The 230,204-nt window shown below is 70.4% G+C and carries 205 protein-coding genes, 2 tRNA genes, 1 other RNA gene and 5 pseudogenes (2 of these 213 cut by a window edge); 96 read left to right on the top strand and 117 right to left on the bottom strand.

Annotated elements, in window-relative coordinates; all coding sequences use genetic code 11:
• On the bottom strand, positions 1–2,046 hold the 5' portion of the coding sequence (fxsT, locus tag ACZ6TI_RS11725; RefSeq protein ID WP_465344942.1) for an FxSxx-COOH system tetratricopeptide repeat protein. It extends 396 nt beyond the left edge of the window; 2,046 of the gene's 2,442 nt are visible here — the first part of the coding sequence; the start codon lies at positions 2,044–2,046; its stop codon lies beyond the left edge, outside the window.
• A 67-nt stretch (positions 2,047–2,113) separates the two neighbouring features.
• On the opposite strand from fxsT, the gene ACZ6TI_RS11720 reads away from it, so the two are divergent.
• A complete protein-coding gene (locus ACZ6TI_RS11720) occupies positions 2,114–2,416 on the top strand; it encodes an STAS domain-containing protein (RefSeq protein WP_465344941.1) in 303 nt (100 codons plus the stop codon).
• Positions 2,417–2,425: 9 nt separating this feature from the next.
• Complete coding sequence (locus tag ACZ6TI_RS11715; RefSeq protein ID WP_465344940.1) at positions 2,426–2,998, top strand: GNAT family N-acetyltransferase; 573 nt, start codon at positions 2,426–2,428, stop codon at positions 2,996–2,998.
• Here ACZ6TI_RS11715 and ACZ6TI_RS11710 read toward each other — a convergent pair.
• Positions 2,995–4,344 (bottom strand): MFS transporter, encoded by a 1,350-nt coding sequence (locus ACZ6TI_RS11710; RefSeq protein ID WP_465345003.1) that lies wholly within the window; start codon positions 4,342–4,344, stop codon positions 2,995–2,997. The two genes, ACZ6TI_RS11715 and ACZ6TI_RS11710, sit on opposite strands and share 4 nt — an antisense overlap.
• Positions 4,345–4,363: 19 nt before the next feature.
• Here ACZ6TI_RS11710 and ACZ6TI_RS11705 point away from each other — a divergent pair, with 19 nt between their 5' ends.
• The 12 genes from ACZ6TI_RS11705 (at position 4,364) to ACZ6TI_RS11650 (ending at position 14,709) form a co-directional block, all read left to right on the top strand.
• Positions 4,364–5,338, top strand: coding sequence for a GlxA family transcriptional regulator (locus ACZ6TI_RS11705; protein ID WP_465344939.1), 975 nt, complete (start codon positions 4,364–4,366; stop codon positions 5,336–5,338).
• A 47-nt stretch (positions 5,339–5,385) separates the two neighbouring features.
• Positions 5,386–7,050, top strand: a complete 1,665-nt coding sequence (locus ACZ6TI_RS11700) for a GspE/PulE family protein (RefSeq protein ID WP_465344938.1) — start codon at positions 5,386–5,388, stop codon at positions 7,048–7,050.
• Positions 7,051–7,204: 154 nt separating this feature from the next.
• The gene (locus ACZ6TI_RS11695) at positions 7,205–8,332 is read left to right on the top strand and encodes a type IV pilus twitching motility protein PilT (RefSeq protein ID WP_465344937.1); all 1,128 of its coding nucleotides are present in this window, start codon (positions 7,205–7,207) and stop codon (positions 8,330–8,332) included.
• A gap of 16 nt (positions 8,333–8,348) precedes the next feature.
• Entirely contained in the window at positions 8,349–9,575 is a 1,227-nt protein-coding gene (locus ACZ6TI_RS11690; protein ID WP_465344936.1) for a type II secretion system F family protein, read from the top strand.
• 106 nt (positions 9,576–9,681) lie between these two features.
• The gene (locus ACZ6TI_RS11685) at positions 9,682–10,152 is read left to right on the top strand and encodes a type II secretion system protein (RefSeq protein ID WP_465344935.1); all 471 of its coding nucleotides are present in this window, start codon (positions 9,682–9,684) and stop codon (positions 10,150–10,152) included.
• Between the two features lie 86 nt (positions 10,153–10,238).
• A complete protein-coding gene (locus tag ACZ6TI_RS11680; protein WP_465344934.1) occupies positions 10,239–11,027 on the top strand; it encodes a prepilin peptidase in 789 nt (262 codons plus the stop codon).
• A 15-nt stretch (positions 11,028–11,042) separates the two neighbouring features.
• A complete protein-coding gene (gene pilM, locus ACZ6TI_RS11675; protein WP_465344933.1) occupies positions 11,043–12,071 on the top strand; it encodes a type IV pilus assembly protein PilM in 1,029 nt (342 codons plus the stop codon).
• Complete coding sequence (locus ACZ6TI_RS11670) at positions 12,071–12,781, top strand: hypothetical protein (protein WP_465344932.1); 711 nt, start codon at positions 12,071–12,073, stop codon at positions 12,779–12,781. The genes pilM and ACZ6TI_RS11670 overlap by 1 nt, the downstream gene beginning before the upstream one ends.
• Entirely contained in the window at positions 12,781–13,389 is a 609-nt protein-coding gene (locus ACZ6TI_RS11665; RefSeq protein WP_465344931.1) for a type IV pilus inner membrane component PilO, read from the top strand. Before ACZ6TI_RS11670 ends, ACZ6TI_RS11665 begins: the two co-directional genes overlap by 1 nt.
• 11 nt (positions 13,390–13,400) lie before the next feature.
• Positions 13,401–13,874: a prepilin-type N-terminal cleavage/methylation domain-containing protein gene (locus tag ACZ6TI_RS11660; protein ID WP_465344930.1), complete on the top strand. Its 474-nt coding sequence runs from the start codon at positions 13,401–13,403 to the stop codon at positions 13,872–13,874.
• Positions 13,871–14,512, top strand: coding sequence for a prepilin-type N-terminal cleavage/methylation domain-containing protein (locus ACZ6TI_RS11655; protein WP_465344929.1), 642 nt, complete (start codon positions 13,871–13,873; stop codon positions 14,510–14,512). Before ACZ6TI_RS11660 ends, ACZ6TI_RS11655 begins: the two co-directional genes overlap by 4 nt.
• Positions 14,509–14,709: a hypothetical protein gene (locus ACZ6TI_RS11650; RefSeq protein WP_465344928.1), complete on the top strand. Its 201-nt coding sequence runs from the start codon at positions 14,509–14,511 to the stop codon at positions 14,707–14,709. Before ACZ6TI_RS11655 ends, ACZ6TI_RS11650 begins: the two co-directional genes overlap by 4 nt.
• Here the strand turns inward: ACZ6TI_RS11650 and ACZ6TI_RS11645 are convergent.
• Positions 14,706–16,028: an outer membrane protein assembly factor BamB family protein gene (locus ACZ6TI_RS11645; protein WP_465344927.1), complete on the bottom strand. Its 1,323-nt coding sequence runs from the start codon at positions 16,026–16,028 to the stop codon at positions 14,706–14,708. The genes ACZ6TI_RS11650 and ACZ6TI_RS11645 overlap by 4 nt on opposite strands.
• 73 nt (positions 16,029–16,101) lie before the next feature.
• Between ACZ6TI_RS11645 and ACZ6TI_RS11640 the strand changes: the two genes are divergently transcribed.
• Complete coding sequence (locus ACZ6TI_RS11640) at positions 16,102–16,749, top strand: GntR family transcriptional regulator (RefSeq protein ID WP_465344926.1); 648 nt, start codon at positions 16,102–16,104, stop codon at positions 16,747–16,749.
• On the opposite strand, the gene ACZ6TI_RS11635 is transcribed toward ACZ6TI_RS11640, so the two are convergent.
• Positions 16,750–17,643, bottom strand: a complete 894-nt coding sequence (locus ACZ6TI_RS11635) for an LLM class flavin-dependent oxidoreductase (RefSeq protein ID WP_465344925.1) — start codon at positions 17,641–17,643, stop codon at positions 16,750–16,752.
• A 159-nt stretch (positions 17,644–17,802) separates the two neighbouring features.
• Between ACZ6TI_RS11635 and ACZ6TI_RS11630 the strand changes: the two genes are divergently transcribed.
• Positions 17,803–18,078, top strand: coding sequence for an alpha/beta hydrolase (locus ACZ6TI_RS11630; protein WP_465344924.1), 276 nt, complete (start codon positions 17,803–17,805; stop codon positions 18,076–18,078).
• Here ACZ6TI_RS11630 and ACZ6TI_RS11625 read toward each other — a convergent pair.
• Both ACZ6TI_RS11625 and ACZ6TI_RS11620 read right to left on the bottom strand, forming a co-directional pair.
• On the bottom strand, positions 18,027–18,767 hold the full coding sequence (locus ACZ6TI_RS11625) for an ABC transporter permease (RefSeq protein ID WP_465344923.1): 741 nt from the start codon (positions 18,765–18,767) through the stop codon (positions 18,027–18,029). The two genes, ACZ6TI_RS11630 and ACZ6TI_RS11625, sit on opposite strands and share 52 nt — an antisense overlap.
• A gap of 11 nt (positions 18,768–18,778) precedes the next feature.
• A complete protein-coding gene (locus ACZ6TI_RS11620) occupies positions 18,779–19,681 on the bottom strand; it encodes an ABC transporter ATP-binding protein (RefSeq protein WP_465344922.1) in 903 nt (300 codons plus the stop codon).
• 101 nt (positions 19,682–19,782) lie between these two features.
• Between ACZ6TI_RS11620 and ACZ6TI_RS11615 the strand changes: the two genes are divergently transcribed.
• Entirely contained in the window at positions 19,783–20,454 is a 672-nt protein-coding gene (locus tag ACZ6TI_RS11615; protein ID WP_465344921.1) for a 4'-phosphopantetheinyl transferase family protein, read from the top strand.
• On the opposite strand, the gene ACZ6TI_RS11610 is transcribed toward ACZ6TI_RS11615, so the two are convergent.
• Positions 20,414–21,208, bottom strand: coding sequence for a SigB/SigF/SigG family RNA polymerase sigma factor (locus ACZ6TI_RS11610; RefSeq protein ID WP_465344920.1), 795 nt, complete (start codon positions 21,206–21,208; stop codon positions 20,414–20,416). The two genes, ACZ6TI_RS11615 and ACZ6TI_RS11610, sit on opposite strands and share 41 nt — an antisense overlap.
• A 184-nt stretch (positions 21,209–21,392) precedes the next feature.
• Here ACZ6TI_RS11610 and ACZ6TI_RS11605 point away from each other — a divergent pair, with 184 nt between their 5' ends.
• Positions 21,393–22,181 (top strand): metallophosphoesterase family protein, encoded by a 789-nt coding sequence (locus tag ACZ6TI_RS11605; RefSeq protein WP_465345002.1) that lies wholly within the window; start codon positions 21,393–21,395, stop codon positions 22,179–22,181.
• A gap of 388 nt (positions 22,182–22,569) precedes the next feature.
• Here the strand turns inward: ACZ6TI_RS11605 and ACZ6TI_RS11600 are convergent, their stop codons facing one another.
• The 4 genes from ACZ6TI_RS11600 to ACZ6TI_RS11585 all read right to left on the bottom strand — a co-directional run bounded on the left by ACZ6TI_RS11600 (position 22,570) and on the right by ACZ6TI_RS11585 (position 28,207).
• Entirely contained in the window at positions 22,570–23,013 is a 444-nt protein-coding gene (locus tag ACZ6TI_RS11600; protein WP_465344919.1) for a hypothetical protein, read from the bottom strand.
• A 208-nt stretch (positions 23,014–23,221) separates the two neighbouring features.
• Positions 23,222–25,318 (bottom strand): hydantoinase/oxoprolinase family protein, encoded by a 2,097-nt coding sequence (locus ACZ6TI_RS11595; RefSeq protein WP_465344918.1) that lies wholly within the window; start codon positions 25,316–25,318, stop codon positions 23,222–23,224.
• Positions 25,315–26,937 (bottom strand): hydantoinase B/oxoprolinase family protein, encoded by a 1,623-nt coding sequence (locus ACZ6TI_RS11590; protein ID WP_465344917.1) that lies wholly within the window; start codon positions 26,935–26,937, stop codon positions 25,315–25,317. The genes ACZ6TI_RS11595 and ACZ6TI_RS11590 overlap by 4 nt, the downstream gene beginning before the upstream one ends.
• A 49-nt stretch (positions 26,938–26,986) precedes the next feature.
• The gene (locus ACZ6TI_RS11585) at positions 26,987–28,207 is read right to left on the bottom strand and encodes an MFS transporter (protein WP_465344916.1); all 1,221 of its coding nucleotides are present in this window, start codon (positions 28,205–28,207) and stop codon (positions 26,987–26,989) included.
• 232 nt (positions 28,208–28,439) lie between these two features.
• Here ACZ6TI_RS11585 and ACZ6TI_RS11580 point away from each other — a divergent pair, with 232 nt between their 5' ends.
• The 4 genes and pseudogenes from ACZ6TI_RS11580 to ACZ6TI_RS11565 all read left to right on the top strand — a co-directional run.
• Positions 28,440–29,813, top strand: a complete 1,374-nt coding sequence (locus ACZ6TI_RS11580; protein ID WP_465344915.1) for an MmgE/PrpD family protein — start codon at positions 28,440–28,442, stop codon at positions 29,811–29,813.
• A 104-nt stretch (positions 29,814–29,917) separates the two neighbouring features.
• The gene (locus tag ACZ6TI_RS11575; protein WP_465344914.1) at positions 29,918–31,345 is read left to right on the top strand and encodes a DUF6351 family protein; all 1,428 of its coding nucleotides are present in this window, start codon (positions 29,918–29,920) and stop codon (positions 31,343–31,345) included.
• 320 nt (positions 31,346–31,665) lie between these two features.
• Complete coding sequence (locus ACZ6TI_RS11570) at positions 31,666–32,394, top strand: DJ-1/PfpI family protein (protein ID WP_465344913.1); 729 nt, start codon at positions 31,666–31,668, stop codon at positions 32,392–32,394.
• A gap of 58 nt (positions 32,395–32,452) precedes the next feature.
• Positions 32,453–32,567 (top strand): annotated as a pseudogene (locus ACZ6TI_RS11565) (DJ-1/PfpI family protein); the annotation flags it as partial.
• A 382-nt stretch (positions 32,568–32,949) separates the two neighbouring features.
• Here ACZ6TI_RS11565 and ACZ6TI_RS11560 read toward each other — a convergent pair.
• On the bottom strand, positions 32,950–33,771 hold the full coding sequence (locus ACZ6TI_RS11560; protein ID WP_465345004.1) for a hypothetical protein: 822 nt from the start codon (positions 33,769–33,771) through the stop codon (positions 32,950–32,952).
• On the opposite strand from ACZ6TI_RS11560, the gene ACZ6TI_RS11555 reads away from it, so the two are divergent.
• The 3 genes from ACZ6TI_RS11555 (at position 33,701) to ACZ6TI_RS11545 (ending at position 35,698) form a co-directional block, all read left to right on the top strand.
• Entirely contained in the window at positions 33,701–34,252 is a 552-nt protein-coding gene (locus ACZ6TI_RS11555) for an ATP-binding protein (protein ID WP_465344912.1), read from the top strand. The genes ACZ6TI_RS11560 and ACZ6TI_RS11555 overlap by 71 nt on opposite strands.
• 348 nt (positions 34,253–34,600) lie before the next feature.
• Positions 34,601–35,047, top strand: a complete 447-nt coding sequence (locus ACZ6TI_RS11550) for an STAS domain-containing protein (protein WP_465344911.1) — start codon at positions 34,601–34,603, stop codon at positions 35,045–35,047.
• A 501-nt stretch (positions 35,048–35,548) separates the two neighbouring features.
• Entirely contained in the window at positions 35,549–35,698 is a 150-nt protein-coding gene (locus ACZ6TI_RS11545; RefSeq protein ID WP_465344910.1) for a hypothetical protein, read from the top strand.
• A 63-nt stretch (positions 35,699–35,761) separates the two neighbouring features.
• Here ACZ6TI_RS11545 and ACZ6TI_RS11540 read toward each other — a convergent pair.
• Together ACZ6TI_RS11540 and ACZ6TI_RS11535 are read right to left on the bottom strand one after the other, a co-directional pair.
• Positions 35,762–35,834, bottom strand: a tRNA-Ala gene (locus ACZ6TI_RS11540).
• Between the two features lie 79 nt (positions 35,835–35,913).
• Positions 35,914–36,471: a YqgE/AlgH family protein gene (locus ACZ6TI_RS11535; protein ID WP_465344909.1), complete on the bottom strand. Its 558-nt coding sequence runs from the start codon at positions 36,469–36,471 to the stop codon at positions 35,914–35,916.
• Positions 36,472–36,641: 170 nt separating this feature from the next.
• On the opposite strand from ACZ6TI_RS11535, the gene ACZ6TI_RS11530 reads away from it, so the two are divergent.
• Positions 36,642–37,448 carry an S-methyl-5'-thioadenosine phosphorylase gene (locus ACZ6TI_RS11530; RefSeq protein ID WP_465344908.1) on the top strand — a complete coding sequence of 269 codons (807 nt, stop codon included), beginning with the start codon at positions 36,642–36,644 and terminating at the stop codon, positions 37,446–37,448.
• Between the two features lie 28 nt (positions 37,449–37,476).
• Here ACZ6TI_RS11530 and ACZ6TI_RS11525 read toward each other — a convergent pair whose 3' ends face one another.
• Positions 37,477–38,301 (bottom strand): alpha/beta fold hydrolase, encoded by an 825-nt coding sequence (locus ACZ6TI_RS11525; protein WP_465344907.1) that lies wholly within the window; start codon positions 38,299–38,301, stop codon positions 37,477–37,479.
• A 127-nt stretch (positions 38,302–38,428) separates the two neighbouring features.
• On the opposite strand from ACZ6TI_RS11525, the gene ACZ6TI_RS11520 reads away from it, so the two are divergent.
• From ACZ6TI_RS11520 to ACZ6TI_RS11510, 3 genes are all read left to right on the top strand, one after another.
• Positions 38,429–38,929: a hypothetical protein gene (locus tag ACZ6TI_RS11520; protein WP_465344906.1), complete on the top strand. Its 501-nt coding sequence runs from the start codon at positions 38,429–38,431 to the stop codon at positions 38,927–38,929.
• A 114-nt stretch (positions 38,930–39,043) separates the two neighbouring features.
• Complete coding sequence (locus ACZ6TI_RS11515; RefSeq protein WP_465344905.1) at positions 39,044–39,418, top strand: hypothetical protein; 375 nt, start codon at positions 39,044–39,046, stop codon at positions 39,416–39,418.
• Positions 39,419–39,577: 159 nt separating this feature from the next.
• Complete coding sequence (locus ACZ6TI_RS11510) at positions 39,578–39,991, top strand: hypothetical protein (RefSeq protein ID WP_465344904.1); 414 nt, start codon at positions 39,578–39,580, stop codon at positions 39,989–39,991.
• Here ACZ6TI_RS11510 and ACZ6TI_RS11505 read toward each other — a convergent pair.
• The 10 genes from ACZ6TI_RS11505 to pruA all read right to left on the bottom strand — a co-directional run bounded on the left by ACZ6TI_RS11505 (position 39,939) and on the right by pruA (position 48,509).
• Positions 39,939–40,193: a type II toxin-antitoxin system YoeB family toxin gene (locus ACZ6TI_RS11505; RefSeq protein WP_465344903.1), complete on the bottom strand. Its 255-nt coding sequence runs from the start codon at positions 40,191–40,193 to the stop codon at positions 39,939–39,941. The genes ACZ6TI_RS11510 and ACZ6TI_RS11505 overlap by 53 nt on opposite strands.
• Positions 40,194–40,298: 105 nt before the next feature.
• Positions 40,299–40,677: a transfer-messenger RNA gene (gene ssrA / locus ACZ6TI_RS11500) on the bottom strand.
• Between the two features lie 73 nt (positions 40,678–40,750).
• Positions 40,751–41,347, bottom strand: coding sequence for a hypothetical protein (locus ACZ6TI_RS11495; protein WP_465344902.1), 597 nt, complete (start codon positions 41,345–41,347; stop codon positions 40,751–40,753).
• An 18-nt stretch (positions 41,348–41,365) separates the two neighbouring features.
• A complete protein-coding gene (gene smpB / locus ACZ6TI_RS11490) occupies positions 41,366–41,842 on the bottom strand; it encodes an SsrA-binding protein SmpB (RefSeq protein WP_465344901.1) in 477 nt (158 codons plus the stop codon).
• A gap of 43 nt (positions 41,843–41,885) precedes the next feature.
• A complete protein-coding gene (locus ACZ6TI_RS11485) occupies positions 41,886–43,091 on the bottom strand; it encodes a peptidoglycan DD-metalloendopeptidase family protein (protein WP_465344900.1) in 1,206 nt (401 codons plus the stop codon).
• Between the two features lie 140 nt (positions 43,092–43,231).
• Positions 43,232–44,107 carry a permease-like cell division protein FtsX gene (gene ftsX, locus ACZ6TI_RS11480; RefSeq protein ID WP_465344899.1) on the bottom strand — a complete coding sequence of 292 codons (876 nt, stop codon included), beginning with the start codon at positions 44,105–44,107 and terminating at the stop codon, positions 43,232–43,234.
• 55 nt (positions 44,108–44,162) lie between these two features.
• Positions 44,163–44,843: a cell division ATP-binding protein FtsE gene (gene ftsE, locus ACZ6TI_RS11475; protein ID WP_465344898.1), complete on the bottom strand. Its 681-nt coding sequence runs from the start codon at positions 44,841–44,843 to the stop codon at positions 44,163–44,165.
• A gap of 86 nt (positions 44,844–44,929) precedes the next feature.
• Entirely contained in the window at positions 44,930–46,042 is a 1,113-nt protein-coding gene (gene prfB, locus ACZ6TI_RS11470) for a peptide chain release factor 2 (RefSeq protein WP_465344897.1), read from the bottom strand.
• A gap of 56 nt (positions 46,043–46,098) precedes the next feature.
• Positions 46,099–46,614, bottom strand: coding sequence for a PadR family transcriptional regulator (locus tag ACZ6TI_RS11465; RefSeq protein WP_465344896.1), 516 nt, complete (start codon positions 46,612–46,614; stop codon positions 46,099–46,101).
• 266 nt (positions 46,615–46,880) lie between these two features.
• The gene (gene pruA / locus ACZ6TI_RS11460; protein ID WP_465344895.1) at positions 46,881–48,509 is read right to left on the bottom strand and encodes an L-glutamate gamma-semialdehyde dehydrogenase; all 1,629 of its coding nucleotides are present in this window, start codon (positions 48,507–48,509) and stop codon (positions 46,881–46,883) included.
• A 79-nt stretch (positions 48,510–48,588) separates the two neighbouring features.
• Here pruA and ACZ6TI_RS11455 point away from each other — a divergent pair, with 79 nt between their 5' ends.
• On the top strand, positions 48,589–49,512 hold the full coding sequence (locus ACZ6TI_RS11455; protein WP_465344894.1) for a hypothetical protein: 924 nt from the start codon (positions 48,589–48,591) through the stop codon (positions 49,510–49,512).
• Here ACZ6TI_RS11455 and ACZ6TI_RS11450 read toward each other — a convergent pair.
• The 3 genes from ACZ6TI_RS11450 to ACZ6TI_RS11440 form a co-directional block, all read right to left on the bottom strand.
• Positions 49,494–49,769 carry an Rdx family protein gene (locus ACZ6TI_RS11450; RefSeq protein ID WP_465344893.1) on the bottom strand — a complete coding sequence of 92 codons (276 nt, stop codon included), beginning with the start codon at positions 49,767–49,769 and terminating at the stop codon, positions 49,494–49,496. The genes ACZ6TI_RS11455 and ACZ6TI_RS11450 overlap by 19 nt on opposite strands.
• Positions 49,770–49,930: 161 nt before the next feature.
• Positions 49,931–50,440 (bottom strand): DUF6912 family protein, encoded by a 510-nt coding sequence (locus ACZ6TI_RS11445; protein ID WP_465344892.1) that lies wholly within the window; start codon positions 50,438–50,440, stop codon positions 49,931–49,933.
• 10 nt (positions 50,441–50,450) lie between these two features.
• Positions 50,451–50,834: a rhodanese-like domain-containing protein gene (locus tag ACZ6TI_RS11440; RefSeq protein ID WP_465344891.1), complete on the bottom strand. Its 384-nt coding sequence runs from the start codon at positions 50,832–50,834 to the stop codon at positions 50,451–50,453.
• Between the two features lie 93 nt (positions 50,835–50,927).
• Between ACZ6TI_RS11440 and ACZ6TI_RS11435 the strand changes: the two genes are divergently transcribed.
• The 3 genes from ACZ6TI_RS11435 to ACZ6TI_RS11425 all read left to right on the top strand — a co-directional run bounded on the left by ACZ6TI_RS11435 (position 50,928) and on the right by ACZ6TI_RS11425 (position 52,632).
• Complete coding sequence (locus ACZ6TI_RS11435) at positions 50,928–51,368, top strand: Lrp/AsnC family transcriptional regulator (RefSeq protein WP_465344890.1); 441 nt, start codon at positions 50,928–50,930, stop codon at positions 51,366–51,368.
• A 91-nt stretch (positions 51,369–51,459) separates the two neighbouring features.
• On the top strand, positions 51,460–51,690 hold the full coding sequence (locus ACZ6TI_RS11430) for a helix-turn-helix transcriptional regulator (RefSeq protein WP_465344889.1): 231 nt from the start codon (positions 51,460–51,462) through the stop codon (positions 51,688–51,690).
• A 408-nt stretch (positions 51,691–52,098) separates the two neighbouring features.
• Positions 52,099–52,632, top strand: a complete 534-nt coding sequence (locus tag ACZ6TI_RS11425; RefSeq protein WP_465344888.1) for an Rv3235 family protein — start codon at positions 52,099–52,101, stop codon at positions 52,630–52,632.
• Between the two features lie 143 nt (positions 52,633–52,775).
• Here the strand turns inward: ACZ6TI_RS11425 and ACZ6TI_RS11420 are convergent.
• Positions 52,776–53,105: pseudogene (locus ACZ6TI_RS11420) on the bottom strand (SEC-C metal-binding domain-containing protein); the annotation flags it as partial.
• Positions 53,106–53,182: 77 nt separating this feature from the next.
• A pseudogene (secA, locus tag ACZ6TI_RS11415) lies at positions 53,183–55,703 on the bottom strand (preprotein translocase subunit SecA); the annotation flags it as partial.
• Positions 55,704–55,879: 176 nt separating this feature from the next.
• On the opposite strand from secA, the gene ACZ6TI_RS11410 reads away from it, so the two are divergent.
• Positions 55,880–56,992: a GNAT family N-acetyltransferase gene (locus ACZ6TI_RS11410; protein WP_465344887.1), complete on the top strand. Its 1,113-nt coding sequence runs from the start codon at positions 55,880–55,882 to the stop codon at positions 56,990–56,992.
• Entirely contained in the window at positions 56,989–58,110 is a 1,122-nt protein-coding gene (locus ACZ6TI_RS11405) for a GNAT family N-acetyltransferase (RefSeq protein ID WP_465344886.1), read from the top strand. The genes ACZ6TI_RS11410 and ACZ6TI_RS11405 overlap by 4 nt, the downstream gene beginning before the upstream one ends.
• Here the strand turns inward: ACZ6TI_RS11405 and hpf are convergent.
• From hpf to ACZ6TI_RS11315, 18 genes are all read right to left on the bottom strand, one after another.
• Positions 58,088–58,714 (bottom strand): ribosome hibernation-promoting factor, HPF/YfiA family, encoded by a 627-nt coding sequence (hpf, locus tag ACZ6TI_RS11400; protein ID WP_465344885.1) that lies wholly within the window; start codon positions 58,712–58,714, stop codon positions 58,088–58,090. The two genes, ACZ6TI_RS11405 and hpf, sit on opposite strands and share 23 nt — an antisense overlap.
• Before the next feature lie 209 nt (positions 58,715–58,923).
• Positions 58,924–59,694 (bottom strand): ComF family protein, encoded by a 771-nt coding sequence (locus ACZ6TI_RS11395; RefSeq protein WP_465344884.1) that lies wholly within the window; start codon positions 59,692–59,694, stop codon positions 58,924–58,926.
• A 67-nt stretch (positions 59,695–59,761) separates the two neighbouring features.
• Positions 59,762–61,579: an LpqB family beta-propeller domain-containing protein gene (locus tag ACZ6TI_RS11390; RefSeq protein ID WP_465344883.1), complete on the bottom strand. Its 1,818-nt coding sequence runs from the start codon at positions 61,577–61,579 to the stop codon at positions 59,762–59,764.
• A gap of 146 nt (positions 61,580–61,725) precedes the next feature.
• Entirely contained in the window at positions 61,726–63,363 is a 1,638-nt protein-coding gene (gene mtrB / locus ACZ6TI_RS11385; RefSeq protein WP_465344882.1) for an MtrAB system histidine kinase MtrB, read from the bottom strand.
• A 140-nt stretch (positions 63,364–63,503) separates the two neighbouring features.
• Positions 63,504–64,193 (bottom strand): MtrAB system response regulator MtrA, encoded by a 690-nt coding sequence (gene mtrA / locus ACZ6TI_RS11380; RefSeq protein WP_465344881.1) that lies wholly within the window; start codon positions 64,191–64,193, stop codon positions 63,504–63,506.
• Between the two features lie 50 nt (positions 64,194–64,243).
• A complete protein-coding gene (efeB, locus tag ACZ6TI_RS11375; protein WP_465344880.1) occupies positions 64,244–65,512 on the bottom strand; it encodes an iron uptake transporter deferrochelatase/peroxidase subunit in 1,269 nt (422 codons plus the stop codon).
• Between the two features lie 6 nt (positions 65,513–65,518).
• A complete protein-coding gene (gene efeO, locus ACZ6TI_RS11370; RefSeq protein WP_465344879.1) occupies positions 65,519–66,661 on the bottom strand; it encodes an iron uptake system protein EfeO in 1,143 nt (380 codons plus the stop codon).
• Positions 66,662–66,668: 7 nt separating this feature from the next.
• Complete coding sequence (efeU, locus tag ACZ6TI_RS11365) at positions 66,669–67,526, bottom strand: iron uptake transporter permease EfeU (RefSeq protein WP_465344878.1); 858 nt, start codon at positions 67,524–67,526, stop codon at positions 66,669–66,671.
• Positions 67,527–67,679: 153 nt separating this feature from the next.
• Positions 67,680–67,877: a DUF397 domain-containing protein gene (locus ACZ6TI_RS11360; protein WP_465344877.1), complete on the bottom strand. Its 198-nt coding sequence runs from the start codon at positions 67,875–67,877 to the stop codon at positions 67,680–67,682.
• 48 nt (positions 67,878–67,925) lie between these two features.
• Positions 67,926–68,813: a helix-turn-helix domain-containing protein gene (locus ACZ6TI_RS11355; protein ID WP_465344876.1), complete on the bottom strand. Its 888-nt coding sequence runs from the start codon at positions 68,811–68,813 to the stop codon at positions 67,926–67,928.
• A gap of 135 nt (positions 68,814–68,948) precedes the next feature.
• Entirely contained in the window at positions 68,949–70,424 is a 1,476-nt protein-coding gene (gene ahcY, locus ACZ6TI_RS11350; protein WP_465344875.1) for an adenosylhomocysteinase, read from the bottom strand.
• 989 nt (positions 70,425–71,413) lie between these two features.
• A complete protein-coding gene (locus tag ACZ6TI_RS11345) occupies positions 71,414–71,665 on the bottom strand; it encodes a hypothetical protein (protein ID WP_465344874.1) in 252 nt (83 codons plus the stop codon).
• A 201-nt stretch (positions 71,666–71,866) separates the two neighbouring features.
• Positions 71,867–73,060 (bottom strand): mannose-6-phosphate isomerase, class I, encoded by a 1,194-nt coding sequence (gene manA / locus ACZ6TI_RS11340; RefSeq protein WP_465344873.1) that lies wholly within the window; start codon positions 73,058–73,060, stop codon positions 71,867–71,869.
• On the bottom strand, positions 73,057–74,016 hold the full coding sequence (locus ACZ6TI_RS11335) for a cation diffusion facilitator family transporter (RefSeq protein WP_465344872.1): 960 nt from the start codon (positions 74,014–74,016) through the stop codon (positions 73,057–73,059). Before ACZ6TI_RS11335 ends, manA begins: the two co-directional genes overlap by 4 nt.
• Positions 74,013–75,227 carry an SIS domain-containing protein gene (locus tag ACZ6TI_RS11330; RefSeq protein ID WP_465345001.1) on the bottom strand — a complete coding sequence of 405 codons (1,215 nt, stop codon included), beginning with the start codon at positions 75,225–75,227 and terminating at the stop codon, positions 74,013–74,015. Before ACZ6TI_RS11330 ends, ACZ6TI_RS11335 begins: the two co-directional genes overlap by 4 nt.
• A gap of 8 nt (positions 75,228–75,235) precedes the next feature.
• Positions 75,236–75,418, bottom strand: a complete 183-nt coding sequence (locus tag ACZ6TI_RS11325; RefSeq protein ID WP_465344871.1) for a Trm112 family protein — start codon at positions 75,416–75,418, stop codon at positions 75,236–75,238.
• 51 nt (positions 75,419–75,469) lie between these two features.
• Complete coding sequence (locus tag ACZ6TI_RS11320; RefSeq protein WP_465344870.1) at positions 75,470–76,849, bottom strand: phosphomannomutase/phosphoglucomutase; 1,380 nt, start codon at positions 76,847–76,849, stop codon at positions 75,470–75,472.
• A gap of 95 nt (positions 76,850–76,944) precedes the next feature.
• Positions 76,945–77,586 (bottom strand): endonuclease V, encoded by a 642-nt coding sequence (locus ACZ6TI_RS11315; protein WP_465344869.1) that lies wholly within the window; start codon positions 77,584–77,586, stop codon positions 76,945–76,947.
• 64 nt (positions 77,587–77,650) lie between these two features.
• Here ACZ6TI_RS11315 and ACZ6TI_RS11310 point away from each other — a divergent pair, with 64 nt between their 5' ends.
• From ACZ6TI_RS11310 to ACZ6TI_RS11300, 3 genes are all read left to right on the top strand, one after another.
• Positions 77,651–78,925 (top strand): GAF domain-containing protein, encoded by a 1,275-nt coding sequence (locus tag ACZ6TI_RS11310; RefSeq protein ID WP_465344868.1) that lies wholly within the window; start codon positions 77,651–77,653, stop codon positions 78,923–78,925.
• Between the two features lie 131 nt (positions 78,926–79,056).
• The gene (gene exaC / locus ACZ6TI_RS11305; RefSeq protein ID WP_465344867.1) at positions 79,057–80,580 is read left to right on the top strand and encodes an acetaldehyde dehydrogenase ExaC; all 1,524 of its coding nucleotides are present in this window, start codon (positions 79,057–79,059) and stop codon (positions 80,578–80,580) included.
• A gap of 48 nt (positions 80,581–80,628) precedes the next feature.
• Entirely contained in the window at positions 80,629–80,964 is a 336-nt protein-coding gene (locus ACZ6TI_RS11300; RefSeq protein ID WP_465345000.1) for a DUF779 domain-containing protein, read from the top strand.
• A 40-nt stretch (positions 80,965–81,004) separates the two neighbouring features.
• On the opposite strand, the gene ACZ6TI_RS11295 is transcribed toward ACZ6TI_RS11300, so the two are convergent.
• Entirely contained in the window at positions 81,005–82,390 is a 1,386-nt protein-coding gene (locus ACZ6TI_RS11295; RefSeq protein ID WP_465344866.1) for a serine hydrolase, read from the bottom strand.
• A 469-nt stretch (positions 82,391–82,859) separates the two neighbouring features.
• Here ACZ6TI_RS11295 and ACZ6TI_RS11290 point away from each other — a divergent pair, with 469 nt between their 5' ends.
• Positions 82,860–82,994 (top strand): hypothetical protein, encoded by a 135-nt coding sequence (locus ACZ6TI_RS11290; RefSeq protein ID WP_465344865.1) that lies wholly within the window; start codon positions 82,860–82,862, stop codon positions 82,992–82,994.
• Positions 82,995–83,518: 524 nt separating this feature from the next.
• On the opposite strand, the gene ACZ6TI_RS11285 is transcribed toward ACZ6TI_RS11290, so the two are convergent.
• Positions 83,519–83,872: a DUF3499 domain-containing protein gene (locus tag ACZ6TI_RS11285; protein WP_465344864.1), complete on the bottom strand. Its 354-nt coding sequence runs from the start codon at positions 83,870–83,872 to the stop codon at positions 83,519–83,521.
• A gap of 277 nt (positions 83,873–84,149) precedes the next feature.
• Between ACZ6TI_RS11285 and ACZ6TI_RS11280 the strand changes: the two genes are divergently transcribed.
• Complete coding sequence (locus tag ACZ6TI_RS11280) at positions 84,150–84,530, top strand: metallopeptidase family protein (RefSeq protein ID WP_465344999.1); 381 nt, start codon at positions 84,150–84,152, stop codon at positions 84,528–84,530.
• On the opposite strand, the gene ACZ6TI_RS11275 is transcribed toward ACZ6TI_RS11280, so the two are convergent.
• The 3 genes from ACZ6TI_RS11275 to ACZ6TI_RS11265 all read right to left on the bottom strand — a co-directional run bounded on the left by ACZ6TI_RS11275 (position 84,527) and on the right by ACZ6TI_RS11265 (position 88,530).
• Positions 84,527–84,784 (bottom strand): WhiB family transcriptional regulator, encoded by a 258-nt coding sequence (locus ACZ6TI_RS11275; RefSeq protein WP_285690347.1) that lies wholly within the window; start codon positions 84,782–84,784, stop codon positions 84,527–84,529. The two genes, ACZ6TI_RS11280 and ACZ6TI_RS11275, sit on opposite strands and share 4 nt — an antisense overlap.
• A gap of 281 nt (positions 84,785–85,065) precedes the next feature.
• Positions 85,066–87,546, bottom strand: a complete 2,481-nt coding sequence (locus tag ACZ6TI_RS11270) for a bifunctional FO biosynthesis protein CofGH (protein WP_465344863.1) — start codon at positions 87,544–87,546, stop codon at positions 85,066–85,068.
• Between the two features lie 66 nt (positions 87,547–87,612).
• Positions 87,613–88,530: a hypothetical protein gene (locus ACZ6TI_RS11265; protein ID WP_465344862.1), complete on the bottom strand. Its 918-nt coding sequence runs from the start codon at positions 88,528–88,530 to the stop codon at positions 87,613–87,615.
• A 107-nt stretch (positions 88,531–88,637) separates the two neighbouring features.
• Here ACZ6TI_RS11265 and cofD point away from each other — a divergent pair, with 107 nt between their 5' ends.
• Genes cofD through ACZ6TI_RS11250 form a run of 3 tightly spaced genes read left to right on the top strand, consistent with a single transcriptional unit; the run spans position 88,638 to position 91,924 of the window.
• Positions 88,638–89,624: a 2-phospho-L-lactate transferase gene (cofD, locus tag ACZ6TI_RS11260; protein ID WP_465344861.1), complete on the top strand. Its 987-nt coding sequence runs from the start codon at positions 88,638–88,640 to the stop codon at positions 89,622–89,624.
• Between the two features lie 11 nt (positions 89,625–89,635).
• Positions 89,636–90,631, top strand: coding sequence for a coenzyme F420-0:L-glutamate ligase (locus ACZ6TI_RS11255; RefSeq protein WP_465344860.1), 996 nt, complete (start codon positions 89,636–89,638; stop codon positions 90,629–90,631).
• A 48-nt stretch (positions 90,632–90,679) separates the two neighbouring features.
• The gene (locus tag ACZ6TI_RS11250) at positions 90,680–91,924 is read left to right on the top strand and encodes a saccharopine dehydrogenase family protein (RefSeq protein WP_465344859.1); all 1,245 of its coding nucleotides are present in this window, start codon (positions 90,680–90,682) and stop codon (positions 91,922–91,924) included.
• 16 nt (positions 91,925–91,940) lie between these two features.
• Here ACZ6TI_RS11250 and ACZ6TI_RS11245 read toward each other — a convergent pair whose 3' ends face one another.
• Positions 91,941–92,324, bottom strand: coding sequence for a DUF1304 domain-containing protein (locus tag ACZ6TI_RS11245; RefSeq protein ID WP_465344858.1), 384 nt, complete (start codon positions 92,322–92,324; stop codon positions 91,941–91,943).
• 22 nt (positions 92,325–92,346) lie between these two features.
• Here ACZ6TI_RS11245 and ACZ6TI_RS11240 point away from each other — a divergent pair, with 22 nt between their 5' ends.
• On the top strand, positions 92,347–92,898 hold the full coding sequence (locus tag ACZ6TI_RS11240; RefSeq protein WP_465344857.1) for an NUDIX hydrolase: 552 nt from the start codon (positions 92,347–92,349) through the stop codon (positions 92,896–92,898).
• On the opposite strand, the gene ACZ6TI_RS11235 is transcribed toward ACZ6TI_RS11240, so the two are convergent.
• Both ACZ6TI_RS11235 and ACZ6TI_RS11230 read right to left on the bottom strand, forming a co-directional pair.
• Positions 92,895–94,010 (bottom strand): mannose-1-phosphate guanylyltransferase, encoded by a 1,116-nt coding sequence (locus tag ACZ6TI_RS11235; RefSeq protein WP_465344856.1) that lies wholly within the window; start codon positions 94,008–94,010, stop codon positions 92,895–92,897. The genes ACZ6TI_RS11240 and ACZ6TI_RS11235 overlap by 4 nt on opposite strands.
• 25 nt (positions 94,011–94,035) lie before the next feature.
• The gene (locus tag ACZ6TI_RS11230) at positions 94,036–95,190 is read right to left on the bottom strand and encodes a glycosyltransferase family 4 protein (RefSeq protein ID WP_465344855.1); all 1,155 of its coding nucleotides are present in this window, start codon (positions 95,188–95,190) and stop codon (positions 94,036–94,038) included.
• 171 nt (positions 95,191–95,361) lie between these two features.
• Between ACZ6TI_RS11230 and ACZ6TI_RS11225 the strand changes: the two genes are divergently transcribed.
• Complete coding sequence (locus tag ACZ6TI_RS11225; RefSeq protein WP_465344854.1) at positions 95,362–96,090, top strand: TIGR03089 family protein; 729 nt, start codon at positions 95,362–95,364, stop codon at positions 96,088–96,090.
• On the opposite strand, the gene ACZ6TI_RS11220 is transcribed toward ACZ6TI_RS11225, so the two are convergent.
• Positions 96,058–97,998, bottom strand: a complete 1,941-nt coding sequence (locus ACZ6TI_RS11220; protein ID WP_465344853.1) for an acetoacetate--CoA ligase — start codon at positions 97,996–97,998, stop codon at positions 96,058–96,060. The genes ACZ6TI_RS11225 and ACZ6TI_RS11220 overlap by 33 nt on opposite strands.
• Before the next feature lie 99 nt (positions 97,999–98,097).
• Here ACZ6TI_RS11220 and ACZ6TI_RS11215 point away from each other — a divergent pair, with 99 nt between their 5' ends.
• Positions 98,098–101,400 (top strand): hypothetical protein, encoded by a 3,303-nt coding sequence (locus ACZ6TI_RS11215; protein WP_465344852.1) that lies wholly within the window; start codon positions 98,098–98,100, stop codon positions 101,398–101,400.
• Here the strand turns inward: ACZ6TI_RS11215 and ACZ6TI_RS11210 are convergent.
• The 5 genes from ACZ6TI_RS11210 to ACZ6TI_RS11190 form a co-directional block, all read right to left on the bottom strand.
• Entirely contained in the window at positions 101,388–103,115 is a 1,728-nt protein-coding gene (locus tag ACZ6TI_RS11210) for an IucA/IucC family protein (protein WP_465344851.1), read from the bottom strand. The two genes, ACZ6TI_RS11215 and ACZ6TI_RS11210, sit on opposite strands and share 13 nt — an antisense overlap.
• Positions 103,112–103,675, bottom strand: a complete 564-nt coding sequence (locus ACZ6TI_RS11205; RefSeq protein WP_465344850.1) for a GNAT family N-acetyltransferase — start codon at positions 103,673–103,675, stop codon at positions 103,112–103,114. Before ACZ6TI_RS11205 ends, ACZ6TI_RS11210 begins: the two co-directional genes overlap by 4 nt.
• Positions 103,672–104,928 carry a lysine N(6)-hydroxylase/L-ornithine N(5)-oxygenase family protein gene (locus ACZ6TI_RS11200; protein WP_465344849.1) on the bottom strand — a complete coding sequence of 419 codons (1,257 nt, stop codon included), beginning with the start codon at positions 104,926–104,928 and terminating at the stop codon, positions 103,672–103,674. Before ACZ6TI_RS11200 ends, ACZ6TI_RS11205 begins: the two co-directional genes overlap by 4 nt.
• Before the next feature lie 14 nt (positions 104,929–104,942).
• A complete protein-coding gene (locus ACZ6TI_RS11195) occupies positions 104,943–106,397 on the bottom strand; it encodes a pyridoxal phosphate-dependent decarboxylase family protein (RefSeq protein WP_465344848.1) in 1,455 nt (484 codons plus the stop codon).
• Between the two features lie 66 nt (positions 106,398–106,463).
• A complete protein-coding gene (locus ACZ6TI_RS11190) occupies positions 106,464–107,177 on the bottom strand; it encodes a siderophore-interacting protein (RefSeq protein WP_465344847.1) in 714 nt (237 codons plus the stop codon).
• A 112-nt stretch (positions 107,178–107,289) separates the two neighbouring features.
• Between ACZ6TI_RS11190 and ACZ6TI_RS11185 the strand changes: the two genes are divergently transcribed.
• Positions 107,290–109,221, top strand: a complete 1,932-nt coding sequence (locus ACZ6TI_RS11185; RefSeq protein WP_465344846.1) for a penicillin acylase family protein — start codon at positions 107,290–107,292, stop codon at positions 109,219–109,221.
• A 139-nt stretch (positions 109,222–109,360) separates the two neighbouring features.
• Here the strand turns inward: ACZ6TI_RS11185 and ACZ6TI_RS11180 are convergent, their stop codons facing one another.
• A complete protein-coding gene (locus ACZ6TI_RS11180) occupies positions 109,361–111,709 on the bottom strand; it encodes a putative bifunctional diguanylate cyclase/phosphodiesterase (RefSeq protein WP_465344845.1) in 2,349 nt (782 codons plus the stop codon).
• Between the two features lie 172 nt (positions 111,710–111,881).
• On the opposite strand from ACZ6TI_RS11180, the gene dnaA reads away from it, so the two are divergent.
• Complete coding sequence (dnaA, locus tag ACZ6TI_RS11175) at positions 111,882–113,249, top strand: chromosomal replication initiator protein DnaA (RefSeq protein ID WP_465344844.1); 1,368 nt, start codon at positions 111,882–111,884, stop codon at positions 113,247–113,249.
• Here the strand turns inward: dnaA and ACZ6TI_RS11170 are convergent.
• Positions 113,227–114,951 (bottom strand): sensor histidine kinase, encoded by a 1,725-nt coding sequence (locus tag ACZ6TI_RS11170; RefSeq protein WP_465344843.1) that lies wholly within the window; start codon positions 114,949–114,951, stop codon positions 113,227–113,229. The genes dnaA and ACZ6TI_RS11170 overlap by 23 nt on opposite strands.
• A gap of 180 nt (positions 114,952–115,131) precedes the next feature.
• Here ACZ6TI_RS11170 and ACZ6TI_RS11165 point away from each other — a divergent pair, with 180 nt between their 5' ends.
• From ACZ6TI_RS11165 to ACZ6TI_RS11155, 3 genes are all read left to right on the top strand, one after another.
• The gene (locus tag ACZ6TI_RS11165; RefSeq protein WP_465344842.1) at positions 115,132–115,854 is read left to right on the top strand and encodes a hypothetical protein; all 723 of its coding nucleotides are present in this window, start codon (positions 115,132–115,134) and stop codon (positions 115,852–115,854) included.
• Positions 115,851–116,426: a hypothetical protein gene (locus ACZ6TI_RS11160; protein ID WP_465344841.1), complete on the top strand. Its 576-nt coding sequence runs from the start codon at positions 115,851–115,853 to the stop codon at positions 116,424–116,426. The genes ACZ6TI_RS11165 and ACZ6TI_RS11160 overlap by 4 nt, the downstream gene beginning before the upstream one ends.
• Positions 116,427–116,692: 266 nt before the next feature.
• The gene (locus ACZ6TI_RS11155) at positions 116,693–117,901 is read left to right on the top strand and encodes a Fic family protein (RefSeq protein ID WP_465344840.1); all 1,209 of its coding nucleotides are present in this window, start codon (positions 116,693–116,695) and stop codon (positions 117,899–117,901) included.
• A 2-nt stretch (positions 117,902–117,903) separates the two neighbouring features.
• Here the strand turns inward: ACZ6TI_RS11155 and ACZ6TI_RS11150 are convergent, their stop codons facing one another.
• Entirely contained in the window at positions 117,904–119,058 is a 1,155-nt protein-coding gene (locus ACZ6TI_RS11150) for an acyl-CoA dehydrogenase family protein (RefSeq protein WP_465344839.1), read from the bottom strand.
• A gap of 99 nt (positions 119,059–119,157) precedes the next feature.
• Here ACZ6TI_RS11150 and ACZ6TI_RS11145 point away from each other — a divergent pair, with 99 nt between their 5' ends.
• From ACZ6TI_RS11145 to ACZ6TI_RS11135, 3 genes are all read left to right on the top strand, one after another.
• Entirely contained in the window at positions 119,158–120,597 is a 1,440-nt protein-coding gene (locus ACZ6TI_RS11145; protein ID WP_465344838.1) for a UDP-glucose dehydrogenase family protein, read from the top strand.
• Positions 120,598–120,709: 112 nt separating this feature from the next.
• Entirely contained in the window at positions 120,710–125,794 is a 5,085-nt protein-coding gene (locus ACZ6TI_RS11140) for an SCO7613 C-terminal domain-containing membrane protein (RefSeq protein WP_465344837.1), read from the top strand.
• A gap of 68 nt (positions 125,795–125,862) precedes the next feature.
• Positions 125,863–126,309 (top strand): transposase, encoded by a 447-nt coding sequence (locus ACZ6TI_RS11135; protein WP_465344998.1) that lies wholly within the window; start codon positions 125,863–125,865, stop codon positions 126,307–126,309.
• 264 nt (positions 126,310–126,573) lie between these two features.
• Here ACZ6TI_RS11135 and ACZ6TI_RS11130 read toward each other — a convergent pair whose 3' ends face one another.
• From ACZ6TI_RS11130 to ACZ6TI_RS11120, 3 genes are read right to left on the bottom strand one after another with little or no spacing between them, the layout of a single operon-like run.
• Complete coding sequence (locus ACZ6TI_RS11130; RefSeq protein WP_465344836.1) at positions 126,574–126,861, bottom strand: cold shock domain-containing protein; 288 nt, start codon at positions 126,859–126,861, stop codon at positions 126,574–126,576.
• On the bottom strand, positions 126,861–127,358 hold the full coding sequence (gene purE / locus ACZ6TI_RS11125; RefSeq protein WP_465344835.1) for a 5-(carboxyamino)imidazole ribonucleotide mutase: 498 nt from the start codon (positions 127,356–127,358) through the stop codon (positions 126,861–126,863). Before purE ends, ACZ6TI_RS11130 begins: the two co-directional genes overlap by 1 nt.
• 2 nt (positions 127,359–127,360) lie before the next feature.
• Positions 127,361–128,506, bottom strand: coding sequence for a 5-(carboxyamino)imidazole ribonucleotide synthase (locus tag ACZ6TI_RS11120; protein ID WP_465344834.1), 1,146 nt, complete (start codon positions 128,504–128,506; stop codon positions 127,361–127,363).
• 187 nt (positions 128,507–128,693) lie between these two features.
• Here ACZ6TI_RS11120 and ACZ6TI_RS11115 point away from each other — a divergent pair, with 187 nt between their 5' ends.
• A complete protein-coding gene (locus tag ACZ6TI_RS11115; protein WP_465344833.1) occupies positions 128,694–130,718 on the top strand; it encodes a M1 family metallopeptidase in 2,025 nt (674 codons plus the stop codon).
• 479 nt (positions 130,719–131,197) lie between these two features.
• Here the strand turns inward: ACZ6TI_RS11115 and ACZ6TI_RS11110 are convergent, their stop codons facing one another.
• The 4 genes from ACZ6TI_RS11110 to mca all read right to left on the bottom strand — a co-directional run bounded on the left by ACZ6TI_RS11110 (position 131,198) and on the right by mca (position 137,238).
• The gene (locus tag ACZ6TI_RS11110; RefSeq protein ID WP_465344832.1) at positions 131,198–133,186 is read right to left on the bottom strand and encodes a thioredoxin domain-containing protein; all 1,989 of its coding nucleotides are present in this window, start codon (positions 133,184–133,186) and stop codon (positions 131,198–131,200) included.
• 23 nt (positions 133,187–133,209) lie between these two features.
• Positions 133,210–135,747: a putative bifunctional diguanylate cyclase/phosphodiesterase gene (locus ACZ6TI_RS11105; protein ID WP_465344831.1), complete on the bottom strand. Its 2,538-nt coding sequence runs from the start codon at positions 135,745–135,747 to the stop codon at positions 133,210–133,212.
• A gap of 259 nt (positions 135,748–136,006) precedes the next feature.
• Positions 136,007–136,339, bottom strand: coding sequence for a hypothetical protein (locus tag ACZ6TI_RS11100; protein WP_465344830.1), 333 nt, complete (start codon positions 136,337–136,339; stop codon positions 136,007–136,009).
• 17 nt (positions 136,340–136,356) lie between these two features.
• A complete protein-coding gene (gene mca, locus ACZ6TI_RS11095; protein ID WP_465344829.1) occupies positions 136,357–137,238 on the bottom strand; it encodes a mycothiol conjugate amidase Mca in 882 nt (293 codons plus the stop codon).
• A gap of 100 nt (positions 137,239–137,338) precedes the next feature.
• Between mca and ACZ6TI_RS11090 the strand changes: the two genes are divergently transcribed.
• Complete coding sequence (locus ACZ6TI_RS11090) at positions 137,339–137,761, top strand: DUF4307 domain-containing protein (protein ID WP_465344828.1); 423 nt, start codon at positions 137,339–137,341, stop codon at positions 137,759–137,761.
• A 72-nt stretch (positions 137,762–137,833) separates the two neighbouring features.
• Entirely contained in the window at positions 137,834–138,328 is a 495-nt protein-coding gene (gene greA / locus ACZ6TI_RS11085; RefSeq protein ID WP_465344827.1) for a transcription elongation factor GreA, read from the top strand.
• Here the strand turns inward: greA and ACZ6TI_RS11080 are convergent.
• The 4 genes from ACZ6TI_RS11080 to ACZ6TI_RS11065 form a co-directional block, all read right to left on the bottom strand.
• Positions 138,325–139,533, bottom strand: coding sequence for a M48 family metallopeptidase (locus ACZ6TI_RS11080; protein WP_465344826.1), 1,209 nt, complete (start codon positions 139,531–139,533; stop codon positions 138,325–138,327). The two genes, greA and ACZ6TI_RS11080, sit on opposite strands and share 4 nt — an antisense overlap.
• Positions 139,534–139,543: 10 nt before the next feature.
• Positions 139,544–140,782: a threonine ammonia-lyase gene (gene ilvA, locus ACZ6TI_RS11075; protein ID WP_465344825.1), complete on the bottom strand. Its 1,239-nt coding sequence runs from the start codon at positions 140,780–140,782 to the stop codon at positions 139,544–139,546.
• A 129-nt stretch (positions 140,783–140,911) separates the two neighbouring features.
• Entirely contained in the window at positions 140,912–142,279 is a 1,368-nt protein-coding gene (locus ACZ6TI_RS11070) for an amidase (protein ID WP_465344824.1), read from the bottom strand.
• Positions 142,280–142,327: 48 nt separating this feature from the next.
• Positions 142,328–143,482 carry a cystathionine gamma-synthase gene (locus tag ACZ6TI_RS11065; protein ID WP_465344823.1) on the bottom strand — a complete coding sequence of 385 codons (1,155 nt, stop codon included), beginning with the start codon at positions 143,480–143,482 and terminating at the stop codon, positions 142,328–142,330.
• Between the two features lie 24 nt (positions 143,483–143,506).
• Between ACZ6TI_RS11065 and ACZ6TI_RS11060 the strand changes: the two genes are divergently transcribed.
• The 12 genes and pseudogenes from ACZ6TI_RS11060 (at position 143,507) to ACZ6TI_RS11005 (ending at position 154,310) form a co-directional block, all read left to right on the top strand.
• Positions 143,507–143,944 (top strand): HIT family protein, encoded by a 438-nt coding sequence (locus ACZ6TI_RS11060; RefSeq protein ID WP_465344822.1) that lies wholly within the window; start codon positions 143,507–143,509, stop codon positions 143,942–143,944.
• Between the two features lie 13 nt (positions 143,945–143,957).
• Positions 143,958–144,617, top strand: coding sequence for a peptide-methionine (S)-S-oxide reductase MsrA (gene msrA, locus ACZ6TI_RS11055; protein ID WP_465344997.1), 660 nt, complete (start codon positions 143,958–143,960; stop codon positions 144,615–144,617).
• A 63-nt stretch (positions 144,618–144,680) separates the two neighbouring features.
• The gene (locus tag ACZ6TI_RS11050) at positions 144,681–145,013 is read left to right on the top strand and encodes a hypothetical protein (protein ID WP_465344821.1); all 333 of its coding nucleotides are present in this window, start codon (positions 144,681–144,683) and stop codon (positions 145,011–145,013) included.
• Positions 145,014–145,024: 11 nt separating this feature from the next.
• Entirely contained in the window at positions 145,025–145,678 is a 654-nt protein-coding gene (locus tag ACZ6TI_RS11045; RefSeq protein ID WP_465344820.1) for a nucleotidyl transferase AbiEii/AbiGii toxin family protein, read from the top strand.
• A 30-nt stretch (positions 145,679–145,708) separates the two neighbouring features.
• Positions 145,709–145,810: pseudogene (locus ACZ6TI_RS11040) on the top strand (peptide-methionine (S)-S-oxide reductase MsrA); the annotation flags it as partial.
• A gap of 153 nt (positions 145,811–145,963) precedes the next feature.
• Positions 145,964–147,283, top strand: a complete 1,320-nt coding sequence (locus ACZ6TI_RS11035; protein ID WP_465344819.1) for a serine/threonine-protein kinase — start codon at positions 145,964–145,966, stop codon at positions 147,281–147,283.
• A gap of 2 nt (positions 147,284–147,285) precedes the next feature.
• Positions 147,286–149,493: an NACHT domain-containing protein gene (locus ACZ6TI_RS11030; RefSeq protein ID WP_465344818.1), complete on the top strand. Its 2,208-nt coding sequence runs from the start codon at positions 147,286–147,288 to the stop codon at positions 149,491–149,493.
• A 79-nt stretch (positions 149,494–149,572) separates the two neighbouring features.
• The gene (locus tag ACZ6TI_RS11025; RefSeq protein ID WP_465344817.1) at positions 149,573–149,905 is read left to right on the top strand and encodes a hypothetical protein; all 333 of its coding nucleotides are present in this window, start codon (positions 149,573–149,575) and stop codon (positions 149,903–149,905) included.
• Positions 149,906–150,146: 241 nt separating this feature from the next.
• Positions 150,147–151,574, top strand: a complete 1,428-nt coding sequence (locus ACZ6TI_RS11020; RefSeq protein WP_465344816.1) for a CYTH and CHAD domain-containing protein — start codon at positions 150,147–150,149, stop codon at positions 151,572–151,574.
• Between the two features lie 67 nt (positions 151,575–151,641).
• The gene (gene ppk2, locus ACZ6TI_RS11015; RefSeq protein WP_465344815.1) at positions 151,642–152,595 is read left to right on the top strand and encodes a polyphosphate kinase 2; all 954 of its coding nucleotides are present in this window, start codon (positions 151,642–151,644) and stop codon (positions 152,593–152,595) included.
• Between the two features lie 303 nt (positions 152,596–152,898).
• Positions 152,899–153,810 carry a ribonuclease Z gene (locus ACZ6TI_RS11010; protein WP_465344814.1) on the top strand — a complete coding sequence of 304 codons (912 nt, stop codon included), beginning with the start codon at positions 152,899–152,901 and terminating at the stop codon, positions 153,808–153,810.
• Positions 153,807–154,310 carry a GNAT family N-acetyltransferase gene (locus ACZ6TI_RS11005; protein ID WP_465344813.1) on the top strand — a complete coding sequence of 168 codons (504 nt, stop codon included), beginning with the start codon at positions 153,807–153,809 and terminating at the stop codon, positions 154,308–154,310. Before ACZ6TI_RS11010 ends, ACZ6TI_RS11005 begins: the two co-directional genes overlap by 4 nt.
• A 274-nt stretch (positions 154,311–154,584) precedes the next feature.
• On the opposite strand, the gene ACZ6TI_RS11000 is transcribed toward ACZ6TI_RS11005, so the two are convergent.
• A complete protein-coding gene (locus ACZ6TI_RS11000; RefSeq protein ID WP_465344812.1) occupies positions 154,585–154,911 on the bottom strand; it encodes a hypothetical protein in 327 nt (108 codons plus the stop codon).
• Positions 154,912–155,088: 177 nt separating this feature from the next.
• Here ACZ6TI_RS11000 and ACZ6TI_RS10995 point away from each other — a divergent pair, with 177 nt between their 5' ends.
• Positions 155,089–156,015, top strand: coding sequence for a S1C family serine protease (locus ACZ6TI_RS10995; protein WP_465344811.1), 927 nt, complete (start codon positions 155,089–155,091; stop codon positions 156,013–156,015).
• Here ACZ6TI_RS10995 and ACZ6TI_RS10990 read toward each other — a convergent pair.
• Positions 156,008–157,369 carry a cystathionine beta-synthase gene (locus ACZ6TI_RS10990; protein ID WP_465344810.1) on the bottom strand — a complete coding sequence of 454 codons (1,362 nt, stop codon included), beginning with the start codon at positions 157,367–157,369 and terminating at the stop codon, positions 156,008–156,010. The genes ACZ6TI_RS10995 and ACZ6TI_RS10990 overlap by 8 nt on opposite strands.
• A gap of 3 nt (positions 157,370–157,372) precedes the next feature.
• On the bottom strand, positions 157,373–157,717 hold the full coding sequence (locus tag ACZ6TI_RS10985) for a YkvA family protein (protein ID WP_465344809.1): 345 nt from the start codon (positions 157,715–157,717) through the stop codon (positions 157,373–157,375).
• Between the two features lie 155 nt (positions 157,718–157,872).
• On the opposite strand from ACZ6TI_RS10985, the gene ACZ6TI_RS10980 reads away from it, so the two are divergent.
• From ACZ6TI_RS10980 to ACZ6TI_RS10970, 3 genes are read left to right on the top strand one after another with little or no spacing between them, the layout of a single operon-like run.
• The gene (locus ACZ6TI_RS10980; protein WP_465344996.1) at positions 157,873–158,883 is read left to right on the top strand and encodes an SGNH/GDSL hydrolase family protein; all 1,011 of its coding nucleotides are present in this window, start codon (positions 157,873–157,875) and stop codon (positions 158,881–158,883) included.
• Positions 158,880–159,671 (top strand): SGNH/GDSL hydrolase family protein, encoded by a 792-nt coding sequence (locus ACZ6TI_RS10975; protein WP_465344808.1) that lies wholly within the window; start codon positions 158,880–158,882, stop codon positions 159,669–159,671. Before ACZ6TI_RS10980 ends, ACZ6TI_RS10975 begins: the two co-directional genes overlap by 4 nt.
• 48 nt (positions 159,672–159,719) lie before the next feature.
• Positions 159,720–160,964 carry an acetyl-CoA C-acetyltransferase gene (locus ACZ6TI_RS10970; RefSeq protein ID WP_465344807.1) on the top strand — a complete coding sequence of 415 codons (1,245 nt, stop codon included), beginning with the start codon at positions 159,720–159,722 and terminating at the stop codon, positions 160,962–160,964.
• A gap of 378 nt (positions 160,965–161,342) precedes the next feature.
• Here ACZ6TI_RS10970 and ACZ6TI_RS10965 read toward each other — a convergent pair whose 3' ends face one another.
• On the bottom strand, positions 161,343–161,711 hold the full coding sequence (locus ACZ6TI_RS10965) for a hypothetical protein (protein ID WP_465344806.1): 369 nt from the start codon (positions 161,709–161,711) through the stop codon (positions 161,343–161,345).
• Positions 161,712–162,109: 398 nt separating this feature from the next.
• Here ACZ6TI_RS10965 and ACZ6TI_RS10960 point away from each other — a divergent pair, with 398 nt between their 5' ends.
• The gene (locus ACZ6TI_RS10960; RefSeq protein ID WP_465344805.1) at positions 162,110–162,841 is read left to right on the top strand and encodes a dienelactone hydrolase family protein; all 732 of its coding nucleotides are present in this window, start codon (positions 162,110–162,112) and stop codon (positions 162,839–162,841) included.
• Between the two features lie 392 nt (positions 162,842–163,233).
• Positions 163,234–163,431, top strand: a complete 198-nt coding sequence (locus ACZ6TI_RS10955) for a hypothetical protein (RefSeq protein WP_465344804.1) — start codon at positions 163,234–163,236, stop codon at positions 163,429–163,431.
• Between the two features lie 89 nt (positions 163,432–163,520).
• Here the strand turns inward: ACZ6TI_RS10955 and ACZ6TI_RS10950 are convergent, their stop codons facing one another.
• The 3 genes from ACZ6TI_RS10950 to ACZ6TI_RS10940 form a co-directional block, all read right to left on the bottom strand.
• Positions 163,521–164,333: a Bax inhibitor-1/YccA family protein gene (locus ACZ6TI_RS10950; RefSeq protein WP_465344803.1), complete on the bottom strand. Its 813-nt coding sequence runs from the start codon at positions 164,331–164,333 to the stop codon at positions 163,521–163,523.
• Positions 164,334–164,539: 206 nt separating this feature from the next.
• Positions 164,540–164,704, bottom strand: coding sequence for a hypothetical protein (locus ACZ6TI_RS10945; protein ID WP_465344802.1), 165 nt, complete (start codon positions 164,702–164,704; stop codon positions 164,540–164,542).
• Positions 164,705–164,750: 46 nt separating this feature from the next.
• Positions 164,751–166,034 carry a hypothetical protein gene (locus tag ACZ6TI_RS10940; RefSeq protein ID WP_465344801.1) on the bottom strand — a complete coding sequence of 428 codons (1,284 nt, stop codon included), beginning with the start codon at positions 166,032–166,034 and terminating at the stop codon, positions 164,751–164,753.
• Between the two features lie 600 nt (positions 166,035–166,634).
• Here ACZ6TI_RS10940 and egtA point away from each other — a divergent pair.
• From egtA to ACZ6TI_RS10890, 10 genes are all read left to right on the top strand, one after another.
• Positions 166,635–167,861 (top strand): ergothioneine biosynthesis glutamate--cysteine ligase EgtA, encoded by a 1,227-nt coding sequence (egtA, locus tag ACZ6TI_RS10935; RefSeq protein ID WP_465344800.1) that lies wholly within the window; start codon positions 166,635–166,637, stop codon positions 167,859–167,861.
• Positions 167,858–169,156 carry an ergothioneine biosynthesis protein EgtB gene (gene egtB, locus ACZ6TI_RS10930; RefSeq protein WP_465344799.1) on the top strand — a complete coding sequence of 433 codons (1,299 nt, stop codon included), beginning with the start codon at positions 167,858–167,860 and terminating at the stop codon, positions 169,154–169,156. The genes egtA and egtB overlap by 4 nt, the downstream gene beginning before the upstream one ends.
• Positions 169,156–169,896 (top strand): ergothioneine biosynthesis protein EgtC, encoded by a 741-nt coding sequence (egtC, locus tag ACZ6TI_RS10925; protein ID WP_465344798.1) that lies wholly within the window; start codon positions 169,156–169,158, stop codon positions 169,894–169,896. The genes egtB and egtC overlap by 1 nt, the downstream gene beginning before the upstream one ends.
• Positions 169,893–170,852 carry an L-histidine N(alpha)-methyltransferase gene (gene egtD / locus ACZ6TI_RS10920; RefSeq protein ID WP_465344797.1) on the top strand — a complete coding sequence of 320 codons (960 nt, stop codon included), beginning with the start codon at positions 169,893–169,895 and terminating at the stop codon, positions 170,850–170,852. The genes egtC and egtD overlap by 4 nt, the downstream gene beginning before the upstream one ends.
• A 309-nt stretch (positions 170,853–171,161) precedes the next feature.
• The gene (locus ACZ6TI_RS10915; protein WP_465344796.1) at positions 171,162–171,818 is read left to right on the top strand and encodes a hypothetical protein; all 657 of its coding nucleotides are present in this window, start codon (positions 171,162–171,164) and stop codon (positions 171,816–171,818) included.
• A 2-nt stretch (positions 171,819–171,820) separates the two neighbouring features.
• Positions 171,821–173,299, top strand: coding sequence for a DUF4407 domain-containing protein (locus ACZ6TI_RS10910; protein ID WP_465344795.1), 1,479 nt, complete (start codon positions 171,821–171,823; stop codon positions 173,297–173,299).
• Positions 173,296–174,075 carry a vWA domain-containing protein gene (locus ACZ6TI_RS10905; protein WP_465344794.1) on the top strand — a complete coding sequence of 260 codons (780 nt, stop codon included), beginning with the start codon at positions 173,296–173,298 and terminating at the stop codon, positions 174,073–174,075. The genes ACZ6TI_RS10910 and ACZ6TI_RS10905 overlap by 4 nt, the downstream gene beginning before the upstream one ends.
• A 28-nt stretch (positions 174,076–174,103) precedes the next feature.
• Positions 174,104–175,126, top strand: coding sequence for a protein phosphatase 2C domain-containing protein (locus tag ACZ6TI_RS10900; protein ID WP_465344793.1), 1,023 nt, complete (start codon positions 174,104–174,106; stop codon positions 175,124–175,126).
• Complete coding sequence (locus ACZ6TI_RS10895; RefSeq protein ID WP_465344792.1) at positions 175,114–176,292, top strand: hypothetical protein; 1,179 nt, start codon at positions 175,114–175,116, stop codon at positions 176,290–176,292. Before ACZ6TI_RS10900 ends, ACZ6TI_RS10895 begins: the two co-directional genes overlap by 13 nt.
• Positions 176,289–178,313, top strand: coding sequence for a hypothetical protein (locus ACZ6TI_RS10890; RefSeq protein ID WP_465344791.1), 2,025 nt, complete (start codon positions 176,289–176,291; stop codon positions 178,311–178,313). The genes ACZ6TI_RS10895 and ACZ6TI_RS10890 overlap by 4 nt, the downstream gene beginning before the upstream one ends.
• A 7-nt stretch (positions 178,314–178,320) precedes the next feature.
• Here the strand turns inward: ACZ6TI_RS10890 and ACZ6TI_RS10885 are convergent, their stop codons facing one another.
• From ACZ6TI_RS10885 to ACZ6TI_RS10860, 6 genes are all read right to left on the bottom strand, one after another.
• Entirely contained in the window at positions 178,321–180,054 is a 1,734-nt protein-coding gene (locus ACZ6TI_RS10885; protein ID WP_465344790.1) for a vWA domain-containing protein, read from the bottom strand.
• 1 nt (position 180,055) lies between these two features.
• Positions 180,056–182,356, bottom strand: a complete 2,301-nt coding sequence (locus tag ACZ6TI_RS10880) for a hypothetical protein (RefSeq protein ID WP_465344789.1) — start codon at positions 182,354–182,356, stop codon at positions 180,056–180,058.
• On the bottom strand, positions 182,353–182,946 hold the full coding sequence (locus ACZ6TI_RS10875) for a toll/interleukin-1 receptor domain-containing protein (RefSeq protein ID WP_465344788.1): 594 nt from the start codon (positions 182,944–182,946) through the stop codon (positions 182,353–182,355). Before ACZ6TI_RS10875 ends, ACZ6TI_RS10880 begins: the two co-directional genes overlap by 4 nt.
• A gap of 140 nt (positions 182,947–183,086) precedes the next feature.
• Positions 183,087–184,364, bottom strand: a complete 1,278-nt coding sequence (locus ACZ6TI_RS10870) for a helix-turn-helix domain-containing protein (RefSeq protein WP_465344787.1) — start codon at positions 184,362–184,364, stop codon at positions 183,087–183,089.
• Between the two features lie 9 nt (positions 184,365–184,373).
• Positions 184,374–185,099, bottom strand: coding sequence for a hypothetical protein (locus ACZ6TI_RS10865; protein ID WP_465344786.1), 726 nt, complete (start codon positions 185,097–185,099; stop codon positions 184,374–184,376).
• Positions 185,100–185,627: 528 nt separating this feature from the next.
• On the bottom strand, positions 185,628–185,957 hold the full coding sequence (locus ACZ6TI_RS10860; RefSeq protein ID WP_465344785.1) for a hypothetical protein: 330 nt from the start codon (positions 185,955–185,957) through the stop codon (positions 185,628–185,630).
• A gap of 963 nt (positions 185,958–186,920) precedes the next feature.
• On the opposite strand from ACZ6TI_RS10860, the gene ACZ6TI_RS10855 reads away from it, so the two are divergent.
• Together ACZ6TI_RS10855 and ACZ6TI_RS10850 are read left to right on the top strand one after the other, a co-directional pair.
• Positions 186,921–187,859 (top strand): hypothetical protein, encoded by a 939-nt coding sequence (locus tag ACZ6TI_RS10855; RefSeq protein ID WP_465344784.1) that lies wholly within the window; start codon positions 186,921–186,923, stop codon positions 187,857–187,859.
• 1,095 nt (positions 187,860–188,954) lie between these two features.
• Positions 188,955–189,578: a hypothetical protein gene (locus ACZ6TI_RS10850; protein WP_465344783.1), complete on the top strand. Its 624-nt coding sequence runs from the start codon at positions 188,955–188,957 to the stop codon at positions 189,576–189,578.
• Here ACZ6TI_RS10850 and ACZ6TI_RS10845 read toward each other — a convergent pair.
• Both ACZ6TI_RS10845 and ACZ6TI_RS10840 read right to left on the bottom strand, forming a co-directional pair.
• Positions 189,547–190,644: a hypothetical protein gene (locus ACZ6TI_RS10845; protein ID WP_465344782.1), complete on the bottom strand. Its 1,098-nt coding sequence runs from the start codon at positions 190,642–190,644 to the stop codon at positions 189,547–189,549. The two genes, ACZ6TI_RS10850 and ACZ6TI_RS10845, sit on opposite strands and share 32 nt — an antisense overlap.
• A gap of 115 nt (positions 190,645–190,759) precedes the next feature.
• Entirely contained in the window at positions 190,760–191,815 is a 1,056-nt protein-coding gene (locus tag ACZ6TI_RS10840; RefSeq protein WP_465344781.1) for an ImmA/IrrE family metallo-endopeptidase, read from the bottom strand.
• 408 nt (positions 191,816–192,223) lie between these two features.
• Here ACZ6TI_RS10840 and ACZ6TI_RS10835 point away from each other — a divergent pair.
• A pseudogene (locus ACZ6TI_RS10835) lies at positions 192,224–192,460 on the top strand (dihydropteroate synthase); the annotation flags it as partial.
• Between the two features lie 295 nt (positions 192,461–192,755).
• Here ACZ6TI_RS10835 and ACZ6TI_RS10830 read toward each other — a convergent pair.
• The 16 genes from ACZ6TI_RS10830 to eno all read right to left on the bottom strand — a co-directional run bounded on the left by ACZ6TI_RS10830 (position 192,756) and on the right by eno (position 205,042).
• Positions 192,756–192,840, bottom strand: a tRNA-Leu gene (locus ACZ6TI_RS10830).
• 74 nt (positions 192,841–192,914) lie between these two features.
• Positions 192,915–194,270: an NAD(P)/FAD-dependent oxidoreductase gene (locus ACZ6TI_RS10825; RefSeq protein ID WP_465344780.1), complete on the bottom strand. Its 1,356-nt coding sequence runs from the start codon at positions 194,268–194,270 to the stop codon at positions 192,915–192,917.
• Between the two features lie 92 nt (positions 194,271–194,362).
• The gene (locus tag ACZ6TI_RS10820; RefSeq protein WP_465344779.1) at positions 194,363–194,932 is read right to left on the bottom strand and encodes a hypothetical protein; all 570 of its coding nucleotides are present in this window, start codon (positions 194,930–194,932) and stop codon (positions 194,363–194,365) included.
• Position 194,933: 1 nt separating this feature from the next.
• A complete protein-coding gene (locus tag ACZ6TI_RS10815; RefSeq protein ID WP_465344778.1) occupies positions 194,934–196,295 on the bottom strand; it encodes a DUF58 domain-containing protein in 1,362 nt (453 codons plus the stop codon).
• On the bottom strand, positions 196,288–197,277 hold the full coding sequence (locus ACZ6TI_RS10810; protein ID WP_465344777.1) for an AAA family ATPase: 990 nt from the start codon (positions 197,275–197,277) through the stop codon (positions 196,288–196,290). Before ACZ6TI_RS10810 ends, ACZ6TI_RS10815 begins: the two co-directional genes overlap by 8 nt.
• Before the next feature lie 14 nt (positions 197,278–197,291).
• Positions 197,292–197,900: a hypothetical protein gene (locus ACZ6TI_RS10805; RefSeq protein WP_465344776.1), complete on the bottom strand. Its 609-nt coding sequence runs from the start codon at positions 197,898–197,900 to the stop codon at positions 197,292–197,294.
• Positions 197,897–198,604: a DUF4129 domain-containing protein gene (locus tag ACZ6TI_RS10800; protein WP_465344775.1), complete on the bottom strand. Its 708-nt coding sequence runs from the start codon at positions 198,602–198,604 to the stop codon at positions 197,897–197,899. The genes ACZ6TI_RS10805 and ACZ6TI_RS10800 overlap by 4 nt, the downstream gene beginning before the upstream one ends.
• 10 nt (positions 198,605–198,614) lie before the next feature.
• Complete coding sequence (locus tag ACZ6TI_RS10795) at positions 198,615–199,352, bottom strand: uracil-DNA glycosylase (RefSeq protein WP_465344774.1); 738 nt, start codon at positions 199,350–199,352, stop codon at positions 198,615–198,617.
• Positions 199,353–199,359: 7 nt separating this feature from the next.
• Complete coding sequence (locus ACZ6TI_RS10790; RefSeq protein ID WP_465344773.1) at positions 199,360–199,761, bottom strand: LppU/SCO3897 family protein; 402 nt, start codon at positions 199,759–199,761, stop codon at positions 199,360–199,362.
• 48 nt (positions 199,762–199,809) lie between these two features.
• On the bottom strand, positions 199,810–200,763 hold the full coding sequence (locus tag ACZ6TI_RS10785; RefSeq protein ID WP_465344772.1) for an HAAS signaling domain-containing protein: 954 nt from the start codon (positions 200,761–200,763) through the stop codon (positions 199,810–199,812).
• Positions 200,760–201,089, bottom strand: coding sequence for a PadR family transcriptional regulator (locus ACZ6TI_RS10780; protein WP_465344771.1), 330 nt, complete (start codon positions 201,087–201,089; stop codon positions 200,760–200,762). The genes ACZ6TI_RS10785 and ACZ6TI_RS10780 overlap by 4 nt, the downstream gene beginning before the upstream one ends.
• 43 nt (positions 201,090–201,132) lie before the next feature.
• Positions 201,133–202,044, bottom strand: coding sequence for a Ppx/GppA phosphatase family protein (locus ACZ6TI_RS10775; protein WP_465344770.1), 912 nt, complete (start codon positions 202,042–202,044; stop codon positions 201,133–201,135).
• A gap of 10 nt (positions 202,045–202,054) precedes the next feature.
• Positions 202,055–202,555 (bottom strand): amino-acid N-acetyltransferase, encoded by a 501-nt coding sequence (locus tag ACZ6TI_RS10770; RefSeq protein ID WP_465344769.1) that lies wholly within the window; start codon positions 202,553–202,555, stop codon positions 202,055–202,057.
• The gene (locus ACZ6TI_RS10765) at positions 202,555–203,052 is read right to left on the bottom strand and encodes a DUF501 domain-containing protein (protein WP_465344768.1); all 498 of its coding nucleotides are present in this window, start codon (positions 203,050–203,052) and stop codon (positions 202,555–202,557) included. The genes ACZ6TI_RS10770 and ACZ6TI_RS10765 overlap by 1 nt, the downstream gene beginning before the upstream one ends.
• Positions 203,053–203,069: 17 nt before the next feature.
• Positions 203,070–203,651 (bottom strand): FtsB family cell division protein, encoded by a 582-nt coding sequence (locus ACZ6TI_RS10760; protein WP_465344767.1) that lies wholly within the window; start codon positions 203,649–203,651, stop codon positions 203,070–203,072.
• Positions 203,652–203,758: 107 nt separating this feature from the next.
• Positions 203,759–205,042: a phosphopyruvate hydratase gene (eno, locus tag ACZ6TI_RS10755; protein WP_465344766.1), complete on the bottom strand. Its 1,284-nt coding sequence runs from the start codon at positions 205,040–205,042 to the stop codon at positions 203,759–203,761.
• Between the two features lie 162 nt (positions 205,043–205,204).
• Here eno and ACZ6TI_RS10750 point away from each other — a divergent pair, with 162 nt between their 5' ends.
• Positions 205,205–205,816: a hypothetical protein gene (locus tag ACZ6TI_RS10750; RefSeq protein WP_465344765.1), complete on the top strand. Its 612-nt coding sequence runs from the start codon at positions 205,205–205,207 to the stop codon at positions 205,814–205,816.
• A 74-nt stretch (positions 205,817–205,890) separates the two neighbouring features.
• The gene (locus ACZ6TI_RS10745; RefSeq protein ID WP_465344764.1) at positions 205,891–206,568 is read left to right on the top strand and encodes a hypothetical protein; all 678 of its coding nucleotides are present in this window, start codon (positions 205,891–205,893) and stop codon (positions 206,566–206,568) included.
• Here the strand turns inward: ACZ6TI_RS10745 and ACZ6TI_RS10740 are convergent.
• Genes ACZ6TI_RS10740 through mfd form a run of 5 tightly spaced genes read right to left on the bottom strand, consistent with a single transcriptional unit; the run spans position 206,565 to position 214,075 of the window.
• Entirely contained in the window at positions 206,565–206,948 is a 384-nt protein-coding gene (locus ACZ6TI_RS10740) for a hypothetical protein (protein WP_465344763.1), read from the bottom strand. The genes ACZ6TI_RS10745 and ACZ6TI_RS10740 overlap by 4 nt on opposite strands.
• A 21-nt stretch (positions 206,949–206,969) precedes the next feature.
• Positions 206,970–208,580 (bottom strand): DUF885 domain-containing protein, encoded by a 1,611-nt coding sequence (locus ACZ6TI_RS10735; protein WP_465344762.1) that lies wholly within the window; start codon positions 208,578–208,580, stop codon positions 206,970–206,972.
• A gap of 50 nt (positions 208,581–208,630) precedes the next feature.
• Positions 208,631–209,572 carry a nucleoside triphosphate pyrophosphohydrolase gene (locus tag ACZ6TI_RS10730; RefSeq protein ID WP_465344761.1) on the bottom strand — a complete coding sequence of 314 codons (942 nt, stop codon included), beginning with the start codon at positions 209,570–209,572 and terminating at the stop codon, positions 208,631–208,633.
• 4 nt (positions 209,573–209,576) lie between these two features.
• A complete protein-coding gene (locus ACZ6TI_RS10725; protein WP_465344760.1) occupies positions 209,577–210,407 on the bottom strand; it encodes a hypothetical protein in 831 nt (276 codons plus the stop codon).
• A gap of 56 nt (positions 210,408–210,463) precedes the next feature.
• Entirely contained in the window at positions 210,464–214,075 is a 3,612-nt protein-coding gene (gene mfd / locus ACZ6TI_RS10720) for a transcription-repair coupling factor (RefSeq protein WP_465344759.1), read from the bottom strand.
• A gap of 209 nt (positions 214,076–214,284) precedes the next feature.
• On the opposite strand from mfd, the gene ACZ6TI_RS10715 reads away from it, so the two are divergent.
• Genes ACZ6TI_RS10715 through ACZ6TI_RS10700 form a run of 4 tightly spaced genes read left to right on the top strand, consistent with a single transcriptional unit; the run spans position 214,285 to position 220,810 of the window.
• Positions 214,285–216,066: an enoyl-CoA hydratase-related protein gene (locus tag ACZ6TI_RS10715; protein WP_465344758.1), complete on the top strand. Its 1,782-nt coding sequence runs from the start codon at positions 214,285–214,287 to the stop codon at positions 216,064–216,066.
• A 3-nt stretch (positions 216,067–216,069) separates the two neighbouring features.
• Positions 216,070–217,791 (top strand): glycosyltransferase family 2 protein, encoded by a 1,722-nt coding sequence (locus tag ACZ6TI_RS10710; RefSeq protein ID WP_465344757.1) that lies wholly within the window; start codon positions 216,070–216,072, stop codon positions 217,789–217,791.
• Complete coding sequence (gene glxA, locus ACZ6TI_RS10705; RefSeq protein ID WP_465344756.1) at positions 217,788–219,737, top strand: radical copper oxidase GlxA; 1,950 nt, start codon at positions 217,788–217,790, stop codon at positions 219,735–219,737. The genes ACZ6TI_RS10710 and glxA overlap by 4 nt, the downstream gene beginning before the upstream one ends.
• Entirely contained in the window at positions 219,737–220,810 is a 1,074-nt protein-coding gene (locus ACZ6TI_RS10700) for a glycoside hydrolase family 6 protein (RefSeq protein ID WP_465344755.1), read from the top strand. Before glxA ends, ACZ6TI_RS10700 begins: the two co-directional genes overlap by 1 nt.
• Positions 220,811–220,935: 125 nt before the next feature.
• On the opposite strand, the gene ACZ6TI_RS10695 is transcribed toward ACZ6TI_RS10700, so the two are convergent.
• The 4 genes from ACZ6TI_RS10695 to ACZ6TI_RS10680 all read right to left on the bottom strand — a co-directional run bounded on the left by ACZ6TI_RS10695 (position 220,936) and on the right by ACZ6TI_RS10680 (position 226,344).
• On the bottom strand, positions 220,936–221,694 hold the full coding sequence (locus tag ACZ6TI_RS10695; RefSeq protein ID WP_465344754.1) for a phosphotransferase: 759 nt from the start codon (positions 221,692–221,694) through the stop codon (positions 220,936–220,938).
• A complete protein-coding gene (locus ACZ6TI_RS10690; protein ID WP_465344753.1) occupies positions 221,673–223,097 on the bottom strand; it encodes a lysyl oxidase family protein in 1,425 nt (474 codons plus the stop codon). The genes ACZ6TI_RS10695 and ACZ6TI_RS10690 overlap by 22 nt, the downstream gene beginning before the upstream one ends.
• Positions 223,094–224,623, bottom strand: coding sequence for a lysyl oxidase family protein (locus ACZ6TI_RS10685; protein WP_465344752.1), 1,530 nt, complete (start codon positions 224,621–224,623; stop codon positions 223,094–223,096). Before ACZ6TI_RS10685 ends, ACZ6TI_RS10690 begins: the two co-directional genes overlap by 4 nt.
• Before the next feature lie 98 nt (positions 224,624–224,721).
• Positions 224,722–226,344 (bottom strand): lysyl oxidase family protein, encoded by a 1,623-nt coding sequence (locus ACZ6TI_RS10680; RefSeq protein WP_465344751.1) that lies wholly within the window; start codon positions 226,342–226,344, stop codon positions 224,722–224,724.
• A 170-nt stretch (positions 226,345–226,514) separates the two neighbouring features.
• On the opposite strand from ACZ6TI_RS10680, the gene ppc reads away from it, so the two are divergent.
• Positions 226,515–229,310: a phosphoenolpyruvate carboxylase gene (gene ppc, locus ACZ6TI_RS10675; protein ID WP_465344750.1), complete on the top strand. Its 2,796-nt coding sequence runs from the start codon at positions 226,515–226,517 to the stop codon at positions 229,308–229,310.
• A 4-nt stretch (positions 229,311–229,314) separates the two neighbouring features.
• Positions 229,315–230,073 carry a class I SAM-dependent methyltransferase gene (locus tag ACZ6TI_RS10670; protein ID WP_465344749.1) on the top strand — a complete coding sequence of 253 codons (759 nt, stop codon included), beginning with the start codon at positions 229,315–229,317 and terminating at the stop codon, positions 230,071–230,073.
• Here ACZ6TI_RS10670 and ACZ6TI_RS10665 read toward each other — a convergent pair.
• Positions 230,052–230,204, bottom strand: partial view of a putative bifunctional diguanylate cyclase/phosphodiesterase gene (locus ACZ6TI_RS10665; RefSeq protein WP_465344748.1) — the 3' end only. Its footprint extends 2,454 nt past the window's final position; only the last 153 of its 2,607 coding nucleotides appear in the window; the start codon falls outside the window, past its right edge; the stop codon is at positions 230,052–230,054. The two genes, ACZ6TI_RS10670 and ACZ6TI_RS10665, sit on opposite strands and share 22 nt — an antisense overlap.

Here is a 230,204-nt window from a genome sequence, read left to right as displayed (position 1 = left end):
GTTTGCCGCCGCGGCCAGGGTGAACGGGTGCTCGTCGCCGAGCACCGCGTGGAACCGGGCCACCGCGCGTTCCAGCAGCCGGTGTGCCGCGTCGTGATCGCCGTCGCTGCGGGCCGCGTTGGCCAGCGACACCGTGGCGCCGAGCGTCTCCGGGTTGAGGTCGCCGAACTTCTGCCGGAACCGGGCCACGTTCGCCTCGGCCAGCTTGCGCGCGTGCGCCTGCCCCCGGCGCCGCGCGGCCACCGCGACGAACCGGCGCAGCAGCAGCACCATCGGGTGGTCCGCGTCCAGCGTGTACGGCCCGGCCAGCACCTCGGACGCCGCGGTGTAGTCGCCCAGCCCGATCAGGTCGAAGCCGAGCGCCCCGCGCGACGAGACCGTCTCGGGGTGGCCCTCCACCAGCACCGTCTGCCGGTGCCGCAGGATCTGCTCGTCGAGTGCCCGGGCGCCCCGGAAGTCGCCGAGCAGCCGCAGGTCGGCGGCCAGGTTGTTGGCGCAGCGCAGCGCCGTCGGATAGCTCTCGCCATATCGCCGGCGGTAGCGCACCAGGTTGTCCGCGTCGAGCTGCCGGGCCTGCTCGAAGTGGCCCTGCATGCGCAGGTCGGCGCCGACGCTGTTGGCGGTGGCCAGGGTGGTCTCGTCGTCGCCACCGAGCACCTCGCGCTGCAGCCGCAGTGTTTTCGCATTGAGGGTGCGGGCGTCGCCGATCCGGCCCACCGCGCGCAGGGCGTTGGCCAGGTGGAACGAGATCAGCAACGTCTGCTCGTCGGCCGTCCCGACCGATTCGCTCCAGCGGGCCACCGCCTGGGCGGCCAGGTCGCGGCTGGAGTCGTAGTCGCCGCTCGCATAGAGAAAGCGGACACAGTGCACGACGAGCTGGCGGGTCTCCTCGGACGCGCCGCCGAGCACGTCGGAGTGGACCAGGTGCGGGACGATCTCGGCGTATCGCGTCCAGGTGGTCGGCGCGTCCGGGTCGCCGGGGTCGGCGGCGGCCAGCATGCCGCGGACGGCGCGCAGCTGGGCGGCGTGCGTCTCGGAGCTGAGCTCCTGGCCGAGCATGCCGCGGATCAGAGGGTGCACGAGCAGGCGCTCGCCGGGCGGGTCGAGGTCGGCCAGGCCGTAGCTGCCGATCAGGCGCATCGCGGCGCGCAGCCGGCGCTCCAGCCGCAGTGTGCCGGCCAGTTCGGCGGGCAGGTCGAGGCCGCGGCCGGCCCACAGCAGCTGCCAGGAGACCGGGGCGCTGGCCAGGAACGAGCACAATTCGAGCAGTTGAGCGGCGGCCGGCGAGGCGGCCCGCAGGGCGTCGGCGGCCAGGCCCCAGGCCACCCGGATCGGGGTGGGGAAGGCCAGCTCGGCCGCCCGCTCGTCGTATTTGCGCAGGTAGTCCTCGGTGGACCAGCCGGCCGCGCTGCGCACCGCGACCGCCTGGGCGAGCGCCATCGGCACGTCCTCGAGCCGCTCGGCGAGGCGCTCGGCGTCGGTGGTGGACAGCTCGGGCAGGCGGCGGCGCAGCAGGTCGACGCTGTCCGGCCGGTCGAACACCGGCACCGGCACGGCCTGCGCGATCTCCGAGGTCCAGCGTGGGTTGCGGGAGGTGACCAGCACGTGCCCGGCGCCGCTGGGCAGGTAGGGCTTGATGTCCTCCGGCCGGTTCGCGTTCTCGAAGACGACCAGCCAGTTGCGATATGGCTCGCCGCGGCTCAGCGCGTCGCGGACCGCACCCAGCGTACGGTTGACGTCGCGGGCCTCGGGCAGGCCGAGACGCTGGGCGAGACCGACCAGCGCGGCCCGCATCCCGGCGGTCTGTTCCGCGGGGATCCACCAGACCAGATCGTAGGTGTCGGCGTAACGGTGGGCATACTCCACCGCGAGTTGGGTACGTCCCGTTCCACCCAATTGATGGTCGTCCGGTGGCAACAGCACCACCGGGCCGTTTCCGAGCAGGCCGCGCACGTCGGAGAGCAGGTCCTCCCGCCCGACGAAACGCGGATTGCGCGGCGGCAGCCCGCCCCGGATCGGCACACCGGACCCCTCTCGAGAGTGCATCTGCCGATTACGGTACGTGGAACGGCAGCCCCCACGAAAGTAAGGCTTTCAGTTGTCCGATGAAGTAGTGACCAGTCTGGACCGCGACGACGACGTCCTGACCGTGAAGCTGCACGGTGAGGTCGACGTGATGACGGTCGACCAGGTGCGGGTGGCGCTGACCGACGCACTGGCCGCAAGCCCCCGATCCCTGGTCGTGGACCTGTCCGACCTGTCCTTCATCGACTCGACCGGCCTGGGCGCGCTGGTCTTCGGGTTCCAGCGGTCCCGCGACGCCGGGGTGGCGTTCAAGCTGGCCCGGCCGTCCCGGGGCGTCCGCCAGATCCTGGTGCTCAGCGGCCTGCTCGAAGTGGTCGACCTCGAGGACTAATCTTTCCCGGTGCCGTCGCTTGCCGAGCCCGTCGTGCCCGCGGGCACGATGAAGTCTCACGTCCAGCCGGACGTTCACGATCATGGCCTCACGCTGCGCCCGTGGTTGCCGTCGGACCGCTCGGTGGTGGTGGCGGCCTATGCGGATCCCGGCATCCGGCAATGGCACTGCCGCACGATGACCAATGAGGAGGCCACCGACTGGATCGCGCACTGGCCGGGCCGGTGGCGCGCCGAGTCGGGGGCGGGCTGGGCGGTGCTGGACGAGGGCCGGGTGGCCGGGCAGATCAGCCTGCGGCAGCTGGACCTCTTCATCGGGTCGGCCGAGGTGTCGTACTGGGTGTTGCCGGCCGCGCGCGGGCGCCGGATCGCTCCGCGCGCCCTGGCCGCCCTGACCGACTGGTCGTTCCGGACGCTCGGGCTGCACCGCATCGAGGTGAACCACTCGACCGCCAACCAGGCGTCCTGCCGGGTGGCGTGGCATGCGGGTTACCTGCCGGAGGGCACCAAGCGGGCGGAGTTGCGGCACGCCGACGGCTGGCACGACATGCACCTGCACGCCCGCCTGGCCACCGATCCCTAGGTCGTCGCCTTCGCCGGGAACGCCAGGCCGATGCCGGGCGCGACCTGCTTGAGGCGCTTGCCGGCCAGCAGGGCGAGGCTCAGCACCGCGGCCAGGATCGCCAGCCCGCCGGCCACATACCACGCGAGGTCATAGTTGCCGAACTGGTCGCGGACCAGGCCGGCCGCGGTCGCCGCGATGGCCGCGCCGATCTGGTGCGAGGCGAAGACCCAGCCGAAGACGACCGCGCCGGACGCGCCGAAATACTCGCGGCAGAGGGTCACCGTCGGCGGCACGGTGGCCACCCAGTCCAGGCCGTAGAACAGGATGAACACCACCATGCTCGGGTGCGCGGTGGCCGCGAACAGCGACGGCAGCACCAGCAGCGAGAGCCCGCGCAGCGCGTAGTAGCCGCCGAGCAGCAGCCGGCTGTCCACCCGGTCGGTGAGCCAGCCGGAGGCGATGGTGCCGACGATGTCGAAGAGGCCGACCAGCGCCAGCAGGCCCGCCGCGGTGGTCTCGGTCATGCCGTGGTCGTGCGCGGCCGGGATGAAGTGCGTGCCGACCAGGCCGTTGGTGGTGGCGCCGCAGATCGCGAAGCCGCCGGCCAGCAGCCAGAACGGTCTGGTCTTCGAGGCCTCCTTCAGCGCCCTCAGCGCGTTCCGCGCGGCGCTGCCCTTCGGCTTCTCCGGAACCGGCTCGTCTCCGGTCGCGCCATAGGCGCCGACCCCCAGGTCGGAGGGCTTGTCGCGCAGGCGCCAGAAGACGAGGGGTACGACCGCCAGCGCCGCGAACGCCACCGTGAGGGACGCCGCCCGCCACCCTGACGATTCGGTCAGGTTGGCCAGCAGCGGCAGGAAGACCAGTTGCCCGGCCGCGCCGCCCGCGGTCAGCACGCCGGTGACCAGCCCGCGCCGGTGCACGAACCACCGGTTGGTCACGGTCGCGACGAAGGCCAGCGCCATCGAGCCGGTGCCCAGCCCGACCAGCACACCCCAGCAGAGGATCAGCTGCCAGCTCGCGGTCATGAAGACGGTCAGCCCGGATCCGGCGGCGACCAGCAGCAGTGCGGCCATCACCACGCGCCGGATGCCGAACTTGTCCATCAGCGCCGCGGCGAACGGCGCGGTCAGCCCGAAGAGCAGCAGGTTCACCGACACCGCCGCGGAAATCGTGCCCAGCGACCAGCCGAACTCCTCGTGCAACGGGCGCAGCATCACGGACGGCGTGGCCCGGAAGCCGGCCGCGCCGACCAGCGCGACGAACGCCACCACGGCGACGAACCAGGCGGGATGCACACGACGGGTCTTGGTCACGGATGAAGTCTCCTGAAGAAAGATGCTCCCGACGAGTGGCCGGAAAGCCAACATGCGCAAGAATCGAGCCATGGCCCACACCATCGCGGTGCTCGCGCTCGATCACGTCGTCGCCTTCGATCTCGGCGTCCCGTCCCAGGTCTTCGGCGCCGCCCGGGACGATCAGGAGCAACGGCTCTATCGGGTGCGGGTGTGCGGCACCGGCCCGATCCGCAGCATGGCCGGCTTCGACGTGACGCCGTCGTTCGATCTGTCCGAGCTGAGCACCGCGGACACCGTCATCATCCCCGGCGTCGGCGACGGAAGCACCGTGATCGACGGCACCCTGGACCCGGTCGTCGTCGACGCCCTGCACGCGGCCCACCGTCGCGGCGCCCGCATCGTCTCGATCTGCACCGGCGCATCGGTGCTCGCCGCCGCGGGCCTGCTCGACGGCCGGCCGGCCGCGAGCCACTGGGCCTGGGCGCGCCGCCTGGCCAGGCTGTATCCGCAGATCACCTGGGACTTCGACACCCTGTTCTGCGACGACGGCGACATCCTCACCTCGGCCGGTGTCGGCGCCGGCGTCGACCTCTGCCTGCACATCATCCGCAGCGACCACGGCAGCGCGGTCGCCAACCGGGCCGCCCGGCGCTGCGTGGTGCCGCCGTGGCGGGACGGCGGCCAGGCGCAGTTCATCGAGCGGCCGGTGCCGATCGCGGCCGGCGCGGGCACCGAGAACACCCGGGCCTGGGCGCTGGAACGCCTGGCCGAGCCGGTCAGCCTGGAGGACATGGCCGGGCACGCCCGGATGAGCGTGCGCACCTTCACCCGGCGGTTCCGCGACGAGACCGGCCTCAGCCCGGCCCGCTGGCTGCTGCGGCAGCGCGTGGATCACGCCCGCACGCTGCTCGAATCCACCGACCTGGCGGTCGACGCGGTGGCCCGGCGCTCGGGCCTGGGCAGCGCCACCGCGCTGCGCCAGCATCTGCAGGCGACGATCGGCGTCGCGCCGTCGGCTTACCGCCGCACCTTCCGGCTATCCACCACACAACCGTCTCAATAGCGGCAAACTGGGCTAAGACTATTGTCATTCGGCCCGAACAGGATGTCGTGGATCAGACCTTTCGCCCGCTGTTGGACGCGCTGAAGCAAATCGGCGTGGACGCGGCTGCGGTCGACCGTGCCGCCGAAGAGGCGCAGCGCAGCGGCCGGTCGGTGCGTGCGGTGCTGATCAACGACCAGGTCGTCACCGAGGAGCAGCTGACCTCGGCGGCCGCGGCGGCGTTCGGCATCAACACGCTCGACCTGGTCGGCTTCAGCCCGGATCCGGCCGCGCTCAAGCGCATCCCGCTGCCCGTCGTGCTGCGGCACCGGGTGCTCGGCCTGTCGATGAGCGACGGCGAGATCGTGGTCGGCGTGACCGACCCGGGCGACGTGGTCGCGCTGGACGACGTGCGGGCCTCGACCGGCATGACGGTGCGCCCGGTGGTGGTCGCCCGCAGCGAGGTCCGCCGGATCATCGAGAAGCTGCAGCGCGAGGACAGCGACCTCGGCGACATGGCCGACACCAGCCTCGACGACTCGGCGATGACCGCCCAGGCGTCCGGTGCCGACGACGCCCCGATCGTGCGCTACGTGAACAGCCTGATCGAGCAGGCAGTCCAGAACCGCGCGTCCGACCTGCACCTCGAGCCCACCGAGGACGAGATGCGGGTGCGCTATCGGATCGACGGCGTGCTGCACGAGCTGGACACCGTCCCGCGCGGCGTGATGGCCGCCCTGACCAGCCGCCTGAAGATCATGTCCGGCGTCGACATCACCGAGAAGCGGATCCCGCAGAACGGCCGCATCACGGCGCTCATCCGGGACCGCCAGGTCGACCTGCGCACCGCCACGCTGCCCACGGTCTGGGGCGAGAAGATCGTGCTCCGGGTGCTCGACACCGGCGGCATCGACCTCGACCTGGCCAAGCTCGGCTTCACCCAGTACAACCTGGACCGCTTCGCCGAGTCGTTCACCAAGCCGCACGGGATGGTGCTGGTCACCGGCCCGACCGGGTCCGGAAAATCCACCACGCTCTATGCCACCCTGGGCCGGATCAGCAAGCCCGAAATCAACGTGATCACGGTGGAAGACCCGGTTGAGTACCGCCTGCGTGGTGTGAACCAGGTGCAGGTGAACGCGAAGGCCGGACTGACCTTCGCGGCCGTGCTGCCGGCGATCCTGCGATCCGACCCGGACGTCGTGCTGATCGGTGAGATCCGGGACAGCAACACCGCCCAGATCGCCACCGAGGCCTCGCTCACCGGTCACCTCGTGCTCTCCACGCTGCACACCAACGACGCGCCCGGTGCGGTCACCCGGCTCACCGAGATGGGCATCGAGCCGTTCCTGGTGGGCTCGTCGCTGGACTGCGTGCTGGCCCAGCGGCTCGCGCGCCGGCTGTGCGACTGGTGCAAGGAGGCGTACCCGCCCACCGAGGAGGAGTTGATCGGGGCGAAGTGGCCCTACCAGGATCTGAAGATCCCGGAGCTGCTCTACCAGCCGATCGGCTGCCGGAACTGCGCCAACACCGGCTATCGCGGCCGGATCGCGCTGCACGAGGTGATGCCGGTCTCGGCCGAGATCGAGTCGCTGACCATCCGCCGCGCGTCCTCCAACGAGATCCGCGAGGTCGCGGTCGCCCAAGGCATGTACGACCTGCGAGCCGACGGCCTGGCGAAAGCGGCCGGCGGGCTGACCAGCGTGCGAGAAGTCTCCCGCGTCGCGATCTAGGTCCTGATCGAGCACTGGCGAATCAGCGGAGCGCGAACATCCTAGCGGTGGTTTTGAAAGGCAGCTCGAAAACGGCGGAATAGCTCCTAAAGCCGCGTCTCACGATGCCGAATGAAGGGAGCGTCAGAGCCCGCGAGAGAAAAGTCGGTGCCAGATGTACCAGGTAGACCACGAAGTGCCGCAGCAGACGGCGCCGGTGGACGCATCGCCGGACGGTCTCGCCGTGCTCGACCAGATGCTGGTCACGCTCGTCGAGTCGCGTGGTTCCGACCTGCACCTCACGGTCGGCTCGCCCCCGATGATCCGGGTGGACGGCGGCCTGCGCGCGCTGCCCGGCTACGGCAAGCTCAACTCCGCGGACACCGCCCTGCTGGCCCGCGCGGCGGTCAACGCCGACCAGTGGGAGGTCTTCGAGCGCGACAACGAGATGGACTTCGCGCACAGCATCGTCGGCGTCTCCCGCTACCGCGGCAACCTCTATGTGCAGCGCAACTCCTGCGGCGCGGTCTTCCGGGCCATCCCGCACAAGATCAAGCCGCTGGACGAGCTGGGCATGCCCGACTCGGTGGCCCGCTTCGCGCACCTGCCGCGTGGCCTGGTGCTGGTGACCGGCCCGACCGGTTCCGGCAAGACCACCACGCTGGCCTCGGTGCTCGACCTGGCCAACCGCAGCCGGGCCGCGCACATCATCACCATCGAGGACCCGATCGAGTTCCTCCACCCGCACAAGCGCAGCGTGGTCAACCAGCGCGAGGTGGGCACCGACACCGGGACCTTCGCCACCGCGCTCAAGCACGCGCTGCGGCAGGACCCGGACATCATCCTGGTCGGCGAGCTCCGCGACCTGGAGACCACCGCGACGGCGCTGACCGCGGCCGAGACCGGTCACCTGGTGCTGGCCACCCTGCACACGCAGAGCGCCACCCAGACCATCGACCGGGTCATCGACATCTTCCCGCCGCACCAGCAGCTGCAGATCCGCGCCCAGCTGGCGGCGAGCCTCCAGGGCGTGGTCACCCAGGCGCTGGCGCCCAAGGCGGACGGCAAGGGCCGCGTGGTGATCAGCGAGATCCTCACCGCCACGCCGGCCATCCGCAGCCTGATCCGCGAGGGCAAGTCGCACCAGATCCCCTCGTTCATGCAGGCCGGCGGCAGCGACGGCATGTTGGCCTTCGACCAGCACCTCGCCGAGAAGGTCCGGGAGGGACAGGTCACCATGCAGACCGCCCTCGAGATCTGCCACTCGGCCGAGGAGCTCAAACGTCTCATCGGACGGGTGTGATCACGCCGTGGCAGCCATGACGAAAACATTCCACTACAACAGCATCGACGCGACCGGGCGCAAGTCGAAGGGCACCGTCGAGGCGGCCAACGAGTCCGCCGCGATGCACATGCTCAAGCAGCGCGGCGAGGTCCCGCTCGAGCTGACCGCGGTCGGCCAGGGCCTGAACCGCGATCTCAAGATCCCGGGCCTGGGCGGTCGCACCAAGCTCAGGGACCTGGCGGTGTTCGCGCGCCAGTTCGCGACGATGACTTCCTCGGGCATGTCGCTGCTGCGTTCGCTCGCCATCCTCGAGGAGCAGACCTCGGCGCCGGCCTTGAAAAAGGCGGTCGGAGAGGTACGCACGGACGTGGCCGGCGGCGTCTCCCTGTCGTCGTCCATGGCCAAGCACGATCGGCAGTTCCCTCGCCTGATGGTCGCCATGATCCGGGCCGGCGAGGCGGGCGGCATGATCGACCGGGCGCTCGAGCAGATCGCGGACAGCCTGGAGAAGGACACCGCCCTGCGCGGCAAGATCAAGGGCGCGCTGACCTATCCGGCGATCGTGCTGAGCTTCACCTTCGTGCTGATCGCAGCCATGTTGATCTTCATCGTCCCGATCTTCGAGGGGATGTTCAAGAACCTCGGCGGCGAGCTCCCGGCGATCACCCAGTTCCTGGTCGACGCCAGCCACAACATGTGGTGGATCGCGCCGCTGTTCCTGACCATCACCATCGGCGGCACCACGATCTTCCGGCGCCGGCTGCGGCAGAGCGAAGACTTCCGGCTGACCGTCGACAAGGTCAAGCTCAAGCTGCCGGTCTTCGGCACGCTGTTCCGCAAGCTCGCGATGAGCCGCTTCTCGCGCAACCTGGGTCTGCTGTTGAACGTGGGCGTGCCGGTCATGCAGGCGCTCTCCGTGGTCGGTGAGACCACCGGCAACGCGGTGATCTACGCGGCGATGAAGGACGTCCAGGCGGCCGTGCGCGAGGGCCAGCCGATGTCGTCGGCCCTGCGCCGCCACAAGATCTTTCCCGAGATGGTCACGCAGATGATCGAAGTGGGCGAAGAAAGCGGTCAAATCAGTCAGATGCTCGACAAGGTTGCCGATTTCTATGACAGGGAAGTCGACAGCGCCGCCGAGTCCCTGGCCGCATCGATCGAACCGATCATGGTCCTCGTCATGGGAGCCGTGGTCGGCGGAATGGTGATCTGTCTCTACCTACCGATGTTCACCATCTACCAGAACATCCAGAGCAATTAGCGCTCTGGAAGCGACCGGACCTTCGGTCGACGTCGGGCACCCGAGCCCGGAAGGAAGTTGCACGAAGTTCCCCGCCCCACCTGACGCCACACTGGAGGCACCCCCAATGCAGGACACCATCAAGCGACTCCGCGCCAAGAAGGACGAAGAGGGCTTCACCCTCATCGAGCTCCTGGTCGTCGTGGTCATCATCGGCGTGCTCGTCGCGATCGCGGTCCCGGTCTACCTGAACTACCGGGCCGGCGCCGCCGACAAGTCCGCTCAGTCGGACGTGCGCGGCGCGATCAGCGCGGTCGAGCAGTACTACACCGACACCAACAACACCTACCCGGCGGCGACAAGCGGAGACAACGCGACCGGCACCGTGCCGACCATCACGCTCGGATCCTCGACGCAGAAGATCACGCTGTCGGACAAGACCAAGCTGTACTACGCGTACACCGCACTGGCCACCTCGTACAAGATCTGCGCCACGAACGGCGGCGGCAGCGGCAAGTGGTACATCTACGACAGCGCGCTCGGTGGCTCGGTCAAGGCGATGGCTGCCGCGCCGACCTCTGCGGCCACCTGCGTCTGATCCACAACGTTCCTCGGGTGGCGGCGCCAGCCGCGCCGGCACCCGGGGACCGTCCCGACATCCAGCGCTGACGAGAGGAGCCGGCCATGCCGCAGCCAATACTGCTCAGCATCGCCGGCCTTCTCGGTCTCGCCATCGGCTCATTCCTCAACGTGGTCATCCACCGGGTCCCCGACAACCTGTCGCTGGTCACCCCCGGCTCGCACTGCCCGCGGTGCGGCGCGGCGATCCGCAACCGGCACAACGTCCCGGTGCTCGGCTGGCTGCTGCTGCGCGGCAAGTGCGCCGACTGCAAGGCCCCGATCAGCGTCCGGTACCCACTGGTGGAAGCGGCCACCGCGGCGCTGTTCGTCGCGGTGGCGGCCCGGTTCGGCTTCTCCTGGGAACTGCCGGCCTACCTCTACCTCGCCGCCGTCTCGATCGCCCTGGCGGCCATCGACTTCGACAAGATGCGGCTGCCCGACAAGATCGTGAAGCCTTCGTACGCCGTAGCGGTCGCCCTGCTCGTCCCGGCCGCCGCCCTCGGCGGTGACTGGCGCGCGATCGTCCGCGGACTGATCGCCGCGGCGGCGATGTGGATCTTCTTCGAGATCGTCGCGTTCTTCGGCGCGATGGGCGGCGGCGACGTCAAGCTCGCGCCGCTGCTCGGCTTCTATCTCGGCTGGCTCGGCTGGAGCGCGGTCGCGGTCGGCGCGTTCGCGGCGTTCCTGCTCGGCGGGTTGGTCGGCGTCGTGCTGATGGCCACCCGGGTGGCCAAGCTCAAGTCCCGCATCCCGTTCGGCCCCTACATGCTGGCCGGCGCGTTCCTCGCGGTCTTCACCGCGGCGCCCATCGCCGACTGGTACCTGAACCTGCTCTCCACCCCACTCGCATGACCTGAAAGGGAACCGATGGCTGGCGTCACTCCGATCGGGCTGGACATCGGCTCGTCGTCCATCCGCGCGGTCGAGGTGCGCCGCGCGAAGGACGAGCACACCCTGACCAACTTCGGCCAGGTCCCGCTGCCTCCGGGCACCGTGCAGGGCGGCATCATCCAGGACCCGGTGATCGTCACCTCGGCGCTCAAGCAGCTCTGGGCGGCCTGCAAGTTCGACACCAAGAAGGTCATGCTCGGCGTGACCAACCCGCAGCTCGTGGTCCGCGAGATGTCGGTGTCCAACCTGCCCGCCAAGGAGATGCAGAAGTCGCTGCCGTTCCAGGTGCGCGACATGCTCCCGCTCGCGGTCGAGCGTTCGATCCTGGACTTCCACCCGCTCGAGGATCCGGGTGACAGCCCGACGGTCCGCGGGTTGCTCATCGCCATGCCCAAGGACGCGGTGCTGACCGCGGTGCAGGCGGTGGAACGGGCCGGCCTGCACGTGGTCGGCGTCGACCTGGCCTCGTTCGCCCTGCTGCGCGCCGCTTCCCGGCTGGACGCCCAGGTCGAGGCCATTGTGGACATCGGTGCGGAAGTGACCAGTGTGGTCGTGCACGCGGACGGCGAGCCGCTGATCGTGCGCACCGTGCCGCGCGGCGGCGCCGAGGTCACCGAGAGCATGGCCACCCGGCTGGGCGTGCCGCTGCCGGAGGCCGAGTCCATCAAGTGCCGCTTCGGGCTGCACGGCGACGCCCAGAACCCGGACATCGCGACCGCGGCGAGCGACGCGATCCGCCCGCTCGTCAACGAGCTCCGCAGCTCCTTCACCTATCTGGCCTCCGGCGAGCGGCAGAAGCAGGTCACCCGCATCTCGCTGTGTGGCGGCAGCGCCCTCATGCCGGGCCTGGCCGAGCACCTGCAGCAACAACTGAAGGTCGCGGTGATGTACGCGGACGGCGCCGGCCGCCTGCGCGACACCCGCAAGGCCCGCCAGCGCGGGTTCGACAGTTTCGTGCCATCGGCCGCCGTGTCGATCGGCCTGACCCTGGGAGCGGCAGCCTGATGGCCACCACCACCCTGATGCCCCTGGACCCGGCGGTGTCCCCACAGCAGGTAACCCGGGTGCTCACGATCACCGCCGACCTGCTGCCCAACGAGATCGTGGCGGCGCGCCGCGCCCGGCGTACCCGTGGTTGGGTCCTCGCCGTTGTCGGCCTCGTCGTCCTCGGCCTCGGCGGCTGGTATCTGGTCGCCGCGGACGGGACCAGCGACGCCAACGCGGAACTCGACAGGGTCACCACGCAGCAGGCTCAGCTGCAGCGGCAGCAAGCCGGCTTCGCCGAGGTGGTGGACGTGCAGGCCGAGACCAAGACGATCTCGAGCCAACTGACCACCCTGCTGGCGACGGACCTGCAGTGGGCCGAACTGATCGACACGCTGCGGAACACCGGCACCGCGGCCGACGCCGACGTCGAGGGCATCTCGGCCACGCTGACCTTGGACCAGGGGAGCGCCGTGGTTTCCGCGCTGCCCAGCACCACCGGCGCCAAGACCATCGGCACGGTCACCGTGACCGGGTCGGCGCCGGACAAGCCCGCGGTCGCGAAGTACGTGGATTCGCTCTCCGCGCTGTCCACGGTCGCCAACCCCTATGTGACCAGTGTTTCGCAGAACGAGGACGACACCGTCAAGTTCAGCCTCAGCGTCGACATCACCGACAAGGCGCTGTGCGGACGGTTCACCACGAAGTGCAAGACCACCGGAGGCAATTGATGGGCGCCCGTCACGCTGACCGGCTCTGGATGATCGGCGGCGCCGCCCTGGTCATCGTGCTGGTCGTGATCAGCTGGTTCTTCGTGATCAATCCGAAGTACGCCGAGGCCGACGACCTGCGCAACGAGACGGCGAACACCGAGGTGCAGATCTCCACTCTGCGCGCCCGGATCGCCGACCTGCAGAAGCAGAAGTCGAAGCTGCCGCAGTTCAAGGCGGCGTTGAAGGTGCGGCAGGACGCGCTCCCGTCGGACACCGGCCTGCCGGACTTCCTCCGTCAGCTGCAGACGGTCGGCGACGACCTGGACGTGACGGTCGGCGGGATCAGCGTCAGTGGCGCGTCCCTGGCGACCGGCTTCACCACGGTGTGGCAGCTGCCGATCACCATGACCGCCGAGGGCTCGGCCGAGAATCTCGGCAAGTTCCTGGTCTCGCTGCAGCAGATCCAGCCACGCGCGGTGCTGATCAATTCGGCGACCGTTACCACTCAGACCACGGACGACGCTGCCGATGATTCCGGCGCCGTGACGATCAGCCTCGCGATGCAGGTCTACGTCTCGACGCCGGCCGGCGCGGGCGCGCCGTCGATCACCACCACGACCAAGTAGCGGAGCTGGCCATGCGCAGACGGACGGGACCGGCGGACGCCGGGTTCACGCTGATCGAGGTGCTCTCCGCGCTCGCCGTCGTCGTCGTGGTGGCCACCGCGACGACCACATACTTCGTCCGCTCGATGATCACCGTGAACCTGCAGGGTGCGCGGCAGGCGGCGATCCAGGTCGCCACCGATGCGATGGAGCAGCTGCGCGCCGTGCCCGGCTCGAACGCGCTCGCGTGGATCGCCGCCAACGGCAGCGCCGCGACGCAGAAGCGCAACGGCCTGGAGTACACGCTCACCTGGACCTGCGTCGACGCGGACACTCCGGCCAAGGTCGCCGCCCTGGTGTCCTGCACCGCCACCACTCTGGTGCTGCAGCCCAGCGTCACGGTCACCTTCCAGGGCAACGGCTGCCCGGGCGGCGGCTGCACCTACAGCACGAAGACCCGGGTCAGCACGTTCAGCGTGGACCCGATCTTCTCGGGCACGCTGTGATCGCCCGGCTCGCGCGGCTGGTGCGCCGCGGTCGGGGCGACGCCGGCTTCTCGCTGATGGAGGTGATGGTCGGCGCCGGCGTGATGTCGGTGGTGATGGCCATCGCGACCAGCGGCTTCCTGGTGATGTACCAGACCACCGGCAAGGCGGAGTCGGCCGCGCTGGCACAGACCCAGCTCAGCGCCGCGTTCGGCAAGCTGGACCGGGAGACCCGGTACGCGTACCGGGTCAACGACCCCACGGTGACGGCGGCCGACTTCCTGATCACCTATGTCATCCCGGACGCCACCAACCAGATGATCTGCGTCGAGCTCAGCCTGCCCAGGGCCGGCGGCACGCTGTTCCGCACGCAGTGGAACCGCTCGCCGGGCCAGGGCCAGGGCTACGACCTGTCCACCTCGGCCGTGGCCACCAGCCTGATCTCCGGGGTGACCGCGCAGGACGACCCGACGGTGCTGCTCAACCCCTTCACCCGGCTGGTCTCGGGCGACTCGACGAGCAACTTCGACCGCCTCAAGCTGCAGGTCGACAGCACCGTGGGCCTGGCCGAGAAGGGCTCGATCCGCAACTACAACCTGACCTTCACCGCGCTCAACACCCAGGGCGCCGGGATCGATCTGAGCTGCGCCAAGCCGTGACCGGCGGGGAGGTCGAGGGCGCCATGCAGACGCCCGACGGCAGGTGGCGGGTCGAGATCGTCCGCCGCGGGCGCACCCGCTGGTATCGCATCGTGCACGGCGACGAGGTGCACGACTGGCTGTCGATCAGCTCGGTGGAACGGATCCTGGACGAGGCCGGCGTCGATCGCGAGTCGCTGGTCGACGTCTCCGGCTAACGCTCCGGGATCTGCCAGACCTTGGTCGGCCCGGGTGGCGTCGGGCAGGCCAGATAGGACCCCTCGGCCACGCACCCGAACGGCGCGCCGACGTCCACCCGGCCCTGCACCGTGATCCGGCCCTGCGCGTCCACCGTCTGCACCCAGGTCTGCCCCGGCACGCCGGCGTCCTGATGCAGCAGCAGGTGGTCGCCGATCGGCACCGACTGGCCGAACTTGCGCAGCACCTTGCCGGTCGCCTGGTCCAGCAGGCTCAGCCCGGGCGTCTCCCGCATGTCGCCGGCGAGCAGCAGGCCGTCGCGGTAGGGCTCGGCGAAGGCCTGATCCGTCGCGTGCCAGCGCTGCTCGCCGGTGGCCGGGTCGACCGCGGCGACGCCGAGCTCGGCCGGACCGCCGGGACCGGACGCGCTGGTCACGCACCACGTCACGCCGCAGTCGGAGGCCAGGCCCATCGGCGTCTCGGCGCGCTCCCAGAGCTTCGCGAACGGGGTCAGCGAATACGCCTCCATCGTCGTCTTGCCGGCCGCGCGGCGGCGCAGCACCAGACGGTTGTCCTTGACCGTGCTCATCAGCACGCCGTCGGCGATCGGATCGAAGGCCGGGCGCAACGGCCCGCCGAGCGAGCCGCGGGTCAGCTCGCGGCCGGAGGCGAAGTCGAAGACCACCACCGTGCCGTCGCTGCCCACCGCGACCACCCGCGCCGGGACCCCGCCGTGCGGCGCGTCGGTGCCGAAATAAACCCGGGCGTCGACCGGCTCGAGCCACCGGGTGTCGCCGGTGCGCGGCTCGACCACCCGCACCAGGGTGCGGCCGGGGAAGTCGGCGGTGAACAGTACACCCCGCGGACCCAGGGTGACCGCCGACGTGTTCACCGCGGTGCTCGTCCACAGCACCTTGCCGGTCGCGGTGTCGAGGAAGCTGATGCCCCAGTCGTTGCGTGCCATCAGCACGCCGGCCTCGTCGTTGACGACCAGATTCTGCACGCCCTGCGGCAGCGCGACGGCCCACTTCTCGCGGCCGGTGCTCAGATCCCAGCGGCGCACGGCGGACTCGGAGTTCGGGTTGTTCTGCCCGTAGTGAGCGGTGTAGATCGCGTCGGCGCCCAGCTCGAACGCGGCCGCCGCGGTGCCGCCCGCGATCAGCACCTCGCGCAGCCCCGGAGGCGGTGGCGCGGCGCCGGCCAGCCCGGCCAGGATCACCGCCACCAGGGCGATGAGCAGCACGGATCGGGGCACCACGGGACCCGGCCCGCGCGCGCCGCCCTCGGCCTCGGCGCGGATCGGCCGCGCGTCCAGATCGATCACAGGTACGCCCACCACGACATCATCATGCGCCGGTACAACTCGTACGGGTAGGTGACCGTTCGTCCATCACGGTGAGTAGGCTGCCGGTATGTCATATGCGGTTCCGCCGACCCGAACGGCGGCCGTCGTCCGGCAGCTGCGTAACGAGATCGTCACCGGCGAGCTGCCGCCCGGCACCCTGATCAAGGATGCCGAGCTGGCCGCCCGCCTCGGCGTCAGCATCACGCCGGTGCGCGAGGCGATCGCCCAGCTCTCCGTCGAGGGCCTGATCGACATCGCGCCCAACCGGACCCGGCACGTCACCAAGGTGACGCAGAAGAACGCCCTCGAGCTCATCGACGTGATGGGCGTGCTGGCCTGCGCCGGCTTCGAGTGGGGCGTGGACAACCTGACCGAGACGCACCTGGATCTGTTGCGCCAGCGGCAGAAGGAGTTCGTCGAGGCACTCGGGGCGGGCAACGTGCTGGCCGCCGGGGCGGCCGGCGCCGACTTCAGCACCACGGTGATCCTGGCCAGCGGCAACCGCGAACTGCAGTCGATGGTCGACCTGGTGGTCGCCCGCACGATGCGGATCCTCGCGATGTCGGCCGATAGCAACCTGTGGAGCACGTGGATCACCGGGCATCAGGACATCATCGATCTGCTGGAGAAGGGCGACCGCGACGGCGCCCTGGCCCGCTACAAACAGATCTATGTGGAATACCGCGCCCGGGTCGAGCAGGAGCTCTTCGAGTAGCTACGTCGCCAGCTCGGCGATCAGCGCCGGCGCGGTGTCCATCGCGGACCGGCGCAGGGCGTAACGCGTGATGCCCCACCGGCGCTCGTGCTCGCGGATCGCATCGGCGATCTCCGCGATGGTGCCGACCAGCACATAGGGCGTCTGCCGCAGCTCGTCCACGGTGAGCCCGGTGTCATCGGCCATCTCCTTGAGGGCGGTGGCCGGATCGTCGGTCACCTCGAAGACCTGCGCCAGCGCCTCCAGCGTGCGCCCGTGCAGCCGCCCGACCTGCTCGTCGATGTCGTCCAGGCGCCACCGCACGTCGTGCCGGTGCCCGTCCGGCAGCGTCCTGCCGAGCCCGGAGAGCCCGATGATGTCCGCGCTCTCGGCGGCCCAGCTCAGCAGCCGCGAGTTGCCGCCGCCGAAGAGCATCGGCACCCGTTCCTGCACCGGACGGGGTTTCTCCAGCTTGGCCCCGGTCATCCGCAGCTCGGGAGTGTCCACAGTGACCTCCTCGCCGTCCAGCAGCCGGCGGGTCGCCTCGGCCACCGCGATGCACCGGTCGACCCGGCCGCGGACGTCCGGCCGGGTCAGGCCGACCGCCGCCCACTCGGCCGGCGTGTGCCCGGCGCCGATGCCGAACACCGCGCGGCCGCCGGAGACCACGTCCAGGGTGGCGATGTCGGCGGCGAGCAGCATCGGCTCGCGCACGCCGGCGTTCGACACATATGACCCCAGCTTGATCGTGCTGGTCACCGCGGCCGCGGCGGCGAGCGCCACGAACGGCGTCGCGCAGGCGCCGGGATGATCCGGGGTGGTCATCGTGTCGAAGCCGATCTCCTCGGCGCGACGGGCGGTGGCGAGCCATTCGGTGGCGTCCTGCGGGACGACTTGCAGCGCGAAGGAGGTCATGTCGGCCCACCCTGCCCCCTGATCGCCGGGGCCGGAAGTCGGTTTCGCGGCGGGCGTAGCACCCGCCATCCGGCGGGGACTTTCCGCCACCTGGCGCTCGCGTCGCCCCGGCCGCCGACGACGAGCTGCGGCGCCGCGTTCCAGATCGAGGAGCGCAGCGTGCCCGTCCGGGACGGCGATCCGGACATCTCGCTGCTCGTCCGCACGCCCACCCGGATCACCGGGACGCTCGGGGCGGTCTGTCACACGCACGGCGGCGGCATGATCATCGGTGACAACCGCACCGGCATCCTGGACATGCTCGACTGGGCCGAGGAGTTCGGGCTGGTGGTGGTCTCGGTGGAATACCGGCTGGCGCCCGAGACCCCGCACCCCGGGCCGGTCTACTGCCACTTGAAGAAGCGCGCCGCTCCCCAGCCGAAGACCGCCAAGTAGCCGACCGCCACCAGCACCGAGAGCAGGCTGGGCCAGTGTCCCGTCGTGGCGGCCTGCAGCGCCGACTGCCCGGCGCCGAGCGGGGTGAGGTCACCGATGCGCCGCAGGATCTCCGGCATCACCTCGCGCGGCGCCCACAGCCCGGCGAGAAACATCAGCGGGAAGAACAGCGCCGCACCGATGCCCGACGCCGCCTTCGAACTCGGCGCCACGGCGGCCACGAAGATGCCGATCGCGAGCACCGCGGCCGCACTGAGCAGGAACGAGATCACGAACAGAAAGAAATGCCTGGGGTACGCGACGCCGAACGCGTACCGGGCCACACTCAGCACCAGTCCCGCCGACAGGATCGCGGTCGTCAGCATCACCGCGACCTGCGCACCGAGCAGCGCGACCGGCCGTGCGGGTGTGGTCGCCAGCCGCCGCAGCACGCCCTTCTCGCGATGGGTGGCGAGGGTCTGCGGCATGCTCTGGAACGCCAGCATGGCCAGCACCATCAACAGCACGATCGGCACGTAGAGGTCGACCACCCGCAGTCCGCCCAGGGCCGGGTCGGGCTCCCGGAACGCCGGGACGCTGCCCAGAATGACGATCAGCAGGGTCGGGAAGGCGAGACCGAAGAACGCGGTCACCGGCTCGCGCAGGGACAGCCGCCACTCGGACAGCGCCAGCTTCAGGAAGATTCGCACGACGGGTCTCCTCAGTTCTCGGGCTGGTTGCCGGTCAGGCGGACGAATGCGTCGTCCAGGCTGGCCTGCTCGACGCGCAGGTCGGCGGCGATGATCTGGTGGGAGGCGAGGACGCTGGTCACCGCGTGCAGCACGTTGCCGGTGCCGATCACCTCGACCGCGGGCCCGTGCCGGCGCACCTCGCTGACCTCCGGCAGATCGGTGAGCAGGTGGTCGGCCAGCTCCTTGGACGGCCGGAAGCGGATCCGCTGATCGGTGGACACCTTCGAGACCAGCCCGGCGGGCGTGTCGAGCGCGACCACCCGGCCGTGGTCGATCACCGCGATGCGGTCGCAGAGCCGCTCGGCCTCCTCCATGAAGTGGGTGACCAGCACGACCGTGACCCCCCGGTCCCGGATCGACTCGATCAGGTCCCAGGTGTCGCGGCGCGCCTGCGGGTCGAGGCCGGTGGTCAGCTCGTCGAGGATCGCCACCTCCGGGCGGCCGACCAGGGCCAGCGCGATCGACAGCCGCTGCTTCTGACCGCCGGAGAGCTTGGCGAACGGGGTGCGCAGCTTCTCCTCGAGGCCGAGATCCCGGGCCAGCTCGCGCCAGTCGGCAGGGTCGGGGTAGAACGCGCTGAACAGTTCGAGCGCCTCCCCGGCTCGCATCCGCTCGGGCAGCTCGCTCTCCTGCAACTGCACGCCGACCAGCTTGCGCAGCTCCGGGTCCGCGGGCTTGCGGCCGAGCACCTCGATGCGTCCGCCGTCGGCCTCGCGCAGCCCGGCGATCGCCTCCACGGTGGTGCTCTTGCCGGCGCCGTTCGGGCCGAGGATGCCGAAGATCTCGCCGCGGTCGACGGAGAACGACACGTCGGCGGCGGCGACTGTGGTCCCGTACTCCTTGCGGAAGTTTTCCACCTCGATGATTGCCATGCATCGAGAATCGCGGCGGCGCGGGACCGATCCATCAACCAGCGGCAGACACTCGCGATCCACCGATCGGTGGATGGGGATGAGCCGTCTACTGTCGAGCGGTGCTCAACGACCTACTCCCGGCCGGCGTCGTCGCTGCCGAGGCGTTCCACGACGTGCCCGGTGAGGCGCCGTTCCCGGGGGAGGAGCAGGTGATCGCGCGGGCGGTCGAGCAGCGCCGGCGCGAGTTCGTCACCGCCCGCCGGCTGGCCCGCGAGGCGCTGTCGAAGTTGGGCTTCCCGCCGGCGCCGATCCTGCCCGGCGTACGCCGCGCGCCGCAGTGGCCGGCCGGCGTGGTCGGCAGTATCACCCACTGCACGGGCTACCGCGGGGCCGCGGTGGCGCCGGTCAAGGTGCTCGCCGCGGTCGGCATCGACGCCGAGCCGCACGAGCCGCTGCCGGCCGGCGTCTTCACCCAGATCACGCTCGCGCCGGAGCGCGCCCGGCTGGCCGAGATGGCCCGCATGTTCCCGCACACCCACTGGGACCGGCTGCTGTTCACCGCGAAAGAGTCGGTGTTCAAGGCCTGGTATCCGCTGACCGCGCGCGAGCTGGGCTTCGAGGAGGCCACGCTGACCTTCAAGCCGGACGGCTGGTTCACCGCCGAGCTGCTGGCGCCGCATCCGCCGCTGCCGCGGATGGCGGGCCGCTGGCGGGTCACCCGCAACCTGGTGCTGACCGCGGTCGCGATCCCTAGCTCAGACTTCCGCGCAACTTCGTCAAGGCCCGGGTGATCAGGCGGGAGACGTGCATCTGGGAGATGCCCACCTGCTCGGCGATCTCGGTCTGGGTCAGGTTGCCATAGAAGCGCAGGGTCAGGATCTTCTGCTCGCGCTCGTCCAGCAGGGCCAGGGCCGGGCCGAGGGCGACGCGGGCCTCGGCCAGCGCGTACCCCTCGTCCTCGCCGCCGAGGGTCTCGCCCAGCTCGCTGCTGCCGTCGCTGCCGACCGGGGTGGAGAGCGAGGTGGCGTGGTAGGCGCGGGCGCCCTCCAGCCCCTCGAGCACCTCCTCCTCGGTGAGGTCGAGGTGGGTGGCGATGTCCGCGACCGTCGGCGAGCGGCCCAGCGTGTGGGTCAGCGCGCTGTTCGCCGAGGTGATCGCGAGGCGGAGCTCCTGCAGGCGGCGGGGCACGCGGATGGCCCAGGTGCGGTCCCGGAAGTGGCGCTTGATCTCGCCGATGATGGTCGGGATCGCGTAACCCGCGAAGTCGATGCCGTACGCCGGGTCGAACTTGTCGACCGCCTTGATCAGCCCGACCACCGCGGTCTGCAGCAGGTCGTCGTTGGGCTCGCCGCGACCGGCGTAGCGCGCGGCCAGATGACGGGCGAGCGGCACCCAGGCTTCGATCGCCCGGTCGCGCAGCGCGGCACGAGACGGGTGGCCGGGCGGCATCGCGGCCATCGCCTTCAACAGCTCGCCCGCGTTGTCCGCGGTCCGATTGCTGGTCAGCGGGCTGTTCTGCGGCGCGCGTAGCGTCTTGACGGTCATCCAAAAGCCTCCGGCGTCGTTGCGGCTGGACATTATTTGCCCCACCGCAACGAAACCTAATCCCGATCCACTCCTAAACCTCCGACTCGCCGCAGACATCCACGACGGGGTGGCCCGCACCAGACGCACTGAGATCAGGGCAATATCGATCACACGAGCTCCGGCGAGAGGTGGACTGACGGTGATGCGCCTTCTCGGCGGCCCAGCCGAACGGCTGGTCACGATCCCCTATCGGGCCGCCAGGCAGGGTGGCGGCACCGAGGGCGTGCAGTTGGCCGTCGAACACCTGCGGGTGGACGCGCTGCCCGCCGGTTGCGGCGCGATCATCGCGACCGGTGACCTGCAGGGCATCGCGCCGTCGCCGGTCAGCGGACGCCCCGGCTTGCTGGGCGTCGCCGTGGCCGACTACCTGGGCGTCTGGGCCGACAGCGGACTGCTTCCACCGCCGGACCAGGTCGGCATCCTGCTGGCCGGGGACCTCTACTCGGCTCCCGGAGCCGACGTCCGCGGCGCTTCCGGTCCGGTGTCCGAGGTCTGGCTGGCCTTCGCGGCCGCCGGCTGCCCGATGGTCTTCGGCGTGGCCGGCAACCACGACGAGGTGACCGCCGAGCAGGTCACCTCGCTGTGCACCCTGCTGGATGGCGACCGGCAGCACTTCGGCGGCCTGACCGTGGCCGGCGTCAGCGGCGTCATCGGCGACCCGGCCCGCCCGATGAGAAAGACGGAGAAAGACTTCGTCGCCGCCCTGAAGACGGTGACCACCCCGCCGCCGGACGTCCTGCTGCTGCATGAGGGCCCGACCGGCACCACTGCGGCCCAGCGCGGAAACCCGGTGCTCCGATCCGCGCTGGAACGCGATCCGCCGGCCCTGACAGTCTGCGGCCACGTCCATTGGGAAGCACCCGTTTCCCGGCTGGGCGCCGGCCACCTGATCAATGTCGACGCCCGGGCGATCGTCTTCACGGCGGCCTGACGTCGCTGCTTCCGGGTGGTCGTGGAGCGGCCGGTGATCGGCTCCGGTGGCGCTACGCGGTCTGAGGGACGAGTTTGTGCAGGCGGGGCAGATATGCGAGGGCGCCGCCGGCCGCCCGGGCGACGAGTGTGGCTGCTCGGTCGAGGTCGCCGAGCGCGATGGAGACCAGCGCGGAGCGCGCGGCCGCCCAGCAACGTGGTCGTCCAGTGGCGGTACGACTGGGCAGACGGCCAGGTCCGGGGAGTCGACCTGTACCGGCTACGCGACGGCCTTGTCGCCGAGACGCTCTCCTACGTCAAAGGCTGACCACCGGAGGCCCGGTTAGCGGCCGCACTGGCTTAACCCACCACCAACCACGTCGTGAACGCTGACGCTTGGGTCGCTGTCCTCACGGACCTCCCAGCAGTCCCCGAAGCCTCTCCCGCGCGGGCCCCTCAGCCACATCGTCGACGGCCGCCCGAGCCTCCGCCATCATTGCCGCGGCCTGTGGCCCATCCGGATCAGCCGATCGCTCGGCAACCGCCCAATACTTCAACGTCCGCACCCGCTCGGCCACGACCTTCTCGCCACCGCTGCCGATGAGGTCGACAACCGCGCGCATCTCGACCCGCGCCGCGTCGAGATCACCCTGTTCAAAGAGAAAGTAGGCACGCCCCCGCCGCGCATACATCAGCTGCGTCCGCCCCTCCGCAGAAGCCGTCCGCACCGCATCCTGCCAAACGTCCCCGGCCTCTCCCGGATAGCCGGCTCGCCCGAGCGCATGCCCCAGCGTCCGATATTCCGGACTGGTGACGTGCCGGCGCAGCCCGCCGATCAGAGAAAGCGCCTGCACAGCCAACAACTCCCGCCGCCCGTTGATCGCCCGCCGAAATCGACTTCAACGGCCACGTGCGTAGTGCGCGGTACTTGGAATACGCCTGGCTCGGGCTGCGATCGCGAAAGATCGAAACCCCGCCTTCCGAGCTGGTTGCGGCCACCGACACCATCCGGTCAGACGACTTTGTGGTGCTCTGAACGCCGGCCGAGGGGCGCCGACGCGTTCACCGTGCCCGTTGACGCGCCCGGCCGGCTCCGGCATCGATCGCGACGATCAGGTTCAGGGCGCCGTCAACGGTGATCGTGCAGTCCGGTCCGAAGGCAGCGGATGATTCGCGTTCCTCGAAAACGGCTGGCCCGATGATCGTCGTATCGGGCCGGAGCGCGTAACGGTCGTATATCGCGGTCTCCAGGAGTCCGTGGCCCGGGAACCGCACGGCGCGGCCGCGCTTGCGGGCCTTCGCCTCGGTCGGCTCGGTGGCGAGGGGTACGTCGCGGCTTGGTGTGCTCTGCGCCAGCCGCCAGTTCACGATCTCGATCGCCCCGCCCAGCGGGCGGCCGAACGTCGCTCGGTAGGCTCGGGTGAACGCCTCCTCGATGGCCGGCGCACAACCCTTGTCCAGCGGCCCGTCGGGCAACGGCACCTCGATCTCGAAGCCTTGGCCCAGGTACCGCATGTCTGCGGTCCGGCGGGCACGGACGCCTTCTGGTTCGGCTGACGCAAGGACCGCGGCGGCACGGGCACGCATGTCCTCGTACAGCCGGGTGACCTGGTGCCAGTCGACGTCCGGCAGTGGCGACGGCAGGCTGCGAACTTCGTTGACCATGGGCGCGGCGACGAGAACCCCGTACGCGGACATCACGCCGGCTCGCATCGGCACGATGATGCGCCGGATCTTCAAAGCCTTGGCCAACCCGTACGCGTGCACCGGCCCGGCACCGCCGAATGCGAGAAGCGCGAAATCGGCGGGGTCTCGGCCCTGCTCGGACAAATGCATCCGGGCCGCGGCGGCCATGCTCCCGGTGACGACCTCGACGATGCCGCCCGCCGCGTCCAGTGTGCTCAACCGCAGCGGCTCCGCCAGCCGGGTCCGGACCGCGTGCTCGACCTCGGTCGTCCGGAGGGCCATCTCGCCGCCCAGGAAGGCGCCGGCGTCGAGGTAGCCCAGGAGCAGATCGGCGTCGGTGACAGTGGGATCGGTGCCGCCGCGGCCGTAGGCGACGGGTCCGGGCACGGATCCGGCGCTGCGCGGGCCGACCTTCAGCAGGCCGAGGGCGTCGGGTGCGGCGATGGACCCGCCTCCGGCGCCGATCTCGATCATGTCAACGACCGTCAGCCGTACGGGCAGACCCGAGCCGGGCTTGAACTTGTCCACCCGCCCGGCCTCGAAGTCGTGCCGGACCCGGGGCCGGCCATCCTGGACCACGGCGATCTTCGCGGTGGTGCCGCCCATGTCGAAGGAGAGGACGTAGTGCTCGCCCAGCGAGCGTGCGATCGCAGCGGCGGCGATCGCGCCGGCGGCCGGGCCGGATTCCAGCAGGCGCACCGGGAACGCCTTCGCGTCCTCCACGGTCGTCACGCCACCGCTGGAGAGCATGATGCGGAGCGTCGCCTCGATGCCCATCCTGACCAGGTCGGCACGGAGGTCGTCGAGGTAGCGGGCCATGAGCGGCTGCACGTACGCGTTGAGACATGCGGTGCTCGTGCGCTCGTACTCGCCGATGACCGGTGACACCTCGGACGAGAGGGTCACCGGCAGGTCCGGGTGCGCGCTCGTGACCAGGTGCCGTACGCGCTGTTCGTGGGCCGGGTTGCGGTAGGCGTGCAGCAGGCAGACCGCCAGGGCGTCCACCCCCTGCGCCCGGAACGCGTCCACGGCGCCGGCGACCTCGGAATCGTCCAACTCCTCGATCTCACCGCCGCCCGCATCGATCCGGCCGTGGACGCCCCGGCGGAGGTGGCGGGGCACCAGGGGCGCGGCCGGCCGGGCGTGCAGGTCTGCCGTGTCGAAGCGGGTCTCGCGGGCCATCTCGAGGACGTCGGCAAAGCCCGCCGTCGTCAGCAGGCCCACCGTGGCACCGGTGCGTTCGAGCAGTGTGTTCGTCACCAGTGTGGTGCCGTGGATGATCGTCCCCACTTGGGCCGGGGCGGTCGCGGACTCGGCGAGGAGCCGGGTGATGCCCTCGATGATCGCCTGGTGCGGTGCGTGCGGTGTGGTGGGCAGCTTTCCGGCCTGGGTCAGACCGCGGGCCTCGTCGTACAGGAGCAGGTCGGTGAAGGTGCCGCCGACATCGATGCCGATCCGGGCCGTCTTCCTCATCGCCGGCCCTCCGCGACGTAACCCGCCAGTGCGTCGGCGGCGACCAACTCCGGTTCGCGTTCGCCCGGCGGGCCGTAGCCGCCGCCGCCGGCGAACGAGATCACCACCTGCCCGCCGGGCGGAAGCTGCGTGATGGACTTCAACGGGACTCGTTCGCCCGATTCGAGGACGGCCTGGGCGGTCGCGCCCGGCTCGCCGCCGGCGAGACCGAGAGCCGGGTGACTCTCCCGGTCGCCGAGGAGCACCATCTGAACGGGCCGGCCGGTCGGGTTGTAGACCTCGATGTCCTGACCGAGGCCGCCTCGGCGGCGGCCCGGCCCGCCGGAGCCGGCACGCAGTTCCTTGCGGACGAAGCGCAGCGGTGACGTCACCTCGAGCGCCTCGATGCTGCCCGCCCCGGAGTTCGTCGGGAAGGCCGTGGCGGAAAGCCCGTCCGAGTCCGACGACGCGCCCATGCCGGCATTGGCGAAGAGCATCAAGCTGTACGGCCGGCCCTCGTCGTCCACGCCGGAGAAGCGCACCCGCAGCGCGGGCGCACCGCCGCTGTCGGCGATCACCCTGTCCGGGAGGAGTGGCGCCAGCGCACGGTAGATCAGGCAGGACAGCAGGTGACCGGTGAGGTGCCGGGCGACCACCGGCGCGGGGAACCGTGGGTTGACGATCGTCCCTTCCGGAGCGCTCACCCGGATCGCCTGATAAGAACCCCAGTTGGTGCGGGTCGCCGGATCGAGCAAGATCTTCAACGGGTACATCGAGTACGCGCGCGTGTAATTTAGCGTCGAGTTCGTGGCGAACGGCACCTGCGGCGAACTGCCCGCGTAGTCGATCTGCGCCTCCTCGCCGGAGATGACCACCGCGCATTCGAGGTGGGTGGGGCGTCCCGGGACGCCGTCGGCGTCCAGCGCGGCACGGTAGACACCGTCAGGCAGGGCGGCTATGGCGGCGCGAGTCGCTGTCTCGGACGCGGCGTGGACCTCCGCGGCGAACTGCTCGAAGTCGTCCTCGTCGAAGTCGTCCAGGAACTCCTGCGCGCGGCGGCGGCACACCGCGTGTGCCGCGGCTTGCGCCTCCAGGTCCCCCCACACCTGATCGGCCAGACGGACGTTGGCGAGCAGCATGTCTTTGACACCCTCCTCGACCCGGCCGGCGCGGTAGAGGTGGATCGGTGGAATCAGCAGCCCCTCGGAGAACAGCTCCGTCATGCCGAGCGTCGGCGTGCCGCCGATGTCGGGCACGTGCGCGGCAGTGCCGGCAAAGCCCACCAAGCGGTCCCGATGGAAGATCGGTGTGATCATCGCGATGTCGGGGAGGTGGCCGGTCGCGATCCACGGATCGTTCGTGATGACGGCATCACCGTCGCGCCACTGCTCCGCGGGGAACCGGCTGAGGACGAGACCCGTCAGCGAGCTCATCAACGCGGCGAAGGCGGGGATGCCGGCCCGCGACTCGGCCATCGTCCGACCCGCGCGGTTCATGAGAACGACCGTGTAGTCGTTGGACTCGCGGATGATCGTCGAGAACGCCGTACGGAGCATCGTCACGGCGGCTTCGTCCGTCGCCGCCGCGAGGCGGTCCCATCGCACCTCGAGGCCGATGGGATCGGACGTCGGTCTGGTCACGCTGCTTCCCTTCTCCGGACGTCGGCCGTCACGGGGCATACGAGCCGGGTCACATCGTCTGAGCGGTGGACGATCGTCGTTGCAGAGCATCGAGCCGTACGGCCGCCAGCACGGCGACGACCACGACGATCCCGGCGTCGATCAGCATCGAGCGCCAACCGGCCACGTCGACCATGCCACCGACCAGCGCCGGCCCGAGGAACCCACCGCCCACGAACGCGACGGTGAAGAGACCGGTGTACGCCCCGTGCACATGAACGGAGGGCGCAAGGTTCCAGAGGACGACCATCGAGTTGACCATGAACGCGGAGCCTCCCGCGGCCACCAGGCAGAAGGCCGTGATCGTGCCGGCGAGGGACGGAGCGAGGGTGCCGATCACCGTTCCCGTGGCGAAGAGCACCAGGCCTGCGATGATCACACGCACCCGGCCGAAACGCTCGGCAAGTATCGCCGACGGATAGGCCGCGAGCAGGAAAGCTATCCCGCTCGGCAGGACCAGACCGCCCGCATCGCCGCGCGACAGACCCAGCACCTCCATCCCGTAAGGCGTGGCGAGCGCGCGCACGCCGGCCCACGCGCCGCTGAAGGCGAGAACGGACACCATGATGAGCAACCGGCTGCGGTCGGTGTCGCGCACGATGTCGAGCACGATGTCCCGGACCCGCACCTGCACACGGGGCCCTGGGGAGCCGAACCGCACGCGGTCCTCCTCGACGGCCGCGAGATAGGCCGACGATCGGCTGTCCCGGACCTTCGCGGCCAGCACGGCCACGGCCACCAGCACCAGAATCGACGGAATCGCGAAGGCCAGTCTCGGATGATCGTCGATCAGGAAGATGCTGATCACGGCCGCAACGATCGCAGTCAGGCTCGCGGCGACCCGCAACGCCGCGTTGGCCCTGCTCCGGCGGTCGGGCGGGATGAAGTCGGGGAGCAGTGCCTCGGCGACCGGTTTGAAGGAGTTCGCCACCAGGGAGAAGGCGAAGATGACCGCGATCAGCAGCACCAGCGACGACGCGGCGAAGGGAACGGCCAGGAAGAGCAGCGCCGACACCGGCATGCCGACGACGAGGTAGGGGATGCGCCGTCCCCACGACGTGCGCGTGTTGTCCGACCGGTTGCCCATCCACGGCTGGATGAAGATGCCGAGCAGGTTGTCCATCCCCATGAGCAGACCGACGACCGCGGCGCTACCGATGTGCTCCCGAAGAAGCGGCGGAACCTGCGAGTCGTAGAAGTTCCACGTCGACTCGGCTGCGAAGACCGCCACTGCCACAAAGAACGTGATCTGTCCCGTGCGGGGACTTTGCGTGCCCGGTGGCTTGACCATGCGAACACCCCTCGTCTCCCGCTGGTGAGACGTCACGCTACTTTTGCTACAGCAGGATGGTCAAGAGCCTGTTAACTTGATTCCTGCAGCAAACGCACTCTGCGGTCTGGGGCCATCGCGGCGGCGCGACGGCCCGCTCACTTTCATCACGCCACCGCGAGCAGGAGGAGCAATGAATCGGGATCTCGTCGCCACACGACTCGCGCGCTATGCCACTGGTCTTCCGACGGACGACCTGCCGGAGGAGGTGGTGGCGTGTGTACGGCAACGGATCGTCGACACATTGGCCTGCGCGTTGGGTGCGTACGACGCAGCGCCTGTCAACGCCGCGATCGCGGTTGCCGCTTCGGTTCCCGTCCCCGCATCGACGATCCTCGGCACCCGCCTGCGGACGACCCCCGATCTTGCGGCGTTCGCGAATGGTGTGATGGTGCGTTTCCTTGACTTCAACGACGGCTACATGGCACGTGAGCCGGGGCATCCCAGCGACAACATCCCCGCCTGTCTGGCGTTGGCCGAAGCACACTCACGGCCGGGAGCAGAGCTCATCGCGGCCGTTGTCGTCGCCTACGAGGTGCAGATGCGCCTCCAAGAGGCCGCCAATCTCAACGAGCGCGGCTGGGACCATGTGAACTATGTCAACGTCGCTGTGGCCTCGGCTGCAGCACGCCTGCTGAGGCTCAGTCCGACACAGGCGGAGCATGCGATCAACCTCTCCCTCAGCGGCCACGTCGCGATGCGTCAGGTGCGGTCCGGTGCGCTCTCCGACTGGAAAGGATGTTCGGCCGCCAACGCCGCACGAAACGCTGTATTCGCCGCGCAACTCGCAGCCTGCGGCATGACCGGCCCCGCTCCGATCTTCGAGGGTGACGCGGGCTTCTTCGCGCAGGTCTCCGGTCCCTTCGACCTCGACGTCGAGGCGTTCGGCAACCCTCAGAACCGCGACTTCGCGATCACCAGGTCCTTGACCAAGACGTTTCCCACGAACGGAGAGCTGCACACCGCCGTGTGGGCGTCGATCAGCTTGCGGTCCGGCATCCCGCACATCGACGACATCGAGAGCATCGTGATCGCGACGTCGGAGTTCAACCGCCGCGTCCTCGCGGACGCGGAGAAATGGCGTCCGTCCACACGCGAGACTGCCGACCACAGCCTTCCGTACAACGTCGCACGCGCACTGATCGATGGTGACATCGACCTCAGTACCTACTCCCCCGAGAAGATCGGTGACCCGCGGGCGCTGGCCTTGATGGGCAGGACGAGGGTCGAGGAGGACGCGGACCTGACGGCACTCTTTCCCCGTCATCTCGCCAATCGCGTCACCGTGGTGCTCCGGTCCGGGCAACGCATCACCGAACAGGTCATCACCGGCCCGGGATCGGTGGAATCCCCGATGAGGGACGCCGATTTCGAGCGGAAGTTCCGGCGCATGGCCGAACCGCACATTCCCGGCCGGGCGCAGGACATCGCCTTGAACTTCGTCGCCACCCTCGAGAAGCAGCCTCACTACGGTGAGCTCTTCCGCGCACTGGAGCGACCCCTCTGACCCGCTTCCGGCGACCTCAAACGATCCGATGTTCGATCCCACGATGGAGCGCTTGCATGACCGCCACAGATGGACCGAGACCTGACTTCCGACTACGTCGCCGGATGATCGCCGCTGCGATGGCCACCATCGCGCTCGTCGGCACGCTTGCGACCGCCACCGCGGCGTATTCAAGTACGCCGCAACCGACGGCTGCCACCGTCGTCGCGGGCGCAGCGGGTCCCACGACCGCCACCTGCCCGCCGGAACTGGCCGCGGCCACGTGTTACACCGGCCAGGACGCCAACGGCGCCTATTACACGATGGCCGTCCCGAAGCGCTGGAACCGCGCCCTCGTCGTTTTCGCCCACGGCGGGCCGGAGCTCGCCATCGATCCGGCCTCCACCACCGCGGATCTGAAGGAGTGGGCGGTGATGGTCAACGAGGGCTACGCCTGGGCCGGCTCGTCGTACCGACGCGGCGGCTACGGGGTCAGAGCGGCCGCTGCCGACGTCGAGAACGTTCGCCGTCTGTTCGTCGGCCGCTTCGGCCGGCCCGCCCACACCTACCTCCATGGCCAGTCGTTCGGTGGCAACGTCGCCGCCAAGGTCACCGAGACTTACGGCAAGCAACCCGGTGCGTACGACGGAGTGCTGCTCACCAACGGTCTGCTGGCCGGCGGCTCGCGCGGCTACGACCACCGCGTGGACCTGCGCGTGGTCTACCAGTACTACTGCCAGAACCTGCCCCGCCCGTCGGAGCCGCAGTACCCCTTGTGGCAGGGCCTGCCCGCGGACTCCGATCTGACACCGGAGGACGTCCTCACGCGCGTACAGGAGTGCACCGGCATCGCCTCCAACCCCGCCGAGCGGACCGAGACGCAACAGCGCAACCTCGACGACATTCTCGCCGTCACGCGCATCCCCCAGCGCACGCTGGAGACGAACATGCTGTACGCCTCCTTCTTGTTCCAGGACATCGCGTCGAAGCGGTTGGCCGGCCGCAATCCCTTCAGCAACCGGGGTGTGCGGTACACCGGTTCACACGACGACAAGGCACTCAACGCCGGGGTGGAACGGTTCTCCGCCGACGCCACCGCGCGCCGCGATCTCTCCTACGACAGCGACCTCACCGGCGAGATCTCCCTGCCGGTACTGACGATGCACGCCATCGGCGACCCGTCGGTCTTCGTCGAACACGAGGCGGCCTACCGGGCGACCGTCCGACATGCGGGCCAGAGCAGACTTCTCGTGCAGACGTTCACGACCGAGGCGGAGCACGGTGAGCTGAGCAACGCCGAGTACGCCAACTCCATCTCCGCGCTCGACACGTGGGTGCGCTCCGGCCGCAAGCCGACCCCGCACTCGATCGCAAAGTCGTGCACCGCCTTCGACCGCACCTACGAAAGCGGATGCTTCTACGACCCCTCGTTCAATCCCTCGCCGTTCGCCTCGAAGATCCGGCCCCGGGACGGCAACATCCGCTGGCCCGCGATGACCGCAGCGCAGGAGCGCCGGTGGAGCCGGATCGACGGCGTGGGAATCGCTCCCTGATCGGCCGGAGCAGGGATCCCTTCACAGAGTGGCGGCCGCGCGACACGCGACCGACGATCTGTCTCGGCCCGGGCTTGAGGGAGACATTGATCGCCGTCGATGAGGCGCGCGTTCACGGACCTACCGGTGCCGATCGCCGTTGGACGGAGCGGAAGCGGATTCCTGGGAACTTCACGTGCCGCAACGGCGACTGATGACACGGCGGAAACTTCCCGGCGGTGTGGCGGGAAACGGACGCCGATTGGCTCGCCGGCTGCTTTCCTGTGACCGGCGCGCACGGGGAACTCTGATCCATCGCCGTCGACGTCAGGAGAAAAGCCGTGCAACGCCGAACCCTATTCCGTACAGCCGCGGCAGCCGGCACCGGAACGATCGCCGCGACCACCATGGCTGCGCCGGCCGCGGCCCGGTCCGGAGGCTGGTCGCCGACCCGCCCGTTCCGCGTCCAGATGGTGCTCTTCGACGGCGTGGCCGAACAGGACTTCATCGGCCCGAACGAGGCCTTCACGATCGCCGGCTTCGCCACCGGAGGAGCCGTCGCCGTCCGGTACGTCACCAGCACCGTCCCCCGGACCGTCAGCGCGCTCGGCGGCACCAAGATCGTCGTGCAGAACGGATGGTCACCGCGCGACGCCGATCTGCTCCTCGTACCCGGCGGGGGACCGACCGGACCGGACCAGCCCGGCGTGGCGCACGAGATCAAGCAGGGGCACCTGCCCCGCGCGATCTCGGCGGCCGCCCGCCGTCACCTGGTGATCGGCTCGGTCTGCACAGGCGCCCTGCTCCTGGCGGCCGCAGGCCTCACCAGGGGACGGCCTTGCAACACCCATCACACGGTACGGGACCAGCTCGCGGAGAGCGGCGCGGTGGTGAAGAACGCACGAGTGGTCGACGACGGTGATCTGATCTCGTCCGCCGGCAGCACCTCCGGCATCGACCTCGCCCTGCACGTGCTCGATCGCGAGTTCGGCCCCGACCTCGCTGTCATGATCGCCGAGGTTCTCGAGTTCGAGCCTCGAGGCACCGTGTGGAGCACCCATGGCCGATGAGCCGCACATCGTCGCCGTCCTCGCCTTGGACGGCGTCGTGGGTGGTACCCGGTGTGGCCGCGCGGCGAGCGCCCGGGGCGCCCGTACCGTGTCGATCTGCACCGGCGCCTTTGTCCTCGCCCAGGCCGGGCTGCTCGACGGACGCCGCGCCACCACGCACTGGTGGGCCGCGGCCGACCTCGGCCGGCAACATCCGGCGGTCGAGGTGGACGCGGCATGCCTGTTCACCAAGGACGGCCCCCATTTTCAACGTGTCCTCCGCACCAGCCCGTCCCGCAGCGTCGGCGTGGCGGCGAGAACCGACGCGAGATCTGGAGCCCCGCGCCGTTGCGTCACTGGACAATCACCGGGGTGTCCCGGACTGCGGGCTCGTCGGAGTCGTGTGCACCCGCGCCGCGGCTCACCAGTTCCGGCTCGTACCGCCGACCCTGACCTGCAGTTTCACGGGGTGGATCGTCGACTCACTCACTAGCCGGCGAAAGCGCACTCGATCTGGCATAGGAACCATTGGCAGTGGCACGCCGCCTGAGGACCTTTGGTTGATCCCTATCACGACTAGAAGGTGTCCGTCCCGGTTTCCCAGTGGGCCTCGCGCTGCCGCTGAGCCGCCTCCTCCAGCTCCACCGGCGTTCGGTAGACCCGGCTGGCGTTCAGCCGTTTCCGACGCTCGCCGCTGAGCGCCTTGTAGGCCGGATGCGGAGGCTGCGCCGCGCAGTACTCCTTGAACAGATCCCGGCGCTCCGGCCAGACCTTGATGACGAACCACCCGAGTGGAACGATGATCAACAGCCAGAGGACCACGAACGGCACGATCAGCAGAAGGAACTCGCCCACGTTGCCCGGGCGCAGTGCACCGAGGTACGTCATCTGGATGGCGTAGAACAACGAGAGCGCCAGCACGGTCAGGGCTGCAATCCATGCCAGGGCGTCGACCTGACGGCGAGCCCAGCGGGGCATTCTTCTGTACTCCGACTTCAGGAAGGCGTCGCGCCGCTGGTGCACTTCGTCAGCCACCTGGATCTTCGAGAGGGCAACCGGCGCCCGGGAGCTGCGGAAGCATTCCAACAGGGCCGCCTCGATGGGATGCTGCGGTTCGTAGGCGGGGTCATTGCCGCGTTCCGTCACCGCCACCAGGCCTTCGGAGCTGACGGTGATCAGTCCGGCGACCAGGAGCGCGGCCGCCGCAGTCGCGTAGATGTCGCCGTCCGAGGGCGACTTCGCCGCGGCGATCGCATGGTAGGGGTCCACGGTCACTTCGGGAAAGTGGCGGGCCGCGCGGCGATCCACGAAGCGGACCAGGAACCAGATGGGCACAAGCACCACGAACACCGCACCAGCCCACGCTGTCACCACGCCGGCCAAAGCGAGCCTTGTCACACCCTCATCGTCGCATCCCGATGTTATGAAGCCCGCCGTACGCGTCGGACCAGAAACGCACCGACGAGGACGCGGCCCAGGATCAACGGCCGGGCGAGCCGCGAGGCATCTCACCGAAGCGGTTCGGGTACGGGTTGTCTGCGCCAGCCGAGACCTGGCCGGTGACGACCTGTACCTATTCATGCTGGCCGTGTACGAAGCGATGACGAACGTCGCCCGCCACGGCGGCGGCCACGGTCAACTGTTGCTCTGGCGGCACGCCGACCATCTGTGGTGCGAAATCACCGACCACGGTCCCGGTATTCCCGATACCTACCTACCGCCCCGTTCACCCGGCACCAGCCGGCTCGACCAGCATGGGTTGTGGCTCATCAGGCGGGCCTGCACCAGTTGCAAGGTGACCACCGACGCCACCGGCACCCGTCTGCTGCTCGGCTACCGCCTCACCATCGACTCGTCATCAGCACAATGCCGGATCTGAGCCATTCTGAGCCTTGTCGCCCCGGCTGTCAGACAACCGGGGCAACACCACTCTCGAGGGTGAATCACACGATCCCCTGATCATGACCCGCACAACACCACAGCACCACAGCACACCGCACCGGGAGAGGAAATGATCTCGGTATCGCCTGGCCACGGCTCTCGGTCCCGGTCGCGCTCGATCGCCGGTGACCGGACAGCAAAACCGGAACATCCTGTCATCCGGTCGCCGTACGCCGACACATCAATGCCGGGTAAGGCCTCGACCACCCTAGAATGCAAGGCGCGGTTTCGTTTCACGAACCGCTGCCCCGGACCCTGGCATGCGACGAGCAGCCAAGGCGGAACCATGCCCCCAGACTCCGACGGCGCGTACCAAATTCGCGAAGCGGGCCGCACCATTGCCGCGTCCGCCTCCCCCGTGGACACGGCCACACTGATCACCATTTCCGACACCTGGCACCCCTCCGGCATTCTTACCGTCACGGTGACCGGGGATCTCGACTTCGGCACCGCGTCCACCTTCTACCGGCAGATCTGTGGCCTCATCGATGGCCAATACGGCGGCGGCGTGGAACTGGATTTCTCCTGTCTCGACTTCTGTGACCTCGCCGGATGGCGCGCCGTCCACGCGGTGGCCGAGACCGCCGCCGAAATGGGGTACCAAACTCGTATCACAGCAGCGGCATCATGCCTCGACGTAGTGCTACGGCTATGCCACATTCCTGTGTTCCTGGGTTACACGCCGCCACAGAAGGCGTTGTGCCCGCGGCCTGCTCCGGCTGGGGGGTGCTGAGGCCGGAACAGTCAGTCCTAGCACACTCTCAACGCCGTAGGGCGAGACCGAAACTCGGTTCAGGCCGCAGCAGCGATTCCTTTGATGACGCCTACCGGTAGTCGCTTCCGGGCTTTCCGGCCCGCCGGATGTTCGAGGAAGTCGAGGAGGCGGCGTGGTTTTTCGGAGCTCCGAGAGGTAGGGGCTTTACTCGTCTCCAGCCGCGCGCTGAAGCGGACCACGACCGGATGGTCTCGGAGTGGCAACGAGAATGCATCGACGTCCGCATGCCGAGCGGCAGGCGGATCACGACGATGCCGTGTTGTTCGAGGACGTCGACGACATTGCTGATCGGCCTGAGCCCGCTTATCGGGAGATGTGGGATGTTCCCGACCGGCACGTGACGCGTGCTCGGCCAAGTCGTGCGCCACGTGGGCGATCGCTCGAGCTCGTCGCCGGTCGGCGATCGCGGCGCGGCGTAACGATCGGAAGAAGCCCTCGTGAGTCTCAGCGATCGGCTGTGTGAAGAACGCCGGCGGCACGTCGAGCACGGGCGGCCACAAAGCCAAGGAGGCCCTGTTCGAAGCCCTCATCGAAGACATCGAGATACAAGCCGACGACAGCGTCATCCCACGCTTCCGCATTCCCCCGCCGGCAACGGCCAAGGGCTGACCCTAGAGCCAGCCCTTGATCAACTACCCGCCAGCAGTACGGTTCGCGTACTGCCACATAGGGTGGAGCTGAGGGGACTCGAACCCCTGACCCCCACACTGCCAGTGTGGTGCGCTACCAGCTGCGCCACAGCCCCTTGCAAGCGCCTTGGGTCGCCCCAGGCACCTACGGAATAGTACACACCCGCCCACCGCGACCGTGGGAGGGGGCTCCGGTCAGTTCAGCGACACGTCCGGGGGGAAGTGGGCCACCGCGGCCAGGATGTCGCCCTGGCGGCGCAGGACCATGGCCCACAGGTCGTCCGGACGGGTGACGAACGGGTCGCCGGGCAGGGCGTCGAAGACGAACCACGAACCGGACGAGATCTCGTCTTCCAGCTGGCCCGGGGACCAGCCCGAGTACCCCGCGAAGACCCTTATTCCGGACACGCTGTCGCGAAGGCGGTCGGGGTCCGCGGACAGGTCGACCGTGCCGAGGGCGCCGGCCACCTGGTGGAAGCCGGAGACTCTCTTCTTGATCTCGGGGCGGGTGCGGGCCAGGCAGATCGCGGACTCCGGCTGGACCGGGCCGCCCTCGAAGAGCACCGCCGGGTCGCCGGCCAGCTCACCCCAGTTGCCCAGCACGTCGGACACCGGGACCTCGGTCGCCCGGTTGAGCACGACGCCGAGGGCGCCGCCGGTCTCGTGCGCGACGAGCAGGACCACCGTACGGTCGAAGTTGGGGTCCTTGAGGGTCGGAGTCGCGACCAACAGCTGGCCGGTCATCGACTCCATCGACCGCCCTCCGATCCGTGCGCCCTCGCTATACACGATGCCTCCGGGAAGCACCCGTGGCCGACAGCCACGCCCGAGCCGCCATGTGCACGACACCGTGCGATGGGAGAGCGAGCAACGCCATGCATCGCACCATAGCTTGCGGTTCCGGCCACCGATAAGGTCTGCGCATGAACCATCCACCCGCAGCGGCAGAGATCGGTGTGATCGGCGGATCCGGCCTTTACGCACTGCTCGAGGATGCTCACGAAGTCGACGTGTCCACGCCCTACGGTGCGCCGTCGGACCGCATCACGATCGCCGAGGTGGGTGGGCGCCGGGTGGCGTTCCTGCCGCGACATGGCCGGGACCACCGTTTCCCGCCGCACCGGATCCCCTATCGGGCGAATCTGTGGGCGCTGCGGTCGCTCGGCGTGCGCCAGATCGTCGCGCCGTGCGCGGTCGGTGGCCTGCGGCCCGACCTCGGTCCGGGGACCTTTGTGGTGCCAGATCAACTGATCGACCGTACGAGTGGGCGCGCGCAGACGTACTACGAGCAGGGCGCCGTGCACGTGTCGTTCGCGGACCCGTACTGCCCGAGCGGGCGGGAGGCAGTGCTCGCCGCGGCGGCGCCGGTGCACGCGGTGGACGGCGGCACGATGGTGGTGATCGAGGGCCCGCGGTTCTCGACCAGGGCCGAGTCGCGCTGGTTCACCGCGATCGGCGGTTCGATCGTGAACATGACCGGCCACCCGGAGGCCGTGCTGGCCCGCGAGCTGGCCCTCTGCTACACGGCGATCGCCCTGGTCACCGACCTGGACGCGGGCGTCGAGGGCGACCACGGCGTGACCCAGGACGAGGTCTTCAAGGTGTTCGCGGACAACACCGCCCGGCTGCGGGAGGTCTTGCTGGACGCGGTGACTCGGCTGCCCACCGAGCGCACGTGCCCGTGCCAACACGCCCTGGACGGCATCAAGCTGCCGATCGACCTGCCCTAGAGCGGTCACGCCGCGGTCGTCAGCGCGGTCAGGACCGGATGAAGGCCAGCAGGTCGGCGTTGATGGTGTCGGCCTGGGTGGTGGGCATGCCGTGCGGGAAACCGGCATAGGTCTTCAGCGTGCCGTTCCGAACCAGTTTCGCGGAGAGCGGAGCGGAGTCCGCAAAGGGCACGATCTGGTCGTCGTCGCCGTGCATGACCAGCACCGGGACGGTGATCGACTTGAGGTCCTCGGTGAAGTCGGTCTGTGAGAAGGCGACGATGCCGTCGTAGTGCGCCTTCGCGCCGCCCATCATGCCCTGGCGCCACCAGTTCTCGATGATCGCCTCGGAGGACTCCACGCCGTCGCGGTTGAAGCCGTAGAACGGCCCGGACGGCAGCGCGCGATAGAACTCGGAGCGGTTGGCCGCGAGCTGGGCCTGAAGCCCGTCGAAGACGCTCTTGGGCAGGCCGCCGGGGTTGGCCTCGGTCTGCACCATGATCGGCGGCACGGCGCTGATCAGCACCGCCTTGGCGACTCGGCTCTCGCCGTGCCGGCCGATGTAGTGCGCCACCTCGCCGCCGCCGGTGGAGTGCCCGACGTGCACCGCGTCGCGCAGGTCGAGGTGGGCGGTCAGCTCGGCCAGGTCGTCGGCGTAGTGATCCATGTCGTGGCCGTCAGAGGTCTGCGTGGACCGCCCATGCCCGCGCCGATCGTGCGCGATCACCCGATAACCGTGCTGCAGGAAGAACAGCATCTGGGTGTCCCAGTCGTCGGCCGACAGCGGCCACCCATGGCTGAACACGATCGGCTGCCCCGAACCCCAGTCCTTGAAGAAGATCTCCGTGCCGTCCTTGGTGGTGATCGTTCCCATGCCGCGCCTCCAGAAATCTTGGACTCGTCTCCGACCGTAGGCCTGTGCCGACATCGCGCGCGAGGGATTCGACGTGAGAGCCCGGCCATAGAATGCGTAACAGCATGCATCTGTCAGGAGGCAGACCGTGGGGAATCTGCTCATCTCGGTCCTGGGGACCGCCGTGCTGGCCATCGTGTTCCACGCCTGGGTCCGCCGAGCAGCGGACCGCCGGAACAGCGCCCTCGATGCCTGGGCAGCCACCGCCGGCTTCACATTGAGCGACGTGCCGGGCCCGGGCAGCGAGTGCAGCCTGCACGGCGAGCATGAGGGCTACGAGATCGTCCTCGACTGGCGCGAAGTGGACGAGGAAGCGGTCACCATCTGCCGCGTCACGCTCGCCACCGACCAGCCGAGGTCCGAGCTCAGACGTCGGGTCTTCGCGAAACGCCACAACGGCATCGACCGGCTTCCCCCGGCCGCCTTCCAGGCGTTGAGCAGCTCGACGATCGACGCCTTGACCGTGACCGGCCGGCACCTGACCGCCACGACGGCCTGGCTGGATTCGACCCGGCTGCCCCGGTTCCTCGACCAGCTGACCACGATCTGCAAGGCGATCGACGGCGCCCGCGACACGGCCGCTCATTGACCTCGAGGTCCACGATGGACCGATGAGCGTCCCCGACCCGGTGCGTGACGCGGCAGCCGGCCTCGGCGATTGCCGAGGCGCCGAGCAGACGGTCAACGAGCACGACCCAGGCCCGTGGGTGACGCTGCGAATCTCCGCCCCACTCTTCTTCCTCGGCCTGGCCGCCCTGCCCTGGCACCTGCCCGCCGGCACAACGCTCATGCTGCTGGCGATCACCACCGCAACAATCGCCTGGCGCCGCCCAACACCGCCGCCTACACCCTCTACTGCTACGACCGCGGCCTGGTGCGCCACCGCCCCGGCACCATCGACACTTTCCTCTGGTCGGCGCTGGTCCCCCAAGCGAAGATCCAACAAAGCAAGGAAAGCCCGACAGCAGACGAGCGCACGATCCCCTGGCTGCGCCTGCGAACCCCCCAAGGCCGCTCCGTCGCCTACCTAACCGGCGACGCCGCAACCAGAATCAACACCCACCTGAAAAGGACCTAAGCCCCGACACCGGCAGCTCACCCCGGCCGACGGGCCCTGCACTTGACAACCAAAATCTATCTATAGATAGTTTGTGAGACCGAAGATTTGCATGTCCGAACCGACGCGCCCGGCGCCGGGCGGATCGGAGTCAGGGCACCAATCCCTGGAGGAAGCTTGATGACAGTAGAGATCAGCGATGACGCGTTCGAGAAGATCACGTTCGCTGCAAAGATCGCGGGCGTCAGCGTGGCGGTTGCCGTCGATCGGCTGGTGGCGGCATCAACTGTTCAACCGAAACAGGCCACCCCACTCACGTCCACTCCGACGACCGGCACGGACGAGATCGCGGTCCATGTGGTCTATCGCCGAAATAGGGTGTCCGGCTTCCTGAATCTGGAAACTGAACGCCTCCGCATCACCGATGCGCCTAAGGCCGACCTGATCAAGACTTTTCCGAGCCCGAGCAACGCCGCAGTCGAGGTCGTACGAAGCCTGAATCCCGCCCGGCAACATCCAGAGACGAACGGGTGGCGCTTCTTCAACGGCACCGATGGGCAGCCGATCGACCGCCACCGGCGAGGCCGGCCTTAGTCGGCCCCACGCAGAACTGTGGCGCCTGCCCTCGATGGTCGGCGCCACAGTTCGTCGCGCGGATGGTGAAGACGAGATGATGCTCGTCGGTCATCCGCCGGGACCAATAACCGGCGAGGTTCTCGATCAGACGCTCGGGCCTGCCGATCCCCTGCCCCGGTCGCGCAGATCCCCAGGTCTCCAGGCACGGCCCACCCCCCAAGCTGGGCCACGCATGACAACCTCAACCACCAAAAAACGGTGACCGCCCCCAAAGGGAGCGGCCACCGTAACGTGGGGCCTCCGGGGGTCGCCCCCGGAACTAGCAGCGTGGAGGTGCCGGGAATCGAACCCGGGTCCTTCGTTGTTTTGTCAGGGCTTCTCCGAGCGCAGCTCACTATGCCTCTACTCGGCCCCACCAATCACATGAGCAAGTTGGTGTGACGGGCCCAGTCGCTGATTAATCTCGCCTAACGGACCCCGCGACCGGGTCCGATCGGCCAACCTCCTAGCTGATGGCGGTTACTGGGCCGGAGGTACTCCCAGACCACCAGACTCCGCTACTTGCCTCAGGCGGCGAGAGCGTAAGAGTCAGCGCTATCCTGCTTGGCGCTTATTGTTTTCCGACGACCGATTCTCGAGACGACGTCGGCTTCCTCGGCTCGCTTCCCCTGTCTCCACGGACGAAGTCGAAACCAGTCACCCCCTCGTTGTGCCCGCTCGCGCGGACGATGCCCGCACTGCGCGGACCCCTTAGCTTAACGCGTCACCGGGGAAGGATCATCCCGGTATCCCTCGCGTGCTGACCTCGCACGTCCGCGAGCCGACGCGGCAGGTGATCGGGCCCATCTGGCCGCGCACCGCGCCGGAGAAGCGGAAGGTGACTGTTTCGTCCGGCGACAGCGACGGTCCGCTGAAGGTCACCGTGTCACCGGAGACCGCGAACTCGGCGCCGCCCACCGAGGTGACGCGCACGCCGGGCGCCACGAGCACGACGGTCCACGGCGCTGTGCTCGTACCCTGATTTGCCACCACGACCACACCGCGCACCGAGCCGCGCCGCCCGGCCGAGGCGAACATCCGGGCCGCGAGGTCCGGCGCAGCCGCCGGCGATTTCGACGAGGCCGCCGAGGGCTTGCGGGACGGCGTCCGGCGGGTCACCGGCGTGCGGGACAGGGACGGGGACGCGGAGGGTGAGGCGGAGAGAGACGGCGACGGCGACGGGGACGACGCCGGGGTGGCGAGCGCCGGCATCACCATCAAAGCCGGACCCGGGTCGGGCGCGGCGGTGAGCCGCGCGACCACGCCGGAGACACCGATGCAGACCACCACCAACGCGACGACCAGCACATTTCGATGCCGCGACAGGAACGCCATGGCGTCAGACCTTAGTGATCACTCCATGCCTTTGCTACGGCGGCCCACGGCTTTCGCGATCTCCCGCTGCGCGTCACGGGCGGCCAGGTCCTGCCGCTTGTCGTAGCTCTTCTTGCCCTTGGCCAGGCCGAGCTCGACCTTCGCGTACCCATTGTTGAAATAGACCGAGAGTGGCACCAGGGTGACGCCGTCGTCGCGCAGCTTGCCCTGCAGTTTGTGGATCTCCTCGCGGTTGAGCAGCAGCTTGCGCACCCGGCGCGGTTCGTGATTGGTCCAGGTGCCCTGCGTGTACTCCGGGATGTGCATCCCGTGCAGGAAGATCTCGCCGTTGTTCTCGTGGCCGAACGCGTCGACCAGCGACGCCCGCCCGGCCCGCAGCGACTTCACCTCGGTGCCGGTGAGCATCATGCCGGCCTCGTAGGTGTCGATGATGGTGTAGTCGTGCCGCGCCTTGCGGTTGGAGGCCACGACCTTGCGCCCCTGTTCGCGCGGCATGCCTGACTCATCTCCTGAAGAGGACGGGGTTGAAGACCCAAACCTAACAGAGGCAGGAAGGGAGATATTTCAAGGGATTCTTCGGTACGCCGTTGATGCGCGTCTCGAAATGCAGATGGGCGCCGGTGGACGCGCCGGTGGACCCGACCCGCCCGATCACCTCGCCGCGGCGCACGAACTCGCCCACGTACACGCCGATCTTGGATTGGTGTCCGTAGCAGGTGGAGAACCTGTCGCCGTGGCTGATGCACGTGTAGTTGCCGTAGCCACCGCTCCAGCCGGCCCGGATCACCCGCCCGTCGGCCGCCGCGTGGATCGGTGAGCCGCCGCCGGCCGCGATGTCGACGCCGGCGTGCAGCTGCCAGACGCGGTAGTACGGGTCGAAACGCGCGCCGAAGTCGCTGGACTTCCATCCGTGCACCGGCATCAGCAGCATTCCGCCCCGATAGGTGCCGCGGTAGGAGCCGCTGCCGCCCTGCTTGGTCTCCCAGGCCTGCAGAGCCGCCACCACGCGCTGCTCCTCGTCCTGCGCGGCGCGATATCTGGCCAGCACCGTGGCCCGCTGGGTGCTGGCGACCCGCAGCGCCGCGGCCCGGCTGTTGGCCAGCGTGATCACCGCGAGCTGGGCGTCCTTGGCCGCCTCCTCGGCGTCGCGGGCGATGGCCAGCTTGTCGGTGGCCTCCCGCTCGGCGGCCTCGGCGGCACGCTTGGCGAGCCCGGCCCGGTCCTGTTGGGTACGCGCGGCCCGCCGGGCCGCCACGACCTCGTCGACACTCTCCTGCTGCTTCTGCATGACCTGGTCGACCAGGCCCATCCGGTCCATGATGTCCTGCGGCCCGGTGGCGCCGACCAGCACGTTGATCGCGGCGATGTTGCCGCCCATGTAGCTGGCCGAGGCGATCTCGTCGACCCGGTCACGGGCCTGGGCGACCTGGTCCTGGACCTTCTCGAACTGGCCGGCGGTCTTCTCCCAGGAGGCGCGGGCGGCGTCGGCCTTGCGGCGGGCGGTGTTCGCCTCGACCCGGGCGGCGGCGACGAGGCCGCGCGCGGTGGCCACCTTCTGGCGGGCGGCGGGCAGCGCGGCGGTGGCGGCTTCGAGCCTGCGGGCGGCGCCACGGGCGACCTCGGTGGCGTCCTCGAGGACCGCTTCGGCCTTGTCCACGGCGCGCGCGGCACGCTTCGCGTCGTCCTGGGGATCGGCGGCTGCCGGGGCCGGCCCGAAGAGCGAGAGCACGGCGGCACAGGTCACGATCAACAGGCAGGAAACCCGGCTATGTCGTCTGGACCCCACATCCGCACCGTACTCCGGCTATCCGCCCCAATGACGTAAAACGCCCAATAGCCGCGTCCCGGCCCGGGATGCGGCTATTGGGAAGGCTGTTACCGCAGCTAGACGCGCAGGTAGAAGCGCAGGGTGATCCACGCGGTGATCGCGCTGACCAGTGAGCCCACGCCGGCAAGGAGGGGCAGCATCAGCCACACGTTGCTGTTCGGGATCGGGGTCAGCACGTTCGTCAGCGCCTGCAATCGGCCGTCGAGCAGCACCACCTTGCTGACGAACAGGAAGATGAAGCCCAGTGTCGAGCCGATCAGGCCGGCCACCACCGCCTCGAGCACGAACGGCGCCTGGATGAACCAGTTCGAGGCTCCGACGAGCTTCATCACCGCCACTTCTCGGCGTTTGCTATAGGCCGCGACCTGGATGGTGTTGCCAACCAGCAGCAACGCGGCCAAGGCCATCACCCCAGCCACCACGAGGGCCATCACCTGGACCGAGTTGAAGATGTCGAAGACTTTCTTGAGCAACTCGCGCTGGTCGACGATGTCCTGGATGCCCTGCAGCCCCTGCATCTGCTCGTTGAAGGTGGCGTACTTCTCCGGGTCCTTCAGCTTGACCCGGAACGACTCGGGCAGGCTGTCCGGGCCGACCGACTTGATGAAGTCGGGCGAGTCACGCCAGAGCACCTTGAACTTCTCGAACGCCTGGGCCCGCGACTCGTACGTCTGCGACTCGGTCAGCGGGTTCGCGTCGATCGCCTGGTTGATGGCGGTGCGCTGCGCCTCGGTGACGTCCTCCCGGAGGAAGATCGAGACCTCGATCTCGCCGTAGTAGAAGTCCTTCATCCGGTCGACCTGCATGTAGAGCAGGATGCTCGCGCCCAGCATCGTCAACGAGACCGACATGGTGATGATCATGGCGATGGTCATGGTGACGTTGCGCCACAGACCGACCAGGACCTCGTTGAGGACGTATTTCAAACGCATCGGGGGGTTCCTTCCGGGACCTCGCGTCTAGCTGAAGATCAGGGGACGGGGACTGTCAGCCGTAGACGCCGCGCGCCTGGTCGCGGACGATTCGCCCGCTCTCGATCTCGATGACCCGGCGACGCATCTGGTTCACGATGTTGGAGTCGTGGGTGACCATCACGACCGTCGTGCCGGTGCGGTTGATCCGGTCCAGCAGCCGCATGATCTCGATGGAGGTGTCCGGGTCGAGGTTTCCGGTGGGCTCGTCGGCCAGCAGGATCAGCGGCCGGTTGACGAACGCCCGGGCCACCGCGACACGCTGCTGCTCACCGCCGGAGAGCTCGTGCGGGTAGCGGTGCTCCTTGCCACCCAGGCCGACCAGCTCGAGCACCTCGGGGACGACCCGGCGCGCCACGGCCTTGGTCTTGCCGATCACTTCGAGGGCGAAAGCCACGTTCTCGTACGCCGTCCGGTTCGGCAGCAGCCGGAAGTCCTGGAAGACGCAGCCGATCGAGCGGCGGAAGTGCGGGATCTTCCAGGACCGCAGGGAGGTGACGTCCTTCGCGTTGACCGTCACGGTGCCGCGACTCGGGGCGACCTCATGCAGCAGGAGCTTGATGATGGTCGACTTGCCGGAACCGGAGGGGCCGATGAAGAAGACGAACTCACCCTTCTCGATACCGACGTTGACATCGTCCAACGACGGCCGAGACGCCTTCGGATACGTCTTCGTCACGTTCTCGAGCTGAATCACGGGAGTGGAGTCTACGCGGTGTAACGGAAACGCCAAGTCGGCTGGTCCGCATCATGTGCACCAGCACACCCCGAGGTGAGGCTCGCTCACTCCGCGAGCTGCGTCTGCTTCCGCCACCGGATGCCCGCCTGGATGAACAGATCGAGGTCGCCGTCGAAGACCGACGACGGGTTTCCGACCTCGTACTCGGTGCGGAGATCCTTGACCATTTGGTACGGATGCAGCACGTAGGAGCGCATTTGATCACCCCAGGAACCGGTGGTGTCGTGCTTGAGGCCGGCCATCTTGGCCTCCTCCTCCTGGCGCTTGCGCTCGAGCAGCCGCGCCTGCAGCACCCGCATCGCGGAGGCCTTGTTCTGCAGCTGTGACTTCTCGTTCTGACACGTCACGACGATGCCGGTGGGGATGTGCGTCAGGCGCACCGCGGAGTCGGTGGTGTTAACGCTCTGTCCACCAGGCCCCGACGACCGGTACACGTCGATGCGGATTTCGTTCTCCGGGATGTCGATGTGGTCGGTCTGCGCGACCACCGGCATCACCTCGACGCCGGCGAAGCTGGTCTGCCGGCGACCCTGGTTGTCGAACGGGCTGATCCGGACCAGCCGGTGGGTGCCCGACTCGACGCTGAGCGTCCCGTAGGCATAGGGCACCTTGACCGCGAAGGTCGCCGACTTGAGGCCGGCCTCCTCGGCGTACGACGTCTCGTAGACCTCGGTCGGGTAGCCGTGGCGCTCGGCCCAGCGCAGGTACATCCGCATCAGCATCTCGGCGAAGTCGGCGGCGTCCACGCCACCGGCGCCGGCCCGGATGGCCACCACGGCCTCACGGGAGTCGTATTCACCGGAGAGGAGAGTGCGGACCTCCATCTCCTCGATGGCCTTGTGCAACGCGGTGATCTCGGTGCCGACCTCGGCGATCGAGCCCTCGTCGCCCTCCGCCACGGCCATCTCGAGCAGCAGCCCGGCGTCGTCGAGGCGGGTGCGCAGCTTTTCCATCCGGGCGATCTCACCGGACACGTATGACAGGCGGGAGTTGACCTCCTGCGCCCGGGCCTGGTCGTCCCAGAGGTCGGGGGCCGAGGCCTGCTCCTCGAGCTCCGCCTTGTTCCGCCGCAGCTTGTCGACGTCCAGGACGTTCTCGATGTTGCGCAGGGTGGCGTCGAGGGCTTTGAGCTGTTCGGGGAATTCGGCTGCACTCACAACGGTCAAGACTACGCCGCCCGGCCGTTCGACCGGCCGGGCGGCTCCTGGACGACTTACTCGGCGGGTGCGACCTTGAGCCAGTTCAGCGCGGCCTTGTGGTACGCCACGGCGAACTCGAGGGCGGCGGCGCCATAGGCGTCCCCCGCCTTCTTGGCTTCCTTGGCCTGCTCGCGGGCCATGGCCAGAGCCTCCGAATGGTATTCGTTGGCGCCGGTGTAGAGCGTCTTCAGCTGGTTGCTCGAATGCTGCTGGCCGAAGGCGACCCGCAACGCGACCGGGTTTCGGATCGCGTCACGACCTGGGGACTCGGCGAGCCACCGGCTGAAGGCACGCTTGCCGGCGGCGGTGATGGCATAGGGCTGGCTGGACCGTGGCCCCGGCTTGCCGAGTCGGACGTATCCCATCTCGGCGAGCACGGGTAGTTCGCGGTAGACCTGGCTCCGCGTCATCGACCAGTAGGGCCCGAGGCGGCGTTCCGCGGCCGCCATGAGCTGTCCACCGGTCATCGGGCCTTCGTGGAGCAGGCCCAGAAGGGCGGCAGCTGTTGGGTTGATTTGAGAGTCGGGCATGGCTTCTAAGCTGCCACTTTGTTCGCTCGACGTCCAGGATTTCGCCCGATCCGTCCATTTTGCGTCTCCACATGCGACTGTCCCGCACAGACAGTCCGACCACGAGGGTCGTGACCGGGCGTTTTACCCATGTGGATCAGTGTCACGCGATAAGATGGCACACTGAATCGCCCAGACGGCGTTCGCGGTGAGCAACCCTAACAAAATGGGCGGAGCCGCCACGTTGCTGATTCGCGAATTAACGCAGCGGCTCCTATAGCGGACAATCACCCCATGTGGGGGTAGCGCCATTCGACCGGCGGTTCGAAGGTCTCCTTCATCGTTCGGGGCGAGACCCACCGATACAGGTTCAAGACGGACCCTGCCTTGTCGTTGGTCCCGCTCCCCCGGGCGCCGCCGAAGGGCTGCTGACCGACCACCGCGCCGGTCGGCTTGTCGTTGAGATAAAAGTTGCCGGCCGCGAAGCGCAGGGCTCCGGCCGCCCCGTCCAGCACCCGCCGGTCGGTCGCGAAGATCGATCCGGTCAGTGCGTAGGGCGACACCGACTCCGCCTGCGCCATCGCCGCCTCGAAGTCACCGTCCTCGTAGACGTGGACGCCCAGGATCGGTCCGAAGAACTCGGTCGTGAAGATCTCATGTGTCGGGTCGGTCGACTCGACCAGCGTCGGCGCGACGAACCAGCCCTCGCTGTCGTCCGCGGTGCCGCCGGCCAGCACCGTGCACGATGCGCTGTTCTTGATCCGGTCCAGCGCCGCCGCGTGCTTGGCGAACGCGCGGCCGTCGATCACCGCACCGCCGAAGGTGGAGAGCTCGGTGACATCCCCGTACCGGATGGAGGCGACCGTGGCCGCGAGCCGATCGCGCAGGCCGCCCTCCCAGATGGACCGCGGAATGTAGGCCCGCGAGGCGGCACTGCACTTCTGTCCCTGGTATTCATAGGCGCCCCGGACCAGAGCGGTGTGCAGGGCGTCCACGTCGGCGCTCGGGTGCGCGAAGACGAAGTCCTTGCCGCCGGTCTCGCCGACCAGCCGCGGATAGGACCGGTAGCGCTCGATGTTGCTGCCGACCTCCTTCCACAGGTGCCGGAAGGTGGCGGTGGAGCCGGTGAAGTGGATGCCGGCCAGGTGCGGGTCGGCGAGCACCACGTCGGACACCGCGAGCCCGTCGCCGGTGAGCAGGTTGATCACGCCGGGCGGCAGGCCGGCCGCCTCGAACAGCCGCATCGTGTAGTGCGCGGAGAGCTGCTGGGTGGGCGACGGCTTCCAGATCACCGTGTTGCCCATCAGGGCCGGCGCGGAGGGCAGGTTGCCGGCGATGGCGGTGAAGTTGAACGGCGTGATCGCATAGACGAAACCCTCGAGCGGGCGGTGGTCGAAGCGGTTCCACACGCCCGGCGACGACTGCGGCTGCTCGGCGAGGATCTGCTCACCGAAGGCGGCGTTGAAGCGCAGGAAGTCGATCAGCTCGCAGGCCGCGTCGATCTCCGCCTGGTAGCAGGACTTCGACTGGCCCAGGATGGTGGCCGCGTTGAGCGTGTCGCGCCAGCCGCCGGCCAGCATCTCGGCGGCGCGCAGGAAGACCGCGGCGCGCTCGGCATAGGGCAGTGCCCGCCACTCCGGCGCGGCGCTCTTGGCGGCGGCGACCGCGGCAGCCGCGTCGGCCTTGGACGCGTTGCCCATCTGCCCGAGCACCTCGTGCCGGCGGTGCGGCTGCACGACCTCGATCGGCTCGCCGCCGGCCATCGCCTGGCGGCCGCCGATGGTCATGGTCAGGTCGAGGCGTTCGCCCTTCATCGCGTCGACCCGCGCCTGCAGAGTGGCCCGCTCGGGGCTGCCGGGGGCATAACCGCGAACCGGTTCGTTCCGTGGCGTGGGCACGGTGGTCTGGGCGTCCATCTCGGGTTCTCCTCATCTCCTTGTGGGATCGCTTCATCCTCGCACCGGCCGATCTCCGGTGCCGCGTACCCTGACCCCCATGAGCACGCAGGAGGAGACAACCGTCACGGCCGAGCGTGCCTGGTTCTCCGCCCTCCCGCTCGCCTTCGCCGGTTTGCTGTGGATGGCGGGCCTGCTGTGGTCCGCGCGGGCCACCATCACCGGCCGCTCGGACGCCGCGATGGAGGTCACCTCGACGGCCTATGCGCTGCCCGGCGCGGTCTCGGCCAGCCTGGTCGCGGGGGCCTCGGTGGCGCTCGCGGTGGTCACCTCGCTCGCTCGCCGGCGCGCCGCCGGCGCGACCCTCCGCTTCGCGATCGCCACCGGCACGGGGCTGGTCCTCGGACTTCTGGGCGCGCTCAGCATCATCACGATCAACACCGAGGGCTGGGTGTACGCGGTGGTAGCCGGTTCCGTCGCCGCGGCGGCCACGATCGGCGGCGCCCTGGCCGGGTTGCGGGCGCCTCGGGTGCTGGCCGCGATCTGCTGGGCCGCGATCACCGTGTTCCTCGTCGGTGTCCTGCTGACCTTCGCGCAGGACGTGCTGTTCGGCATGTTCGGCGCGGGCGACTCGGCAGCCTCCCAGGTGGGCGCGGCGAACTGGTACTCGCTGACCCAATCCCTGCTCAGCGGCCTGGCCGCGGGCCTGGTGGTGTTCTTCGCGCTGCGCCGTGATGGCCTCGCGTGGCCCTGGTTCGCGCTGGCCGGCGCCGGGCCGGGCCTGCTGCTGATGATCGGCGAACTGCTCACCCGCACCGCCGGCGCCCGGGTCCTCGAGCTGGCCGGCAAGGTGAGCGAGCTCGAGCTGACCGTGCAGCAGATGCTCAGCGGATCCCGGCTGAACAGCGCGCTGATCGTCCTGTTCGTCGGCGCGATCACCGCGATCATCGCGGTCGGCCGCACCCTCGAGCCGCGCGCCGAGTCCGCGGACGACGACGACGCGGATCAGCGCTTGTCGGAGTGACCCAGGTCGCGGTCGGGCGCCACGCGATCGCGCACCAGGCGCTTCAGCTCGGCCAGCTCCGGAAAGCCACTCTCCTTGCGGGACCAGATGGTCTCGCCGTCCAGCCGGATCTCGAAGATCCCGCCGATCCCCGGCACCAGCGCGACCTCGCCCAGGTCACGGGTGAACGTGGTGAGCAGCTCCTGCGCGGTCCAGGCGGCGCGCATCAGCCAGCGGCACTGGGTGCAATATTCGATCTCCAACCGCGGCGCTCGCATCGCTGCATTCTGCCAGCGTCGTGCGGTCCGGCTACCCGCTGCCTGCCGCAATCGGTCCTTGATCACGCTCCGGGCCGGGCGTCGAATGGCCTCATGACCATTCCGCTCTTCCACCAGATCCGCGGCATGACCCACGCACGTGGGGCTTGGATGAGCGTGGGTTAGGGCAGCTCGTCGAGTTCGGAGACGGCGTACCAGGCCAGCTCGTGATCCTCGGCGCTGTCGACGGTGAACTGGGCGTCCGGGTCGCCGGCCAGCGCCTCCTCGACCACGTCGGCGGCGGCCGCGACGTCGTCGGCCGCGTCCTCGTCGTCGATGTGGACGGACGCGATCTCCTTGAGCGACACCGGCTCGGGCAGGCGCACGGTGCTGGAGCCGAGCTCGACGTCATCGCGCTGCAGCGCGGCGGAGGGCACGTCGGCCGCGATCACCACGCGGCGGCGGGGCGCGGCGGGATCGTGTCGCAGCAGCTGCAGGGCGGCCTGGGCGGCACGGGTGAAGGCGACGTATTCCAGCTCCTCCTCGTCGCCCTCCGCGTACCACTCACGCAGCGCCGGGGTCACCGCGTGGGCGACCACCGGGCCGGCGCCGAGGCGGCCGTCGGCGCGCAGCGTCGTCAGCATCGGCACGGTGGCCGGGAGGTAGACGCGAACCAGCTCGGTGATCGGCACGCTGTCATTATCAGCACCCGCAGCTGGGCGCGGTGAGCGGGTCGGCTTCCTGCCGCACCTCACCCGCAGCGGTACGCACCGGAAAGCCCTCGCGAATCCAGTATTCGATGCCGCCCAGCATCTCCCGCACGTCCCGCCCCCGCTCGGCGAGCATCAGCGCCGCCTTCGTCGCCCCGTTGCACCCCGGACCCCAGCAGTACGTCACCACCGGCTCGGGGCCGTCCGGCAGGTCCTTCAGCCGGGTCGCGCCGGGAATGTGGCCCTGCTCCCAGGCGTGGTCGCCGCGGGTGTCCACCAGCACGAAACCGGGTTCGCCGGCTTCCAGAGCGGAGTGCACATCGGAGACGTCGGTCTGGAAGGCGAGGCGGGTGGCGAAGAATTCAGCGGCTTTCATGCGTACCAGATTATGGGCGTGATCTCTTGATTTGCACCGCAGTCGAACGGCGCTTGGCTGTTCTGGGCGAGCATTCCACGTTATTTTGGCGGCATGACCGTGGATCGGACGGACTGGGCACTGCTCGCCGAACTGCAGCGTGACGGGCGGGCAAGTTTCGCCGAGCTGGCACGGGCGGTGTCGATGTCGCCGAGCGCGGTGACCGAGCGGGTGCGGCGGCTCGAGGAGGCCGGGGTGATCGCCGGCTACCGCGCGACGGTGGACCCCGAGCGGGTGGGTTATGGCGTGATGGCGTTCGTGCGGCTGCGCTATCCGACCGGCAACTACCGGCCCTTCCACGCGCTGCTCGACACGACGCCCGAGATCATCGAGGCGCATCACGTGACCGGCGAGGACTGCTTCGTGCTCAAGGTGGTGGCGCGGTCGATGCGGCACCTCGAAGAGGTGAGCGGTCGGATCGCGGGGCTGGGATCGGTGACGACGAGCGTGGTCTATTCGAGCCCGCTGACCGGTCGCGCGATCACGATGGACTAGTCTTGCGTCAAGGTTGGCAGAGCCATCGCAGGCAAACGATGGCAAACTGAAGCGTCGCTCATTCCAGCGCCGTCGTTCTCGGGAGACCTTCGTGGCGGAGTCCAGGTTCATGCTGCTGTCCGACGTGGCGGCCGAGCTGAGCGTGTCGGACTCGCAGGTCTATCACATGGTGCGCAGCGGCGAGCTGCCGGCGATCAAGATCGGTGGGCGCGGCCAGTGGCGCGTCGAGCGGGCCGCGCTGGAGCAATACATCCAGCAGAAGTATGCGGAGACCGCCGACTGGGTCGCCAACAACCCCCTGAACGGACCCGAGCCCGAGTAGGGGCGCGCCCGGTCGATCACCCTCGTGACCCGGCAGCGCCCGCACCGCGCGTGACAGCGCCAGCGCGCGCACCGTCCGATTTCGCGGTGGTGCCGACCAGCGCGCTGAGCACTGACGCCGGCGTGGTGCGGGTGACCGGGCCGGGGCAGAAGGAGTGCGCATGCAACGCAGCGTCGCGGACGCTGCCCGCCGCAGCTACGTGATCCGAACGGCGTTTCATCCCCTTCGTTCCTTCTGGCGCTGGTTATCCACAGGCATTGACCCGACTTTACGCTTCCGGGCAGACTCTCTGTCGTAGGCAAACGAAGGCAAACGCAAGGATTGGGGTGCGAGATGTCGACTGTCGAGGTGGCTCCTCATGGTCCCCGGCCGCCGATCCGGTTGCGGCCCGCGCCGAGGTGCGAGCCGGTGTTCGACGACGAGGCCGGGCCACGGCCGTGGGTGATCGCCGACCAGCTCGCGCTCGAGTGGCCGCAGCCGCCGCCGCAGTGGGGATCGGAAGCGGTGCCCGCGACGCCCGCTCCGGCGGCCGCCCGGCAGGCGGCGATCACCGGCGGCACCGGCGACGCCAAGCTCGCCGTGCGGCGGTTCGTGCACGTGTGCGTCGAGGTGCTCAACGGCTATCGGCCCGCGGCGCACCTGCGGCGACTGGCGGTGCCCAAGGAGGCGGCCGGGGTGGTGCAGCAGGCGGTGCTGGGCGCGGGCAGGGCGGCGGAGCTGCGGCACAGCGGCGGCGTGCCGGGCCGCCGGGTCCGCACGACGAGCCGGCACGATCGCGGTCCGGCCCCGGTCGCGGTCACCCGCCTGCAGTTCTGCGAGCCCCGCCCGGGCGCGGTCGAGGCCGCGGTCCTCCTGGTCACCGGCGACCGCACCTGGGCCATGGCCCTGCGCATGGAGCGCCACCAACAATCCTGGGCCGCCACGGCCCTCCGCCTGATCTGACCAACGGCGGCAAGCGCCCGCCGCCCAAGCAAGGCCGGGAGGGTGGGCCAGGAGGGCCGACGGGTTCGGATAGGGCGACGGCCCGCGTGCCGGCGTTAGCCGGTGCGCGGGCCGTCGGGCCGTCGTGAGCGACGTGCGGGCTGTCAGGCGGAGCCTGGGCCGCCCGGGGCGCCGTGGCAGCGCTTGTACTTCTTGCCCGAGCCGCAGTAACACGGCGCGTTGCGGGACGGGCCGCTCGACTCGGCCTGGGCCGGGTTCGTGGTCGGGCGGCGACGGCTGCCCGAGGACGCCGACGTGTGGGCCGGGCCGGCCGGCACCGGGGAACCGCCGGCGCCGATGCCCAGGGCCGGAGCCGCGGGCTGCTGCTGGATGACGGGCGAGCCGCCGCCCGCTTCGCCGTCGATGGCCGGGGCCGTGTATTGCAGGTTCTGCGGGCGGCGACCGCCGCCCAGGCCCTTGGCGCGGACCTCGACCTGCGAGCCCTCGCCCTCCGGCGCCGCGACGGCCTTGCCCGGCAGCGGCACCGCCTTGCTCGGGTCGACGGTGATGGTGGGCTGCTCCTCGACCTGCACCTCGAGGTTGAAGAGGAAGCCGACCGCCTCCTCCTTGATGCCCTCCATCATCTGGTTGAACATGTCGAAGCCCTCGCGCTGGTACTCCACCACGGGGTCGCGCTGGGCATAGGCCCGCAGGCTGATGCCCTCCTGCAGGTAGTCCATCTCATAGAGGTGCTCGCGCCACTTGCGGTCGATCACGGCGAGCAGGACCTGGCGCTCGAGCTCACGCACCGCCTCCGGGCCGAGCTCCTCCTCGCGCACCTTGTAGGCCGTCTGCGCGTCTTCCTTCATCTGCTGAATCAGGAAGTCCTGATCGATCGTGCTGCGCTCGCCGCCGCTCTCCTCCACGACGTCGTCGATCGTGAGGGTGACCGGGTAGAGCCGCTTGAGGTTGGTCCACAGCTGGTCGAGATCCCAGTCCTCGGCATAGCCGTCCGAGGTGGCGGCCCGCACGTAGTCCTCGACCACATCGTCGATCATGTGGCTGGCCTGGTCGTGCATGTCCTCACCGTCGAGGACCCGCTTGCGCTCGGCATAGATCACCTGGCGCTGCTTGTTCATGACCTCGTCGTACTTGAGGACGTTCTTGCGGATCTCCGCGTTTTGACCCTCGATCTGGGTCTGCGCGCTGCGGATCTGACGGGTCACCATCTTGGACTCGATGGGCACGTCCTCCGGGATGTTGAAGCGCTCCATGACCGCCTCGACGGCGCCCGCGCGGAACCGCTTCATCAGGTCGTCCTGCAGCGACAGGTAGAACCGGGACTCGCCCGGGTCGCCCTGCCGGCCGGACCGGCCGCGCAGCTGGTTGTCGATGCGCCGCGAGTCGTGCCGCTCGGTGCCCAGCACATAGAGACCGCCGGCCGCGATCACCTCGGACGCCTCCTGCTCGCAGGCCTCCTTGACGCTGGGCATGACCTCTTCGAGCGCCTTCGCATATTCCTCGGGCGACTCCACCGGGTCGAGGCCGCGCTGGCTCAGCTCGTTCGCCGCCAGGAAGTCGGGGTTGCCGCCGAGCAGGATGTCGGTGCCACGACCGGCCATGTTGGTGGCCACCGTGATGCCGCCCTTGCGACCCGCCTGGGCGATGATCGTCGCCTCCTGCGCGTGGAACTTCGCGTTGAGCACGCTGTGCGGCAGGCCCCTGCGCTTCAGCAGGGTGGCGAGGATCTCCGAGTTCTCCACCGAGACCGTGCCGACCAGCACCGGCTGACCGGTGGCGTGGCGCTCGGCGATGTCCTCGATGACGGCGTTGAACTTCGCCTTCTCGGTCTTGTAGATGACGTCCGGGTGATCGATGCGGATCATCGGCCGGTGCGTCGGGATGCTCACCACGCCGACGTTGTAGACCTTGTTGAACTCGCCGGCCTCGGTCTGCGCCGTGCCGGTCATGCCGCCGAGCTTGTCGTACAGCCGGAAGTAGTTCTGCAGGGTGATGGTCGCCAGGGTCTGGTTCTCCTGCTTGACCTCCACCCCCTCCTTGGCCTCGATGGCCTGGTGCATGCCCTCGTTGTAGCGGCGGCCGTGCAGGATGCGCCCGGTGAACTCGTCGACGATCAGGACCTCGCCACCCTCGTTGACGATGTAGTCCTTGTCCTTCTTGTAGAGCTCCTTGGCCTTGATGGCGTTGTTCAGATAACCCACCAGCGGCGTGTTCACCGACTCGTAGAGGTTGTCGATGCCGAGCCGGTCCTCCACCCGGGAGACGCCGCGCTCGGTGATCGCGACGGTGCGCTTGGCCTCGTCGACCTCGTAGTCGCCCTCGCCGTCCTTGCCCTTCTGCAGGCGGCCGACCAGGGCGGCGAACTCGCCGTACCACCGGGCCGAGTGCTCGGCCGGGCCAGAGATGATCAGCGGGGTGCGTGCCTCGTCGATCAGGATCGAGTCGACCTCGTCCACGATCGCGTAGTTGTGCCCGCGCTGCACCAGCTCGGTCGCCGCCCACGCCATGTTGTCGCGCAGGTAGTCGAAGCCGAACTCGTTGTTCGTGCCATAGGTGATGTCGCACTCGTATGCGGCGCGGTGCTCGGCGGCCGGCCGGTTGGGCAGGATCACGCCGACGGTGAGGCCGAGGAACACGTGCACCCGGCCGACCCACTCGGCGTCGCGCTGTGCGAGGTAGTCGTTGACCGTGATGATGTGCACGCCCTTGCCGCTCAACGCGTTGAGGTAGGCCGGGAACACACCGGTCAGGGTCTTGCCCTCACCGGTCTTCATCTCGGGGATGTTGCCGAAGTGCAGCGCGGCGCCACCCATCAGCTGGACGTCGTAAGCCCGCTGACCCAGCACTCGCCGGGCCGCCTCGCGGGCGGTGGCGAAGGCCTCGGGCAGCAGTGAGTCGAGCGACTCGCCGTCGGCGACACGCTCCTTGTACTGCTGCGTGAGGTCCCGCAGCTCGTCGTCGGTCAGATCGACGTAGTCATCCTCGATCGAGTTGACCGCGTCAGCGATCGCCTTGAGCTTTCGCACCAAGCGGCCTTCGCCGGCGCGTAGGACCTTTTCCAATATCGACACGGGTCAGCGCTCCCCTAAACAGTCTGCCGAACCATGGTAGGCGTCCCGCCCGGGCGGGCGTGAGCCGAGCCTCCGGTTAACCGCATAAATAGCGCGAAACGACCCGGCCAGTTCGCTGATAGCTGAGTCGGGAACCGAATGGGCGTCGCGCGCGTCGCGGGTGCAGGATGGGGCCGGTGGAGCCCCTCGAGCTGCGTACCGAAGACCTGGTGTTGCGCACCTGGCGCCCCACCGACGCCGCGGCGGTGCACCGGGCCTGCCAGGATCCGGTCCTGGCCCGATGGTCGCATCTTCCCGAGCCGTTCCTGCCCGGCGACGCCGAGCGGATCGTGCACGAGATGATCGTCTCGCACCGGACGGAGACGGCTGTGCCGCTCGGCGTGTTCGATCCGGCCGGCGAATTTCTCGGCAGCGTCGACCTGCGCGGCCGGGACGCCCGCCGCGGCACCGCCGAGCTGGGCTACTGGACGGCACCCTGGGCGCGCGGCCGGCGTGTCGCGGAACGAGCCTCCCGAGCACTGCTGAGCTGGGGTTTCGAGCATCTGGGGCTGACCCGGGTGGATTGGCGCGCCACGGTCGGCAACCACGCGTCCCGGCTGATCGGCCTGCGGCTGGGCTTCCGGATGATCGGCCGGCGGCCCGGGCGGGACGAGGAATGGCTGGCTGCGCTCGTACCCGGAAAACTCACCAAGGCCGGGCACGAGGTCGACCCGGCGGTGCGCCGCCAGGCCGCGGTCTTCGGCGCGGAGCAGCCGGTGCTGGCCGCGGGACCGCTGCGCCTGCGCCCACTCGCCGACCGGGACCGGCCGGGCATCGTCGCGGCCTATCAGGACCCGCAGATCATCCGGTGGTACGGCGTGCCGGAACCGTTCACCGACGGCCACGCCGAGCGGCTGGTGCACGGCGATGCGGTCCGCGAGTGGGCCCGCGGCGTCGAGGCGATCTTCGCGGTGGCCGGCCCGGACGACGCCTGGGCGGGCCTGATCGACGTCCGGGTGGACGAGAAGGACCCGCGGATCGGCGAGGCCGGTTTCCTGATCGCGCCGCAGGTCCGCGGCCAGGGGTACGCGTCCGAGGCGTTGCGCGCGATCACTCGTTGGGGTTTCGAGGAACTCGGCCTGGTCCGCGTCCAGTGGCGCGCCGAGGTCGGCAACGACGCGTCCCGGCGGGTGGCGGAGAAGGCCGGTTTCCGCATGGAAGGCCTGCTGAGGCAGTCTCTGCAGGAGGACGGCCGGCGTTATGACTGCTGGGTGGGTTCGATGTTGCGGACGGAGATGGTGGCCGGGTGAGTGTTCCGGAGATCAACGGCAGTGGGGTGCGGCTGCGCGCGTTCGGTCCCGCCGACCTGGACGAGCTGGTGGGTCAGGACGATCCGGCCGCCCAGCGCTTCCTGCCACAGTTGCCGTTGCCGTTCAGCCGGGCCGACGCGACGGACTTCCTGCGCCAGGTCTCGGCCAGCGAGGGCCACTGGGCGATCGCCGACCCGGCCACCGATGGGCTGCTGGGCAGCGTGTCGCTGGACCGTGCCGACACGGCCCGCGGGCAGGCCGAGGTGGGTTACTGGGTGCTGCCGCACGCCCGCCGGCGCGGAGTCGCCACGGCCGCGGTGAACGCGGTGGCCGAGCACGCGTTCCGCACCGGCTTCGCGCGCCTCGAGCTGCTCACCCGGTGGCCCAACTCCGCCGCCCAGCGGGTGGCGCTGGCGGCCGGCTTCCGGCGTGAGGGCGTGCGGCGCGCGCTGCTGCGGGACCGGGACGGCGGCCGCGAGGACGCGGTGACGTTCGTGCGACTGGCCGACGACCCGCCGGGCCCGGTCGCGCGCCTGCTGCCCGACCTTCCCGGCGGCGAGCTGACCGACGGCGTGGTGACGCTGCGTCCCCTGGGCGAAGGCGACATCGACTTCTGTATGGCCCTGCACAGCATCCCGGACGTGATCAACACCAGCGTGCCGCCGGAGCCGCCGAACCCGGCCAAAATCCATCAGCGGTGCACCTGGGCGGCCGCGCACTGGCTGGCCGGCAACCGCGCCGACCTGGTCGTGGTCGACGCGGCCACCGGCACGCCGACGGGCGACCTGGGCCTGTTCTATTTCGAGCCGTCGCTGCAGCAGGCGATGATCGGCTACAGCCAGCTGCCGGCCTGGCGGGGCCGCGGCTACGTCACCAGAGCCGTGCAGCTGCTGTCGCTGTGGGTGTTCGCCGAGACGGACATCGCCCGCCTGATCGCCGGCACCTTCCCGGCGAACAAGGGTTCGCAACGGGTCCTGGAAAAGGCCGGCTTCCAGCGGGAGGCGCTGATGCGGTCGCGTCTCCCGGGGGTGGAGGGCCGGATGGACGACCTGCAGTACGTCCTCCTCCCGGAGGACGTACTGAGGTCGGCGGCGCCTAGCCCGTCTGCTCCAGGCTGAGGATGCCGTAGTCATAGCCCCGGCGTCGGTAGACGACGCTCGGGCGGCCGCTCTCCTTGTCGTGGAAGAGGTAGAAGTCGTGGCCGACGAGCTCCATCTGGAAGAGGGCGTCGTCGACGGTCATCGGATCCGCGGGGTGTTCCTTCTCGCGGACGATGCGCCAGGGCTGCGTCTCGTCGTGTTCCACGAGCGCGGCGGCCGGCACCGGTTCCTCCTCCTTCGCCGGAGGTGAGAAGTCCGGCAGATCGGTGGGCAGTCCCGCGGTGGCGACGGCCACCGAGACGGGGGCATGCCGCCCACGGTGGACGCGGCGGCGGTCGGCGGCGCGACGCAACCGGGCATCCAGCTTGCTGATGGCGCTGTCCAGGGCGGAGTAGAAGTCCTTCGCACAGGCCTCGGCGCGCACCACGGGCCCTCTGGTCATCACCGTGATCTCGACGCGCTGGCACTTCTCGGACTGTCGCGGGTTGCGTTCGTGGAAGAGCTCCACGTCGGCTCTGATCAGCTTCTGGTCGTAGCGTTCGACCTTGCTCAGCTTGTCGGCGACATGTTCCCGATAATGATCAGGAACCTCTACGTTGCGGCCCTTGACGACAATGTCCACTCGTGACCTCCCCCAACGTTGGTGCAGAGACGCGATGCTGGTTTCGGTGACGCCGGAGGATCGCGGAGCGATCTTGGAAAGCGACACCGATCGGCTTGCGACGGCTCCTTTCCGGTGCGGCGGGTCTGCGGAAGACCTCGCTCCGGGTGGCGGGAAAGTGTGGTGTCTTACCCTCGTCATCAAGACGCTAACGTGCGGATGCCCGCTAGTCACCCCTCGTACGGGGAACCACCAGGATGACGAAAGACACCGGGCGACAATCCGGCCGGAACGGTCGCGGCGGTCTTGCGCAAGCGTGTCGCGGCGAGCACCGCGGACCCTGTCACCTGCATGTTCGCCCCCTCCAACCGGCCCGTCACCGCGGCCAATGTGGCCCCCGTGGTGACGATGTCGTCCACCACTATCAGGGTGCTCCTCATCGTCTCCGCGCGTTGTGAAAAACGAATCCGGGACCGTCGGATTCGCAGCGAATTCTCAGCCACCGCACGCCGTCCGGCAGCGTCCAGTGACGCTGAGTCGGGTCGTGGGAGCACCCGGAGCGGCTGACCGATTCGAGCCTGCCAGCCGGCCCCGCGCAGCCGCCGCACGGCGTGTGTGGCGAGTCGCTTCATGTGGTCCCCATAACGCTCCCGTTGCGCACGAGTGGTCGACGGCACCGGCACCACCAGCACCGGCACGCCCGGATCCGGTGACACCTCGGCGATCGCGGTCGCGAGCAGCGCACCCAGCGGCCGGGCCAGACCATGACGACCTTTCTCCTTGTACGCCAGCAGCACGCCCCGCAACGCCCCGCCATAAGCACCAGCGGCCACGCAGAGCGGCATCCCGGGCGGCGGTGGGGTCGGTGCGGTCGGATAGGGCCGCAGCCCCTCCAGCTCCGTCACACAGGTCGCGCAGACCCCGTGGCGCAACGGCACCCGCTCGGCGTCGCATCCGGCGCAGGCGCTCGGCAGGATCAGGTCCGTGAGGTCGGCGAGCATGGCGGGTCAGCAGTCGTCAGCAGTCGTCGGAGTCGTTGGAGTCGTCATTTGTCGTCAGTAGTTGTCGTCAGTAGAGGAAGAAGGGCGCGCCGGGCAGTGCGGCCGGCGGCGGATCGGCGACCGCCTCGGTGAGGTCCTGCACCCCGATCCGGGCGGTGTCGCGGTCGTCGTAGGCCGCGCCGTTCTGCACATAGGCCACCGCGCCCGCCGACTCGGGCACCTTGGTCGGGCTGGCCGGCATCGCGGTCAGATAGGTGACCGGGTTTTCGCCCAGGTCGTCGAGCCGCGGGGTCTGGGTGGAGCCGTCGATCGACACCTCCCGGATCGCGACCCGGGGCACGTCCATGCGGGTGCCGGCCAGCACCACCACCGTCTCGCTGGTCCAGTCGACCGCGGTCAGGTCGGTCAGCTCGGTGCGCACCACGTGCGGCGAGGAGATCTGCACGCCGTCGTCGCTGCGGCTCAGCGCGGCCACATAGAGCTGACCGCCGGCCAGGATCGCGATCCGGTGCGCGTCCGGCGCCACCGACACTCCGGTGATCGGGCCGGGCCGGCCGCCCGGCCACTGCACCTCGCTGATCGGCCTGCCGTTCGCCCCGAAGCCGAACAGCTTGCCGGCGGAGGTGACCAGCCCGGAGGTGCCGTCGTCGGCGCCCACCGCGGACTTCGCCCAGACCGGCCGCCCGATCGGCTCGGCCAGCCGGATCTCGCGCAGCGCGGCGAACTCGCCCGCGCCGGCCGCGCCCACCTTGAGCACCCGTCCGCCGGACCCGGTGGCGACCAGCGCCGCATAGGACCGGCCGCCGGACACCGCGAGCGCCGCCATCTCGATGTTCTTGTTGTCCTCCGGCCGCACGATCGGCACCGGCTGACTCGAGTTGTAGGACCCGCTGAGCCGCTTGATCTGACCCTGGTAGACGACGAACCGCTCGGGCTCGGCGATCTGCCGGTAGGACGGGTTGGCGGTCAAATAGTCCGTGCCGGTGTATTTCTGATCCACCGAGTGCTCGATGATCAGCTCCAGCGTGCCCGGCAGGTTGGGGCGCAGCGACCAGCGCAGCTGTTTCTGCAGCCGGTCCAGCGCGCCGACCTGCTCCTCGTCCGCCGGCAGCGCCTGCCCGCTGAGGCTGATCTGCAGCGTCTGGTTGGAGATCGCGGGCACGTTGCCGATCGACTTGGTGCCCTCCGGCAACGCCTCGGCGACGCCCGCCAGCCACGGCGCCGGGCCACTGGTCAGCCAGTCGATGATCTGTGTGGGCTGCTGCTCGTCGGGCACGCTCTCCGGCAGGTAGCGCAGGTCCGGGATGAGCCCGGTGTGGTCCTGGTTCCAGAAATAGATCGTGCGCTCGGTGTAGAACCGGTCCAGCGCGGTGTCGCTGAGCAGCAGCACCGGCGGCGCCTTGGTGATGAACAGCCCGCTCTTGCCGGCCGCGGTGCCGACCTCGAACTCGTATTTGACGATCCGGTCGTCGGCGGACGGCTCGAACAGGCCCTTCTGCCGCAGCGTGCCGACCTCACGGGCGCGCACCTCGACCTTGGCGCTGCCGGGGTTGTGGAGCGGATCCTCCTCGACCGGCCGGACCACTTTGATCAAATCGGCCGGTGGCCGGAACGTGGCCGCCGCGGTCTGCGACAGGAACGCCTTGGCCCGCTCGGCGGCGCCGTCGAAGTCGCCGGCCGCCGCGGTCAGGTAGTTTGTCACGAACTGCCCCGGCTCGGCGGTGTCCTCGCGCTGGACCCGGGCCGGCGTGCCGTCCACCCCGGTGATGGCGCCGGTGGACGGGCCCGGACGCAACGGGCGGACCTCGGTGTTGTCCGGGATGCCGCAGCCGCTCGCCAGCACGGCGATCAGCGCCGCCACGGCGAGCCCGGCCCGGCGCCGCATGGGGCCACCTCCGCGGACGCTGCACCCAAGGAGGCCACCTCCGCGTGCGCTGCGCCCAATGAGGCCACCACCGCGGGCGCGGCCCCTCACGAGGTCACCACCGCGGGCGCGGCGCCTCATCAGGTCACCTCCGCGGGTGCGGTGCTTCATGAGGTCACCTCCGCGGGTGCGGTCGGGACGACGTCGCGGTCGCGCGGGATCAGTGGCAGTGGCGCGGCCACCAGCCGGTCACCGGCCCGGACCGGCAGGGTCAGCCGGAACTGCGCGCCCTCGCCGGGCGCGCCCCAGGCCTCCAGCCAGCCGCCGTGCAGCCGGGCGTCCTCGACGCTGATCGACAGGCCCAGCCCGGTGCCGCCGGTCTGCCGCGCGCGCGACGGGTCGGCCCGCCAGAAGCGGTTGAACACCAGCCGCTCCTCGCCCGGCTTGAGCCCCACGCCGTGGTCCCGCACGGTGATCGCCACCGCCGCGTCGTCGCTGGCCATGGTGATCTCGACCGGCCGGCCCTCACCGTGCTCGACCGCATTGCCGACCAGGTTGCGCAGCACCCGCTCGACCCGGCGCGGATCCACCTCGGCGATCACCGGGGTCTCCGGCAGCCGGAGCACGATCTGCACACCGACCCGCTCGGCCAGGCCGGCCAGCCGCTCGGCGACGCGCTCCAGGATCGGGGCCAGGTCGGCGTGCTCCGCGTCGAGCGCGGCGAACCCGGCGTCGAACCGGCTGATCTCGAGCAGGTCGGTCAGCAGGCTCTCGAACCGGTCGAGCTCGGCCTGCAGCAGCTCGGCGCTGCGCGCCACCGCCGGATCGAACTCGTCGCGCTCGGAGAAGATCAGGTCGGCGGCCATGCGCACCGTGGTCAGCGGGGTGCGCAGCTCGTGCGACACGTCGGAGGTGAACCGGCGCTGCAGGCGGGACATCTCCTCGAGCCGCACGATCTGCCGCTGCAGGTTGGCCGCCATCTGGTTGAACGAGGCGGCCAACAGGGCCAGGTCGTCCTCGCCGTCGACCCGCATGCGCTGATCGAGCAGGCCGGCGGAGAGCCGCTGGGCGGTGCGCGCGGCCACCCGCACCGGGTTGACCACGAGCCGGGTGACCAGGGCCGCGACCACGCCGAGCAGCAGCACCAGCGCGAGGCCGGTGGCGAGCACCATAGTGCGGATCTCGTTGGCCGCCCGGTCCTCGGTGGTCAGCGGCACCAGATAATAAAGCTCGAGGTGGCCGAACTTGGTCGGCACCGGGGTGCCGTAGACCAGGTATTTCGTCGGCACGCCGTCGACCGTCACGGTGCGGATCTGCTGCGCCTCGGAGCCCTGCCGGCCGACCGTGTCGACCATCTTGGCGGTGATCAGCTGCGAGACGTCGGCGCGGGTGGAGGACACCGGCCGGATGTTCGCGAACCGGAACGAGCGGATCGCCACGACCGTGCCCCGGCTGGTCGACGGGTCGGCCGCCAGGGTGATCGTGTCGTCGAGCGTGGTCGGCAGTTTGGGGTCGATCGCCGAGATGTGGATGCTCAGCTGCTGCTGGGCCAGAGCGCCCTTGTTGCGGCCCTGGGCGAACACCTCGTCCTGCGCGCGGCTGAGCAGGATGTCGGCGCTGCGGAAGGCCATGAACCAGCCGCCCGCGGCCACCAGCACGCTGGACGCCACCAGCGTGATGGTGACGACCCGCAACTGCAGCGACCGGCGCCAGGCCCGGCGGGCGGGCGAAGTGAACACCCGCGCCCGGCGCAGGAACAGACGCCAATAACGCCGCACCACCCGAAGGGTGCGGCGGACAGGCATGGGCAACCAGGCAGGAGCGCGCATCTCGCCGAGAAGATTAGCGCTCGCCCCTGACAACTCACGGAACCTGTGGACAACGGCCCCGGCGGGGCCGGGGGTTCCGCCCGGGCCGGAGGCACCCGGGCCGGTCGCAGCCCTGCCTAGCCGGTGCCTGCCTTGTAGCCCACGCCGCGCACCGTCAGGATGATCTCCGGCCGCTCCGGGTCCGGCTCGATCTTGGCGCGCAGCCGCTGGACGTGCACGTTGACCAGCCGGGTGTCGGCCGCGTGCCGGTAACCCCAGACCTGCTCGAGGAGCACCTCGCGGGTGAACACCTGGCGCGGCTTGCGGGCCAGCGCGACCAGCAGGTCGAACTCGAGCGGGGTGAGCTTGACCTCCTCACCGTCGCGCGCCACGGTGTGCGCCGGCACGTCGATGGTGATCTGGTTGCCGGGCGGCCCGATGGTGAGCATCTCGGGCGCCGCGTCCTCGCCGCGCCGCAGCCGGGCCCGCATCCGGGCGACCAGCTCCTTGGGCTTGAACGGCTTCACCACGTAGTCATCGGCGCCGGACTCCAAGCCCAGCACCACGTCGACGGTGTCGCTCTTGGCGGTCAGCATCACGATCGGGATGCCCGACTCGGTGCGGATGGCTCGGGCCACATCGATGCCGCTCATCCCCGGCAGCATCAGGTCGAGCAGGACGATGTCCGGCCTGCTCTCGCGGAACGCGGCGAGCGCGCGCTCGCCGTCAGCCACGAACGACGGCAGGAATCCCTCGCTGCGCAGGACGATGCCGAGCATCTCCGCGAGCGCTGGATCGTCATCGACAACGAGTACCCGGGCTCTCATGCGGTCCAATATTGCACTGTCTCCCTCGGTGGCGCGGTACCCGGGGGTGATCATGCCGCGAAAAGCCCTCTCCCCCAGTGATCTCCAGCCCCGGACAAACCGGGCGGGCAGGCGAACAGCGCACTGGAGACGTGCCGAAGATATTCGTTCATCTCGTCCTTGCGCGCCAGGCTCAGTTGCACCGGGATGAAGGACTTCTTCGGATCCCTCTGGTACGCGATGAAGAACAACCCGGCGTTCAACCGGCCCAGTCCGTCCGAGCCGTCCACGAAGTTGTAGCCACGGCGCAGCATCCGGGCCCCGCCGTTGGTCGAGTGGTGCGCCAGCCGGACATGAGCCGTCTCGGCCACCAGCGGATCACCCTGGTCGTCCACTGCGGTCAGGTTGATCTCGTCGAACTCGTCGGCCTGCCCGATCGGCGCGCCGCTGCCCTTGTGCCGGCCGACGATCATCTCCTGCTCGGCCAGCGGCGAGCGGTCCCACGTCTCGATCAGCATCCGGATCTTGCGGGTCACCAGATATGACCCGCCGGTCATCCACTCCGGCCCGTCGCCCGCCTGCACCCAGACGTGCTCGCGGAGCATCGCGGCCTCCTCGGCCTTCACGTTCTCCGTGCCGTCCTTGAAGCCGAACAGGTTGCGCGGCGTGACCTGCGCCTGGGACGTCGACGAGGTGCGCCCGAATCCGAGCTGCGACCAGCGCACGCTGACCACGCCCATGCCGATCCGGGCCAGGTTGCGGATCGCGTGCACCGCCACCTGCGGATCGTTGGCGCAGGCCTGCACCCCGATGTCACCGTCCGAGATGGCCGGCTCGAGCGCGTCGCCCGGGAACCGCGGCAGCCGCTCGAGCGCGGCGGGCAGGCGCGCGGCCAGCCCGAAGCGGTCCCGGCCGGTGGCGTCCCGGAACAGCGACGGTCCGAACCCGACGGTGATGGTCAGCCCGGAGGCGGGCAGGCCGGTGGCCTCGCCGGTGTCGTCCGGCGGCGCCTCCGCGATGCCGTTCATCGCGCCGATGTCGCCCGCGTCCTGCCCGTTGGTCATCCGCCGCGCCGCGTGGGTCCAGTCCTTGAGCAGCTGGATCAGCCGGTCGCGGTCCTTGGTGATCACGTCGAACGCGACGAAGTGCAGCCGGTCCTGGGCGTCGGTGACGATGCCGGCCTGGTGCGCGCCGTCGAACGGCACGGTGCCGTCGGCGCCGGGCGCCTGGCGCCCGTCGGTGAAGAAGGCGCTCGCCACGCCGGCCGCGCCGGCCACCCCGGCCACGCCGACGCCGGCGAGCGCGATCGCCCGCCGGCGGGACACCTTGCCGTCAGTCATGCCGGATCACTTCTGGGAGACAACTGCGGCCACCTTGCTGATCGGCTCGGCCAGCGCGTTGATCGCGTCGGACAGCCCCTTCAGGTCGGCCTCGGTCAGTTCGTTGTGCAGCTTCCAGCCGTCGCCCGCCCGGTATTTGCCGAGCGTGCTGTCGACGTTGGCGAACTCGGTGTCGAGCGTCTTGACCAGTGCCGGGTCGCGCTCCTCGAGCACCGGGCGAAGAGACGCGATGGCCGCCTTCGAGCCCTCCACATTGGCGTTGAAGTCCCACAGGTCGGTGTGCGAGTAGCGGTCCTCCTCGCCGGTGATCTTGCCGGTGGCGACCTCGTCGAGCAGGCCCTTGGCGCCGTTCGCGAGCTGCAGCGGGGAAAGCTTCTCGGCCTGCGCCTTGGCGACGATCTCCTTGACGTCGGCCAGCAGCTTGTCGGCCAGCGGGCCGTCCTTGCTGACGTCCGGCTTCGCGGCCCACAGGTCCTTTTCGATGCGGTGGAAGCCGGTGAACTCCATGCCCTCCTCGACGACCTCCTCGCGACCGTCGATCTCCGGGTCCAGGTCACCGAAGATCTCGGCCACCGGCTCGATCCGCTCCCAGTAGGTGCGGGTGATCGGGAACAGCGCCTTGGCCTCGTCCACCTTGCCGGCCTTGACCGCGGCGACGAACTCCTCGGTCTTGACCAGCAGCGCGTCGGTCTGGCTCTTCACGTACCGCGAGTAGCTGGCGGTGGCCGCGGCCAGGGCGGCGTCGTCGGTCAGCGGCGCGGACGAGCCGGACACGGTGAACGCGGCCCGGATGCCCTTGCCGATCATGCCCGGCTTGCAGGCCGTCTCGTACGAGCCGGCGGGCAGCTCCACGTGCAGCTCACGGGACAGGCCCGGAGCGATGTTCTCGACCTCGCCCATCACCCGGTCGCCCGGCGCGTACACGTAGAACTCGGTGACCTTGTTGCCCTTGTTGGTGATGCTGAAGACCGCGGTGCCGGCGTCGGACGTGGCCTTGCCGACCTCGCAGGCGGTGTCCGACGCGGCGACCGCGATCGGGCCGCCGGCGGCGGTCGTGGCGCCACCCGGTTCGTCACTGCCGTCACCACACCCGGTGAGAGCGGCGCCGGCCAGTGCGGCCGCCGCGGCGAGAGGGATGAGACGTCGCATGATTCTCCTATTGCTGCGGCGCGGGCGCCGGGACGGGTTCCGGGGTGGACGGCTGCTGCTTGCGGGCAGGCCGGACGAGGAAGATCAGCAGGACCGGCAGGCCGTACGCGATCCAGGCGACGACTTCGAGCACCGAGGCGGTCGGGGTGATGTTGAACATCCCGGTGAGCAGGGCCGTGTACCAGGCCGAGGGGTCGAGCACGCCGCTGACGTCGTACGCCAGGGTGTTGAGGCCGGGCAGCACGCCGGACTCCTGCAGGTCGTGCACGCCGTATTTGAGGATGCCGGCGGCGACCAGGATGAGCAGGGCGCCGGTCCAGGTGAAGAACACCGAGAGGTTGATCCGGACCGCTGTCGCGTACATCAGGTAGCCGATCACGATCGCGCTCGCGATGCCGCCCAGCAGCGCGAGCAGCGGGCTGGTGTTGTCCGACGCGCCCTGCACCGCGGAGTAGAAGATCAGCGAGGTCTCCAGCCCCTCGCGGACCACCGCCAGGAACGCCATCACGGCCACCGCGATCGAGCCGACCTCGAGCGCGTCGGTCAGCTTGCTGCGCAGCTCACCGGCGATCGACCGGGCGGCCCGGCGCATCCAGAAGATCATCCAGGTGACGAAGACGACGGCCAGGATCGAGGCGATCGCCTCGAACAGCTCGCGGTGCTCGTATTTCTGCAGCAGCGTGGTCGACGTGTAGCTGAGCAGCCAGCCGAAGAAGACGGAGAGTGCCACCGCCAGGCCGACGCCGGCCCAGACCTGGACCAGCCGGTCCTTGCGCTCGGACTTCACGAGGAAGGCGACGAGGATGCTGACCACCAGCGTGGCTTCCAACCCCTCGCGCAGGCCGATGAGGTAGGTGGCGAGCATGCTTCTCCGTCGTTAGGCCGTCCTAAGTAAGGTTCGCCATACCTTAGGCACCGATAGGCCCTGCACGTCAAGCCACGGTTGTATCGCTCACGCCACAACGTGAGGGGGCGGCTCCGGTTGCCCGGAACCGCCCCCTCGTCATGATGAGCACTATCAGTGGCGGTCGAACTCGCCGCCGCGGACGCCGTCGACGAACGCCGCCCACTCGTTCGCCCCGAAGCTCAGCATCGGTCCGGCGGCGTCCTTGGAATCCCGCACGAAGATCGTCGCGGGCGTCTCGGCCACCTCGACACAGTGGCCCGCGGCGCCGGAGCGACTGCTCTTGCGCCAGATCAACTTGTTATTGGACAAGGCGTCCCTCCCCAGAGATTTGTTACTCACCCAGTTAACGACCGGGGACTAGTGAACGACGTCACCTGTTCGAGTGATTAGCTCGCGACTCCGCTCGGCGGAGAGCGCACGGGCCCGCACGTCCTCGAACGCCTCCCGGAAGACACTCACCTCTTCGGCCTTGAGGTGGAAGAAGCCGCCGGTCAGGCCCTCACTGTGGACCACCGTGCCGCGGGCGTTCTCGGCGAAGTCCAGGATCATGAACGACTCCGACTGGGCGGCGTGCGCGCCCGCCGAGAACGGGAGGACCAGCACCTCGACTCCCGGGCGCAGGCTGGCCTCGTACAGTCGCTGAAGTTGTCTTTGGAGGACGTCTCGTCCGCCCACCTCGCGGTGCAGGACGGCCTCGTCCAGAACGACCGTGAGATACGGCGGCGGCTCGCGGATGAGGACGGTCTGCCGGGCCATCCGCAGGGCGAGCCGGCGCTGAGCGGTGTCCGGATCGCCGATGTCGGCGCCGACCTCGATCACCGCGCGGGCGTATTCGTCGGTCTGCAGCAGACCCGGCATGATCTGGGTCTCCCACTCCGACATCGCGACGGCCTCGGCCTCGAGCGCGACATATTCGTCATAGGGCGCCGGCACCGACGACCGATAGGGCGTCCACCACACCCGGCCGCGGCCGCGACGGGCCAGGTCGTGCAGGCGGCTGCGCTCGTCGGCGCGGGCGGCATATGCGGTCAGCAGCTTGTCGAGATCGCCCTCGTTGATGCCGGTGCGGGCCGTCTCGATGCGGGACAACTTGGACTCGGACCAGCCCAGGGCGCGCGCCACCGTCGCGCCCCGGCGGTCCCCCCGTAGGCGGCGTAATTCGTCACCCAGTTCCCGCCGTGCGGTGGATGTCGGCCTTGCCACGCCGAACACCGTACCGGCATGGATACGTTGTGCAACTTGCATAGCACTATCTGCACTTGCAAACGGGATGTGACCGTGTGCTTAATGAAAGCGAAACCTGGACCGGTGGCGGCAACCGCCGGCACGTGAGAGAAGCCCCGTCCGGCGGCGTGGACGGGGCTTCTTCAGGTCCCGATCTCAGTAGCGATAGTGGTCCGGCTTGAACGGCCCCTCGACCGAAACCCCCAGGTAGGCGGCCTGCTCCTTGCTCAGCTCGGTCAGCTTCACGCCGAGCGCGGCCAGGTGCAGCCGGGCCACCTTCTCGTCCAGGTGCTTCGGCAGGACATAGACGCCGACCGGGTACTCCTCGGTCTTGGTGAAGAGTTCGATCTGCGCGATCGTCTGGTTCGAGAAGCTGTTGCTCATCACGAACGAGGGATGCCCGGTCGCGTTACCGAGGTTCAGCAGGCGCCCCTCGGACAGCACGATGATCGAGTGCCCGTCGGCGAACGTCCACTCGTCGACCTGCGGCTTGATCGTGGTCCTGGTGACATCGCCGCGCTTCTGCAGACCGGCCATGTCGATCTCGTTGTCGAAGTGCCCGATGTTGCCGACGATCGCCTGGTGCTTCATCCGGGCCATGTGCTCGTGGGTGATCACGTCGAAGCAGCCGGTCGCGGTGATGAAGATGTCCGCGATCTCGACCACGTCGTCGATCGTGCCCACCTGGTAGCCGTCCATCGCCGCCTGCAGCGCACAGATCGGATCCACCTCGGTCACGATCACCCGGGCGCCCTGCCCGCGCAGCGACTCGGCGCAGCCCTTGCCCACGTCGCCGTAGCCGAAGACCACCGCAACCTTGCCGCCGATCAGCACGTCGGTGGCCCGATTGATGCCGTCGATCAACGAGTGCCGGCAGCCGTATCGGTTGTCGAACTTGGACTTGGTCACCGAGTCGTTCACATTGATCGCCGGGAACAGAAGCGTGCCGGCCTGCTGCATCTCATAGAGCCTGTGCACACCGGTGGTGGTCTCCTCGGTGACCCCCTTGATCGCGGCGGCCACCCGCGTCCAGCGCCGGTCGTCCTGCTCGAGGCTGCGCGCGAGCAGCCCGAGGATGACGGCGTGCTCGTCGGACTCGGCGGTCTCCGCGGGCGGGACGACACCCAACTTCTCGAACTCGGCGCCCTGATGCACCAGCAACGTGGCGTCGCCACCGTCGTCGAGGATCATGTTGGGACCCTCGCCGTCCGGCCACAGCAGGACCCGCTCGGTGCACCACCAGTACTCCTCGAGCGACTCGCCCTTCCACGCGTAGACCGGCACACCAGCCGGCCGCTCCGGCGACCCGTCCGGCCCGACGACGACGGCCGCGGCGGCATGGTCCTGCGTCGAGAAGATGTTGCAGGAAGCCCACCGGACCTGTGCTCCGAGCGCGGTCAGCGTCTCGATCAGCACGGCGGTCTGGATGGTCATGTGCAGCGAACCGGTGATCCGGGCGCCACGCAGGGGGCGGCTCGGGCCGAATTCGGCTCGGAGTGACATCAGGCCCGGCATCTCGTGCTCGGCGAGCTGGATCTCCTTGCGGCCGAACGCGGCGAGTGAGAGGTCGGCGACCTTGAAGTCGCCGTCGGCCACCGAGGTGGGCCGGTCAGCCGGCAGAGTGCTGGTCAATTCGGACTCCTCAAGTCGGACGGCAGCGTTCAATCCTACGGATGTTGGGCTGTGGAACGTCTGTGGGTTGTGCCTGGTGAAGGTCGGAAACACGACCATGGATACGGCTGGAGGGGTGGGTGCGCTGGCCGCTTTCTGTGCGGGCGGAGCATGCCTGAAGGTCGCGTAGTGGGCCGGCCCGTCAGTGCGGGCCCCGCGGCCGAGCCGCCCCCGGAGGGCCAACGGCCCGGGGAGGCTAACGGGCCCAGGAGGCCAATGGGCGTGGGAGGCCAACGGGCGTGGGGCCAGCCGGTCAGCGGCCTGTGGATAAGCCGGCGAAATCGTCATACCGCACTCCTACGTTTCAACCCACCCAGTGCCTGGGTGGGGGAGGTGGCGGCGGCCGCGCGGACCCGACGGCCTGCGCAGGCGGCTGCCACCGCATCGCTCGCCTCGCGGACACCGCTCACCGCCCCTTCGCCCGCGCCGCAACACCGCCGCCTTGCCCACAAAGGCCGCGATCTTGTCCCATGTCGCAGGCATCGCCACCTCTCGGGCCGCAGGCATCGCCACCTCTCGGGCCGCAGGCATCGCCACCTCCCGGGCCGCAGGCATCGCCACCTCCCGGGCCGCAGGCATCGCCACCTCTCGGGCCGCAGGCGCCGCCACCTCTCGGGCCGCGGGCACCGCCACCTCCCCCACCCAGGCACTGGGTGGGCATGAAGTTAGGCGGGCGGTACGACATTTTCGGCGTGGCGACCGATCATCCTGTGGATGAGCGGCCCGCGAATGAGGTGGGTCGGCGCGGATGCGGCGGGAACAGCGAACGGGACGACAGGTCATAGACCCGCCGCCCCGTTCATCCCCCCGGTTTGGTACCGCGCGCGTCCGTGGGACCCCCCGATCACCAATGACGCTGCGTGGTTATAGATTCACACTCCGCATCCACCCATGTCAAGCAAATCATGAAATTTACCGTTTTGGGCATGCCGGATTCGTTGACGCTTGGTTCAGCCCAGGGCTTTGAGCTTTGCCTCTACTCGCTCTCGGCGCTGCTCCAAGACGTCGATGACCGCCTCGGTCTCGTTGAGGCCGGTCAGCTCGGTGGCGATGTCTTCGGGCTCCTGGAAGCCTTCGGAATTGTCGCCGTCCTCGCCTCGGCGGGACTGCACATCGCCGGCTACGCGGCGGAGCTCGGCCAGCTCCTCGTCGATGTCCTTGAGTTGCTGACGCAGCTGGTCGGGCGTGGTCTCATCGGTCATCCGGCAATGATAAAGACCATCAGCCCACCCGATCTGCAGCCCGGCGATCGCCTGGCTCGGCAATCAGCCGCCGGCCCGGCAGCTCGCTCACGGGGACAGCCGCCGGCTGAGGGACGCCCGCTAGCTCAATTGACGCCGCCGGATCAGCGGGACGCCCGTTGGGCTGGCGGCCGGCCGCTGGATTGAAAGGTCGCCGGTGCGTCAGGGGACGGCGGCTACGAAGGCGGTGCCGGTGCCTGCGATCGTGATGGTGCCGGTGTCGGCCGGGGCGTAGACGGCCTTGCCTGGCGTCAGTTCCGTCGGGGTGCCGTGCGGGCCCGCCACGAACGTGTCGCCCTCGATGCCCAGGATGATGCGGGGGCCGGCGGCCTCCAGCTGGACCGGTGGGCGGGTCGGGGCCGGCTCGACCCGGTAGAGGGCGAACTCCCCCACCGGGACCTTCCAGGTCGACACGCCGGGCGCCACCTCGGTCGCCGGGAAGATCGGGTCGTCCAGGACCTCGAAGCGGAGGACCCTGAGCAGTTCGTCGACGTCCACCCGCTTGGGGGTCAGGCCGCCGCGCAGGACGTTGTCGCTGGCCGCCATGATTTCCACGCCGGCGCCCTTCAAGTACGCGTGCAGGTTGCCGGCCGGCATCCAGATCGCCTCGCCGGGCTGCAGGCGCACGTGGTTGAGCAGCAGGGCCACCAGCGCGCCGGGGTCGCCCGGGTAGTGCCCGGCCAGCTCACGGACGAGCCGGAAGCTGTCCGCAAACCCCGAACCGGCGGCGCCCGGCCGATTGCCTGCCGCGACCACGGACTCGATCAGCGTCGCCCGGTCGTCGGCCGGCCAGCTCAGCAGCAGCTGCACCGCGTCTCGCAGGCCCGTCGCGCCGGCCCGGAGGGCCGCCACCACGGGAGCCAGGGCCGGCAGGTGGAAGGCCTCCAGCACGGCCGCGGAGACGTCCGGGGCCCGGAAACCGCACAGCGCCTCGAACGGCGTGATCGCGACCAGCATCTCGGGCTTGTGGAACGCGTCCGTGTAGTTGCGCGGCAGCGACGGGTCGGCCTCCTGGGCCGCGAACGCGGCCTTCGCATAGTCCGCGTCGGGGTGGGCCTGCAGGGAGAGCGGGGCGGCGGCGGCCAGGACCTTCATCAGGTACGGCAGCCGCGCCCCGAAAGCGTCCGCCACCTCGGAGCCCAGCTGGCCCTTCGGGTCGTCCGCGATGAGCGTGGCCAGGCTGATCGGGCCGTCCGCGACCGTGACCGTGGACGGGTCGCCGGGGTGGGCGCCCAGCCACAGCTCGGCCTCGGGGGCGTCCGTGGGCGACGGCCGGCCCTGCAGGTCGGCGAGCATCGTGCGGGAGCCCCACGCATATGGCCGGATGACGCCGGCCAGGGGGAGGATCCCGGTCATGCGCCGGCGGCCGTCGCCGACGCGGAATCGGATGCCGCCTCCGCCGGGTGGTAGATGTCCGGCTCGATGTAGATCACCCGGGCCACCGGCATGGCCTCGCGGATGCGGGCCTCGGCCTCGTTGATGTGCTGGGCGATCTCGTCGGCGCGCTCCGAGCGCGGCACCGCGATCTTGGCCGCCACCAGCAGTTCCTCGGGTCCCAGGTAGAGCGTCTTCATGTGGATGATCCGCTCGACGCCCTCGCCGGCCAGGACGGCCTGCTCGATCGCGCGCACGTCCTCGGGGTTGGCGCCCTCGCCGAGCAGCAGGCTCTTGGTCTCCATCGCCAGCACGATGGCGATCGAGACCAGCAGGATGCCGATCGCCGCGGTGCCGATGCCGTCCCAGACGCCGTTGTGGGTGATCAGCGTGAGCACCACGCCGAACAGCGCGAAGATCAGGCCGAGCAGCGCGCCCGCGTCCTCGAGCAGCACCACCGGCAGCTCCGGCGCCTTGGACCGGCGGATGAACTGCACCCAGGTGGACTTGCCGCGGACCAGATTGGACTCGTGGATGGCGGTGCGGAACGAGTAACTCTCCAGGCCGATCGCCACCACCAGGACCACCACCGGGACCCAGTGCCAGCTGTCGATCGGCTCCCGGTGCTGGAGCTTGTGCCAGGCCTCGTAGAGCGCGAACAGTCCGCCGACGCTGAACAGCACGATCGACACGATGAACGCGTAGATGTAGCGGTCCCGCCCGTACCCGAAGGGGTGTTCGGGGGTGGCCTTGCGCTGGGCCCGCTTGCCGCCGAGCAGCAGCAGGGCCTGGTTGCCCGAGTCGGCGACCGAGTGGATCGACTCGGCCAGCATCGACGACGAGTTGGTCAGCATCCACGCGATGAACTTGGTGACCGCGATGCCGAGATTTGCCGCGAGCGCCGCGACGATCGCCCTGGTGCCGCCGCCCGCACTCACTGGATTCCCTCCGGCATCGGGTTGCTCAGTTCCTTCATCTCGTTGATGGCCGGCACCGCCATCGGGTCGAGCCCGTGCGCGAGTGCCAGATATAGCGAAGCGAAATCGGGAACGGCGACCAGCGAGGCCAGCCGTTCCAGCGCGGAGCCGCCCTCGGCGACCAGCACGTCGCAGCGCACGCCGCGCCGCTCGGCCAGCACCTGCACGGCGTCTGCCCGGCGCTCCTCGACGGCGATCGGCTCGTCCGCGTCCTCCTCGGGGTTGAGCCCGCCGTCCCGGAAGAGCACCAGCCGCAGCCGCGTGGCCGCCTCGTCGTCGGCCTCGTCCGGGTCGGCGAAGATGTCCCGGGACGACTCGGCGAGCCCGCCGAAGACGCCGTCCAGCAGGCCCACCCGGCCGCGACCGGCCTCGCCGAGCGCGCCGGCCATCACCGGGTAACGCGCGTTGGCCGCGAGCGTGTCGGCGAACCGGCGCGCGGCGACCGTGGCCAGCGGGGACGAGCCCCAGATCACCGGTACCGAGCCGGCCAGCCCGAGGGCCAGCGACTTGGCCGGGTTGACGAACGACTCGGCGCCGGCCCGGCAGCGCTCGGCGTCGGCGTCCAACCGGGACGCGGTCTCCGCCAGATCGGCCTCGTTGACCTTGACCAGGCCCAGGCTGCGCGCGGCCAGCAGCACCGGCACGGTCAGCCCCCACAGGCTGGCCCGGGCGGGCGCGCGGCGCGGCACCGGAATGAACGGCGCGCGGGCCCGCTCGGCCATCGCCTGCAGTTCGGAGTCGGGATTGCCGATCGCGACCAGCCGGGCGCCGCGCCGGGCGGCGGCGTCGGCCGCGGCCAGCGCCTCGGGGCTGCGGCCGCTGGCGGACACGGCGATCACCACGTCGGCCGCGCCGACCCAGCCGGGCAGGGCCGAGCTGCGGTGGCCGATGATCGGCACCGGGCAGCGGTGCCCGGCGACGGTGGCCAGGATGTTGCCGGTCAGGCCGGCGGTGCCGATGCCGGCCACCACGACCGCGCGGGGACGGCCCTCGTCGGCGAGCCCGCTCAGGTCGGCCTCGGCGGCCAGCGCCGCTGATTCGCGGACCTGGGCGCCGGCCGAGGCGGTGGCCCGCAGCATGCCGCCGGGGTCGTTGCCGAGCATCGCCTTTTCGTCGTCCAGCAGGGACTCGTCCGCGTGCCGGTGGCCGTGCACCCCGGCCGTGCCGTCCATCGGCGCGCTCATGAAGCCGCCTTGCCGGGACGGGCTTCGTCGAGAAGCAGCACCGGGATGTCATCACGGATCTCGAACACCCGGCCGCACTCGGTGCAGGTCAGCGTCTGCGCCTCGGCGTCGTGGTCGAGCGGTGCGTGATGCGTGTCCGGGCAGGCCAGGATGTCCAGCAACTGCGGATCGAGGGCCACCGGGTCAGGCTCCTTGCTGCGTGGGGCGGGTGAGGCTGAGCGTTGACGATCCTAACCTCGGACGATCGCGAGCACCTCGTCGCGCAGGGCGGCCATCCGATCCGGCTTGGCCGCCTCCACATTCAGCCGGAGCAGCGGCTCGGTGTTGGACGCCCGCAGGTTGAACCAGGCGCCGTCGCTGAGCCGCGCGGTCAGCCCGTCCAGCTCGTCGAAGGTCGCGTCCGGGTACGCGGCGCGTACCTCAGCGGTCTTGGCCTTTGCGTCCTGGACCGTGGAGTTGATCTCGCCGGAGGCGGTGTATCGCTCGAACTCCGCGGCGAACTCCGACAGCGGCTGCTCCTGCCCGCCCAGCGCGGCCAGCACGTGCATCGCGGCCAGCATGCCGGTGTCGGCGAACCAGAAGTCACGGAAGTAGTAGTGCGCGGAGTGCTCGCCGCCGAAGACCGCGTTGGTGCGGGCCATCTCGGCCTTGATGAAGGAGTGGCCGACCCGGCTGCGCACCGGCTTGCCGCCACGCTCGATGATGATCTCCGGCACCGCGGCCGACGTGATCAGGTTGTGGATCACCGTGCTGCCCGGGAACTTGGCCAGCTCACGGGTCGCCACCAGGGCGGTGATGGCGGACGGCGAGACCGGGTCGCCGTTTTCGTCCACCACGAAGCAGCGGTCCGCGTCGCCGTCGAAGGCGAGCCCGAGGTCGGCGCCCTGGGTGCGGACGGCTTCTTGCAGGTCGACCAGGTTGGCCGGGTCGAGCGGGTTGGCCTCGTGGTTGGGGAAGGTGCCGTCGAGTTCGAAATAGAGCGGCACGATCTCGAGCGGCAGGGCCGGCAGCACCTGGTCGCCGAGCACGGCCGGCACGGTGAACCCGCCCATGCCGTTGCCCGCGTCCACGATCACCCGCAGCGGGCGGATGCCGGACAGGTCGACCAGCTTGCGCAGGTGCGCCGCATAGTCCGCGAGCAGGTCGCGGTGCTCGACGCGCTCCGGGCCGTCGGCCACCTCGTCCAGGTCGCCGAGCAGCTCCTGGGCCCGCTGCCGGACGACGGCCAGGCCGCTGTCCTGGCCGACCGGGCGCGCGCCGGAGCGGCACAGCTTGATGCCGTTGTATTGCGCCGGGTTGTGGCTGGCGGTGAACATCGCGCCGGGCAGCCCGAGGGCGCCGGATGCGTAGTAGAGCTGGTCGGTCGAGCCGAGGCCGATGTGCACGACGGCCGAGCCGGCGGCGTTGGCCCCGCGGCCGAACGCGGCCGCGAGGCTGGGGCCCGAGGCGCGCATGTCGTGGGCCAGCACGATCCGATCGGCGTCGTCACCGGACTCTCGCAGCATCTCGACGAACGCGATGCCGAGCGCCCGGGCCACCGACTCGTTGAACTGGTCGGGGACGACACCGCGCACGTCGTACGCCTTGACGATCTGCGACAGATCAGACAATGCTCGCTCCTCAGGCCTGGAAGTCCTGTCGCGAGACTATCGGAGCACCGGTATCGGAAAGGCCCCAACGTCGCAGCGGGCCGGTCTCGGCTGCGTTACAGCAGCGCATCGCGGCCCAGCCGATCCGATGCCCGGGTGGTCTCCGGCAGCCGGAAGGACGGGGTCAGCCGCAGCGTGAGCGCGCAGGCGGTGTCCAGGTCCATCCGGTGGCCGACCGACACATAGACCGGCTTGACCCGGTCCCGGGTCCGCAGCAGCGCACCGACCACCTCGCCGTCGTCCACCAGCGGGGACCGGTCGCCGCGCCGCTCCCCCGGCTGGTCCGCGTGCCCGATCAGCCGGGTCTTGCCGACGCCGAAGCTGGGCAGGTCGAGCAGCACGCCGAGGTGGCAGGCGAGCCCGAACCGGCGCGGGTGGGCCAGGCCCTGCCCGTCGCAGACGACCACGTCGGGGCGCACGGTGAGCCGCTCGAACGCGTCGAGCACGGCGGGCAGCTCGCGGAAGGCGAACAGGCCGGGGACGTACCCGAAGGCGGGTTTGCCTTTGACCACGACCCGGTCGCGGACCGTCAGGTCGGCGCCGAGCACGACCACCGCGGCGGCGAGGCGATCGTCCTGGTAGGCGACGTCGACCCCGGCGAAGGTGGCCGGGTCCGCCGGTCCGGGACCGCCCAGCAGCCGCGGCCGGAGCGCGTCCTGCACCGCCCGGGCTTCTTCTTCGGTTCGCGGCCAATCCACCGGGCCACCTTAGGGTTGTCGGCGGGCGTGATGGGGGTCACGATGGTGGGGAGTGGAGGTGCGCATGGCCAACCCGTGGCTCGCCCTTGACCTGGGCGCCGACCCGGCGGAGCGGATTCGTCAGGTGGGGCTTGCGCATGAGCGGTTCGTGACCGGAGACCGGACGAACCAGCCGATCCGCAACGTGGTCGCCGATTCCTGGCGGCGCTCGGCCGGTGCGATCACGCCGGACAGCATGCCGCCGATCGATCTCAGCGACGGCGACCTGGAGGCCTACCGCGCGGCACATCCGCTGGCCCGGGTGCTGCCGATCTTCCGCAACCTGCTCGGCGGGCTGGCCGACGACGGCGATCATCTGATGGCGGTCTGCGACGCGCACGGCCGGCTGCTCTGGGTGGAGGGCACCGCGTCGGTGCTGCGCGGGGCCGAGTCGATGAACTTCGTGCCCGGCGCGCTCTGGGACGAGGCGCATGCCGGCACCAACGCCCCCGGCACCGCGCTGGCCGTGGACCACTCGCTGCAGATCTTCGCCACCGAGCACTTCAGCCGGCCGGTGCAGCGCTGGACCTGCGCGGCCGCCCCGATCCACGATCCCGCCACCGGGCGTCTGCTGGGCGCCATCGACGTGACCGGTGGAGATCATCTCGCCAACCCCCACAGCCTTGCTCTGGTACGCGCCACCGCACTGGCCGCCGAGGCCTACCTGTCTAGCCACCAGCCCCCCGCGAGCGACACGCCCGCGGTGGCGGCACTCGGGCGCGACGAGGCCCTGGTGACCATCGGCGGCAAGCGGATCCGGCTCGGTCGCCGGCACTCGGAGCTGCTCGTCCTGCTCCTGTTGCACCCGGAGGGGCGCACCGGAGATCAGCTGGGTCTGGATCTTTATCGGGACGACCTGAACCCGGTCACGGTGCGGGCCGAGCTCTCCCGCCTGCGCCGCATCCTCGGGCCGGAGCTGCTGGACTCCCGGCCCTACCGGCTGCGCGCCGAACTGGGCGCCGACTTCCTGGCGGTCAACCACCTGCTGGAGCGCGGCCGGGTCGCCGAGGCGCTGGCCGGGTACGCCGGGCCGCTGCTGCCCGCCTCGGACGCGCCCGGTGTCGCCCGGCTGCGCCGCAAGATCGAGGGCGAGCTGCGGGCGGCGGTGCTGGCCGGCGGCGACCGCGCCCTGCTCGAAGCCTGGATCCGCTCCTCGTGGGGCGCCGAGGACCTGGAGATGTGGGAGAGGTGCGCCGAGCTGCTCCCGGCTCGGTCCCCGGCCCGGACGACGGCGCTGCAGCGGATCGGTCAGCTGGCCGCCGAGTTCGGCATCCGGGCCGGTGGTGGCGTGCGGCCCTGACCACGACGGTGGCCGGCGTGGGTCACGGGACGTTCGATGGCCCGTACCGTTCTCTTGGGTTGGTCTTTGCAACGTCCTTGCAACGTCTTCGTAACTAACGTTGCGTGCATCACACGCGATGGAGGCGAAGCATGACCGTTTACTCCCCGCCCGGCTCGGACGGCGCGATCGTCAACTACGAGTCCCGCTACAACCACTACATCGGCGGTGAGTACGTCCCGCCGGTGAAGGGCCAATACTTCGAGAACCCCTCGCCGGTGACCGGTGAGAACTTCTGTGAGATCGCCCGGGGCACCGCCGAGGACGTCGAGCGCGCCCTCGACGCGGCGCACGGCGCGGCGGACGCCTGGGGCCGCACGTCGGTCGCCGAGCGGGCCAACATCCTCAACAAGATCGCCGACCGGATGGAGGCGAATCTCGAGAAGATCGCGGTCGCCGAGGCCTGGGAGAACGGCAAGCCGGTACGCGAGACCCTGGCCGCCGACATCCCGCTGGCGATCGACCACTTCCGCTACTTCGCCGGCGCCCTGCGCGCCCAAGAGGGCTCGCTCGGCGAGATCGACGACGACACCGTCGCCTACCACTTCCACGAGCCGCTGGGCGTGGTCGCGCAGATCATCCCGTGGAACTTCCCGATCCTGATGGCGGTCTGGAAGCTCGCCCCGGCGCTGGCCGCGGGCAACGCGGTGGTGCTCAAGCCGGCCGAGCAGACCCCGGCGTCGATCCACTACCTGATCTCGCTGGTCGGCGACCTGCTGCCACCCGGCGTGCTGAACATCGTGAACGGGTTCGGCGTCGAGGCCGGCAAGCCGCTGGCGTCGTCGAGCCGGGTCGCCAAGGTCGCCTTCACCGGTGAGACCACGACCGGCCGGCTGATCATGCAGTACGCCTCGGAGAACCTGATCCCGGTCACGCTGGAGCTGGGCGGCAAGAGCCCGAACATCTTCTTCGACTCGGTCTCCACCGCCGACGACGCGTTCATGAACAAGGCGCTCGAGGGCTTCGCGATGTTCGCGCTGAACCAGGGCGAGGTCTGCACCTGCCCGTCGCGTGCGCTGATCCAGCAGGGCCACTACTCGGACTTCCTGGCCGCGGGTGTCAAGCGGGTGGAGAACCTGGTGCAGGGCAACCCGCTGGACACCGACACGCAGGTCGGCGCGCAGGCGTCCAACGACCAGCTCGAGAAGATCCTGTCCTACTTCGACATCGGCCGGCAGGAGGGCGCGAAGGTGCTCGTCGGCGGGGCCAAGTCGGAGCTCGGCGGCAACCTCTCCGGCGGCTACTACGTGCAGCCGACGATCTTCGAGGGGTCGAACTCGATGCGGATCTTCCAGGAGGAGATCTTCGGACCGGTGGTGTCGGTGACGTCGTTCGCCGACTACGCGGACGGCATCAAGATCGCCAACGACACGCTCTACGGCCTCGGCGCCGGCGTGTGGACGCGGGACGGCAACGAGGCGTACCGGGCCGGGCGGGCGATCAAGGCCGGCCGGGTGTGGACGAACTGCTACCACCAGTACCCGGCACACGCCGCGTTCGGTGGCTACAAGCAGTCCGGCATCGGCCGCGAGAACCACAAGATGATGCTGGACCACTACCAGCAGACCAAGAACCTGCTGGTCTCCTACTCCCCCGACGCGCTCGGCTTCTTCTAAGTCATGTCCGTGACCCGAGTTGACGTGACCCCCGCGGCGGCCGATCTGATGCGGTCGCTGCGGGCGGCGCACGGTCCACTGATGTTCCACCAGTCCGGTGGCTGCTGCGACGGAAGCTCGCCCATGTGTTACCTCGAGGGCGAGTTCCGCACCGGTGCGTCCGATGTGCTTCTCGAAGCGCTGAAGATCGACGGCATCGACGAGCCGGTGACGTTCTGGATGTCGAAGTCGCAGTTCGCGCTCTGGAAGCACACCCACCTCACGGTGGACGTGGTGAAGGGGCGCGGTTCCGGCTTCTCGCTGGAGGCGCCGGAAGGCGTTCGCTTCCTGATCCGGAGCCGGCTGCTCACCGAGGCCGAGATCGCCGAGCTTTCCACCGTTTGATTTTGGTCGCCCGGGCCGTCTGGCCCGGGCGACCTCATTCCTATTTCTTGCCGGCCTCGTAATCGTCGAGGGCCGCGCCGAGCTGCGCGAACTTCTCCGTGTACTCGACCGGGACGGTCCCGGCCGGCGTCTCCGGGCGGCCCGGGTCGGTGTACTGGTCACCGAGGTTCGAGAACACCGCGACGATGTAGTTCCGCTTCTTCTTGCCCGGAAGCGACTTGACGATGCCGGCGTCCGCGCCGCTGTTGTTCACCCAGCCCGGCTTGTGCGCGAAGGTCACCTCGGCGGCCTTGTTGCACGGCCGCACGTCCTCGCCGAACGCGTTGCCGTCCACCGTGACCGTGCCGTCGGGCGCGATCCAGCGGTTCGCCACCTTCTGCGGGATGCCCGCCGCCGGATAGTCCCGCCCGCAGTAGTTGGTCGTCGACAGCATCCAGTTCCAGCCCTGGTCCCGGAGCTTGGCCAGGAACAGCGCCCGCGACGAGCGCGAGAGCACGTCCCTGGTGACCGGCTCGCCGCTCGGAGCGGTCCACAGCGTGCCGGCGCCGCCGTTGACGATGGCCAGCAGCTTGGCCGTGTCCAGCGAGCTCATCGTGACCGCGTTGCCCCAGCGACCGCCGTTCACCGGGTTGGTGTTCTTCAGCTGCAGCGTCTCCAGGCCGAGATCCTGGAACTGCTGGTTCAGGCCGTCGATCGCGCCGTGGTCGTGCATCATCTTGACCAGCGCGCAGGTGGCCGCATTGGACGACTCGGTCAGCGACCGGTCCACATAGTTGCGGATCGTGTCACTGCTCGCGTTGCCGCACAGCGAGCTGAGCGTGGTGGGCGCGTAGTCGTACGTGTCGTCCAGCGCGATCTCGCCCCGGTCGATCATGCGCAGCACGCCGAAGTTCACCATCAGCTTCAGCACCGACGCCGGGTACGGCAGCATGAAGTCGAGCTCGGCGTCCTCCCGGCCGGGCACCACATCGATCGTTCCCTGCGCGTGGTTGGCATACCAACCGGCGTCGTCCCACTGCCGCCACCGCACGGCAGTGGAGTGCAGGTTGTCGTCCACCGGCAGCACGACGCCGTGCTCGTACTGCGGGCTCATCAGCACGGTCGCCGAGCCGGTGATCGCCCCGGCCGCGTTCAGCTCGAGGACGGTGGCGTTGATCTGCGGCTGCTGCGAGATCGGCTCCGCGGCGGCGGTGCTCGTCGCCGGGCCGCGGGCCTCCTTGTCGACGGTCGTCGTCTTCTTCGCCGCAGTCGGCGGGTCGAGGTCGAGCACCTCCTGGAAGGCGAGTTCGTCCATTGTGTTCTGCAGGAACTCGGCGAGCGACGGTTCAGGTCGGACGGTCTCCGCGTTCGCGCTGATCGTGACGGTCAGGAGCCCGGCCGTGAGCACCGCGGCCGCCGCTCCAGCAATCAACCGTTTCTTCCGCAACGTTGCACTCCCACCATTCGATTGACAATGCGGCGCAAAGCTACATCCATCAGTCAAACCCTTTGGCATTTCCGGCGACCGTGCCGACCAGCGGCTGTGACCGGACCGTCGCGGTGATCGACCTGGCCGGCGGCGCGCGTGCGGGAGTGGTGCCCGGGGAGACCTGGCCGAATGGCGTCGCGGTCCGCGACGGGCGGGCGGCGATCACCCGCATGCCGGGTCCGCTTCAGATCTGGGACCCGGCTGCCGGACGGGAGATTCCGACACCGGCGACGGACGCGACCGAGATCGGCGAACGGGTGGTCGGCTGGGTCGGGGCCGGTCGCATCGTGACCGTGCTCGGGGAGATTGCCCGGGTGCGCGACCCGGAAACGGGCTTCGCGGTCGTCCTGGGCCCAGCGGCGACTCACCGGTCACGGCGATCGCGGCGGCCGATTCGGTGGTGGCGGTCGCTCGCGAGGACGGCTCGTTGTCTCTCGCAGACCGGGACACCGGCCACGTCCGCGACACGACCACGCTGCCCTGCGCGGCGACCGCTGTGGCGTGGGCGGCGGACGGCCGCCTGATCGCGGCGTGCTGCCGCGATCTGCACCTGATGGCCTGATCCGCGGCGGCCGTGCGGGCGGCGGCCGGCACCGACTGTCCACAGGAAGATCAGCTGTGACCGGAAAACGTCGTACCGCCGGCCTAAGTTGAGGCCCACCCAGTGCCTGGGTGGGGGAGGTGGCGGTGCCTGGCCTGGGAGAGGTGGCGGTGCCTGGCCTGGGGAGGCGGCGGCACCGGGGGTTGGGAGAGGCAGTAGCGCCTGGCCACGGACGAGGCGGCGGCACCGGGGGTTGGAAGAGGCGGGGGCGGCACCGAGGCCGCGAGAGGCGATGGCACCGAGGCCGGGGAGAAACAATGGCGCCAAGGTCCGCGAGGTGGCGAGACTGCCACGTCTGAGGCGTCCATGCGCGGGCAGGACAGGCAGCCGTCCTCGGCAACAGCGAAAGCGACGCCTGGGTGGGTGTGGGGCATGGCGCAACGGCCGGGCCGGGGGCGGCGTGCGGCCTTGAGGGGCGCCTCGGTCCGCTGAGACCACGGGACTTCAGATGGCTCGTATCCCTACAAGCCTTTGATCTTGAAGTTTCAGCCGGGCGGAATCACGCGCAGGTGCCCTCGGCGGCCCGTTTGGATCTGGTCGTGTTCGTCGGGGCGCGGGGGCGGCGCCGGGCGTCCGGCCTCTCGCACGGCGTCGGCGAGGGCGACCAGGTCGTCGGTGGTGGGCGGCGGTGGGGCGAAGTCGCCGTCGTGGCGGACCAGATCCCAGCCTCGGGGGGCGGTGAGGCTGCGCGCGTGGGGTTCGCAGAGGTCATATGTGTGGGGTTCGGCGAAGGCCGCCAGCGGTCCGACCACCGCGGTGGAATCGTTGTAGACGTAGGTCAGAGTGGCGACCGCCTGTCTCGGACAGCCGTTTCGGGAGCAGCGCCGTGGGGACCTCACGGCGGCACGTTATCTCTCCAGCGTCCGCGGAGGCAGCGACACGCCGTACCACCATGCATCACGATTCGGCCATGGCGGCTCGACACGCCGTCCCAAATAGGCGAATTCGTCAGGACGAAACTCCGACGCAACAGGCTGACCGCTCCAGGCGTCATGACGGGACTACAGTTCACCCGTGACCACCAGCCCGGACCGCCACCGCACCGCCGACCCGGGCAGGGCCGCGCGGTCCGCCGGTCCGGGGCGTCCCGCCCGCCGTGATCGCCACGGTCGGGGCCTGCGCGGCCGCCTGGTGCCCGCCACCGTGCCGCTGGCGCGGACCAAGGCGGAGATCTTCGACGACCTGGTGCTCGACACGGTCGAGAGCCTCGAGCGGCGTTATGCCAAGGAGCTGGCCGGCGTCGAGTTCGCCGTCGAGGACGTGCCGCCCGAGCTCAATGTCTATGACTCCGACGTGCTGGAGGACGGCGAGGTCCCGCTGGCCCGGCTGTTGCCCGGGCGCCCGGGCCGCCAGGAGTTGCCCCCGCGGATCGTGCTCTATCGCCGACCGCTGGAGTTCCGGGCGATGGACCGTGAGGACCTCGCCGACCTCGTGCACGATGTGATCATCGAGCAGGTAGCCAACCTGCTCGGCGTCGACCCGGACGAGCTTGCTTAAGCCACCCGCCGCTTGAGCTTGCGACGCTCACGCTCGGACAGCCCACCCCAGATGCCGAAGCGCTCGTCGTGCCCCAACGCGTACTCCAAGCACTCCCCCTTGACGTCGCAGCGGCCGCAGATGCGCTTCGCCTCGCGCGTCGAGCCGCCCTTCTCCGGGAAGAATGCCTCTGGATCGGTCTGCGAGCAGAGCGCTCGCTCCTGCCACTCGGGTGCGTCCCCGAGCAGGTCGACCCCTTCCACCTGCGCTTCCATCGGCGTGCCTCCAATTCCTGCGCCGGCCGCGAAGCCGGCGCTGACCCCCCACGCACGCGGCGTGTTTCTTGCGGTGCTGAGGTGCTCGCGCCCCTCGGTCCCGCAACCCCACCGAAATTACACGCGTGTAATGCGTGCGTCGTCAAGCCGAACCTGATAAATAGGCCCGTTTCCCCGAAGCGTCCGGACGCCTCGTGGTCCCGTTCCTGCCCTATCTGTCAGAGCGAGCGATTGGTAACGCCAACGCGGCGCGTCACGTCCGATTTTACCCAATTTGTGATCTAGCGGCGCCCATATACCGTCGTTCGTTCCACTGCCGGGCGCCCCGCGGCCGCCGCGAGCTCCTTCAATTGGGCAACCGTGCGGGCCGAGCCGTGCTCCGAACCCGCCATCCGCGAGATGGTCTCCTCCATCAGCGTGCCGCCGAGATCGTTGCAGCCGCCGTCGAGCATCACCCGGGTGCCCTCGTCGCCGAGCTTCACCCAGGAGCACTGGATGTTGTCGATCCGGCCGTGCAGCAGCAGGCGGGCCATCGCGTGCACCACCCGGTTTTCCCGCCAGGTCGGGCCGGGGCGGGCGATGCCGGCCAGATAGATCGGCGCGTTGGTGTGGATGAACGGCAGGCCGACGAACTCGGTGAAGCCGCCGGTGCGGTCCTGGATCTCGGCGAGCACCCGGAAGTGGCCGAGCCACTGGCGTGGGTGGTCGACGTGGCCGTACATCATCGTGGAGCTGGACCGGATGCCGAGCTGGTGCGCGGTGGAGACCACGTCGATCCAGGCGGAGGCGGGCAGCTTGCCCTTGGTCAGCACCCAGCGGACGTCGTCGTCGAGGATCTCGGCGGCGGTGCCCGGGATGGTGTCCAGGCCGGCCTCCTTGAGGCCGGTCAGCCACTCCCGCACGGACACGCCGGCCTTGGCCGCACCCGTCACGATCTCCATCGGCGAGTACGCGTGGACGTGCATCCCCGGCACCCGTTCCTTCACCGCGCGGACCAGGTCGGCATATGCGGTCACGGGCATCTTGGGGTCGATGCCGCCCTGCATGCAGACCTCGGAGGCGCCGTCCCGCCACGCCTCCTCGGCCCGGTCGGCGACCTGGGACACCGACAACCGGTAGGCGTCGGCGTCCTTCTCGCGCTGCGCGAACGCACAGAACCGGCAGCCCACATAGCAGACGTTGGAGAAGTTGATGTTCCGGTTCACCACGTAGGTGATGTCGTCGCCGTTGACGTCGCGGCGCACGTCGTCGGCCAGCCGGGCCAGCTCGTCCAGCGCCGAGCCGTCGGCGTTGAAGAGCGCTAGCGCTTTGTCCTCATTGCCGGGTTCGAGCAGCGCGGCCGGGTTTGCGGCGGCCAGCTTCAGCCCGGCGAGGACGTCGGTCGGCAATGCCGCGCCGGCGGTGACGTGCGCCGCCACCTCAGCCCAGTCGCCGTAGACGCTGTCGAAGTCGCCACGCCGGTCGCTGGTCCGGCCGTCGGTGTCGATCGTGGCGAACAGATCGGTCCGTCCGCCTCCGAACGCGTCGTCAGGCTCCTGCCACGGCCGCCCGACCGGCATGGCGTCCTCGTTGGCCAGCCCGTCCGGTCCGGCCAGTGCGGCCACGTGGGCGGCCAGCCGGGGATCGAGCCAGTTCTCGCCACGCAGCACGTACTCGGGATAGATCGTCAGTCGTTCCCGCAGCTCGAACCCTGCCTTGCGAGACATCTGGCGAAGGTGCTCGATCTGCGGCCACGGGCGCTCGGGATTGACGTGGTCGGGCGTCACCGGCGACACGCCACCCCAGTCGTCGATGCCGGCCCGCAACAGCAGGTCGAACTCGGCGTCGATCAGGTTCGGCGGCGCCTGGATGCGGGCCCTCGGGCCGAGGAGAATCCGGGCGGTCGCCACCGTCGCGGCCAGCTCGCGCAGCTCCGCGTCGGGCATGCCGCGCATCGCCGTGTCCGGCTTCGCGCGGAAGTTCTGGATGATCACCTCTTGGATGTGCCCGAACTCGCGGGCCGTGCGCCGCATCGCGAAGATCGCGTCGGCGCGCTCCTCGACGGTCTCGCCGATGCCGATCAGGATGCCGGTGGTGAACGGCACCCCGACCCGGCCGGCGTCGTCCAGCACCCGCAGCCGGACGGCCGGCTCCTTGTCCGGCGAGCCGTAGTGCGGGCCGCCCTGCTCCGACCACAGCCGGGTGGCGGTGGTCTCCAGCATCATCCCCATGCTCGGCGCGACCGGCTTGAGCCGCTGCAGATCGGCCCAGCTCATCACACCCGGGTTGAGGTGCGGCAGCAGGCCGGTCTCCTCGAGCACCGCGATCGCGCAGGCCCGCACGTAGTCCAGCGTGGAGTCGTAACCCCGCTCGTCCAGCCAGGCGCGGGCCGCCGGCCAGCGGTCCTCGGGCGCGTCGCCGAGCGTGAACAGCGCTTCCTTGCAGCCCTGCGCGGCGCCCTCGCGGGCGATCGCCAGCACCTCGTCGCGCTCCAGGAACGCGTCCGGCAGGCGGTGCGGCACGGTCGCGAAGGTGCAGTAGTGACACCGATCGCGACACAGCCTGGTCAGCGGGATGAAGACCTTTTTCGAGTACGTGACCACGCCCGGCCGCCCGGCCTCCCGCAGTCCCGCGTCCCGCACCCCGCCGGCGATCGTCAGCAGTTGCTCGAACGACTCCCCCGCGGCGGAGAGCAGCGCGGTCGCCTCACCCGCGTCGATCGCCTTGCCGTCGGATGCACGCCGCAGGGCACGGCGGATGCTCGCCTCGGTTACGTCAGCCACGCCCTGCAGCCTAGGTCGAGATCCAGAGCACTGCCCCCGCCCGGCCGCAGTGGCATCCGACACCTATCAGCCGCGCGGCGGGTCCTGCTCCGCCGGACCGAAGCCGGGGCGCTCGTCGCGCACGACCTGGGTGCGGTCCTCGACCGGGGCGGCGGGCGCCTCGGGCCGGGGCACCACCTGGGTCGGGTCGGCGAACGCGGGCGGCGCCGACGTGGGCGGCGGGGAGCCGTATTGCGGCTGGTTGCCATACATGCCCGGGACGGTGGGAGCGCCCGGGGCGCCGGAGACCGGTGCGGGCTGACCCCAGCCCGGGGGCGGCGGCTGCTGGCCATAGGCGGGCGCGCCGGGCGGCACCGGGGGCTGGCCGTACATCGGGGCCTGCTGGTTCCAGCCCGGCTGCTGCGGCTGGCCCGGGGGCGGACCGTAGCCCGGCTGACCCGGGTAGGCGCCCGGCTGACCGTATTGCGGCTGGCCGTAGACCCCGGGTGGCGGCTTCGGCTTCGCCACGTAGAACAGGCCCCGCCAGGTCGCCCAGACGGCCCAGGCCGCGACGCCGAAGACGGCCAGCCAGGCGGCCCGGACCAGCAGCTCCTCGAACGCCGAGCGGATGCTGAAGCCGGCGATCGTGATCAGCCCGACCAGCACCCCGAAGATCACCGCGAAGAAGGCGGCCGCCGCGTATTCGATCAAGGCGATCATGGTGATCAGCTGCGCCCTGGGGTGGCGCGGCTGCACCAGCAGCGCCAGCAGCACCGCGGCGAGCGGGAAGAACACCGTCGCCAGGTTGACGAAGTCGTAGAAGCTGCCCTGCGTGCGGCTCGTGAACGACTCGCCGTCCCCGGCCGGGATCAGGCGGATCAGCGCCACGAAGAGCATCACGGCCGGCGCGGCCACCAGGACCCAGGCGGCGATGTCACGCAGCGGCCGGAGCAGCTGGCCGGCCGAGCGGCCGTCACCGGGCGCCGGCGGCGGTTGGCTGGTCACGGGAAACTCCTCGAATCGTCGGTTGGGGAACTTCGGGTCGGCTCATGCTAGACCTGCCCGGCCAGCCGGGTGCGGAACCGGTCCGGGGCATGAGCGAGGATGGACCGATGCGGATCACGGTCCTCACCGGCGGCATCGGCGGCGCCCGCTTCCTGGTCGGTGTGCGCGCGTATGCCAGGACGATCGGCGCCGAGGTCACCGCGGTGGTCAATGTCGGCGACGACGTCCGGATGCACGGCCTGCAGATCTGCCCCGACCTGGACAGCGTGATGTACACGCTGAGCGGCGCGGCGGATCCGGAGCGCGGCTGGGGGCGGGTCGGCGAGAGCTGGGCGGTCAAGGACGAGCTGGCTGCCTACGGCGCCGAGCCGACCTGGTTCGGCCTGGGCGACAAGGACATCGCCACCCATCTGGTACGCACCCAGATGCTGACCGCCGGCTACCCGCTGTCCGCGGTGACCGCCGCGCTGTGCGCCCGCTGGCGGCCCGGCATCACGATGCTCCCGGCCACCGACGACCGGCTCGAGACGCACGTGGTGGTGGACGTCGAGGGCGAGCGCAAGGCGGTGCACTTCCAGGAGTGGTGGGTGCGCTACCGCGGGGACGTGCCGACGCACCGGTTCGTGTTCGTGGGAGCGGAGGCCGCCAAGCCGGCCGAGGGGGTGCGCGAGGCGATCGGGTCGGCCGACGTGGTGCTGCTGGCCCCGAGCAACCCGGTGGTCAGCATCGCGCCGATCCTGGCCGTACCGGAGATCAGGGCGGCCGTGGCGGACGGCCCGGCGCCGGTCGTCGGGGTGTCGCCGATCATCGGCGGATCGCCGGTGCGCGGCATGGCCGACCGCTGCCTGACCACCCTCGGCGTCGAGGTCAGCGCCACCGGGGTGGGCGCGCTCTACGGCGCGCGGGCGGACGGCGGCCTGCTGGACGGCTGGCTGGTGGACACCTCCGACGAGGGTGCCGGTGTGCCCGGAGTCACCACCCGGGCGGTCCCGTTGTGGATGACGGACGAGGCCGCCACGGCCAAGATGGTCGAGGAAGCGATCGCCCTGGCCGGCCCTCGGACGGGGGCCGGCGAACGACGCGGAGCCCGATGATGGACGGCCCGATGGATGGCTTGGAAGTGCTGCCGGTGCGCGGCATCGGCGACGTCACGGCCGGCGACGACCTGGCGCAGCTGATCACGAGCGCCGCGCCCTGGCTGCGCGACGGCGACGTGCTGGTGGTCACCAGCAAGATCGTGTCCAAGGCCGAGGGGCGCCTGGTCGAGGTGCCGGCCGACGGCCCCGAGCGCGAGCGGGCCCGCGAGGAGATCCTGGCCGGCGAGACCGCCCGGGTGGTGGCCCGGCGCGGCCAGACCGCGATCGTGCAGACCCACCAGGGGTTTGTGATGGCGGCGGCCGGCATCGACGCGTCAAATGTGGACAAGACCCACCTGGTGCTGCTGCCGGCCGATCCGGACGCCTCGGCCCGCGCGCTGCGAGCCGATCTGCTGGCGCGCGGCCTGCGGGTCGGCGTGATCGTGTCGGACACCATGGGCCGGGCCTGGCGCAACGGCCTGACCGACGTCGCCCTCGGCGCGGCCGGCATCACCCCGATCCGCGACCACCGTGGCGAGATCGACCCCTATGGCAACGAGCTGCAGCTCACCGAGATGGCCGTGATCGACGAGCTGGCCGCGGCCGGCGAGCTGGTCAAGGGCAAGTGCGACCAGGTGCCGGTGGCCGTGGTCCGGGGTTATCCGGGCGCCGGCGAGACCGAGACGCCGGGCGCGGCCACCCTGCTGCGCGACGCGGCCAGCGACCTGTTCTCGCTGGGCACGGCCGAGGCGCGGGCGGCCGGCCTGCGCGCCGCCGCCACCCTCGCACCCGAGCCCGTCGGGCCGCCGGGCAGCGCGTCGCGGGCGGTCGAGACGGTGGCTCTCGCTCCCGGCACCGAGCTGCGTGAGGTCGCGGGTGGCTTCCTGCTGACCCATCCCGAGTCCGGCCCGGCGGTCTGGATGCGCCTCGGCGCGGACGCTCACCGGCTGCGTGCCGCGCTGGCCGCGGAGGGCGTCGCGACCTCGGTGACCACCACCGACGACGGCGTCCTGATCAGCACATGATCGGGTCGAGGGAGCGGTGGGCCCGCGGATAGCGGAGAATCGGATCTCATGAGCGATCATGAGGCGCCCAGGGACTTCGACATCGTGGTTTATGGGGCCAGCGGGTTCGCCGGCGCGCTGGTCGCCGGGCATCTTGCCGATCACGCGCCGGAGGGCACGCGGATCGCGCTGGCCGGGCGTTCGGCGGACAAGCTCGAGAAGGTGCGCGGGCGGCTCGGGGTCGACTGGCCGGTGATCGTGGCGGACGCCTCCGACGAGATCGCGCTGGCCAAGATGGTCGCCAAGACGCGCGTCGTGCTCACCACCGTCGGGCCCTATGCGAAATATGGCCGTCCCCTGGCCCGGGCCTGCGCGGCGGCCGGCACGGACTACGCCGATCTGACCGGCGAGGTGCTCTTCGCGCGGGACAGCATCGACGAGAACGACGAGCCGGCCCGGCAGACCGGCGCCCGCATCGTGCACTCCTGCGGCTTCGACTCGGTGCCGTCGGACCTCGGCGTGCACGTGCTGCACAAGCTGATCGCCGCGGACGGCGCGGGCGACCTGACCGACACCACGCTGGTGGTGACCAGCGTGAAGTTCGGCATCAGCGGCGGCACCATCGACTCGATGCGCAACCAGCTCGACGAGGTCCGCGGCGACCGCGACCGCGCGCGGATCGCGGCCCGGCCCTATTCGCTGAGCCCGGACCGCAGCAAGGAGCCCGAGCTGGGCCGGCAGGAAGACGTGATCTCGCTGCCCGGCCGCGCGGTCGACAACTCGTTGCGCGGGCACCTGGCGCCGTTCGTGATGGCGCCCTACAACACCCGGGTGGTGCGGCGCAGCAACGCCCTGCGGGGCTATGCCTACGGCCGCACGTTCCGCTACCGCGAGGTGATGAGCGTCGGCACGTCCCCGCTGGCGCCCGCGCTCGCCGCGATGACCAAGCTCGGCATCGGCGCGCTCGCCGTCGGCCTCTCGCTGCCGCCGACCCGGTTCGTGCTCGACCGGATGCTGCCCAAGCCCGGCGACGGCCCGGACGAGAAGGCGCGGCGCACCGGGCACTTCACGATGGACATCTTCACCACCACCACGACCGGCGCGCGCTACCAGGCGAGATTCAAAGCCAAGGGCGATCCGGGGTACGCGGCCACGGCCGTCATGCTCGGCGAAGCGGGACTCGCGCTGGCCCTGAACCGCGACGCCCTGCCTCCGGTCGAGGGCGGCGTGCTCACCCCGGCCACCGCTCTCGGCGACGCCCTGGTCGAGCGCCTGCGCGCGACCGGCTTCGAGATCACCGCGAAGAAGCTCTGAAACCCCTCCACAGTGCTTAGAACGTGGTCGTCACCAGGAGGACGATCAGCGGCGGGAGGCCTTGCAGCAGCACGCCGCGCAGCCGGGCGACCCGCGGGTCGGAGACGAACAGCACGATGCTCGCCAGGAACGCGGACGCGCAGGCGAAGATGGCCAGCGTGCGCCCGGCGGTGGTGTCGCCGGTGTGCACCAGCACCACCCCGCCGATCGCCGCGGCGGCCAGGAACAGGTTGTAGAAACCGATGTTGAAGGCCCAGTTGCGCACCTTCGGCACGTCCTCGGTGCGCACCAGGAAGATCCGGTGCACCGCGGGCCGCCGAAACAGGATGCTTTCCAGCAGGAAGAACAAGACGTGGATCACGCCGGTGAGCACCGCGAAGATCTGAGCCACTACATTCACGCGGGCCAGTATGGAGGATGAAGTGGAGTTGCACAGCAACGCCGTGCGGGTGCTGACCGGCTGGGCGGCGACCTCGGCCGAGGCCGAGAAGGCGCGCCTGCGCACCCTCGACCTGCTGAGCGCGGGACCGGTGGCGATGACCCGGGCGCACCAGCCCGGCCACGTCACCGCCAGCACGATGATCCTCGGCGCGGACGGCCGCCTGCTGCTCTGCCTGCACGGCCGGCTGAACATGTGGATGCAGGTCGGCGGGCACTGCGAGCCGGGCGACCCGACGCTGGTCGCGGCCGCGCTGCGCGAGGCGACCGAGGAGTCCGGCATCGCCGGGCTGAGGCTCGACCCGGTGCCGATCGACCTGCACATCCATCCGGTGCCGTGCAAGCCGACCGGCGCGACGCATCACTTCGACGTGCGCTTCCTCGCGCACGCGCCGGCCGGCGCCGTCGAGCAGGTCAGCGACGAGTCCGCGGCGCTGGGCTGGTTCCGCCCGGACGACCTGCCCAGCCCGCTGGCCGACGGCGTGCTCGGCCAGATCGCCCCGGCCCTGGCGCGGCCGGCCGGCGACAAGACCTAGATGTAGCCGAGCTCGCCGAGTTCCTTCAGCTCGTCGACCAGGCTCTTGACCTCCTGGGCCCGGTCCCGCGGGCAGACCAGCACCGCGTCCGGGGTGTCCACGATGATCAGGTCGCGGATGCCCAGGGCGGCCACCAGGCGGCCCGAGTTCGGCACCACGACCAGGCCCTCGGTCTCGCGCAGCAGCACGCCCGGCTTGGCCATCGCGTCCTTGCCGACGATCACGTTGCCGGCGGCGTCCGAGGCGAGCACCTCACCGAGGGTGTGGAAGTCGCCGACGTCGTTCCAGCCGAAGTCGCCGGGCACCGTGCCGACCCGGCCGGCCGCGGCCGCGCCCTCCATCACCGCGTAGTCCACCGAGATGCGCGGCAGCGTCGGCCAGACCTCACCGATGACCTCCTCGCGCGACGGCGAGTCCCAGGCCTGGGCGATGCGGCTGATCCCGGCGTGCAACTGCGGCTGCTGGCGGGCGAGCTCGGCCAGGAACACGTCGACCCGCCACACGAACATGCCGGCGTTCCACAGGTAGTTGCCGGACTTCACGTAGCTCTCGGCCACGTCGTACGACGGCTTCTCCTTGAACTCCTCGACCTTGAGCACCGGGCCGTCACCGACCGGGCCGCCGCAGTGCACATAGCCATAGCCCGTCTCCGGGCGGGTCGGCGTGATGCCCAGCGTCATCAGCAGGCCCTGCCGCGCGCCGCCCATCGCCTGCTTGATCACGTCGATGAAGGCGGGGTTGTCGGCGATCAGGTGGTCGGCGGCGAACGAGCCCATGATCGCCTCGGGCTCACGACGGCCGATCACCCCGGCGGCCAGGGCGATCGCCGCGCACGAGTCCCGTGGCGACGGCTCGACCAGGATGTTCTCCTCAGGCACCCCGGCCAGCTGCCGGGACACCGCGGCGGCGTGCGCGACGCCGGTGACGATGTAAACCTGCTCCTCGGGCACCAGCGGCGCGAGACGGTCGACCGTGGCCTGCAGCAACGACGCCTCGGTGCCGGTCAGCGGGTGCAGGAACTTGGGGTGACCGGCGCGTGACAGCGGCCAGAGACGCGTCCCGCTGCCACCTGCGGGGATAACGGCGTAGAGGCCGCCCGTTTCGTCAGTCATGCGCTCCGATGATAACGAGCCCTGATCACGGCTGAGTGGCCGACACCCGGGTCCACGTGTTGACGTGCACCTCGGCGCTGGACGCCCAGGTGAACTCCTTGGCCCGGTCGAAGCCGGCCTTGGCCAGCGTCAGCCGGCGCGGCTCGTCGTGCAGCAGGTCGGCCAGGTCGGTCGCGATCCGGTCGGGATCCTCCGTCGTGTATGCCACCGCGTCGCCACCGACCTCCGGCAGCGACAGCCGCGGCGTGGTCAGCACCGGCGTCGCGCAGGCCATCGCCTCGAGGATCGGCAGCCCGAAGCCCTCGCCGAAGGACGGGTAGCAGGCCACCAGCGCGCCACCCAGGAAGCCGGGCAGGTCCGCATAACGCAGGTAACCCGGGCGCAGCAGCCGCAGGTGCGAGGGCACCTCGGCGACCGCCCGGTCGATGTCGTCGTCGTGCCCCTGACCGCCGGCCAGCACCAGCGCGGGCGGCTGCGGCCAGTCGGACACCGCCCGGGACCAGCCGCGGATCAGGTTGGGCACGTTCTTGCGCGGCTCCTTGGCCCCGAGGAACGCGACGTAACCGCTGTCGCCAAGGCCGAGGCGGGCCCGCACGCGCGCCTTCTCCTCGTCGCTGGGCGCGTGGAACGCGGCCGGGTCGACGCCGTGGTAGGCCACGTCGATGCGGGTCGGGTCGGCGTCGAGCAGCCGGATCAGCTCGTCGCGAGTGGCCTTGCTGGGCACGATCACCCGGGCCGCCCGGCGCAGCGAGGTCTTGATCGCACTGCGGAAGAACGTGCGCTTGGTGTTGTCGTAGTGCTCCGGCTCGGTGAAGAACGTCGCGTCGTGCACGGTCACCGTCACCGGGCAGCCGGCCCGCAGCGGGCAGGTGTAGAACGGCGAGTGCAGCACCCTGGCGCCGACCTGCTGGGCGAGCAGCGGCAGGCCGGTCTGCTCCCAGGCCAGCCGGGCCGGCCGATGCGCGACCGCGGCGGGGCCGGCGATCACCTCTGCGGTGGTGAGCATGCGGGCGTAACGCTCCGCATCCGTCCGCTGCGCCACGACCACCAGATCGACCCGCTCGGGGGCCAGCAGGCCGAGAGCGCCGAGGAGTCCGTCGACGTATCGGCCGACACCTCCGCGATCCGCGGGGACGCTGGTCGCGTCAACGAGCACTCGTGGGGGGCGACCGGCGGTCACGAGGCAACTCCCAAACTTTGTCGGCCAGATCACTCGCAAGAGTACGCCCGAAATCCAGCACGGCGACGACCGCGACACCGCGTCATCGCGCAGGCGTGCCCCGCCGCTCTACTCAATCGATCGCGTGTCCGTGAGTAACTACATAGAGTCACGGCACTATCGTCGGTCTCGATGACCGAGACGATCCCGGCGGCGTTCACGGACGCCGTCCGACGGGACCCCACAGCGCCCTTTCTGACCTTCTATGACGACGCGTCCGGCGACCGGACCGAGCTCTCCGGCGCGACCCTGGACAACTGGGTGTCGAAGACGGCGAATCTGCTGGTCGACGGCGCCGGGCTGGGGCACGGCGACACCGTCGCGGTGCTGCTCCCGCCGCACTGGCAGACGGCCGCGATCGTGCTCGGCGCCACGGTCGCCGGGGTGGCCGTCGACCTCGGTCCCGAGCCGCAGCCGGTCGAGGTGCTGTTCACCACCCCGGACCGGGCCGAGGCGTCGTCCCGGTGGTCGGCCGGGGAGCGTTACGCCACCGGGCTGCTGCCGCTCGCGATGCCACTCCGTGAACTCCCGCCGGGAACTGTCGACTATCCGACTGAGGTCCGGACCTTCGGCGACCACTTCCGGCCGGCCCACCCGGTCGGGCAGGACGACCTCGCGATCGCCGGGCCGTTCGAGCTGAGCCACGAGGCCGCGGTGCAGGAGGCGCGGCAGCGGGCCGGCGAGCTGGGGATCGCCGCCGGTGACCGGGTGCTGGTCGACGCGCTGACCCACCCGGACGTGCTGGACTGGCTGCTCGCGCCGCTGGTGGCCGGCGCCAGCATCGTGCTGTGCGTCAACCTGGACCCGGCCGCGGTGGAGAAGCGCGTCTCAGCCGAGAAGGTCACCGTCGCGCTGACGTGACCTGGCGAAGTCCTCGAAGGCGGTCAGGGACTCCGGGTTCGCCAGGGCGCCCTTGGCCGCCGCCGACTCCACCGGCGTCCCGGTCAGGATCCGCTTGACCGGGACCTCCAGCTTCTTGGCGGACAGCGTGCGCGGGACGGCGCGTACCCGATGGATCTCGTCGGGGACGTGCCGCGGCGAAAGCGCGGCACGCAGCTCTCGCCGGATCCGGTCGCGCATGGGGTCGTCGAGCTCGCGGTCCTCGGCCAGCACGACGAAGAGCAGCAGCTCGTCACCGCCCTCGTCGAGGTGCACGACCACCGAGTCGAGCACCCCGTCGATGTTCTCCACCACGGAGTAGAACTCGGCGGTGCCCAGCCGCACCCCGCCGCGGTTGAGCGTGGCGTCCGAGCGGCCGGTGATCACGCAGCTGCCGTCCACGCCGATGGTGATCCAGTCGCCGTGCCGCCAGACGCCCGGGTAGACGTCGAAGTAGGCCTCGCGGTAGCGGACGCCGTCCGGGTCGTTCCAGAAGCCGACCGGCATGCTCGGCAGCGGCGCGGTGATCACCAGCTCGCCCAGTTCGCCGATCACCGGCTTGCCGTCCGGACCGTAGGCCTCGACCTTCGCACCTAGACAGCGGCAGGCGATCACGCCCTCGACCACCGGCAGCAACGACACGCCGCCGACGAAGCCGGTGCAGACGTCGGTGCCGCCGGACAGCGACTGGAGTTGCAGGTCCTTGCCGACGTGCTCATATACCCAGTCGTAGCCCTCCGGCGGGAGTGGCGCGCCGGTCGAGCCGAGTCCTCGGATGCTGGTCTTCGGCACTTCCACGCCGGCCTTCCGACAGGCCATCAGGAAGGGCGCGGAGGTGCCGAAGTAGGTGATTCCGGCCTCGGCGACGAGATCCCACAGGGCGGTCAGGCTGGGGAAGCCCGGATTGCCGTCGAACATGACGATGGCCGCGCCGACCGCCGGAGCGCTGACCAGGAAGTTCCACATCATCCAGCCGGTGGTGGTGAACCACATGAAGCGGTCGCCCGGGCCCAGGTCGTGGTGCAGGGCCAGCATCTTGAGGTGTTCGAGCAGGATGCCGCCGTGGCCGTGCACGATCGGTTTGGGCAGGCCGGTGGTGCCGGAGCTGTAGAGCACGTAGAGCGGGTGGTCGAAGGGCAGCGGCTCGAACTCCATCGGATCGTCCCCGCCGAGACTGTGGAAGTCGCCGCCGCCGTGGAGATAGCCGATGGTCACGACGTGTTCGACGCTCGGCAGGGCGGCCCGGATCGCGGCCACCTCAGCGCGGCGGTCGATCTCCTTGTCGCCGTAGCGGTAGCCGTCCACCGCGACCAGAACTTTCGGCTCGATCTGCTGCCATCGGTCGGTGACACTGCGGGTGCCGAACTCCGGCGCGCACGACGAGAAGATCGCGCCCAGGCTCGCCGCCGCCAGCATCAGCACGTAGGTCTCGGGGATGTTCGGCGCATAGGCCGCGATCCGGTCTCCGGACCGCACACCCAGACCTTTCAGCCCGGCACGGACGCGCCGGACCTCTTCGCGCAGCTGTCGGCTGGTGAGCGTGATCGGGCTGCGGGTCTGCGAGTACGCGATGACGACCGGATCCTCGTCCCCCAGACCGGGCATCCGCAGCACGTGCTCGGCATAGTTGAGCGTGGCGCCGGGGAACCAGGTCGCGCCCGGCATGGTCGCCACGGGCAGCGTCGCGACGGGCTCGGTGTGCGCGATGACCTCGAAGTAGTCCCAGATCGACCGCCAGAACGACTCGAGGTCGTCGACCGACCACGCGTAAAGGTCGGCATAACCGGCGAAATCAAGTCCCTTATGGTCGCGCAGCCACGCCAGGTAATGCCCGATGCGGGTGGATTCGCGTACGTCGGCCGGCGGATTCCACAGCACTGTGCCCGTCATGGGATCCACCTTAATGACGGGTCAGCCGGTTCCGGGTGGTTGTCCTGGCCAGGTAGGTTTCCAAGGCCGTCAGCCGACCGGGGAGTAACCGTGCGTCACGTGAGATCGATCCTCTACGCCCTCGTCCTCGCCCCGGCGATCTGGGTGTTGTGCGGAGTCGGTTTCACCCAGGATCTGACCGGCCGGGCACAGGACGCGACCGGCGGCTTCGAGACCGTGTCGGCGATCCTGCTGCTGGTGCTCGCGGGCCTGGCGTACGCCATCTTGCTGTTCGCACCGATCTCGCCGGCCGGGCCGGCATCGGCCGGCCTGGTCTTCCTCGCGGTCAGTGGATGGGCACTCATCAGCCCCGACGGGTACGCCGGGGTGTGGCCGGCCGGGGTGACGAAGGAGGGGTTCGACCTCTCGAAGCCGGGATACGCCCTGGCCGTGCTGCTCGGGATCCCGTTGCTGTGCACGGCCTTGAGCGCGCGGCGATGGGAGCGCTACGAGCCACCGCAGCTGCCGATCATCGGAACGCTGGGCCGCGCACGGGGAAAGGCAGCGGCGCCGGGCACGCCGGTGGCAGCCGAACGAACGGCCATCATCACCACCTCAGACCCAACCGAAATCATCACGGTCCCCACCCCCGTCTCCCCCGCCCCGACCCCTCCCACCACACCCCCTCTCACCCACACCTCTCCCACCCACACCTCTCCCACTCAGGCCTCACCCACGGCGGCCTCTCCCACCGCGGCCTCGGCCGATGGCGACGAGCCGACGGCCATCTTCACCGCGGCCAAGACCGGTGCCCCGACTGAGACTTCCGGCAACGAGCCAACGGCCCTTGTCGCGCCGGCGAATGCGGACGCTCCGGGAGGCACCACCCCGGCGAGCAGCGACGAAACCACCGCCATGACCTCCGCCGCGAAAGCGCAGACGAGCGGGGACGAACCCACGGCCGTCTTCGTCCCGGCGAAGACGGGTGCTGAGGACGCTGCGGCGGAGCGAGCCGGCACAGATGGCGATGAGCCCACCGCGCTTGTCATCCCGGTTGGCGGCGACAAGCGGACGGCGGCGGTCGCGGGGGGATCCTCGGCGGAGACATCCGGCAAGAGCGGCGACGAACCAACGACGATCTTCGTCCCGGCGAAGGCAGACAGTCCGCGGCCGACCGGCCCGGACGGCGACGCGGGTGGCCGGGTCGGTTCGGGTGAGAGCGGTGACGAGCCCACCGCGATCTTCACTGCCGAGCGGGCCGGTTCGGCGGAGAACGGCGATGAGCCTGCCGCGATGTTCTCGCTGACGGAGGTTGAGACTTCGTCGACAGATGAGACCACTGCGGCTGTCGGGCCGGGCGCGGCCGACGGGCCGCTGGATGAGCAGGCCGAAGGCCGTCCGACCAGAGCCGGAGATGGTGACGAGGCGGCCGCTAAGACCGTGGCCGGGGTCGGGGAGCCGACCGCGTTCATCGTGGTCGACGGCGGTGGCGAAGCCACGGCGATCACCGTCGCGGACGTCACCGACGCCGAGCCGGAGACACTGGCCGCGGCTGACGGCAATGACGGCGAACCGACCGTCGCGGTGCCGGAAGATCGGGCCGCACGTGCGCCTGGCAATACCGAGGACGACGCACCGACCTCCGCGCTCGCCGAAACAGAAACATCAGCGCTTGCGGCGACCCGCACCGACGACGAACCCACTCTCGTCGTCACCGCCGAGAACATCGCGGACGCAGAGAACGCAGCCTCCGGCACCGCCGACGCCGAGGCAGGCGAGTCTGCAGCGACCGAACCCGACCGGACGGAAGACGAACCCACCGTCGCCGTGACTGCCGAAAGCGGCGGCGAAACAGGCTCCACCGCAGACGACGATGTGACGGCCGAAGCCGACAACGAGCCGACCGTAGCCGTGGTGGCGGGGCGGTTGGATGGGTTGGCGGCGGACGAAGAAGACACGCGGCCGCGGGATGAATCATCGGCCGCGGCCGCCGACGAGGCAGCGCCTTCCTCGGCTGTGGCCGGCGCGGCGTCTGCGGACGCCGAGGGCCAGCCGGTGGCGGCCTCTGACGAGGACGACGACGAATCCACAGTGGTTGTCGTTCGCGCTTCGGGTGCGAAGCGCGCAGACGACGATGATGCTGCGGCGATCGACGAGGCGGCCGACAGCCATTCCGCTGATGCGGAGGGCGCCGCGACGCCGGTTGGCGCGCTGGCCGAGGAAGACGCGGCAGCCGAAGAAGCGGTCGGCGCGGATGCCGCCGCCGACGACGAGGGCGAAGATCAGCCCACCACTGCGCCGGTCGCGGCCGGCTCGACCATCACCGATCCGGACCAGAACGACCAGGACGAACCCACCACCACGCTCGTGGCCGCCGGACCGACCACCACCCACCCGGACCAAAACGACCAAGACGAACCCACCACGGTCCTGGCGGTCGGGCCGCGGTCCGATGAGCTTGATGACGACGACGAGCCGGCGACGACCGCGCTCGCCGTTGCCGAAGCCGACACCGACCCGGAAACCGTCGCGAGCGATGAGGACGGTCAGGCCGCGGGCCCGGACGAAGGCACCGAGGACGAGCCGACTTCGGACGTCACCGGCGAGGAGCCGACATCCGTCCTGGTGTTCGCGGAACCCACCGGCGACGAGGCCACGACGCGGCTCGGGGTCGTCGGTGAGCGGGACACCGAGGACGTCCTGCCGGCGGCTCGCCGGGCCGGCGGCGGTGAAACGACCGTGGCGACGCCCTGGCTGGGAACTCCGGAGGCCGAGGACGGGGAGAAAACCCAGGTCATCCGGCTTCCGCGGGCCGATGAGGTGGGCTCCGGGCCGACCCGCGACTTCCGGGGTGGCGGCAAGACCTATCTGGACGGGCCGGGCGAGCAGACCCAGGTGATCTTCCGCCGGGAGCCGGTCGCCGGCGAGGCCGACCGCCAGGCCGCCCTCGACCGGGCCGCTCAGGAGCGTGCCCGGCAGGCCTTCCGGGATCGCGCCGCGCAGGAGCGCGCCCGCCAGGCCTTCGCCGACCGCGCCGCCGCCGAAGCCCGCCAGCACGGCGACGAGACCCAGGTCATCAACATCCTCAAGCCCGCGCCCCCGGCCGAGCAGACGCAGATGCTCGGCAAGATTCCGGAGCAGCGTTCGTCGGGCACGGTCACCCCGCCGGAGGAGCACACGCAGGTGTTGCGGTTCCCGAAGCAGGAGCCGGAGCCCGCACCGCCCTCCATTTTGGACGAAGAGCAGCCCGACCTGGGTGCCGACCCGACCACGCTGCTCGGGGTGCCGCCCGAGAAGAAGCGTGAGCCGGGACCCAAGATCAGGAGTGTGCTCGACCTCGAACGCCCGGCGGACGAGGCCGCGGACGACACGACGCTGCTGCATCGGCCGCCCACGGAAAGGCCTACTGATCAGGAGCGGTAGGCCGCCAGCGGATTGGTCAGCGTGCCGACCAGCTGCAACGCGCCGGCCGGGTCGGACAGGCTGACCATCTCGCGGTTGTTGCGCAGCTGCAGCCGGTTGAGGCAGGACAGCGCGAACTCGTCCGCGAACAGGTCGTATCGCCCGGCCAGTTGGGGCACCGACGCCAGGTAGGACTGCGCGCACTCGGCGACCGTGCGCCAGAAGTCGGCGGGCGGCAGCACCGGCGCCAGCCGCACGGCGAGGAAGCGGAAGAAGCAGTCGAACACGTCGGTGAAGATGGACAGCAGCCGGATCTCCGGCGGCACGTCCGCCCGGATCCGGGATACCTCGGCGGGCAGCGGAAGATCCGGTGACATCACCACGATCTCCTCGGCGATGTCCTTGAAGATCATCCGTTCCACCGCGCCCTCGTCGAGCACCATGATCACGTTCTCGCCGTGCGGCATGAAGGCCAGGTCGTAGGCGTAGAGGCTGTGCAGCAGCGGGGTCAGGTAGGCGTCCAGGTATCGCCGCAGCCACTTCTTCGGGGCGAGCCCGGACCGCTTGACCAGTTCGACCGCGAAGGAACCGCCCGACGGGTCCAGGTGCAGCAGGGACGCCATGGTGGCGAGATTGCGGCCCGGCTCCAGCGAAGGCACCGGGCTTTCTCGCCACAGGGCGGCAAGCATTTTCCGGTACGGGGAGGAGCGATCCGTCGCGGCCTCGAAAACACGTGGGTGGTATCCGATGGCGGCCCGTTCCCGCAGGATGGTCAGTCCGGCGCCCTTGAGGATCGGGTCGTTGTCGATGAGCCCGGCGAGCCAGTCGTTGATCGCCGGCGTGGCCTCCATGTACGCCGCCGACAGCCCCCGCATGAAGCCCATGTTGAGCACGCTGATCGCGGTCTTCACATAGTGCCGCTGCGGCTGCGACACGTTGAAGAACGTGCGGATCGACTGCTGCGGCAGATAGACGTCCGGCCCGGTCCCGAGATGGACGAGCCGGCGACTGGCGATCTCCCCGGCGAAGGTGACCGCGAGCTTGTTCTCCCACTGCCACGGGTGCACCGGAAGCAGGTGGTAGTCGGCGAGGTCGAGGCCGCGGGTCGCCATCTGCAGCCGGAACTCGGCGAGGTTGCCCAGCTCGTACTCGATGTGCTTGTCGTAGGTGGTGTCGGCGGTGCAGGTGAACGTGGAGTGGTCGCGGTGCGCGGCCAGCCAGACGAGCCGCAGCGGGTGCGCCGCCTCGGGGGCATAGGCGTGGTAATCGCGCAGGCCGAAGCCGAGCCGGCCGCTGTTGGCGACGAAGCACGGGTGTCCCTCGGTCATCGCCGTCTCGATGCCCTGGAAGTCCGCGTCCACCAGCGACTTCGCGGCCACGAAGGGCTTGCTGTCCCGGTACGCGATCGCGGACAGGCTCGAGCTGAGCTCCTCGAGATAGACCGGCAGAGTCTCGTCGCTGAGGCCGAGCGCCGTGCGGAACTCGAGGATGAAGCCGAGCGCGTCGACCTCGCCCGCGGATCGGACCAGGGTGGCCGGCTCGATCTGCCAGTGGTCGAGGTCGAAGCGTTCGGCCGTGAAGAAGTAGGTCACGTTGGCGTCGTCGGATCTGAGCACATAGGACTCGCCGACCAACTCGGGGGTGAGCAGTCGCTCGTGGGCGAACTCGGCGATCGCCTTCGCCACCAGGTGCCGGTTGGCGTCGGCCCAGGCGGCGGGATTCAGGTGTTCGATCACGACGGGACCACCATCCGGGTCAGGAACTGCGCGCGGGTGCACGTACTCAGGAGGGCTTGTTTCTCCGGTTTCTGCACCTGGCAAACGACTGTGAAGCCGACCGCGGCGTTGAGCGCGTGGACCGCCGTGTTGCGGATGTCCGGCTCGACCACCACGCGTTCGCAGGCCGGATCGTCGAAGAGCCAGGCCATCACGGTGGTGATCACGGCGAGCGTGAAACCGTGCACCGGCGCGGATGTCGGCGCGCAGAGGAAATGCATGCCGACGTCGCCGGCGCGCGCGTCGTAAAGGCCGGCCAGTTCGACCTCGGCGGGGTTGTAGCGTTCGGTCAGAAAGGCCGGGCGGCCGTCCCAGAACCCGAGGAACGCGTCGTGATGCGGGTGCGCCTCGATCCTCCGGTATTCCTCGGCGACCTGTTCGGGGCCGAGGTCGAGCATCATCCAGTAGGCGGCCTTGGGATGGGTGACCCAGGAATGCAGGACTTCCAGATCGGCGTCCACGTCGAGCGGGCGCAGCGAGAACGTGCCGAGGTCGGCGTCGGCGCGGGCGAACGCGTTCACGACGCCACTCCGAACTGCTGGAACGCGATGCTCTTCTCGATCGGATAGATCTCGCGGCCGACCATTTCGCGGATGATCCAGGAGTTCCGGTACGCGCCCATGCCCAGGTCGGGCGACGTGATGCTGTGCGTGTGCGTGCCGGCGTTCTGCAGGAAGATCTCGCGCCCGGCGTGGTCGATGCTGTAGTTGCGGGCCACGTCGAATCGCCCGCGCCCGTCCCAGCGGATCCGATCGCGAATCGGCTCGAGAAAGTCCGGCGTCGCGTATTTGTAGCCGGTGGCGAGCACCAGTCCCTCGGTGTCCAGCGAAAAGTCCCGCTCCTGCTCGACGTGCCGGAGCCCGAGGGTGTAGACGCCGTCGTGATGAGACGCCGTCCGCAGCGCGGTGTTGGTGAGCAGCCGGGCGGCGACCGGGCCGTTGATGCTCTTCGCATAGAGCGTGTCGTAGATGTCGTTGATGAGGTCCGCGTTGATTCCCTTGAACAGGCCCTTCTGTTGCGTCTCCAGGTCGTACCGGCGCTGTTCCGGCAGGGCGTGGAAATAGTCGATGTATTCCGGCGAGGTCATCTCGAGGGTGAGCTTGGTGTATTCCAGCGGGAAGAACCGCGGCGATCTGGTCACCCAGTTCAGCCGGTAGCCGCCCGGTTCGATGCCGGCGAGCAGGTCGGCATAGATCTCCGCGGCGCTCTGGCCGCTGCCGACCACGGTGATGCTGCGCTTCGCTCGCAGGGCGTCGCGGTGGTCCAGGTAGGACGAGTTGTGCACCAGATCGCCGCCCAGGTCGCGGACGGCCTCCGGCAGGTAGGGAGGGGTGCCGGTGCCCAGGACCAGCCGGGGCGCCCGGAACTCCCGATCGCCGGCGCGCACCACGTACTCGTCGTCCTGGAAGGAGACGGCCGTGACGCGATGTCCGAAGCGCACGTTGGGCAGCTTGGCCGCGGCCCACCGGCAGTAGTCGCTGTATTCGCTGCGCAGCGGATAGAAGCTCTCCCGGATGTAGAACGAGTACATCCGGCCGGATTCCTTGAGATAGCTGAGGAAGGAGTACGGCGAAGTGGGGTCGGCGAGGGTGACCAGGTCGGCCAGGAACGGCGTCTGCAGGCGGGTGCCGTCCAGCATCATGCCGGGGTGCCAGCTGACGTCGGTGCGGGCTTCCAGGAAGAGCCCGTCCAGGTCGGCGAGGGGGGCGGTCAGGCAGGCCAGGCCCAGGTTGTAGGGGCCGAGCCCGATCCCGATGAAGTCATGGGAGGACATGCGGAACTCCAGGGTCAGCTCAGACAGGCCAGTGCGGGGGCGGCGCGGCGGGCGATGTGTGCTTCCGCGTGGCCGGCGATCAACTCGAGCACCTGCTCGATGTCGGCGCGCGTGGTCGCGGGGTTGAGCAGGGTGAACTTCAGGAAGTGGTGGCCGCCCACCTTGGTGCCGGCCACCACCGCGGCGCCGGACGCGGCCAGCGCCTCGCGGGCGTGGAGGTTGGCCGGGTCGGCGAGCGCGCGGGCCGGCCCGGTGGGCAGGTAGCGGAACACCACGGTGCTCAGCTGCGAGCGGGTGACCACCTCGAAGCGCGGGTCCTCGGCCAGCAGGTCATAGGCCTCCCCGGCCCGATCCAGCACCTCGTCGAACAGGGCGCCGAGCGCGTCCGGACCCATGATGCGCAGCGTCATCCAGAGCTTGAGCGCGTCGAACCGCCGGGTGGTCTGCAGGCTCTTGTCGACCTGGTTGGGGATGCGCTGCGCGGCCATCCGTTCCGGGTTCAGATAGTCCGCGTAGTAGGTGGCGTGCCGCAGCGTCGTCCCGTCCCGCACCAGCAGCGCGCTGGAGCTGACCGGCTGGAAGAACGACTTGTGGTAGTCGACGGTCACCGAGTCGGCGCGCTCGATGCCGGCCAGCAGGTGCCGCCGGGTGGTCGACACGAGCAGACCACAGCCGTACGCGGCATCGACATGCAGCCACGCTGCTTCCTTTGAACACAGGTCGGCGATTTCGGTCAGCGGGTCGATGGTGCCGAAGTCCGTGGTGCCGGCCGTGGCGACGACCGCCATCACGTTGCCCCGGTTGGTCCGCAGCGCCTCGGCCAGGGCCGGCACCGACATCCGGCGCTGGTGGTCGGTGGGAATGACGATCACCGCGTCCGGGCCGAGTCCCAGCAGTTTCGCCGATTTCTGCACGCTGAAGTGCCCGGCCTCGGAGGCGATGATCTTTTTGGTCGAAGCAGGGCCGGCCTCCTCGCGGGCCAGCAACAGGGCCTGCAGGTTCGACTGGGTGCCGCCGCTGGTGAAGACGCCGTCGGCGAGCGCGCCCAGCCCGACCCGCTCGGCTGTCCACTCGATCAGCCGGCGTTCGATCAGGGTGCCGCCGGCGCTCTGGTCCCAGGTGTCCATCGACGAGTTCACCGCGCTCAGCACGGCCTCGCCGAGCAGCGCCGGGATCACCACCGGGCAGTTCAGGTGGGCCAGATAGCGCGGGTGGTGGAAATAGACGGCATCCCGCAGGTACACGTCCTCCAACTCGTCCAGCACCGCCTCGGGTTCGCCGAGCGGCCGGTCCAGGTCGACGCCCGACACCACGACCGCGAGCTTCTCCGGCGTGATGCCGGTGAAGGGTCGTTCGGTGCCGGCCACCCGCGCCGCCACCCGATCGACGCCCTGCACCAGCATCCGCCGGTAGCTGCCGGCCGTGCCGTTGGCGAGCAGATGGTCACGGGGATCACCCGGAGAACTCATGTTTGATCCTCAACAGTCGATTGTGGACAGTGGGGATTTGCCGAACCCGCGAGCGTGCCCGGGTTCTTACCTGGCGGCACTCCAGTAGGCCAGGGACTTCAGCCGCCGCTTGTCCACGCCGAGCTCGCGCCGGACGTGCCTGGCGATCGCCCGGGTGCTGCCCGCCTCGCAGGCCACCCAATAGAAGGCGTCGTCCCGCTGCGGCAGCTCGGCCAGCGTGGTCTCGACCAGTTGCGCGCCGCTTCGCTCGCGCGGCACCCAGTTCACCGTGTGGTGCTCGCGGTTGCGCAGCGGCAGGGCCTTCTCGTCGTCGTGCGCGTACTCCACCCAGACCGTCGCGGGCACCTCGCCGGCGGCGTCGAAGATGCTGTTCAGCGCCGGGACCGCGGTCGAGTCGCCGACCAGGTAGAGGTGCGACGGCAGCGGGTCGGGCAGCTCGAAGGCGCTGCCCTGCACGGTCGCCTCGATGGTGTCGCCGGGCTTCGCCGCCTGCGCCCACCGCGCCGCGCAGCTGTCGTGCAGCACGAACTCGAGGTTGAACCGCCCGGTCGCCGGATCGGGGTCGACCAGCGTGAACGCCCGCTGATGCGGCTTGCCGGCGTGGTCGAACCACAGCCGGATCCACATCGTCGGGTGCACGCCGCAGGCCTCCAGCAGGCCGCCGCCGTCCAGGTGCAGGCGGTGATAGTGGTCGTTGACCGGCTCCGCGCCGAGTACGGTCAACCGAAAGTCCCGCCCTCCGAAGGCCTTGATCGCAAGACCTTCCCAGCCCTTCTTCACGTGCCCTCCCGGTCGCCCGACTTAGGTGAGGGTAACCTAACGTGCGCCGAGAAAACATCAGCATCGGGGAAGTTGTGATCCATTCGTCCGCAGTTCGTCTGCCCGCAGCGTCATGACCAGCGCGATCTACCGCGACGAATGGGGTGTCCCCCACCTGCGGGCCGAATCGGTGACCGAATTGTCCTATCTGCAGGGTCGGACCGCCGCTCGCGACCGCGCCTGGCAGATCGAGGTCGAACGATGGCGTTCGGAGGGCCGGCTCGCTGAGCACCTCGGGCCGGCCGAGGTGCCGTGGGACCGATTCGCCCGCAAGGCGCGCCTCGACGACACCGCACGGCGCTGCTTCGAGCGGCTGGACGACGAGACCCGGGCCTGGCTGGTGTCCTATGTGGACGGTGTGAACAGCGAGCTGCCGGCGACCGACGCGCCGGAGTTCGCGGCCCTCGGGGTGCGCCCGGCGCGGTGGCACCCGTGGTCACCGCTCGGCGTCTTCCTGGTGCAGCACATCCTGTTCGGCACCTTCCCCAGCAAGATGTGGCGACAGCACGTGGAATCGACCATCGGAGCGTTCCCCGAGATCGAGGACCCGGGCTCGGGCAGCAACTCGTGGGCGATCGCGGGCGAATACATCGCCGGCGACCCGCACCGCATCCTCGAACTGCCCGGCGTCTATCAGCAGGTGCGCCTCTCCTGCCCGGAGTTCGACGTGGCCGGCTTCGCCTTCCCGGGCGTGCCCGGCGTCCCGCACTTCGGGCACGCCGGCGACGTGGCCTGGGCGATCACCAACGCGATGGCGGACTACCAGGACCTCTACATCGAGGACCTGCGTCGCTCCGGCGACGAGGTCGAGGCCCGGTCCGGGTCCGGCTGGGAGCGGGTGTCCCGGCACGTCGAGATTCTTTCGGTACGCCACGCACCCGCCGTCGAGGTCGAGGTGATCGAGACCCCCCGTGGCCCGGTCATCGACGGTGACCTGAGCCTGCGCGTACCCGCCCGGGTCGACTTCGAGCTGGGCTTCGGGGCGCTGCTCCCGCTGCTGCGGTCGAAGACGGTGGCCGACGTCGCGGCGGCGCTCGAGTGCTGGGTCGAGCCGGTCAACTCCGCGGTTCTCGCGGACTCCACCGGCGCGCTGGTCAGCCTGGTGGCCGGGCGGGTGCCGCTGCGCGACCCGCGCAACCGCGAGGTGCCGGTGCCGGCCTGGGATCCGGCGCACGCCTGGCAGGGGTACGCGCCGATGCCACGCTCGGCGCGGAAGACCGTGGTCAACGCGAACGACCGCCGCGAGAACGACACCGCCGAGCTCGGCAACGACTTCGCGGCGCCGGATCGGGCCCGGCGGATCGCCGAGCTGCTGGCGGACGGGACGCTGCCGGAGGGCGTACACGGGGATGTGGTTGTCGATCTCGGGATGCTGCCGCGGATCGTGCCGGTGAGCCCGGCCGCGCGGGAATTGCACGCGCGGCTGCTGGCCTGGGACCGGCGGATGGATGCGGACAGCCCGGAGGCGGCGCTGTTCGCGGCGTGGCGGCATGCGGCGGTGCGGCGGCTGACGCGTCTGCCGGGCCTGGCGGCGCTGTTCGCGGACAGCGGGTTCGATCCGCTGTTCGCGCCGTGGCTGGACCCGGTGGAGCGGATCGGCAGGTCGGTGCGACTGCTGCTGACGCCCGAGATCGGCGCGGCGGCGCTCGACGACGTGGCGGCGGATCCGCCGGCCGGGCCGTGGGGCGCGACGCACGTGCTGAACCCGATCCACCTGATCGAGACGACCGCGCTCGGCGAGACCGTGCCGCTGTCCGGTGACTCGAACTGTGTCCGCATGACGTCGAGCCAGCCGGGCGTGACCGACGCGGCCTGGAAGGGTTCGGTCGCACGATATGTGTGGGACGTGGCGGATCCGGGGCGCAGCCGGTGGATCGTGCCGTTCGGCGCGTCGGGGCGGCCGGACAGTCCGCACTTCAAGGACCAGCTGCCGCTGTGGCTGCGGGCCGAACTCGTGCCCATCGTGCGCGACTGGGATCGGCTGGCACTCGAAGAGGTCCTGTGACCGCTTTGCTCTGCTTCCCCTGAGGGAGCACTCCCTCTGAGGAAGCACTCCCTCTGAGGAAGCAGAGCGCTCTGCTTCCTCTGAAGAAGCGCTCCCTCGGAGGAAGCAGAGCGCTCTGCGCCCTCTGGGGAAGCGCCCGTCAAGCGGCCAGGCGGGCGCGCCGCCAGCCGGCCGCGAAGTCGGTCGGCGGCAGCGGCCTTGAATAGAGATAGCCCTGCGCCCGGCGATACCCCAGCGAACGCAGCATCTCGGCCTGCTCCGGCGTCTCCACGCCCTCGGCCACCGTGCCCAGGTCGAGCGCGCGGGCGATCTGGCTGACCGCGTTCGCCACCGCCGTCGGCCGCGAGTCGATGCCCAGCCGGTCCACGAAGGACCGATCCAGCTTGAGCCCCGACATCGGGCAGGTGAGCAGCAGCCCGAGCGACGACGCGGCCGTGCCGAAGTCGTCCAGCGCCAGGTCCAAGCCGAGGTCGCGCAGGCCGTGCAGGGCGTCCAGCACGGCCGGGTTGTCGAGCACCGCGGTCTCGGTGATCTCGATGACCAGCCGGTCCGCCGGGATCCGGAACTCCTCCAGCATGGCGGCCACCCCGGCGACGAAGCCGGGTACCTGGAGCTGGCGACCGGTCACGTTCACCGACAGGGTCAGGTCCAGGGCCTCGACGTGCTCGCGACGCCACTCGGCCAGCTGCCGGCACGCCTCGCGCAGGATCCAGTGACCCAGCGGCACGATCTCGCCGGTGCTCTCCGCGACCGGGATGAACTCTGCCGGCGACAACGGCTCGCGGTCCGGCGGGTGCCAGCGGACCAGTGCCTCGGCGCCGGTCACCACGCCGGTGTCCATCTCCACCACGGGCTGGTAGACGAGCCGGAACTCGTCGCTGCCGACCGCCTCGCGCAGCCGGGTGGCCAGCTCGGCGTTCTGCAGGATGCGGGCGCCCATGTCGTCGTCGTACTGCAGCACACCGCCCTTGCCGGCGTCCTTGGCCGCGTACATCGCGATGTCCGCGTTGCGCATCAGGCCCTCGAGGTCGTCGCCCGGGCCGGCCGGCGCGACGCCGATGCTGGCCTTGACCACCAGCGTGTGCCCGTCCACGCGGGCCGGCTGGACCACGTCGGCGAGGATCCGCCCGGCCATCGCGGACGCCTCCTCGGCGGTGACCCCGCGCAGCAGCACCGCGAACTCGTCGCCGCCCAATCGAGAGACAAGATCTTTGACGCGTACGGCGCTGCGCAACCGTTCGGCGATCGTGATCAGCAGGTGGTCGCCGACGCCGTGGCCGAGCGTGTCGTTGACGGTCTTGAAGTCGTCCAGGTCGATCAGCAGCACCGCCAGCCCGCGCCCGACGACCCCGCGGTCGGCCAGGTCGGCGGCCACCGCCTCGTTGAAGGCGGTCCGGTTCACCAGCCGGGTCAGGCCGTCGTGGGTGGCCTGCTCGTGCAGCATCGTCTGGTGTCCGCGCAGGTCCAGCAGGGTGGCGTCGAGGCGGTTGATCAGGTCGAAGTTGTCCAGGAAGGCGAGCAGCTGGCGCACCACCACGACCGCGGTGATGGCCACCACGCCGATCACGCCACCCCAGGCCCGCGGCCCGATCCCGGACGGCATCACCACCACGAACACCACGAACGTGACGACCACCGCGGCGTACGGCAGGACGTGGTACGGCCGATGCGGGCGCTGCCGGCGCCAGCGCGGCTGGATCCGGGTCTCGATCTCCTGCAGCCGCGGCCCGATGCAGACCAGCGCCGGCGCCACGATGCGCAGCACCAGCAGGCCGGGATGCAACTGGTCGGAGGCGATCAGCGGGGACAGGAACATGCTGAGGCCGAGCAGCCCGGCCGCGGCCACCATCGGAATGGCGGCGCTCCTGGTCAGCGGCGCGGTGCCGCTGAGCACCAGCTTGACCGCGGCGAACGCGGCGAGCAGCAGCACGCTGACCGCGACCACGTCACCGACCGCGGCGACCCGGCCGCCGCTCTGCTCCGGGTCGGAGCTGAACGACCAGGCCACCACTGCGCCGCAGACCAGCACGGCGACCGCGTCCAGGTGGAAGCGCAGCCGCTCGCCCCGGCTGCCGCCCGGCGTCGGGTGACCGAGCATGCGCAACACCAGGATCACCACGCCGGCCAGATAGAACACCGTCTGCGCGGTGCCGCCGTCGACCTCTGCCAGCGCCGGGCTGTTCACCACGCGTACGGTCTGCCAGGCGTCGCCGACGGCGAACAGGGCCGCGCTGGCCGCCGCGATCAGCATGTAGTTGCGGACCAGTGCCTCGATGCCCGGCACCCGGGAGGCGCGCCAGGCGAACCAGCCGAACAGCAGGTCGAACGGCACCTGCACGAACCAGACGAAGCGCAGCTGGAAGGTGTCGTCGCCGATGTCGAGGACGGGCACCAGACAGCACAGCAGCGCCAGCAGCAGCGCGCCGCCCACGAAGGGATCGCGCAGCAGGGAACCGGCGCGCCGCCACCACCCACTGTCCGTGCCCACGATGCACCTCCCGTCCCGTGGAAGATCGGCATCCGCGCTGGGCACTCAACCAATTCGGCGAACCGGTAGCCGGGACGTGACCGATTCCGCCCTGGTATGGCCGCGCCGAGCGGGTTACCGTGGCGGGCCCGGCGCGCGCCGGGTGGCACGAGGGGGCTCGGGGGGCGGAATCATGGACCTGGGGCCACTGTGGCGTTCGACGCTTGACGACCTCACCGACGACATCCCGTCCCGCCAGCAACGCGCCTATCTCCAGCTCGCCGAACTGGTCGCGATCGTGGGCGACACCGCGCTGATCTCGGTGCCGGACGCGAACGCCCGCGACCTGATCGAGACCCGGATCCGGCCGTTCATCGTGTCCGCGCTGAGCCGCCGGCTGGACCGCGAGATCCAGGTCGCGGTCACCGTGAAGGCGCCCGCCTCGCCACCCGTCGCGCCGCCCGACCCGGAACCGACGCCGGAGAAGACCGAGATCCACCTGCGAGCCAACCCGCGCGGGACGAACAACGGCAACCGGCTCAATCCGAAGTACATGTTCGAGACCTTCGTCATCGGATCCTCGAACCGCTTCGCGCACGCCGCCTCGGTGGCCGTGGCCGAGTCGCCGGCCAAGGCCTACAACCCGCTGTTCATCTATGGCAGCTCCGGACTGGGCAAGACGCATCTGCTGCACGCGATCGGGCACTACGCGACGACCCTCGGCCACGCGAACACGGTCCGGTACGTGTCCACCGAAGAGTTCACCAACGACTTCATCAACAGCCTGCGCGACGACAAGACGCAGGCCTTCCAAAGGCGCTACCGCGACGTCGACATCCTGCTGATCGACGACATCCAGTTCCTGGAAAACCGCGAGCGCACCCAGGAGGAGTTCTTCCACACGTTCAACACGCTGCACAACGCGAACAAGCAGATCGTGATCAGCTCGGACCGGTCCCCGCGCCAGCTCGCCACGCTCGAGGACCGCATGCGTACCCGTTTTGAATGGGGTCTGCTCGCCGACATCCAGCCACCTGACCTGGAGACGCGCATCGCGATCCTGCGGAAGAACGCCGCCCGCGAGCAGATCCACGCGCCGGACGACGTGCTGGAGTTCATCGCCTCGCGGGTGCCGGACTCGATCCGTGAGCTCGAGGGTGCGCTGACCCGGGTCACCGCGTTCGCCGGTCTGACCCGGGTGCCGCTGCGGCTGGACGTGGCGGAAAAGGTGCTGCGCGACTACATCCCGGACGACACCCGGCCGGTGATCACCATCGAGCAGATCATGGCGGCGTCCGCGGAGTACTTCGGCGTGAGCCTGGCCGACCTGCGCGGGCCGGCCCGCGGCCGGGTGCTGGCGAACGCCCGCCAGATCGCGATGTACCTGTGCCGGGAGCTGACCCAGAAGCCGTTGATCAGGATCGGCGAGGCGTTCGGCCGGGACCACACGACGGTGATGCACGCCAACCGCAAGGTGAAGGAGCGGATGGGTGAGCAGCGTTCCCTCTTCGACCAGATCACCGACCTGACCAACCGCATCACAGGGGCAGGTGGGCGGTGACCACGGTGCCGCCCGACGGGCCGCCGGTCACCCGCAGACCGCCGCCGAGCGCCTCCACCCGGTCGCGGAGTCCGCGCAGGCCACTGCCCAGCGCCGGGTCGGCGCCGCCGCGGCCGTCGTCGGCGACCTCGACGACCACCTCGCCGTCCGGCCGGGAGACCCGCACCGTGGCGGCGGTCGCCCCGGCATATTTGGCGACGTTGGTCAGCGCCTCGGCCGTCACGAAATAGGCCGCCAGCGCGACCGGCTCGGGCATCAGCGGCCCGGGCTCGACCTCGACCGTGGTGGGCACCGCCGAGGTCATCGCCAGCGTCTCCAGGGCGACGTCGAGGCCGTGGTCGAGGGCGGCCGGGTGCAGGCCGCGAGCCAGCTCCCGCATCTCGGCCAGGGACCGGGCGACCTCGTCCCGGGCCGACGTGACGAGTTGCTCGGCGCCGGCCGGGTCGTCCCGGATCCGCGCCCCGAGCAGGGACAGCTGCATGGCGAGCAGCACCAGCCGCTGCTGTGCGCCGTCGTGCAGGTTGCGTTCGATGCGGCGGCGCTCGGCGTCCCCGGCGGCGATGATCCGGCCCCGCGACTCGCGCAGCTCCGCGTGGATCTCGCGGTGTTCCAGGGCCAGCGCGGCCGCCGCCCGGGCCGCCTCGATCAGCTCGGGATCGTCGTCCAGTGACCGGTCGTAGAGCAGTGCCGCGATCGGCCGGCCGTCGCGTTCGATCCAGGTGATCGAGCGATCGCCGGCCGGTTCGGGTTTCGGGCCGCCATACCAGATCTTCAGTCCGGGATCGCCCATCGCCCGGCCCAGCGCACTCTCGAACTGGTCGGCGCGCAGGCCGGGCAGCATCCGGAACAGGTCGGCCAGGCCGCCGCGGGCGAGCCGGGACCGCAGCAGGTCGGCGAGGAAGATGATCGGCACCAGCATGAAGGCGACGGCGACCACCCAGTCGACCGCCTCGGCCGGGAAATCGAACCGGTAGGCGCGCAAATAGTCCCGGACCAGCAGCGGCAACACCAGCAGCAGGCAGGCGGCGCCGGCCACGCTCGGCACCATCGCGCGGCGGCCGGCCGTCGAGGCCGCACGCAGCCGCACGGCGACGACCGCCACAGTGGCGAGGATGGCGGCCGCCATGATCACTCGCTGCACGGTGCCCATCGCGGTGGCGAGCCCGGGATCCGCCGCCACGAGCAGCAGGTTGCCCTCGACGTCGTCGAAGAGCAGGCGCAGCGGCACGAGCAACGCGACGGCGACCGCCACCACGATCAGCCGGTCCAGCCGGGTCCGCAGGTTCCCCCCGGTGCGCACGGTGAGCAGGACCATCACGAAGAACACCAGCCAGAGGTCCGGCAGCCAGAAGGCCGCGGTCCGCGCCACCGGCGAGTCGATCTGTTCGAGCAGCGGCGTCGCGAAGAATCCGAGCCCGGTGGCGATCAGCAGCGGGCCGCTGCGGCTGTCCGGGCGCCGCCGCCAGGCGATCAGTCCGCAGACGGCGAACGAGCCGCCGACCAGGCGCATGACCACGTAGACCACCGGGGTGTCGCCGAAGTCCCCGGCGAGCAGCGGCAGCAGCGCACCCGTCTCGGCGGCGGCGAAGACCGCCCACAACGCGAACCAGAGCACGATCGGCAGTCGACGGGCGGTGAACCGGCCGGCCACCGCGGCCGCGCCGCCACGACCGATCGGCGCGGCCTGGGCCACGCTGCTCATCGTCGGCCTGCTCGGGGCATCGACGTTCACGGTAGTCACCCGAGGGCTCGAGCGGGAGGACCGGTCGGCCCATACCCCAGAAACCCGCCCCCCGGTTCACGGGTGGACCGTCTGTGCTGGTCGTCGGCCCGATGCGAGCGTGATGAGGACGCCAGATCACACCTTCGCAGGGAGAACAAGATGACCACCGTCCAATCACCTCAGAACCCGATCACCACGCGCGCCCCGCAGACTCCGCGACGAACCGGTCTCGGCTGGATCGTGCCCGGCATCGCCCTGCTGCTCATCGCCATGGTGGTGCTGATCAGCGGCGTGGCGGTGCGCGTGGTCGACGACTCGTGGCGCCGCGACGGCTATCTCACCGCGAGCCCGGTGCCGATCAGCACGGCCGGCTATGCCATCGCGACCGAGCGGCTGGACCTGGAGGACCTCGCGCCGCTCTGGCCGGATGTCGACGCGCTGCTCGGCGACCTGCGCATCCGGGCCACCGGATCGAACGGGCCGATCTTCATCGGCGTGGCACCGGCCGATCAGGCCGAGGCGTATCTGCGAGGCGTTCAACACGCGACCTTGCAGGAACTGAAGGATCCGGTCACCACGTATTCCGACCATCCCGGTGGCGCGCCCCAGGGCAACCCGGCCGACCAGGACTTCTGGGTGGCCAAGGCGACCGGCTCCGGCACCCAGACCCTCGACTGGCCGGAAGCGGCCGCCGGCACCTGGACCGTCGTGATCATGAACGCGGACGGTTCGGCCAAGATCGACGCCGCCGTCGACGTCGGCATCACCGCACCCATCCAGCAGTGGGCCGCACGGGTCCTGCTGACCGGCAGCGTGGTGCTCACGGTGCTCGGCGTGGTCCTGATCGTGGTCGGCATCGGCCGCCGCCGGGTGCAGTCATGAAGGCCCTCGTCGTCGCCACCGGCAGTGTCTTCGCGGCCGGCCATCTGGCCAGCTTCGTCGCCAAGTCCCAGGGCGAACTGCCCGAGGTGGCGACCACCGGGTTCTATCGCTGGAGCGGCATCCTGGTCCTGATCGGATTCATCGGCCTGGTGTTCACCGCCTTCGCGATGCACGCCGAGCAGCGCGGCCGGGCCGGGGCCATCGGCACGATCGGCCTGGTCGGCGCCGTCACCGGCACCGTGCTGATGGCCGGCGACTGGTGGTTCGAGACCTTCGCCGTGCCGTTCTACGCGGACACTCTGCCGCAGATCTTCGACGTTCCCGGCGCCGGCTGGCTGGCCGTCGGCGGGTTCACCAGCTATCTGACGTTCGCTCTCGGCTGGGCCGTTTTCGGCTACGCCTGCCTGCGGGCCGGCTCGGTGTCCACGATGGCCGGAGTCGCGCTGATCATCGGTGGCCTGATCGGTTTCGGCGCGGTGATGCCGCCCTACGGCATCGCCATCGGAGTGGCCCTCATCTGGGCCGGCCTGGCCTCCCGCCCGGCGCGAGAACTGAAGCCGGCGATGGCCTGAACCACAGTCAACGGCCCGGCAGCCTCCGCGAAGGAGCTGCCGGGCCGTCGTCCGTCCTCAGCCGTCGAGCTGGTGATCCACCGGCTTCGTCTGCGGGAGCCAGGCGAGCGGCATCTGCGCGGCCTGGTCATATCCGCCGCCGGCGCCGCCTAAGCCTGAATCCAGCGGACCTGGTGAGCATTGCCGGCCTCCTTACTTACACTTTCTCGCGAAAGTGTAAGTAAGATGATGTCGTGGTAACGCGAGAGTCTGCCGGACGGGACGATGTGACCGCTCCCGCCGCGACCTATGAAACTCAGACCTGGACGCCGTCGGATCAGGGCTACTACTCCCGGGCCGAGTTGCGCCGCCAGCGCGGGGCCTATCGGTCGATTGTCACGGCCCCGCTGGTCGACTGGCAACCGAGCCTGTCGGCCGCCGTCACCGCCGACGTCGAAGACGGGACACGCGCGCTGGTCGACTTCGATCTGCACGCGTTGCGGACGCTCGGTGCCCAAAGCCCCGCCCTCGGGCCGATGTCAGCGATTCTGTTGCGGACGGAGAGCTCGTCCAGCTCGCAAATCGAAAACCTCACGACCAGCGCACGTCAATTGGCACTCGCCGAGATCGGTCAGAGCGACAAGGCAAACGCCCTCACCGTCATCGGCAACGTCCGCGCCATGGAAGCCGCTCTGCGGCTCGCCGACAACATCGAAACGGCCGCGATCCTGACGATGCACCGCGAACTATTGCGGCATCAGCCCGGCTTCGAGCGGCATGCCGGACGGTTCCGGCAGGAAGCCGTGTGGATCGGGCGAGACAACGCCGGCCCGATCGGCGCCGATTTCGTCGCTCCGCAACACGATCGAGTGCCCGCAGCCATCCAGGATCTCGTCGAGTTCGCGGCCCGTGACGATCTTCCGGTGCTGGTCCAGGTCGCGGCCGCACACGCTCAGTTCGAGACGATCCACCCCTTCGTCGACGGCAACGGCCGCACCGGACGCGCCCTGGCCCAGGCCATGTTGCGGAGCAAGGCGCTCGTCACGCACGTCACCCTGCCCATTTCGGCGGGGCTCCTGACCAACACGGGCACCTATTTCGAAGCACTCGACGCCTTCCGGGGCGGTGACGCCGGCCCGATCGTGCACCGCTTCGCCGACGCGTCGCGCTTCGCCGCAGCCTCCGGGCGGGTCCTCGTCGACGACCTCGCCGGCCAGCTTGCCGACGCTCGCGAAAAGCTGGCCGGACTCAGGGCTCATGCGGCCGCCTGGCGCGTGCTGCCCAGACTGGTCGGACAGCCCGTCGTCAATGCCAGGTACCTGATCACCGAGCTGGCGATGAACGAGGTCACCGCGCAGCGCACCCTGGAACTTCTGACCGATCGACAGGTCCTGGCCGAACGCACCGGGCTGCGGCGGAACCGGATCTGGCAACACACCGGAATCCTGAACGTGCTCGACGACTATGCGGCCACGATCCGCCGCACCGCCCCCTGAAGTCAGTCCTTGAGGAGTTGGCGGGCCATGACGATGCGCTGGACCTGGTTCGTGCCCTCGTAGATCTGGGTGATCTTGGCGTCTCGCATCATGCGCTCGACCGGGTAGTCGCGGGTGTAGCCGTACCCTCCGAGGAGCTGGACCGCGTCCGTCGTGATCTCCATCGCGGCGTCGGACGCGAAGCATTTCGCGGCCGCGCCGAAATAGGTCAGGTCCTTGTCGCCGCGCTCGCTCTTGCCCGCCGCCGCATAGGTCAGCTGCCGCGCCGCCTCGAGCTTCATGCCCATGTCGGCGAGCATGAACTGCACGCCCTGGAACTCGGCGATCGGCTTGCCGAACTGCTTGCGCTCCTGCACGTAACCCAGAGCGAAATCGAGCGCGCCCTGGGCGATGCCGATCGCCTGGGCGGCGATGGTGACCCGGGTGTGGTCGAGGGTCTGCATCGCGGTGGCGAAGCCGGTGCCCTCGTCGCCGATCATCCGGTCCGCCGGGATCCGCACGTTGTCGAAATAGACCTCGCGGGTCGGGCTGCCCTTGATGCCGAGCTTCTTCTCCGGCGCGCCGAAGCTGACGCCCTCGTCGCCCTTCTCCACCACGAACGCCGAGATGCCCCGGCTGCGCGCGGCGGGGTCGGTGACCGCGAAGACCGTGTAGTACTCCGACACGCCCGCGTTCGTGATCCAGCGCTTCACGCCGTTGAGCACCCAGTGGTCGCCGTCGCGGACCGCCTTGGTGGTCATCGACACGGCGTCGCTGCCGGCCTCCGGCTCGGACAGGCAGTAGGAGAACATCGCCTCGCCCGCCGCCACCGGGGTCAGGTAGCGCTCCTTCAGGGAAAGGGAGCCGGCCAGGATCAGCGGCATCGTGCCCAGCTTGTTCACCGCCGGGATCAGCGACGACGAGGCACAGGCCCGCGCCACCTCCTCGATCACGATGGCCGTGGCCAGGGCGTCCGCGCCGGCCCCGCCGAACTCGACCGGAATGTGCGGCGCGTGGAAGTCGGCCGCGCGCAGGGCGTCATAGCTGGCCTTGGGGAACTCACTGCTCTCATCCGCCTCGGCCGCGTGCGGGGCCACTCGGGCGTCGCACACCTCACGCACCGCCGCGCGGATCGTCTGGTGGTCCTCCGGCAGCTGGTAGACGTCGAACTCGCTCATGACCGTGCCCCTTCCGGTGCGGCTCCGCCCCACATGTTACTGGCGCGTAGGGTACGCCTGTCACCCCCGGCAGCCCGACCCGTGAGAGAGTCTTCGTCCGTGACGATCCCGTACCCGACCCAGCCCTCCGCGATGGCCTTCCCCCAGGTGCAGCCGCCGTCCGGAGCGCCACGTCCGCGGCTGGCCTTCCTCGGCACCGGTTACCTGGGCGCCACCTATGCCATCTGTTTCGCCGAGCTCGGTTACGAGGTGCTCGGTTTCGACGTCGACGAGGCCAAGATAGCCAAGCTGGCGGGCGGCCAGGTGCCATTCCACGAGCCCGGGCTCGACGAACTGCTGCGCACCAACCTGACCTCCGGGCGGCTGCGCTTCACCACCTCTTACGACGAGGTGGCCGATTTCGCGGACGTGCACTTCATCTGCGTGGGGACGCCGCAGCGTGGGGACGGCATGGGCGCCGATCTCACGTACGTCGAGACCTCGGTTTCGAATCTGGCCCGCCGCCTCACCCGCCGTGCGCTGATCGTGGGCAAGAGCACCGTGCCCGTCGGCACGGCCGAGTGGATCGAGCAGCTGGTCGCCAAGCACACCGACCCGGCTCTGCGGATCGAGGTGGCGTGGTCGCCGGAGTTCCTGCAGGAGGGCTTCGCGGTCGAGGACGTGCTGCGGCCCAACCGGATCGTGGTCGGCGTGAAGACCGACTGGGCCAACGGCATGCTCTATGCCGCGCACAAGGGCGTCTTCGACCTGGCCGCCACCGAGGACCGCGAGGTGCCGCTGGTGGTCACCGACTTCGCCACCGCCGAGCTGGTCAAGGTGGCGGCGAACGCGTTCCTGGCCACCAAGATCAGTTTCATCAACGCGATGTCCGAGGTCTGCGAGGTGGCCGGCGGCGACGTCACCCAGCTGTCCAAGGCGATCGGCTACGACCCCCGGATCGGCAACCGCTTCCTGCAGGCCGGCGTCGGGTTCGGCGGCGGCTGCCTGCCCAAGGACATCCGGGCGTTCCAGGCGCGAGCGCAGGAACTGGGGGCCGGCGAGGCGCTCCGCTTCCTGCACGAGGTCGACCTGGTCAACCAGCGGCGCCGCACCAAGGTCATCCAGCTGGCCGCCGAGCTGCTCGGGCGTTCGTCCGGCCCGGCCGGCCCGGATCTGGCCGGCACCCGGATCGCGGTGCTCGGCGCCGCGTTCAAGCCCAACTCCGACGACGTGCGCGACTCGCCCAGCCTGGCGATCGCCGCGACGCTGGCGAAGGCGGGCGCGGACGTGCGCGTCTACGACCCGCAGGGGATGGCGAACGCGCGGCTGGCCCAGCCAGGCCTGGCCTACCAGCCGTCGATGAACGAGGCGGTCACCGGCGCCGAGCTGGTCTGCGTGCTGACCGAGTGGTCCGAGTTCCGCAACGCCGACCCGCAGGCGCTGGGCGCGCTGGCGGCCGGCCGGCTGGTGATCGACGGGCGGAACTGCCTGGATGCCACGCTGTGGGTGCGGGCCGGGTGGACGTACCGCGGGATGGGCCGGCCGCACCCGACGGTTTGACGAGGTTCAGACCTGTTTCCATAGATGTCGCCCCCCGTGAGCCTGTTCTAATTAGGTGTCGTACCGGCATGCTCTGATTAGGGACAGTTCCCGAGGCGGTCGAGGAGGTTCTGTGGCGCAGGCTGACGAGCCCGACGGTTACGACGATGAGCTGGCCCGCATTGACGCCTCGATAGCCGAGCTCAAGATCAAGGACATGGCGGCCGCCAAGGAGCGGACGCAGATCGCGAGCAAGATCCAGGCCGCGCAGTTCCAGCGCGACATTCTCGCGCACGCGAACACCCAGAAAAAGGCCAAAAAGAGCACAAAACCCCGTCGGGTACGCCGTCCGTCAAGCGCCGATTCGCCACTGCCCCCTCCCCCGCCGCCCCCGGCCGCTTCCGTGCCCGACTGGGCCGCGCCGAACACGCCGCACGCCGGCGGAGTGGCGACCGACGGCAACACGCTGCTGGTCGACGACCCGCCGCCGTCCGAGATGCCGGCCGCCCCGCCGCCGCCGCGCCGCCCGACGGCCGAGCACCCGCCGCCGCATCCGCCGCATCCACCCGAGGCGTCCTCGCAGTCGGTGCAGAACATCCTGCTCGTGCTCGGCGCGCTGCTGCTGGGGGTCGCGGCGGTCGTCTTCGCCACGGTCGCGGTGACCAACCCGGTCGGCCGGGCCGCGGTGCTCGCCCTGTTCACCGCGATCGCGCTGGGCTTCGCGCCGTCGATCGCCAAGCGCGACCTGTCCTCCACGGCCGAGACGGTCGCCGCGGTCGGCCTCGTGCTGCTGCCGATGACGCTGTACGCGCTCTATGACAGCCCGGTCTCCGGCGGGTCGTCGACGGCCGTGTTCCTCGGCGTGGTGTTCGCCATCACGGCGGTGGCCGGGTTCCTCTATGCGGGGTTCACCCGGCTCAACACGCCGCGTTACGCCACGGTGATCGCGGTGCAGCCGGTGCCGCCGCTGCTGGCATACCCGATCATCGAGAGCCCGGCCGGTTGGGGCCTCGCGCTGGCCGCCGTGGCCCTGCTCGACCTGCTGCTGCTCACCACCGTGATCCGCACCGGCCGGCTGGTGCCGCGCTGGCCCCTCAACCGGCCGGGGCCGGGCGACCGCGAGGGCATGGCCGAGGCCGACGCCGCAATCGAGGCCGGTCAGCGTGACTTCGCCCAACGTGACTTGGCCCAGCGCGACCTGCTGCTCGACGATCCGGAGTTCATGCCGGACCGCCCCGAGTCCCGCCCGGAAGAGCCCGACCTGATCATCGGTTCGCTCTCCGGCCGGCGCCGGCGCTGGCTGCCGACCCGCATCTTCCCGGGCCGCCGGCCCGCCGGAGCGCCCGCGGCCGGCACCGTGCCGCTGCACCCACCGGCCACGCCGCCCTCCGCCGACCTGCTGCGTGAGCTGACCTTCGCGCTGCTCTGCGCCGCGGTGGCCGGCGCACTGCTCTATGCGGGCGGCGCGCTGATCGGCGCCCAGGCGGTGCCCGACGCGATCCGGTCCGGCCTGATCCTGATCCTGGCCGCGGTGACCGCCTCGGCGGCCGCCTGGATGCTCGACAACCTGACCGCGCGCAACGTCGCCGGCGCGGTGCTCACGCTGGCCGTGATCGGCGCCTGCGCCCGGGTCGCCGCGGTGGCCTCGCCACGCTGGACGCTGATGGTCGCCGCCGGCGCGGTGGCCTGCACCGGCGCCCTGGTCGGGCTGGTGCCGCCCGAGGTCCGGCGCGGCCCGCAGCTGGCCTCGGCGGCCGCGCTCACGCTGATCGGGCTGCTCATCGCGGTGGACGCGCTGCGGGCCGCGCTCGCGCCGGTGCAGGCGGCCCGTCCGGTCTGGGCGGCCGACACGGCGGCCTATGCGGGTCGGATCGCCGAGGCCGCGGGCCCGTCCGGCTGGCTGCTGGCGGTCAGCGCGCTGCTGCTCACCTTCGCCGCCGCCCTGGCACTCCCGGCCGAGTGGCGCTGGGAGGGCGCGGTCACCGGCGTCGCCCTGACCGCGCTGGCCATCCCGTCGTCGCTGGGCCTGCCCTGGTCCGAGGCGCCGTGGCCGCTGGTGGTCGCCGCGATCGGCATCGGCGGTGCGGGCCTGATGGCGCCCACCCGGCGGGCCGCGATCGCGCACATCGCCGCGGCCGGGGTGGTCGGGCTGTTCGGGGCCGGCGCCGCGCTCAGCGCCACCTGGCTGACCGCCGCCGTGCTCACCGCGATCTCCGGCGCCGGGGTGATGGTCGCGATCGCGGCCCGGCAGATCCCGGCCCGGCTCTATGCGTGGCTGATCGGCGACTGGGCGGCCGGCGCCGCCGCGCTGGCCCTGCCCGGCGCCGCGGTCACCGCCGTGCTGGCCGTCTCCGACCCGGGCGGCGGTCCCCCGGCGACCGAGGCGGTCACCGTCCCGGCGCTGGCCGTCGGCTTCCTGGCGGTGGCCGGCACGCTGACCTATGCCGCCGTGTTCCAGGTGGCCCGCCGCGAGGTCAGCCTTCCGCTGACCATCGGCACCGGCGCCGGCGCGGTCGCCATGGCGCTGGCCGCACTGCTCGCGCCCGGCGCCACCGCCCCCGACATCTGGGTGGGCGCGCTGCTGCTGGCCTCGGCCGGGCTGCTGTTCTTCGCCAAGTCGATCGACAACGGCCGGCGCGCCGACCGGATCCTGGACGGTCCGGACATCGCCGCGGCCGGTGCCACGGTGGCGATCTGCGGCGCCCTCTCCCGGGTCGCCGCGCTCGCCTTCCCGGACGCGCCGCTGGTGGTGGCCGGCCTGGTCGTGCTGTTCGTCGGGCTCGGCGTGCGCGCGCTGCCCGAGGAGTGGCGGCGCGGCCCGGTCCGCGGGCTCGGCGTCGCCGGCCTGGTGGTCGGCCTGATCGCCGCCTGGCTGGCGCTGAACGCCGGCCTGCGCATCCTCGCCTCCCCCGGCCCGATCTGGGGCTCCGATCTGAGCGGATACCCGGGCAACGTGCCCGACGCCGCCTGGCAGGCGCCGATCGCGCTGCTGTTCGTGGCGGTCGCGGCCGCGGCGGCGCTTCCGCCGCCCTATTCCTATGACGTCGGCGCGGCCTGCGCGGCACTGGCCACGATCGGCGCGCCCGCGGCGTTCGGGCTGCCGTGGTGGTCGCCGCTGCTGGTCGGCGGTGCGGTGGCGCTGGGCTACAGCGTTTCGGCGGTGGCGGCGTGGGACCCACGGGCGGCGATCGCCCGGACGGCGGTCGCGGCCGTGGTCGCCGTGCATTTCGTCGCGGTCGGGCTGATGCGGCCGTGGTCGACCGCTCTGGCCCTGCTGCTCGTCGTGCTCAACGGGCTGCTGGTCGCCGTGCTCAGCCGAGCCGGGCAGCCGTTCACCGCGCCGGCCCACGAGACCAACGCGGACGCCACCCTGATGGCGCGCGACGACACCGGCATGCCCCGGCACCGCGCGCTGATCGGCGGCGCCGCCACCGCGGGTGTGCTGCTCGCGGTGCCCGGAGTGTTCGCCGCGGTGGCCGCCGACCAGGGCCGCGGCGCCCAGGTGGTGCTGACCGCGGCGCTGGCCGCGTCCGCGCTGAGCCTGGCCGTGCTGTGCGCGTCCGGCCGGTGGATTCCGCAATACCTGCCCTGGGCCACGTTCGGCCTGGTCGCCGGCGCCACGATCACGGCACTCGCGTCGATCCCGTCGGACTACCCGACCGCGCTCTATGCGGCCGCCGCCGCCCTGCTCGGGGTGGTCGCCGAACTGCTGCGCGGCGCGACCCAGGCGCCCGGCCTCACTGTCGCACCGGACCGCTACTGGGTGGAGCGGCGCCGCTGGACCACCATCCGGCCGAGCGGCCTGCGGGGGCGCTGGCTGGTCGACCCGGCCACCGGCGCCGTGATCGTCGCGATCGTGCCGACCCTGCTCGCCCTGGTCTCGCTGGGCCCGGCGCTGGTGGGTGCGCTGTTCGACCCGTTCCAGCAGCTCGGCCAGACCTGGCAGGGGCCGGTCGAGGCGTTGACGAACCCGACCACCGGCTCGGTGGACGGCACCAGTGTGCTGGCCGCGGTGCTGCTCACGGTGGCGGCCGCGCTCGCCGCGCTGGGCTTCGGCGGCAAGGCGGCCGAGTCGGTGCCGGTCATCCTGCCCGGGCTGGCGATCACGCTGCTGATCGCGCCGATCGGCTTGCACCTGGCGTGGCCGGCCTCGACCAGCGCGGCGCTGGTCGTCTTCACCGTCGCGATGCTGGGCCTGGCGCTGACCCCGCCGCCGATCGCCACCCGGGCGCCGCTGCTGCGGACCACCCGGGTGGTGGTGTTCGTGATCGGTTTGATGGCCGGTGGCGCCGGGCTGGCCGGGGCGTTGGCCACCCAGCCGCTCACGCTGTTCACGCTGGGCAGCGCGGTCGGTGTCGGGCTGGTGGCGGCGGTCGCCGGGCGCACCGGTTATGCCCGGGTGCTGGGCTGGCTGTTCGCGACGGCGATGGGTCACGGTTTCGTGCTGACCACCGCGCAGGCGGCCGGGTTCGACCGGCGGTGGGCGGCGTTCGGCGTGCTGGCGGTGGGTGCGGCGCTGCTGATGATGGAGGCGAGCCTGCCGCGGCTGGGGCTTCCGCAATACCGCATCGAGGCGGTCACGGTCGAGTGGAGCGGTTACGCCTCTGCCTTGCTGGCCGGGATCCTGGCGTACGACTCGCCGGAGCACCTGGCCGCGCTGCTCGCCGCCTTCGGTGCGGTGCTGGGCCTGACGGCGACGCGGCCGGACCGCTCGCCCCGTCAGCGGCGCAACCTGTTCTGGCTGGCGGTGGGCTTCGAGGTCGTCGGCTGGTGGCTGTTCATGACGCTCTCCGATGTGGTGCTGCCGGAGGCATACACGTTGCCGTTCGCCGCGCTGGCCCTCGCGGTCGGCGTCCTGGAGGCGCGCAACCGGCCCGACCTGAGCAGCTGGGCGGCCTACGGCCCGGCGCTGCTGGCGGCGTTCGTGCCGACGGTCGGCATCGTGCTGACCACGAACGGCGGCACGCTGCGCGAGGTGCTGCTGCTCTGCGGCGGGGTCGGCACGCTGATCGTCGGTTCCCAGCTGCGGCAGCAGGCGCCGGTGGTGGTGGGCGCGGCGGTCACGGTGATCGCGGCGATCCACTTCGCCATGACGCTGGTCGGGCCATGGCTGGTGCTCGTGCCGCTGGGCGCGGTCCTGCTCTTCCTGGGCGCGACAAACGAAAACCGCCGCCGCACCCAGGAACGCCTCCGCGGCGCCCTGGTCCGCATGCGCTGACGAACACCCCGATCCAACAGGCGCTTGCGCTCTGACGGGCGACTCAATCGGGGCAGCGTGGCCGGCGGCTGGGATGCCTGCGCGGGATCAGCACACTGACCGGGCTCGCGCTCGCGGTGCAGATCGGTGACTGGCACCGTTTCACCGGCGCCACCATCGCCTCGTTCATCGGGCTCACCCCGGCCGAGAACTCCTGCGGCAGCAGCCGCACCCAAGGACCGATCACCAAGACCGGCAACAGCCACGTCCGTCGCCTGCCGGTCGAAGCCGCCTGGCACCACCGCCCTCAATACCGTGGCGGCGTCACCGTGCAGCAGCGGTGGAACCTGGCTCCCACCGCCGCCCGCGTCCGCGGTGACCAGGGAAACCGGCGGCTGCACCACCGCTGGGTCACCTTCATCGACCGCCGCAAACGACACACCGTCGCCACCGTCGCGGTCGCCCGCGAGCCGGCTGGCTGGTGCTGGTCGTCAGCCCACCCTCGAGGCCGGCTGACCAGCCCTCAAACGGCTTGACCGGCCACACCCCTGGTGGCAGCGCGTACAGCGACCCGGGATTCGACTATGAGCAGCCCCCAAAGCCACGCTCGTTCCTAGACACGCGCAAGCGCTCCAGCCGAACCACCGCCCTGCGGTAACCAACCCGCGGAAATCAGCCTGACCCGCGCGTCGCCCAACGACACGCACACCAGGACCACCACCGGCCAAGCACGAGATACCCGCCCAGCAACCAGCCGGACGGGCGTCTCACCATGCCCCTTGACAGAACCCCACTACATGTCAGTCGAAGTGCAGGGTCAGGCTGCTCGTGTAGGCCGAGCTGTTGGATGGCCCGCGAGTCTGTGGAGTCGCGCCGGCCGGCCAGAAGCGGGTGGCTCGGTAGGCGTACCCGTCTTGGTTTGCGGTTTCGAATTCGACCTGGACCTCGTCGCCGGCGGCGAAAGCCGCGAAGCCCTCGACGGCCGCGGCCGAGAAGTGGGCCCAGCAGCCGCCCGGCGTCCCGGCCGTGTCGAGCACGCCCCACCCTTCGTCGACGTGCCACTCGCGCACCGAGCCGATGATCGCCATCAGCCCAGCAACTTCGCGCGGAGGGCCTCGTCCTTCTCGGCGACCAGGCGCTCGAGACCGGCCTGGAAGTCCACCATTCGCTTGCGCACCACCGGATCCGACGCGCCGAGGATGCGCACCGCGAGCAGCCCGGCGTTGCGTGCGCCGCCGATCGACACGGTGGCCACCGGCACGCCGGCCGGCATCTGCACGATGGAGAGCAGCGAGTCCATGCCGTCCAGGTATTTCAGCGGCACCGGCACCCCGATCACCGGCAGTGGTGTCATCGCGGCGACCATGCCGGGCAGGTGTGCCGCCCCGCCCGCGCCGGTGATGATCACCCGGAGGCCGCGGGCGGCGGCGGTGGTCGCGTAGTCCACCATCTTGCCGACCGTGCGGTGCGCCGAGACCACGCCCACTTCGAACGGGATCTCGAACTCGGCCAGCGTCTCGGCGGCGGCCTCCATCGTGGACCAGTCCGAGTCGCTGCCCATGATGATGCCGACCACCGGCGCCATGGCTAGATCCCCTCGTGAAGCCGGCGGGCGGCGCGCTGGGCTCGCGCGCGTACCGTCGGAAGATCGTCTCCCAGGACCGTGACGTGGCCGATCTTGCGGCCTGGCCGCACCTGCTTGCCATAGAGGTGCACGCGCGCGCCGGGGTCCTCGGCGAACAGATGATGCACCCGCTCGTCGATCGAGATGCCGCCCGGCTCGCCGCCGAGCACGTTGGCCATCACGACCACCGGCGCGATCAGGGTGGTGGCCCCCATCGGGTAGTCGAGCACGGCCCGCAGGTGCTGCTCGAACTGCGACGTGCGGGCGCCCTCAATGGTCCAGTGGCCGGAGTTGTGCGGGCGCATCGCGAGTTCGTTGACGACCAGCCCACCGGCCGTCTCGAACAGTTCCACCGCCAGCAGCCCGACGACGCCGAGGGCGGTGGCCAGGTCGATCGCGAGTTGCTGCGCCTCGAGGGCGCGCGCTTCGGACAGGTCCGGCGCGGGCGCGATGACCTCGACGCAGATGCCGTCCTGCTGCACGGTTTCGACCACCGGGTAGGCCGCGACCTGCCCGAACGGCGACCGCGCGACGAGCGCGGCCAGTTCGCGCTGCAGCGGCACCCGCTCTTCGACGATCAGATCGGTGCCGGTGGCGATCAGGTCAGCGGCCTGCTTCTCGTTGCCGAGCATCCAGACGCCGCGCCCGTCATAGCCCCCGCGCGTGGCCTTCGCCACGACAGGCCACCCGGTCCGCGCGGCCATTTCGGAAACATCCGAAAGCGACCGGACGGAACGCCAACGCGGCACCGGCGCGCCCAACTCCGCCAGCCGCTCCCGCATCCGCCCCTTGTCCTGCGCGAACACCAGCGCATCGGCGGACGGATAGATCTTGATCCCGTCCTTCTCCAACGCCCGGATGTGGTCCCCCGGCACATGCTCATGATCGAACGTGACGGCATCACACCCCGCGGCGAACGCCCGCAGAGCAGCCAGATCCGTGTGCGTCCCGATGCGCACATCGGAAGCAACCAGGGCAGCGCTGTCCTCCGGCGACTCCGCCAGCACTCGCAGCGACTGCCCGAGCGAAATGGCGGCCTGATGGGTCATGCGAGCCAGCTGCCCGCCACCCACCATGCCCACCACAGGCAACCCGGTTCGACCATCCATGACCGGCCCAGCCTAGCCATACGCTGCCGTGATCCCCTCCGGCCCCCCAAGAGCAAAACCACTTCCGGGGTACGCCGGGCACAGGACCACAACCGCAGCACCCGAGAACCCCGCCTCCGGCGGCTGCCGGCTGTCCGGAAGCGGTAACCAGCTGTCAGGTCACGCCGTCCCGGCGTTACCGTGCAACATGCTCCGGAACGCCGCGCTCACCTCCTGCATCGTGCTCGCCGTCGTCCTCACGTCCGGGCCGGCCCTCGCCGCTCCCAGTGGCGGAACCCCGGGCGCGCCCGGCGCCGGCGACCCGTATTTTCCGCTCGACGGCAACGGCGGATACGACGTCCGGCACTACGCGCTGGACGTGCACTACACCCCGGACACCGACGTGCTGGCCGGCGTGGCGACGATCCAGGCCCGGGCCACCCAGCACCTGTCCGCGTTCAATCTGGATCTCGACGGGCTGACGGTCCGGTCGATCACCGTGGACGGCCGCGCGGCCGCCTGGTCCCGCAGCGGCGGCGAGCTGACCGTGCGGCCGCCTCGCAGCGTGCGCGACGGTCGCACGTTCACCACCCGGATCGCGTACGACGGGGTGCCGGAGACGATGCGGGATCCGCTGCTCGGCTCGTCCGGCGTGTTCCACACCGACGACGGCATGGTGATCATCGGTGCGCCGGATGTGGCGGCCACCTGGTTCCCGGTCAACGATCACCCGAGCGACAAGGCGTCGTACACCTTCCGGGTCACCGTCCCGGCCGGCACCGAGGCGGTGGCCAACGGCGTGCTCGTCGGCCGGTCCACCCGGGGCGGCCGGACCACGTGGACCTGGGACGCCCGGGAGCCGATGGCTTCGTACCTGGCCACGGCCACGGTCGGTGACTTCGACCTGCGGGCGTACCGGTCCGATGGAGTTCGTTACTGGGACGCGCTCGACCCGGACCTGTTCGAACCCGCCGCCGTGCCGCGCACCGGCTCCCGGATGGCCCTGAGCGGCAGCGCGAACTCCGCCTATCGGCGGCTGACCCGCACCATCGACGTGCCGGCCGGCGGTGCGAGCCTCGGCTTCTGGGTCGACCGCGACACCGAGCCCGACGGGGACTTCTTCCTGGTCGAGGCGCGCACCGCCGGCGGCGACGACTGGACCACGCTGCCCGACGCCAACGGGCACACGTCGGCGGCCACCGGCAACGTCTGCCTGTCCCCGATCTCGATACACCCGTTCCTGACCCACTACGTCACCCCGGAGTACAGCCCGGAGGGCGTCTCCTGCACGCCGTCCGGCTCGACCGGCACGTGGTCGGCCGCCTCCGGGGCAAGCGACGGCTACGAGCAGTGGTCGGTCGACCTGTCCGGCTACGCCGGTCGGTCGGTGGAGGTCTCGCTGACCTACGTCACCGACGACTTCGGCACGCGGCCCGGCGTCGCGGTGGACGACGTGTCCGCGAGCGCCGGGAGCACCTCGTTCGAGGAGGACGGCGACACGTTCGACGGCTGGTCGGGTTCCTGGACTTCCGGCACTGTCGACGACCTGCCGCCGACCGACGGACAGATCGCGGCCGGATCGCTCGCCCGCCAGCCCGAGATCCTCCGGTTCCTCTCCGGCCTCTTCGGGCCGTACCCGTTCACCAGCGCCGGCGGCATCGTCGACGACACCGACCGATTCGGCTACGCCCTCGAGAACCAGACCCGCCCGATCTACGCGCGCTCGTTGTTCTCCAGCCCGGCGGACGGCGACAGCGTGCTGGCACACGAGCTCGCCCACCAGTGGTACGGCAACAGCGTGTCGCTGCGGCGGTGGCGCGACATCTGGCTGAACGAGGGCTTCGCCACGTACGCGTCCTGGCTCTGGAGCGAGCACGACGGCCTCGCGACCGCCCAGCAGATCTTCGACTCCACCTACGAGTGGCTGCCGGACGACGCGGAGTTCTGGAACCTGCACATCGGCGATCCCGGCCCGCGGAGCCTGTTCGCCGGCGAGGTCTACCAACGCGGTGCGATGACCCTGCACGCGCTCCGGCGCACAGTGGGTGACCGGGCGTTCTTCCAGATCCTGCGCACCTGGGCCACCGCCCGCGCCGGGCAGAACGTGGACACCGCGCAGTTCGTCACGCTGGCCGAACGCGTCTCCGGCCGGCCGCTCGACGACTTCTTCACCGCGTGGCTGCACACCTCCGCCAAGCCGCCGTTCACGCCAGGCAGTGGTCCAGCTCGGTGAGGATGTCGCCGATCTCGACGCCCAGCGCATCGGCGATCTCGAGCTCCGGCGGCCGCACCAAGATCGGCGCAGCGCTCACCGATACGGCGACCGAGGTCAGGCGCGCGGGCCGCCTGCGCTCCTGGGCCGAGCCGGCGACTTCCCCGCCGCCCTCTCCCCGGAACGCCGCTGACCCCTTTGCTCTGCTTCCCCAGAGGAAGCGCCACCCGCTTGCTCTGTTCCCTCGGGGAGAGCGCCACCCGCTTTGCTCTGCTTCCCCTGGGGGAGCGCAACCCACGTTGCTCTGCGCCCTCGAAGGAAGCGCCACCCGCCTTGCTCTGCGCCCTCAGAGGAAGCGCAACCCGCCTTGCTCTGCGCCCTCAGAGGAAGCGCAACCCGCCTTGCTCTGCGCCCTCAGAGGAAGCGCAACCCGCTTGCTCTGCTTCCCCAGGGGATGCAGCCACCCGCTTCCTCAGAGGAAGCAGAGCAAGCGGGTGGGCTCAGGCTCGGAGTCGGGCGTGGAGGTCGTCGACCGTGGTGGCCGGGCGGTCGCAGACGAAACCCCGGCAGACATAGGCCGTGGGCTCTCCGCCGGCCAGCGGACGATCCGCCAGCAGCGGCACCCCCGGCCGGTCCGGCTCGCCGGATACCACCACCGTGCCCGGTGGGGCCGCGCGCAGCGCCGCTTCGAGCAGCGGTGTCGGGCCCTGCGTGGCGATCGCGATCTCGTACGGTCCGGCCAGTGCCGCCTCGGCCACCGCCGCGGAGTAACCGGCGAACCGGGCATGGGTGCCGATCAGCGGCGCGACCGTCTCCAGGGCGGCGTCCGCGGCCGCGCGGTAGCCCTCCTCGCCACTCAGCGCCGCGAACGACACCAGCGCCGCGCAGATCGCCGACAGCCCGGACGGGGTCGCGTTGTCGGTCGGATCGGCCGGGCGGGTCACCAGCTTCTCGGCGTCGTCGGCGGTGTCGAAGAAGCCGCCCGATCCGGTGCCGAAATGCGCCAGCGCCACGTCGAGCAGGGTGCGCGCCAGATCCAGCCACTTCCCCTCGCCGGTGGCCTGGTGCACCGCGGTGAAGGCTTCGGCCACGCAGCCGTAGTCCTCCAGGACGCCGGGCGGCGAGCCGACCACGCCGTCGCGGGAGACGCGGCGCAGGCGGCCGTCGACCAGGTGCCGGTCGGCCAGCACCGCGGCCAGCGCGACGGCCTGGTCCAGCAGCGGCGCCGAGCCGGTGAGCTGCGCGTGCTCGACCAGGGCGGTGATCGCCAGGCCGTTCCAGGAGGCGACCACCTTGTCGTCGCGGGCCGGCTGTGGGCGGCGCGCGCGGGCCTCGAGCAGCCGCGTCCGCACGTCCTGCCAGCGGGCGACCAGCGCCGGGTCGGCCGCGTCGATGTCCCGGGCCAGCACCAGCACGCTGCTGCCGTGCTCGAAGGTGCCGGCCGTGGTGACGCCGAACAGGTCCGCCGCCCAGACGCCGTCGTCCTCGCCGAGCGCCTCGATCAGCTGGGCCGGCGTCCACGCATAGGTCAAACCCTCGACCCCGTCGGTGTCCGCGTCCAGGGCCGAGGCCAGCCCGCCGGCCGGGGTGCCGAGGTCGCGCAGCAGGAAGGCGGCCGTCTCGTCCGCGATGCGCCGCGCGAACGGATCGCCGGTCAGCCGCCACAGCTGCGTGTAGGTCCGCAGCAGCAGCGCGTTGTCGTACAGCATCTTTTCGAAGTGCGGCACGGTCCACGTCGCGTCGACCGCATAGCGGGCGAATCCCCCGGCCAGCTGGTCGTAGATGCCGCCGCGGCCCATCCGCTCCGCGGTGTGCCGCACGATCTCCAGATCACTCTCCGCAGATGTGCGCTGGTGTCGCCGCAGCAGGAAGAGCAGGTTCATGTGCGGCGGGAACTTCGGCTTGCCACCGAACCCGCCGTTCACCTCGTCGTGGTCCTTGGCCAGCTGATCCGCCGCGCGGTCGAGCAGCTCGGCGGAGATCGGCGCGGTCGGCCCGCCGACCAGCTGAGCGCCGCCGATCGCCTCGACCACGGCCGCGCCCTGCTTGACCACCTCGTCACGCTGCGTGCCCCAGGCCTGGGTGACCGAGGCCAGCAATCGGGTGAAGTTGGGCTTCGGGAAATAGGTGCCGCAGAAGAACGGGTCGCCGTCGGGCGTCGCGAAGACCGTCATCGGCCAGCCGCCCTGCCCGGTCATCGCCTGCGTCGCGGTCATGTAGACCGCGTCCACGTCCGGACGCTCCTCGCGATCCACCTTGATCGCCACGAAGTCGTCGTTGATCAGCTTGGCGACGGCCTCGTCCTCGAACGACTCGTGCGCCATCACGTGACACCAGTGGCAGGCCGCGTAACCGACCGAGATCAGCACCGGCACATCACGCCGCCGGGCGTCCGCGAACGCCTCGGCGGACCAGGGCCACCAGTCGACCGGGTTGCCGGCGTGCTGCAGCAGATAGGGACTGGTCGCGTCCGCGAGACGAGTGGCCATGCCCCCAAACTAGCCCGAGATGCTCAGGAGGCGTCGTCGGCGCGCAACGGCACGATCTTGGCCGGGGCGGCGTCCGCGAGCTGGCGCAGCGCGAACACGATCTTGTCGTCCGGCAGCGGCTGGCAGAAGTGGTAGCCCTGCGCGATCGTGCAGCCCAGCGCCAGCAACGCGGTGCGCTGCTCGGCCGTCTCCACGCCCTCGGCGACCACCCGGGCGCCGATCCGCTCGCCCATCTCGACCGCGCCGCGCACCGCCGCCTCGGCGGCCGGCGAGTCGATCATGCCGTCCACGAACGACCGGTCCACCTTCAGCTCGTCGGCGGCGACCCGGGTCACGATCGACAGCGAGGAGAAACCGGTGCCGAAGTCGTCGATGGACAGCTGCACGCCCACCTCGCGGAGCCCGGCCAGCACCTCGTCGACGATCTCGTGGTCGCTCACCGCGACCGACTCGGTGATCTCCAGCACCAGCTGGCCGGCCGCCACCCGGTGCCGCCGCAGCAGGTCGGTGATCTGGCTGGGCAGCGTCGGGTCGAGCAGGCTGCGGGCCGAGATGTTCACCGAGACCGGCAGGTCGAAGCCGTTGCGCGCCCAGTTCGCCGCGGCCGCCAGCGAGCGGTCCAGCACATAGCGGGTGAACGCGCCGAGCAGCTCACTGTGCTCGACGGTCGGGATGAACTCGCCCGGCGACAGCTGCCCGCGCCGCGGGTGCTTCCACCGGGTCAGCGCCTCGACCCCGGTCGGCGCGCTGGTCTCCAGGTCGACGGCGGGCTGCAGGGCGAGCACGATCTGGTCGTCCACAGCCAGCGCGTCGCGCAGCTCGGCGAGCATGGCGAGCCGGTCGGTGGAGCCGATGTCGCGGGCGCTGTCATAGGTGCCCACCGCGACGCACAGCTCCTTGGCCTGCTGCAAGGCGAGCCCGGCCCGGCGGATCAGCTCGGCCACGTCGCCCAGCCCGGCGCGGGTGACGACAACGCCGATGGTGGCCTCGACGGAGAGCCGCACGCCGGCGATCTCCATCGGCTGGGCCAGCTGCTCGCCCAGGTCACGGGCCCGGCGGATGACCTGCGGCAGCGGGTTCGACACCTCGTGCAGCCGGCCGGACGAGTCGGTCAGGGTCAGCACGGCCGGCATCAGCAGCGCGAACTCGTCGTCGCCGATCCGCGCCACCAGCTCGCCCTCGCGGGCCAGATCGGTGAGCCGCTCGGCGATCACGGTCAGCACCTCGTCGCCGGAACGGTGCCCGAGGGTGTCATTCACCTCGCGGAACCGGCGCAGGTCGAGCAGCAGCAGGCCGATGTGGCGTTCGCGGTCGAGAGCGCGCAGCGCGCGGTCGCCGTCGGCGAGCAGTGCGGCCCGGTTGGTGAGGCCGGTCAGCGGGTCACGGACGCCGTCGCGGGCCACCCGGGTCTCCAGATCGGTGAGGCGCTCGTGGGTCGCGGCGTCGTGCAACGCGCCGGCCAGCGCGTCCCCATAGGCGGACACCGCCAGCTCGTCGCGGGTCACCGGCAGGGTCGGCTCGGACAGCCACACGGTGAGCTCGCCCACCGTGGCGCCGGCCACCGCCATGGTCCGGGTGATCACCGGGCCGGGCAGGCCGGAGGCGGCCACGTCCTGTCCCGGCGCGTCCTCGTAGTAGCGCCGCATGCCGCCGCCCGGCACCAGCAGCTCGATCTCCACCCGGCGGGCGCCGAAGACGTCCAGCGCGCCGCGCAGGCCGGCCGCGATCACGTTGGCCTCGACCACGCCGGGCAGGGTGGCGGTGGCCTTGGCGAACGCCGCCCAGACGCGCCGCTCCTCCTCGGCCACCAGGTGGTAGCGATAGGTGCGCTGGAGCAGCCACAACGCCGGCGGGAAGGTGAGCAGCCACAGTGGCTCGCGCAGCATCACCCAGAGGCCGAAGAGCGCGATCAGGCCGTTGCCGACCAGCATCGGCACCTTGGCGTTGAGCGCCCGCACCACGATCTGCCCGGCCGACGCGTCGCGGTGCAGCGCCAGCGTCAGCGTGGCCAGCCCCAGCGTGATGACCAGATAGGCACACGCGCCCGCGACCAGGGCGACCATCATGCGGGTCTCGCCGATCGCGGCGCCCGCGGACACCATGGACGCCACCACTGTGGCGCCGGCCGCGCCGATGGTCAGCGACGAGGCCAGGTGCACGATGTCGGCCACCGAGCGGTGGTCGCTGAGCCACGAGATGAGCAGCCAGGCGCCGGCCGCGCCGGCGAAGGTGGCGACCGGCAGCCAGCCCGGCGGCGCCAGCGCGAAGCCGAGGATGAACGCGGCCTCGCCCCAGGAGACGCTGACCGTGCCGCGGCCGAGCCGGAACCGCAGCCGGGCGAGCTGGCCGGCGGCGACCAGCGCCGCGGCGATCCCGAGCCCGCCCAGTGGGGACAGTGGACCGCCACTCGGCGCCGAGCCCGGCACCAGGAGGCCGATCGCCACGGTGAGCAATGCGACGCAGAGGACTGTCGCATTCAGCCAAAGAACCTGACGCGGACGTCCGGCAAGACCGAACCGATCCGGTGTCCGGGCCGTATGAGTAATCGGGGACGGGGTCATCGCATCCCCCAGATCAACTGCGGCACTCGCGAATGCACGTGCATCTGCAGTGGAGGAAGCGCCTGTCGGAAAGTGGTCGACATCAGCGCCCCCTTCCGCACAGGGTCCAGGGGCATTCAAGCCCCCGGCGGAAGGCTAAGCCAATACAGAGGAAGACAACAGGGGTCGGCGGAATGTGATCGACAATCTCCGCTAAGTAACTGTCGGTGACCACTGTCGATGCACTGCCACTACCCAAAGTGGAGCCGGTCCGGATCGGTCAGGTACGCGCGGCGGGATCCTCCGGCGGCGTCGGCCGATCGGACCCTTCCGGGTCGCTGACCTGCGCTTCCGCATCGTCATCGGAAGACGACGATCGATCTTTGTCCTGTCCGGCAGGCGACTCGCCGACTGTCGGATCGGCGACCGAACCGTCCGCACGGCGCTTATCGGCGTTGTCGAAACTGTCGGGAAGCCGACGCAGACGCTTGTTCATGTTGCGGATCAGCAGAACAGTCGCTATGGACATCAGCACAATGATGAAGAGACCCATCGGGCCGGCCAGGCCGCCCGATCGGGTGTCTCCGAAGTTGTTGACCGCAAAGAAGTCCACGCACAGAGAGTAACGCGTCAGCGGGCGTGTGCCGTCTCCCGGATGCCGGCGAACAGATCCGACTCCGGCACCGGGCTGTCGACGAGCGACCGCGCCAATTCGAAGTCCTCGGTCGGCCACACCTTTTGCTGCAGATCCATCGGCACCTTGAACCAGAAGCCGTCGGGGTCGACCTGGGTGGCGTGCGCCCGCAGGGCGTCGTCGCGGATCCGGAAGTATTCCCCGCACTCGACCCGCGTGGTGATCTTGTCGCCGCGGTCCTCCCGGTCGGACCACTTGTCCAGCCACTCACCGTATGGCGACTCGAGGCCGGCGGCGAGCATGCCCTCGTGCAGCGCCATCATGCGGGCCCGGGTCCAGCCGGAGTTGTAATAGAGCTTCAGCGGCTGCCACGGCTCGCCGAGCTCGGGGTGCACCTCCGGGTCGCCGGCCAGATCGAAGGCGACCGCCGAGATCTTGTGACACATGATGTGGTCGGGGTGCGGATATCCGCCGTTCTCGTCATAAGTCGTCATCACCTGCGGACGGAACTCACGGATCAGCTTGACCAGCGGCAGCGCCGCCTCCTTGGGCTCCTGGAGCCCGAAGCAGCCCTCCGGCAGCGGCGGCGGCGGGTCACCCTCGGGCAGCCCGGAGTCGACGAAGCCGAGCCAGGCCTGGCGCACGCCGAGGATCTCGCGGGCCCGATCCATCTCCGCCCGACGGATGTCGGTGATGTCGGCGAGCACCTCGGGGCGGTCCATCTTTGGATTGAGCACACTGCCGCGCTCACCGCCGGTGCACGTCGCGACCAGCACGTCGACACCCTCGCGGACATAACGAGCCATGGTGGCCGCACCCTTGCTCGACTCGTCGTCGGGATGCGCGTGCACCGCCATCAAACGCAACTGCTCAACCACTGGAGACTCCCCTGGATCCGGGCCGATTCGCCCGGCTGGAAGAATGGACACAGCCATTCTGGCTGATCACACCGACAAGAACGTACGAGAGGCCGTCCCGGTGAGCGAGACGCGCGCCACAACTCCGGTGTTCCCGCCCGGCCGTTACGGCCACCGGCGCGAGCCGGCCGGCCGCCGTCGCCTGCTCCCGATCGTCCTCGCGGTCCTGGTGCTCGCCGCATCCGCCCTGCTCACGGTTCGTCTCTACGACCGATACGGCGACCCGGACTACCAATCGAGGATCGTCGGCTGGAGTGCCGTCTCGGACACCAGGCTGAGCATCGAGTTCACCGTGCGGATCCCGCGGGACGGCACCGCCGAGTGCATGCTGCGGGCCCGCACGTTCGACGGCACGGACGTCGGCCGGGTCACCACGACGGTGCGCAATCCGGGCGCCACCGGGGCGGTCAGCGCCCGCGCCGAAGTTGCCACGCGGACCCGCGCCTCGGTCGGCGACGTGCTCCGCTGCCACGCTGCCGGATAGCGCCGGGCGCGCGGCCCGCTGGTAGAGTTTGGGATTCGTTACGTTCCGTTGCCCCTCACGAGGAGATCGACCGTGTCCAGTTCAGAGACGTCGAAGACCTGGCTCTCACAGGAGGCTTACGACCGGCTCCAAGCCGAGCTGGACCAGATGATCGCGGACCGGCCGGCCATCGCCGCGGAAATCAACGCCCGCCGCGAGGAGGGCGACCTCCGGGAGAACGGCGGCTACCACGCCGCCCGCGAGGAGCAGGGCAAGGCGGAGGGCCGCATCCTCTATCTGAAGGAGCTGCTCCGCACCGCCGAGGTGGGCGAGGCGCCCGATGCCGGCAAGGTCGCGCCGGGCACCGTCGTCACCATCTATTTCGACGACGACCAGGGCGACACCGAGACGTTCCTGCTGGGTTCGCGGGAGATCTCGTCGACCACCGACCTGACGGTCTACAGCCCGGAGTCGGCGCTCGGCAAGGCGATCCTCGGTGCGGCCGAGGGCCAGACCGTGACCTACACCGCCCCCAGTGGCGCGGACATCAAGGTCACGGTGGTGAAGTTCGCGCCATACGGCGCCTAAGAGGTCAGAGCCAGATCTCGCCGGGCACGCTCGATGTGCCCGGCGAGTTCCGTTTCGATACGTTCCGCCCAGGCGTCGGTGAGCCGCACCCGCGGCGGCGTCTCCGGCAGCCCCTCCAGCCGGGCCGCGCGCAGCCCGCTCGGCGGATGCGCGGCGAAGAGCGACACCTCCTCGCGGCGGGAGAGTTGCCGCAGCACCGGCATCGAGGACGCCATGTTCGCCCGCGCCTTGGCCGCCGCGGCCCGCCACTCCGGCCCGCCGCCCTGCGCGCGTGAGGCGCGCCGGATCACCGTGTCGATCGCGGTCTCGAGCAGCACCGCGTCGCTCAGCCGCACGGCGGCCGCGGTGCCGGCCACCCGGGCGGACATCTCGTCGGCCAGATATTCGGCCCGCTGCGCGTCGCGGAACCCGATCCAGGCCAGCACCAGGTGCCCGGCGAACAGCAACCGCGACAGGAAGCCTTGCACCACCGTCGCGAGCAGCCCGGCGACGAGCGAGAACGGGCCGTAGCGCTCGTCGAGCGGGGTCGGCCGGAGCAGTTCGGCGAGATGCCCCAGAGTGTTCGTCGAGACCTGGGTGAGCAGGCTGCGGCGCAGGTCGCCATTGACGAAATGACCCAGCTCGTGTGCCAGCAGCGCCACCCGCTCCTGGGGGTCGAGCGCCGCCCACAGCGGCAGCCCGATGGCCAGCACCCGGGTCCGCCGCCATCCGACGGAAGTCGTGTACGCCTCGAACCCGGCGGTCACGCCGACCAGGTCGGGCATCGGCGCGCCGGTCTCGGTGGCCACCGCCGCGAGCAACCTGTGCAGCTCCGGAGCCTGGTCCGGGGTGAGTTCCTCGACGTCGTCGTCGAGCCGGCCCAGCCGCGGCCGCAGCGCGATCGCGAGGCTCAGCAGCAGCACCCCCGGCACCATCCACCAGCTCGGGAAATCGCGCAGCAGCAGCCACAGCCCGAGCACCGCCAGCCCGGCCACCAGCAGCAGCAACAGCACCGACGCGACGACCAGCGCCACCCGGGTCGCGGTCACCGGGCGGGTCGTCAGGGGCTGATGCGCGAGCCGCCAGGCGAGCCGGTGACCGAGCCGGTCCACCCAGCCGGCCCCGGGCGCCGGCTGGTCCAGGTTCCACTCGCAGGCCGGGCACCACGGATCGGCCTGCCGGGCGCTGACGAGCGGGACGAGACAGTCCGGACAGTCGTCGTTCACGGCCGAGAATCTACGGCTTGGTGTCCGACAGAAGCGAGACCTGATATCCGGCCGAGCCCAACGCCTCGATCAACCCGGCGGAGTGGTCCGGGCCGCGCGTCTCGACGGAGAGCGCCACCTCGACCTCGCCGAAGCCGAGCCGGGGGTTCTGCCGGGTGTGGAAGACGTCCACCACGTTGGCCCGGTGCTGGGCGATCGCGACCAGCAGCTGGGCCAGCTCACCGGGCCGATCGCCGCAGCGCACCGACAGCCGCAGGAAGCGACCGGCCGACGCCAGCCCGTGCTCGATCACCCGCAGCAGCAGCATCGGGTCGATGTTGCCGCCGGACAGGATGGCCACCACCGGGCCCGGCAGCAGCAGTTCCGAGCCGTGCGCGAGCAGCGCCGCGACGGCCGCGCCACCGGCCGGCTCGACCACCATCTTGTGGCGTTCCAGCAGCACCAGCAGGGCCGCGGACAGCTCGTCGTCGGTCACCGTGACGAAGTCGTCGACCAGCTTGGCCACGTGCGCGAAGTTGAGGTCGCCGGGCCGCTGCACCGCGATGCCGTCCGCGATGGTGGCGCAGAACGGCAGCTTGGTGGGTGCGCCGGCGGCCAGCGAGGGCGGATAGGACGCCGCGCCCGAGGCTTGCACGCCGATCACCCGTACCGAAGGGCGCAGTGCCTTGGCAGCGACCGCGACCCCCGAGATCAGCCCTCCCCCGCCCACCGCGGTGATGATCGTGCCCACGTCGGGGCACTGGTCGAGGATCTCCAGCCCGACGGTGCCCTGCCCGGCGATCACGTCGGGGTGGTCGAACGGGTGGATCAGCACCGCGCCGGTTCGCTCGGCGAAGGCGCGCGCCGCGATCAGCGCGTCGTCCACGGTGTTGCCGGCGTATTCGATCGCCGCGCCGTAGCCCTTCGTCGCGCTCACCTTGGGCAGCGGCGCGCCTTCGGGCATGAACACGGTCGAGGAGATGCCGAGCAACTGGGCGGCGAGCGCGACACCCTGCGCGTGGTTGCCGGCGCTGGCCGCGACCACCCCGCGGGCGCGCTCCTCGCTCGACAGCCGCGAGATCCGGGTGTAGGCGCCGCGCACCTTGTAGGACCCGGCCCGCTGCTGGTTCTCGCACTTCAGGAAGGTGGGCACCCCGAGCGACGCGGTCAGCGGCCGCGACTCCTCCATCGGCGTGGTGATCACGACGCCCGCCAGCAGCCGACGCGCCGCCTCGATGTCCTCCAGCGACAACAGATCCAGCAGAGCCATGCCCCGATAGTTCCAGAAAACCCGCAAAACCTTTTCCGGGTACGCCCAACATCACAGTCCAGTGGCCACCCGCGGGACCTGGGTGCGGCGCAAGGCCGCACCCATCCGCCGGGCCGGATGGCCCAAGAACTAGACGATCGCGAGCCGCTGCCAGGGGTTCTGCACCTCGAACTGCCCGGCGATCGCCAGCAGTGTCACCTCGGAGTCGGGCGGCCCCACCAGCTGCACCGCGACCGGCAGCCCGTCCGGCCGCACCCCCATCGGCACCACGATGGCCGGCAGCCCGGCGAAGTTCCACGGCGCCGCATAGGGCGCATAGCGGGTGTTCACCATCATGCTCTGCCGCCATCCCCCGCCCGCCCAGCCGTCCGCCGACGGGGGCGAGCCGGCCAGCGCCGGGGTCAGCAGCACATCCACCTTGCGGTCCGCGAAGAACTCGATCGACCGCTCCCGCCAGGCGTCGCGCTGACTCTGCCGCACCCAGCCGCGCTTCTGCACGTAACGACCCAGGCGCGCGTGCTGCCGGGAGCGCGGCTGCAGCGCGGCGAGGTCGACGCCGAGCCGTTCCGCCTCCACCGCGGCCGAGGCCAGCCAGGTCGCGAGCACCTCCACACCGAGCTTGGTGGTGTATCGCGGCTCGGCGGTGATCGTGCTGTGCCCGGCGTCGACCAGCAGCCGCGCCGCCGTCGCCACCGCCTGCCGGTTGGGCTCGTCGGCCCGCAACCCGGCCATCGGCGGCTTGAGCGAGATCCCGACCCGCAGCCGCTGCGGCTCGACCAGCTTCACCGGGCGGCGGCCGGCCAGCACGCTGAAGCCCAGCGCGGCGTCCCCGACCGTGGTGGTCAGCACGCCGTTCTCAGCCATTCCGAACCATCCGTCCACGCCCAGGTCGCAGGGCACCACGCCGCGGCCGGGCTTGAGCCCGACCAGGCCGCAGCAGGCCGCCGGGATGCGGATCGAGCCCAGCCCGTCGTTGCCCTGGGCCATCGGCACCAGGCCGGAGGCCACCGCCGCGGCGGACCCGCCGGACGAGCCGCCCGGCGTGCGGTCCAGCGACCACGGGTTGCGGGTGGCCACCTCGGGGTCGTCGGTGACGCCCCACAGCCCGAGCTCGGGCATCCGGGTCACGCCGACCACCACGGCGCCGGCGCCGCGCAGCCGCCGGACCACCTCGTGGTCCTCCTCGGCCACCTCGGTGCGCGCGATCGCCGAGCCGTTCCAGGTGGGCAGGCCGGCGACCGCGGTGTTCTCCTTGACCGCCACCGGCACCCCGGCCAGCGGCAGGTTGGACAGATCTTCCTGGTCGTCGACCTTCTCCGCCTCGGTGATCGCCTCGCCGCCCCGGATCACCCGGAAGGCGCGCAGCTCGGGGTCGCTGATCCCGATCTGCTCGAGGTGGTCGGCGACCACCTGGGTGGCCGAGGTGTCGCCACGGCGGACCGCCCGCGCGATCTGCTTCGCGGTGGCGCCCACCAATGTGGTCGGTACGTATTCCATCGCGTTCCCGTCCTGGGCTGCGGTCGTCTACGGCTGCTTCGGCTGCGGTCAGGCGCTGAGTGCCTGCTCCAGGTCGGCGAGCAGATCGTCAAGCGTCTCGATGCCGACAGACAGTCGCACGAGATCGTCGGGGACTTCAAGCGCCGAGCCCGCAGCGCTCGCGTGTGTCATCTGTCCCGGGTGCTCGATCAGCGACTCGACTCCGCCGAGCGACTCGGCGAGCACGAAGAGCTTCGCCCGGTTGCAGACGTCGATCGCCGCCTGCGTGCCGCCGGCCGCCCGGAACGAGACCATGCCACCGAACCGGCTCATCTGCTTGGCCGCGGTCTCGTGGCCCGGGTGCGAGTCCAGCCCCGGATAGAGCACGTCGGACACTCCGCGGTGGGCCAGCAGGAACTGGGCGATCCGCTCGGCGTTGTCGCAGTGCTTCTCCATGCGTACCCCGAGTGTTTTGATCCCGCGCAGGGTGAGCCAGGCGTCGAACGGGCCGCACACCGCGCCCATCGCATTTTGATAGAAGGCCAGCTCTTCACCCAGGCCCTCGGTCGCGGCGACCAGCGCGCCACCGATCACGTCGGAGTGGCCGCCCAGATACTTCGTGGTGGAGTGCACCACCACGTCGGCGCCGAGCGTGATCGGCTGCTGCAGATAGGGCGACGCGAAGGTGTTGTCGACCACCAGCATGGCGTCGTACTCGTGGGCGAGCCCGGCCAGCGCCGGGATGTCGGCGATGTTCAGCAGCGGGTTGGTCGGCGTCTCGACCCAGATGATCCGGGTGTGGCCGGGGCGGAAGGCGGCCCGGACCGCGTCCAGGTCGTCGAGCGGCACGGCGGTCCAGTCCAGACCCCAGTTCTCGGCCACCTTGGCGAAGAGGCGATAGGTGCCGCCGTACGCGTCCCCGGGGATCAGCACGTGGTCGCCGGGCCGGCAGACCGCCCGCAGCAGGGTGTCCTCGGCAGCCAGGCCGCTGGCGAAGGAGAGACCGCGGCGACCGCCCTCGAGCGCGGCGAGGCACTCCTGCAGGGCGTCGCGGGTCGGGTTGCCGGACCGGCTGTACTCGTAGCCCAGCCGCGGCGCGCCGACCGCGTCCTGCGCGAACGTGCTGGTCTGGTAGATCGGCGGCACCACCGCCCCGGTCCGCGGGTCGGGCTCCTGCCCGGCGTGGATGGCAAGGGTGTCGAATCCGTAGTCGTCGGCGCTCATGTGCAGCAAGGCTAGTCTTCAGCGGTGGCCGACTGCCTGTTCTGTGGAATCCTGGCGGGGTCGGTGCCCGCCTTCAAGGTCGTGGACGACCCCTCCGGTGTCGGTTTTCTCGACATCAGGCCGGTGTTCAAGGGGCACGTGCTGGTGGTCCCGCGGCCGCACATCGGCACCCTCCCCGATCTCCCCGCCGACCTGCTCCCCGGCTTCTTCACGCTGGTCCAGGCGGTGTCGGCCGCCGTTCCGGCCGCTCTGGGAGCTTCTGGGACATTCGTCGCGATGAACAACGTCGTGTCCCAATCGGTGCCACATCTGCACGCGCATGTCGTACCCCGGACAAAGGGCGACGGACTGCGCGGTTTCTTCTGGCCGCGCACCAAGTACGCCTCCGACGAGGAGGCCGCGTCGTACGCCGAGCGCATCGGTAAGGAACTGGGGCCGTCCGGCGTTACCTCTGCTGGATGAAGGGAGTGTGACCGTGTTCCTACGGCACAAGAAGCTCGACCTGCCGACCCCCGACCAGGCCCTGCCGGGCCGGCCGCTGGGCATGCCGGTGGCGAGCACGCACACCGAGCTGGGCACCCCGCTGGAGGGGCCGTGGCCGGCGGGTTTCGAGGTCGCGGTCTTCGGGATGGGCTGCTTCTGGGGCGCGGAGCGGATCTTCTGGCGGTTGCCCGGCGTGTATTCGACGTCGGTCGGCTACGCCGGCGGGATCACGCCGAACCCGACCTATGAGGAGACGTGTTCCGGCGCGACCGGGCACGCCGAGGTGGTGCAGGTGGTCTACGACCCGGCCAAGATCGGCTACGAGAGCCTGCTGAAGGCGTTCTGGGAGAACCACGACCCGACGCAGGGCATGCGCCAGGGCAACGACACCGGCACGCAGTACCGCTCGGCGATCTACACCACGACGGACCAGCAGGCCGCGACGGCGAAGGCTTCGCTGGAGGCTTTCCAGCCGGTGGTCACCAAGGCCCGCCGCGGAACGATCACCACCGAGATCAAGCCGCTGACGACCTACTACTACGCCGAGGACTACCACCAGCAGTACCTTTCAAGTGATAAAAACCCCGGCGGGTACTGCAACCACGGGCCGAACGGGATGACCTGCCCGATCGGTGTGGCTGAGGTCGGCTGAGCTCAGCATGAAGCGGGCACCCACGTCGGGTGCCCGCTTCATGCGACGATGGTCGAGTAGGAGGTGACCTTCGTGCGCCGATATGCCAAACCCGTCGTCGTCGCGGACGACCTTGCGCTGTTGCGCGGACCGACGACCGGCATTGTCACCTTGCCTCGTCATCTCGACTGGTCCGGCTCCGCCGACTATGACCTCGACAGCCCAGGCCGCATCGTCGACCTCTACCGCACGGTCTTGATCGAGGCCACCAAACCGGCCGACCTTCACGCCTTCCTGGACCAAGCGACCCTCACCGGGCTCTGGTCTGCACTCTGGCTGCCGCCCGAGTTGCGCCGGGCGTGGGAGGAGCGTTTCCCGGACCTCCCACGGACCGGGTCCGGCGCCGCCGCCGCGTAGGGTGCTCTGGCATGGATCCACGCCACCGGCGGCTGGCCGAGATCGCCCTTCACGCTGCGGGCAGCGACTACGGACTGGCGTTGGCCGGCGGCTATGCGGTCCGCGCCCACGGTATGGGTGACCGCCCGAGTGGCGACGTGGACCTGTTCACCGACTGGCAGCGGCGGGCCGACTTCCCGGCCGTCGCTGACCTCGTCATCGAGGCATTGGCCAGGAACGGCTTCCACGTCGATGTCGATGCCCGAGCCGACACCTTCGCCCGCCTTCTCGTCACGCCGAACGACGAGCCAGACACCGAGCCGCAGAAGATGGAACTGGCCGCCGACTGGCGCGCCCACTCACCCGTGACGTTGAGCATCGGCCCAGTCCTGCATCCGGACGATGCGGTCGGCAACAAGGTCGGCGCCCTCTACGGACGGGCGCTCGCGCGAGACTTCCTCGACATCGACGCGGTACTTGCCAGCGGGCGTTATTCCAGCGAACAACTTCTTGAGCTGGCCGAGACCGCCGATCCCGGCTTCGACCGCGCGATGTTCGCCGCCTCCCTGGGTGCGTTGAGCCAGATCAGCGACGCCGCATTCGCTCCCTACGGCGCGGACGCCTCAACCATCCAACACCTGCGCCAGCGCTTCGCCGAATGGCGCAACGAACTCACCCAGCAGTGACCCCGGCACGGGTCATCCACTTATGGCTGCCACCAGCAGTACTTGTCCGACGCGAAGAACCCGTATGGCTACTGCAACCACGGCCCGAACGGCATGACCTGCCCCATCGGGGTCGCCAAGACCGACGCCTAGCGACGTCAATTCGGCGCGGGGAATTCGCCCTTTACGGTTCGACCGATCGGCTTACCGCCGCGGCTGGACGGTTGAATTCCCCGCGCGCACCCCGATCCGGCATCGGGATGACCCTTCGGCCCGGTATCGCTGACATAACATGTCGGATGCCTCATGGGCCTCGAGCAATACGAAGGGCATCCGATGGACACGTTTCCGTCCCGCTACATTCCGCTGGAAAAGCTCTCCGAGGGCGGCTTCGGCGCCGTCTGGAAGGCGTTGGAGCCGGGCGGCGAGGAAATTGCGATCAAGATCCCGAAAGCGTCCACCGGGACCGACGACATCGCTCGTTTCCGGCGTGAGATCCAGCTGATGAGCCAGCTCGACCACGCCAACATCCTGCCGATCCTGGACTACGACACGGACTGCCCGCTGCCCTGGTACGCCGCGCCGCTGGCGGACGGCAACCTCGGTGACAAGCTGGCCGGCCTCTCCGCCGAGGTGGCCCTGAAGTTGTTCGCCGACGCGGTCGCCGGAATGGCGTATGCCCACCGTAATCGCGTTCTGCATCGCGACATCAAGCCCGGGAATGTGCTGGTATTCAGCGACGGCCCGGACCATTCGCCGGTCGCCCGGGTCGCCGATTTCGGGCTGGGCCGGAAATATTCGCGCGAGTCGTCGTTCCAGACCCGGACCGGCATGATTGCGGGCACTCCGTGGTTCGCCGCGCCGGAGCAATTCGTTGATCTTCGCCGAGTCGATCATCGAGCGGACATCTTCGGCCTGGGGCGCCTGCTCCAATACGTGCTGGACGGCGCCGTCCCGGCGGAGTCGTCGGTGCGGCGGCGCCTCGAATACTGTGCCCGCACCGCGACCGCCGCCGTGCTCGAAGACCGCTATCAGAGCACCGAGGACCTGCAGGCGGACCTCCGTCTGGTGTTGCAGCAGCCGCGGGCGTTGCAGCGCCCGGTCGACGCGGCGCTCAACATGGTGCACGAGCTGCTCGCCCAGCGGAGCTTCGATGCGCCGGCCGCCCGGCCGCTCGCGCTGCTGCTGGTGGAGAACCGGTTCGACCCGCGCCTGATGCTGGGCATGCTGCCCCGGATCCCCACCGTGGTCTGGACCGCGCTGCTCGAGCACCACGTCGCCGCGGTCCGCGAGGTCCTGCAGGGCTATCTCACCGTGCTGGCGGAGCCGCTGGCGGTGGACTCCGTGATGGCCGCCGCCCGGCTGGTGGACGACATCTTCGACATGAGCCGGGACGACGAGGTGCACAAGACCTGCCTGCAGACGCTCATGCACCTGGCCGCGCGATATGACATCACCGAACTGACCGCAATCGCCGCTCGGTGCGTCACCGAGGAGGAGAGCAGCGCCGTGCTGCAGGCGCTGGCCCGGTTCCTCCGCGACGAACCTCTGCTCGCCGTGTGGTGCGCCGAGCACGTGCGCAAGACCGGGCTCGCCCCGGTGCTGCGTGACGCCATCCAGGTGTAGCCGTGGCGCGCGCATCGATCCTCGCCGAACGGCTGTACGAGCTGCTGACCGCCCGGTCCTGGGAGACCAGCGCCGAGCGGTTCACCGTCCGGACGCTGGAGCCCGCGCTGGAGCCGATCCAACACGTCTGGATGGCCGGCGAGGCGAATCGGATCACCGGCCCGGAGATCGACCAGGTGCGGCCCTCCCGCGTGATCGTCCAGGACGACGCCCGACCGGCCGAGATCGCCCGCCTCCAGGACTGCATGCGGGAGGCGGGGCTGGAGCCACACGTCACCACGATCACCCGGTTCATCGACTTCCTCTGGGACGCCAAGGCCGCGGCGACGCGCGCCCGGCTCGACTCCGAGCTCTACGACGAACTGTTCGTGCGGGTGCCCGACAGCAGCACGCCCGACGATCGGCATGCGGAGCAGGAGGTGCGGCTCGGCCGGATCAAGGTGAGCGACAACCGCCTGCTGGAAACGGCGCTGCCGCTGCCCGGCTCCTGGCTCGCGGTCCTCGCGGACGCCGGGCTCGGCAAGAGCGAGTTGCTGCAGTGGCACGAGTGGCGCTACGCGGTCCACTACGACATCTCGCACAGCGAGGGCAAGAAGGACCTGCCCGCGATCGCGCTCCGGGTGCCCCTGCGCGAGCTGCGGTCCCTCTCGCTCGACGGCATCGCCCACTATCTGTCCCACCCGCCCGCGGCGGACGGCCTGCCCGCCCTGCGGCACGTGGACACCGGGGCCGGACTGCGTCAGCTGCTCATCATGCAGCGGATCGTGCTGCTGCTGGACGGCGTCGACGAGTTGTTCGCCACCCGGGAGAACTTCGCGGCCGGCATGCGCGAGCTGCGCAAGGCGGTCCGGGACGGCGCCCGCATCGTGCTCTCCGCCCGGCGCGGCGACCTGATGACCGGGCACAGCATCGGCCGCGACTTCGACGAGAAGGAAATCGCGCACATCGAGCCGATGAGCGAGGTGGTCGCGCTCGGTCTGCTGAAGAAGTACGGCGCCGACGACGAGACCGCCCGCCGGATCTATTCGCACCTCGCGGGCACGCAGGCCCAAGGCATTCCGCTGTTCCTCCTGCTGGCCTACCAGGTCGACGTCCACTCACCGCTCGAGTCGAAGGCGGGCTCACGCTCGGACATCCTGCTGGAGTTGCTGCGCCTGTTCTGCCTGCGCGACGAGCCCCGCCTGAGCGTGCCCAAGGCCGAGCAGATGCGCATCCTCACCGATTTCGCGCACTGGGTGCACCTGCTCGGCGATCTGGACAAGGAACAGGCCCTGGAATATTGCGGGATCGACCCGGAGGATCCCGCGGCCGCGATGTTCAACAATCCGCATGCCCTGCTGACCATCGTCGACGGTGGTCTGATCCGCTTCAAGTACCCGCAGTTCCGGGCGACCTTCCTGACGAAGGCGCTGGTCGACGACTGGGACGCGATGGGCTTCCGGTCGATCATCGACGACCTGCGGCACCGGGCCCTGGAGTCGGCGACCGCCGAGGCGATGGCGAGCCGGGTGACCGAGGCGCGGCTCCGCGAGGCGTGGAAGCTGTCCCGCGACGAGACCGATCTGCGGCGCTACCCGCTGATCCGGCGCAATCTGCTGGCGTTGATCCTGGCGCGCCTGGAGGCGGAGGAGGCGGGCAGCGACGAGGCACGCCGGTCCGCGCGGCTCGCGGGCTTCCTCGGCGAACGCGTGCTGGAGGACGTGTCGCTCTCCAACCTCGAGCTGACCCGCCTGGACTTCGCGCACTGGCGGCTGCAGCGGCTGAACGGGCGGGACGGCAGCCTGCAGTACTGCAAGAACATGGCGCTCTGCGACTTCGACGAATCGCTCGAGACGATCGACAACACCGACGGCACGGATCTCCAGGCGCCCTCCGAGGACCCGGAGATCACGTCACGCGGGCTGGACCGCCTCAGCCGCCTGATCAGGCCGCTCCGGCGCAAGGCCTCGGCCAGCGTCGTTCGCATCCTGAACCTGGACGAGTGCCGCGATCGGGAGGGCTGGGAAGTGGTCCGCAAGGCCAAGCTCGCCAAGAAGACGCGCACCGGCACGGCCGGCAGCCAGATGGCCTGGGTGCTGACCAGCGCCGCGGTCAGCCTCTTCGGCCGCTACCTGCTGGCGGAGGAGGACTCGGCGGACGCGGTGCGCCGGCTGCTGCGAAACGAGCTGGACCTGCAACAGCTCGCAAACTCCCTGGGCCGGCTGCGCTGACCACTCGTGTGGGCGACTGACATCGACACGTGCCTTCGCGCCTCTTCAGACTTGGGGCAGAGAGATCTGCGGGAGGTGCATGATGCCCGGGTTTTACTCCGACGAGGAACGGGCCGCCTGGGCGATCGCCGAGTCGCTGCTGGACAAGGCCCGCGCGATGATGCGGCAGGCCGAGCGGGCGCTGGAGACCTGGAAGGTCGGCAAGGAGCTCAATCAGCAGCGCTGCCTGCGGCGCGGGATGAGCGCCACCGACGCCGAGATCCGCTGGGCCGGCAGTGCCAACGCCAAGAACGCCCTCAACGACAACAGCTTTCACACCGGTCTCGCGACGATGTATTTCGGGGCCGCCGGCGCCTATTACTCGCGCGCGCTCTATCTGCGAAATCGGAGCGACCTGCACGTTTCTAGATGAACCCAGGACGAGATGAGCGCCGCCCTCGACCGGGGCGGCGGTCGGAGAGCGGCGCTCATGCACTGGGCCTCAGGGCTGTGCGGCACGCACGGGGGACGGCCGCCCAGCCCCGAGGGGTCCATCACCCAGGATGCGAGGGATTCCTGGAACTACGCTGAACGCCCGCCCCGATTCCGCTGAGAATCGAGTTCGCGTTTGGGACGGCCTGTGTCGGGCCCCGCCCAGCGGGCAAGATGAACAGGTGCAGATCGCCACGGAGACCGAGCGCAAATACGACGTGCCCGCCGATTTCACTCTGCCCGACCTGCCGGGAGCAAACGGTGGCCACGTCCACGAACTGGACGCCACCTATTACGACACCGCCGACCTGCGGCTCGCCCGCAGCAAGCGCACGCTGCGGCGACGCACCGGCGGCGACGACGCGGGCTGGCATCTCAAGACGCCGGGCGAGGGCTCATCGCGCACCGAGCACCAGCTGCCGTTGAGCGGCGACGACGTGCCGGCCGAGCTGCTCGACGAGGTGCGCGCGATCGTCCGGGAGTCTCCGCTGCGCCCGGTGGCACGGCTGCTGACCCACCGGGTGGAGACACCGGTGCATGGCGACGGCGGCCGCACGCTCGCGCTGATCGCCCAGGACACGGTGACCGCGGAGACCGACGACGGCGCGCAGACCTGGCAGGAGGTCGAGGTCGAGCTGGTCGGGGACGGCGACGCCAAGTTGCTCGACCGGCTGGAGCGCCGTCTGCTGAGCGCCGGCGCGAGCCCGGCGGCCGGACCGTCCAAGCTGGCCCGCGCGCTGGCCGGCCGCCTGCGGAACGGCACGACGCCCGCGACCGGGAAAGAGTCGACGGACCCGCTCCTCCGATACGTGCGGGAGCAACGCGAAGCCATCCTCGGCCATGACCCGGGCGTGCGCCGCGGCGACCCGGAGGCGGTGCACAAGATGCGCGTCGGCACTCGCCGCCTGCGCAGCACGCTCAAGACGTTCAAGCGGTCGTTCCGGCCCGAGGCGGTGGCCTATCTGGGCCCCGAGCTCAAGTGGCTGGCCGGGCAACTGGGCGAGGTGCGCGACGGCCAGGTGCTGGAAAAGCGGCTGCTGTCCGCGGTGCAGGGCCAGGGCGACGAGTTCGCGCCGGTGGCCGAGCGGATCCGCGAGCACCTGGACGCCAAGATCGAGGCCGGTCGCGCGGCGCTCGCCGCGGATCTGAACGACGCCCGCTACTTCCGGCTGCTGGACGCCGTCGACGACCTGATCGGCACCTGGGACGGCGGCGAGTCCCGGCCGGTGCGGCGGGTGCGCAAGGCCCTGGACAAGGCCGACCGGCTGCTCGACGACGCCACGCTCGGGGGCGCCGACGAGCCGCTGCACGAGGCGCGCAAGGCGTACAAGAGGGCTCGTTATGCCGTTGAGGTCTTTGCCGGTGCGGCCGGGAAGCCGGGCGCCAAGCTGGTGAAGCGGCTCACCGACCTGCAGGACGTGCTCGGCGCCCATCAGGACTCGGTGGTGGCCCGCGAGATCCTCCGCGAGCTGTCCCACGAGGCGCCCGACGGCTTCCCCTACGGAGTGCTCCATGAGCGGCAGGAGCAGCTCGGCAACGACACCTGGGGTGAGCTCACCGGCGTGGTGGACCCGTCGCGGCGCCCGAACGTGCGGTCGTGGCTGACCTGAGGCTGTTCACCTCGAGGACACCCGCCGGTCGGCGTGCCGACGGTTGTAGTGGGTAGTAACTGCGGCTATGCAGCAGTCCGAGGCTCCGCACGAAGATGACACCACCACTGCGCCCTATGAGGGACCGGTCAAGGCGCTGGGTGGGTACCGCGTCGCGGACGACGACGATGACGACCCGGTGCTGCTCAACGCCGACGGCACCCCGGTGGACACCTGGCGGCAGGATTACCCGTACGGCGAGCGCATGTCGCGGCAGGAGTACGACCACGACAAGCGGCTGCTGCAGATCGAACTGCTGAAGCTGCAGAACTGGTGCAAGTCCACCGGCGAGCGGATCGTGATCCTCTTCGAGGGGCGCGACGCGGCCGGCAAGGGCGGCACGATCAAGCGCTTCATGGAGCACCTCAACCCGCGCGGCGCCTCGGTGGTCGCCCTGGAGAAGCCGAGCGAGCGCGAGAGCACGCAGTGGTACTTCCAGCGCTACATCAACCACCTGCCCGCGGCCGGCGAGATCTACCTGTTCGACCGGTCCTGGTACAACCGGGCCGGCGTCGAGCGGGTGATGGGCTTCTGCACCCGGCAGGAATATCTGGAGTTCATGCGTCAGGCGCCGGAGCTCGAGCGGATGCTGGTGCGGTCCGGCATCAACCTGGTCAAGTTCTGGTTCTCGGTGTCCCAGGGCGAGCAGCGCACCCGCTTCGCGATCCGGCAGGTCGACCCGGTGCGCCAGTGGAAGCTCTCCCCGATGGATCTCGCCTCGCTGGACAAGTGGGACGACTACACCGAGGCCAAGGAGGCGATGTTCTTCTACACGGACACCGCCGACGCGCCCTGGACCGTGGTGAAGAGCAACGACAAGAAGCGGGCCCGGCTGGAGGCGATCCGGCACGTGCTCAGCCGCTTCGACTACGACGACAAGGACACCGAGATCGTGCGTACGCCGGATCCGCAGCTGGTGGGACCGGCGTCGATGGCGGTCGAGGGCGGCGACATGTCCCCCCGCGCATTCCCGCGTCTGTGACCCCGAATTTGTGAGTTAAAAGCCGTTGTCGACCACCCCGGGTCCTGGCTAACGTGGCCATACACGTGAGAGGAGGTGGTCCGAAGTTGTATAGCAACGGGACTCGTGAGGTGGCTGTCCGCTAGCCGCTGTCCTTGACAGCTTCGTCGGCTGCCTTCCTGGGCAGCCTCTGCAGTGCCGTCGAGACCGTGTGGCAGCGGTGCGGCGAATTTCAGACAGCCACCCGACCCCTGGGGATCCGGCCTAGTCCGACCGGACCACGCTGAGGCGTGGAAGTCCCCAGGGGTCGCTTCATTTCGGGATTTGATCATGAGAGAGCTCGTCGTCCTGGGCACCGCCAGCCAGGTGCCGACCCGGCAGCGTAATCAGAACGGTTATGTCCTGCGCTGGGACGACGAGACGATCCTCTTCGACCCGGGCGAGGGCAGCCAGCGCCAGATGCTGCTGGCCGGCCTCGCGGTCACCCCGCTGACCCGGGTCTGCGTCACGCACTTCCACGGCGATCACAGCCTCGGCCTGGCCGGCATCATCCAGCGCATCTCCCTCGACCGGGTGCCGCACCCGGTGGTGATGAACTTCCCCGCCGAGGGCCGCGAGTTCTTCGACCACCTGCGGCACGCCACCAGTTTCTGGGACCACGCCGACCTGAAGATCGAGCCGGTCGGCGCGGGCTTCGCGGCGGAGACCTTCGCGGGGCGGCTCACCGCCCTGCCACTGCGGCATTCCATTCCCGCGTACGGGTACCGCCTGGTCGAGCCGGAGAGCCGGCGGATGATCCCGGAGCGGCTGGCCGAGCACGGTCTGGCCGGGCCGGCGGTCGGCGAGTTGCAGCGCACCGGACGGCTCGGCGCGGTGCGACTCGAGGACGTCAGCGCGCCCCGGCCCGGCCAGAGCTTCGCGTTCGTGATGGACACCGGGCTCTGCGACGCGGTCTACGACCTGGCCGAGGGCGTCGACCTGCTGGTGATCGAGTCGACCTTCCGAAACGCCGAAGCCGCGCTGGCCGAGCGCTACGGGCACCTGACCGCCGGGCAGGCCGCCTCGGTGGCCCGCGAGTGCGGCGTCCGCCGGCTGGTGCTGACCCACTTCTCCCAGCGGTACACCGATGCGGACGCGTTCCGGGACGAGGCGGCCGAGCAGTTCGACGGCGACATCGTGGTGGCCGAGGACCTGATGCGGGTGGCGGTGCCGGCCCGGCTAAATTCGGACGAATGACCGTCGTCCTGCGTACCGCCCAAGAATTTGATCTTTTGCAGGTCGGTGACCTGCACTTTCGCTCTCGGGCCTCGGCCTACGCGGGGTTTCTGCCGGCCGAGGCGCTGGAGTTCGGCGGGGGCGGCGCGCTCGGCGAGTGGTGGGCCGAGCGCTGGAAGTGGGAGCGGGACACGCATCGCCTGACCGTGGCCGACGACGACGGTGAGCTGGTCGGCTTCACCTATCTGGGGCCCGGCGAGGAGGAGGGCGTGTCCGAGCTGAGCGCGATCCACGTCGCTCCCGAGCACGTCGGCAGCGGGATCGGGCGGCTGCTGATGATCGACGCGCTGCCGCATCTCGGCCCGCGCGCGGTGCTCTGGGTGCTCGAGCAGAACGAACGGGCCCGGCGCTTCTACGAGCGGGGCGGCTGGCACGCGGACGGTGTCACGCGGGAGGCGCCGATGGGCGGAGTGGACACATCCCAGTTGAGATATTCGCTTCTGGTGGGCGGGAACGCGTGACCTAGTGAATGCGGGGGAACCTGTGGTCACGCGTCCCCGCCAACCGTGCCCGCCCAAACGGGGGTCGCGCCTGGCCGGAGGCGCGGACCGGCGGAGGCGTGCCGGTCCTGATCCTTCTTGGGCGGGTCTGGGTGCGGGATGCCGTTGTGCTGGCGGGGCACAACGGCGTCACCGCCGGAGGACATCGACTGGGTGTCGTTCTTGCCGGGGGACGGTCAAGGTCCCGGCCGATGTCCGCAGACTCTGATGGAGTTGTCAGGCCTCACTTGACGCCTTACTTGACGACGCCGTACTTGACGACGCCGTACTTGACGAACGAGCGCTGGTTGGTCCGGCGGCGACGGTCGTCCAGGCCGGGCATCGCGCGGATGCTGTTCAGGTCGTGCCGCAACGTCCAGGCCACCCGCCACGGCCGCCGGGAGGCGACCGCCGCCCGCTCGGCCAGCCGGCGCGGCGCACAGGGCCAGCGCCAGCCGCACCAGACGCAGTTGCCGTCCGGTTCCGGCTCGGTGTGCCGGCCGAGCATCTGCTGGGCGTCCTGCCAGAGCAGGCGATCCACAACATCGGCCGGTTCCGGATCGGCCCGGTCCGCTCTGGGCATTCCTCCCCCTTGGTCTAGCGGTGCGGCGACGTCCGTCACGACACATACAACCGCCCCCGCAACCGTCCTGGTCGGACTTTCTGTGCGATTAGTCCACACGGTCCGTGACGAGCCGTGTTCGCCCAGGGCGGACGCCCGCGCGGTATGGCCTTCACGCAGGGCGGCGTTGCGGTCGACATGGATACCTCCGAGGCTCTCGACGCCTACAGCCGCGTGGTGACCGGGGTCGCCGGCGCGTTGCTGCCGTCGGTCGCGGCCCTGTCGGTGCGCACCGCCCGGGGTGGCGGCGCCGGATCGGCGGTCACCTTCACCGACGACGGCTTCCTTCTCACCAACGCCCACGTGGTCAACGGCAGCAGCGGCGGCACCGCCGCGTTCGCCGACGGCACCGAAACCAAGTTCGACGTGGTCGGCAGCGACCCGCTCTCCGACCTCGCGGTGGTCCGGGTGCTGCACCCGGGCGCACCGGCCGCACCGCTCGGCGACGCCGACGGCCTGCGCATCGGTCAGCTCGTGGTCGCGGTCGGCAACCCGATGGGCCTGGCCGGCTCGGTCACCGCCGGGGTGGTCTCCGGCCTGGGCCGGTCCCTGCCCGCGCGGGACGGCCGCCGGGTCCGCATCATCGACAACGTCATCCAGACCGACGCGGCGCTCAACCCGGGCAACTCCGGCGGCGCGCTCGCCGACTCCACCGGCAAGGTGGTCGGGGTCAACACCGCGGTCGCCGGCTACGGCCTGGGCCTGGCCGTGCCGATCAACAACACCACCCGGCACATCATCGGCGAACTGCTCGCCCACGGCCGGGTGCGCCGCGCCTGGCTCGGCGTGGCCGGGCTGCCGGCCCCGCTTCCCCCGCCGCTGGCCGAGCGGCTGGGCCAGAAGCAGGGTCTGCGCGTGGTCGAGGTGGTGCCGGGCAGCCCCGCGGGCACGGCCGGCATCTATCTGGGCGACATCCTGGTCAGCGCCGGCGGCAAGCCGGTGGACACCGTGCAGGCGCTGCAGCGGCTCATGCTCGGCCCGGCGATCGGCGCCGACCTGCCGATCACCCTGCTCCGCCGTAACGCCCTGGTGGACGTCGTGACCGTCCCCGCCGAACTCAGCTGACGTGCGCCAGCAGGTCCTGCCGGGTGAGCACCCCGGCAGGCTTGCCGTCGATCAGCACCATCGCGGCGTCCGCGTTCTCCAGCAGCGCGACCGCCTCGGAGACCGGCTGGCCACCGCCGATCATCGGCAGCGGGTCGCCCATGTGCCGCTCGATCGTGTCGTGCAGGTGCGCCTGGCCGGTGAAGATCGCGTCGAGCAGCGCCTTCTCCGCGATCGAGCCGGCCACCTCGCCGGTCACCACGGGCGGCTCGGCCTTCAGCACCGGGAGCTGGCTGATGCCGTACTCCCGCATGTAGTCGATCGCGTCGCGGACCGTCTCGGTGGGGTGGACGTGCACCAGCGGTGGCATGCTGCCGTCCTTCTTGGCCAGCATGTTCGCCACGGTCGGCGATCCGTCGGTGGTGTGCAGGAAGCCGTATCGGGCCATCCACCTGTCGTTGAAGATCTTGGAGAGGTAGCCACGACCGCCGTCCGGCAGCAGCACCACGACCACGTCGTCGGGGCCGGCGCGGCGGGCCACCTCGAGCGCGGCCACCACCGCCATGCCACATGAGCCGCCGACCAGCAGGCCCTCCTCGCGGGCCAGGCGGCGGGTCATCTCGAAGGAGTCCGAGTCGGACACCTCGACGACCTCGTCGCAGATGCCGCGGTCGTACGTCTCCGGCCAGAAGTCCTCGCCCACACCCTCCACCAGATAGGGACGGCCCGTGCCACCGGAGTAGACCGACCCCTCGGGGTCGGCGCCGACCACCCGGATCGAGGGCTGCTGCTCCTTCAGGAAACGCCCGACGCCGCTGATCGTGCCGCCGGTGCCGACGCCGGCCACGAAGTGCGTGATCCGGCCGGCCGTCTGGTCCCACAGCTCCGGGCCGGTCTCCTCGTAGTGCGAGCGCGGGTTGGCCGGGTTGCTGTACTGATCCGGCTTCCACGCGCCGGGAATCTCGCGGGACAGCCGGTCGGAGACGTTGTAATAGGACCTCGGGTCCTCCGGGGCCACCGCGGTCGGGCAGACCACCACCTCGGCGCCGTAGGCCCGCAGCACGTTCTGCTTGTCCTCGCTGACCTTGTCCGGGCAGACGAAGACGCAGCGGTAACCGCGCAGCTGGGCCACCAGGGCCAGACCGACGCCGGTGTTTCCGCTGGTCGGCTCCACGATGGTGCCGCCGGCGGCGAGCAGGCCCGCCTTTTCGGCGTCCTCCACCATGCGCAGCGCGATGCGGTCCTTCACGGAACCGCCGGGGTTCATGTATTCGACCTTGGCCAGCACCGTGGCCGAGATGCCCTCGGTCACGCTGCGGAGACGAACCAGAGGCGTGTTGCCGATGATCTCGACGACGTTGTCGTAATAGCGCACACCTCAGACTACGACTACCCGATCACGCTCCCGCTCCCACTCCAGGAAGCGCTCGGTTTCGGACAGCACCGTGCCGGCCAGCCAGGTGATCATCACGGCGTCGTCGGCAAGGCCCACGACCAGCAGAAACGCCTCGGGGATCACGTCGATCGGGGACACCACGTATGCCGTCGCGGCGGCCATCAGGGCGACCCGCAGGCCGCCGTCGTATTCGCCCTTTGCCGTCGCTTTCAGCATCCGGGGCAGCGCTGCCAGGCGTTTGCCCAGCGTGGGCCCCCCGCGTGCACCGGACATCAACGCCCGGCCGAGCGCGGTGAACGCCGCGGTGCGCTTGAGCGTCTTGGCCATGTCGGACCCCTTTCCAATGGGACAAGTGTGACGCGCCGACGCCAGCTCCGCCTCTCGAAGCGGGCCAACTGTCGTACTGGCGAGTTAGCTTGGAAGCCGTGGAGGGGATCAACTGGGGGCGCGCCGGGCGCATCGCGGGCGGCGTTGCCGGTGGCATGGCCGGAGCGACCGCGCTCTCGGCCGTGCTCCTGCTGCGTCAGGCCGCCGAGGCCCGGCGGATCATCCCGATGGCCGAGGCGCCGCCCCCGCGCGGTGACGGCCTCTACGGCCCGAAGTTCCCCGGCAAGCCGCTCAGCATGGTGGTCCTCGGCGACTCGTCGGCCGCGGGTTTCGGCGTGCACCGCCCGCGCGAGACCCCCGGCGCCTTGCTCGCCACCGGCGTGTCGCGCCGCCTGCGCCGCCCGGTCCGGTTGCACCGGGTGGCCGTGGTCGGCTCGATGTCCTCCGGTCTGCCCTACCAGGTGGACGCCGCGCTGGAATACGACCCGGACATCGCGGTCATCCTGATCGGCGGCAACGACGTCACGCACGTGACCGCGTTCGCGTCGGCCGCCCGGCATCTGGGCGACTCGGTGCGCCGGCTGCGGGAGGCCGGCTGCAAGGTGGTCGTCGGCACCTGCCCCGACATCGGCGCGATCCAGCCGATCAAGCCGCCGCTGCGCTGGCTGGCCCGCAGCTGGAGCCGCCAGCTCGCGGCCCAGCAGACAGTGGCCGTGGTGGCGGCCGGCGGCAGCACGGTGTCGATCGGCGACCTGCTGGGCCGCCAGTTCGAGGCCGACCCCGGGCGCATGTTCGGCTCCGACCGGTTCCATCCGTCGGTGGAGGGTTACGCCCGCGCCGCCGCGGTGATGATGCCGACCCTGATGGCGATGCTCGGCGAGGACGAGCGGGCCGCGCCGGTCGCCGCCGACGGGGTGCGCAGCCTCGAGCAGGCCGCGCAGGAGGCCGTCCGGTCGGCCGGCACCGAGGTCAGCCCCACCCAGGTCGACGGACGCACCCGCGGGCCGGCCGGGCTGTGGGCCGAGCTGCGCCGGCACCCGTGGTTCGGCGAGCAACGTTTCTGGTTCGGGCACAAACCGGTGCAGTCCGTCCCGGAAGAGACCGTTCCGAGCGGCCGGTCGTCGGCCTCGGCCGTAGGGTGGAGACCGGAGGGAGGCGAGACATGACGGGCTGGACTCATCGACTCGGCAAGGCCGCGGCCACCACGCTGATCGCCGGCGCGGTGAGCGGCGTCGCTCTGATCGCGGGCGAGGCGATCGCGGCGCGCGGCCGACGTTATGCCAAACCCACAATGGGCCTCGCCCTGCGCACCTCGATGGGTCCGGCGCACGCGCCGAAGCTCCGGCTGGTGCTGCTCGGCGACGCGGCCGCGATCGGCGTCGGCGTGGAGTGGCTCTCCGAGACCGTGGGCGGACAGCTCGCCCGCATGCTCGCCGAAGGCACACCGGACACCGGTGAGCGGCACGTGCTGCTCTCCAGCGTCGGGGTGGCCGGCTCACGGTCCACCGATCTCGCCACCCAGGTCGCCCGGGCCCTGCTCGGCGACAAACCCGACGTCGCGGTCGTGCTGATCGGGGCAAATGACGCCACCGGCCTGCGGGTGCCCGAGGAGGCCGCCGAACACCTCGGCGCGGCCGTCCGGCGGCTGCGCGAGGCGGGCGTCGAGGTCGTCGTCGGCACCTGTCCCGACCTGGGCGCGGTCCGCTCGATCGCGCCGCCGCTGCGGCAGATCACCGGGCTGCTCGGCAAGCGCATGGCAAAGGCGCAGGCCAAGGCCGTGGTCGAGGCCGGCGGCGTGGTGGTCGAGCTGGGCCGCGAGACCGGCGCGGTGTTCCGGGCCGACGCCGGCACGCTCTGTTATGACGGCTTCCATCCGTCCGCGGACGGTTACCGGGTCTGGGCGCACGCGCTGTTCCCGGCCGTCGAGGAAGCAGCCCTCGCCGCTGCGGTGTGACAAAGTTGCAGTTCCCGCGCAAGTTACCGCCGCGTTAACGTGTTGGGCATGCCGGAAGCTGTCATCGTCGCCACTGCCCGCTCCCCGATCGGCCGTGCCGTCAAGGGTTCGCTCAAGGATCTGCGAGCCGACGACCTCGCCGCCACCATCGTCGACGCCGCGCTCAACAAGGTGCCCGCACTCGACCGGACGCTCATCGAGGACCTCTACCTCGGTTGCGGCCTGCCCGGCGGTGAGCAGGGCTTCAACATGGGCCGCGTGGTCGCCACCCTGCTCGGGCTGGACGGCCTGCCCGGCGCCACGGTCACCCGCTACTGCTCGAGCTCGCTGCAGACCACCCGGATGGCCTTCCACGCGATCAAGGCCGGCGAGGGCGACGTCTTCGTCTCGGCCGGCGTCGAGTGCGTGTCGCGCTTCGCCCGCGGCAGTTCCGACGGCCTGCCCAAGGAGGCCCAGGCCCTGGTCGGCGGCGGCTGGCACAACCCGAAGTTCGTCGAGGCGGCGGCCCGCACCGGCGCCAGCGCCCAGGACGGCGGCATCTGGCACGACCCGCGCGCCGACGGCAAGATCCCGGACGTCTACATCGCGATGGGCTACACCGCGGAGAACCTGGCCCAGGTCAAGAACGTCTCCCGCGAGGAGATGGACGAGTTCGGCGTGCGCAGCCAAAACCTGGCGGAGAAGGCGATCGCGGACGGCTTCTGGGAGCGTGAGATCACCCCGGTGACCCTGCCCGACGGCCGCGTGGTGTCCACTGATGACGGCCCGCGCCCCGGCGTGACCATGGAGGGTGTGGCCGGCCTCAAGCCGGTGTTCCGCCCCGACGGCCGGGTCACCGCCGGCAACTGCTGCCCGCTCAACGACGGCGCCGCCGCGGTCGTCATCATGAGCGACACCAAGGCCCGCGAGCTCGGCATCACGCCGCTGGCCCGCATCGTCTCGACCGGCGTGACCGCCCTCTCCCCCGAGATCATGGGCCTCGGCCCGGTCGAGGCGTCGAAGCAGGCCCTGGCCCGCGCCGGCATGACCATCGACGACGTCGACCTGGTCGAGATCAACGAGGCCTTCGCCGCCCAGGTGATCCCGTCATATCAAGACCTGGGCATCCCGATCGACAAACTGAACGTCAACGGCGGCGCGATCGCGGTCGGCCACCCGTTCGGCATGACCGGCGCGCGCATCACCGGCACGCTGCTCAACAGCCTGGACTGGCACGACAAGAGCATCGGCCTGGAGACGATGTGCGTCGGCGGCGGCCAAGGCATGGCCATGGTCCTCGAGCGGCTGTCCTGAGGAGCATCTTCAAGATCAAGGGCCGAAGACCGATGTCCCAGGTCCGTCGGGGTGGCGGACCGTCGCTCCCGCGGAGGTCGGTTCGCTGACGCTCGGCCTCCCATGTCCGTGGGTGGTCACCCTCCGCGCTGCGCGCAACCCCGACGGCTGGCGCCTCCGCGCTGCGCGACAAACCCGGACGGTTGACGCCTCCGCGCGCGGCAAACCCGACGGCTGACGCCTCCGCGCTGCGCGACAAACCCGGACGGTTGACGCCTCCGCGCGCGGCAAACCCGACGGCTGACGCCTCTGCGCTACGCGGCCGCTGACGCATCCGCGCTGCGCAGCGACCCGACGGCCGACCCATCCGCGCCACGCGGCAAACCCGGCCGCTGACGTCTACGGCAGCCTCCGGCGGGCCGCGGCGACGGCTTCCGCGGCTCTGGTGAAGACGTCTTCGGAAGGGTCGGCTGCCAGCAGGTCGGCGGCCATCACCCGGAGTTGGTCGGGCAGGACCAGGTCGTGTTCGCGCGGGACTTCGTGCCATGGTCCCTGCTCAGCCTCGGCGGCGAGATCGGCCAGGCGCTGGACGAGCAGGTGCACGACGTCGGCCCGGCTCTGGACCGGTCGGACCTGATCATCTCCGGGCCGGCCATCTCCGGGCTGGGGCGCCTTGGGCGCTGCGGCGGTCGACCACCGGGGCTGTTGCCAGTGGGAGATCTGGGCCAGGAGCCGGTTGATTCCGGCGGTGAAGTCGGTGGCGGGCACGGGGCAAAGCTAGCCTCCGGCCCACGGCCGGGCTGTGTTAGGTCCAGCGCCGCTGCCGACCTAGTCAGTGCCGCCCGTCAGCCCTGGTCAGGACCACCAGCCAGCCTTCACCAGCACCGCCGCCAGCCTTGGCCAGCACCAAGTCCGACCTTGGCCAGCACCACCCGCCGACCTTCGCCAGCACCACCCGCCGACCTTCGCCAGCACCACGACCGGCCTTGGCCAGCACCACCCGCTAGCCTTGGTCGGCGTCGCTGCCGACCTTGTTGGCGCGGGAACGATTGAGGAGGTGAGACCGATCAACGCTGTTACCGGTCGGGGCTCCCTCCCTCGCGTGGCCTAGTTCGCCTGGCTCTGGGGAGTGCCCGCAAGAGGCATCCTGAAAGGCCTGCACGCTCATGCGCTTTACCTCCCGGACGTCGTTGGACGGTGTCCTTGAAGAGATTTTCGTCCTCGCCGACGTTCCCGGCGTGTTGTGGACGCCGGACGGCGCCGCCGCGACCCGGCCGCTGATTCTGATGGGGCACGGTGGCGGCCAGCACAAGACCGCCCCGGGCATCGTGGCCCGCGCTCGACGCATGGTGGGCGAGTGCGGCTTCGCGGTCGTGGCGGTCGACGCTCCCGGCCACGGCGGGCGGCCTCGCAGCGCGGAGCTCGAGCGGATCGTCGCCGAGCTCCGGTCCCGCGCGCAGACCGGCGGCGAGGTGACCCCGGTGGTCGCCGAACTGCACGCGCACCTCGCCGGCCAGTCGGTGCCCGAATGGCGGGCGGTCCTGGACGCGGTCCAGCGGCTCGACCACGTCGGCGCCGGGCCGGTCGGCTACTGGGGCATGTCGCTGGGCTGCGGCCTCGGTGTCCCGTTCGTCGCCGCCGAGCCCAGGGTGCGCGCGGCGGTGCTCGGGCTCAACGGCGCGGAAACCTCGGCGGAAGCCGCCGCACGGATCACGGTCCCGGTGGAGTTCCTCGTGCAGTGGGACGACGAACTGGTGTCGAGGGCGGCGAGCCTGGCGCTGTTCGAAGCTTTCGGCTCGGCCGAGAAGGCCCTGCACGCCAATCCCGGCGGACATGGCCGGATCCCGGCCTTCGAGCTGGACAGCACGATGCGGTTCTTCACCCGCCACCTGACCTGACCGAGGCGGCCAATCATTTGTCTGCCACTCCACCTCGGCTGTCAGGAAAGCTTCGATGATGAATGGCGCGGCGTAAATCCGGCTCGACGCGACGGGCGTTCATTTGATTGGAGCCGGGTCGGCGCAAGGCGCGGCGGGTGGGCATTCATTCGGCTTCGGTCGACGAATTGTCGTCAAGCTGGAGCCCGGCATCGGGTCGGTCGACGCCGGTGCGGATCGCCCTGGGAATCGGGCATCGGCCGGCCCGGTCGACGAGAACGAGCACATGCAGGAGTCGCAGAGCTTGCATCAGCCGGCTGGGCTCAGATCGAGCAGCGGCTCAACGTGATCGTCGGATCGGCCGACGACTCCACCATTCCGATGGAGCAGAGATCCTGAAATTCGAGTCAGCTGTGCTGGCCTCGGCCGACGAGACGTCCGACCAGGTGCAAGAGGCCCTGCGCCGGCAAGAACAGCAATCCGCCGCCCAGGCCGAGTCGCGGAAACAGAAGCAGGCGCAGATGCGGCAGGCCGTGTCGAAGGGGCCGCAGGCCATGCGCGGGGCGCGGATGAACGCCGTCCGGCGCGTTCGCGGCTTATCTCGCGCCTGAAATGGGGCAGCGCCCGGACCGTGGGGAGACGGCCGGGCGCTGCTGGCGATCGGCGAAACCGCCGGTCGTCGCTTCTTCAGTCGGGTCTGTCAGTCATCGCCTTGGAAGTAGCTGATCAGGCGGAGGACCTCCAGGTAGAGCCAGATCAGGCTGACCAGGATGCCGAACGCGGCGGTCCAGGAGTAACGCTGCGGCAAGCCCATCCGCACGCCCTCCTCGACCTCGTTGAAGCTGAGGATGAAGCTGAGCGAGGCGACCACGATGCAGACCAGGCTGAAGCCGATGCCGAGAATGCCGTTGTCACGCAGGCCGGTGTTGACGCCGAACAGCGACAACACGAAGTTGATCAGCATGACCGCGAACAGGCCGCCCATGACGGCGATCAGGCCGCGGGCGAATTTCGGGGTCGCGCGGATCACCCGGGCGCGGTAGAGCACCGCCATCAGGAAGAACACGCCGAACGTGGCGAGCACCGCCTGCAGCACGATGCCGTTGTAGAACGATTCGAAGGTCTTGCTCACCAGGCCGACGAACGCGCCCTCGACCACCGCGTAGGTGACCACGAGCGCCGGGTTGGCCACCCGGGAGAACGAAATGATCAGACCGAGGACCAGGCCGACGATCGCGGCGCCGATCCAGACCGGGCCGAGCAGAGAGTCGGGGATCAGGTTCCAGGCCGCGACGGCGGAGACGCCGACGATGCCGAGCAGGACGACGGTCTTGACCACGACGTCGTCGATGGTCATCGGCTGCACGGCCGGCGGAGCTGCGGGATATCCGCCCGCCTCCGACGGGTACGGCTGACCGTAACCCGGCTGACCAGCGGCCGGGGGATACCCGGCGGATCGCTCCCGCTCGGCCGCCTGGCCGAGGCGCGAGAGCACCGGGTTGGTTGTCTTCACTGTGTCCAGCCTCCCTTGAGGTTGAGGCACGCTTCGTGTGCCGTTCAAGAGTAGGCGCAACTTACCCGAACTGGTGACCTGCAAAGCTGTAAACAGCCTGTGAGCCCGCCGCCAGCCGCCCCTGGTGCGGGCGTAAGTGTGACTGGAGGCACTGCAGGGGGCTCATGGGGCCTCTGGGTGAGGCCCCGGCTGCGGCGATGAGAACGTCAAATGGTCTCGGGGACGATGACGATGATCGGCGGGGTCTTGCCCGGCGCCCGCTTCGGCCGGCCCGGGGTGAGCGGCGGGAACGGATACGGGTGCAGGTGATACCGGGACTCGGTGCCGTCACCGCGGTCGGTGTCGTAGGGCGGAATCTTGATCTCGATCATGAGAGGTCTCCTTGGCGAATCGGTAAGCCGGTGAAATCGGACAGTGTCAGAGCGGGAAGGGCAGGATGTGCGGGATCTCCGGCTCCCGCGGCGCCGGCCAGCGCGGGTTGTCGGACGGCGAGATCGGCGGCGCCGGCTCCAGCGAGAAGGGCCGAGGCCACGGCGCCGGCAGCGTGCGGCTCTCGCTCTCGTCGAAGGCCTGCAGCAGGAAGAGGCGCGCGTAGATCCCCTCCGCCGCGAGCAGCACGTCGTGCGAGGTCTGTCCGGCCACCCGGCCCTGCTCGATGACGATGATGTGGTCGGCCATCCGTACCGTCGAGAAACGGTGCGCGATGAGCAGCGAGGTCGCGCCCTTCGCCATGTCGCGCAACCGGCCGAAGATCTCCTCCTCGGCCTCCGCGTCGATCGACGCGGTCGGCTCGTTCAGCACCATCACCGGGGCCTGCTTGATGAAGGCGCGGGCCAGCGCCACTTTCTGCATTGCCCGAGGGACAGTTGGTTGCCGTTTTCGAAGAGCTTGCCGAGCATCGAGTCGTAACCGGACGGCAGCCCTTCCAGAAAGGCCTGTGCGCGACTGGAGGCGGCCGCCTTGCGGACCATTTCCCGGTCGTGCATGTCCTTGACCCGGCCGTAGCCGATGTTCTCCTGGACCGTCGCCTCGTAATGGATGAAGTCCTGGAAAATGACCCCGATGTTGCGGCGCAGGTCGTCGACGTCGTATCGCACGCAGCAGATCGTGGAACTGGAACCGCCCCGGCGTGCGCTCGGCCAGCAGATGCGTGCGGGTCTGCTCGCTGAGCAGGTGCCGCGCCTGGATCAGCGGCGCGGCGGTCAGGCTGGCCGCCGCATTCGGTTCGATGTCCGGCCCCGGATGCCGCCCGAGCAGCCGGAACATCCGCGCGGCCGGGTTGCTGAGCAGCTGGTAGCTCCAGGACAGCACCGCCCGCACGTCGACCGCCGGCGCACCGCCGTCGAACGGGGTGAGCAGATCCTCGGCCCGTCCGAGCTCCGCTGCCAGTGAGGCCAGCGGGAAGTCCGGGTGCACCGCGGCCCGCGCGGCCACCACGGCCAGGGCCAGCGGCAGCCCGGCGCACTTCGCCACGATCGCCTCCGCCGCCTCCGGTTCGTCGTCCACTCTGGACGATCCGAGCCGGCGGCGCAGCAGGGCCAGCCCCTCCGACGCGTGCACCAGATCGAGGATCACCAGCCGGGCGCCGTAGGCCGCGGCCAGCCCGGAGAGCTGGTCGCGGCTGGTCACCACGGCCATGCAGCCGGGCGAGCCGGGCAGCAGCGGCGCCACCCCGCTCAGGTCGCGGGCGTTGTCGAGCACCAGCAGCAGCCGCTTGCCGCTGAGCAGGCTGCGATAGAGCCCGCCGCGCTCTGCAGATCCGCCGGAATGCCATCCGGCGCGACGCCGAGCCCCTGCAGCGTGGCGAGCACCGTCCGCTGCCGCAGCCCACCGAGGTCGACGTTCCGGCCGTTGATGGATGGCTGCGCAAGCCGCGATTTCATGAGAACGTGAGCGCCAGCCCGCCTGGCCTCATGATCGTTATCGTTCGTTTATCTTCGATCCACAATTCGCGACTTCCACATAGCAGCCTGACAACATACCCCCGAGTTGCCTTTTTCGCGCTATTCCCATAACCGTGGAAATGGGGCCGATAAATCAAAAGAATGCTAACTGTCGAGCCGGTTCAGTGGCGCCGGCCAAGCGCGACCGACTCCTCCGGGCGCCGCCGCCCGACGGGCCGGCCGATCACACAGTGACAGGCGTCACTCCACTGATCATTTGCGCAGCCAGAGGGGCATTTCTGGAGCGCCTTGTCGGTGGCCGAGACCGGCCGAAGCCGCACTTTCGTCGGACCCCCGTCGTAGGGTCCAAAATCGTGACCAATGCCTTACCGATAGCGACTGACGGGGGCCTCGTCCGATGACGGCGCTCGACCGCAACACCGCGACGGCCACCAGCCGCACGCTGCGTGACCAGGACGAGGTGGAGGCGCGCATCCGCGCCATCTGCTTCAAGACCGGGCCGCCGACCCGCATCGGCGCCGAGCTCGAATGGACCGTTCACCCCACCGCGGCGCCCGGGGCGCCGCTCGACACCGAGGCCCTCCGCGCGGCACTCGGCCCGCACACCCCGGCCACCCTCGACCCACCCGATCCCCCGATTCCCCTCGCCGGCGGCGGCGCACTCACCGTCGAGCCCGGCGGCCAGCTGGAGATCTCCTCCGCACCGGCGCCCACGATCGGCGCCCTGCACGCCGCCGTCGACACCGATCTCGCACACCTCACCCGGCTGCTCGCCGACGCCGGCCTGGCCCTCGGCCGGCACGGCATCGACCAGCGCCGCGCGCCGCACCGGGTGATCCGCACCCCGCGCTACGACGCGATGGAACGAGCCTTCGAAGCCCACGGCCCGCACGGCCGTATCATGATGTGCAGCACCGCCGGCCTGCAGGTCTGCCTGGACGCCGGGCCGGCCGATCAGCTCGCCACCCGGTGGGCGGCGGTCACCGCGCTCGGGCCCCCGCTGATCGCCGCCTTCGCCAACTCGCGACGGCACGCCGGCCGCGACACCGGCTGGGCCTCGGCCCGGATGGCCGCCTGGTGGGGGATGGATCCCCGGATCACCCGGCCGGTCGGCGCACCGGCCGCCGATCCCGCGGCGGCCTGGGTCCGTTACGCACTGGCCGCCCCGCTGCTCTGCCTGCGCCGCGCGGACGGCTGCTGGGACGCCCCGCCGGGCCTGACGCTGGGCGACTGGGTTCGTGGCGCGCTGCCCGACCGGCCCACCGAGGCCGACGTCGACTACCACCTCAGCACCCTGTTCCCGCCGGTCCGCCCGCGGGGCTACCTCGAGATCCGTTACCTCGACACCCAGCCCGGCACGGACTGGATCGCGCCGGTGGCGGTGGTGGCCGCGCTGCTCGCCGATGCGGAGACCACCGACGCGGCCCTCGATCTCGCCCGTCCCGCCGAGCGGCACTGGGTGACCGCCAGCCGCGATGGTCTGGCCGACCCGGGCGTGCGCCGCACCGCCACCGCCGTGCTCGACCTGGCCTGCCGCCGGCTCGACCGGCTCGGCCTGGCCGAGCCGGTCCGCACCCAAGTGATCGACATCGTCCAGCGACGCCTGCGCGAGGAGCAGAGATGACCCAGGAGACCGAGAGACTGCGCGGCTTCGTCGCCGAGGAACTCGCCCGCACCCGCACCCGCACCGAGACGCTGACCGGCAGCGTCGACGACGGCGACCTGACCCGCCAGCACTCGCCGCTGATGTCGCCGCTGGTCTGGGATCTGGCCCACGTCGGCAACCAGGAGGAGCTCTGGCTGGTGCGCGACGTCGGCGGCCGCGAGCCGGTGCGCCGTGACATCGACGAGCTGTACGACGCGTTCAAGCATGCCCGCAGCGACCGGCCGGCGCTGCCTCTGCTCGGGCCGGCCGAGGCCCGGCGCTATGTGGCCGAGGTGCGCGACAAGGTGTTCGACGTGCTCGACCACACCCGGCTGGACGCTCCTGGACTGGCCGGCGACGGATTCGCGTTCGGCATGATCATCCAGCACGAGCAGCAGCACGACGAGACGATGCTGGCCACCCATCAGCTCCGCACCGGCGGCCCGGTGCTCAGCGCGCCGCCCCCACCGCCGGCCACCACGCCGGCGAGCGGCGAGGTGCTGATCCCCGGCGGACCGTTCACGATGGGCACCGACACCGAGCCGTGGGCGCTGGACAACGAGCGGCCCGCGCATCGCGTCGACGTGCCCGCCTTCCACCTCGACCGTGCGCCGGTGACCAACGGCGCCTACGCGGCGTTCATCGCGGCCGGCGGCTACGACGACGAGCGCTGGTGGAGCCCGGCCGGTTGGGACCATCGCCAGGCCGCCGGGCTGACCGCGCCGATGCACTGGCAACGCGACGGGGACGGCTGGGCGAGCACGAGCTTCGGCCGGACCGCACGCATCGTCGAGGACGAACCGGTGGTGCACGTCTGCTTCTTCGAGGCGGAGGCATATGCGGCCTGGGCCGGCAAGCGGCTGCCCACCGAGGCGGAGTGGGAGAAGGCGGCCCGGCACGACCCGGCCACCGGGCGGTCCCGCCGCTACCCGTGGGGCGACGAGCCGCCCGAGCCGCGGCAGGCCAACCTCGGGCAGCGGCACCTGCGCCCGGCGCCGGTCGGCGCCTATCCGGACGGCGTCTCGGCGCACGGGGTGCATCAGCTGATCGGCGACGTGTGGGAGTGGACCTCGTCCGACTTCCACGGATACCCGGGGTTCGCCGCGTTCCCCTACCGGGAATATTCGGAGGTCTTCTTCGGCCCGTCCTACAAGGTGCTCCGGGGCGGCTCGTTCGGCACCGACCGGTCCGCCTGCCGCGGCACGTTCCGCAACTGGGACTACCCGATCCGGCGGCAGATCTTCAGCGGCTTCCGCTGCGCCCGGAACGCCTGATGTGCCGGCACGTCGCCTATCTGGGACCGCCGATCCCGATGTCGCGGCTGCTCTTCGACCCGCCGCACGGGCTGGCACACCAGGCCTGGGCGCCGCGGGACATGCGCGGCGGCGGCACCATCAACGCCGACGGGTTCGGCATCGGCTGGCACTCCGCGGCCGGGGTGATCCGCTACCGCCGGGCCACGCCGCTGTGGAGTGACACCACGCTGCCCCGGCTGGCCGCCGCGACCGAGGTGCGGGTGCTGCTCGCCGCGGTGCGCAGCGCCACCGTCGGCATGCCGGTGGTGGAGACCGCGGCCGCGCCGTTCGGGGACGACACCTGGTTGTTCAGTCACAACGGCGTGGTGGCCGGCTGGCCCGACTCGGTGGCCAAGCTCGCCGCCGCGCTGCCCGCAGCCGACCTGCTGACGATGGACGCGCCGACCGACGCGGCGTTCCTCTGGACGCTGGTCCGGGACCGGCTGCGGGCCGGCGACCGACCGGCCCGGGCGGTGGCCGGCACCGTGGCCGCGGTCGCGGCGGCGGCGCCGGGTTCGCGGCTCAACCTGCTGATGACCGACGGCTCGTCGATCGTCGCGACCACGTTCGGCCACTCCCTGTCCGTGCGCCGGGACGGCGAATCCGTCCTGGTCGCCTCCGAACCCTTCGACGAACCCGGCTGGCAGCCGGTACCCGATCGGACGCTGCTCGTCGCGGACTCCGCAGACGTCGTCCTCACCCCGCTGGGAGAAGCATGATCGACGTTCATCTCGACGCCGACGACCTGGCGCGCACGCTGCGCGCCGACGTGGTCGCCGGCCTGACCGACGACCCGAAATGGCTCCCGCCGAAGTGGTTCTACGACGCCCGCGGCAGCGAGTTGTTCGAGCAGATCACCGAGCTGCGGGAGTACTACCCGACGCGCACCGAGCGGCAGATCCTGCGGGATCGGGCCGGGGAGATCGCCCGGCACACCGGCGCCCGCGCGCTGATCGAGCTGGGATCGGGATACTCCACCAAGACCCGGTTGTTGCTCGACGCGCTGGCCGCGCACGGGACGCTGGAAGCCTTCGTACCCATGGACGTGTCACCGACCGCGCTCAGCGCGGCCGCCGAGCGGATCGGCGTCGACCATCCCGGGCTGCGGGTGCACACCATCGTCGGCGACCTGACCCGGCACCTGCGGCACCTGCCCGGCGGGGACGCCCGGATGGTCGCCTTCCTCGGCGGCACCATCGGCAACCTGGTGCCCGCCGAGCGCGCGGCCTTCCTCGCCGACATCCGGGCGGTGCTCGAGCCCGGCGAGTGCCTGCTGCTCGGCACCGACCTGGTGAAGAGCCCGCGGGTGGTGGTGCCGGCCTACGACGACGCGGCGGGCGTCACCGCCGACTTCAACCGCAACGTGCTGCGCGTGCTCAACCGCAGCCTGAACGCCGACTTCGACCTGGACGGCTTCGCCCACGTGGCGCTCTGGGACGCCGAGCAGGAGTGGATCGAGATGCGCCTGCGGGCGCGGTGGCCGATGCGGATCACCATTCCGGCGGTGGACCTGGTGGTCGAGTTCGCGGCCGGCGAAGAGGTGCGCACCGAGATCTCGGCCAAGTTCCGCCGCGAGGGGGTGGAGAAGGAACTGGCCGAAGCGGGCTTCGCGCTGGAGCACTGGTGGACCGACGCGGACGGCCTCTTCGCGGTGTCACTCGCACGGGCGTTGTGACGCCGGGGTCGTCACCCGATCGGATGCGCCCGATCCGGCCGACCTGATCGACAGGAGTTCCCCGGGGCGATCCGGATCGGTGAACGCCCATCGTGCGGCCGCTGCACGGCGGTGTCCGTTGTCCACCGCACGTTCATCCGGACAACCGCTGGTTCCCGGCCGGAGGCCGCTGCAATGCTTGCCCTCCGGCCGGGGTGGCCGTGTCGAACCATGCAATGTGGATCATGGCCACAAGGGGGAACGGCCTTGTCTTTGTTGGAGTTTCCCTCCGATTCGAACTTCCCCCAGCAAGAACCCGGATACCCGGTCGTGGAGTCGGCGCAGCTGAGCCCGCTGCCGCGGCGGATGTTCCGGCAGACCCGGCGACGGCCGCAGGAGCTGCCGGTGCAGGTCGGCGGCTCGGTGCTCGTCTTTCAGTCCAACGAGCGATTCGCGATGGCGCCGCCGGATGGCAAGATGCTCTCGTCGGACGTCGTCATGAAGGCGACGATGGTCGCCGTCGTGATCACCAAACAGCAGTTGGTGCCCACCGTGGCCTTGCTGCCGTCGATCAGCCGCGGGCGCCGCGTCGTGGTGCGCGCCAGCTACCAGTGTCAGGTGACCGACGCCGTCCGGGTGCTCGAGGGCGGCTGCTGGGACGTACGCGTCAAACTGCTGGCCTACCTCCTGAGCGACCGCAAGGTGCTGATGCTCGGCGCGCGTGAGGACGTCGCCGACAACCCGGAGATCCAGCAGCGGATCCTCGCGCGCACGCTGGCCCGCGCCACGCTGGATCCACCGTCCATCCCGGGCATGGCGGTCGAGCTGATCGACGTCACGCTCGGCATCAGCTCGGACACCCCCGACACCGGCGGCCGGCTGCTCGACGGCCGGGACGACAACGACTACGGCGACGACCGCTACGACGACAAGCGCCGGTCGTTCGACGACGACCAGGACGACTCCTACCCGCCGGACGGTGACTGATCATGCCCGAAGGGGAACACGGCCGACGCGCCGAGATGGACGGTCTGGACGTCGTCCAGCCGGAGCCGCCGCACTGGGGTCTCGGCCGCGTCCTGCGCCTCGCCACCGGCGTCCGCGAGGACGTGCTCAGCCACGTGCCGAGCGAGCGGGCCCGATACACCTCGATGGGCGGGGTGGTGGTCGGCACCGCGTTCATGGCGATGCTCTCGATGGCCGCGGCCCTCTATTTCATGTTCGGGGGCTTCCAACCGTTCATCGTCTTCGCGGTGCCGATGTGGGGACTGTTCATCCTCAGCCTGGACCGCTGGCTGATGTCGTCCGCGGTGGTCGGCAGCACCGGACGGGTGCTGTCCAAGCTGCTCCCCCGGCTCGGCCTGTCGATCGTCCTCGGCATCGTGCTGGCCGAGCCGCTGCTGCTCGGCGTCTACAGCACCGCCATCGAGGAGAAGGTGGCCAAGGACCGGCAGCAGGAGCTGGTCACCCGGGAGAGCGACCTGCGCACCTGCAACCCGATCCCGGGCACCGAGGCGGCGACCGGGCCGGAGGCCAAGCAGGCCCGGTGCGACGACCTGCGGCTGGTGCTCGGGGGCGACTCGCCGGAGGCGCTGCAGATCCAGATGCAGACGCTGCGGACGCAGGCCGGGGATCTGAAGAAGATCGTCGACGCCGACGCCGCGGCGTACAAGGATCTGCAGCGCAAGAGCCGGCTCGAGTGCAACGGCACGGCTAACCCGGAGACCACCGGCGTGCCCGGCGTCGGGATCAACTGCCGGCGCCTGCGCAACGAGGCCGACCAGTACCGCGCGGACCACAAGATCGACGAGAACGGTAAGAAGCTCTCCGAGCTGAATGCCCAGATCGCCGAGCTCACGGACCAGGTCGGCGGCGCCCGCAACGACTACAGCGCCGCGCTCACCACGGCAATTCAAAAAGACCTTTCCGAGGTACGCGCCCGGCAGGGACGCGTCGGCCTGCTCGAACGGTTCCGCGCGCTGGACGAGCTGGTGTCGACCAACTCCTACGTCGCGGTGACCCTCTGGTCCATCCGGCTCTTCTTCATCATCGTCGACGCGCTGCCGGTCATCCTCAAAGGACTGAGCGGCAGCACGTCCTACGACCGGATCCTGGAGAAGTGGCTGGTCCAGCAGGAGGGCGTGCAGGGCAAGCGGGCCGACGAGGAGCTCGACAAGCACCGCCGCTACGGCGACCTGGTGCGGCACCGCACGGAGACCTGGTTCCGGGGCAACCTCGACCTGGTCGAGGAGGAGACCCGGGTGCACCGGGCCAACCTCGAGGAACGGCGCGACGAGCTGATGGACGCGATGGAGAAGCACCTGATGAACGTCGCGATCGGCCCGTCCGGCCGGGGCTGGACCGGGCATCAGGTGCTGGACGTCGAGGATCCGGGCGAGCAGGAGACGCAGGAGTTCCGGACCACGCAGGAGTACCGCGCCCAGCACCCCGAGCGAGGCAACCGATGACCACCGAGCAACCGACCGCGCCGTTCGAGAACGCGCCGGAGTCGACGGTCCCGGCGTACATGATCTACATGGTGCTGGACACGTCGAAGTCGATGTGGTCGCCCCGGCACAACGGCGGCCACGAGGCGGCGCCGCTCACCCAGTTCATCCGCCGCATCCCGCGCATGCTGCGGCTGCTCGCCGAGCACCCGGTGACCAACCAGCTCGCCTCGATCAGCGTGGTGGCCTTCAACGACCGGCCCGAGATCCTGCGCCGGATCAGCTCGCTGGAGCAGGCCGCGACGATCTCCATCCCCACGAAGGGCTACGGCACCGATTACGCCGCGGTGCTCAGGTTCCTGGTCGAGCAGCACAAGAAGGACGTACGGACGGTGAAGCAGAGCCGGATCCGGGACGACTACAACGTGGACATCGCCCGGCCGTGGATCTTCTTCATCACCGACGGCCGCGCCTATGCCCGCGGGGCCGACCAGAAGGACTCCACCTGGCTGCGCGAACGGGACCTGCTGACCAGCGCCCCGATCGAGGCCCGGATCGTGTCCCTGGGCCTGCCCGGCGCCGACGAGGACGCGCTCTGGCTGCTGGCCACCGGCGACGCGCAAGGCGAGCGCAACGCCTTCATCGCCCGCGATCCGGACAACACCGTGCAGCTCTCGAAGAGCGTGATCGACGCGATCGGCAGCAGCATCTCCACCTCGGCCGGGTCCGGCCAGCTGACGATCAAGACACCGGCCGGCATGATCCGGGTGGACGGGCAGCGCAGTGCTCGCGACTGAGGCGACCAGACCCGTGGGGTGGGCGCCGGTGATCGTGGTGGCCGCGGTGTTCCTGCTGGTGGCCGCCGGCTTCTATCTCATCCGCAGGCTGCGCGAGGACCGCTCCAGACAGGTCTACGAAGCGGGCAGCGACGTCCGGGCGTCGAACGGGCTGCCGGCGGTCCGCGTGCGGCGGCCGCCCCCGCCCCGGCAGTCGCCGCGATCGTCCGGCTCGGTTCGGCTCTCACCGTCCGGGGTCGGCCGCCAGGTGCAGCAGCTCGTGTTGCGCAAGCGGGCCCGCACCCCACCGGAGCCCTGGCTGAACAGCGAGGTGCTGATCTACGGCCCGTGGTTCTCGACGCTCTGCCACGGCTACTGCGGCCCGGAGGACGATCCGCGGCTGGTGATCCGGGCGTCCACCCACCGCGGACTGCGCCACCGCTTCGACGGCACCCCCTGCCAGGACGCGCTCGGGGTGGTCTGGAACGAACGGCGGAACGCGTTGTTCGCGGTCGTCGCCGACGGGCTCGGCTCGATGGCGGATTCGGGTGAGGCGGCACGTCGCGCGGTTCGCGAGGCGCTGCGCTGCGGCGAGCGGCTCGGCGCGGCCGACGATCCGCTGCTGATGCTGTCCGAGGCGAACGCCGCGGTCCAGGACTTCAACGAACGCGGCCGGAAGGGCGCGACCACCCTGGTCGTCGCGGAGATCCGGCGCACCTCGTCGGGCACCCAGGTGACCACGATCGGCGTCGGCGACTCCGAGGCGTGGGCGCTGCGCGGCGGCCGCTGGGCGGTGCTGCACCACGAGCGCGGGAAGAGCACCGAGAACGTGACCCGCCACCTCCCCGGCGATTCGGCACATCGGGCCAGCCAGAAACTCGCCGGCGGCTCGGTCGTGCTGCTGGCCAGCGACGGCTTCGCCGGCGCGCTCGACCCGAACTCGCCGCTCGGGCGCGAGCTCGCCGGTCGGTGGCAGCGGCCGCCGGCGCCCCTGGACTTCATGGCACAGGTGGACTTCGAGGACGACCACTTCACCGACGACAGAGCGGCTGTGGCGGTTTGGATACGCTGAACGAGCACTGGGCGGAGTCCGGCGAACTGGCCCGACCGCAGCTGCTGCCCTGGGCCGACTCCGGCAACTCGACGCTCTGGAGCTGCGAGTTCGGCGGCCAGGAGTACGTCTACAAGGAGTACACGGACGCCTTCCGGGCGGACGCGGACCAGCACGCGCTGGGCAAGCTGATCGCCTGGCGGCACCGGCTGTCCGACGTCGACCGGGCGGAGCTGGACCGGGTCGCCGCCTGGCCGCGGTACCGCGTCCGGGAGAACGGCGCCCTGCGCGGGGTGCTGCTGCCGTTCGCGCCGGACCGGTTCTTCGCGCAGCGGACCGAGGGGAACCGGCCCCACGAACTGGCCCACCTGATCCGGCTCAAGGCGGCCGGCACCGTGCGACCCGGCGCCACGCTCGAGGTCAAGCACGCCGCGCTCGGCCGCACGGCGGAGGTCCTGCTCTGGTTCCACGCCCAGCAGGTGCTGGTCAACGACGTCCGCGAGCTGAACGTCCTGTGCACGGCGACCGGCTCGGCGGTGTTCTATGTGGACTGTGACGTGATGATCGGGCCGTGGGGACGGGTCGGGCCGGCGGCCGCGCCCGCGTACATGACCAACGCGATCCCCGGGCTGGACCGGCCGAGCCGGGCGACCGACATCGCCCGGCTGGCCTGGATGTCGGCGGCCGTGCTGCTGGACGACCTCGCCCTGCCGGAGGTGCGCGACGATCGGCTGCGCCGGGTCACCAGCCCGGAGTCGGCGATGCTGCTGGCCACCTCCAGCCGGCCCGGGCAGGTCGATCTGGATCAGTGGCGGCAGCTCGTCGATCGCTGGACGGCGCCGCGCGCCCGAGCCGTCGTGCACATCCCGAACAGCGAGGTCCCGCCCGGCCCCCGGCACTACCGGTCCGCCCGGCAGCCACTCGATCCGACCCGCAAGGTTCCGGAGCCGCGCTTCCCCGGCTCGTCGGACTCCTTCCGGGTGCCGGCTCGGTTCCGGCTGCCCGATCCGGTGCTCGGCGCCTTCCCGGCCCGGCCGGTGCAGACCGCCGAGCCGGCTCCGGACCCGCCGCCGTGGGCCGCGCTCACCCACCGCGGCAAGGTCGTGCTGGTCGCCGCGTTGATCGTGATGGCCGTGCTGTGCGGCCTGGTCACCCTGTCCATGTCCATGGGAGAGGTGACGCTGTGAGCTCCCTGCTGCTGATCCTCGATGACGGCGAGCGCCGCCTGCTCGATCAGGACGCGCACTATCTGTGGATCGACCTGGAGACCCTGCGGGTGTCGGCCAACCCGCCCAACCGGTCGACCTGCATCTGCTACTTCGTCTGCGAGTTCGGCATGTGGTCGTTCAACCGCGGGCCCGCCGAGTGCCCGCCCGAGCTGCGGGTCAACGGACGGCCGGTGCACGACGACATGATCGAGCTGCCCACCGGGCGGGTGGAGGTGCGGCTGACCGCGGAGCCGTTCAGCGACACCCGCGCATCCATGCCGAGGCAGCGGGAATCGAAACAGCGGCAATCGAAACAGCGGGAGGCGGATCGCCAGCCGGCCGCGTCGGCCGGTCCCCCGCCGGACACCCCGCAGTACGTGATCGGGCCACCGGGCACCGGCGCGCACCTGGAGCTGGACGATCCGTCGGTGGTGCCCCGGCACGCCGTCTTCGAGGCGGACACCCGTGGCGCCTGGTGGATCACCGCGGTGAACGGCGAGATCCACGTCGGCGGCGAGTCGGTCATGTCGGCCACCCTCGAGCCGGGTACCCGTTTCCGGGCCGGCACCCGGACGGTGACCGTGCCGACCGGGGTCACCGGCAAGCGCGCCCTGCCGGTGGAGTTCCGCGACGTGACCGTGCGCCGGGGCGGGCGCCGGATGCTCGACCGGGTCACCTTCACGCTGATGGCGGGCGACTTCGTCGCGGTGACCGGCCCGGAGCAGAACTCCGTCCAGCTGCTGCTCGGCCTGATCATCGGCGGCTACCGTCCGGACAGCGGCACGATCCGGATCGCCGGGTCGAGCCGCCGCGCCGATCCGCTCACGCACTGGGTGCCGGCCGCGGACGATCTGCACGGCACCCTGACCGTCGGCGAGACCCTGCAGCTCGCGGCGTCGCTGCAGGCCGAAAAGGTGGAGCCGGAACGAATCGACGAGATCCTCGCCTGGGTCGGGCTCGACGACCATCGCGGCTCCTGGGTGCGGACCCTCGACGACGCCGGCCAGAAGCGGCTCGCCGTCGGCGTGGAGTTGGTCGGCCGGCCCGGGCTGCTGATCGTGCCCGAGTCGGCGACGTCCTACTCGGTCGGCCGCGACCACGATCTGATGGCCCGGCTGCGCACCATCGGCCGGGACACCAACTGCACGATCGTGGTCGCCACCGGCGCGATGTCCAATCTGGACCTGGCGGACACGGTCGTCGTGATCGACCGGGACGGCCGGCTGCGCCACGCCGGACCGCCCGGCCGGCCGCCGTCGGGCGGACGGCACGGGAGCTGGGCGGAGTGGCTCGCCACGCTGGAGGCGCCGTCGAACGGCCTCGGTCCGGCCGCCCGAAACGCCTCGGTGCCGCCGCTGCCGAGGTGGGACCTCACGGTCGAGCCGGAAAGCACGCTCGCCGGCCTGCCGACCATGCTGCGTCAGCAGGTCCTGCTGTTCTGGCGGCGGGGCGCCGGCGCCCTCGCGCTCTATGCCCTGGCGCCGATGGTCCTGGCCGGCGTCGCCGCGTTCGCCTCGGCGACCGTGCCCGTGCTGGCGCTGATCGCCGTCCTGACCGGTGTGCTGGTGGCGCAGCTGGATCTGGTGACCGACCGCGGCGCGGTGGAGCGCGACCGGCGCGACACCGGGTACGGCACCCTGGTCGCCGCGCGTCTCGCCGTGCTGGGCGCGGCCTGCGGCGTGCCCGCGCTGCCGGTCGCGGTGATCGCCGGTCTGGCCGGGGTCGCGTTGCCCTCGGCGCCGGGTCTCGCGCCGTGGGCCGCGCATTGGCTGGAGATCTGGCTGGTGATGTCGGTCGCGGTCGGCGCGGGTTTGCTGGCCGGCGCGCGCGGCCGCCGGCCACGTCCGGCGATCGCCCTGATCGTGCTGCTCGGCATCGCCACGGTGCTGGTGGCCTGGGGTCTGCTGGCCCTGGGCGGGCTGGTGAGCCTGCTCGGTCTCGCGGTGCTGGTCGGGGTGATCGGGCGCGGCACCGTGTCGGTGCTGGAGCAGACCCGCTGACGTCCGGTCAGGCGAGCCGGTAGCCGGCCGGCGCGGACAGCTGCGGGCCCTCGGTGCCGTCGTGCGCGGCACGGCCGCAGTCGATGAGGTGGTGCCGGAGGAAGTCGGAGAACTGGGTGATCGCCGCTTCCGGCCCGTCGGTCGCGACGAGCGCCATGTCCGGGAAGGACGCGAACTCGGCGAGCTCGGCGGCCACCGCGCCGCCCACCCCGGCCACGATGACGTCCGCGCGGCGCAGACGGACGGCCAGGTCCCGGCGCGGAGCCGGCCATTCCCGGTCCGGCGCCGGGGACGCGGTCAGCAGGACGATCGCGGGCCCGCGTACCGAAGAATGCTCTGCCCGCAGGTCGTTCATCTCGGCCGGGACGTTCTCCGTCAGCCAGCGGAAGAGCTCCGCGTGATCGGCCGGACCGCGGGTCACCAGCGTGGGCAGTCGCCGGCCGCGCTCCACCGGCGCGAGGGGCATCCGCACCGAGACCTTCTCCGCGAAGCCGAGCACCGACAGCCGGATCGCCGACCGGGCCGCCGGTTCCGCCTCGATGGCGTCGTGCAGATCCTGGATCGCGTCGCTGAGTTCGTCGGTCCACCGCTCGGCGGCCGGCGACTCGTCGATCACGAGATAGACCGGCAGGACGTTCGCCGGCGGCTTCGGGTCGGCGCCGGCCGCCGAGTCCACTCTGGACGAATCAGCTCCGGGCGCATCGTCTCCGGGCAGCGGAATCGAGCCGGACAGCGGCGCGTCCCAGCCGATCGCGGCGGGCGGCGCGGGCGGGGGCGCCGCGGCGGGCGCCTGCACCGACGCGGTGGTGCGAATGACCTGCTCGGCCGAGCCCGCCAGCCGCCGCACGGTCGCGTCCAGCAGCGACTGCACGTCCTCCTGCTGCACGTGGCCGCCCTCGGCCAGGCTGATCAGCACCTCACGGGCCTGGATGTCCTGCCGGATCCGCTCTTGACGCTCCGCCTCCTCCAGTTCGGCGGCCAGCCTGGCGGCGCCGAGCGTGTCCCCCGGGTTGCGCTCGAGATGCAGCTGGATCAGCCGGGCGCTGTCCAGCGGGGCACCGCCCAGCCGGATCCGCTCCCGATCCTGCAGGGTGTGCTCGCCACCCTGCCTGAGCTGGTTGATCTCGTTCTCCCGGCCGACGTCCCGCACGCTGGAGTGGTGCTGCTCGGCCTTGACCTGCTCGTCCCGGCGGGCCTGCTGGATCTGCTGGAGCCAGGCGCGCCCGGCCTCGTCCAGCGACAGGCGCGCGCTGACCGCGTGGATCGTGATGCCGCCATAGATGGAGGTGTCCCGCCGGAAGCGGGCGTGGATGGCGGCCTCGGCCTCCTCCGCGTCCTCGATCGAATACATCCGGGTGATCGGGCGGCAGGCGCCGAGCAGATGCCCGCGCACCAGCGGCACCGCGTCCGGCACGTTGCGCCGCACCACCTCGGCCGGGCTGGTGACCCGGAAGGAGACGCTCACCTCGGCGTGGAAGTGATAGATGTCGTCCTGCGTCGGCAGCGGCTGCTCGACGAACGGGATGGTCAGGTGGTGGTCGCTGATGTCCACCTCGTAGCGCATCCGGTACTTCGTGAACATGCTGTCCGACCAGCGCATCGGTTTGCCGCCGTCGAGCACCTCGAGATCGCCGTCCCGGGTGGAGTAGACGACGGCGACCGACGGGCTCCGGCCCTTGCTCACGATCGCGACGCGCTTCACCGGCTCGGAGCCGAGGATCAGCGGAATCGGGTCCGGCATCTCAGCTCCCCATCCTCAGCGGCGTGAACTCGGCGACCACCGCTTGATGGGCGCGGGGCAGGGGCACCAGGTTCTCCGGGTGCACCCAGTCCTCGGCGAGACGCAGCACGATCCGCCGCAACCGGTCGTCCGGCTCGGGCACGTTGACGATCGAGCGGATCAGCCGGGTCAGCACGTCGAGCTGCACGGCGTTGCTCTCGGCCAGCCGGGCCCAGCCGGTGAGCACGTCGTGCGCCAGCTCATGCAGAACGCTCCCCTTGATCACCTTGCGCCAGAGGGTGAACACCGGGCCGCGCAGGTCCTCGACGTCCCGGGCCAGATGCAGCAGGGTGGGCCAGCGCACCTCGCCGGCCGGGGCGCCCGCCGCGTCGCCCGTCTCGGCCGCGGCCTCCCAGGTGACCAGGCTGTCCGCCAGGATCAGGAAGGCGAGCTGGGCGGGGCGGCGCCGGGCCCGGTCGTCGAACCAGGAGACCAACGCCCGGCAGGCGAGCGGCGCGGTCTCCTTCGGCGCGAGCAGGATGAGGTCGGCCAGGGCGTCGCCGATGCCGACGGCGACGGGGAACGAATCGATGGTGGCGAGCCGGCCAAGGCGATCGATGGCGGCAGCCGGGTCGAAACCGCCCACCCCCACGCCGTACGCCCGCGCCGCCGTCGCCTGCGCGAAGGGCTGGTCCCGGTTCATGTACCAGCCGGCGACGACCGCACCGACGCTGGCGGCCAGAGCCGGATCGCCGGCCGGCTCCCGCAACGCGTAGGCCACCGCCTCGCGGACCCGGTAGTCCTTGCTGTCGGCCCAGCGGTGCAGGGTCGAGTTGCACAGGTAGTCGAAGGAGAACTGGGACAGCAGGCCGAGCGTGCTGGCCGCGAAGATGCGCACCGGCTCGGACGGCGACACGACCAGTTCGGCCAGCCATTCCAGCAGGGTCGGCTGCACCTGGTAGCCACGCCAGATCCGCTCGATGACCTTCCGCGGATAGGCGCTGTCCTTGAAGCGCACGGTGTGCACCGGCACCACCCCGTACGCGAATCGCGCCTTGTCGTGCGCCTCCTCGGCGCGCAGCGACTGCAGCAGCCGAGCCGTCGGGGTGCGCAGCCGGTCGTGCTGCGCGACCTTGAGCTCGGAGCCGCCGCCGCTCGCGTTCGACAGCACCAGATGCCTGTCGCTCTCCAGCTTGCGCCGCAGACGCCGGGCGGCCGCCGACACCTCCTCGTAGGGCAGGCCGTCGAGCACCGCCAGCGCGATGGCGAAGCTGCGTTCCTCGGTGCCGCCGAGGCTGTCGAACCACAGATCGAAGTTCTCGTCCCGCCGCCGGCGGTGCCGCTCGCGCACCCGGGCGGCGTTGATCCGGCCGTCGTCCGTGCACTCCAGCCGGATGATCCAGGCCAGCTCGGCGGCCGCGCGGCAGCTCTGCTCCGCGTTCGCCAGCTCGGCGGCCAGTTTGCGGACCGTCGTGTTCGCCACCAGCTTGGCGGCCAGGATGTCGTCGTCGCAGCGCCAGGCCAGGTGGCTCGCGACGATCTGCCAGCGGTCCACCGGGGTGTCGTCGAGATCGATCACGAAGACGTCGAGATCGTCGTCGGCCGGGTGCACGCCGGGCGGCATGGTGATCACCAGCCGGGCGTCGGTGGCGGTGAGCACCTTCTCCAGCGTATGGAAGGTGAAGCCCCGGAGCTTTCCGGCGCCGGTCGGCTGGCAGAGCAGGAAGCCGATCCGTTTGCCGTCCGCCCGCAGCAATTCGGCCTGCTCGGCGACGGAGTCCGCCAGAGCGGCCACGTCCACCTGGGGATCGATCTGATAGATCACGTCCGTCGCGTCGCTCAGCAGCTTGATCGCGCAGGCGTCCTTGCCCTGGCCGGCGCGTCCACGCAGGATCGTGGACCGGCTCCCCTGGAAGCGGCCGTGCACGCCGGCCCAGTCGCCCGGATCGACGTACGCGTGCTGGATCGGCTCGGCCAGCTCGAGGGACAGCTCGCGCAGCGGCACCACCCGATCGGCGACCCACATCTCATACTTGCTCCCGGCGACCTTGTCCCCGCTGACGTGGTCGCCGTGCACGTTCTGGGCGGCCCGCCAGTGCGCGTTCCGGGCGGTGCCCTCGCCGGAGCGGGCGGTGGCCTGGCCCGGCTCCGACCACGATCCACCCTCTTCCGCGCCGGCCGGAGTCGCCGGGGTCCCGGTCTGGCCGGGCTTCGGCACGGAGGTCGGTGCGGGCGGCGCCGTCGGGGCGACCGGCGTGGGCGGGGTGATCGGCGCGGTCACGCCGGCCGCGGGCGTGGGTGGCGGCGGGACGGGCGCGGTCATCCGCGGTGCCACACCTTCTTGTCGCCGGCCACCTTGTCGCCCATCACCAGGTCCCCATTCAGGTCCCGGACCAGCACGCCGGACCCGCCGTTGGACTGGGTGAGGGGCGGTGCGGCGCCGGCCGCCCGGCCGGCGGCCCGGTCCGGCGCGTCCAGCAGCGTGGCGACGTCGTCGACCACCGCGCGGACGTCCGCGTCGGCGCTGCGGGCGTGGATCCGCCGGTACTGCCGGCCGGCCAGGTCCTTGATCTCGTCGGGCAGATCCGCCACGCCCGGCTTGGGCACGCCGCCGACCAGCACCGGCATGATGTCGATGCCCAGTTGCAGCGCGAAGGCGATCTCGCGGCGCACGAAGTCGTCCGCGTCGTGCAGCCGGTCCTGCGCGAACCAGTGCGGGCCGATCACCACCACCAGCAGCGAGCAGCGCGCCAGGTTTCGCCACAGCATCGGCTCGAAGTCCACGCCCGGCGGGATCGATCGGCTGTCCCGGAACACGTTCTGCGCGCCGAGTCTCTCGGACAGCGCGTTGTCGAGGGTGACCGCCGCAAAGCTCTCGTCGCCGGTGCGGTAGTTGATGAAGATCTGGGTCATCGGCGAGAGTTCTCCTCCGCGGCGCCGGGTGCGGAGTTAAGCATGCGGGCGGGCCCGGGACGCGACAAGCCGTTGTCCGTCTCCCGGTGCGCGGACAACGGGCGGCGTGTCCGGCCCCATCGGACTAACCCGTTCGGGTGCTATCGCCGTTCGTTCAGCGCGGCGGTGACGCGGGGCAGGAACTCCCGGGCGCGGGCGTTGCGGTGCCGCCGGGCGAGCGCGCGGCCCAGGTCGCGGACGTCGACCCGGATCGTCGCCGAGTCCACGACGGACAGCGACTCGAGCACCGGGCCGGCCACCTCGCAGGACTTCTCGATCTCGTCGGCGTCCGCATAGGCCAGCGCGAGGCGGGCGCCGAACCTGGCCCGGGCGCGGGTCGCCGGCCGCGGGATCCGAGCCAGCTCGCCGCTGATCGCCTCGGCCGCGGCGCCGGGCCGGCCGAGGTCGTAGAGGCACCAGCCGCGGGCCAGCGCCACCGGATCGCGGACCGTCCAGGAGCCGACCCCGAGATCGTCGCCCGGACCGCTCAGCAGCGTCTCCGCACGATCCAGCGCGCGCTGACACTCGTCGTAGTCGCCGCCGAGCGCCCAGCCCTGGGCCTCCCGCTGGGCGGCGAGCCCACGCACCCGGGGCGAGCAGTCGGCGCGCTGCGCGGCCTGCGCACGCTCGACCGTGCCGCGGGAGTCGCCCCGATACAGCGTGATCAGCGCCTGCCGGACCAGGGCGTACGGGCTGAAGTCACGATCGCCGGCGGCGCCTGCCAGCTCCGCCGCGGTGTCGGTCCACCACAGCGCGGCGTGGTCGTCGCCCGCCTCCTGGCTCATCCAGCCGGTGTATTCGGCGTATCGGGCCGCCGACAGCAGGGCTCGGGACCGGTGTGCCGCCGACGCGTTGACGGCGTGCGCCCGCAGCGCATGGGTATGACCGATCAGGATCGGCACCATCCCGGCCGGCGCCATATTTTGCCCCAGCATCCGCAGGTCCTTGAACATCCGGTCGAACCCGTCCAGGACGCCGGTCGCGCCCGCGCCGCCGGCCACCGGTCCGGCGTTGCCGCCCTTCCAGCGCGTCATCATCGCCGGTCCGGAGTTTCGCGGCTCGCGCGCCGGGGTGACGACGAAATCGCCGGCCCCGTCGGACGCCATGGTCAGCTGCCAGAGATCGCCTCCGGTGGTCGCGGCGGCCGGCGCCAGCTCGTCCGCGGCGGACCGGACCAGAGCCGTCAGCTCGCCGCCGGCGCCGAGCACCGAGTCGCAGAGCCGGGCGAGGCTCAGGCTCGGCGGCTTGCCGCCGGTCTCCACCCGGCTGAGGTGGCTCTTGCTGTAGTGCACCAGACCGGCGAGCTGGGACTGGGACAGCCCGGCCAAGATCCTCCATCGACGCAGCTCAGCGCCGAAGTCCCGCGGTTGTCCCGGCATGGGGTCAGGCTAGTCACCGGCGTTGATCAAAGCGGAGCGGGTGGCCGGGATGCGGCCGCCCAGGTGCAGCGAGCCGGAGATGATCTCCTGGGCGTTCGGCACGGCGGCGAGTTCGCCGAAGGTCAGCACGTACTCGCGGAGGTTGTGCTGCATCGCGAGGAGTTCGGCGCGGCAGCGGTCGTTCAACGGCCACTCCGCCTCGGTCCGGCCGGGATTCTGCTCCTGCCACTCGTTGAGGCCGCGGTGCCAGAAGGTGAGGAACGGCCGCAGCTCGCTGTTGAGCATCGTGATCGCGAGTTGCTCGACGGTCGGTTCGGTGCCGGTCCGCCGCGACGGCGGATTTTCCTTGAGCAGGTCGCGGATGAACGACAGCAGGCTGTGCAACGAGTTCAGCGCGGACCGCAGCCGGCCACTTCCGTCCAGCAGCGGCTGGGTCGAGATGCGGGTGGCCAGCTCGACGAACAGGCGCCAGGCCACCTGCTGACTCTCGGCGGTCACGGTGAACTTCAGCCTGCCCAGCTGCGGGACGGAGACAGTGATCTCGGTCAGCCGCACCGCGCGCCGGTGCCCATAGAGCAGAAGCCCGGCGACCAGCCCGACGAGGCCGCCGACGACGGCGAACAGGGCCAGTCCGCTCAGCCGCAGCGTGAAGTAAAGCAGGACGCCGGCGCCGATCCCGGCCAGAACCAGGAACAGGACGCGCAACGTGCGAAGGCGCTGCCAATGCCGAACCACTCGCGCACCTGCCTGTCCGCCGGGGGTCTCCAGGCTAGGCATGAGCGTCCACCCGGGTGTATCACCAACCGGACAGAACGCCCCAAAGGACCTTGACGGGTGACGGGGTGCCCGGGGCGGGGCCCGCAGAACCCCTCAAACGCTCGCTGCGGCCAAACCTCGTGGTCAACTTGTCGTTCACGAAAGAATCGTTCTGCCAGCAAAGTAACTTAACGCCCGCAGTCTCATTCGAGAGATTCGTGTCATTGCTGAACCGGAGGAGGATTGTTGACAAGCCATTCGAGCGCTTCTCTGACGGCAGCGGACTGACGTCGTTGCAGGGCTTTTCCTTCCTCGCCGCGGACAACAACGAACTCGACATTCACCTTCAACGGCCGCCTGCGGCCGCGCGGTGGGCTGCCAGTCGAGGAGTCCTGGACGGCCGCTGCGGCGGGGAACTCGTCATTTCCATCACCCGCACGCGTACTACCGCTGCCCGTGCTCATACCGAAACAACGAGCCAAACGGCCTGCTCTAATAACGAACCCATCAGCGACGTGTTCCACTTTTTGCACGAACCCGACCGCCGAGTAGAACGATCGCGAAGTCCATGTTGTTCGGGTACTTCTCGCCGCCGCGCGGATCGTGATGCCGGGCAGGTCGAGCAGGCCCTGATTCGTCTCCAAGCCCTCGCACAGGTCCCACAGAGTCTCGCTTGGGGGCGCCCCAACTGCCGGCCGCGACGAGGTTGCCGCCCTCCAGCCGCGTCTCGCTGGCCGAGCGCTCCACCAGGTCGAAGCCGCTGGCGCCGCCACCGGCGGCCACCCCCTGGTGCGGCAGCTCGATCCAGGCGACACCCTGCTTGATGCGGGTACGCACCGACGCGCCCCGCGGACGGGAACCCTGCAAACTTGTCGTTGAACGCCGCAGCGATGCCGTCGACCGGGCGGAACTGGCGACCGTGCGGAACGTTCGGCACGTCCATGGCAGCCTTCAAGACCGCGGACCGACCTGCGGCGCCGACCTTCGGCTGGCGGCGCGCGGCGAGCCAGCGATGCAACGACCGCCGGCTCAGGGTCAGGGGCCGCGGCAGGCTCCGCTCGGCCGGCAGGTCGGGCGGGGCGGGCTTCTGCTCCTGACCGCCGTCTTTGTCCGTTTCGGCCTCGCCGCCGCCGTGCACCGACGAGGTGAGGTCGTCCAGCTCGGCGACGCCCTGCGCGGCCGCCTGCTCGATGCGGTTTGCTCGGTGTGGACCTGCTGCATGGTGGCGAGCGCGCGCAGCAGGGGTCAGCCAGTCGCCGCTCAGGTTGTCGTCGTCACAGGGCGTCGAACACCGCGACGGCGTCCGTCTCCAGCTGGGCGAGCGCGTCCAGGTCGAGGCCTTCAAGGCTCTCGGGGATCTCAAACTTCACCGCTGCTCCTCGGCACGGAAGGGATCTCTCCCGACCGGCCCGCAGCCAGCACCGGCGCGAGTCGATCAGCGTAGCCCATAGACGTCGCGATCTTGATCATCGATGTCGCGCTCAACGCCCTGCCTGCCGTTAGGGCGACGAGTTTCCTGATCTTGGCTTCGGGCGGCAACACCCGGTCGATGCGTCCTTTTTGACATGATCGGCAACCCGCGGCCAGAAATTGACTCAGAAATTTTCGGGGCGGTTGGCGATGAGCGCCGAAGAAGCCGAGATTCGGCGCTCACCGCCAAACTGGTTTGCGTCACACGGGTCTCGCACGAAGAGTCGCAACGGGGCATCTCAGTTGAATCTCATAGTGGCACCTGAGAACACCACGGTCGGCGGGTTGACGAGCTGGGAACGGTGACGGTGTGCGGTACCGTATCGCACTGTGACCGACGAGTTCGCCGAAATCGAGCATGAGGCGCCCCTCAGTGGCGCCGAAGCCCGTGCAGCGCTGCTGCACGGGGCGAAGCGTGGGTTCGCCAAGCTCCGCAAGATCTTTGTCCAACTGCCGGACCGCGCGAAGCCTCGCGCCTCCGTGCTTGCGGCGCTGGTGAACAGGCGGCACGAACGCGCCCTGGACGCGTACCTGCTGCGGCTCGCGCTCGACCCAGTGCTCAAAATCGACGACGACCAGGAGCCGTTGAGTCACCGGACTTGGGCTCGGCTACTCGGAACCTCGACCAAAGCGTGGACTGCCCAAACAGTGGGTCGTGCCTTCGAGACGCTCGAGGAACTGAGTCTCGTCGAGAAGATTCCGAGCGGCCGCGGCGTCCACTATCGCCTCCTCCTCGAGGACGGCTCGGGTGAAGAGTGGACCAGCCCGGGAAGCCCGAACTCGGTGGTCGGGAAGGGCTACCTCACCATCCCGCACGACTATTGGACGAGCGGGTTGGCCGACCGGCTGTCGATGCCCGGCAAGGCGATGTTCCTGATCATGCTGCAGGCGACCACGCAGGATCAGACCTTTGCCATGCCGATCGAGCGCGCCCAGAAGTGGTACGGGATCTCGGAGCGCACCGCTGAGCGGGGCTACCGGGAACTCCGGAAGGAGAAGGTGGGCTTCAGTTCGCTTTTGCGGGAGCACACGCAGTACGTCGCGGACCCACGGTCTCCTATCGGCCGGCGGGCCGTCGTTCATCGCGCGCTCTCGGCGCCCTACAGCCAGGCGGCGCGCGCTGAGCTGCAGCGGGCCACCGTGCGCGCCGTGCGCCGTAAGGAGGCCGCGGCACCGCAGATCCCGAAGGTGCCGCTCAAGAAGACTTCCGGCCGGCCGGCCGGGAAAAAGAGCGCGGAGCGGGTCTCCGTGCTCGAACAAGGGAGGTGATAAATGGGCACTTCGCCGCCCGATGAGAACGGGCCTGCACCGCACCACGGAATGTGGTCCACGGTGCAGGCCGCGATCACCGGCGGGTGGGCTACCACCCTCCGGTTCATCGTGATCCTCGTGGTTACAGCCACGGCGATCACGTTGCTGGGAGCGTGGACGGGAATCCCGCTCTCAGCGGTTCTTACTAAGTGGTTCTAGCTCAACAGTACGGTGCGGTGGGGTCGGCGGTCTACGGACTGCCGGCTCCATCGCATCCCAATTCTGGCCTTGACCAGCGGTTTCGCGCCGAACTATCGCTGAACCGGCCGGACCGTCCGGCCGCCACCGGCGCGCGCGTTTGCGACCAGCCAGACGCGACCAGCGAATAGGCGCGCTGGCCGGAGGCGCGGCCCGCGGACAACGGGAAACCCGCCGACGTTGACCCACAGCGCGACGACCGCGACGATGCCGGTCTCGTCGGACATCTCCGAGACGGCGTCGGCCAGGTCGACCGACACGACGGCGCGGACCAGGCGGGGCAGGCCGGCCTTATCGACCCGGACCGGCCTCGATCCACGCCGACTTCCACAAGGCGCCCTCGACGTCGGTCAGCAGCCGGCGCGGAGCGCCTGCGGCCGAGGTGGTCTGGCGTACTGCTCCAGCAGCCCCTCCGGCGCCTCGGCGGAAGGGTTCGCTGCGATGTTCAAGTTGGGGATCGTGGAGGGCGAGCAGCAGTACTGGGTGTCAACGGGACGCATCCCGTGTCACCGGCTCAACCGGCTGGTCCGCTTCGGCGACGAAGACTTGCAGAGCGCCTAAGTACGCCCGCCCGCACGCGACGTTGACCAGCGATCGGCTCTGACTTGAAGCCGATACCGATCGGACGACTTCGCCCGCCAGAAGGACCGGTTCTCCCGATCGAGCTAGATCGTTGCTCTAGCATCTTCGGCATGGCGCCCCATGGCGACATAAAGGACATTGATGTGGTTTCGCCGCCTCCGCCAAGTAGTCCCGAACGCGTGGCAATGATAGAAAGATTCACGATCATGATGTGTTCGCCGCTCGGAGCAGGTCCTTGATCACGATCAACCAGACAACATGGACGGAGATTGGGTGACCAACGCGGTGCATAACAGCTGCTTAGGCACCGTTCAGTCTGCATCTCGTGCTGCCGCTGACATGGTGCCGGTCGACTCGGACTGGGCGTTGGTCCGGATGTTCGGGTCGGACGCCATGATTGCCTACACGTTCGACCAGCACGAGCACGAACGTCGAGTCGCGTCGCGGATGGGCGCTCTACTCTCCGCCGATCATCTGGAACTCCTGATGTCGCTGCCCATCGGCTGGCAGGTGCCGGTCCGATCACTCAGTTATCGAGATCAAAAACTCCTGCGCCGCATCCCGAAGGCCGTCGCTCGGGTTAGTGACGGCAACGTCGAGCGGCTTGCGGTCTCCCCAGTCAAGGTAGGCGTGGCGATTGTCAGGGCGACGAGTTGGCGACCAGGGCTGGAGCGTGCCGGCAAGTTCGCGCCGTTCACCGCGAGGATGATGTGGTTGCCGCGTCTTCCGCTCGATGCGCATGCACTGATCCGGGAAACCGTGAAGTTCGGGATCGGTGTGCTGATCGGAACCGCGGAGGAGGCAGAGTTACTGTCTCCGCCTCCTCGCTTCATCCGCCGACGCTTCACCGCCTCTGGATGGATGTTCACGGAGCAGGTGTACGCACAGCTTCGGTAACCGTCGCCAGCACAGAGTCAGCCATCTTGTCGAGGCGCTTGAGAGTCGGCGACGGCTTGAACGCGCCGGGCTGCTGGATTCGCTCGTTCTCGGGCTGGTAAGTGGCAACCGCACGGCGGACACGCCCTGCGTACCAAAGTTCCCGCTCCGACAACGTACGCAAGCCGTGCATCTGTGACCAGAGCTGCGACCACGACGCTGCGTTATGGGCGCGCGCCTCGTCATCAATGGCGGCGCCAGCGGCAGCGAACCGGTCAAGGGCACGGCCATCGCAGACCGAACATGGGCACATGAGCGGCTCGGTGTTCGCCCAAAGATCAGCGAGCTTCTGCGCTCCGAAGAAGTGCAGCAGATCCGGAACGAAGATCGATGGCTTACTCTGCCCTCCACCCCCCTTTGCGGGTTGACCCGGCGGCACCAGGTGCCGCAGCGATGTCGAGGCCCCAATGCCCGCGAAAACGGCGCCATGGCTCATCGCGTCCAATGCGGTCACCGGATCGGTCCGCCAGAGGCCGACTTTGCCCGCCTCGCGGTAAACGCGCCGAAGGTTCTTCATGATGGCCGCGTAGGCGTCCGGCGGGTTGAACTGGCCCCCGAGAATCAAGGCGATCAGGTGTGGGATCCCCTTCAAGACCGCGATGAGCTGGTCGACCTTGTCGTCGCGGAGCCACGTGACGTCCAATGGAACGACGACCACCAAATCAGTGCGGCCGATTTCCTGAGCCGCGGCCCGGAGCGCCTTGAGCGCTGCGGGCTCCCCCGCATCGACGTACCCCGATGGCGTGAACACCGCCGATGCGGTTGAGCGGGTTCGCATGTCCTGGAAGTAGCCGGCAGGGCCGAACAGCGTCTGAGGGAACCGCATCGGTTCTTCCACGGTCGCCATGTGTGTCTCATACGGGGCCAAGTCAGGCGTAACTGGCAAGCGGTGCCGGCCAGCAATCTCGCCGATCCGCTGCTCCTGGGTGGGTCCGCACAACGAGAACCCAGAGTTCGCCGGATCGAGATACTTCGGCACTGCCAAGATGCCCTTTGGCCTGGCCAGCATGAAGATCCGGTCATCCATAGCCAGTTCCGCGGCCGATCGTTGCCTGGCCGCGGAGGCCCCAGCCGGCCGTTCGTCAGACGGCGGCGTCGGGTCATGCGTCATACTTCACCTCTTCGGGCGGCGCCGTTAGGCGTCAATGTGACGGCATTTCTAGGTACAGCTGCTTGAACTCGTCAGGGAAGAGCCCGGCGGTCGCCGCCAACTCCTCAACCGTGGCGCCTTGATCCCTGATGAGGGTCTGCAGGACATCCGTAACCTTCGTCGCATGTTCAGGTTTGATTGAAACTGGCTCCTGCTTGCGATATCCCAGCATGGACATTTCGACCATGAGGTTGCGGTATTGCCAGTCGCTCAGGGCGTTGAGGTCCAAGGCGCGGCGAATCAACGCTGACATGGAGGTTCCCCACTCCCGCTTCAACTCGGCAAGACGATTCACGTCGACGCCTCGCCGCAGCTGATCTTTGATGCTGCGGGCCGGCATCAAGAATTCGGCCGCAAAAGTGTCTGCCTCGCGCTCTTGGACCGCGGTCCCGCCTGGTACGTGATGGATGATCAAGTGCCCGAGCTCGTGACCTAGGCTGAACCGACGTCGGTCGGTGGGCGCGGTGATATTCAGAAGGAACAGCGGTGCAGTTCCCTGGGGCCAGGTGCTAACAGCGTCAAGGTCGTGCGTCAGCAGGTCACGCATGAGAACGACGGCACCAGCCCGCTCTAAGGCCTCCACCAGGTTTCGGATCGGTCCAGTTCCCAGACCCCACTCGCGACGCACATGTTGTGCGACTTCTTCGGGCGACTCATCGTCGGCAAGTTTATGTGCACGAAAGAGACCTTCCCGGGCACTACCCTCGCCAAGCAGGCGACGGGTTTGACTGGCGCCAAAGTTCAGCTGGCTATGGATGCGCCGCAGCGCGGGGGCGCCGAGCGACGCCTTCTTCCGGTGGTGGATCAGCCCAATTCCTACGCCATCAGCCTTCGGTGCGGCACACAGCACCGCGACCGGGTAACCCAACACAGCAGACAGCGCTTCCAGCCGTTCGCCCGAAACCGCAACTCGCCCAGCCTCAGCTTTGCTGATCCATGCCTGCGAGACCGTGGTGTTGAGATGGCGCGACATCTTGTCGGCGACCTCACCCTGGCGAAAGCCGCGCGATTCTCTGGCCTGGATGAGCATGCCCGGGCTGGCCTCCACCTCAGTTCACCTCCGGTCTGCAGGCTGCACCAACGACGAGCGCAACGTTATCCGAGCACGCCTTCTAACCGCAAGGACGAGCCTCAGTTTCTGGCCAAAATTTATTCCTCGACTTCGTTCTCTGGTCATGACGCCGGAGCCGCTGACAGCGAGTGCGAGCAGGGTGCCTCCGACGGTGGCGGAGGCACCCGGCCTTCCGCTGCCGTGCGATCACGCGCACGTATGTGTTGTAGGTGGTAGCAGCGATGTCCTCTTGGCCGGCCATATGCTGCATAACTTTCGGTCGGCGCCGGCGCCGGCTTCGTGAGCATGCTGTGCGGGGTAATGTGCTCGGCAAGGCCACGCACTTGGGCGAGACGCAGAATCGCCAGGTAATGGCGCTCCCGGAACTTTGCGTGGTTCCACGGGCCGCCTATCGGCGCGGTGAACACCATCGGCATCGAGGAGCACCCGAATTACGGCGTCGACTTCATCGAGGGGACGCGCTGGATCAAGCAGAACCTGCCGGGCGCCCTGGTGTCCGGCGGGGTGTCCAATGTGTCCTTCTCGTTCCGCGGCAATAACGCCGTGCGGGAGGCGATCCACGCGGTCTTCCTCTATCACGCCGTCGCCGCCGGCATGGACATGGGCATCGTGGACGCCGGCGCCCGTCCGGGCTGATCACCCCGTCGCCGGAGGAGATGGTCGGCTTCGCGGCCGAGATGGATCGCCGCGGGCTGGAGATCCCCCTGCTCCTCGGCGGCGTCACGAACGGTTCCTGTTCCGCTCGAACCAGCGAAGCGTGCGGAGGCTTTGCGTGACCCCCGGCACCACGACCTCAAACGCCCAGCCAACACTCTGACCTGCAGAAACGACCATTGCGTGGAGCCTGAATCCAGCGCACCACTGGGATCAAATTGTTGACCAAGGCCTGACCAGGCAAAACAGGTTGCGGAATTTGTGCCCGGGGCGGGGCTCGAACCCGCACGCCCTGTTGAGAGCAGCCGCTTTTAAGGCGGCCGTGTCTGCCGTTCCACCACCCGGGCCGGGGTTGGACTGTGCTTCACCGTAGCCGCTGCCACCCGTCCGGCAAGACGCCGGACGGGTGGTTCGATCGGTCCTACCGGACCCCGGCACCCACCGGCTCGGCCGCGGTGTGGCTGGTCAGGGGTGGTGTCACGTCGGTGAACTCCTCGCGCGGCTCGTGCAGCTGGCCGAGCGAGATGGTCTCCCGCTTGAAGAGGAACGCCAGCGTCCAGTCGGCCACCACGCGCGCCTTGCGGTTGAACGAGGGGATGCGGCTCACGTGGTAGGTGCGGTGCATGAACCACGCCGGGAGGCCCTTGAGCTTGATGCCGTAGACCTGTGCCACGCCCTTGTGCAGACCGAGGCTGGCGACGCTGCCCGCATATTTGTGCTTGTAGTTCTTCAGCTCGCCGCCGATGATCGCCAGCCGGATGTTGCCGGCCAGCACCGCCGCCTGCCGCACCGCGTGCTGCGCGCTGGGCGAGCAGAACGCCCCGGGCTTGGTCAGGTCGGGCACCTGGGCGCAGTCGCCGGCCGTCCACGCGCCGTCGAGCACCCGGTCGCCGTCCACCACCTGCAGCGTCGGCAGTGCGGTGACGTGCCCGCGCGGGCCGCGGGGCAGGTCGGTCAGGTCGAGCATCGGTGACGGCTTCACACCGGCCGTCCAGACCAGCGTCTCGGCCTTGAACCGCTCGCCGTCGGACAGCTCGATCCAGCCGTCCACGCAGGACTCCAGCCGGGTGCCGAGACGCAGCTCGATGCCGCGGCTGTCGAGCTGGCGGGCCGCATAGGCGCCCATGTCGGGGCCGACCTCGGGCAGGATGCGCTGGGTGGCCTCGACCAGCACGAAGCGCACCTCGTCCTGGCGCAGCTCGGGGTAGCCGTCCAGCGCGTCGCGGACCACGTCCTCCATCTCGGCGAGTGCCTCGATGCCGGCGTAGCCACCACCGACGAAGACGAACGTCAGCGACGCCCGGCGGACCTCGGGGTCGGGCGTGACGGCCGCGACGTCGAGCCGGTCGAGGATGTGGTTGCGCAGATAGATGGCCTCGCCGATGGTCTTGAAGCCGATGCCGCGCTCGCGCAGCCCGGGGACCGGCAGGGTGCGCGACACCGAGCCGGGCGCGACCACGATGTGGTCGTAGGTCATCTCGGTGGCCGGGCCCTCGATGGGCTGGATGGTCACCGTCTTGCGGGCGTGCTCGATGCGGGTGACCTCGCCGGAGACGATGCGGCAGCGCTTCAGCGCGCGGCGCAGCGGCACCACCGAGTGGCGGGGCGAGATGTTGCCGGCCGCGGCCTCCGGCAGGAACGGCTGATAGGTCATGTGCGGCTGGGGGTCGATCACCACGATCTCGGCCTGCCGCGCACTGAGCTTCTTCGACAGGCGCAGGGCTGCGTAGAGCCCCACATGTCCTGCCCCGACGACGATCACACGCTGCGGTCTCACCTGCCTATTGTCCGGCGGAGACACTCACCGAACGGGGTGTTGTGACGCAGCACAACACCGGTGGAGGGGTGCTCCTCGACACATGTAAAACGTTAGTTTCCGGGACGTCGCAGCAGCCTTGCCAGCAGCAGCGTCGCGCCCACCGCGCAGGCCAGGCCGACCACCGTGGCGAGCACGAAGGCGCCGCCGGAGAGCACCTCGGCGAGGCCCAGCGCGATCACCGTGAGCACCGCCGAGATCAGCACCACCACGCCGGCCCGGGTGAGCCAGCGGCCCAGCACCTCGAGGTGCACCACGCCGTCGAACGGCAGCACCGCGGCCAGGGCGGCCAGGGTGTGCCCGAGATAGAGCAGCGTGCCGATGGCGATCACCCGCCACAGTGCGACCCGGTCGTCGAAGTAGCTCGTGTCCGCGACCCAGCCGCCGACCACGGCCAGGATGGCGATGCTGGGCGCACGGCCCCGCGGCGCGAGCGCCGGAAAGACCGCGACCAGCATCAACACCATGACGTAGCCGCTGTTCAGCACCGCCTCGGGCCAGGCCACCGCCATCGCGAGCACGAAGCTGACCGCGATGCCGCCCTTGACCAGCAGCGGCACCAGCGTCGCGCGCTGGATCGCCACCTGGATGCGGGTGATCCGCTCGGTCACGCCCTCCAGCACGTCAGCGCCCCCTGCCGCGCGGCGCCGAGGCCAGCCGGGCTACGTCACGCAGCACCAGGTCGAGGCTGCCGGCGCCGGCCCAGGACACCACCGGTACGCCGTGCTCCCGCAGCCGCCCCAGCACGTTCTCCCGCTCGATCCGCCACAGCCGGGTGGCGAGCGGCGTCCACTGGCCGCGCATCGGCGGCGCCAGCCCGTCCGGCAGCGTGTCCACCGCCACGGTGTAACGGCCGGACTGGGTGAGCCGGGCCAGCATGTCCGCCGAGCGCGGGTCGACGAGCGGGGTGAGCACCACGACCAGCGCGTCCGAGGAGACGTGGTGAGTGCCGAAGGCGTGCTCGTACGCCGACTCGTCGGCACTGTCCGCCTTGACGTCCAGCAGCCACTCGAGCACGGTCAGATATTGCCGCCGGCCGGTCGCGGGCCGCAGCCGCCGCGCATTGGCGCCGTATTCGAGCAGCGACACCCGGTCCCCGCGCTTCAGGTAGTGCTCGGCGATCGCCGCGGACGCCCGCACCGTGGTGTCCAGCACCGAGGCGCTGCCGTTCACGCCGCCGGAGACGCCGGCCTCGCCGAGCACGTCGAGCAGCAGCAGCACCTCGGCGTCGCGGTCCGACAGGGTGGCGGCCACGTGCAGGTCGCGGGTGCGCAGCGAGACCCGCCAGTCGATGCGGCGCAGCCGGTCGCCGGGCGCGAACGGGCGCACCCCGGCCAGCTCGCCGCCCTCGCCGGGCCGCCGCGAGCGGTGGTTGCCGACCAGACCGGCCGCGGCCGGCATCGCCTCGACCGCGGCGAACGGCTCGGTGACCGGATAGACCCGCACGCCGCGCCCCTCGGTGACCACCGGCCGGCAGGCCAGCAGGCCGACGCAGGCGGCCACCCGGGCGGCGGCCGGGCCGATGTCGTGCCGGCCCCAGCGCTTGGCGTCGCCGGTCAGCTCGATCGAGGTCCAGTCGTCCTGGCCCACCGAGATCGCGAACGGCCGGTCCGCGTTTTCCAGCGCCACCCAGGGCGACGCCTTGGTGCGCACCACGACCAGGTCGTAGTCGATCACGTCCGGGTTGGCGACGGTCAGCCCGCCGCGCACCTCGCCGCCCTCGACCAGGTATTCCTGGTCCGCGTCGATGGTCACCTCGGGCGCCGACCGCGGCATCTTGCGCAGCGCCAGCGCGGCGCCGATCGCGAACGGCGCACCGAGCAGCACCAGGTCGACCCGGCCCAGCGTCACGCCGAGCACCAGCAGCAGGCCGGTGAGCAACACCGTGCGGCCGAGCGCCCGGGTCGGCACCCAGGCCGGCCCGCCTAGCGGATCGTCGAGATCCGCCTGTGGCACGGCGAGCCGCAGCCGGGGCAGGTCACTCATGCCGCGCGTAGGTGGGCATGGCGCCGCTGGCCGGCGCCGGAACCGCGGACAGCACCTCCTCGACCACGAACTGCGGGTCGACCTTGCGCAGCCACATCTCGGGCCGCAGCGTGATGCGGTGGGCCAGCGCGGGCACCGCGACGTCCTTGACGTCCTCGGGCACCACGAAGTCACGGCCGGCCATCGCCGCGCGGGCCCGGGCCAGCAGCAGCAGCGCGAGCGAGCCACGCGGCGACGAGCCGACCAGCGCGGACGCGTGCTCGCGGGTGGCCGAGGTGAGCGCCACGATGTACCGCCCGATCGAGTCCTCCACCACCACCGACTCGAGCGCGGCCTGCATCGCCTGCAGGACCGTGGCGTCCACCACCGGGGCGAGCTGGGCCTCCTCCTGGCGGCGGATCATCCGCCGGCGCAGCACGTCCCACTCCTCCTCGGCGGTCGGATAGCCGAACGAGACCCGCAGCATGAAGCGGTCCAGCTGGGCCTCGGGCAGCGGGTACGTGCCCTCGTATTCGATCGGGTTGGCGGTGGCCAGCACGTGGAACGGCGGGTCTAGCCGATAGGTCACGCCCTCGACCGAGACCTGCTTCTCCTGCATCGCCTCGAGCAGCGCGGCCTGCGTCTTCGGCGGCGTGCGGTTGATCTCGTCGGCCAGCAGCATGTTGGTGAACACCGGACCGGCCCGGAACGCGAAGTCGCCCTTGCGCTGGTCGTAGAGGAACGAACCGGTGACGTCGGCGGGCAGCAGGTCGGGGGTGAACTGCAGGCGGCGGAAGTCGAGGCCGAGCGCCTGCGCGAAGCACCGCGCGGTGAGCGTCTTGCCCAGGCCGGGCAGGTCCTCGAGCAGCACGTGCCCGCCGGCCAGGATGCCGGCCAGCACCAGTTCCAGCGAGTCCCGCTTGCCGACCACCACGGTGCCGACCGAGTCCAGCACGGCACCGGCCAACCGGCCGACCTCAAAGGGAGGAAGGGACTCCGCCACCGAATTGCTCCTTGTCACAGTCGTTCCAGCGCTTCCACAAACGTCGCGAGGTCGGCCTTCTTCGGCGGCCGCCGGCCGGGCTCGGAGAGCGTCAGCCAGAGCGGTTCGCCCAGCAGCTCCCGGGCGCGGCGCGGATCCGAGGCACGGGTGAGCCCGTGCCGCAGCCGCAGCCGCTCGTCGGTCAGCTCGGCGAGCACCGGCAGCACGTTACGCGAGAACCGATCGGCGTCCGACTGCGACCAGTCCAGGCGCTGCTCCCAGCGGCGCACCGAGCTGCGCAGCGAGTCGGCGGCGGCCCAGTGGTAGGCCGCGCTCTCCTCGCCGCGACTGCTGCGGGCGGCGCGTGGCGCGGGCGGCGGCGCCACCTCGGACACGGCCAGCATCAGCAGCCGCAGCGCGACGAACGCGGACACGATGATCAGGATCGACACCCGGATGCCGGCGATCCGCAGCCCGGCCACGGTGACCAGGGTGGCGACCGCGACCAGCAGCAGGTTGCGGATGATCCAGCCGGCCCGGGACGGCGGCCGCTCCGGCTGCGGCTCGGCTTCGATCTCGGGGGCCGGCTCGCGGGCCGAGGCGAACAGGTCGTCGAGGCCACCGGCCTCGCGCTCGCGGCTCACGCGTGCACCGCGCCGGCGCCCAGGTCGGCGCGCAGCCGCTCGAGCGCGGACCGGGCCTGCACACGCATCTGGTCGTCCACCGTGCGGGTGGCGTAGCGCGCCTGGCGGTAGACCTCGAGCAGCGCGGCGAGCACGCCGGCGTCCACCTGTTGCTCGCGCAGCAGCCGGCCGACCAGGTCGGTCGGGCTGTCCCCGGCCAGCCGGGCGGTGCCGGCCGCGGCCGCCGCCTGCTCCAGCCGCACCCAGCAGGCGATCACCGCGCGACGGGGGTCACGGTCGGTGTCGGAGAGCTCCTCGATGCCGGCGTCGAGCGCGGCGACCAGGTCCTCGGCGGTGTTCGGCTCGGGGCGGCCCGGCTCGCGGCGGCCGGCCCGGCGGGCCCGGCGGCGGGCCTGATCACGAATGATCGCCCAGACCAGCAGCGCGACCACGATCAGCGCGGCGATGCCCAGCACGACCAGCGCGGCGGTGCCGACCCAGTCGGGCAGGCCGGTGGCCGGCTCGGGGCCGCTGCCGGTGCCCTCCTCCGCATTCGCCGTGGCCAGCGGCTGGGTGGGCAGCAGCGGCGCGGAGTCGGTCTCCTCGGCGGCCGGGTTGATCCGCTCGAGTTGCGGCTCGGAACGGGTGGCCGCGACCGAGGCGAGGAAGAGCAGCCCGAGGACGGCGGCCAGCGGCCACCAGCGACGAAGTGCGGCGAGATCCATCGAGCACGCATCATGCCAGGCCCGCGAGGGCTTTGGCACGGGCCAGCACCTCGTCGAGCATCGCCGGGGTGAGCCGGCCGGTGAACGTGTTCTGCTGCGAGACGTGGTAGCAGCCCAGCAGCGCCGGCGTCGCGGGCACGCTGACCTGGGCGCCGTGCCCGAACTTCGGGCGTGGGACGGGCGGGCGGAGGCCGTACACGGAAGGGAGGGCCGGCCACCACGCGGCCCAGGCGAACGCGCCCAGCGCGACCACCACCCGCAGGGTCGGCTTGATCAGGGTGAGCTCGCGATGCAGCCAGGGCGCGCAGGTGTCGCGCTCGACCGGCAGCGGCTTGTTGTCCGGCGGCGCGCAGCGCACCGCCGCGAAGATCCGGGTGTGCGCGAGGGTGAGGCCGTCGTCGCGGGACACGCTGGTCGGCTGGTTGGCCAGGCCGGCCCGGTGCAGCGCGGCGAAGAGCACGTCACCCGATCGGTCGCCGGTGAAGATGCGGCCGGTGCGGTTGCCGCCGTGCGCGGCCGGCGCCAGGCCGAGGATGCCGATCGAGGCGTCCGCGGGACCGAACCCGGGAATGGGACGGCCCCAATACTCCTGGTCACGGAATGCCGCGCGGCGCTCGTGCGCGACCTTCTCCCGCCAGGCGACCAGGCGCCCGCAGGCGAAGCAGTCCGCGATCGCGGCGTCGAGGCGCGGCAGGTCGGGCGCGTGCGCCGCGTCGGCGACGACCTCTTCAGCAGTACGGGTGGGCACCCGCCGATTATCGCGGCTTGAGGCAGAGCAGGTAGCCGCCGCTGCTGGTGCTCGAGTAGACGATGAACTTCTCGCCCTCGTTGAAGAACTTGTCGCACTCCGGACTCTCGGTGTCGGTGACCCCCGCGACCCGCCCGGTGACCTGGAATTGCGCGTCCGCCGACCCGCAGTCGACCACCTTGGCCCGGGCCGCGATCTGATCGGTCACCTCGGCGCCCGGGCCGCTGACGCAGTCGCCGACCTGCGCCGATCGGGCGTGGTCGCCGAACAGGTAGGCCTTGACCGCGAAGACCGAGACACCGACCGTGAGCGCCAGCAGGATCCGGATGAAGATCTTGAAGGCGATCGATCCGCGCCGAGGCGCGGCCGCGATCGGCGGCTCGAGCGTCTGCTGGTCGGGCTCATTCACGGTCGTGACGGTACCGACTCGGCGCCACCGCCGCGACCCCCGGGCCCCTCAGTTGCCGGGCGCGGCCGGTGACGATGGCGCCGCCGGGGCGGCCGGCGCGGAGGGCGCCGACGCGGACGGACCGGGGAACACGAACGGAGCGTTGTGGGCGCAGTACGGATAGGTGTCCGGGGTCAGCTCCGCGCTCGCCACCACGCCGTTCTCGGTCTGCGCGTAGTCACAATAGGGTGAGCCGAGCCGGATCGGCTGACCGTCCTGATCGAACAGTCGCGCCCCCTCGATCAGCTTGCCCTGCTGGTCATAGACGAAGACGTCCTGCACGTGGCTGTACGGGTCGTTGTAGTTCACGTCCATGTAGTCGCTCTGCCGGCTGCTCGAGTCGGCGTTCATGAACCCGGCCAGCGCGATCAGCACCAGCACCGCGGAGCCCGCGATGTGCCCGATCCGCGGGCCCGGCTTCAGTTCGAAGCGACGCCGGCCGAACCAGATCGAGGCGAGGACGCAGACGGAAAGCAGCAGCAGCGCGATCACATCACTGCCACCGACCCGGGGCAGCAGGCCGATCGGGCTCCGCTGTTCGAGACCGTCGGCCAGCACCATGGCGATCAGATAGCCACGCAGCACCCACCATGCCGGGCGCAGCAGGGCCAGGAAGTCGCTGGCTTTCGCGCTCCCGAAAAGGGGTCCGGTCTTGTGGTCGACGGCCCGCAGCCGGCGCGCCCAGGCCTCGCGCAGGTCGAGCAGCGGGCGGGCGCGCGACGGCGGCGGCGGGTCGGGGAAGCCGCCGCCCACATAACCCGCGCTGGCGAGCAGCTCGGCCGCATAGACCGACGGCGGGCCGAGGCGCTCGGTGAGCGTGCCGACGTCGTCGGCGAGCACCTCCGCCAGGTGCTCGGCGAGGTCCTCGAGCAGCTCGTCGCGGGTCGCCTCGGGCAGCCCTGCGAGCGCGGCCCGGACCGCCTCGACATATTCGCCGATCTCGTCGGTCTCGGTTGCGTTCACGCCGTCCCCCGCTCGCGAAGAAGATCGTCCATGGTCGTTGCGAACTCGTGCCAGATCTTGCCCGAGCGCTGCAACTCGGCCCGGCCGGCGGCGTTGAGCGCGTAGTACTTCCGGTGCGGTCCCTCGTCGCTGGGCACCACGTAGGTGTTCAGCAGGCCGCCGTTGAAGAGTCGCCGGAGGGTGCCATAGATCGAGGCGTCGCCGACCTCCTCCAGACCCGCGGTGCGCAGCCGGCGGAGGATGTCATAGCCATAGCCGTCCTCGTCGCGCAGCGCCGCCAGGACGGCCAGGTCGAGGACGCCTTTCAGCAGCTGCGTCGTATCCACGCGATGCACACTACTGTGCATTGCGAAGTAGCGTCAAGGAACGCTAGCCGAGGGCCAGACCGTAGGCGATGCCGTCCAGGATGTCGTGCTCGCTCGCCGTCACGAAGTGCTTCTCGGCGCGTTCCATGATGATCCGCAGGATGAGCGCGCCGGCTCCGATCACGTCGGCCCGGCCCGGGTGCATCACCGGCAGCGCGAGGCGCTCCGCCACGGTCATCGCGAGCAGGTCGGCGGTCACCTTGGCGACCTGGTCGGAGGAGAGCACCGCGTGGTGGATGCGGCTCGCGTCGTACTCCGGAAGGTCCAGAGCCAGCGCCGCGACGGTGGTGACCGAACCGGCCAGCCCGACCAGCGTCCCGGCGAGGCGGCCGGGCACGGCCGCGAGCGCCTTGTCCACCGCCGCCGTGATGTCCTTCTCGGCCGCCGCGATCTCCTTCGCCGTCGGCGGATCGGAGAGCTTGTGCCGCTCGGTCATCCGCACGCAGCCGATGTCCATCGAGATCGCCGCCTCCACCGCGCCGATCCCGGTGACGAACTCGGTCGAGCCGCCGCCGATGTCCACCACCAGGAAGGGCGGCTCGCCGGTCAGGCCGTGCACCGCGCCGGTGAAGGACAGCGCCGCCTCCTCCGCGCCGCTGATCACCTCCGGGTCGATGCCGAGCACCGAGCGGACCATCGTGCGGAAGTCGTCCGCGTTCTTCGCGTCCCGCGACGCCGAGGTGGCCACCATGCGGACCCGCTCGATGCCCAGTTCGGCGATCTCCATCGCATAACCCAACAAGGCTTGACGGGTACGCTCGATCGCCGCGTCCTGCAGCCGCCCGGTGCGGTCCACGCCCTCGCCCAGCCGGACCAGTTCCATCCGGCGGGCCACATCGGTCAGCCGCTCGCCGCTCACGTCCGCGATCAGCAGGCGGATCGAGTTGGTGCCGCAGTCGATCGCCGCGACTCTCATGGCTTCTCTCTCACAGGTGCAGCAGCATTCTCGTGTTTCCCAACGTGTTCGGCTTGACCCGTTCCAGCTCCAGGAACTCGGCGACGCCCTCGTCGTAGGACCGCAGCAACTGCTCGTAGACCGTGTGCGGCACCGGCGCCCCGTCGATCTCGGCGAATCCGAACGAGGAGAAGAACGAGGTCTCGAAGGTCAGGCAGAAGACCCGGGCCACGCCCAGCGCGCGGGCCACGTCGAGCAGCTCGGAGACTATCCGGTGGCCGATCTTGAGACCGCGGCAGGCGGGATCGACGGCGACCGTGCGGATCTCCGCCAGGTCCTCCCACATGACGTGCAGGGCGCCGCAGCCGACGACCTGCCCGGCCTCGTCGGCGGCCACCCAGAATTCCTGGACGCTCTCATAGAGCGTGACCGTAGCCTTGCTGAGCAAGCGCCGGTCCGCCGTGTAGGTGTCCACCAGCGCCCGGATGGCCTTGACGTCGGATGTGCGCGCCCGGCGCACCTGGATCTGCATCACTGCGCCTCGGCCACGCAGGGCCCGCCACTCCACCAGGGCCCGATGGCGTCGCGCACCTCGTCGCCGAACGGGTTGACCCCCGGCCCGGCGGCCAGCGCGTGGCCCAGATGGACGTGCAGGCACTTCACCCGGTCGGGCATGCCGCCGGCGGACACCCGCGCGATCTCCGGCACGTCCTCGATCGCGGTGCGCCGGGCCAGGTAGTCCTCGTGCGCCTTGGCGTATCGCGCGGCGAGCTCCGGGTCGGTGGACAACCGCTCCTGCATGTCGCGCATCACGCCGGCCGACTCCAGCCGGCTGCACGCGGCGGTGGCGTGCGGACAGGTCAGATAGAACAGCGTCGGGAACGGCGTGCCGTCGTCCAGGCGCGGTGCGGTCTCCACCACGTCCGGATTGCCGCACGGGCAGCGGTGCGCGATCGATCGGGTGCCACGGGGGCGGCGCCCGAGCTGAGCCTCGACGATGTCCAGATCGGTCTGTTGGGGGGTATCCATGTGCTCTCTTGCTACACCTAGCTCTTGGGCTCCGAGTTGGCGGCTTCCAGGCTGGACCACATCGTGTCGTACCAGCGGTCGGGCGCCGCGGCGACCGGGGCCTTGCCGGCGTCCCGGGCCGCACCCTCCGGGTCGTTCAGCACGATCAGCGGCACCTCGCCCGGCTTCACGTAGAAGAGCCGGGCGCGCGCCTGCGACTCCACGTATTCCGGGTCCTGCCAGAGCGCCACCTCATCGGCCTTGTCGGCGATGAACTCCCGCTGGTCCTGCTGCGCCGCCTTGGCCTTGGCGATCTGTGACTCCTGGGCGAGGTAGGTCCGCACCGGATAGGTGTATGCCAGCACCAGCGCCACGAACACCACGATCAGGACGGTGGCGCGGCCGGTGAACGCCTTGGGCCGGGGAGCGACCGTCCGTTTCACCGCGCTCTTCGCGCCCGCGGCGCGCCGGGCCGCCACCGGACGGGCGGCCTTGCCGGCGGCCCGCGGCTCGACCCGGGTCGATGCGGTGTCGCGCACCCGCACCCGCTGTGTGGGCCGGGCAGCGCGGCTCGGGCGGCGCGCCGGACCCTGGCCGCTCGGCATGCGGCGCTGCGTCATCCCCGCCCTCCCCGGTGTCACCTGGTCATGGAGTTGCGGCACCAGCTACGGAGAAAGTATGCCCCGCGACGTCGATGCCACAACTCACATGATCCGTCGTGCGGTGACTATGCGGTGCGGTAACGCGGGAACGCGCCCGCACCGGCGTACCGGGCGGCGTCGCCCAGTCCCTCCTCGATGCGCAGCAGCTGGTTGTACTTCGCGACCCGGTCGGACCGGGCCGGGGCGCCGGTCTTGATCTGGCCGCTGCCGACCGCGACGGCCAGGTCGGCGATCGTGGTGTCCTCGGTCTCACCCGACCGGTGGCTCATCATCGTGCGGAAGCCGGCCCGGTGCGACATGTCGACCGCGTCCAGCGTCTCGGTCAGCGAGCCGATCTGGTTGACCTTGACCAGCACCGCGTTGGCGGCGCGCTCGGCGATGCCGCGCCCGATCCGGATCGGGTTGGTCACGAACAGGTCGTCGCCGACGATCTGCAGCTTGTCGCCGAGCTGCGCGGTCAGCGCCGACCAGCCGGCCCAGTCCTCCTCGGACAGCGGGTCCTCGATCGACACGATCGGATAGGTCTCCGCCAGCTTGGCGTAGTAGTTGATCATTTCCTCGGTCGACTTCGGCGAGCCCTCGAACACGTACGACCCGTCCTTGTGGAACTCGGTCGCCGCCACGTCCATGGCCAGCACGATGTCGGTGCCCAGGTTGAAGCCGGCCGCGGCCACCGCCTCGGCGATCAGGTCCAGCGCCGCGGCGTTGGTCGGCAGGCTCGGCGCGAAGCCGCCCTCGTCGCCCAGCCCGGTGGACAGACCCTTCTTCTTCAGCACGGACTTGAGCGCGTGATAGACCTCGGCGCCGGTCCGGACCGCCTCGGAGAACGTCGGCGCCCCGATCGGCGCGATCATGAACTCCTGCACGTCGACGTTCGAGTCGGCGTGCGCCCCACCGTTCAGGATGTTCATCATCGGCACCGGCAGCAGGTGCGCGTTCGGCCCGCCCAGGTAGCGGTAGAGCGGCAGCTCGGCGGAGATCGCGGCGGCCTTGGCGACGGCCAGCGACACGCCCAGGATCGCGTTGGCGCCCACCTCGGACTTGTCCGTCGTGCCGTCCACGTCGAGCATCTTGTAGTCGATCAGCCGCTGCTCGTCGGCCTCGTAACCGATCAGCTCGTCGGCCAGCCTGTCCTCGACGTTGCTGACCGCGTTCTGGACGCCTTTGCCCAGGTAGCGGCTCTTGTCGCCGTCACGCAGCTCGATCGCTTCGAACGCGCCGGTGGACGCCCCGGACGGGACCGCGGCGCGGCCGACCGAGCCGTCGTCCAGGCCGACCTCGACCTCGACGGTCGGGTTGCCTCGCGAGTCCAGGATCTCCCGGGCGACGATCACTTCGATGGTGGCCATCTGTCTGCAGCTCCTTGCGTTCGTTACGGGTTTGCCGCGACCGCCACCTTGCGGCCGACCACGAGCGAAGCGTATCGAGCCGCGCTCGCGGCCGTGGCAGCGCCCTTGAATGCCTCCCCAATGCCTCAGGCCTGGTCGCGGGATGCCGATCTCACAGAGGTCATGAGCGAACAGCTGCTACCCCCACCAGGCACCCTCGTCGAGCTGACCGCCGCCGACGAGCCGCTGACCGGCGTGCGCGTGATCGACGCGGGCACGCTGTCGCTGGCGCCCGCGCTGGCGCCGCCGGTCGGGGCCACGGTCACGCTGCGCTGGCCGGCCGGCCCCCGCGGACGCTATGTGCTGACCGTCACGGTGGCCGCGGTCGAGGAGAGCCGGGTCGAGGTGACGCCGGTCGGCCGGCCCGAGATCGAGCAGCATCGCAACTTCGTGCGCGGCGGCGGGGGCGAACAGGTGATCCTGCGCCGGCCCGGGTCGGTGGACGCGGCCGGCTGGATCCGCGACATCAGCGAGCAGGGCGTACGGGCGCACTTCGCGGACGTGACGCTGCACGCCGGTGACGAGATCCGCCTGCGCGTGCAGCTGGACGAGGAGATCCTGGAGCTCACCGCGGTGGCCACCAAGGTCGACTCGCTGCGGCAGCGATTGCCCCAGCGCGGCCCGATGTCGGTCGAGGTGGTCGCCACGCTGGTCTCGGACGAGTCCCAGGCCCAGGTGATCCGCCGCTACGTGCTGCGGCAGCAACTGCTGGCCCGCACCAGGTCCGGTTCGTGACGCTTCGGTAGCTCTCCGCACAGGTGGGTAATTCGGTTTGCGCCCGGTTGCGCTCATCCGCTTAGGTGGTCTGCGTGCTCGCCACCCGAAGCCGCGCAGCCGCCGGTCTGCTGACCGCGTTGCTGCTGCTGGCCGGGTGCGGCGACGACGCGGCCTCGGCCCAGGGCATCGCCCGCAACGACCTGGTGTCGGCGATGGCCACCCAGCTCACCGCGTCCGGCACGCTGACCTACACGGCGTCCTACCATCTGTCCGGCGGCGGCAGCGCCACCCTGGCCCAGGCGCAGAACCCGCCGCGGGCGTCCTACGACTTCCCGGCCGGCCGCCTGCTGATCACCGACGAGACGGTCACCGCCTGCACCGCGGACAAGCCGCCGGCCTGCACGATCGCGGCACGGCCCGGGGGCGGCGCGCCGGTCGCGGCCAAGTCATTCGGCGCGGCCCAGCAGAGCGGGCTGGCCGCACCGGCCACCGTGCTGGCCCTGCTCGACGCGGCCGCGCTCGACGCCGCGGTCACCGTCCAGGCGCGCGACACCACGATCGCCGGCCACCACGCCACCTGCCTCGACCTGTCCGGCGTCGACGACGCGACGGCCCGCGAGTTCACCGCCTGTGTCACCACCGACGGCGTGCTGGGCAGCTTTCGCGGCACGCTGAGCGGCGCCGGCATCGACATGACCATGACGGAGTTGGAGGCCGACGCCCCGGCCGGCGCCTTCGATCCCCCGGCCGGCGCCCGCATCACCTCTTAGGCGACCGAGACGCCCAGGTGCGCCTGTAAGAAGTCGTGCAGCCAGTCGCGGCAGCGCACCAGATCGGCGGTGATGTCGTCGAAGACGGCCGGATCGACCGGGTGCTCGTCGGTCCAGAGGCGGCGCAGCGCGGCCTGGCTCACCGCCAGCCGCACCCCGGCCGCCTCGACCGCCGCGACGATCTCCTCGCGCATCGGCGGGGCCACCAACTGCACCGACCCGCGCGCGGCGGCCAGCGGCTCGCCCGGCCGCGCGAAGACCGCATCCGCGTCTCCCCCGGCCTGATCGGCGCCGATCCAGGCGAGCAGGTGCTCGAGATCGGTGGCCGCCACGGTCATCCGGCCGATCGTGGCCAGCGTCGCATCATCAAGATTCAGCACCGGCCCAGCCTCCCACGCGATTCAGACGCCGAGGAGCGTTCTCAGATGGCGGGGTGGCGGGGAGCCGTGCGAGAGCATCGCGTCGTGCCAGGCCTTGGGGGTGGCGCCGAACGGACGGGCCGCCGCGATCGCCGCCATCTCGCTGTATCCCACGAAGTAGGTCGACAGCTGGGTCGAGGTCAGCAACGCCCGGCGCCACTTGCCCTCGGCCTCGCCGCGCTCCTGGAAACCGACGGTGGTCATCAGCGCCATCGCCTCGGACTCCGGCATGTCGGTGCAGTGCACCAACTGGTCGATCATCGCGTTGAGGCTGGTGCGCAACTGCATCTTGAGCTGCTGCAGGCGCACCGGGAGACCGCCGAAGCCCAGGCCGGCCATCAGCTCCTCGGCATAGACCGCCCAGCCCTCCACGAACGGGCCGGACCCGCCGATCGCTCGCACCCGGGTGCGAGCCCGGAACCGCCGCGCGTGCGCGATCTGCAGGAAGTGGCCGGGCATCGCCTCGTGCACCGTCAGGTTGCGAAGCAGATGGTTGTTGTACTCCCGATAGAGCGACTCGACCCGGTCCGGCGGCCAGTCGTCGGGCGCCGGCGCGATGCAATAGAACGTCGGCATGTCGGCGGGCTCGAACGCGCCCGGCGCATCGCAGTAGGCCACCGCGATGCCCCGCGCGAACGGCGGCATCTCCTCGATCACGCACGGGTCGTCGAGCACCGTCATCAGGTCGTGCGAGCGCACGAAGTCGGTCGCCTCGTCGAGCGTCACCCGGGCCAGGTCCACGATGGTGGCGTTGTCGGGGTGCTCGGCGGCGAGCTGGTCCAGCGCCCGCCGGGCCGTCTCGTCGGTCGCCTTGCCGCCGATCAGCGCGGCCGCCGCCTCGCGCAGCTCCGCGCCGACCTCCACCACGTTGTGCTGCGCGCGGGACAGCACCTCGGCGGCGGACAACTCGGTGTCCAGCGTGTGCCAGAGCCGCGCCTCCCACAGCGGCCGCCCGAGCCGCGGATCACGGCCCGGCAGGTCGAGGCGGGAGCGCAGCCAGGCGCCGAAGGACTTCAGCTCGGCCACCGCCGCGGCGGCCGCCGGCTCGATCGCCGACCGCAGCGTCGGCTCCTGCTCGAGCAGCGTCGGCACCTCGTCGCGGATCAGCGCGGCCACGCCGGCGAACTGCCCCATCGCGGTCTCCGCGTGAATCCGCGGCACGTCGCGCAGCACCGCCCGGGCCGTCGCCAGCGCATCGGGGATCGCGGCCAGCCGGCCGCCGAGGCTGGTCAGCCGCTCGTCGACCGGCGCGAACGGCCGCGCGATCAGCGCGTGCAGAAGCGGCCCGGGGTTGTGCACCAACGGGTTCCACTCGTGCTCGCGCACGTCGGTGAGCTCGAACAAACCACGCTCCACGCGCGCCGACAGGATGGCGTGGTCGACCTGCTCCTCGGCGTCGAACGCGTCCGGGTCGATGCCGGCCAGCGCGTCGGCCGCCTCGCGCAGCATCACGGCGTGCTCCGCCACCGCGCCGGGCGAGAGGTCGGGCAGCCGGTCGTCGAAGCGGTGGTCGCCCACGTCGGTCGCCAGCTGCGGGGAGGACTCCAGGATCGCGTCGACGATGCGCTCGGCGGTGATCACGAACTCCGGCATGCCAGCAACCTACCCGCCCGGTCCGACACTTTGCCCGATGAGCAACGGGCTTACTCGGCGGCGCGGACCGCTTCCGCATAGGCCAGGACCGCCCGGCGCAGCGCGGCCTCGGCGTCCTCGCCGACCGCCCGCGCCTGCGCCACCTGCCTGAGGAGCACAGAACCCAGATCAACACCGTCAGGCAGCGGTACGCGCACCCCGCCGCGGTCCGCCCGCTGCAGGATCTTCGCCGCCAGGGCCAGCGCGGGCTGACTCAGCGCCACCCCGTCGAGCACCGAGTCGCGCGCCTTCTCCTGCTGCTTGATCCGCTCCCAGTTCTCGGTGATCGTCTCCACCGAGTCGACCACCTCACCGGCGAACACGTGCGGGTTGCGCCGCACCATCTTGTCCACCAGTGCGCCGGCCACGTCGTCGACCGACCAGCGCGACTCCTCCGGCAGGTCCTCGGCCAGCCGCGCGTGCAGCACCACCTGCAACAGCACGTCGCCGAGCTCCTCGCGCAGCGCGTCCAGGTCGTGCGCCTCGATCGCGTCGTACGCCTCGTAGCTCTCCTCGAGCAGGTATGGCGCCAGGGTCTGATGCGTCTGCTGCCGTTTCCACGGATCGCCGCCGGGTGACGCCAGGCGGTCCATCACCGCCACCGCGTCGAGCAGCCGGGCGCCGGGCGGGTCCCAGGAGCCGTACATCAGCTCGAGCTCGGCCAGCTGGGGCTCGCGGGCCAGCCGCAGGCCCAGATGCCGCGCGAAGTCCTGGTCACCGGTCGGGCCGGCGAGCCACACCACGGTCGCGTGGACGGCGAGTTCGCGCACCAGAAGCTCGGGGTCGGGGTCGATCACCGTGACCGGCACGCCGACCGTGCGCAACGCTTCGGCCTGGGCCGACTCCGCGGCGGCGAGCACCGGGTGGGCCCGCAGCACGTCCCACGCGGCCGCCGTCAGCAGCCCGGCGGGCAGGCGTGGCGAGGTGACCAGCAGAACGATGCGACCGGGCACCGGGTCAGCCCGCGCTGGTCACCGGTGCGGACTCGGAATCCGTCAGCGGCACCGTGATCAGCTTGATCTCCTTGCCGTCCTGCATCTGCACCGAGTAGAGATCGATCTCGGCGCCGGCGAAGCGCGGGTTGACCTTCACGTCGAGCTGGTCGAGCCGGCTCTGCAGCTCCTTTTTGACCGCGCTCTGCCCGGCGACGTTTTGCAGCAGCTGCTGGATCTGCTGGTCCTGCACCGTCTTGAACTGCTCATAGGTCACGTCCGGCGGGAACGCGCCGGCCGCCTGCAGGGTGTCGAAGACCGGTCGCAGGTCGGCATCGGACGGCGCGGCAGTGGCCGAGTCCTGGAAGATCAGGCCGGAGAGCACCCGGTATTCCGTGTAGAGCCGGACGTATTCCGCGGTGGCCGGCAGGCCGACCTGCTTGGCCGCGTCCGCCAGTGGCAGGGTGGCCGGGACGGCGACGTTGCGCTCCTTGGCGAGCCGGGTCAGCAGGTCGTGGACGACCATGGTGCCGACCACGTCGGGCCCGCTGATCGGCACGGTGACCGGCTTGGTGGCGCCGGCCTCGGCCTTGTCGACGGCGGTCTTCTTGTCCGCCGGGGACAGGCCGGCCTCGTTCTTCTCCGCCGCGTCCAGGGCGGCGGCCGCCTGGGTGTCGCGGATCGTCTCGAGCTTGGCGCGCGCGTCGTCGAAGACCCGCTGCACCTGGGCCACGCTGAACTGGGTGCCCGCGCCGTAATAGACAGCCACGTCCGGCTGCACACGACAGGCGGAGAGGCCGGCGACGGTCAGGGTCGCGACGACAGCCAGAGAGGCGAGACGGCGAACACGCAGCATGCCGATGACTCTCTCACGGCCCCCGACCCACCCGCCGCCGACCCCCGGAAACCGAATCATGCGCTGACCGGAGCCGGCACATCGCCCAGGATGTCCTTCAGCAGCTGGGCGCACCACTGCAGCAGGGCCTGGTCGCGCAGCGGTTCGCCGCCCACCCGGCGAGTCTGCGGCCGGGGCACGCTGACCTGGTCGTTCGCTGTCTTGTAGACGGAGTCCGGGTGGTAGCGCTTGAGCCGCATCTGCTTGGAGTCGGGCAGCGGCATCGGCGAGAACCGCAGGTGCTTGCCCTGCACCGAGACGTCGGTCAGACCGTAGGCCCGGGCGGTCAGCCGGAACCGCGCCACCGCGATCAGGTTGGCCACCTCGGTGGGCGGCTCGCCGTAGCGGTCGGTCATCTCGGCGACCACCTCGTCGAGGCGGGCCGCATCACGCGACTCGGCCAGCTTCCGGTACATCTCCAGCCGCAGCCGCTCGACCGCGATGTATTCCGTCGGCAGGTGCGCGTCGATCGGCAAGTCGATCTTGACCTCCGGCTCCTCCTCCGGCCGCTCGCCCTTGAACTGGGCCACCGCCTCGCCGACCATCCGCACATAGAGGTCGAAGCCGACGCCCTCGATGTGGCCGGACTGCTCGCCGCCGAGCAGGTTGCCGGCGCCGCGGATCTCCAGGTCCTTCATCGCCACATACATGCCGGCGCCGAGCTCGGTGTGCTGCGCGATGGTGGCCAGCCGCTCGTGTGCCTGCTCGGTGAGCGGCTTCTCCCGCGGATAGAGGAAGTAGGAGTAGGCCCGCTCGCGGCCGCGCCCGACCCGGCCGCGGATCTGGTGCAGCTGGGCCAGGCCGAGCAGGTCGGCGCGCTCGACGATCAGGGTGTTGGCGTTGGGGATGTCGATGCCGGACTCCACGATGGTCGTGCAGACCAGCACGTCGAAGTCCTTCTCCCAGAAGCCGACCATCACCTTCTCCAGCGCTTCCTCGCCCATCTGGCCGTGCGCCACCGCGACCCGGGCCTCGGGCACCAGCTCGCGCAGCTTGCGGGCGGCCTTGTCGATCGACTCGACCCGGTTGTGCAGATAGAAGACCTGGCCGTCGCGCAGCAGCTCGCGGTGGATGGCCGCGGCCACCTGCTTCTCGTCGTAACCGCCGACGAAGGTCAGCACCGGGTGCCGCTCCTCCGGCGGGGTCGCGATGGTGGACATCTCGCGGATGCCGGTGATCGCCATCTCCAGCGTGCGCGGGATCGGGGTGGCCGACATGGTCAGCACGTCCACCGAGGCCCGCAGCGCCTTGAGCTGCTCCTTGTGCTCGACGCCGAAGCGCTGCTCCTCGTCCACGATGATCAGTCCGAGGTTCTTGAACTTCGTCGAGTTGGACAGCAGCCGGTGGGTGCCGATCACGATGTCCGCGGTGCCGGCCGCCGCCTCCTCCAGGGTGAGCGTGGCCTCCTTGGGCGTCTGGAAGCGGGACAGCTGCTTGATCGACACCGGGAACTGGTTCATCCGCTCGGTGAACGTGTTGAAGTGCTGCTGGGCGAGCAGCGTGGTGGGCACCAGAATGGCCACCTGCTTGCCGTCCTGCACCGCCTTGAACGCCGCGCGCACGGCGATCTCGGTCTTGCCGTAACCGACGTCGCCGCAGATCAGCCGGTCCATCGGGACGGCCAGCTCCATGTCCTGCTTGACCTCGATGATGGCGGCCATCTGGTCGGGCGTCTCGGTGTAGGGGAACGCGTCCTCCAGCTCGCGCTGCCACGGGGTGTCCGCCCCGAACGCGTATCCCTGCGAGGCCTGCCGGGCCGCGTAGAGCTGGATCAGCTGCGCGGCGATCTCGCGGACCGCCTTGCGGGCCCGGGCCTTGCTCTTCTGCCAGTCCGACCCGCCCATCTTGTGCAGCGTGGGCGACTCGCCGCCGACATAGCGGGACAGCTGGTCGAGCTGATCGGTGGGCACGAAGAGCCGGTCGCCGGGTTGCCCGCGCTTGGACGGCGCGTATTCGATCACCAGGTATTCGCGCTCGGCGCCATTTACCACGCGCTGCACCAGCTCGACGTAACGACCGATGCCGTGCTGCTCGTGCACGACGTGGTCGCCGGCCCGGAGCTCGAGCGGGTCGATCGTGTTGCGCCGCCGGGACGGCATCTTGCGCATGTCCTTGGTGGACGCGCCACGCCCGCCGGTGATGTCGTTGCCGGTGATCACCGCGAGCTTGGACGCCTCGTCGACGAAGCCGTGGTTGAGCCCGCCACAGGTGACCAGCAGCTGACCGGGCTCGATGGCGGTCGGGATGGAGTCGACCGGGGTGACCCCGAGCCCGGCGTCGCGCAGCAGCTCGGTGGCCCGCTGTGCGGTGCCGTGGCCCTCGAAGACCAGCGCGATCGCCCAGCCGGCGGACGACCAGCCGGACAAATCGGACGCGAGCCGGGCGGTGTCGCCGTGGTAGAGCGGCACCTGCTGGGCGGACAGGGCGATCGCGTCGCCCTGGTCCGGCGCGACCTCCACGGCCGGCGCCTCCAGCCACGGCAGATCTTCGGCGGCGGCGTCCGCCTCAGCGATGCCGAATGGCGAGACCGTCCACCATGGTTGCCGGAGCGTCGCGGCGTGCGCCCGCACGTCGCCCAGCGTGCGGAAAGCGGCCGCGCCCACGTCGATCGGCGCGTCGCCACCCACCGCCGCGGCCGCCCAGGAGGCCTCGAGGAACTCGGCCGAGGTGCGGGTCAGGTCGTGTGCCCGGGTGCGGATCCGCTCGGGGTCGCAGAGCAGCACGTGGGTGCCGGACGGCATGCAGTCGATCAGCAACTCCATGCTGTCGGTGCCCTGCAGCAGGGCCGGCGCCAGCGACTCCATGCCCTCGACCGGGATGCCGTCGGAGAGCTTGTCCAGGATCTCGGCCAGCTCCGGGTGCTGCACCGACAGCTCGTATGCCCGCACCCGCACCTCGGGCGTGAGCAGCAGCTCGCGGCAGGGCGGCGCCCACAGTCGCTCGACCGGGTCGATGGTGCGCTGGTCGGCCACCGCGAAGGTGCGGATCTCCTCGATCTCGTCGCCCCAGAACTCGACCCGGGACGGGTGCTCGTCGGTGGGCGGGAAGACGTCGAGGATGCCGCCGCGCACCGCGAACTCGCCGCGCTTGGTGACCAGGTCGACCCGGGCATAGGCCATGTCGGTGAGCCGCCGGGCGACCCCCTCGAGCTCCGCCTCACGGCCGGTGATCAGCTCCACCGGCTCGAGGTCGCCGAGCCCCTTGAGCTGTGGCTGCAGCAGACTGCGCACCGGCGCGACGACCACCTGCAGCGGGTCGCCCTCGGGGTGGGCCAGCCGGCGCAGCACGGCGAGCCGGCGGCCGACCGTGTCGGATCGCGGCGACAGGCGCTCGTGCGGCAGCGTCTCCCAGGACGGGAAGACCGCCACCCGGCACGGGTCGATCAGGCAGCCCAGCGCGTCGGCCAGGTCGTCGGCCTCGCGGCTGGTGGCGGTGACGGCGAGCACCGGACGGCCGGCGCCGCCGATCTCGCCGGGGGCGGTGACCGCGGCGACCACGAACGGGCGCAGCGCTGCGGGCGCGGTCAGGTCGAGTGCGTCGGAGTCGGCCCCGCCCTTGTGGGCGAGGTCGCGGGCGCGGGCAAGCCCACGGTCGCGCAGGGCGGCCGGGATCAGACCGGACAGTTGCACGGGGAGGTCTCCTAGCAAAGAGCACGGCGAACAACCCCAGACGCCCGAGAGGGCGGGGGTTCGACCACAAGCTTAGTCCGCCCCACCGACACAAAATGCGGGTCGCCGCTATCGGACAACATGTCCGACATAGGCACTGATAGCTCATAAAGACTCCCCGATCACTGATGCCCAAAAGCTGTTGCCAAATCCTGGGGAGGATCTCCACAGTGCGGGTTCTGCTGCTCGTCTCGGCTTTCAACGGCCTCAGCCAACGCGTCTGGTGTGCGCTGCGGGAAGCAGGCCATGACGTCGGCGTGCTGCTCGCCACCGGTCCGCAGGCGATGATCGACGGTGTCCGCAAAGCGGGGCCGGATCTGATCCTCTGCCCGTTCCTCAAGGAGCGGGTACCGCCCCGGGTCTGGCAGCACCACCGCACCGTGATCCTGCACCCCGGCCCGGTCGGTGACCGCGGCCCGTCCTCGCTGGACTGGGCGATCACGGACGGCGCCCGCCGGTGGGGCGTGACCGCGCTGCAGGCGGTGGAGGAGATGGACGCCGGCCCGATCTGGGCCACCCGCACGTTCGCCCTGCCCGCCGCGCCGGCCCGCAAGTCGTCGCTCTACACCGGGCCGGTCGCCGACGCCGCCCTGGAGTGCGTCGCGGAGGTGCTGGTCAAGGCGGCCGATCCGAGCTTCCGGCCGGTGCCGACCGACGGCGCGCCGACCGAGGTGCCCGGCACCCGGTCGCGCCCGCTGATGCGCCAGCAGGATCGCGCGTTCGGCTGGGACGAGCCGACCGAGCACATCGTGCGGCGGATCCGCGCGGCCGACGGCGCACCCGGCCTGCGCACGGAGGTGGCCGGGCTGGACGTCTTCGCGAGCGACGCGCACCCGGACGCGGTCCGCGGCGGCCGGCCGGGCGCGATCCTGCGCCGGCGGCAGGGCGCGGTGCTGGTCGGCACCGGCGACGGCAGCGTCTGGCTGGGCCATCTGCGAGCCGCCGACAACGGGATCAAGCTGCCCGCCACCCGGCTGCTCGGCAAGCTGCTGCGCGACGTGCCGGACGCCCCGCTGCCACCCGGCGTGGAACCCGAGTCCCCGGCCGCCTACCGGCAGATCCGCTATCGGCGGGCCGGCCGGGTCGGCTGGCTGTCGTTCGACTTCTACAACGGCGCGATGGCCACCGGGCACTGCCGCCGGCTGCTCGCCGGGCTGCGGCACGCGGCCGAGCAGAACACCGAGGTGCTGGTGCTGCGCGGCGGCACCGACGCGTTCAGCAACGGCATCCACCTCAACGTGGTGGACGCGGCCAACGACCCGGCGGCCGCCGCGTGGGCCAACATCAAGGCGATCAACGCGGTGTGCCGCGAGATCATCACCTGCACCCGGCAGCTGGTGGTGGCCGGCTACGCGGGCAACGCCGGCGCCGGCGGGGTGATGCTCGGGCTCGGTGCGGACGTCGTCGCGGCCCGTTCCGGGATCGTGCTCAACCCCCACTACGACATCGGCCTCTACGGCTCGGAGCTGCACACCTTCACGCTGCCGCGACGGGTCGGCGCGGAGACCGCACAGCGGCTGATCGACGACAAGCTGCCGGTCAGCGCCGAGCAGGCGGCGTCGTTCGGGCTCATCGACGAGGTCGGCCCGCGACACCCGGAGGCGTACGCCGACTGGCTCGGCGTCCTGGCCGAGGAGCTCGCCGACCGCCGCGCGGCCCGGTCCCGCCGCGCCGCGAAGGCCCGCCGGCTGGCCGCCGAGCGGGTGCCACTGGACGTCTACGAGTCGCGTGAGCTGGCCGAGATGAGCCGGGACATGTGGGCCGACCGGTCCGGTTTCGCCGCCGCCCGCCGCGCGTTCGTGACGAAGCAGCGCCCGCCGTCCACTCCGGAACGCCTGCTGCTGACCGAGCCGAACGCCGCCCCGCGCACGCCGATCGCCCGCCCCCGGCACACCTCCAACGCCGGCGACCACCGTCCGGCGATCCGGCCCGCCGTGCCGGTCAACGCCTGACCGATGAGCAGCACCCCGACAAAAGATCCGGCCACGATCCGAGCCCTCACCGGCAAGACGGTCGCGCTGCCCAACCGCTACGGATACAGCGCGTACAGCGTGCTGGCCGGTCCGGCGACCCCGCCGGACCAGGCCGGCGACCGGGTCGAGATGCGCCGGCTGGCCCGGCGCCGCCCGATCACCACGCTGCTGATCACGCTGTTCGCGTTCGCCTTCGAGAGCACCTTCTTCGGCTGGCTGCTGCTCTCGATCGAGGTGCCCGATCGCGGTCCGCAGCCGGTGCTCTACGCGGCCACCATCGTGATGATCGCCGGGACCGCGCTGATCGAGTTGTTCCGGCTGGTCAACGTGGTCACGCTGTGCCTGGCCACGCTCTGGGCGCGGGACCCGCGGCCGATGGTGCCGCAGTCCTCGCTGCGGGTGGCGTTCCTGACCACGATCGTGCCGGGCAAGGAGCCGGTGGCGATGGTCGAGCGCACCCTGCGGGCCGCGCTGGCCGTGCGGCACACCGGCCCCTATGCCGTGTGGCTGCTCGACGAGGGCGACGACGACGAGGTCAAAGCGATGTGCGCACGGCTCGGCGTGCGGCACTTCACCCGGCACGGCCGGCCGGAGCGCAACACCGCCGCCGGCGAGTTCAAGGCGAAGACCAAGCACGGCAACTACAACTCCTGGGTACGCGACCACGGCGCCGACTACGACGTGCTGGTGTCGGTCGACCCGGACCACGTCCCGCAGCCCAACTTCTGCGAACGCCTGCTCGGCTATTTCCGCGACCCGGACGTGGCCTTCGTGGTGGGCCCGCAGATCTACGGCAACTACGACAACGTGGTGACCCGCTGGGCCGAGTCGCAGCAATATCTCTTCCACTCGCTGCTGCAGCGGGCCGGCAACCGGCGCGGCATCGCGATGCTGGTCGGCACCAACAACGCGATCCGGATCAGCGCGCTGACCTCGATCGGCGGCCTGCAGGACTCGATCACCGAGGACATGGCCACCAGCCTGGTGCTGCACGCCACGAACAATCCGGCGACCGGCCGGCGCTGGCGTTCCGTCTACACCCCCGACGTGCTCGCGGTCGGCGAGGGCCCGTCCTCCTGGACGGATTACTTCAGCCAGCAGCACCGCTGGTCGCGCGGCACCGACGAGGTGGTGGTCCGCCGGTTCGGCCGGCTGATCTGGCGGCTCGGCTTCGGCCGCACCGTCCACTACGGACTGCTGATGTCCTACTACCCGCTGACCGCGCTCTCCTGGCTGCTCGGCGCGCTGAACGCGATCTGCTACCTGGTGCTCGGCGCGAAGGGCGTGCAGGTGCCGCAGGAGGTGTGGCTGATGCTCTACGTGGACGCCGCGCTCTTCCAGGTCGGGCTCTACGTGTTCAACCGGCGGCACAACGTCAGCCCGCACGAGGAGGCCGGTTCGTCCGGGCTGGCCGGGATGCTGGTGTCCACCCTGTGCGCGCCGATCTACGTGTCCTCGTATCTGGGCGCGGTCTTCCGCCGCAAGGCCGGTTTCGTGGTGACGCCCAAGGGTGACGCCTCCAGCCCGGACCGCCTGCTCACCTTCCGGCACGGCCTGTTCTGGGCCGTGTTCTATGCCGCCCTGCTCGTGGTCGCACCGCTGACCGGGCACGTGGACGGCGCCATGTGGCTGTGGCCCAGCCTCAGCCTGCTGATCTGTCTCGCCCCCACGCTGATGTGGCTGAGCCGAAGGACGACCGCATGAAGCCTCGCCCCCGCCCCACCCTCGCCCGCCGGCTGGCGAGCGGCCTGGTCGCGATCGCGGTGCTCGGCATCGTCGCGGTGGTGAACCGGCCGATGGTGGCCGCCGCCGGCGACGCCTATCACGAGTTCACCATCAACCGTCCGTCCTACAAGGAGCGTTACGGCCACTGGTCGAAGCTGCCGGTGCCGGCCGACTTCCGGATCAACGCGATCCACGCCGCGCTGCTCAGCACCGGCAAGGTGCTGATCATCGCGGGCAGCGGCAACAACCGGGAGGCGTTCGACGCGGGCACCTTCCGGACCGTGCTCTTCGACCCGGCCGACGAGTCGTTCCGCGAGGTGCCGACGCCGACCGACGTCTTCTGTGCCGGGCACACCTTCCTGCCCGGCGGCAACCTGCTGATCGCCGGCGGCACCAAGTCCTACGAGGTGCTCGAGGAGAACATCAAGCACGCGGCCGGGGTGCTCAAGCTGAAGAACGAGTCGCCGGACGGCGGCCCGCGGGTCTTCCGCAAGGGCACCCGGGTCACCTCGCAGTCCGGCTTCGCCTATCTGACCCGGGCCGACGTGACGCTGCCGGCGGCCACCGCGATGAAGCACGGCGACCAGGTGCTGGTGCACGCCGGCGAGGTCGAGGTGTGGGTGGACGCCGAGCTCAGCGGCAACGCCCCGATCGTCAAGGATCCCGCGCAATATGTGGTGGACGGCCTGCGCGGCAAGGACCGGCGCAACATCTACGGCCTGGCCGACAAGATCACCCGCGAGAAGCAGGAGTACGGCGGCGACAAGACGTCCTACGAGTTCGACCCACGCACCGAACGCTATGTGCGCACCGGCGACATGGTGAAGCACCGCTGGTATCCGACGCTCGCCGAACTGCCGGACGGCGACGTGCTCGCGGTCTCCGGCCTGGACGAGTTCGGCCGCATGCTGCCCGGCGACAACGAGCGCTACGACCGGCGTAAGCGGCGCTGGGTGGCGGCGCCCGAGCTGGAGCGGGTCTTCCCCACCTATCCGGCGCTGCACCTGATGGACGACGGGCGGCTCTTCTATTCCGGCTCGAACTCCGGCTACGGCTCGGACACCGTCGGCCGCACGCCGGGCATCTGGGACGTGAAGTCCAACAAATTCGCCGAGGTGCCGGGGCTGCGCGACGCTCGGATGACCGAGACCAGCTCGTCCGTGCTGCTGGCGCCCGCGCAGAAGCAGCAGGTGATGATCTTCGGGGGCGGCGAGGTGGGCGAGTCGCCGGTGTCCACCGCGCGTACCGATGTCATCGATCTCACCCAGCGCAAGCCGCGCTATCAGCCGGGGCCCGACCTGCCCGCGCCGGCCCGCTATCTGAGCACCGTGCTGCTGCCGGACGACTCGGTCTTCACCACCGGTGGCTCGTCCGGCTATCGCGGCGGCCCCTACCAGGGCCGGGCGCGCAGCGATCTGTTCAACTCGCAGATCTATCGGCCCGGCAGCGACCGCTTCGAGGTGGCCGCGGACTCGACCGTGGGCCGCAACTATCACTCCGAGGCGATCCTGCTGCCCGACGGCCGCGTGATCACGCTCGGCAGCGACCCGCTCTATGACGCGACCGGCCGCAATCCCGGCACCTTCGAGCAGCGGATCGAGGTGTTCAGCCCGCCCTACCTGTTCCGCGGCAAGCGTCCGACGATCAAGGACGGACCCCTCGGGGTACGCCGCGGCGAAACCGCCCGTTTCGCGACGCCGGACGCCGCGCGGATCACCCGGGCCCGGCTGCTGCGGCCCAGCGCGGTCACCCATGTGACCGATGTGGACCAGCGTTCGGTCGCCGTGCGGGTCGACCCGGCGCCGGGCGGCGTCGCGCTCACCGTGCCGCCGGAGAAGGGCCTGGTGCCGTCCGGCTGGTACATGCTGTTCCTGGTGGACGACCGCGGCCTGCCGTCTGACGGCCGCTGGGTGCAGGTGCGCTGATGGCGAATCACTCCCGGGCGGTGAAGCGCGACCGTCGGGCCCGGCTGGCCGTGGTCGCGGCGGTGGTCGCGCTGGGCGCCGGGGCGGCCCTGGTGGTCGCCGGGCAGCGGGACGACGCCCGGCCGGCCGAAGCCACACCGAGGGCCTCGATCGCGCAGCCCCGGGCCACCGAGGCCGGGCCGGTGCCGCTGGCCGGCAGCACGCTGTACGTCGATCCGGCCGGTGCGGCGGCCGAGCAGGTGCGGGCGTGGCAGCAGGCCGGCCGGGTCGCGGACGCGGCGCTGCTGCGGCGGATCGCGGACCAGCCGGTGGCCACCTGGTTCACCGACGCCGACCCGGGTTTCGACGTGCGGGCGCGGGCGCTGGTCGCCGAGGCCGGGCGGGCCGGGCGGCTGCCGGTGCTGACGTTCTACTTCATTCCGCAGCGGGACTGTGCGGGACAGTCGGCCGGCGGCGCGGCGGACGGCAGCGCGTACCGGAATTGGATCTCGGCGCTGGTGGCCGCCCTGCGCGGGCAACGCGCGGTGGTGGTTCTCGAACCCGACGCGGTGGCTCAGGCGGTGCGCGGCTGCCTCGGGAAAGCCGCGGCGGCCGAGCGATATGCGCTGCTCGGGGACGCCGTCGACGCCCTGCGCACGATCCCCGGCGTGCTGGTCTATCTGGACGGCGGCAATCCCAGCTGGATCCGTGATCCGGCCCGGATGGCGGCGGCGTTGCGCCGGGCCGGTGTCGCGCGGTCGCACGGCTTCGCGCTCAACGTGGCGAACTTCGAGACCACCGCGGCCAACGTCGGCTATGGCGGCGCGCTGTCCCGGCGGCTCGGTGGCGCGCACTTCGTGGTGGACACCAGCCGCAACGGCAACGGGCCGGCCCGGATCGGCGCCGGCGACCAGCACTGGTGCAACCCGGCGGGCCGGAAGTTGGGCGAGGCGCCCACCACGCGGACCGGAAAACCGCTGGTGGACGCCTACCTCTGGATCAAACGGCCGGGCGAGTCGGACGGCGCCTGCGGCGACGGCGCCCCCGCGGCCGGCCAGTGGTTCCCGGAGTACGCGCTCGACCTGGCCCGCTGAGTTCCCCGGTCCGGCCCCCGCCGAGTTCGCCGGCCCGGCCCCGCTTGGTCTCGCCGGCCCGGCCCCGCTTGGTCTCGTCAGTCCGGTCCCGTTTGGTTTCGTCAGTCCGGTCCCGCTTGGTTTCGTCAGTCCGGCCGCAGCAGGTGCAGCAGGCGTTCGGCCTGCCGGTCGGCCGTGCCGGGCGGATTGCGCTGTTCCGCGGGGCCGCCGGGGCGCAACAGCCAGAGCCAGAACATCGCCCACAGCCGCCGGCTCGCCCGCAACCGCGCCGGGTCGGCGTCGAAGCGGGCGCAGAACGCCGCGGTGTCCAGGCGCCGGGCGGAGAGGTGCTCGACCAGGATCGCCAGCTCGGTCGCCGGGTCGGACAGCCGGGCGTCCTCCAGGTCGACGATGCGCACGCGCCGGCCGTCCCACAGGTAGTTGGCCAGGTTGGGATCGCGGTGGCCGAGCACGAACTCCTTCGGCGGCGCGGCGAGCAGCTCCGGGTCCGGGCCGGCCCACCACGCGACGGCCTCGTCGTGCGCCCGGCCGGCGAGCTCGGCGCCGGGCCGGGGCGCGTCCGTGAACAGCCGCGCGAAGTCCAGGTCGTCGCTCCACAGGCCGTCATAGGGCACCGCCCACAGCTCCCGCAGCGCCGCCGCCAGCGCGTCGAGCTGGGCCGGCGTCGGGTCGGCGGGCAGCGGCTCGCCCGGCAGCACGCTCATCGTCAGACCCGGCGGCTCGTCGTCCAGGTCGGCGGTCAGCGGCTGGGGCACCAGATCCGGCGCGTGCCGATGCACCTGGTGCAGCACCGACCACTCGCGACGGTGCTCACCGCGGCCCCAGGACCGGTATCGCTTGGTCAGCACCGGGCCGTCGAACGTCAACTCGTGCGTATGGACCACCCGGGAAGCCTAGCCATGGTCCCCTGTTCGAGTGGCGGGTCGATGCCGTGCACCGCGGGGACCCGCAGGGTGCGCTCGCCGCCCGGGGTGCCGCCGAGCACGACCCGGCGCAGCGAGGTGTTGTTCGCGGTGCGCGCCTCGGCCAGCCGGCCGCCGGGGTCGGCCACGATCTGCAGGAAGTAAGTGCCGTTCGGCAGGTCGGTGACGTCCAGCTGCTGGCCCGCCACCCAGGGGAAATAGGTGTCGCCGTTGCCGACGTCGAGCGAGGTGTGCACGGCCACCGCGGTCTGCGCGCCGCACTCGGCGAACACGTCGTAGTTGGTGGGCCGCCAGTGCGCGCCCGGCAGCGTGTAGTCGACCGCGTCCGTGTTGAGCAGGCAGAACCCCTGGGTGCCGGTGCGCACCACGGTCTGCTGGTCGGCGGCCAGCAGGTGGTAACGCGCGAACTCGGCGAGCTCCCAGGCCAGGTGGTAGCGGCGCGGGTCCCAGGCGATCGTCCCGGCCGGCGCGGTGCCGACCTCGTTGCCGGCGGCGTCGTAAAGATGCTGGAACGCGTCCATCACGTCCGTGCCGGGCCGCCGGTAGCCCTCCACCACCAGCGGTGACGTGCCGGCGTTCCAGATCGTCGCGGCGAAGGACATCAGCGACCGGCCGTCCTCGTCCGGCTCGAGGCCGACCAGCCAGGCCGGCAGCGCCCGCAGATCCGGCCGCGGCCCGATCGCCGTTGTCTCCCTCTGCCCGGCGTTGTTCGGTGCTGAGGCCGGCTGCGCGTAGTCGACGACGGTCACGTTGAGCGTGACGTTCGCGTCCGCAACCGGCACGTCCAGCCATTCCTTGTATGGCTCGTTCAGCCGCACGGTCACCTGGTAGCGGCCGGGTTCGAGATCGAAAGGCTGCGGCTCGTCGCCGACCCACTCCACGCCGGGGTCCGCGTTGATCGGCGAGCTCCAGCCGGCCTGCACGCCCCAGACCGCGCCGAGCGCGAACGGGTTCCCGTTGCCGCAGGTCTGCGGGTAGGGCGTCGTCGCCGGCGCGTCCGGCCGGGTGCGCACCGACGAGTACGAGTTCGGGCACCACGCGTTCGTGTACTCCCGGATCAGCTCCCCGGCGGCGGTCCGGATCGTGATCGTGCTGAAGTCGGCGAGCCCGTCGAAGGACGTGAACATGCCCTCCGGCAGGCCGTCGACCACCGGCGGCTCGGCGTACGTGCGCCGTTTCGCCCGCACCTCGAACGGCTCCCGGCCGGCGATCAGATTGACGCCCAGGTCGAAGTCCAGCCATCCCGGATAGCGCAGCACCGTCACGTCGCGGCTGGTCACCCGGTAGGTCAGGTCGGGCGGTCCGGCGGCCGGCGCGACCACCCCGAGCGCGGCGGTCAGGAGCGCGACGACGGCTGCTCTCATCCGTCGATCCCGTGCAGCGGCGGCACCCGCAGCGTGCGCGCGCCCGGCGTGCCACCGAGCACGATCTTGCGCAGCGACCCGTTGTTGTTCACCCGCGTCTCCGCCAGCCGCTGATCGGGGTTCGCCAGCACCTCGATCCAGTACGTGCCGTTCGGCAGGTCGGTCACGTCGAACGACTGGCCCGGCAGCGACTGGATGTAGGTGTCACCGCTGCCCACGTCGAGCACCTCGCGCACCGCCACCGCGGTGTTCTGCCCGCACGAGCTGGACAGGCTGGTGTTGCCCGGCCGCCAGTTGGCCCGCGGCAGCGTGTAGTCCACCGGGTCGGTGTTGGCCAGGCAGAACGCCTCCTTGCCGGAGCGCACCGCGAGCTGCTTGTCGGCGGCCAGCAGGTTGTACTGCGCGAAGTCGGTGAAGTGCCAGTGCAGGTGACCCGCGCGGGCGTCCCACTCCATCGTGCCGGCCGGCACCGCGCCGATCTCGTTGCCCTGCGCGTCGTAGAAGTATTGGTAGGCGTCCATCAGGTCGGCGCCGGTCCGCCGGAACCCGTCCACCACCAGCGGCGACGTGCCGCCGTTCCAGACCGTGGCGGAGAACGTCACATAGCTCTTGCCGTCCTCGGCCTCTTCCAGGTGGATGTCCCAGGCGGGCAGCGAGCGCAGGTCCGGCTTGGGCGTGTTGGCCGGCACCGCGGGCAGTGCGGCCGGGACCTTGGCCGGCGGCCGGAAGCGCGGGTCGTAGGCGGAGAGCTGCTTGCTCGCGTCCCCCTCGTGGGAATGCTCGTTCTCTGGTGCCTTCTTGGCCGGCGCGGCCGGTCCGACGTCCACCACCGTCACGTTCAGGTCGATGGTCGCGTCCGTCTCCGGGATCTCCAACCAGGACCGGTACGGCTCGTTCAGCCGCACGGTGACGTCGTACTCCCCTGGGAGCAGGTCGAACGCCGGCTCGCCGGACCACCAGTCCACGGGGTTCTCGGTGCTCTGGATCGGGGAGTTGTAACCCGCCTGCACGCCCCACACCGAGCCGAGCAGGAACGGGTTCCCGCCGCCGCTGTAACCCCACCAGCCGCAGTCCTGCGGGTAGGGGCTCGTGGCCGGCGCGTCCGGCCGGGTGCGCACCGAGGCCGCGTTGTTCGGGCACCACGGTGTCGAGTAGTCCTGCACGGTCGCCCCGGTGCTGTCCTTGATGGTGATCGAGGTGAAGTCCTGGAAGCCGTTGAACGACGTGAACAGTCCGGCCGGCAGCGCCGTCGCGGCGCCGCCTCGGATTCGCTGCGCCACGATCGGGTCGGCATAGCCGCCGCGTTTGGCCCGGATCTCGAAGGGCTCCCGCCCGGCGATCAGATGCACGCCGAGGTCGAACTCGAAATAGACGTAGTCCTCGTCGGCATAACGCTCGATGACCAGGTCGTGGGTGGCGGGGCGGAAGGCGAGCGCCGGAAGGTCGTCGGCCCGCGCGGCAGAGCCGGTGCCGACGGTGGCGAGCGTGGCGGCCAGCACCCAGGCGAACTTCGTCCGAATCGACATGGATCCCCCTCAATGTCGCGGTGGGTCACCATAGCAATTCCGTACGTATGAAACTGCCCCCTGTCCCAAAAGGGACAGGGGGCCGCATTCACCGCAGGTCAGCCGTCCAGACCGTGGACCGCCGGCACCTTCAGCGTGCGCGCGCCGGGCGAACCGCCCAGCACGATCTTGCGCAGCGACGAGTTGTTCTCGGTGTTCAGCTCGGCGAGCTTCTTCTCCGGGTTGGCCAGCACCTGGATGAAGTAGGTGCCGTTCGGCAGGTCGGTCACCTCGAAGGACTGACCCGGCAGCGACTGGCTGTACGTGTCACCGCTGCCCACATCGAGCACCTCGCGCACCGCCACCGCGGTGTTCTGCCCGCAGGAGCTGGACAGGTCGGTGTTGGTCGGCCGCCACTTGGCGTTCGGGATGGTGTAGTCGACCGCGTCGGTGTTCACCAGGCAGAACGCCTCCTTGCCGGAGCGCACCTGCTGGGACTTGTCGGCGTTCAGCAGGTTGTACTGCGCGAAGTCGGTGAAGTGCCAGTGCATGTGACCGTCGCGCGGGTCCCACTCCATCGTCCCGGCCTCGACCGAGCCGACCTCGTTGCCGTTCTTGTCGTAGAAGTACTGGTACGCGTCCATCAGGTCGGTGCCGGTGCGGCGGAAGCCGTCGACCACCAGCGGAGACGTGCCGGCGTTCCAGACCGTGGCGCCGAAGCTGACGTATGCCTTGCCGTCCTCGGACTCGTCCAGCTGGATGCCCCACGAGGGCAGCGAGCGCAGGTCCGGCTTGGGGCCGTTCTTCGGCTTGGCGGCCAGCGGCGCGGGCACCTTCGCCGGCGGGCGGAACTCGGGGTCGTATGCCGAGAGCTGCTTGGACATGTCGCCCTCGTCGGCGTGCTCCGCGTGGTCGTCGGTGAGCGGCGCGTTCGGCTTCAGCTCGTCGCCGACCGCGGCGAGCCGGTTGATCGCCTTGGCCTCGGCCAGGCCCTGCGGGTCACGCCCGGGGCCGACGTCGACGACCTTGAGGTTCAGGTCGACGGTCGCCTCCGCGTCCGGCACCTGCAGCCAGTTCTTGTACTTGTCGGCCAGCTGGACGGTCACGTCGTAGGTGCCCGCGGCGATGTCGAACTCGGGCTCCGGGTTCTCCGGGTCCCAGTTGTAGCGCGGGGTGCTCTCGATCGGCGCGTTGTAGCCGGCCTGCACGCCCCAGACCGAGCCGAGCAGGAACGGGTTCCCGCCGGCGCAGAAGGTCGGGTACGGCGTGGTGGCCGGCGCGTCCGGCCGGGTCCGCTGCGACTCGTACGTGTTCGGGCACCAGTCGGTGGTGTACTCCTTGACCACCGCGCCCGTGGTGTCCTTGATCGTGATCGTGGTGAAGTCCTCGAACCCGTCGAACGAGGTCCAGAGCCCGGCCGGCAGGTCCACGGCGGTCTTCTTGCCGTTCGCGCCGGCGACCATCTGCTGCGCGACCACGGGCGTGGAGTAGTTCTTCCGCTTCGCCCAGATCTCGAACGGCTGCTTCCCGGCGATCAGGTTCACGCCCAGGTCGAAGTTCAGGTACGAGTACTCGTCCTCGACGTAACGCTCGACGGTCACGTCGTGCGTGGCGGCCTTGAAGGCGAGGGCGGGCGGTTCCTCGGCGGCGTTCGCCATCCCGTAACCGGCGCCGGCCAGCGCGAGCGCGGTGGTTACCGCGCCGGCGACCAGCACCCGAGTGCGGTTCTTCCGAGTGGACATGGGTCCCCTTCGATCTGTCGGTGGGGGCACATGTAAACCCATTGCTTGTGAGGTGGCTGTGAGGAGATATGAGACTTGCCTCAAAGCACGCAGCCGGTGAGCTGTGCCGATACGATCGCGTGAGTCGGGACAGCGCTGTCCGCCGCACGAAGTCATGAAGGAGCGCTGAGGTGACCGACCTCCAGGGCCACATCGACCCCGACGGCCCCGACGCGGCGCTGCGGGCCGACATCCGCCGCATCGGCAAATTGCTCGGCCAGACGCTGGCCCGGCAGGAGGGCCCGCCGCTGCTCGACCTGGTCGAGGAGATCCGCGCGCTGGTCCGGCAGGACGCCCAGGCGGCCGCCGACCGGCTGGCCGCGATGGACGTCACCACCGGCACCAAGCTGGCCCGCGCCTTCTCGACATACTTCCACCTGGCGAACATCACCGAGCAGGTGCACCGAGCCCGTGACCTGCGGCGACGCCGCGCGCGGGACGGCGGCTGGCTCGATCAGGCGGCCAAGCGGATCGCCGAGCAGGGCGTGCCGGCCGACGAGATCGCCGCCGCCGCGCGCCGGCTCGCGGTACGCCCGGTGTTCACCGCGCATCCGACCGAGGCGGCCCGCCGCTCGATCCTCTCCAAGCTGCGCCAGCTCGCCGACACGCTCGACGCCGAGGCGGCCGACGCGGTGCTCTACGGCGCCACCGACACCACCGCCTCGACCCGGCGCTTCGCCGAGCTGATCGACCTGCTCTGGCAGACCGATGAGCTGCGGCTGGACCGGCCGGACCCGACCGACGAGGCGCGCAACGCGGTCTACTACCTCAAGGACCTGCACGCGGACGCCGCACCGCAGGTGCTCGACGACCTGGCCGAGACGCTGCGCCAGCTCGGCGTGGAGACCGCGCCGACGTCCCGCCCGCTGACTTTCGGCTCGTGGATCGGCGGCGACCGCGACGGCAACCCGTTCGTCACCCCGGCGGTCACCCGCGACGTGCTGCTCATCCAGCACGAGCACGGCATCCAGGCGACCGAAAAGGCGATGGACGCGCTGATCGACGAGCTGAGCGTCTCCCGGCGGCTGCGCGGGGTGTCCCTCGACCTGTCCGCGAGCCTGGCGAAGGACCTCGACCTGCTGCCCGAGGTGGCGCCGCGGTTCCGCCGCACCAACGCCGAGGAGCCCTACCGCCTCAAGGTGCGGGCGATCAAGGCCAAGCTGGCGAACACCCGCGCCCGGCTGCGGCAGGGCATCCAGCACGTGCCCGGCCGGGACTACCTGGGCACCGACGAGCTGATCGCCGACCTCGAGCTGATGCGCGCCTCGCTGGCCCGCAACTCCGGGCAGCTGACCGCGGTCGGCTCGGTCGCCTCGGCGATCCGCACGGTCTCCGCCTTCGGGCTGCAGCTCGCCACCCTCGACGTCCGCGAGCACGCGGAGAAGCACCACGAGGTGCTCGCGCAGATGTACGCACAGGTCGGCGAGGTGGACGACTACAGCACGCTGGACCGGCCGGAGCGCACCAAGCTGCTGGCCGCCGAGCTGACCGGGCGGCGGCCGCTGTCCGCGCTGGACACCCCGCTGAACGAGTCGGCGCGCAAGACCTTCGACGTCTTCCACACCATCCGGGACTCGCAGGACCGGTTCGGTCCGGAGGTGGTCGAGTCCTACATCATCTCGATGACGCTGGGCGTGGACGACGTGCTCGCGGCCGCCGTGCTGGCCCGGGAGGCCGGGCTGATCGACGTGCACACCGGGCGCGCGCGGATCGGCATCGTGCCGCTGCTGGAGACGCCGGCCGAGCTGGACGCCGGCGGCGAACTGCTGGACGAGATGCTGTCGCTGCCGGCCTACCGCGAGATCGTCAAGGCGCGCGGCGACCTCCAGGAGGTGATGCTGGGCTACTCCGACTCGAACAAGGAGGCCGGCATCACCACCAGCCAGTGGTCGATCCACAAGGCGCAGCGCGCGCTGCGTGACGTGGCCGCCCGGCACGGGGTGCGGCTGCGGCTCTTCCACGGCCGCGGCGGCACGGTCGGGCGCGGCGGCGGGCCCACCCACGAGGCGATCCTGGCGCAGCCCTACGGCACGCTGGACGGCGCGATCAAGGTGACCGAGCAGGGTGAGGTCATCTCCGACAAATACACGATCCCGGCGCTGGCCCGGGAAAACCTGGAGCTCACCGTGGCCGCGGTGCTGCAGGCGACGCTGCTGCACACCACGCCCGCGGTCGACATGGAGCGGCTCGCGCACTGGGACGGCGCGATGGACACCGCGTCGGCGTCGGCGTTCGCGGCCTACCGGCGGCTGGTGGAGGACCCGGACCTGCCCGCGTACTTCTGGGCGGCGACACCAACCGAGCTGCTCGGCGCGCTGAACATCGGCTCGCGGCCGGCGAAGCGGCCGAACACCGACGCCGGCCTGGGTGGCCTGCGCGCGATCCCGTGGGTCTTCGGCTGGACCCAGACGCGGCAGATCGTGCCCGGCTGGTTCGGCGTCGGCACCGGGCTCAAGGCGGCCCGCGAGGCCGGGCTGGCCGACACGCTGATGGAGATGAAGGAGAACTGGCAGTTCTTCCGCACCTTCGTCTCCAACGTCGAGATGATGCTGGCCAAGACCGACCTGAGCATCGCGCGACGTTATGTCGAGACGCTGGTCCCGGCCGAGTTGCAGCCGATCTTCGAGCGGATCCAGGAGGAGTACGACCTGACCGTCCGCGAGGTGCTCGCGATCACCGGCGGCGAGGGTCTGCTCTCCGCGCAGACCGAGCTGAGCCGCACGCTCGGCGTCCGGGACACCTATCTCGAACCGCTGCACCACCTGCAGGTGGCGCTGCTGCGGCAATACCGCGAGCTCGGTGAAAATCAGCGCCAGCTGGCCACCGCGCCGGGTGGCCGGCGCGCGCCGGGTGAGTCGACCGCGCTGGAGCGGGCCCTGCTCACCACGGTGAACGGCATCGCGGCCGGCATGCGCAACACCGGCTGACCCGATGTCCGAACGGCAAGCCGGCCGGGTCTTCGGCGAGGTCGCCGAGGACTACGACCGGGTCCGGCCGGGCTGCCCGGTCGCGCTGGTCGACCGGGTCTTCGGGTACGCGGTGCCACCCGGTCCCGCCCTCGAGGTGGGGGCGGGCACCGGCAAGGCCACTGTCGCGTTCGCCGGGCGCGGCCGGGCGATCACCGCGATCGAACCGGACCCGGCGATGGCCGCGATCCTGACCGGCGCCGTCCCCGGCATCACGCTGTTCCCCGGCACGTTCGAGCAGTTCGCTCCGGGACACGAGTTCGCGCTGCTCTATGCGGCGGACGCCTGGCATTGGACCGATCCGGAGACCCGGTGGACCAACGCGGCCCGCGCGCTGACTCCCGGCGGCGCCCTCGCGCTGATCCTGCACCGCGAGGGCATCGAGGATCCGCGGCTGCAACAGTCCATGATGGACGTCTACGCGGACTTCGCCCCCGAGGTGGTGATCGTCGACTCGCAGTACACGGCCGGCGATCTGTGGCGGATGTGGCCCGGGGTGGAACTCGCCGAGCAGGCGCGGTTCACCGACCAGGTCGCCGAAGTGTTCCCGCACCGGATCGTGCGCAGTGCCGCCGACCAGCTCGCGCATCTGGCCACCCGGTCGCAGTTCCGGATGCTTCCCGAGCCGGCCCGGCGGCGGGTCCGCGCAGCGCTGACCGAGCTGTTCCGTGAGGACGTGGAGATCACCCTCGACACCGTGCTCTATCTGGCGCGCCGGGCCTGACCCGGGTCGGGCGCGACGCGGTGCTTCTCCAGCAGCGCCTCGAGCCGCTCGGCCGGCATCGGGCGGCCCAGCAGGTCACCCTGGCCGATCCGGCACCCGGCGGCCTGCACGGTCTCCAGGTCCGCGTCGGA

The sequence above is a fragment of the Actinoplanes sp. NPDC051388 genome (genome assembly GCF_055586225.1).
Note: the sequence above shows the minus strand (reverse complement) of the source record. Positions and strands in the feature narration are given on the sequence as shown.

Bases quoted from the DNA above. Each gene is read 5' to 3' on its own strand.
- ACZ6TI_RS11705 (WP_465344939.1), top strand. From the start codon at position 4,364: ATGGCCCACACCATCGCGGTGCTCGCGCTCGATCACGTCGTCGCCTTC.
- ACZ6TI_RS11695 (WP_465344937.1), top strand. From the start codon at position 7,205: ATGTACCAGGTAGACCACGAAGTGCCGCAGCAGACGGCGCCGGTGGAC.
- ACZ6TI_RS11690 (WP_465344936.1), top strand. From the start codon at position 8,349: ATGACGAAAACATTCCACTACAACAGCATCGACGCGACCGGGCGCAAG.
- ACZ6TI_RS11685 (WP_465344935.1), top strand. From the start codon at position 9,682: ATGCAGGACACCATCAAGCGACTCCGCGCCAAGAAGGACGAAGAGGGC.
- ACZ6TI_RS11680 (WP_465344934.1), top strand. From the start codon at position 10,239: ATGCCGCAGCCAATACTGCTCAGCATCGCCGGCCTTCTCGGTCTCGCC.
- pilM (WP_465344933.1), top strand. From the start codon at position 11,043: ATGGCTGGCGTCACTCCGATCGGGCTGGACATCGGCTCGTCGTCCATC.
- ACZ6TI_RS11670 (WP_465344932.1), top strand. From the start codon at position 12,071: ATGGCCACCACCACCCTGATGCCCCTGGACCCGGCGGTGTCCCCACAG.
- ACZ6TI_RS11665 (WP_465344931.1), top strand. From the start codon at position 12,781: ATGGGCGCCCGTCACGCTGACCGGCTCTGGATGATCGGCGGCGCCGCC.
- ACZ6TI_RS11660 (WP_465344930.1), top strand. From the start codon at position 13,401: ATGCGCAGACGGACGGGACCGGCGGACGCCGGGTTCACGCTGATCGAG.
- ACZ6TI_RS11640 (WP_465344926.1), top strand. From the start codon at position 16,102: ATGTCATATGCGGTTCCGCCGACCCGAACGGCGGCCGTCGTCCGGCAG.
- ACZ6TI_RS11635 (WP_465344925.1), bottom strand. From the start codon at position 17,643: ATGACCTCCTTCGCGCTGCAAGTCGTCCCGCAGGACGCCACCGAATGG.
- ACZ6TI_RS11620 (WP_465344922.1), bottom strand. From the start codon at position 19,681: ATGGCAATCATCGAGGTGGAAAACTTCCGCAAGGAGTACGGGACCACA.
- ACZ6TI_RS11610 (WP_465344920.1), bottom strand. From the start codon at position 21,208: ATGACCGTCAAGACGCTACGCGCGCCGCAGAACAGCCCGCTGACCAGC.
- ACZ6TI_RS11605 (WP_465345002.1), top strand. From the start codon at position 21,393: ATGCGCCTTCTCGGCGGCCCAGCCGAACGGCTGGTCACGATCCCCTAT.
- ACZ6TI_RS11595 (WP_465344918.1), bottom strand. From the start codon at position 25,318: ATGAGGAAGACGGCCCGGATCGGCATCGATGTCGGCGGCACCTTCACC.
- ACZ6TI_RS11580 (WP_465344915.1), top strand. From the start codon at position 28,440: ATGAATCGGGATCTCGTCGCCACACGACTCGCGCGCTATGCCACTGGT.
- ACZ6TI_RS11575 (WP_465344914.1), top strand. From the start codon at position 29,918: ATGATCGCCGCTGCGATGGCCACCATCGCGCTCGTCGGCACGCTTGCG.
- ACZ6TI_RS11555 (WP_465344912.1), top strand. From the start codon at position 33,701: ATGGGCACAAGCACCACGAACACCGCACCAGCCCACGCTGTCACCACG.
- ACZ6TI_RS11550 (WP_465344911.1), top strand. From the start codon at position 34,601: ATGCCCCCAGACTCCGACGGCGCGTACCAAATTCGCGAAGCGGGCCGC.
- ACZ6TI_RS11535 (WP_465344909.1), bottom strand. From the start codon at position 36,471: ATGGAGTCGATGACCGGCCAGCTGTTGGTCGCGACTCCGACCCTCAAG.
- ACZ6TI_RS11530 (WP_465344908.1), top strand. From the start codon at position 36,642: ATGAACCATCCACCCGCAGCGGCAGAGATCGGTGTGATCGGCGGATCC.
- ACZ6TI_RS11525 (WP_465344907.1), bottom strand. From the start codon at position 38,301: ATGGGAACGATCACCACCAAGGACGGCACGGAGATCTTCTTCAAGGAC.
- ACZ6TI_RS11510 (WP_465344904.1), top strand. From the start codon at position 39,578: ATGACAGTAGAGATCAGCGATGACGCGTTCGAGAAGATCACGTTCGCT.
- ACZ6TI_RS11495 (WP_465344902.1), bottom strand. From the start codon at position 41,347: ATGGCGTTCCTGTCGCGGCATCGAAATGTGCTGGTCGTCGCGTTGGTG.
- smpB (WP_465344901.1), bottom strand. From the start codon at position 41,842: ATGCCGCGCGAACAGGGGCGCAAGGTCGTGGCCTCCAACCGCAAGGCG.
- ftsX (WP_465344899.1), bottom strand. From the start codon at position 44,107: ATGCGTTTGAAATACGTCCTCAACGAGGTCCTGGTCGGTCTGTGGCGC.
- ACZ6TI_RS11465 (WP_465344896.1), bottom strand. From the start codon at position 46,614: ATGCCCGACTCTCAAATCAACCCAACAGCTGCCGCCCTTCTGGGCCTG.
- pruA (WP_465344895.1), bottom strand. From the start codon at position 48,509: ATGGACGCCCAGACCACCGTGCCCACGCCACGGAACGAACCGGTTCGC.
- ACZ6TI_RS11455 (WP_465344894.1), top strand. From the start codon at position 48,589: ATGAGCACGCAGGAGGAGACAACCGTCACGGCCGAGCGTGCCTGGTTC.
- ACZ6TI_RS11450 (WP_465344893.1), bottom strand. From the start codon at position 49,769: ATGCGAGCGCCGCGGTTGGAGATCGAATATTGCACCCAGTGCCGCTGG.
- ACZ6TI_RS11440 (WP_465344891.1), bottom strand. From the start codon at position 50,834: ATGAAAGCCGCTGAATTCTTCGCCACCCGCCTCGCCTTCCAGACCGAC.
- ACZ6TI_RS11435 (WP_465344890.1), top strand. From the start codon at position 50,928: ATGACCGTGGATCGGACGGACTGGGCACTGCTCGCCGAACTGCAGCGT.
- ACZ6TI_RS11395 (WP_465344884.1), bottom strand. From the start codon at position 59,694: ATGCTCGCCGACCTCACGGACCTGATCCTGCCGAGCGCCTGCGCCGGA.
- ACZ6TI_RS11390 (WP_465344883.1), bottom strand. From the start codon at position 61,579: ATGCGGCGCCGGGCCGGGCTCGCCGTGGCGGCGCTGATCGCCGTGCTG.
- mtrB (WP_465344882.1), bottom strand. From the start codon at position 63,363: ATGCCTGTCCGCCGCACCCTTCGGGTGGTGCGGCGTTATTGGCGTCTG.
- mtrA (WP_465344881.1), bottom strand. From the start codon at position 64,193: ATGAGAGCCCGGGTACTCGTTGTCGATGACGATCCAGCGCTCGCGGAG.
- efeB (WP_465344880.1), bottom strand. From the start codon at position 65,512: ATGACTGACGGCAAGGTGTCCCGCCGGCGGGCGATCGCGCTCGCCGGC.
- efeO (WP_465344879.1), bottom strand. From the start codon at position 66,661: ATGCGACGTCTCATCCCTCTCGCCGCGGCGGCCGCACTGGCCGGCGCC.
- efeU (WP_465344878.1), bottom strand. From the start codon at position 67,526: ATGCTCGCCACCTACCTCATCGGCCTGCGCGAGGGGTTGGAAGCCACG.
- ACZ6TI_RS11355 (WP_465344876.1), bottom strand. From the start codon at position 68,813: ATGCAAGTTGCACAACGTATCCATGCCGGTACGGTGTTCGGCGTGGCA.
- ACZ6TI_RS11345 (WP_465344874.1), bottom strand. From the start codon at position 71,665: ATGACCGATGAGACCACGCCCGACCAGCTGCGTCAGCAACTCAAGGAC.
- manA (WP_465344873.1), bottom strand. From the start codon at position 73,060: ATGACCGGGATCCTCCCCCTGGCCGGCGTCATCCGGCCATATGCGTGG.
- ACZ6TI_RS11330 (WP_465345001.1), bottom strand. From the start codon at position 75,227: ATGGACGGCACGGCCGGGGTGCACGGCCACCGGCACGCGGACGAGTCC.
- ACZ6TI_RS11310 (WP_465344868.1), top strand. From the start codon at position 77,651: ATGGCCAACCCGTGGCTCGCCCTTGACCTGGGCGCCGACCCGGCGGAG.
- exaC (WP_465344867.1), top strand. From the start codon at position 79,057: ATGACCGTTTACTCCCCGCCCGGCTCGGACGGCGCGATCGTCAACTAC.
- ACZ6TI_RS11300 (WP_465345000.1), top strand. From the start codon at position 80,629: ATGCGGTCGCTGCGGGCGGCGCACGGTCCACTGATGTTCCACCAGTCC.
- ACZ6TI_RS11275 (WP_285690347.1), bottom strand. From the start codon at position 84,784: ATGGAAGCGCAGGTGGAAGGGGTCGACCTGCTCGGGGACGCACCCGAG.
- cofD (WP_465344861.1), top strand. From the start codon at position 88,638: ATGCGGATCACGGTCCTCACCGGCGGCATCGGCGGCGCCCGCTTCCTG.
- ACZ6TI_RS11255 (WP_465344860.1), top strand. From the start codon at position 89,636: ATGGATGGCTTGGAAGTGCTGCCGGTGCGCGGCATCGGCGACGTCACG.
- ACZ6TI_RS11250 (WP_465344859.1), top strand. From the start codon at position 90,680: ATGAGCGATCATGAGGCGCCCAGGGACTTCGACATCGTGGTTTATGGG.
- ACZ6TI_RS11235 (WP_465344856.1), bottom strand. From the start codon at position 94,010: ATGACTGACGAAACGGGCGGCCTCTACGCCGTTATCCCCGCAGGTGGC.
- ACZ6TI_RS11225 (WP_465344854.1), top strand. From the start codon at position 95,362: ATGACCGAGACGATCCCGGCGGCGTTCACGGACGCCGTCCGACGGGAC.
- ACZ6TI_RS11220 (WP_465344853.1), bottom strand. From the start codon at position 97,998: ATGACGGGCACAGTGCTGTGGAATCCGCCGGCCGACGTACGCGAATCC.
- ACZ6TI_RS11200 (WP_465344849.1), bottom strand. From the start codon at position 104,928: ATGTCCTCCCATGACTTCATCGGGATCGGGCTCGGCCCCTACAACCTG.
- ACZ6TI_RS11195 (WP_465344848.1), bottom strand. From the start codon at position 106,397: ATGAGTTCTCCGGGTGATCCCCGTGACCATCTGCTCGCCAACGGCACG.
- ACZ6TI_RS11185 (WP_465344846.1), top strand. From the start codon at position 107,290: ATGACCAGCGCGATCTACCGCGACGAATGGGGTGTCCCCCACCTGCGG.
- dnaA (WP_465344844.1), top strand. From the start codon at position 111,882: ATGGACCTGGGGCCACTGTGGCGTTCGACGCTTGACGACCTCACCGAC.
- ACZ6TI_RS11170 (WP_465344843.1), bottom strand. From the start codon at position 114,951: ATGAGCAGCGTGGCCCAGGCCGCGCCGATCGGTCGTGGCGGCGCGGCC.
- ACZ6TI_RS11165 (WP_465344842.1), top strand. From the start codon at position 115,132: ATGACCACCGTCCAATCACCTCAGAACCCGATCACCACGCGCGCCCCG.
- ACZ6TI_RS11160 (WP_465344841.1), top strand. From the start codon at position 115,851: ATGAAGGCCCTCGTCGTCGCCACCGGCAGTGTCTTCGCGGCCGGCCAT.
- ACZ6TI_RS11150 (WP_465344839.1), bottom strand. From the start codon at position 119,058: ATGAGCGAGTTCGACGTCTACCAGCTGCCGGAGGACCACCAGACGATC.
- ACZ6TI_RS11130 (WP_465344836.1), bottom strand. From the start codon at position 126,861: ATGGCGATCATCGGCTCGGTGCGCGAGTGGCACGTCGACGAAGGGTGG.
- purE (WP_465344835.1), bottom strand. From the start codon at position 127,358: ATGGCGCCGGTGGTCGGCATCATCATGGGCAGCGACTCGGACTGGTCC.
- ACZ6TI_RS11120 (WP_465344834.1), bottom strand. From the start codon at position 128,506: ATGGATGGTCGAACCGGGTTGCCTGTGGTGGGCATGGTGGGTGGCGGG.
- ACZ6TI_RS11115 (WP_465344833.1), top strand. From the start codon at position 128,694: ATGCTCCGGAACGCCGCGCTCACCTCCTGCATCGTGCTCGCCGTCGTC.
- ACZ6TI_RS11110 (WP_465344832.1), bottom strand. From the start codon at position 133,186: ATGGCCACTCGTCTCGCGGACGCGACCAGTCCCTATCTGCTGCAGCAC.
- ACZ6TI_RS11105 (WP_465344831.1), bottom strand. From the start codon at position 135,747: ATGACCCCGTCCCCGATTACTCATACGGCCCGGACACCGGATCGGTTC.
- ilvA (WP_465344825.1), bottom strand. From the start codon at position 140,782: ATGGCTCTGCTGGATCTGTTGTCGCTGGAGGACATCGAGGCGGCGCGT.
- ACZ6TI_RS11070 (WP_465344824.1), bottom strand. From the start codon at position 142,279: ATGGAATACGTACCGACCACATTGGTGGGCGCCACCGCGAAGCAGATC.
- ACZ6TI_RS11065 (WP_465344823.1), bottom strand. From the start codon at position 143,482: ATGAGCGCCGACGACTACGGATTCGACACCCTTGCCATCCACGCCGGG.
- ACZ6TI_RS11045 (WP_465344820.1), top strand. From the start codon at position 145,025: ATGGATCCACGCCACCGGCGGCTGGCCGAGATCGCCCTTCACGCTGCG.
- ACZ6TI_RS11035 (WP_465344819.1), top strand. From the start codon at position 145,964: ATGGGCCTCGAGCAATACGAAGGGCATCCGATGGACACGTTTCCGTCC.
- ACZ6TI_RS11025 (WP_465344817.1), top strand. From the start codon at position 149,573: ATGATGCCCGGGTTTTACTCCGACGAGGAACGGGCCGCCTGGGCGATC.
- ppk2 (WP_465344815.1), top strand. From the start codon at position 151,642: ATGCAGCAGTCCGAGGCTCCGCACGAAGATGACACCACCACTGCGCCC.
- ACZ6TI_RS11005 (WP_465344813.1), top strand. From the start codon at position 153,807: ATGACCGTCGTCCTGCGTACCGCCCAAGAATTTGATCTTTTGCAGGTC.
- ACZ6TI_RS11000 (WP_465344812.1), bottom strand. From the start codon at position 154,911: ATGCCCAGAGCGGACCGGGCCGATCCGGAACCGGCCGATGTTGTGGAT.
- ACZ6TI_RS10995 (WP_465344811.1), top strand. From the start codon at position 155,089: ATGGATACCTCCGAGGCTCTCGACGCCTACAGCCGCGTGGTGACCGGG.
- ACZ6TI_RS10985 (WP_465344809.1), bottom strand. From the start codon at position 157,717: ATGGCCAAGACGCTCAAGCGCACCGCGGCGTTCACCGCGCTCGGCCGG.
- ACZ6TI_RS10980 (WP_465344996.1), top strand. From the start codon at position 157,873: ATGGCCGGAGCGACCGCGCTCTCGGCCGTGCTCCTGCTGCGTCAGGCC.
- ACZ6TI_RS10975 (WP_465344808.1), top strand. From the start codon at position 158,880: ATGACGGGCTGGACTCATCGACTCGGCAAGGCCGCGGCCACCACGCTG.
- ACZ6TI_RS10970 (WP_465344807.1), top strand. From the start codon at position 159,720: ATGCCGGAAGCTGTCATCGTCGCCACTGCCCGCTCCCCGATCGGCCGT.
- ACZ6TI_RS10960 (WP_465344805.1), top strand. From the start codon at position 162,110: ATGCGCTTTACCTCCCGGACGTCGTTGGACGGTGTCCTTGAAGAGATT.
- ACZ6TI_RS10945 (WP_465344802.1), bottom strand. From the start codon at position 164,704: ATGATCGAGATCAAGATTCCGCCCTACGACACCGACCGCGGTGACGGC.
- egtA (WP_465344800.1), top strand. From the start codon at position 166,635: ATGACGGCGCTCGACCGCAACACCGCGACGGCCACCAGCCGCACGCTG.
- egtB (WP_465344799.1), top strand. From the start codon at position 167,858: ATGACCCAGGAGACCGAGAGACTGCGCGGCTTCGTCGCCGAGGAACTC.
- egtC (WP_465344798.1), top strand. From the start codon at position 169,156: ATGTGCCGGCACGTCGCCTATCTGGGACCGCCGATCCCGATGTCGCGG.
- egtD (WP_465344797.1), top strand. From the start codon at position 169,893: ATGATCGACGTTCATCTCGACGCCGACGACCTGGCGCGCACGCTGCGC.
- ACZ6TI_RS10910 (WP_465344795.1), top strand. From the start codon at position 171,821: ATGCCCGAAGGGGAACACGGCCGACGCGCCGAGATGGACGGTCTGGAC.
- ACZ6TI_RS10905 (WP_465344794.1), top strand. From the start codon at position 173,296: ATGACCACCGAGCAACCGACCGCGCCGTTCGAGAACGCGCCGGAGTCG.
- ACZ6TI_RS10885 (WP_465344790.1), bottom strand. From the start codon at position 180,054: ATGCCGGACCCGATTCCGCTGATCCTCGGCTCCGAGCCGGTGAAGCGC.
- ACZ6TI_RS10880 (WP_465344789.1), bottom strand. From the start codon at position 182,356: ATGACCGCGCCCGTCCCGCCGCCACCCACGCCCGCGGCCGGCGTGACC.
- ACZ6TI_RS10875 (WP_465344788.1), bottom strand. From the start codon at position 182,946: ATGACCCAGATCTTCATCAACTACCGCACCGGCGACGAGAGCTTTGCG.
- ACZ6TI_RS10870 (WP_465344787.1), bottom strand. From the start codon at position 184,364: ATGCCGGGACAACCGCGGGACTTCGGCGCTGAGCTGCGTCGATGGAGG.
- ACZ6TI_RS10845 (WP_465344782.1), bottom strand. From the start codon at position 190,644: ATGGATGACCGGATCTTCATGCTGGCCAGGCCAAAGGGCATCTTGGCA.
- ACZ6TI_RS10815 (WP_465344778.1), bottom strand. From the start codon at position 196,295: ATGAGTGACCTGCCCCGGCTGCGGCTCGCCGTGCCACAGGCGGATCTC.
- ACZ6TI_RS10800 (WP_465344775.1), bottom strand. From the start codon at position 198,604: ATGGATCTCGCCGCACTTCGTCGCTGGTGGCCGCTGGCCGCCGTCCTC.
- ACZ6TI_RS10775 (WP_465344770.1), bottom strand. From the start codon at position 202,044: ATGAGAGTCGCGGCGATCGACTGCGGCACCAACTCGATCCGCCTGCTG.
- ACZ6TI_RS10770 (WP_465344769.1), bottom strand. From the start codon at position 202,555: ATGCAGATCCAGGTGCGCCGGGCGCGCACATCCGACGTCAAGGCCATC.
- ACZ6TI_RS10765 (WP_465344768.1), bottom strand. From the start codon at position 203,052: ATGGATACCCCCCAACAGACCGATCTGGACATCGTCGAGGCTCAGCTC.
- ACZ6TI_RS10760 (WP_465344767.1), bottom strand. From the start codon at position 203,651: ATGACGCAGCGCCGCATGCCGAGCGGCCAGGGTCCGGCGCGCCGCCCG.
- eno (WP_465344766.1), bottom strand. From the start codon at position 205,042: ATGGCCACCATCGAAGTGATCGTCGCCCGGGAGATCCTGGACTCGCGA.
- ACZ6TI_RS10750 (WP_465344765.1), top strand. From the start codon at position 205,205: ATGAGCGAACAGCTGCTACCCCCACCAGGCACCCTCGTCGAGCTGACC.
- ACZ6TI_RS10735 (WP_465344762.1), bottom strand. From the start codon at position 208,580: ATGCCGGAGTTCGTGATCACCGCCGAGCGCATCGTCGACGCGATCCTG.
- ACZ6TI_RS10725 (WP_465344760.1), bottom strand. From the start codon at position 210,407: ATGCTGCGTGTTCGCCGTCTCGCCTCTCTGGCTGTCGTCGCGACCCTG.
- ACZ6TI_RS10710 (WP_465344757.1), top strand. From the start codon at position 216,070: ATGAGCAGCACCCCGACAAAAGATCCGGCCACGATCCGAGCCCTCACC.
- glxA (WP_465344756.1), top strand. From the start codon at position 217,788: ATGAAGCCTCGCCCCCGCCCCACCCTCGCCCGCCGGCTGGCGAGCGGC.
- ACZ6TI_RS10700 (WP_465344755.1), top strand. From the start codon at position 219,737: ATGGCGAATCACTCCCGGGCGGTGAAGCGCGACCGTCGGGCCCGGCTG.
- ACZ6TI_RS10690 (WP_465344753.1), bottom strand. From the start codon at position 223,097: ATGAGAGCAGCCGTCGTCGCGCTCCTGACCGCCGCGCTCGGGGTGGTC.
- ACZ6TI_RS10685 (WP_465344752.1), bottom strand. From the start codon at position 224,623: ATGTCGATTCGGACGAAGTTCGCCTGGGTGCTGGCCGCCACGCTCGCC.
- ACZ6TI_RS10680 (WP_465344751.1), bottom strand. From the start codon at position 226,344: ATGTCCACTCGGAAGAACCGCACTCGGGTGCTGGTCGCCGGCGCGGTA.
- ACZ6TI_RS10670 (WP_465344749.1), top strand. From the start codon at position 229,315: ATGTCCGAACGGCAAGCCGGCCGGGTCTTCGGCGAGGTCGCCGAGGAC.